The sequence below is a fragment of the Syntrophaceae bacterium genome (assembly GCA_013177795.1).
GTDB lineage: Bacteria > Desulfobacterota > Syntrophia > Syntrophales > UBA2192 > UBA2192.
The window spans coordinates 401,647-629,918 of the sequence record JABLXY010000001.1 but is presented as its reverse complement, the minus strand read 5'-3'; the positions used below and the strand labels follow the sequence as shown (position 1 = coordinate 629,918).

The window sequence follows — 228,272 nt, the reverse complement described above, 5'->3', positions numbered from 1 at the left end:
ATGGATCTCGTCGTCCCCGATGCGGGCAAGTCGATCCGCGACGGCGCCGTGAAGCCCTGGACGGGCATCGCCCGGGCGGAGTTCGAGGACCTCCTGGCGTTCTGCCGCCGCCGGCGCATCCCCGTCACCACGCCCTGGCGTGACCTCTCCGAGGAGCACCGGCGCCTCGTCTGCGAGGGCGACGATAGCTTCTACGGGGTCCGAGGCTTCTTCCAGTGGCTCGAGACGAAGCGCTACAAGCTCCACGTGCGGGTGTTCCTCGCACGCTACCGCGGCTACAGGACCTGCCCCGAGTGCCACGGCACCCGCTTCCAGCCGGAGGCGCTGCTCTGGAAGATCGGGGGCAGGAGTATCGCCGAGCTCTACGCCATGACCGTCGAGGAGGCCTCACGCTTCGTCGGGGGACTGGCGGCGGGGCCGCTGGACGAGGCCTCCGCGCAGCTCGTCGGCGAGGTGGGCCGGCGCCTGGGCTACCTGCTCGACGTGGGCCTGGGGTACCTGACCCTCGACAGGCAGTCGCGGACCCTCTCGGGCGGCGAGGTCGAGCGGGTGAGCCTCACAAAGGCCCTGGGCTCATCGCTCGTCAACACCCTGTTCGTCCTCGACGAGCCCACCGTGGGCCTTCACCCCCGCGACAGCGGCAGGCTTCTCCGAATCCTGAAATCCCTTCGCGACCAGGGCAACACCGTCGTCGTCGTCGAGCACGACCCGGAGATCATGGCCGGCGCCGATCATATCGTCGACCTGGGGCCCGGGGCGGGCGAGCGGGGCGGCGAGCTCCTCTACAGCGGCACCCTGAAGGGCCTCCTGAAACGGTCCGACTCGCCGACGGGCAGCTACCTGAGCGGCGCCTTCCGGATCCCCGTCCCCTCACGAAGGCGCAAGCCGCATGCGGTTCTCACCATCCGCGGCGCCGTGGAGAACAACCTCAAGGCCATCGACTGCGCCGTCCCCCTGGGCGTCCTGACGGCGATCACCGGTGTTTCGGGCTCCGGCAAGAGCACCCTCGGCGTAGACATCCTCTACCGGGCCCTCAAGCGCGCCCTCGGCGGCCGGGAGGAGCGCCCCGGAAGGCACGCGGCGCTCGAGGGGGCCGAGCGGGTGAAGGACGTGATCCTCGTGGACCAGAGGCCTATCGGGAAGACGCCCAGGGCCACCCCGCTGACCTATCTGAAGGCCTACGACCCGATCCGGGCCGTCTTCGCTTCCGAGCCGGCGGCGAGGGAACAGGGGCTCACCGCATCGAGCTTCTCCTTCAACACGCCGGGCGGGCGCTGCGAGGCCTGCGAGGGGGAGGGCTACGAGAAAGTTGAAATGCAGTTCCTCTCGGACGTCTACCTTCCGTGCCCGCAGTGCGACGGCAGGCGCTTCAAGGGGGAAGTGCTCGAGATCCGGCACCGCGGCCGCAGCATCCACGACATCCTCGAGATGACGGCAGAGGAGGCCATGGATTTCTTCGCGGGGCACAAGAGGATCGAAAAGGCCCTCAGGCCGCTGCTCGACGTGGGACTCGGCTACCTGCGTCTCGGCCAGCCCGTCAACACGCTATCCGGCGGCGAGGCCCAGCGGATCAAGCTCGCCCGGCACATCGGGCTGGAGAAGGTCCGCGATTCGCTCTTCATCTTCGACGAGCCCACCGTGGGCCTGCACCCGCGCGACGTCGCGGTCCTGCTGGCGGCCTTCGAGAACCTGATCGCCTCGGGCAACAGCGTCGTCGTCATCGAGCACAACCCCGAGGTGATCAAGTGCGCCGATCACGTCATCGACCTCGGGCCCGAGGGCGGCGAGGCCGGGGGGCGGATCGTGGCGCAGGGGACGCCGGAGCAGATCGCAGAAAACGCGGGGTCGCACACGGGCACCCACCTCAGGCCGTATCTCGAGGGCGGGCGGGACATCGCGCCCCCGCCGCGGGATCGCCGGGAGAGGCAAGGCCGCCGCGAAGAACATGCCATCGAGGTCCGCGGCGCCCGGGAGCACAACCTGCAGGACCTCACGGTCTCCATCCCCCGGGACCGCTTCGTCGTCGTCACGGGCGTGAGCGGCTCGGGCAAGTCGACGCTCGCCTTCGACATCCTCTTTGCCGAGGGCCAGCGGCGGTACCTCGAGTGCCTGCCGAACTATATCCGCCAGTACCTGAAGATCATGGACCGCCCCGAGGTGGACGCCGTGGACGGCATCCCGCCCACGGTGGCCATCGAGCAGCGCACGAGCCGGGGGGGCCGGCGCTCCACCGTGGCCACCCTCACGGAGATCTACCACTTCCTGCGGCTGCTCTACAGCAAGCTGGGCACGCAGCACTGCCCGGGCTGCGGCGAGCCCATCGTCCCGCAGAGCCCCGAGGCGATGCTCGAGGAGATCGTGCGCCGCGTGGGCAAGGGGGCCGCGACCGTCACGGCGCCGCTGGTCTTCGGCCGCAAGGGGTTCCACCGGGAGCTGCTCGCGCGGCTCAGGAAGCGGGGGTTTTGGGAGGTCCGCGTGGACGGACGGATCCTGCCGCTGGAGCCGCTGCCGGCATTGGACCGCTTCCGGGAGCACGACATCGACGCCGTCGCCGGCCGCGTGCGGGCGGGCGCGGGCGTCCGGGAACTCCGGGAGATCGTCGAGCGCGCGCTGGCCGCCGGGAAGGGGAGCCTGCGGGTGATCGACGACGAGGGAGCGTCGTGGGTCCTGAGCGAGAAGCTCACCTGCCGCAGGTGCTCGAGGGGGTTTGAGCCGCTCGACCCGCGGCTCTTTTCCTTCAACAGCCGCTACGGGGCCTGTCCGGCCTGCGAGGGGCTCGGCGCTGTTGATGACCGGACATGCCCGTCCTGCGGGGGCAGGCGGCTCAGGCCGGAGGCCCTGGCCGTCCGCGTGAAGGGGATGGGCATCGCGGAGCTCACGGCCCTTTCGGTGCGGGAGGCCGGCGAGGCCGTCCGCGCGTTCGACTTCGGGCCGCACGAGGCGCCCGTGGCCGACGGGATCGTGGCGGAGCTCATGCCGCGGTTCCGGTTCCTCGAGCAGGTGGGGCTCGATTACCTGACCCTGGACCGAAGCGGCGACACCCTGTCGGGAGGTGAGGCCCAGCGGATCCGGCTGGCGGCCCAGCTGGGCTCGAACCTCACGGGGATCGGCTACATCCTCGACGAGCCCACCATCGGCCTGCACCCGCGGGACAACGAACGGCTGATCGCCACCCTGCGGGATTTGCGCGAGAGGGGCAACTCGGTGATCGTCGTCGAGCACGACGAGGAGACGATCCGCGCGGGCGACTGGATCGTCGACCTCGGCCCCGGCGCGGGCCCCCTCGGGGGCCGCATCGTCGCCCAGGGGACGCTCGGCGATCTCAGGAAGAACCCGGACTCGGTGACGGGCAGCTGGATCAACGGGCACAGGCGCGAAATCACCTCGCGGCTGCGCCCCGTCGGCGAAAGGCCGAGGCTCGTCATCGAGGGGGCGCGCCGGAACAACCTCAAGAGGATCGATGTCTCCGTCCCCCTGGGGACACTGACGTGCGTCACCGGCGTGAGCGGTTCCGGGAAATCGACCCTTGTCAAGGATGTCCTCTACGAGGCCCTCCGGGCAAGGCTTTCGAAGGGGGTCCAGGAGCCCGCCGGGTACGACCGGATCGCGGGCTGGGAGACTCTATCCCGGGTCGTCGAGATCGATCACTCGCCCATCGGGCGCACGCCCCGCTCGACGCCCGCCACCTACGTGGGGTTCTTCGACGAGGTCCGCAGGCTCTTTGCGAGACTGCCCGACTCCCGGACGCGGGGCTACGGGCCGGGACGGTTCTCCTTCAACGTGGCGGGCGGGCGGTGCGAGTCCTGCGCGGGCCAGGGCGAGATCCGCGTGGAGATGTCCTTCCTGCCCGACGTCTACGTGCACTGCGAGACCTGCGGCGGGCGCCGCTACAACGAGGAGACGCTCGCCGTCCGCTACCGCGGGAAGAGCATCCACGACGTCCTGCAGATGACCTTCGGGGAGGGCCTGTCGTTCTTCGCCGCCGTGCCGGCGATCCGCAGGGAGCTGGAGCTGCTCGTGGACGTCGGCCTCGACTACATGACCTTCGGGCAGCCGAGCCCGACGCTCTCGGGCGGCGAGGCCCAGCGGATCAAGCTCGCGCGGGAGCTGTCCCTGTCGACGGAGGGGCAGGGCAGGACGCTCTACATCCTCGACGAGCCGACGACGGGGCTGCACCTGGCGGACATCGAGAAACTGCTGCGCGTGCTGCAGAGGCTCGTCGACCGCGGCGACACGGTGCTCGTCATCGAGCACAATCTTGAGGTCATCCGCGAGGCCGACTGGGTGATCGACCTCGGCCCCGAGGGTGGCGAGGGCGGCGGCCGCATCGTGGCCGAGGGAACGCCCGTGGAGCTGGTGAAGCGGCCGGGCGGTTCCCACACGGCGCAGTGGCTTGCACGGTACCTGCGGGAGCCGTCAACGGGGGCGCGCCCTGCGCGTTAGATGGGATCGAGGGGTACGACGATGATGAGAAGACTCTTCGGGGTGACAACGATCGTGCTGTGCGCCCTGACGATGCTTTTCGGCGAGGGTGCCGCGGCGACAGGGGCCCTTCCGTTCAGCGAGGGCGAGAGGCTCGTGTATCGGGCGATGTGGGGGTTCATCCCCGCGGGCGAGGCCGTCATCGAGGTTCTGCCCGATGCCGCCGTGAACGGCTCCCGGGCGCGCCACTTTGCCATGACGACCACGACGAATTCCCGGGTCGACCTGTTCTACAAGATCCGGGAGCGGCAGGACTCCTTCACGGACGTCGCGATGACGCGGACCCTGCAGTACCGCAAGAAGAGCACCGGGGACCACCCGCGGGACGTGATCGTCACCTACGACTGGAAGAACCGGACGGCCACCTATGCGAGCTTCGGCAACGCCGAGCGGCCCGTGGAGATCCTTCCCGGGTCCTTCGACCCGCTGGCGATCTTCTTCGTGATCCGCACGCACCGGCTCAGGCCCGGAGACGTCCACGAGATCCCCGTCACCGACGGCAAGAAGTGCATCGCCGTCAAGGCGACCGTTGCGGGGCGGGAGACGGTGACGATCGACGGGAAGGTGTACGACACCTTCCTGGTGGTCCCCGACATGGAGCGCCTGCAGGGGGTTGTGCCGCGCCAGGACGACCCGTCGCTGAAGATCTGGTTCACGGCCGACGAGAGGCAGCTTCCCGTGAAGATCCAGAGCAAGGTGGCGATCGGGAGCTTTGTGTTCGAGCTGGTCTCAGCGAGCTTCTGAGGTGTGGGCTGTCGACCGGGGGCTCATCCCAGAATGCGAAGTTGAGAAGCTGGGAAGTTGAGAAGCTCGGAAGGGCGGGAGGCCAATGTCAGGTCTCGACGTTTCCCAACTTCTAAACTTCACAGCTTCCTAACTTCTGTCTTTTCACGGTCTCTCCCTCGTCCTCGCCCTCATCTCCTCGATGACCGGCCTGATTGCTGCGGCGTCCTGCAGGCGGATCGCGCCGATCAGGTAGCGGCCGGACTGCTCGACCAGCACCTTTCCATACAGCGGGTCGGCTCCCTCGAGGGATACGCGGTGTCCCGTCCCGGCAAGATGCACCTCCCGCCCGGCTTCCTTCAGGGAGGCCAGGTATTGATCGAAGGCCTTCCTGGCCGATGCGGCCGATTCCCCGATCACCACGAAAACCTGGGTGCGCCCGCCGCCGGGGGTTGCCTCGGCCGTCAGCCCGCGCCGCAGGAAGGGATAGCCCAGCAGGCTCTGCGGGACGTAGCGCTTCGTTCCCGGCACGATGCCCCGTACCCGGAGAAGCTCGAGCTCGCGGGGCTTGCCCTTGCCGGCGGGAAGATTTCGCGAGACGGCCCTGCCGCACGCCGTGAAGACATCCTGCGCCGGCTCATGGGTCCCGATGGATTGGACCCGCACGAAGTACCGGTCCTGGTAGAACAGCATCTGCGATGCCGAAAGGACGCAATCGGTCCCGACATCGCAGCCCGGGGTCTCGGCCTTGCGGTAGTTGGACCAGATCCCGAAGGCGTCGAGCGGGGAGCCCATCTTGCAGACATCCAGCACGATTTCCTGTCCCGACGCGTCCTTCTGCACGTAGCGGGCCGTGGCGAGCGTGTCGAACCCGAAGGGCAGGTAGAGTTCCGCCTCGCCGTTGATGTGGTCGAAGAGGGTGTCCTGCGTGAACAGGGACGGCTTTCCGTCCATGACCCAGCCCTCGGCGCACCCCCCGGCCGGCAGGAGGGACGGCATGGAGGAGTTCTCGGCGGCAGGTGAAGCTGCTGCCGGCAGGGCAAGAAGGAACAATCCCAGTACCAGGGGTAAAAGAAAACGTTTACTCATCATCGCTTGTTCCGTCTATCTCGGTGATTGCAGAATGGTTCCGCGTAACAACTTTGCCTGCTTGAAGTGAAGCTGTGAAGTTGAGAAGTTGTGAAGCTTGGATGGGCTGAAAGTCAACCGCAGGCCCCCGCCCCTCCGAACTTCATAACTTCATAGCTTCTCAACTTCCTCTTCATCACGCCAGAAGCACGCGTGCCCGGCCCATCTTCTCGGCGATGTCGAGGCCGTTGACGCACCGTGCCGTGCAGCGGCCGCAGCCGAGGCAGGCGGCGGCGGATGCCTGCGGGGGAATCCCGCCGTAGGTGGCGCAGGCCAGCTCCGGGTTGCCGTAGGCCTCGGCGTACATCAGGCTGCGGTTCACGACGCTGATCGCGACGCCCCGCGGGCAGGTCTCCTCGCATTTGCCGCAGAAGTGGCAGTACCGGGTTGCCACGGCGGCGCCGTAGCAGCGCAGGATGAGGCTGTCGGCCAGCGTGAGCCGCATCCCCATGACGGCGATGTCTTCCCGGAGTTCCGCCATGTCCCGCATGCCGGGGACGGCCGCGGTTACGTTCCGGTCCGACAGGGCCCACTTGAGGGCGGCCTGGTGGGGGCTGATCGGGCCCAGCGCATCGGTCGTGTAGCCCCCGGCCTGGGTCTTCATGGCCACAATGCCGATGCCGGCCTGCGCAGCTCGGGCGATCGCCTTTTTCATATCCTTGCCGCTGCGGAAGTTGTACTTCACGAGGGCCATGTCGAAGAAGCGGTCCGGGTCGTCGACAAGGGCGTTGACGACCTCGGCCTCGTTGGTGTGCGTCGTCACGCCGAAGAAGCGAACCTTCCCCTGCCTTCTCAGCAGGAGAAGCGTCTCGCGCATCTCGGGCTCGAAGATCCGCTCCCGGCCGGTGAGACTGTGGAGCTGGATGACGTCGATATAGTCCGTCTCCAGAGCGCGGAGGCTCGTCTCCACGTCCCCGATCATGGCTTCCTTCGTCCGCGATCTGGAGCGGATCTTCGTGGCCACGTGGACCTTGTTCCGGATCCCCTTGATTGCCTTTGCGACGACCTCCTCGTTGCGGCCGCCCATGTAGGCACGGGCCGTGTCGATGTAGTTGACCCCGTGATCGAGGGCGGTGCGGATCACCTCCGGCTCGGGCGTCAGCATGGCGCCGAAGCTCACGACGGTGATCTTCAGCCCCGTCCGGCCCAGGGTCCGGTAAACGGGGGCAGGGAAGGGTAAAGGCCCCGATGCCTTCTTTGCCGCCCCGGCCAGGTCCACGCGCCCGAGTATCGCCCCGGTCGCTCCCAGCACGCCCAGCCGTAGAAAATCTCTGCGCTTCATGGCATGGCTCTCCCTGCAAGAAGAGGTTGTGAAGCTGGGAAGTTGCGAAGCTTGGAGAGGCTTGTGACAGAGCGCAACCTCGCCGCCAATCCGAGCTTCCGAACTTCATAACTTCTCAACTTCTGAGTTCAATACAGCTTCTCCTCCAGTTCCTTCCAGCTCTTGAGTCTCGTCGTGCCCTTCATGGGCTCGAAGCTGAAGGCCTGGGGCCTGTACCGGGCTGCCGACTCGATCACGGCGGGGCCGCCGACGACGGCACGGATTTTCAGGCCCTTCTTGTCGAGGTCCCGGAACACGGCACCCCCGTCCCAGGGCAGAAGCGGGGCGCCGGCGTATTCGTTCTGGTCGAGCCAGAGCCGGACGGCCTTGAGGTTCGTCTGGCCCGTTTGCAGGTAGACCAACGGGTACCGCCCGGCCACCGCCGCGACGGCGTCCCTGCTCCCCGGCCGGCCCGGCGACATGAACCCCTGCATGAGCAGGGTGCCCTCGACGTCGACAGCGACAAGACCCGAGCCCGGCTTGAGCACCAGCAGGTACCCCGTGCCGCTTTCGGCGCCGGACGTGACCCGGACGGTCTTGAGGCCGGTCCGCGTGGGTTTGAAGAACCGGTAGGCCGCCCCGTCGCCCCCGGAGAGGTTCTTCCCCAAAGAGTCGTCGCCGACGAAGAACTCCACGAGCTCGCCCCCCCGGGCAAACACCTTCCCCCGGGTCTCGGCCTTCAGCCGGATTTCCTTGCCCTGCACCGCCACGGCGTCGTGGACAAACACATCGGCCTTGAGGGGTGATGGGAAAAGAAGGAGCGGCAGCGCGAGGAGGCAAGCCGAAAGCCGGGTCATCCTCTTGTTCCTCTTCACCTTTGGCCTTTCGCCTCGAGCCTTTCGCCTGCCGCGCAGCGGCTACGCGTGCTCGCCCGCCTTGCGGAGCAGCAACTCCCAGTCCTCGTCCACCATCTTCTGGATCACGTCGAGATCAGCGTCCGTCAGGTGCTGGAAGCGGCCCTGGATCTTGAAGTACTCCCGGACGGGGTAGCGCTTCGGCTTGACGTTGATCGTGTAGTGGAGCCCCTCCTCCACCTCGTAGAGCGGGAAGATGTTCGTCTGCACGGCCATGCGGGCGATCTTGACGGCCATCTCCGAGGGGATCTTCCAGCCCGTGGGGCAGCTCGCGAAGATGTGGAGGAAGCGCGAGCCCTTGACGGCCTGGGCGCGCTTGACCTTTCTGACGAGGTCATCGGGGTGGGAGATGCTCGCCGTGGCGGCATAGGGGATGCGGTGGGCCGCCAGGGCCTCGACGATGTTCTTCTTGCGCATCTTCTTCCAGTCCTTGCCGGGGGTCGTTGTCGTCCAGGCCCCGTAGGGGGTGGAGGAGCTGCGCTGGATGCCCGTGTTCATGTACGCCTCGTTGTCGTAGCAGACGTAGATGAAGTCCTCGTTTCGCTCGACGGCCCCGGAGAGGGCCTGGAAGCCGATGTCGAAGGTGCCGCCGTCGCCGGCCCAGGTGACGACCGTCGTCTCCGTGTCCCCCTTCATGTCCAGGGCGGCACGGACGCCGCTGGCCACGGCGCCGCCCGTCTCGAAGGCCGAGTGGATGACGGGGATCTTCAGCGTCGTCGTGGGGTAGGGCCCCGCGATGACGGACCAGCAGCAGGCCGGCAGGACCATCATGATCTTCTCCCCGAGGGCTTTCAGCAGGAAGCGCATGGCGATGGCGGCGCCGCAGCCCGGGCAGCCGACGTGGCCGGAGTGCATGAATTCGCGGTCGCTGAGTTCGAGTTCCATGTCAGACCTCCTGCAGGCCGATCCAGACGCTCTCCCGCTCGGGGGCGGCGCTGTTCTTCGTTCTCAGGTAAATGTCTTCGAGGACCGCGGGGGTCACGTCGCGGCCGCCGATCCCGGCGACGTATCCGAACACGGGCGCGTGACCGGGCACGTTGCACAGCGCCGCGCGGAGCTCCTGGGCGAAGATGCCGCTCGCCCCGAAGGAGAAGTTGCGGTCGATGACGGCGATTTTCTTCGCACCCCCGAGGGCCCGCCGGACGTCGTCGACGGGGAAGGGGCGGAATAGCCTGATCTTGAGGAGACCCGCCTTCTCCCCGCGGCCCCGGAGGTCTTCGATCACGCTGCGGGCCGTGCTCGTGACGGTGCCGGAAGTCACGAAGACGATCTCCGCGTCGTCGCAGCGGACGGCCTCCACGGCGCCGTAGCGGCGCCCGAAGATCGCGGCGTACTCGTCCTCGATGGCCGGGAATTTCGCCAGGGCCGTCTCCATCGCCTGCGCGATGTCGTGGCGCATCTCCATGTAGACGGCGGGCGGCACGAGGGGACCGAAGGAGCATGGGGCGGCGGTGTCGAGCTTGAAGCGCGCCTCGTAGGGAGGCAGGAACCGGTCCACCTCCTCCTGCTCCGGCACGTCGACGGGCTCGTAGGTGTGGGAGAGGAAGAAGGCGTCGAGGACGACCATCACCGGCAGGGCCACGGACTCGGCGAGCCGGTAGGCCAGCAGCGTCGTGTCCATGACCTCCTGGCTGTCCTCGCAGTAGAACTGGATCCACCCCGTGTCGCGCTGTGCCAGGCTGTCGGTCTGGTCGACCCAGATGTTCCAGCCCGGCGCAAGGGCGCGGTTGACCTCGGCCATGACGATGGGCAGCCGGGCGCCGGCCGCCCAGTGCAGCAGCTCGTGCATGAGCGCCAGACCCTGCCCCGAGGTGGCGGTGAAGGTGCGGACCCCCGTGCTCTGCGCGCCGATGAGGGCGGCCATGCAGGAATGCTCGCTCTCCACCCGCAGGAAGCGGGCGTTCATCGTCCCCGAGGCGCAGTACTCCGAGAGGAACTCCACGATGTGCGTCTGGGGCGTGATCGGGTAGGCGGAGACGACCTGGACGCGGGCGAGCCGGACGGCCTCCGCCACGGCCTGGCTGCCTTCAAGGACTCGTTTCATCGGCCCTCCTCCTCGAGCGTCATGGCGTTGCGCGGGCACTCCACCACGCACAGGCCGCAGCCCTTGCAGTAGTCGTAGTTGATGTGCCGTCCCTGGCCGTCCTTCCCGCGGATGACGGAGAGGTCCGGGCAGAAGAGATGGCAGTTGTCGCACTGGTTGCAGAGCCCGCAGTTGAAGCAGCGCTCGGCCTCGCGCATGGCGATGTTGCCCGAGACGCGCAGGTCGATCTCGGCGAAGGACCGGGCGCGCTCCTCGCGCACGAGGCGGGGCTGCGTCATCCGGGGGGTGTACCGGAAGTAGTCCGTGTTGATCTCGCCGTAGGCGACGATGTGGCGGTTTCTCAGCCTGCGCTCCCCGCCCATGTGGATTTCCATGGACAGCGAGGGCCCGTTGCCGACCGTGCAGGCCTCGAGCTTGAGCAGGATGGAGTCGGGCCCCTCCCGGAAGAGGGTGTCCAGCGCGATGGCGGCCTGCTTGCCCGATGCGACGGCGTGGACGACGCTCTTGACATCGTTGGTGAGATCGCCGCCCCAGGCCAGTGCCGGCCTGCCGTCCCGGATCGAGAGGGCGCAGTGCGAGAGGGCCAGGACGCCCCTTGCGGATTCCGGGGGGTTGTACCAGCCCTCTGCGGCCTCGGCCCCGGTTGCCTTGAACATCCGGTCCACGACGACCTGGCTCGTCTTGTCGCCGTCGGGCTCGATCCGGCCGCGCCCGCCCTCCTCGCCGGCGATCCGCATCTGCCGCAGGGTGACGAGAAAGCGGCCGCCGTCCTTCTCGATCCGCTCCGGGGCCACGAGTTCCCGGAGCTGCACCCCCTCGTCGAGGGCCATCTGCACCTCGTCGCCGAAGGCGGGCATGTCCTGGCGGCGCCTGCGGTACAGAATCAGGGCCTCGCCGCCGAGCCTGACGATTGTGCGCGCCACGTCGACGGCCGTGTTGCCGCCGCCGATGACGGCCGAGACGCCCGATACGGCAGGCTGCTCGCCGCCCCGGACACGCCGGAGAAACTCGAGCCCGTCGCCCACCCCGTCCATCTCCTCGCCGGGCACGCGCAGCGCCGTCGTCTTCCCGTGGCCGCAGGCCAGGTAGACGGCATGGTAGGTCTTCTCGAACTCCTGGAGGAGAGCGGCCGTCACGGGCCGGCCCGTGTGGATGCGGACGCCCTGCGCCCCGACCTGGGCGATCTCGCGCTGCAGGGCCGCCAGCGGCAGCCGGTACAGGGGGATGCCCCAGCGCAGGATCCCCCCCGCCTCCGCGGATGCCTCGAAGACGTCGCAGGCGTAACCCAGCTGCGAGAGGAACCATGCGGCGGCCAGGCCCGATGGGCCCGCCCCGGCAATGGCCACTTTTTCGGGTCTCGCGGGCAGCCTCTCCATGAGGGGCTTGAGATCGTAGCGCTCCGCCGTGTCGGCCAGGAAGCGCTCGAGCGAGTGAATCGCGATCGGGTCGTCGAATTCCCTGCGGTTGCAGGCCCCCTCGCAGGGGTGGAAGCAGACCCGCCCGCAGATGCCCGGGAATGGGTTTTCCCGCAGGATCGTCTCCCAGGCCTCCTTGAAGAGGCCCTGGGCGGTGAGCATCTCGATTTTGCCGATGTCCTCCCCGGCGGGGCAGGCGGCGCTGCAGGGCGCCGTCTTTTCCTCGTAGCGGGGCCTCAGGTAGCGCCAGGACCCGGTCTTGTTGGCCTCCGTCGAAAGGGTCGAGCGGGGCATGATGTGTATGGGGCTTTCCGACTCCGAGCGTGCTTGTGCTTTCTCTGCCATCGGGTTCACCATGTAAAGAGCTCGGTTCGCAGGATGGGTCCGCGTCTTCAGGCTGCCGGCCTGACGGCTTCCACGAACCGGACGGCCTCAAAGGCCTCCCGGGCCGCCGCAACGTTGCGCTCGGCTTCACCCGGCACCTCCTCGCGGATGGCCGCCACGACGTCCTCCAGCGGGGGCATCCCGAGGACCCGGGCCACGGCCCCCATCATGGAGGTGTTGACGATGGGGTGCGTGCGGCTTCCGATCTGGTGGGTCATGGCGATGCGGCTGGCGTCGACCCAGGCGAGCCTGAACCTGGAGAATGCCTCGGGTTTTTCCGGCGGTGCGGGGCTGTTGATGAGCACCGACCCCCCGGGCTTGAGCCCCCGGGTCACGTCGATGCCCGCCAGCAGCGTCTTGTCGAGAACAACCACGTGGTCCGGGTTGTAAACATTCGTTCTCAAGAGGATTTTCTGCCGGTCGAGCCTCAGGTAGGCCTCCACGGGGGCCCCGCGCCTCTCGACGCCGAAGAAGGGGAAGCTCTGGACCTGGAAGCCGGCCCGGAAGAACGCCTTGGCCATCAGGATGGTCGCGACGACGGTTCCCTGGCCGCCCCGGCCGTGAAAGCGGATTTCCAGCATGGGTGCCTCCCGGAAAAGAGGGAAGTTCGGAAGCTATGAAGTTCTGAAGCTTGGAGAAGCCTGCGGCATGCCATGGACCCGGAGTTGCTCCAAACTTCCCAGCTTCTCAGCTTCACAACTTCCTGATTCGTCCGGTCAGTTGGGCCGGTTCCACACGACGACGATGGCCTTGGCCGGTTTTGCGTCGAGGGAGCGGAAGCTGTGGTTCATCTCCGACTCGAAGTAAAGCGAGTCGCCCGGGTAGAGGACCTCGACGCGGTCGTCGGTGCGGAACTCGAGCCTCCCCTCCAGCACGAAGTGGAATTCCTCCCCCTCGTGGCTCATGAAGACCATGTCGGCGGTCTCCATGGGCTGGAACTCGACCAGAAAGGGCTCCATGTGCTTGTGGGGGTTCTTGGGCTCGAGGGACTCGTACACGTAGTCCACCTCGCCCTCCCGGTGGTGGGGCCGTCGCTTGACCTTCACGCGCTCGCCGCTGCGGGTCACGGAGAGCCGCTCCATCTCGACGGCGTCCTCGAAGAAGAAGGCCATGCTGACGTCGAGGGCCTTCGAGAGGCGGAGGAGCGTGCCGAGGGGCGGGACGGTCTCATCGTTCTCGATGCCGGCGAGAACCGCCTTGGAGAGCCCCGTCTTGGTGCACATGTCCTCGAGGGTGAGCTGCTTCTTCTGGCGGCACTCGCGGATCCGGGCCCCGATCTTGATTCGTTCCTCGTGCTGCGGGGAGTCGGCTTTCTTCCTGGCCATGGCGTACCTCCGTTGACGTCCGGGAGGGGGTTCTGGGGATGGGGAATCCTGCCTCAATCTAGTCGAATCGCCGCGCACTGTAAAGCCCAAAATTGTATGCACTTTCTGTTTGACTTCGGGCGGGCAAAAGAATAGAAAATAATCACTTGCGGGTACGGTGGGGCATCCGTGCCCGGTTCATCCCGGCTCTACCGGGATCGTTTTTCCGGTTCTCCTGCATAAATTCCTATCTTCTGAAGGAGGGGGATTATGGAAGCATCAACCACAGTCATCATCATCATCGGTTTCCTCATCTACATGGGGCTGTACTGGACGTACGGCAAGAAAATCGAACGGGACGTCGTCAAGGCCGACGACAACAACGCACCGCCGTCCCAGAGACTCTACGACGGCGTGGACTACGTCCCGGCCCACAAGGCGGTCCTCTTCGGTCACCACTTCTCCTCGATCGCCGGTGCGGGGCCCCTGGTCGGCCCGGCCATGGCCATGGTCTGGGGCTGGCTCCCGGGGCTTCTGTGGGTCTGGTTCGGAAACGTCCTCATCGGCTCGATCCACGACTACCTGGCGCTCATGGCCTCGGTGCGCTACGACGCCAAGTCGGTGCAGTTCGTCGCCACCGACCTCATCTCGAAGCGCACGGGCCGCTCCTTCTACTGGATCGTCTTCTTCCTGCTCATCCTCGTCGTGGCGGCCTTCGCCAACGTCATCGGCTCGATGTTCGCGAGGACGCCCTCCATCGGGTCGGCCTCGATCTTCATGACCGTCGCCGCCGTCATCCTGGGAATCCTCATCTACCGGGTCAAGATGAACCTGACCGCGGCCACGCTCATCGGGATCGTCCTGATGGCCATCGCCATCTGGATGGGGCCCGAGTTCCCCATTCCCATGAGCTACGAGGTGTGGATGGTGATCCTCTTCGTCTACATCATCATCGCGGCGTCCATCCCGGTGAACGTCCTGCTGCAGCCGCGGGACTACCTCAACTCGTTCTTGCTCTACTTCGGCATCGCCATCGGCTTCCTCGCCGCCATGGTGACCTTCAAGGGAATGGAGGCTCCGGCGATCTCCGCCTTCTCGCCTGTCCTGCTGGGCGGGCAGCCCACGCCCTTCTGGCCGGCGATCCCGCTCGTCATCGCCTGCGGGTCGCTCTCGGGCTTCCACTCCCTGGTGGCCTCGGGGACGACCTCCAAGCAGCTCTCCAAGGAGACGGACGCCCTCTTCGTGGGCTACGGCGGCATGTTCACGGAAGGCTTCCTCTCGACGGTCATCATCGTCGCCATCGGCGGCTTCGGCATGACGGTCATTAAGGCCCAGGCCGCGGCGGCCAACTACAACCTGACCCTGGAAGCGGCCAACTGGGCCACGACCTACGCGAAGGCGACGGGGGCCCTGAAGCTCGCGCCCCCGAGCATGATCGTCGAGGCCTTCGGCGTCATGGTGGCCTCCACCTTCCTCTCCTTCATTCCGACTTCGATCGTGAAGGTCATCGCGGGGCTCTGGATCTCGGCCTTCGCGCTCACGACCCTCGACACGACGAACCGCCTGGCCCGCTACTGCCTCGTGGAGATGCTGGGGCCCGTCCAGTCGAGCCTGGGCGCCGCCTACAACGTGATCACGAACCGCTGGGTGGCCTCCATCATCCCGGCGGCCCTGGGCATCTACCTGGCCTGGAGCGGACAGTTCAATATTCTCTGGCCTTCCTTCAGCGCCGCGAACCAGCTCATCGCCTCGATCGCACTGATGACGGGCGCGGCCTTCGTCGCCAAGAAGATGCAGTCCAAGTTCAGCGTGGTCGCCGTCGTCCCGGCCTGGTTCCTGTGGTTCACGGTGACCTGCGCCATCGTCTGGTTCATGTGGGTCGTCATGCCGGGCACCATCGCCAAGACGCCCGGGACGGGCTGGACCGTGCAGGTGATCATGGCGATCATGCTCGTCCTCAACATCCTCTTCATCGTCGACTTCGTGAAGGCGAAGAAGTGATCCGCCCGCAGGTCTTTACTTGAGCGGGAAAATGCAGTAACGTGGAATCCCTCCCGTACCCCGACCGGGTGCGGGGGGGATTTTTCAATTCATGTGAATGAAGGCGATACCCGGATGTCCTCCACCCTTCTCGAGGATCTCAGGCACTTCCTGCAGGGGTTCAGGCAGGGCCAGCGCGACAAGGTCATCGGTCTGACCTGCATGGAGCAGCAGGAGCTGGAGAACGTCTTCGCCCTCCTGCTGCTGGGCTCCTTCGTGGGGTTTCCCGCGCCGCCGACCTTCCTGGCCGTGGAGCTGCTGCCCTTCATGGAGCGCGAGATGCAGATCCTCGGGCAGCGGGCGGAGGACGCCTGCGACATGCTGGGCCAGATGATGGGGAGCCTGGGGGTGGACTGATGCGGGTCCTCTTCTACACCGGAAAGGGCGGCGTCGGGAAATCCACCATGGCCGCCTCGGCGGCCTGGCAGCTCTCCAGGAGGAGCCGCGTGCTCATCGTGTCGCTGGACCCCGCGCACAATCTCGGCGACATCTTCTGCGTGCGGCTCGACGGGAAAGAAAAGAGGATGGGCGACAACCTCATCCTCCGGGAGGTGGATCTGCAGAAGCTCTCCCGGGACTACCTGGAGCGTGAGATCGGCGTCCTGACGCGGACCTACAGCTACCTGCAGACGCTCAACCTGGACCGGTACTTCTCGGTCCTCAAGTACTCGCCCGGCATCGAGGAGTACGCCCTGCTGACGAGCATCGAGGAGACGATCCGGCAGGACGGGGCGAACTTCGACACGATCATCTTCGACACGCCGCCCACGGGTCTGACCCTGCGTTTCCTCGCGCTGCCCCAGATCACGATCACCTGGATCGACCGCCTGGCCCAGATCCGCCGGCAGATCCTGGACAAGCGCCACACGATCCGGAAGATCCGGGGCCCGGCGACGGAGGAGGAAAAGCAGCGGGAGGAAAAGCTCGCCTATGACGAGAAGGACGATGCGGTGATCCAGAGGCTCATGGCCCTGAAGGCCAACTACGAGTCGCTCACGGGGATCCTCCAGGGGCCCGACTGCGGGGTCGTCCTCGTGTTCAACCCCGACATGCTGTCCCTGCGGGAGTCCGAGAGGCTTGTGGAGGGCCTGAGGGACATCAGCCTGCCCCTGCGCCTTCTCATCCAGAACAAGGTCACCGCGGAGAACCTCGCCGTTGCCGACCAGGTCGCGGCGGAGATTCGAAAGATGGTCCGGGGGGTGCCGCTGATCCGCGTGGCACTGTCGGCGAAGCTCGCCTGCGGCCTCGATTCGAAACTCTACGAGATCCCCGAGGACCTGGTGACGCCGCTGGAGTGGAGGCGCTGAGCATGTTCGAGCACGACTACCTCGTGTCGGAGCCCCTGTTCTGGCTCTTCGTCGCCGCGACAGCGGTCCTCGTATGGGGCTATTACTGGGGGGCGCGGGAGAACAAGCGCCTTTACCTTTCCGCCTTCAACGGCCTCGTGGATGTCATCAAGCCCGTGGACCAGACCTTCACGAACATCGGGGGCGCCATCGGCTATCACGGCAACTTCGTCACCCGGAAGGACTCCCCCGTCGAGAAGGTGGAGGCCACGATCACCTTCCTGGCCCGGCAGTCTCTGCTGTACCTGCCCGTTTCCATCCTCATCCGCAAGCATGACCGTCTGTTCATCACCCTCACCATGCGGCAGCCGCCGAAGGAGGAGGGGCACCTCATCGAGGAGCGGTATTCCCGCTTCCGCAGGGCACGGATCACCAACGAGGCCCGGCTGAACCGCGAGCCGATCCGCTGGGGCGACTCCAACTGGCTCGTCTACTACGAGAGCGGCCGGATGCGGGACCAGCTGAAGAAGCTGACGACCGCCCACCCCGACCCGGGGGTGCTCCGCCACATCGCCGTCGTCCCCGACCAGAGAAAGTGCTTCGTCTTCATGATCCCGAAAAAGGGGATGGTGAAGAAATACTTCGAGCCCGTCTACCGGTGGATTCCCTCGCTCATCCCGTCGAAGAAGACCGCCTGACGTGCCGTTTTCCAAAAGGACAGCCCCATGAAACATCGGATTCTCGTCTCCGGACACCTGACCGACGATATCCTCTCTCTGCTCGCGCAGGAGTGCGACGTGCGGGCCAACAGCGAAGACCGGCCCATGGAGCGCGCGGCCCTGATCGAGGCCGTCGCCGGGGCGGACGGCTACCTGTCGATGATCACCGACGCCGTGGACGCCGAGCTGATGGATGCGGCCCCCCGCCTGAGGGTCGTCTCCAACATGGCTGTGGGGTACAACAACATCGACGTGGCGGCCGCGACGGAACGGGGCATCGTGGTGACCAACACGCCGGGCATCCTCACGGAGGCCACGGCGGAGCTGGCCTTCGCCCTCACCCTGGCCGCCGCCCGGCGTGTGGTGGACCTCGATCGCCGGACGCGGGCGGGGGAGTGGACCTGCTGGGCGCCCCTGCTGTTCCTGAGCCGGGAGGTATCGGGCAAGACGATGGGGATCGTCGGGCTCGGGCGCATCGGCAAGGCCGTCGCCCGCAGGGCACAGGCCTTCGGCATGCGGGTTCTCTACCACAACCGGTCGCGACTGGATCGGGCCGAGGAGCGGAATCTCGGCGTCGAGTATGCGGAGCTGGACGACCTGCTGGGAACATCAGACTTTGTCTCGCTGCACGTGCCGCTCACGGATGAGACCCGGCACCTCATCGGCCGCAGGGAACTGGGCCTGATGAAACGCACCGCGTACCTCGTCAACACGTCCCGGGGGCCTGTGGTGGACGAGGCGGCGCTGGTGGAGGCCCTGCGGGACAGGCGGATCGAGGGGGCCGGACTCGACGTCTACGAGAACGAGCCTCTTCTCACCCCGGGGCTCACGGACCTGGGCAACGTGGTCCTCATGCCCCACGTGGGGAGCGCGACGGTCGAGACCCGGATGAAGATGGCGCGCATGGCGGCGGAAAACCTCTTGGCCGTCCTGTGCGGGGAGAGGCCCGCGCACGTGGTGAACCCGGAGGTGTGGCCCCGCAGAAGGACATGACGACGGGCACCCGCGGGGCAAAGAATCGATTGTCTTTCCGGCGAGGGCAACCTATATTCAGACCGTAAGGGTCCGGATGTCCGCGTTTGATTTCAAGCGTCACAGGGGATAAGGAGGCTGCACCATGGCCAGGACGGAAATGAGCATCTTCGATTTCGCCGTGCAGGCGGAGCGTGACGGCATCGGGTTCTACACCAGGGCGGCAAAGAAATTCAAGGAAGATGACCTCCGGGAACTCTTCATGAGGCTCGCCAAGGAGGAGGTCAGGCACATGGAGACGTTCCTTGGGATCAAGGAAAAGGCAGAGAAGAAAGGGGCGGACCGGATTTTCCGCTCCGATCGGGTCAGCGACTACCTCGACACGATCATCCGCGAGGGGCTCTTCCCGAAGGGCGACAGCATGGTCAAGAGGCTCGGGAGGGTGAGCACCGTGGGCGAAGCCTGCGCGATCGCCATGGAGGCTGAAAAGAACGCCATCCTGCTCTACTCGGAACTGGCGAAGCTCGCGAAGGACAAGGGACAGAGGAAGATCTTCGAGGACATCGCAAAGGAGGAGCGCTCCCACATCGTCATGGTGGGGACGGCGCGGGCCGACCACGACCCGGCGTATGCGGCGATGCGGTTCGGCAGGTTTTTTTGAGCCGGCAAGCGGAAACGGAAGGCACAGGAGGTTACGGGATGGCAAAAACGGAGATCAGCGTGATCGACTATGCCGTACGCCAGGAAGAGCAGGGGGTGAGTTTCTACACGAAGGCGTCCGAGAAGTTCCGGGGGACCGAGCTGGCGGGACTGTTCATGAAACTCGCCAAGGAAGAGGCCAAGCACCTGCGTGAGCTGATGAACATCCAGGCCGCGGCCCTTCGAAAGGGCGTCGAGGAATGCTTTCGTGACGTCGAGGTCGATGCGTACCTCGAGGCCGTGATCCGGGAAGGGCTTCTCCCGGGGGGCGACCGGGCGGAGGATCGGCTCGACCAGGTCAAGACCGTCGAGGATGCCTGCCGGATCGCCATGCAGGCGGAAAAAAACGCGGTCCTCCTCTACACGGAGCTGGCGGAGCGTTCGAAGGACAGGGGACAGAAGAGGATGCTCGAGGCCATGATCCGGGAGGAGAAGGCGCACATGGCGAAAATCGCCGGCCTGCGGGCCGACATCGACCCGATTTACGCGGCGGAGCGTTTTGGGAAGCTCTGCTGATCCGGGCGGGTCACGCCAGGAGCCGGGAACGGAAATCCCCCCGGCCGGACCGTTGCGGATCCCGGCCGGAGGGGATTTTTTTATCAGACGAACTCGATCTCCAGGTCGGGGAACTCGAGATTGAACTCGACGGTGAGATTGCGGATGATGGTGTCGGCGACCAGCTTGGCGATGAAGACGCACGTCCTGCAGTCGGGCATGTGGCTTTGGAAATTCGTGAAAACAAAGAGTTTTTTCTGCGATTCGCTGTATCGGACCCTTTTCACCACCCCGAGGCGGCTGACGGGCAGGTCACTCTCGGGGTCCTTGACCCGATCGAGAACAGCATCGATTTTCTTGATCATTTCCGGGTTCACGGGGCATTGCCTCCTTTCCGGGAAGTGATTATACTATAGCAAAAAGAGAGGAAAGTGTGCTATGGGGAAAAACCGTTGGCACATTTCATGAATAACTGAAATGCCGAGGGCGTGATGCAACGCCCTGCTTCAAGGGGGGACAAGGCGTGGCCAAGGTTCAGCCCGCGACAGCCAAGGACCTGAAACTGATCCGCAGGATGCTCCAGGAAAAGATCAACGAGTTGATGGCGGAAGTGGGGAAGACCGTGGTCGACATGGCGGGCAACGAGGAGAAGCTTCCCGACATGAACGACCGGGCCTCCCAGGAGTCCGACCTCAACCTCGAGATCCGCATGCGGGAGCGTGAGCGGAAGCTCATCATGAAGATGAGGGAGGCCATCGAGCGCATCGACTCCGGGACCTACGGCATCTGCGAGGAGTGCGGCGAGCCGATCGGCGTCAAGAGGCTCATGGCCCGGCCGGTGACCACCCTGTGCATCGAGTGCAAGACCCTCGAGGAGAAGCGGCAGAAGATGCAGGGCAGGACCCCGGAGCTGCTGCCGGCATTTTTTGCGGACTGACTCGGGCGCAGAGAGCCGAGCGCGGAGGAAAAAAGCCCCGGATTCGATTCCGGGGCTTTTATGTGTCCCTACGCTTGACGCCGGGCGCTACGCGCTTCCTTCCGGTATTTTCCCCTCCAGGAGCATCTCCACCTGACCGTCGAGCTTCGCGGCGAGGGTCTTCACCTCCTCCGCGTCGGGGGACAGGAAACGCAGGAGATCGGACCGGTCCAGCCGGCCGGCGATCTGCATGAACACGGGGCAGATGCCCAGGATCAGGGCCGCGGCCGCACGCTCCGTCCATGCCCTGCCCGCCGACAGGGGCGTGATGCCGCCGCCCAGGAGGCGGTAGTCCCGCGTGTCGATCCCTGGGGCCGAGGGGTGGTCCTCGTCGTCGAGCGGGGTTGCGGCTGCGGCGAGCGTCTCGACAGCCTCCAGGGCTTCCTTGAGGGGGCGGTCCTCGCGGAGGGACTGGGCAGCGGCAAGGGGGTCGAGCCCCAGCGCGAGGCATCTGCGGAGCAAGTGCAGGGAATGCTCGGACTTACGGGACAGGGCAGCGAAGCCGGCATGGTCCATCAGGAGGAGCGACTCTTTGTCCGGTCCCGTTTTCCCGGGTGCCGCGTAGCTCATGCAGGGGCAGGGGCAGTGGTAACAGGCCCGGTTGCGCCCGAGCCCTCGCCGCAGGGCTTTCACCGCGTCACCTGCGTCTTCGAGCTTCCGCACGGCGGGGAGAAACCCCTTGCCCGAAAGCGCCCCTGTGCCTTGAAGCGACTTCTCCAGCGCCTTGGAAAGCGAGGCATGATTCTCGAGAAAGGGAAGGCCCCCGATGCCGTTGAGGAGCACGGCCTTGAGGTTTTTCGCGGCCATCCGCGAGGCCAGCCCGACCCTGTCGGGGCTGCCGTGGGTGTCGACGGAGGCCGACGCGTGGGGGCAATGCCGGTCCGCCGCGGGGCCGGTCACGATGGAGGCACGGAACCCGGGGGCTCTCCGGCGGAGCATCTGCATCAGATCGGGGATGGGCTTGCCCGGGGAATCCGGCAGGGGCAGCACGCGCACCTGCCCCCGGCTGACGGACAGGGCGCAGGGTTCTTTCGCGGAGCCGCGGATAACGAGGACGTCAAGGCCGGAGAATTTCAGTTCCGGGCCGCTGCGCAGCATGAAGGGGACGTGGCAGAGGTGGTCCCAGCGGGGCGAGCGGAACGTCCCGACCAGGAGCGCCGAGGCAGGGGCGAAGCTCCCCGTCAGCGGTCCCGTCCCGAACACGAGGCTGTCGCTCTCGTAGTCCGCAAGGATCCGGGCGTTCAGCGAGGCCCCGCCGATGTGGTCCCGGCACATCTCCGCCGGGAGATCCAGCGTGTAGGACGACGGAATCGTCAGGTCGACGACCCCGATTTTCCCGTTGTAAAAAGGCTGGTAGGGGCTCATTGGTTTGCCTCCCCGGGGGTCGCTTTCTGCCAACGGAAACGGATCTTTGCCGCGTCATAGGGGCAGCGGTCGACGCAGCGCAGGCACATGATGCACTCCGTCATGGGGATTTTCGGGGAGATGCCCTCCCGGAGTTCATCGGCATTGATGATCCCCACCGGGCAGACCTCGGCACACTGGATGCAGGAGAACTTCTTGCACTTGCGCGCGCCGATGACGACCTTGAGGAGCCGCAGCAGGCTCGCGATGCCCAGCGTGGCGCCGACGGGGCAGAGGTAGCGGCACCAGGAGCGGCGCTCGGCCAGCTCCGTTGCCGCCAGCGCCGGCACGACAGCCAGCTCGGCGCTCTGCATGAAGGACGTCACCCCGTAGGAGCGGCACAGCGTTCCGATGGGGCAGACCGTGCAGAAGGCCTGGAAGCCCACGGCGGCGCTGCTCCCCAAGGCGCCGCCGAGGATGCCGTACTTGGCCATGCGGCTCTTCAGGAAGTTCGGCCAGCCGATTCTCTTCGGGACGATCTTGTCCACCAGGTCCAGCACGAACCCGAAGGGGCACACCCAGCCGCAGAAGACCCTGCCGAAGAGAACCGTCAGGATGAGAAGGGCCAGGGCCGACGAGGCGCCCACGAGGATCAGCGTCCCCGACGACGCGATGTTCTGCAGCGTCCCCGTCGGGCAGGAAAGGCTTACGGTGCCCGCGCGGAACCAGCAGAAGGTGCCCACGACGAGGATGACGAGGAAGAGAAACGACAAGGCCTGGACGCCCCAGCGGGCCGCCTTGATCCAGCGGAAGGCCTTGCCGCGGGTATAGGTGAGGGCGCCCTCGGGACAGTGCTTCACGCACAGCGGGTCCCCCTCGCAGAGATCGCACTTGTGGATATCGCCGCTTCCGGGGTCCTTGAGGGGGGCGGCCTCCGGGCAGGCCATGGTGCAGAGGCCGCAGTCCACGCAGAACAGGTCGTTGATCCGCACGATGCCGTCGTCGCCCTTTTCGATGGCCCGCGTGGGGCAGGCCTCGAGGCACAGGGGCCTCCGGCAATGCTGACACAGAACGGCGAAGTTCTTCCCGAGCCTCTCGTCGGTGAGGACCTTGACGCTGGCCGATGCCGGGGCGACCTTCGCGACGTTGCGCGTCGAGCAGATCATCTCGCAGGTCCCGCAGCCCGTGCACTTCTCGGGGTCGAAGAGGATGTAGCCGTTTCGCCGCGGCATGAAGCGGTCGGAGAGCGTCTTCTTCTCCGGCCTGCGCGGCCGCAGGTCCTCGAGTGTCAGTTGGGGTTCGAGCTGTCTGGATGCTTCCATTCTAATGGTCTGTCCGGTCTGTCAGTCTGTTCGGTCCTCTGGGAACCCTTGCCCCGCAAGTCCTCTCCCCCGGCGGGGGAGGATTGAGGTGAGGGCGGGTCATGCGTTGCGCAGCAAATAGATCTCGCGCCGGCAGGACGGGCACGTCTCGAGGGCCTCGAGGACGTTTGCCGGCTCCGCCTTCAGCCTGCCGAGCACGAAATCCTCGACGGGCACGGCCAGGAAGAACCGGCCGCAGGCCCGGCAGCGCTTCGCGTCCTCGACGACGTTCTCCTCGATGGCCGCTTCCCGGAGCTTGCGGATCAGGTCCCGGCAGCTCACCCCCTGGGGACAGACGTCGGTTCCGCTGTTGCACTCCGTGCAGTACCAGATGTTCCTGTCCGCCACGACATCGTCGCCCACGAGGGTCTTCTTGATGATGCCCCTGGGCGACATCTGGATGCCGAAATCGGCGTACATCTCCGCCATGGGGCAAGCCGCCACGCAGCGGCCGCACTCGACGCAGCCGGCGGCCCCGGATACCGTTTTTGCTTCCTCTATCCTATCGCGCCTCGGCTTCATGGTCCTTTTCCAATTTCACGGCGCATACCTTGTACTCCGGCGTCTTGCAGGCCGGGTCGAGCACCGGGTTGGTCAGCACGTTGGCCCTCGCCTCGGTGAAGTGGAAGGGGGCGAAGATGCTTCCCTTGACGACCCGGTCCGAGATCCGCGCAGTCGTGACGATGCTGCCCCGGCGCGAGGTGACACGGACCCGGTCGCCGGGACCGACGCCCAGCGCGGCGGCATCCGCGGGGTGGATCTCCACGTAGGGGGCCTCGATCTCGCGGTTCAGGAAAGGCGATCGCCTCGTCATCGTTCCCGTGTGGTAGTGGGCGAACACGCGACCCGTGTTGAGGTAATAGGGGTACTCTGCGTCGGGCATCTCCATGGGCGGCGTGTAGTCGGGCACGACGAAGCGGCCGAGCCCCCGCGTGAACGTCGTGCCATGCAGGAACCGCGTCCCGGGGTGGCCGGCATCGGGGCAGGGCCACTGCAGACCGGCCCGTTCCAGTCGGTCGAAGGAGATCCCCGCGTAGGCCGGGACGAGACCCGCGTACTCCGCCATCACCTCTTCGGGCGTGGTGTAGTCGAAGGCCAGACCCAGGGCCTCGCCCATGAGGCAGAGGATCTCGAAGTCCGTCTTCGCCGCTCCGGGCGGCTCGACGGCCTTGTGCACCAGCTGGAACCGCCGCTCCGTGTTCGTGTAGGTCCCCGTCTTCTCGGCAAAGCAGGCGGCGGGCAGGACGAGATGGGCGAACCTCGCCGTCTCGGTGAGGAAGATGTCCTGCACGACCAGGAAGTCGAGCCGCTGCAGGCACTCCATGACATGGTTGACGTCGGGGTCGCTCAGGCAGGGGTTCTCGGCCATGATGTAGAGGGCGCGGATGTCCTTGCCCGCTGCGGTGATGAGCTCCGTGACGGTCTTGCCTGGCTTGTCGGAGAGCTCCGTCTTCCAGGCCTTCTGGAACTTCTCCCGCACGGCGGGGTCCGCCACGGGCTGGTAGCCGGGATAGAGGTTGGGCAGGGCCCCCATGTCGCACGCGCCCTGGACGTTGTTCTGGCCGCGCAGGGGGTAGATTCCGGAGTAGGGCTTGCCCACGTGGCCGCAGAGCATGGCGAGATCGCAGATGGCGATCACGTTGGCCACCCCGCAGGCGTGCTGCGTGATGCCCATGCAGTAGACGATGGCGGCGTTCTCGGCCTTCGCGTAGGCCTCGGCGACCTCGCGGATCACGCTCTCGGGGATCCCGGTCTCCCGGGCCGCCCTGTCGAGGGGCCAGGCCTGGAGGAACGTCCGGAGGGCCTCGAAGTTCTCCGTCCTCTTCTCGATGAAGTCGGTCTTGTGGAGCCCCCTGTCGACGATGTGCCGCATCATGCCCGCCAGCAGCGGGATGTCCGTGCCCGGGTTGATCTGCAGGAGCCTGCGGGCGTTCTTTGCCACGGGCGTCTCCCGCGGGTCGATGACGTAGATCGTCGCCCCCCGGTCGAGGGCCTTGTAGACTTCGCCCATGAGGACGGGGTGGCTCTCGGCGGCGTTGGAGCCGATGAAGAGGATGCAGTCCGCGCCGGCCAGGTCCGAGATGGAATTCGTCATGGCGCCGCTGCCGAGGGTCTGCAGCATGCCCACCGTGGTTGCGGCGTGGCAGAGCCTGGCGCAGTGGTCCACGTTGTTGGTCCGGAAGGCCGCCCGGATGAGCTTCTGAAAGAGGTAGTTCTCCTCGTTGGTGACCTTGGCGGAGGCGAGACCGCCGACGCTGTTGGGGCCGTGCGCATCGGCCGTCTCCCGGAGCTTCCGCGCGGCGAGCGCAATCGCCTCTTTCCAGGGGATCTCGACGAAGGAGTCGCCCTTTCGCAGCAGCGGTGCCCTCAAACGCTCGGGGTGATGGACGAACTCGTGGGCAAACCAGCCCTTCACGCACAGCGACCCCCGGCTGACGGGGTTTTCCCGGTCGGGGTAGGAGGCCGTGGCGCGTCCGCCCTCGACCTTGAGGACGAGCCCGCATCCCGTTCCGCAGTAAGGGCAGATGGTCCGAATGAATTCGGGGTTCATGGCTTCTTTCCCGCGCTGTCGACCCAGTCGGGGACCTGCTGGCCCGGACGGGGTTCCTTGATGAAGTCGAAGAGGACGGGGGACTTGCGCTCCGCGTCAAGGCCCGCCTCGTAGTTGTAGTCCCTCTTCAGCGCCGCCCGCATCGAGAGCTGGAGCGTCATGAGCGGGATGCCCACCGGGCAGGCCTCCTGGCAGGCCCCGCAGGCGACGCAGGTGTCGCTCAGGTGAAAAGCACGGATCAGATGGAACGGGACCATCTCCGCCGGGATGACGCCGCGCTCGACCCAGACATCGTCCTCGAGCTTGCAGGGGACGCAGATGCAGATGGGGCAGGAGTTGCGGCAGCCGTAGCACTTGATGCAGCGCCTCAGCTGGGCGGCCCATTTCTCCATCCTCTCCGCGGCCTTGCCCCCGAGGTAGGCCTTCACCCGCTCGTCGGCAAAGGGGTCGATGCCATCGACGGCCGTTCCCGCGTCGAGCTTCTCGGGGTAGGGGCGGCTGCAGAGGCAGGCCCTTGCCTGGTCGGCATCGCAGGCATACCCGATCGTGGGGAGCCGGTCGCGGTCGATCTGGCCGCGCTTGGCCAGCTCCACGATCGCCCTCTCGTCGCACCCCCGGACGACGACCGCGAGCCTGTAGGGCGCCGGCCTGTCGCGGAGGATCGAGCGGGCCATCTTCGCAAAGAGCCACTTGGGCTCCAAGACGAGGGCATCCAGCTCAGCCGGTGCTGTGAAGACGTGCGGGTGGATCACGTCGAAGGGACCCTTGCGGAGCCCCAGGACGCCGTCGGCTTCCTTCCTCTCGAGGATTGCTCTTGCTTTCTGTTTAACCTGTTCCAGCATCTTCCGATCATTGCGGACTGCTGTCCGCAAGCTCATGAGCAGGATTCTTCCTGCGAAAACGGTTGCACGCGACCCGCAGCTTGCTGCGGGGACGCGAGCATCATGACAGCGAAAACCCTTCCCTGAGTTTCTGAATTCCCGCAGGGAATTCTCATTGACGGTTTTGTCGCAACTTTCAGTTGCGACCCGGCAAGGATGAGCATGTCATGATTGCGCCTCCTGACGGAAGGCGCCCCCGGTCGACCGCTCTAACGCTCGCTGCACTGCAGACGCGAAAACTCGCCCTTCGGGCTCAAACAGTTCGCGCTGCGGACGTTTCGCTTCGCGAAGAGCGGTTGCCGAAAACGCGTCAAACTTCGCTATCCAGAATCCCGCTCAATCGCTTTTTCAAGATTGCAGTTCGGGCACCAGCCCTGTTTGATTTCACCCATCTTGTCACTGCTTGGCTGGCAGCCACGACGCCATGGACGGCAGCCCCGCCACGTGCTCGTGGAATGCCCGGATCGTGTCGGCCCACTGGTGGTATTCGTGGGCCGTGCCGAACCCCAACAGGAGGCGGTCGGCGCCGATGCCCGTCGTGTCCAGGAGTGTCTTGAGCAACTCCAGGCGCTTGAGGGCAGGGTGGTTGGCGTCGTTGAACCGGCACCCGCCGATGTGGCAGCCCAAGACGGCGACACCCGCCGCCCCGCTGGCGAAGGCCCGGATCACCGCGTCGGGCTCCACGTAGCCCGCGCACTCCACGGGGATCACGCGGAAGGAGGCGGGCAGTTCCACGCGCCTGCGCCCGGCTGCGTCGGCCCCGATGAGGCCGCACCAGCGGCAGGCGAAGACGAGGATGTTCACATTCCTTGCGGCGGGGGACATGTCAGAGCACCTCCCGGAAGGCCCGCCGGATCATCTCGCCCGTGACCCGGTAATTCTGCTCGGGGATCTGCATGGCCCCGTTCGGGCAGACCGACGCGCAGCTGCCGCACGCCTTGCAGCGGACCTTGATGACCCGGCTCACGGAGCGGTTGCCCGTCCGCTGGAGCCTGCAGGCCCCGTAGGGGCAGACGGCGACACAGTTGCCGCAGCCGGTGCACGTCTCGGCGTTTGCCGTCGCGTGGCCGAGCTTGGCCCCCGGCACCCGGCTCATGGAAAGTGCCGAAACGGTTTGCTGTCCGAGGAATGATGCCGCCTTGACGGCAGCCGCCTCGCCCTGCGCCATGGCCTGGTCCGACGAGACGGGCCAGCGGGCCGTCCCGCATATGAAAACGCCGTCGTTGAGCGTCTCCACGGGGTGGACGGGGTAGACCTCGGCGATGAAGCCGTGCCTGTCCGCGGGGACCCCGAGCATGCGGGCGAGCGCCGCGCTCTCGGGGTCGGCGATCAGCGGCGTGCTCAGCACGAGCAGGTCCGTCTCGACCGTCCGGGTCTTCCCGTTGATCGCGTCGAAGACCTCGACGCCGCTCACCTGTCCGTCGCCCCGCACCTCCGGGGGCCTGTCGGCATCGAAGCGGATGAACTGCACGCCCCTGCGCAGGGCCTTGCGGTAATAGGCCTCCAGGGCGCTTCCCGGGGTCATGATGTCGCGGTGCAGGACGGTGGCCTTCGCACCGGGAACCTCGTCGAGGATCCGCATAGCGTTCTTGAGCGACAGGGGGCAGCAGATCGTCGAGCAGTAGGGCCGCTCGGCGCTGCGGGCGCCCGCGCACTGGACGAAGACGGCCGAACGGCAAACGGGCTTGCCCGACGCGAACTGCCGCTCCATCTCCATCTGGGTGATCACGCCCTTGAGCTTGCCGTACCCGTAGAGCCCCTGGGGGAAGAGGATGCGCGCCCCCGTGGCGAGCACGACGGCCCCCACGCGCAGGCTCGTGCTCCCCTCGGGACCCGCGAGCGAGACCTTGAAATCCCCTGCATAGCCCTTCGCTGAGGCGACCTTCGTCTTGCCGTAGAAGCGGATCAGGGGATTGCTGCGGGTTTCGGCGACGAGTGCCGCAAGCTTTTCGGGCCCCGGCACGTCGGACGGGTAGACCCGTGTGACCATGTTGAGAAGGCCGCCCGGCGCCGTTCCGCGGTCGACAAGATGCACCTCGAACCCCAGGCGGGCCAGTCCGCAGGCCGCGGAGAGGCCCGCAGGACCCGCCCCGATCACCAGGGCGCCCTGTTGGATCCGGACGGTGACATCTTTTGAGTCCTGCATGTTCTGCAGGACGGCCAGTTCCATGTCGAGCTGGTTTGCCGCCTTCCGCGTCGCCCCCGCTGGGTCCTTCCCGTGCACCCAGGCGCAGCCTTCACGGAGGTCCACGGCGCGCACCGTCCTGACGTCGACACCCTCCTTCGCGAGGGCCTGGCGCACCATTTCCATCCTGCCGTAAGGCGAGCAGGCGCCGAGGAGGACCTTGCCGATGCCGCGCTCGCGCATCAGGGCGCCTGCCTCGGCAGCGTCACCCGGCATGCAGAGGGATTCCCGCACCGACACGAAATCCACTGTGGGGTCGGCCTCGAGCCTCTTCCGGATGGACTCGAGGTCGATGACCTTGCCGATCTCGCCGTAGCAGTTACAGAGGAAGACGCCTGTCTTGGTCATGAGCTCAGCCTTTGGTTCCGAGGACCGATCGCAAGGCGGCCGACGATGCCTGAATCGCCGACTCCGTCACGTCCGCGGGCTCCATGACGAAGCCGCAGGAAACGGCCGTCGAGCTTACAAACCCCTCGTCGCCAAGTTCGGGTCCCGCCTCGGGGGCGGGCCGCGGCGGGAGGGACGGTTTCAGGTTGCCGTTGAGGACGACCATGTCGAACCTCCGGATCTCGCGCCTGCCCGTCGACGTGTCCTCGTACCGCACGGCGATGCCGCCGCCGGGCAGGGGATGGATCATCGAGGGTCGGCCCCGGACGAGGCGTACCCCGTTGCCGTTGAAGTCGCGCAGGGCGTATTCGTAGTAACCCCGTCCCACGGTGCGCAGGTCCGTGTAGAGGATCACGCAGTCGATGGAGGGGTTTCTGCGCTTGACCCACTGGGCCTGCTTGAGGGCGTGCATGCAGCAGACGGCCGAACAGTAGGGCAGGAGCCTCAGGTCCCGGGCGCCGGCGCACTGGATGAAGGCGATGCTCCGGGGAACTGCCCTGTCCGAGCGGCGCAGGATCTTCCCCCGGTTGTCGCCCGCCTCGGCCTTCCAGGCCTCGAACTCGAGCGACGTGAGGATGTCCGGGTGGGTCCCCCAGCCGAACTCCTTCATCGGGGCAAGACTCATCTCGTCGAAGCCGGCCGCCCAGATGACCTTGTCGGCGTCCACCGTGATCTTCCGCTCGCCCCGGTCGAAGGCGATGGCCTTTGTGGGGCAGGCCTCCACGCAGGCGCGGCAGGCCCCGCAGCGTTCCCGGTCGATGCAATAGACGGGCGGGTAGGCGTGCTCCCAGATGGGGCGGGCCGCGCCCTTCGGGCAGGCGGCTTCGCAGCGGCCGCAGCAGATGCAGAGCGCGGGATCGACGACGGGCGCCGATTCGATGATCACGGCCCTGAGCCGGTCGCCGGCCTGCTCCAGGGCTTCAATCCGGCTCAGCGTGTGGATCGTGACGGCCTCGCTTTCCTTGCAGCGGCGGATCTCCGTCCAGAGCGGGCAGAAGGCGCAGTGGTCCGTCGGGTAGAACTTGTCGAGCTTCGCCGCCTGGCCGCCGAGGTCGTGGTTTTTCTCGACGATATGCACCCGGTGGCCGCCCGCGGCCAGGTCGAGGGCCGCCGATATCCCGGCCACCCCGCCGCCGACCACGAGAATTGTCTTCTTGCGAATTGCCATGTCCTGCATTCTCTGATTGCGCCGACACGATGGAAGTTGCGAGCTTGTGAAGCTTGGAGAGGCCGCGGACGATCCCTCACCCGTCGGCTTCTCCGAACCCCCCAAACGCACAGATTCAATACGTCCTCTTCATGTCACTCCTCTTCGTCTTCTTTGACCAATCCGTAATGCTCTCTGAGCTTCTGGATGCGGCCCTTGAGCCAGTCCACGAAGCCCTCCCTTCGGCCGTGGCCGCGCTCGTCTTCCTCTTCGCGGCGCATGGCGATCCGCCTCTCCGGCGCGGGGATCCGCCTGACCTTGTCGTAGATCGTGACGATGGACTTGGGCTTCGTGGGGCAGCGTTTCTCGCAGGCATTGCAGCCGGTACAGGGGTCCTCGAGGACAACCGGGAACTTGCCTTTTTCGAGCACGATGGCGTCGTAGCGGCAGGCGTCGAAGCAGCGCGTGCAGTCCTCCTGTCCCGTCCAGGCGAGGCAGGTCTCGCGGTTGATGACGGCGTTGCCGATGTCGATCTCGTCGCGGGAGATATTCGCGATGGCCCCCGTCGGGCATTCCCGGATGCAGGCCATGCAGAAGATGCACTCCTTGTGCAGCAGGATGGGCGTGCCGAAGCTCGCAATGCCCCCGGCGAGACCGGCGGGACGGATCGCGTCGGTGGGACACACGTCGACACACCGGTAACACCGCGCGCAGTGTGCGAGGAAGGCTTTCTCTTCGAGCGCCCCGGGCGGGCGGGGGATTTCCTTCGCCCCGCTAGCCTTAAACAGGCCGAAAATGACGGTCGAGACGGCGCCGCTGACGAGGAGCTGGATCGTGTCCCTTCGTGAAAAGGCCATAGGTGCAAGTGTCCCTTGGTCGTTTCAGGTTCCGTGTCACCGACCCCTCTCCTCCGCGGTACCGGACCGAAAGCGCGATAAACAAGGATGAAAAGAAAAGCAAGGGCGGGCGAGCGCGTCGCCCGCCCTTGCCGTTGACATCAAACGGTTAGAGATTGAACTTCTTCTTTGCCGCGTTGAGCTCGCCGATGAAGGCATCCATGCCGTAGGCCTTGAGGGTGGCTTCCGTCGGGATGCCCTTGGCGTCCCAGCCGAAGAACCCGTAGGTGTCGGCCTCCATCTTCTTCTGATCCTCTTCCGTGAAGACGGCGTCCTTCCGGGGCCCTGCGGGCAGCTTCTCCGTGAAGAACCGCTTGGGAAGACGGTCGTCCTTGGAGCTGATGCCCTCGCGGACGTTCAAGATGCGCTCGGCGGTGAAGATCCGCTTTGCCGTCGTCCAGTAGTCCTCGGGCTTCATGTTCCAGCCGCACAGCCCGTTGAGCATGTCGGTGACGATCTTGTCCGTGCTGGCCCCCCAGAGGAGCATGGAAGTGAAGGAGCACGAGCACAGCGAGTCGGCCATGGCCGTCATGGCAAGGGCCCTGGAGCCCTGGCCTTCATGATGATCGGCGCCGTTGGTGCCCATGGTGTAGCTGTAGGCGCGGATCTTGTCGCCCCGCGGGTCGTGGGCGGCCAGCTCGCGGCCCTTCACGACGCAAGCATAGGCGTCGGATCCCTTGCCGATCTGCTTGGACATCCGGGCCACGCCCTGGGCCATGAACTTGCCGGCCTTGCCCTCCTTGTAGGCGATCCTGCGGATCATCTCCATGTAGGTGTCACCGTCGCCCCACTTGGGCTTCAGGCCGTCGAGGTCGGCGGGCTTGATGGCACCCTTCTCCATCGCCTCCGTGAGGAAGGCCAGCGTGCCGCCCGTGGAGATGTTGTCAAGGCCGTAGGCGTCGCAGGCCTCGATGAGGGCGGTCATCTCGTCGAACTTCTTCATGCCCAGGTTCGAGCCCAGGAGACCGCCGGACTCGTACTCGGGAGACTCGGCCACGAGACCCCTGTACTTGCCCTCACGGATGATGCCCAGCTTCAGGCAATGGGCGGGGCAATTCGTGCAGGAGGAATGGCGCTTCCAGAAGGTCCGGGCTGCCTCCTCGCCGCCGATGTTGACGACGTCGGGCCACCAGGTGGTCTGGAAGTTCTTCGTGATGAGCGAGCCGTGGAGGAAGTGCTTGAGCTCCATCAGGCCGCCCGTGCCCCAGCGCTTGAGGCCCTCCCAGGCCTCGCCCTGGATGTTGAGCTCCTTGGCGGTCTTGGCGGCGGCCAGGAACTTGGCGTTGTCTGCGACGGGCACGGCGTACTTCGTGCCGCGCACGGCGAAGCCCTTGAGCTTCTTGTCGCCGAAGACCGGGCCCGTGTTGCTGCGCGATGCCGCGCGGAAGCGCTCGACGATGACGTTGGCCTGGAGGGCCCCGTTCTCGCCGGCCGGGCCGATGACGGCCGTCCGGATCTCGGGGTCCTTCATCTCCTTGACCATCATCTCGTGGGCCTCGTCGGTGGTCTTGCCCCACATCTTCGAGGCATCCTTGAACTCCACCTTGTCGTTGACGATGGCGAGCCAGACGGGCTTCTTGGCCTTGCCCTTGATGTAGATGCCGTCCCAGCCGGCGAACTTGATCTCGCTGGCCAGATGCGCACCGCACTCGGCGTGATTCAGGCGGCCCGTGAGGGGGCTGATGTTCACGAAGCAGGTCCGGTGGGAGACCGCCATGGTGCCCGACAGGGGCCCCGGCCCGATGAACACGAAGGCGTCTTCATCGAAGGGGTTTTTGCCCGCCTTGTACTCCGTGAGGGCGTAGTAGGCCCCGAGGCCGCGGCCGCCGATGTACTGCTGCAGAATCTCATCGGAGACCGGCCGCGTCTTGTATGTCTGCTTGCTGAGGTCGATCTCCAGTACCTTTCCGAAATTTCCGCCTTTGGGTGTTGCCATCGTTCTCACCTCCCTTTCCTGGTCTTCGCAGGAACGACCCGCTTGCCCTCAACGTTCGGGTAGAACAGGAGGTTCGCGAGGTCCTTGCCCGCCTGTTCCGGCGTCACGGAACGGTAGGCCATGTTGACGCCGAGCCCGACGGGACGGCCCATGAGGCAGGGGCCCTGGGGGTTGCCGGCCTGCTCGTGGCAGGCCTTGACGCACTGGGGGTCGCCGCCGCAGAGGTCGCAGATCAGGGGCTGGCCCGTGTCGGGGTTGCCGCGGATGTACTTGGCGGGGCAGGCCTCCTGGCACTTCATGCACTTGGCGCCCAGGCAGATCTTCTCGTTGAGGACGATGCCGTTGGTCTTGGCGTCACGCTGGATGGCCTTGGGCGTCGTGGGGCAGGCGGCGATGCAGGGCGCGTCGTCGCACTGCCAGCAGATGACGGGCACGTCGACGATGTCCTTGTACTTGGCGATGTAGATGCGCGACAGGGCGGGGCGGGCAGTGCCGGTGTGGAACAGCGAGCAGGCGAATTCGCAGCTGCGGCAGCCCGTGCAGTTGTGCCTCTCGGCGAAGAGGAATTTCTGCGCGTAGGGCTTGGTGCCCGGTGCGGACTGGACCGAGTACTGGGCCTCGGCCTTCTTCGGGGCGATGCCGCCGATGGCGGAGATGGCCAGTGCGCCACCCGCGGCCGTGGCGGTTCCTCTCAAGAAGTCACGACGGCTCGTCTCCTTCTTGAGCACATCAGGCAGTTTCTTTTCTTCCATGTCTGACCTCCATTGGATTGCCTCGTGTTAAGGGCTTGACTGCTGAATGCCTGGAAAAAGTGATCCCTCCTTTCCTACGGTCTATTGCTCAACATTCCGATTTCGTTGTTTCTTCCCGGGTGAACGTTGCAGAGAATCATCCGGGAGAGATTACTTCATCTTGCTCGTGTAGACGTAGTCGTTGCTCTTCTGGGCCTCGTGGCACTTGATGCACTCGTCGATCTTGCCTTCCTGGTCCACCTTGCCGTTCGGCTTGAACTGGGCCCAGAACCAGTCGCCGCCCTTGGGGTTGTACCCCTTGACCTTGTACATCACGTCGATGTGCTTGAGCTTCTTGTTCTTGTCGAAGTTGTCCTGGACGATCATGGACCCCTCGGCGAACTTGCCCTTCTTGGCCTTGATGGAATCGAAGGCGGTCTGGTTGACGTAGGTTGTCAGGAAGGCGCCGTGCGGTTCAGGCCCCTTGTAGAGAGGTTCGGTACCGGGCCACATCTTCCAGTTCTGGTACTTTTCACTCTGGATGAAGCTCCATATGGCCTTGCCGTCCGCGGCGGGACCCTTTTTGGCCTGGGCGAAGAGGATGCCCGTCAGGGCGAGTGTTACCGCGAGGGCGATGGTGAATACCAGCAATCCTTTTCTCATCATGTCCGACTCCTTTCATGGGTCGCGCGGGATTCTCACGGAAGTGAAAGTCAGGCGCGCCCTGTTGTTCGCTTCGGTGGAAGGGTGATCGGGATCGTGCGGAATTGCCGGATCGCTTTTTTGTGCAGGCGAAAGTGAGATGTCGGGTCGTTGCCGCAATCGATCGGGTTCCATCGGACTCTTCACGTCCGGCGCTGCACACGGGATGGGACACATCCGCCGAAAGCCGCCGGCCAAACCGGTCTTCCGAACAACGCCTCCCCTGACTGCTGCCTCTCCCCTGCGAGGGCGCCCTCGAGAGAACACCCGAGAGGACCCTTGCTTTCATGAACGGGAATCGCGTCGTGTCTCTCCCGTTCGCGAAGCACTATAGTCGCACGGTAAACGTTAGTCAAGTTTTTTCGAAAATAAAGCAATCATATCAACATGTTATGTCATATTTGGCATAGGTTCCGCGATGCGCAGGCAGGCAGGCGGTTTCATCCGTACGGCACGGCATCGGTGGTCTGCGGTCACGGCAGGTTGTGCATATTGCAGAGGCGTCTCGAGTTGGAAAAAAAAGGGCGGGGTGCGTATCCCCGCCCTTCGGTCCGGAGTCGCGGGTTATAAGTTGAATTTCTTCTTCGCCGCGTTGACGTCGTCGATGAGGAATTCGAGGTTCAGGGCCTTGAGGGTCGCTTCCGCGGGGATGCCCTTCTCGTCCCACCCGAGGAACTTGTAGGCATCGCTCTGGCGCTGCTTCTGGTCCTCCTCGGTGAAGACGACGCCCTTCTTCGGCCCTGCGGGCAGCTTCTCCGCGTACATGCGCTTGGGCAGCCGGTCGTCCTTGGCGCTGATGCCCTCCCGGACGTTGAAGGCGCGCTCGGCCGCCAGGATTCGCTTGGCGGCCGTCCAGTAGTCGTCGGTCTTCCAGTTCCAGCCGCACAGCGGGTTGAGCATATCCACGACGATCTTGTCCGTGCTGGCGCCCCAGACCCCGGAGGAGGTGAAGGTGCACAGGCAAAGGGAGTCATTCATGGCCACCATGCAGAGATCCCTGCTGCTTGCCCCCTCGGCGTGGTCCGCCCCGTTGGTGCCGATGCAGTAACTGTAGTACCGGTTCTTGTCGCCCCTCGGGTCATGGGCGGCCAGCTCGCGCCCCTTGACGACGTTGGCGTAGGCATCGGTGCCCTTGCCGATCTGCCGGGACATTTTCGTCACGCCCTGGGAGAGAAGCTTGCCGGCCTTGCCTTCCTTGTACGCGATCTTGTCGATGAGCTTCATGTAGGTTTCGCCGTCGCCCCAGACGGGCTTGAGGCCGTCGAGGTCCGAGGGCTTCAGGGCGCCCTTCTCGACGGCTTCCGTCGTGAAGGCCAGCACGCCGCCCGTGGAGATGTAGTCCAGCCCGTAGGCGTCGCAGGCCTCGATGAGGGCGGTCATCTGGTCGAAGTCCCTCATGCCCAGGTTCGACCCCAGCAGGCCGCCGGACTCGTACTCGGGGGCTTCGGCGATGAGGCCCCTGTACTTGCCCTCCCGCAGCACGCCCAGCTTCAGGCAGTGCGTCTGGCAGTTGGTGCAGGAGACATGGCGCCTCCAGAATTTCCTCTCCGCCTCCTCGGCTCCCAGCTTGACGATGTCGGGCCACCAGGTGGTCTGGAAGTTCTTCACGATGAGCGAGCCGAGGACGAAGTTGTTGGTCTCGAGCGAGCTGGCCGTGCCCCAGACCTTCCGCCGCCCGGCGCCCGGGTCGCTGATGTTGGTCTCCTTGGCGACGTTCGCCGCTGCCAGGAACCGGGCGTTGTCCACGACGGGCACGGCGTACTTCGTGCCGCGCACGGCGAAGCCCTTGAGCTTCTTGTCGCCGAAGACGGAGCCCGCGTTGCTCCGCGCCGCGGCGCGGAACCGCTCGACGATGAGGCAGGAGTAGGGGACGCCGTTTTCGCCGGCGGGGCCGATGAGGATCGAGCGGATGCGGGAGTCCTTCATCTCCCGGATCATCATCTCGTGGGTCGTTTCGGTCGTCTTGCCCCACATCCTCGATGCGTCCCGGAACTCCACCCTGTCGTTGACCACGGAGAACCAGACGGGCTTCTTCGCCCGGCCCCTGATGAGGAGGCCGTCCCATCCCGCCCACTTGAGTTCGCTGGCCAGGTGGGCGCCGCACTCGCCGTGGTTCAGAAGCCCCGTGTAGGGGTTCTTGTTGACGACACTGGTCCTCGGGGAGACGCACATGGTCCCGGCAAGGGGGCCGGACCCGATGAAGACGAAGGCGTCCTCGTCCAGGGGGTTCTTTCCGGCCTTGTATTCCGTCACGGCGAAATAGGCCCCGAGGCCCCGGGCGCCGACAAACTGCTGGTAGACCTCATCGGGGATCGTTCTCGTCCTGTAGGTCTGAGTGCTGAGATCGATCTCGAGCACCTTTCCGAAATTTCCGCCTCTGGGTGCTGCCATGATGATCACCTCCCCTTCCTGGTCTTGACGGGCACGACCCTCTTGCCGTCGACGTTCGGGTAAAACAGGAGGGTCGCAAGGTCCTTGCCTGCCTCCTCCGGCGTCACGTAACGGAAGGACATGTTCATGCCGATGCCCACGGGGCGGCTCATGATGCAGGGCCCCTGCGGGTTGCCCGCCTGGGCGTGGCAGGCCTTGACGCACTGGGGGTCACCGCCGCAGAGATCGCAGATCAGGGGCTGGCCCGTGTCGGGGTTGCCGCGGACGTACCGGGCCGGGCAGGCCTCGGCGCATTTCATGCACTTGGCGCCCAGGCAGACCTTCTCGTTGAGGATGATGCCGTTGGACTTGGCGTCGCGGGTGATCGCCTTGGGCGTCGTGGGGCAGGCGGCGATGCAGGGGGCGTCGTCGCACTGCCAGCAGATGACGGGCACGTCGACGATGTCCTTGTACTTGTCGACCCAGATCCGGGCGAGGTCGGGGCGGACGTTTCCGGTGTGGAACAGCGAGCAGGCCAGCTCGCAGCTCCGGCAGCCCGTGCAGTTGTGCCGCGCCACGTAGAGATACTTCTGTGCGAAGGGCTTGGTGCCCGGCGCGGTCTGGACCGAGTACTGGGCCTCGGCCTTCTTCGGTGCGAACCCGCCGACGGCGGAGACGGCCAGCGCGCCGCCCGCCGCCGTCGCGGTGCCTCTCAAGAAGTCGCGGCGTGTCGTCTCCTTCTTGAGGACATCAGGCAGTTTCTTTTCTTCCATGTCTCACCTCCAATGGATTGCCTCGTGTTAGCGGCTTGACACCTCGACGAAACGAAACCTGCGACCCTCCTTTCCTTTCATTCATCTGTCGAACATCGCCTCGGGACGAGTTCTTGCGTTTTGACGGGGCAGAGCGGAATCACAAAGAACCGGCATGCGGTCGGCGAGCGATTAGGGGAACGCCGATGGCAGCACTATAATTCCACCCCGGAGGCGAAGTCAAAGGTTATCCGTCGATTATGTCTAAGTATTTTAATATATTATGCCATGTTTGACATAAACGGTTCTCTCGTGCAGAATAGCTCGCGATTCCATGGCGCCCGGGTGCATGCCGCCACGGGGCCGAGAGGGGCGGACATGAAAATCAGGCACAAGCTGTGGCTCGAAGAAAACGATCGCGTCATCTTCGGGCCGGGCCGCTTCGAGCTCTTGGAGGCGATCGAGGAATGCCGGAGCCTCAGCGCCGCGGCGAAGAAGATGAAAATGTCCTACCGTGCGGCGTGGGGCCGTCTGAGGGCTTCCGAGGACCGCCTCGGCATCCGCCTCGTGGAGCTGACGGACAACCGGCAGGGCATGAGACTGACGGCGGAGGCGAAGCGGCTCAGGGATGTGTTCGTGGAGCTGGAGAACAGGATCGAGGGGTTGCTGAAGGAGTACCAGGCGAGGCTCCCGTAAAAAAAAAGCCGCAGGCGGCAAGCCGCAAGGGACACAGCGCGAAAAGAATAGAGGACAGTCCCTATCCGAGATGCCGGAAGACGGGGCCCGTCCGGCCGCACCCGGCGCGGAAGCGCCGGGTGTTTTCTTGAGTTCGCAAAATGTCGATTTACAGGACCTGCATGAATTGCTATTTTATGCGGGGTCGTCGGCCGGATGCCCCGCGTGCGGGATTTCGGGTTCGGAAAACATCCAGCGGGTCTCGGAGAGAGTCAGGGCCATGAAAAAGGAACACAAGTTTTCCCTGTTCTACGTCCTCCTGGCGGTGTGGGCCGTGCTGCTCATCCAGAGCTACCTGGCCGCCATGATGAGTGCACAGGTGATCCCCTACAGCCAGTTCCTCAAACTGCTCAAGGAGGGGAAGATCACCGAGGTGGCCATCTCGGCCAACCGCATCGAGGGCAAGATGAAGGTGGAGGGCAAGCCCGGCGAAACGCAGGCTTTCCGGACCAACCGGGTGGACCAGGACCTATCGGAACTGCTCGACAAGTACCAGGTGACGTTCAAGGGGGAGGTGGAGAGCACGTTCCTGCGGGACCTGTTTTCCTGGGTGTTTCCCATCATGATCTTTTTCGGCATCTGGTACCTCCTCATGAAGCGCATAGGCGGACAGCAGGCGGGCTTCATGACGCTGGGCAAGAGCAAGGCCAAGATCTACATGGAGAACGAGATAAAGATCACCTTCAAGGACGTCGCGGGCGTCGACGAGGCCAAGCAGGAGCTGCAGGAGGTCATCGAATTCCTCAAGAACCCGAAGAAGTTCACGGGGCTCGGCGGCCGCATCCCGAAGGGCATCCTCCTCGTGGGGCCCCCGGGGACGGGCAAGACCCTGCTTGCCAAGGCCGTGGCGGGCGAGAGCGGCGTGCCCTTCTTCAGCCTGAGCGGCTCCGAGTTCGTCGAGATGTTCGTCGGCCTCGGCGCGGCGCGGGTGCGAGACCTCTTCGAGCAGGCCAAGCAGAAGGCCCCCTGCATCATCTTCATCGACGAACTCGACGCCCTGGGAAAGGCCCGCGGGTTCGCCATGCCGGGCGGCGGCCACGACGAGCGTGAGCAGACGCTGAACCAGCTGCTGACCGAGATGGACGGCTTCGACTCCAACACAGGGGTCATCCTCATGGCCGCGACGAACCGGCCCGAGATCCTCGACCCGGCCCTGCTCCGGGCGGGGCGGTTCGACAGGCACGTGCTCGTCGACCGCCCGGACAAGAAGGGCAGGGAGGAAATCCTGAGGGTGCACATCCGCAACGTCAAGCTCGGTGCCGACGTCGATATCGAGAAGATCGCGGGCATGACGCCGGGCATGGTGGGTGCCGACCTGGCCAATCTCGTCAACGAGGCCGCACTGCTCGCCGTGCGGCACGACAAGCAGGAAGTCGGCATGGCGGAGTTCGTGGAGGCCATCGAACGGGTCGTGGCCGGCCTCGAGAAGAAGAACCGCCTCATCAACCCCCAGGAGCGGGAGATCGTGGCCTACCACGAACTCGGTCACGCCATCGTCGCCCTGTCGCTTCCGGGCACGGACCCGGTCCAGAAGATCTCGATCATCCCCCGCGGCATCGCCGCCCTGGGGTACACGATGCAGGCCCCCACGGAGGACCGGTTCCTCATGAAGAAGACGGAGCTCCTGAACCGGATCGCCACGCTTCTCGGGGGGCGTGCCTCAGAGGAGATCGTCTACGGCGACATCTCCACGGGGGCGCACAACGACCTGGCCCGCGCCACGGACATCGCGCGCAGCATGGTCAAGGAGTACGGCATGAGCCCCGAGGTGGGGCAGGTCTACTTCGCCCGCGAGAAACGCGCGGCCTTTCTCGACACCATGGCCCCCGAGGGCGGCGACTACAGCGAAGCGACGGCTGAACTCATCGACCGCGAAATCCGTGCGATTATCGAAGCCCAGTACACGGTTGCGAAAAGCATTCTCACCAGCAGGAGGGCCGTCCTCGACCAGGGGGCGAAGCTCCTGCTCCAGAGGGAGAAGATCGAGGGCTCGGAGCTGAAGGAGCTGCTGGACGGGAAGGGGCCGGCCTCCTAGTCCAGGTCCGGGCATCCAAAAGGGCCCAGCTGCCAGAGAGGCTCGTCCTCTCCGCGCACGAAGAGCGGAATCGAAGAAGAGCGGGGAAAATACAGCAGCGCGGAGATATTTTTTGCAGGAAGAAAAAACGAAATCGAAAAACCCGGTCTGGTCGTTCTTCTCGTCGGTCAGACTCACGATAGCCCTTCTCATCCTCATCGCTCTCGCGGCCGTCGTCGGGACCGTGGTCCCGCAGCAGGATGCGGCAGGCGAGAGCCTCCAGAAGCTGCCGCCGGCCCTGGCGGCGATCGTCAAGGCCCTGCAGGTGACCGACCTGTACCGCTCGCCGTGGTTTCTCCTCCTCATGGGGCTGCTCATGGCCAACCTCGTCATCTGCTCCCTGAACAGGCTGCCCGCTTCGCTGCGGCTCTACCGGAGACGTCCCGAGCCAGACCGGCCGGGCCTCTACGAGAACCTGCCGCCGGGGCGCGTCCTCGCGGCGGAGGGCAGCGTCGAGGACGCGGCGGACCGGATGGGGCAGGCCCTGGAAAAATCCATCGGCTCCGTCGAGCGCAAGACGCACGGCGGTACCGTCTGGCTCTCGGCGCACCGGGGCGCATGGTCCTACTTCGGGGTCTACGTGATCCACGCCGGCGTTCTCATCATCGTCCTCGGCGCCGTGATCGGTTCCATTTTCGGTTTCGAGGGGCACGTCAACATCCCCGCAGGCGGCTCGGCCGACGCCATCGAGCTGCGGGGCGGAAAGGGAACGATGAAGCTGGGGTTCGACGTCCGCTGCGACGACTTCACCGTCGAGTTCTACGACAGCGGAATGCCCAAGCTCTACCGCTCCGACCTGTCCTTCGTGAAGGGCGGAGAGGTAAGGGCGCGGGGCTCCCTGATGGTCAACCACCCGCTCGAGTTCGAGGGGATCCGGTTCTACCAGTCCACCTATGGCGCCATCCCCGGCGAGGCCGTTCTCGCGGTCGAGGGGAAGGGGCAGAGGGCGGTCAAACGGCTGCGGCAGGGGGAGCGATTCGCCATCGACGGGGGGAAAGCCCAGGCGGAAATCCTGCGCATCGAGGGGAACCTCATGCGGATGGGGCCGGCGGTCAAGATCGGCATCACGGCGGGCGACAAGGCCCTTGCCTTCTGGGTCTTCCAGTTCATCGATGCGATCGAGGAGCACAACCCAGGCATCACGAAACAGGTGCCCCAGTTCAACCCGGCCCTCTACAGGCCCTACCGCTTCGCGCTCGAAGGGATCGAGACAGCCTTCTACACGGGGCTCAAGGTCAACCGGGACCCCGGGGTCCCGATCGTCGGTGCGGGGGCGTTCGTCCTGGTGGCCGGGTTTCTCCTGACCTTCTTTTCCTCCCACCGCCAGGTCTTCGTCCGCGTGGACCGCAGTGACGGCAAGGCGCGCATCTCCATCGCCGGGCGATGCAACAGGGACCCCGTGAGGCTCGATCGTGAGATCGGGCGGGCTGTCCGGCTCTACAGGGGTGAGACGCCATGAACACGAAAATGCTCGGCTGGGCGACGATGGTCTATCTCGTCGCCATGGCCTTTTACCTGATCCGCCTACTGCGGGATGACGAATACTGGGGGAAGCTCGCCACGGGGACATCCCTTGTCGGGCTCGCCCTGCACACGGCCGGCATCGCCGTGCGGTGGTGGGAGTCGCACCGGATGGGCCTCGGGCATGCCCCGCTGGCCAATTTCTACGAGTCGATGATCTTCTTTTCCTGGTCGATCATGCTCCTGTACCTCATCACGGAGTGGAGGATCAAGAACCGGGTCATCGGCCCCTTCGTGACACCCGTCGCCTTTCTCTCGATGGCCTACGCCTCGCTGTCCCCCGACGAGGCGACCCGGATCCAGCCGCTCATCCCCGCCCTGCAGAGCAACTGGCTGACGAGCCACGTGGTGACCTGCTTCATGGGGTACGGGGCCTTCACGATCGCCTTCGGGCTGGGCATCCTGTTCTTTGCCCGCCGGATCGTCTCGGGCACGGGGAACCCATCCAAAGGTGGCGGGGGGCATTTCCCGGACGAAGGGGCCATCGAGGAGCTGATCTACCACAGTGTCATCATGGGCTTCATCTTCCTGTCCCTGGGGATCATCACGGGCTCGGTCTGGGCCCATTCCGCATGGGGGTCGTACTGGAGCTGGGACCCGAAGGAGACCTGGTCCCTCATCACTTGGCTCATCTACGCCGCCCTGCTCCACGCCCGTCTCGTCCGCGGCTGGAGGGGCAAGCGCATCGCGATCATGGCCATCGCGGGCTTTGCGTCGGTGCTCTTCACCTACCTCGGCGTGAATTACCTGGACAGCCTGCACAGCTATCTGATGTGACGGCCCGGGCGGACGGACAAGAGACTGCATCACGAACATTGGGAGGTAACCATGAGACGCCTGAATCGATTCGTCATCACGCTGGCCGCCCTCTGGGCACTGCTGGCCACGGCCGCGCCGGCTCGGGCCCAGGCGACGGCCCTGAAGCCGGACCTGGTCGTCGACAGCATCACGCTCAACCCGTCGGGGAACATCGTCGTGCAGATCCGCAACGCGGGGCCGGGGCCCCTTCCCGACACCGCCTACCGGTCGACGGAATCCTTCGCCGCCTGTTTCGTGATCATGATCGGCGTGCAGTTCGTGGACTATGCGACCTTCTGGGCTGCGGACACGGACCGGGTCCTGCGCGCCCCGGGCGGGACGATCTCGTACACGAGCCCCATCCGGATCACGGAACCCACGGCGGTCCGGGTCTGGCTCGACATCACGGAGCAGGTCGAGGAGGCCAACGAGGCCAATAATATCAAGACGGTCCTCCTGAAGCCCGATCCCGCCAAGTGACCCAGGAGGCCCTGACTCGGGCGGTCGGAGAGGTGTGCAAGCGATGAGTCAGAGAATTTATGTCGTCGATGCCTTCACGGATCGTCCGTTCAGGGGCAACCCGGCGGCCGTGTGCATGTTGAAGGAGCCCCGAGACGACGGATGGCGCCAGGACGTGGCCCGGGAAATGAACCTCTCGGAGACGGCCTTTCTCGAGAGAAGGGCCGACGGCAGCTACACCCTGCGCTGGTTCACGCCTGCCGTCGAGGTCGATCTCTGCGGTCACGCAACCCTCGCGAGCGCCCACATTCTCTGGGAGACCGGGGAACTGGCGGCATCCGAAGAGGCGCGGTTTCACACCCGGAGCGGCGCCCTGTCCGCACTCAAGCGGGGTGAGTGGATCGAGATGGACTTCCCGGCGGAACCCGAGAAACCGGCCGATGCCCCGCCCGGACTGCTCGAGGCCCTGGGGGTGACCCCTGTCTACACGGGCCGCAACCGCTTCGACTATCTCGTCGAGGTGGCCGGAGAGCAAATCGTCCGGGGACTCGCCCCCGACATGACCCGCCTGAAGAGCGTGAACATGCGGGGAGTCATCGTCACGAGCCGCAGTCAATCGCCGGGCTTCGATTTCGTCTCGCGCTTCTTTGCCCCAGCCGTGGGCGTCGACGAGGACCCGGTGACGGGGTCGTCTCACTGCTGCCTGGGCCCTTACTGGGGGGCGAAACTCGGCAAGACGTCCCTGTCGGCCTTCCAGGCCTCGGCGCGGGGCGGGATCCTCCGCGTCGGCCTGAGAGGCGACCGCGTCCTGATCGGCGGCCAGGCGGTCACTGTACTCCGTGCTGAGTGGGTCAGATGAGAAGGTAAAAGGATGAGAAGGTGAGAGAGTTGGATGGGACTCCGGACAAACGGATGGCGATTCCTTCTCCAACCTTCTTACCCTCTTCCCTTCTTACCCTCTGAAAGGCCACCGGCCGGAATCACAGACCGTAACGGACAAGGGGGTGCCATGGGGTAAGCGCGACAAAACACACCCTCTGCATCGGCACGTCGGGCTTTTCCTATCCCTCCTGGAAGGGTTCGTTCTACCCGGACAAGATGCCCGCACGGGAATATCTCGCCTACTACAGCGCACGGTTCCGATGCCTGGAGGTCAACAGCACCTTCTACCGCCTGCCGCTCGAATCGACCCTGGCCCGCTGGCGCGACCTCGTCCCCGCAGGGTTTGTCTTCGCCGTCAAGGCAAGCCGATACATCACGCACATCAAGCGCCTGGGCGAGCCCTCGGCCACCGTGGGACCTTTTTTGGAACGGATTCGCACCCTGGGCGTGAAACTCGGCCCGATCCTCTTTCAGTTGCCGGCAAGATTTCCTTTCAACGGCGAGTTGTTGGAATCTTTTTGTCATACATTGGACAAGGGTTTCCGTTATGCTTTCGAGTTTCGCGATCCCGGTTGGTTTCGGGATGAGACCTATGATATCTTGAAAAAGCGCGGTGCGGCGTTCTGCATCTATGACTTCGCCGGGCTCCGCTCTCCCGACACGGTGACGGCCGACTTCGTCTACATCCGGCTCCACGGCCCCCTGAAGGAACCCTACCGCGGCAAATACCCCGATTCGTTTCTGCAGGAGCGGGCGGATGCGATCCGGGGGTGGCTCGGCGAGGGCAGAGCGGTCTATGTTTTTTTCGACAACACGATGGAAGGCGACGCCGTGCGCGATGCCTTGAAACTCGCGGATTTGCTGGAAGAGAAGGCAAACCCTGAGAAACTGCTTTAAGGGATGAAACAGGACAGACGAAGCGGGATCCTGCTGCACGTGACCTCCCTGCCGTCGCCTTACGGCATCGGCGACCTGGGGCCCGAGGCCTACCGGTTCGCCGAATTCCTCCACCGGTGCGGCCAGCGCCTCTGGCAGATGCTCCCGCTGGCCCCGACGGAGCTGCAGATGGGGAGTTCGCCTTACAGCAGCCCGTCGGCATTTGCCGGCAACCCCCTGCTCGTGAGTCCCGAGAGGCTCGTCGAGGAGGGTTTCCTGGACAAGAGAGATTTGTCCAGTCCGCCACGCTTCCCCCAAGGCCGGGTCGATTACCGTTTGGCCTCCGCCTTCAAGGAGCGGATACTCTCGGAGGCGTGGCGGCGTTTCTCGGCCTGCGCGGGCGCCTTTCGTTACGATTACGATCGCTTCTGCAGTGCCGAGCGGTCATGGCTCGACGAGTACGCCGCATTCAAGGCCTTGAAGGCGGTCTTCGGGAGGGTCCCCTGGACGGGCTGGCCCGAGGGGTTTCGCAGCCGCAGGATGAGGGTCCTGGGGCCGCAGATCCGCGAGCTGGCCCCCGTGATCGAGGAGCAGAAGTTCAGGCAGTATCTCTTCTTCAGGCAATGGGCGGCTCTCAAGGCCTACTGCAACGGGCTCGGGGTCCTGGTCATGGGGGACCTGCCCTGCTATGTGCATCACGACAGCGCGGACGTGTGGGGAAACCCGAACCTTTTCAAGCTGGACGCGGAAGGCCGCCCCGCCTTCGTGGCCGGTGTCCCGCCGGACTACTTCAGCCGCACGGGTCAGCTCTGGGGGAATCCCGTCTACGATTGGGGCGTCCACAGGAAAACCCGCTTTGCCTGGTGGGTTTCCCGGGTCCGCCACAGCCTGAGGCTCTTCGACCTCGTCCGCATCGATCACTTCCGCGGCCTCGTCTCCTACTGGGAAGTCCCGGCGGGACACCGGACCGCCGCACGGGGAAGATGGGTGCCCGCGCAGGCCCCGGGGCTGTTTCGGGCCGTCCTGCGCAAGGTGCCGGGGAGCGTGCTGGTGGCGGAGGACCTGGGGCACATCACGCCCGAGGTCCGCGCCCTTCTCGACCGCCTCGGACTGCCCGGCATGCGGGTCCTCCTCTTTGCCTTCGGCGCAGAGGACGGCTCGGAGCACCATGCCCCCCACAGCCACAGCGAGAGGGATTTCGTCTACACGGGGACCCACGACAACAACACCGTGCGGGGCTGGTTCGAAGGGGATGCGCGGGAGGACGAGAGGGAGAAATTCTTCTGCTACATCGGCTGCAGGGTCCCGGCGGGGCGCGTTCACGAGGCGATGATCCGCCTTGCGATGATGTCCGTTGCCGCGACAGCCATCATCCCGATGCAGGACTGGCTGGGCCTGGGCGCTGAGGCCCGGATGAACCTGCCCGCCGGCAGGGGCGGCTGGTGGCGATGGCGCCTCGTCCCGGGTCAGATCGACCGCCGCCTCGAGCACCGGATACTGGAGATGACGAAAACCTACGGCAGATGAGAGAAACACCCTGTTGTACCTGCTGATGCAAGGTGCGTTGAGAGGCATTCTGAGAAGGGCCGACAGGAGGGCGGGAGGGGATCATGTTCGGAAATCGAGTCACGCTGTTTAAACTCCTGGGCTTCGAGGTCAAGCTCGACTCGAGCTGGATCATCCTGGCCGTCCTCATCACCTGGTCGCTCGCCAAGGGGGTCTTCCCCGCTTATTTCGAGGACATGCCGACGGCAAACTACTGGGCCATGGGGGTGGCCGGCGCCGTGGGGCTGTTCCTCTCCATCATCTTTCACGAGCTGAGCCACTCCCTCGTGGCCCGGCGTTTCGGCATACCCATGCGAGGGATCACCCTGTTCATCTTCGGCGGCGTGGCCGAAATGAGCGAGGAGCCGCCCAGCGCGAGGGCCGAGTTCCTCACGGCCGTCATCGGTCCCGTGTCAAGCCTGGTCCTTGCGGCGGCGTTCTACGGCATCCTCCAGGCCGGTGAGTCGTTCGGCTGGCCTGCGGCGATCAACGGCGTCCTGTTCTACCTGGTCTGGGTGAACGCCATCCTGGCCCTGTTCAACCTCCTGCCCGCCTTTCCCCTGGACGGGGGCAGGGTGTTCCGCTCCGCCCTCTGGTCCTGGAAGGGCGATCTGCGCTGGGCCACGATGGTCTCCTCGCAGGTCGGATCGGGCTTCGCGTTCGTTTTTATCGCCATGGGTCTCTGGGGGATCATCGAGGGCAACTTCATCGGGGGCCTCTGGCAGGCGATGATCGGCCTGTTCTTGCGCGGAGCCGCCCGGGCCTCGTACCAACAGGTCCTGACCCGCGATGCCCTGGCGGGCCTCAAGGTGAGCCGTTTCATGACCCCCGATCCCGTCAGCGTGCCGCCGGGCATCACCCTGCAGGATTTCGTGGAGGGGTATCTCTACCGCACCCACCACCAGATCTACCCCGTCGTGGAGGGCGGGGAACTGGTCGGATGCCTCACCGTCCGGTCGCTCAAGGATGTCCCCCGGGCCGAATGGCCCCGCCGGCTCGTGGGCGAAGCGGCCGGGCGCTGTGACGAGGCGACCGTCATCGGCCCCGATGCGGACGCCCTGTCCGTGCTGGGGATGATGAACGAGACGGGCAACAGCCGTCTCCTGGTCGTCGACAACGGCCGCCTGGCGGGCATCGTGACGCTGAAGGACCTGATGGAGGTGCTGGCGTTGCGGATGGAGATCGAGGGGTCGCGGCACTGAAAAGCGCCCCGTTGCCCGAAGCCATCCATTGTTCGCGCCCCCCCTTTGCGGGCCGTCCCGGCGGGGGGCCGATTCAGCTAGCCCGCATCCCTGTCTTTCCGTTTCTTCCCGGAGATCTTCTTTACAAGGTCATTCAGGTTGGCGGGCGGCGGCATGTAGTCATCCCGCTTGACCAGGGCAATGGCATCAGAGGGACAGGTGGATACGCAGAGCCCGCAGCCGATGCAGGCCGCCGCATCGAAGTCGGCGACGTCCTCGTGCATGTGAAAGGCCCCCACGGGGCAGCGCTCCTCGCAGAGACCGCAGCCGATGCATGAACCGGCATCGAAATTCGCCCGGTAGCTGGATTTCGCAAGGGCCTCCGTCCGGTTGTGCTTCGTGATCAGCATCAGCAGATGACAGCAGCACGGGCAGCAGTTGCACATGAAGAGGAGCTTTTCCGCATTGTTGCTGCCCGTGTGCACGAGCCCGGCATCCTCCGACCGTTTCAGCACCTCCCGCGCCTCTTCCAGGGGAATGATTTTCGCCATCCCCCGCTCCGCGAGAAACCGGGCGGCGCCGTCGAAGCAGAGACAGACCTCCAGCGGTTTCCCGCAGTTCCTGCCGAGGATGCGGCAGGGACAGTTGGCCACGGCGATCACGTCATTTTTCTCCATCATCCGCGAGGCGACTTCATACGGCAGGATTTCGATTTCGTCGGGGATCGCGCTCTCCGCCGGGAAAATCCGGTTCCAGGGCGGGTCGGCCGAGGCGAGCTCCGCGGCCATGTCCTTCATGTAGTAGGCATGCCAGAGCTGGGCGAGGCGGTCGCGCGTCGGCTCGTCCAACCCCTTCATGACGGGATACTCGAACAGCCCAGGATAGTTCGGCAGCAGCGCGTACGCATGCTCGCCGTCCACAACCTTGGCCAGGACGGAGCCGCGGTCGGCCATGGCTTCCAGCTTTCGCAAGGCTTCATCGGCCCCGATGCCGGCCCGTTTCGCCACGTCGCTTGCCTTCTGCAGCCTGAATTCCAGCAAGGTCGCCAGTTCGACCTCATCAGGGAGGAAGAGGATCTTGAGTATCTCCAGGAACTCCTCGCTCCTGGGGGCGCCGATCGGATGGGTATCCAGTTTCTCCTGAAGCTTGTGGTAGTGATGCATGGCCCTCCTGCCTGTTTACGGGTTATCAATGTTCTATTTTTGCCGTCCGCGTCGAACGGGACCGCCTGACCGGCATGCTTGTCGGCGGCCCCTTGAGCTTTCTTGAAGTGCCGCGCACAATCTTCTTGAAGAGATTCACTTCCGCACCCTTACTGCCGCATCAGTCGCTCACGAGGGCCTTCCGGCCGGCCAGGATGGAACCGGGGGCGAGATCGACGGCACCCGAGAGCTCGGCCACGGGCGTGAAGCCGCAGTCGCTGCATCGGACCTCGCCGCGGCTGCGGACGTAGCAGCCCGGCGAACGAGGCACCGTGGATCATGCGGTTGGCCGAAATCGTGCCGGGGGTGCTAGGGATTTTTCTCCGGTTTCCGGCGTACCCAGAGCTTCCCGGCCACGATGACGCCGACGGCAAAGAGCGCCTCCAGCCCGTAGAGCAAGGGCTCGGGCACTCGGATCCACTGGATAACCGCCGGATCCGTGAAGATCATCTCCCCACCCACCTTGCCGAGGACCCCGGCTCCAACATAGAGGATGAACGGGTATTTGTCCATGAGGAGGGAAAGCAGGCTGCTCGTGAGCACCACGAAGGGGATGCTCAGCCCGAGACCGAAGAGAAGCAGGAAAAGATTGCCTTTCGACGCCCCCGCCACGGCCAGCACGTTGTCCACGGACATCGTGAGGTCGGCGACGACGATGACCCAGAGAGCCTGCAGGATCGACGTGGCGCTCTGCCGGACTTCCTCCTCCTCCGGGGCGCTGTCGACAAAGAGTTTCACCGCGACCCAGAGGATGAAAAGACCCCCGATCAGTTTCACGTACGCCATCTGCAGCAGCTGGGCCGCAAAGTAGGTGAGAATGACCCGCAGCACAACGGCCGCACCGGCGCCCAGCAGGATTCCTTTCTGCCGCTGCTTCCGGGGCAGCGTGCGGACGGCCGCTGCGATGACCACGGCGTTGTCCCCCGCGAGGATCAAATCGATGAGGATGATGCTCATGAAGGCGGCGACGAAGTCCCAGCGAAGCGATAGTTCTCCCAGTTGTCCCAGGTCCACGCGGCCTACCCCTGCCTGTCCTGTTTCGAGTCGGGTTCCTTTTCCGTCTCCGTCATGGCCTTCTTGAAGCCTTGGGTCGCTTTGCCGATGCTGCTTCCCAGTTCCGGTACCCTCCCCGGGCCGAAGAAGACAAGAGACACGATGACGATGATGATCATTTCCGGCATGACGATGCCAAACATGGGGTCTCACCTCCCGAATCATTCACAAGGGACTGAATCCTGACCTTGTCCCGTGACTGGGGAGCCGTATCGGCGGGGCATGGGATCGATTCGCCCCCTGCCGCAGCCCTTGCAGAAAGAGACCTGCCGGAAAACCGGCGCATGAAAGGCCGCGCGAACTGCGGGCGTCTCCGACTGCATCGGGTTGGGGGATGCGAAAAGAGGGGGCGGAGATCTTAACAGCGAAGGATGGAACGGCGTTGTGCGGATGCAGCGGGCCCGGGGGATGGAAACGGTGTCGCCTCGGAGAGGATGGAACCGGAAGAGGGGACGATCGCATCCGCCGCAACGGGCATCCTGGGGTTCTTCCTCAGAATGTTGAGCGCCTCTTCGTTATCAACTGAGGAGAGCTGCTGGAGACAGACGAGATCGCCGTTATCATAGAAATCGACGTAGAGGATCGCGACCCCCACAGCAAGGGCCGCTGTGATGGCCGCCAGGGTCAGCGAATGCCTTCTCCGTCGCTTCATGCCCGAACCCCTGGGATCGTGGGCCGGATGAAATCATGATCCGCGGCGGCTGTCAATGGGAGATTTGATTGCCGGGTTCCGGCGGTACAGAAGCGGGGGTGCAAGCGGGGCGTGCCGGGCCGTTCGTAAGAGAGGCCCTCTGTCAGGCGCTCACGAAGGCCTTCCAGCCGGCCAGGATGGAACCGGGGGCGAGATCGACGGCGCCCGAGAGTTCGGCCACGGGTGTGAAGCCGCAGTCGCTGCATCGGACCTCGCCGCGGCTGCGGACGTAGCAGCCCTGCGTGACGGACCCGTCGGGGTCCACGTTGGCCAGCAGCCGGTCGCGGCACGTCCACCCGTTGGTGATCATCCGCTCGAGGGCCCGCCGCGAGTTGACGATCGGGTAGCCGCGTTCCTTGAGACGGACGGCCAGGCCGATCGCCTCGCGCCTCTCGTCGGGGCTCAGCGACAGGACATCCTCCCCCTGCCCGTACGGGTAGAAGAGCTGCAGCGTCACGCCGCGCACCGCCGGTCTCTCCTTGAGCGCGTCGAGAAGCTGCGGCAGCTCGCGCCAGTTTTCCCGGTTCATCGTGAAGTGGACGAGCAGCTTGCACCGGGGCGGGTGCCTGAGATTCTCCCACACCCGGTCGAAGGAGCCGCTCCGCAGGCGGTCGTGCGTTCCCTTCGTCCCGTCGAGGCTCACCCAGAGGACATCGACGGGCACGTCGAGGGGCAGGGTGCCGTTGGTCGTTGCCGCCGTGCAGAGAAAGCGCTCCCGGGCCCGGCGGGCGATGTCACCGAAGCGCTTTGCGCCGTCGCGCCACAGGAGGGGCTCGCCCCCCTCGAAGACGGCGATCCGGCAGCCGCCGCGAACCAGGGCGTCGAGGGCGGCCGTCGCGGATTCCCATCGGATGCTCGAGTCCGCATCCTCCCGGCGGTGATAGGGGCAGGGCGCGCAGCGCAGATTGCATCGATAGGTGAGCTTGAAGCTGGCCAGGAGCGGCACGTCCCGGCCGAGGATCTTCCGGCGGAAAAAAAAGCCTGCCAGCCCCCGGAGCCTCTCCAGGGGCGTGCGGGCGTCGACGGCATGATGGTTTCTCATCGGCGGTATGCCGCGGACGGCAAGGGGTGCGGGTTTTGCGGCGAATGCCGCCGGGGCACCCAATTGCCCGCAGCCGTTGAGACTATAGCGAAACAGGGGGGATGCTGCAAATCATTTCCGCGCATTCCCGGGAAGCCTCAAGCGGGGCGAAGGGGGGGCCGCCCCTGTTCTTTCCCGGCCGATTCTGCTAGCATGACGTGGAGGCCGGGCCGGTGCGCGGAACGAACCGAACAGGAGGATTGCCATGGAAGAGCGGGTCACAGCGGGCGGACTCACGAGGCGTGAATTCATGCGCGCGTCCCTGGCGGGATGCGCCCTGATGGCGTTATCGCCTGTCGCGGCCCCCTCGGGGGCATCGGCACAGGCGAAGGGGCCCTTCGAACTGCCGCCGCTGCCCTATGCGCAGGACGCCCTGGCCCCGGTCATCTCGGCCGCGACGGTGGGGTTTCACTACGGCAAGCATCACCGGGGCTATCTCGACAACCTCAACGGCCTCGTCAAGGGCACCCCCTACGAGAAGATGAGCCTCGAGGCGGTGATCCGTGCCTCCGCATCGGGTCACGGGCAGGAGGCCGTCTTCAACAACGCCGCACAGGTCTGGAATCACACGTTCTACTGGAACGGCATGAAGGCCGGGGGCGGCGGCAGGCCGGCCGGCGAGATCGGCAGGCGGATCGACCGGGATTTCGGGAGCTACGAAAATTTCCGGAAGGAGTTCCTCGCGGCGGCCCTGGGCCAGTTCGGCAGCGGCTGGGCATGGCTCGTTGCGGATGGAAAGACGCTCAAGGTCGTCAAGACCCCGAACGCCGAGAACCCGATCACGCGGGGGCTTCAGCCGCTGCTGACGATCGACGTCTGGGAGCACGCATACTACCTCGACTACCAGAACCGCCGGAAGGATTTCGTGGAAGCGTCTCTCGACCGGCTCGTGAACTGGGCGTTCGCGGAGGCGAACCTGCCGAAATAACCGGGAGGCGTCCGCCTACTTCGCGTAGAGGGGCTGCTGCCCCTCGGCGGCCCGGCGGATGTTGTCGGCCACGATCCTGGCGATGCCCCCGATGGAGATGTCCGTCGAACCGCCGACGTGCGGGGTCACGACGACGTTGTGCCGGAAGATCGGATCGGCCGGGTCGACCGGCTCCTCCCAGAACACGTCGAGGCCCGCACCGGCGATTTTGCCTGCGGCGAGCGCGTGTTCGAGGGCATTCCGGTCAACGAGGCCTCCCCGCGAAAGGTTGATGAGGAAACTGCCCTGCTTCATGGCGGCGAACGTCCTGTCATTGAGCAGATTGCGGCTCTCCGCGGTGAGGGGCAGGCAAAGAACGACGAAGTCCGACATGCCGAGAAGCCGCTCGAGATCCCCGCGGCCTCCCACCCAGTCCAGGCCCATCTCCGCGGCGGATGCGCCGGAGGCGTCCCGCTTGATTCCGACGAGCTTCATGTCCAGTGCGCGCAGCCGCCGGATCAGGGCTTTCCCGATGCCCCCCAGGCCCACGATCCCCGCCGTCTTCCCCATGAGGGTCGTTCCGCGCGGCTCTCCGATCTTCCGGTCGGCAAAGCTTGCCGCCATGCCCCGGGCGTTCCGTGCCAGCCCGATCATGAGATAGATCCCCAGCTCCGCCACCGAATCGGCGTTGCCGCAGGCGTCCGTCGGGACGTTGGCAACCCGGATGCCCCTCTTCTTTGCCGCCTCGATGTCGACCCCTTCCAGCCCGGAGCCGACCTGCTGGACCAGGCGCAGCCGGTCCGCCCCGTCGAGAAGCGGCCCCGTGATGCGGGACATCGTCGGGATGACGACATCATACCCCTTGAGGCTTTCGGGTGCAAAATGCCCGAGGGCCACGAATTCGTGCTCCGGCAGGGCCTCTCGAAGCAGGCCGAGGACCCCGCCCCAGGCCTTCTCGGGCGCAGCAAAGAGGATCTTCATGGCGCGTTCCTTTCCACGGGTGCGGAATTACGGTCACCTTTCCACAGCCGTGTAGGAAAGTCCAGTCAAAACAGGGTGGTGCTGCTTCCCGAAATGTGTTACCGTCTCCGCGTGCGTCCGGCTCCGTACACCGGGCGGTACAAGAGCGTCAGGGATGATTCCGTGATGGGTTCGCAGCACAAGGAAGAACGCCCCTGGGGGTACTTCAGCGTCCTTTCGGAGGATGCGCACCACAAGCTCAAGCGGATCGTCGTCTACCCGGGGAAGCGGCTGAGCCTGCAGAGGCACCGCCACCGGGACGAGCACTGGGTGATCATCTCCGGGGAGGCGCGGATGACGGTCGACGGCGGGGAATGCACCCTGCGAAGGGGGCAGTCCGTCGACATCCCGAGGGGCTCGCTGCACCGGGTCATGAACACGGGGGAGACGGAACTGGTGATCGTGGAGATCCAGACCGGAGACGCCTTCGACGAAAGCGACATCGAGCGCTTCGAAGACGATTACGGCCGGGCTTCAAGGGACTGAGGGATGCGGGGACGGGAGGCGGGGATGTCCGATCTGGAAAAGGGTCTTGTGGCCGTCATCATGGCCGGGGGCATGGGGACGAGGTTCTGGCCGCTGAGCACCCCTGAGAGGCCCAAGCAGTTCGTCACCCTGCAGGGCGACCGAAGCCTCCTGCAGATGAGTTTTGACAGGCTGCGGGGACTGGTCGACCCGGGACGGATCCTGCTCCTCACCAACGCCGCGCATGTCGAGCTGGCCCGGCAGCAGCTCCCGGAGCTGCCGGCCGGTCACGTCATCGGCGAGCCGCTCCGCCGCGACACGGCGGCCGCCGTCGCGCTTGCGGCCGTCCTGGTGCGCAAGCGTTTCGGCGACAGCATCATCCTGACGCTGACGGCCGATCACCTGATCGAGCCGGCGGATCTCTTTCAGCAGGACCTGGTCTCGGCGGCCCGGCAGGTCGCCGCCGCCGACGTTTTCTACACCTTCGGGATCCGGCCGGCCTACCCGGCCACGGTCTACGGCTATCTCGAAACCGGTGCCGCCCTCGCGGCCGACGGCGCCATCGAGCATTTCGAGCTCCGGCGATTCAAGGAAAAGCCCGATCTCGAGACGGCCCGGCGCTACGTGGACTCGGGGCGTTTCCTCTGGAACTCGGGCATGTTCGTCTGGAGGGCCTCGGCGATCCTGCGGGAGATTCGGACCTGGCTGCCGGGGCACGCCGATGCCTTCGAGCCGCTCGGCGGGTCCGACGGGACCCCGCAGTGGCAGGAAGCCCTCGAGAAGGCCTTTTCCGCCATCCGCCCCATTTCCATCGACTACGGGGTCATGGAGAAGACCCGGACCCCGCTGCGCTGCGTATCCGCCCGGTTTTCCTGGAGGGACGTGGGGGGCTGGCTTGCCGTGCGCGATCTGCTTCCCTCGGATCCAGGTCAAAACGCCTTCAGGGGCCGGCTGAAGGCCCTTGACGCCGCGGGCAACCTCGTCTTCTGCGAGATTCCGGAAGAGACGGTGGCCCTGATCGGCGTCGAAGGCCTCGTCGTCGTGCGTTCGGGCAACCGGACCCTGGTGGCCCGGAAGGAAGACGTGGACCGGATCCGGGAGCTCTCGGAGAGCTGATGCGGACCCGCCACATGCCTGGCCTGCGGCGCACGGCACGGGATGCGCCTTGCCACCCCCGGCGCCTGCCCTCAGGTCTTCTCGATCGTCATCATCCCGCCTTCGACATGGGAGCGCAGCTCCTCGAGGAGCATGGCCAGTTCCCTCTTCCTCTGCTCATGGAACTCCTGCCAGAGCTTCCGGCAGGTTTCGCACTTCACCTTGTCCAGGTCCTTCATGTACGTGTCGTACCGGTAGATGCTTCGGGCGATGATCGTGATCGTTTCGAGTAGGTTGTAATCGTGATTCTGCAGCATGGCCGGACCTCCTTTCGAATCTGATCGTTGAAACGGGTTACGGGATCGTTACGCCCGGGGGACCGGTGACCGCGGGGATCGGGTGCGGAAAGGGCAAACAACGCGCAGGCCAAGGGGAGGAAGGTGCATCGATCGGGCAGTGAATCGCGACCCGAGAAAAAATCCCCTATGAAATTTTATCCGCTCAGAATGGACGGGTCAAGGTTTTTTTCCCCCAAAATGCCCGCGGGCATTGATTTTCCGGTTCTCTTGCGCTATAGTCCGTCATCGTCAATACGAGGAATCGATACGGTCATGATCGCCATCGTCGACTACCGGGCGGGCAATTTGACGAGCGTCGCCCGCGCCCTCCAGAGCCTCGGCGTTCCCTGCGTCATCACGAACCGCCCCGATGTCCTGAGCAGCGCCGAGCGGGTCGTCTTCCCCGGCGTCGGCGCCGCGGGGGAGGCCATGCGGAATCTCCGGGAAACGGGGCTGGACCGCTGCATCCGCGGGCTGTTCGACTCCGGAAAGCCGCTGCTCGGCATATGCCTGGGCACGCAGGTCATCTTCGAATACAGCGAGGAGGACAACCGGACCGATTGCCTGGGGATCATCCCCGGCGCAGTCAGGCGCTTCCCCGCGGACATGCGCGAGGGGGGCGACCCCCTCAAGATCCCCCACATGGGGTGGAACCGTGTCGCTTTCCGGCGCGGCCACCCGGTGTTCGCCGGCCTGCCGGAGAACGCCGAGTTCTACTTCGTGCACTCCTATTACCCCGCACCGCGGAACGGTGATGACGTGGCCGGCGAGACGGCATACGGGATCCGCTTTGCCTCGGCCATAGCGAGACGCAATCTCGTCGCGGTCCAGTTCCACCCCGAGAAGAGCGGGCGCTTCGGCCTCGCGATCCTGGAAAACTTCAGCCGTTGGGATGGCCGATATGCTCAGTAAGCGCATCATTCCCTGCCTCGACGTGCGGGACGGCAAGCTCACGAAGGGGGTCAAGTTCAAGGGCAACGTCGACATCGGCGACCCGGTCGAGGCGGCGCGCCGCTACTATGAGCAGGGGGCCGACGAGATCGTCTTCTACGACATCACGGCCTCGTCGGAGGGGCGGGACATCATGATCGACGTGGTGCAGCGCGTCGCCGAGACGATCTTCATCCCCTTCTCGGTGGGCGGGGGCATCCGGACCCTCGAGGACATGCGCAGGGTCATCCTGGCGGGAGCGGAAAAGGTCAGCGTCAACTCCGGGGCCGTGGAGAACCCGGGCATTATCTCCGAGGGCGCCGTGGCGTTCGGAAGCCAGTGCATCGTCCTGGGGATGGACGTCAAGAGGGTCGAGAGAAGCGCGAGGATCCCATCGGGCTACGAGATCGTCATCCAGGGCGGCCGGAAGAGCATGGGGATCGACGCCCTCTGGTGGGCGAAGGAAGCCGAGAGCCTCGGAGCCGGCGAGATCTGTCTGAACTCGATCGACGCCGACGGGACCCTCGACGGCTACGAGTTGGATCTGACGCACCTGATCGCGACGAATGTAAATATCCCCGTTATCGCGTCGGGAGGGGCGGGCAGGAAAGAGCACCTGCTCGACGTCCTCACGAAGGCAAAGGCCGACGCGGCCCTCATCGCCTCCATCGTGCATTACGGCACCTACACGATCGCCGAACTCAAGGAATACCTCTCCGGCAACGGCGTGAAGGTGCGGGAGGTGTGGTAAGGGACAGGCGAAAGGCGAAAGGCGAAAGGCGAAAGGCAAGGAAGCGTCCGCTGCACACCTCAGAACTCCAGGAAATGGTAGCCCCACGGCGGCAGGTCCACAAACAGCCCCGGGTCCGTCATTTCATCGCCGTCCCTCTCGAAGACATCCCCTGACATCAAATCCATCAGTCGCCAGGTGCGTCCGGCAAGCATCAGGCCGGGCATCCGGACGCGCCCCTGGGACGGGACGCCCGACAGGTTCACGACGATGAGGGTGCGCCTGTCTGCCGTTTGCCATCTCCAGGAAACGAGGTTCCCGCAGCTTTGGTTGTCGGGCCAGCCGGAGATCTCGCAGGGTGCCCATGCGCCGCCGCGCAGTGCCGCGCTGCGCACGGCCTGGAGGAGCGCACCGTAGAAGCCCCGCAGGGAGGGATCCGGGGCCTCGTCGGGCCTGCGGCCGAGCTGGACCGGCAGTTTCACTGTACGTCCTTCGAGCTGGCCGTCGTGAAACAGCCTCGCGCCCGGCAGCGTTGCAATGACGACCGCGGCGGCCCTCCCCCTCGCGGGACCGAAGGCCGATGCGGCCCGCGCCTCGTCGTGGTTCTCGATGAAGCGCAGCAGCCCGCGCTGGTATGCGGCCTCGCCGGAGAGGTGAAGTCGGACTGCCTCGGCTGACTCGTGCAGGAGCCTGTCGTAGAGGCGCTTGTCGTAACAGTAGTCGAAACCCTGCTGCTGGAGCTCCCGCTCCAGGTCCCAGTAGGCTTCGGCGATGAAGACGAAGCCCGGCCGGCGCTTGCGGACGGTGCCGATGATCTCGGGCCAGTATTCCTCCCGGGGCTCCCTGCCGGCGCGTTCTCCCCAGGTCATGCGGAAGATGCGGTTGATGAGGAGCATGGCCATGTCGCAGCGCACCCCGTCGCACTGGTCCGCGACGCCCAGCAGCGCCCCGGCAGCCGCTTCCCGGAGCCCGGGGTGAAAGGCGTTGAGCTGGGCCACGTCCTGCCAGGGGGGGTAGTTGGGGTCACGGCCGCATGCGAAGACCCGTCCGCCCGACTGGAAAAACTCCCGCGGCGCCCGGATCAGGTCCGTTGCGTCGCCCTGGATCATGAACTCGGGGTGTTCCCGCACCCAGTCGTGGTCCTGGGCCACGTGGTTCGGCACGAAATCCAGGATCAGGCCGAGCCCGCATCGTGCAAGGGCCCTGCGCGCCGCTGCGAGCCCGTCGGGGCCCCCGAGGTGCTCGTCCACGGTGTAGGCACGCACGCAGTAAGGGGATCCCGGGATATCGTCGGGTGTGAAGTCCGGCAGGATCCTGCGGCACTCCTCGAGGAGCGGCGGCAGGCCCCGGGCCAGCCTCGCCCCGGCGGGGCTCCTGCGCCAGACGCCCATGAGCCAGACGGCATCGAAACCGAGGGAGGCGACGGCTTCCCATTCCTCCGGCGGGACGGTCGCCAGGGTGACGGGCTTTCCGCGCCTGCGGCTCAATTCTTCGAGCCAGGCCCAGGCGTTGATCTCGTAGATCAGGGGCTCTTCGGGCAGCACGGGCATTGCGGCCGCTCTCTCGACATGGGAATTCGGTTCGATGTCACGCCTGCCGGGCTTGGCCCTGCGCAGGCGGCCCGCCGTCTCTCCTCTTCCTCAGCGTCTGCGAGAGCAGGGCGAGCAGGAAGACGATCAGCCCGGCAAGATCCGTCATCCATCCCGGCTTGATCAGGAGCAGGGCGGCCGCCATCAGGGCGATCCTCTCGTGCCACACAGCCGGGATCATCAGGCAGCCCTGCACGGCGGCCGCGAGGCACACGACGCCGAGTATCGCCGTGCAGACCGCCAGGAAGATGCCGGGCCAGCTCCCGATCATCAGCAATTCCGGTGCATAAACGAACATGAAGGGGATGATAAAGCCCGCGATGCCGAGCTGAAAGGCCGCAAGCCCCGTCTTCCACGGATCCGACTGGGCGATCCCCGCCCCGGCATACGCCGCCAGGGCGACGGGGGGCGTGATGTCGGCCCGGGTGCCGAAGTAGAGGATGAAGAGGTGTGCGGCGATGGCGAGGACCCCCATCTCGGCGAGCGCCGGCGCCACCAGGGAGGTGATGATGATGTACTGCGCCGTCGTCGGGACCCCCATGCCCAGGAACAGGCAGGCGATCATGGTGAAGGGCAGGGCCAGGAACAGGTGGCCCTGGGCGGCGTCGACGACGAAGGACGAGAACTTCAGGCCCAGCCCCGTCATGGTGATGCTCCCGATGATGATCCCCGCCGCAGCGCACGCGGCGGCGACCTGGACCGACCCGATCGCGCCTTCCTTCAGCCCGTCGAGAATGGACAGGCCGAACGCCTTCAGGGACTCCTTCCTTGCGATCGTCATAAGCAGCGACGTGAGGATCGTCACGGCGATGGCCCAGAAGACGGCCCGCTCCGGCGAATAGTCCTCCATGAGGAAGGCGATGAGGGCGAAGACGGAGAACAGGTGGTGCCAGCCCCGGATCAGGGTATGGCGGATGCTCGGCAGCTCGGACTTGGGCAGCCCTTGGAGGCCGAGCGAGACGGCCCGGAAATGGACCTGCATGAACGTGGCGAAAAAGGAGAGCGTCGCGGGGATGAACGCGGCGACACAGACCTTGAAGTAGGGGATGCCGAGAAACTCCGCCATGATGAACGCGGCGGCGCCCATCACGGGCGGCATGATCTGCCCCATCGTCGATGCCGAGGCCTCGACGCCCGCGGCGAAGTGTGCAGGATACCCCGTCCTCTTCATCAGGGGGATCGTGAACGATCCCGTCGTGACCGTGTTGGCCACGGAGCTTCCCGAGATCATGCCGAAGAACGTGCTCGACACGACGGCCGCCTTTGCCGGGCCGCCCCGCGTCCACCCCGTGAGGGCAAAGGCGATGTCCGTGAAGAACTCGCCCGCCCCCGTCTTGCGCAGCAGCGTCCCGTACAGGATGAACAGCAGGATGAAGTTGGCCGAGACCCCGATCGGGACCCCGAAGATCCCATCCGTGGAGAGCGCGAGGTAGGTCGAGAGGCGCTTGATGCTGTAGCCCTTGTGCGAGATGACGTCGGGCAGCCAGGGGCCGAGCAGGGCGTAGAGGATGAATACCACGGCAATCAGCGTGACGGAGAGGCCCGTCGAGCGTCTCGAGGCCTCCAGGACGATCAGGACCAACAGACTTCCCATGACCACGTCCAGGGTCGCGTAGGAACCCGCCCGGTTCATGATCGGCGTCGACTCGATAAAGAGCCAGACGCAGATGGCGCCCGAAGCGATCATGAGGACCGCATCGAGGACAGACATGCGGGTCCAGGGCGAGCGCGTCTTCGACAGGGGGTAGAGCGCGAAGATGAGGATGGACATGAAAAACCAGTGCAGGGCCCGGTGATCGAGGGCGAAGAAGGGGTGCGCGTAGGCGTAGTAGAGATGGTAGAGGCTTGCGGCGACGGCGAATGCCGCGAGCAAAACACCGGCCGGGCCGCTGTAGGTGCGGACGCGCTCGAACTTCTCGAGAATTTCCTGCCCGCGCTTCCTCTCTTCCTCGAATTCGTGCTGCAGCGTTTTTTCGATCTCCGCCATGCGATGTCGATCCTACCGTTTCATGAGGCGCATCTGAAGGAGGCTCCCGCCCGGCGCCAGGTCCGCCAGGGCGACCCCCGCGTCGCCGCATCGGATCACCGGGTTCGAGACGCGTCCGACCCGGATCAGCAAATGCGGCAGACGCCGGTTCACCGCGACCCGCGTCCGCTCCCCCTCGAAGGAGATGGCGGCCTGCGGGTGCGATTCCAGCCCCGATCCATACCACATGTACTGCTCTTCCAGGATCACCAGGTGGCCGTCCTGCCCGACCTGGACGATGTCCCGCACGGGGGTCCCGTCGGATGAGTGCGTGTAGTCGAGCACCAGGAGGTCTCCCGGCGCCACGGGCAGCTGCCACAAAAGGCGGCCCTCCGGGTGGCGCACGATTTCGAAGATAAAGCCCGGCGCACACTCCGCCGCCCGGGCGGGGAGAGGCATCCAGAAAGCCGCCGCGAGAGCGGCGATGGCGAGCCGTCGGACCATGGGCAGGGAAAGCCCGGCCGGTGTCGAACCGGCCGGGCCCCGGGACATCACTTGAGTGCCTTGATTTCCTTGAAGTACTGCACGGCGCCCGGGTGCAGGGCGATCGGGCTGTTGACGGCGTTCGCGGGCGTCAGCTGCGCGGCGATCGGGTGGATGTTGACGAGCGCATACTTGCCCTCCTTGACGTTGCTGAAGATCGCCTTGGTGATCTTGTAGGCAACGTCATTGGGCATCTTCTTGTTGGCCACGAGCACGTTGGAGTCGCCGAGGCAGAGGATTTCACGGTCCTGCCCCGGGTAGGTCTTGGCCGGGATGGCGATGCGGATGTAGTAGGGGTGCTTCTTGATGATGCGGTCGGCCATGGCCTTTTCGATGGGGATCAGGACAATGTCCCGCGAGGCCGCCAGGTCGAGGACCGCGGCGCCGGGGTAGGCGAAGTTGAAGAATACGGCGTCGACGACACCGTCCTTGAGGGCCTGGACGGACTCGTTCTGGGAGAGATTCGCGATGGTCACGTCCTTGTTGAGCACAAAGCCGTGCTCCTCGAGGATGATCCGGGCCATGTTGGCGCAGCCGCTGCCGGGCACGTCGATCGATACCTTCTTGCCCTTGAGGTCCCTGATGGACTTGATCCCCGACTGCTTCGTCGTCACGATGTGCTCCGGGGCGGGGTACATCTGGAACAGGGCCACGAGGGGCAGCTTCTCCTTGAAGGGGTCCTTGCCCTCCACGGCGTTGTAGGCGATGCTGCCCATGACCATGCCCATGTCCGATTCGCCGTTGCCGACGAGACGGCTGTTCTCGACGGAGGCGCCCGTCGATTCCGATGCGCAGCGGAACCCTTCCACGGTCTTTTCGATGATGACCGCCATGCCGCCGCCCAGCGGGTAATAGACGCCCCCGGGGCTGCCCGACGAGAGCGTGAGGAAGGTCTTCCGTTGTGCCAGGGCGTCGTCCCCGTGTGCCAGAGCGAGGACGAGCATGACGGCCGCGACGCACAGGAATGCTCGTTTCATGATTCCACCTCCGTCGTGTTTTGACCCGTGTTTATACCGCTTGCCGTCCGGGGCGTCCAGCATTTTTCTCGGAGGAGCACCGCCGGAGCGATGCAAGGCGCAAGGAGGGTTGGAAGGGGACCTGCATGGGCCGGGCGCGTTGCGCCCGCTGTGCTGGCAATAGACGGTAAGTGGGTAAGAAGGTGAGAAGGTGAGAAGATTGGATGAGAGGCTGACGTGCTGGAACCGGACAGGTTATCCGACCTTCTTACCTTCCCATCCTCTCAACTTCTTCTTACTTCAGGCCCAGGACGTCCTGCATGTCGTAGAGGCCGTTCTTCTGCTTCACGATCCACTTCGCGGCGGCGATGGCCTCGCGGGCGAAGGTGTCCCGGATAAAGGAGCGGTAGATCAGCTCCACGCCGGCCCCCATCTCGCTGAAGAGGGCGGGGCTCACGTTCGGCACGAGGACGCAGCGCGTCTTCTTCGTCAGCTCGCGGATGCGCTCCATCTCGTCAAGCATGAACCCCATGGTCCCCATGACCATGGATGTCTTGAACTCGGCTGCAATTTTCAGGTGGACGAGGGAGGACTCCTTGTCCGTGAAATCGATGACCACGCAGCTGTTCTTGATGCAGTCCCGCAGATCGTCGACGACGGGCACACCGAAGAAGCCCAGGTGATTGATCTCGCCCGCGTCCTGCCCGACGTAGCGGCTTCCCTTGGTATCCACGGCGCCGAAAAGCTCGATGCCGTCGGTCTCCTGCACGAACTGCATGAGCCTCGCCCCCATCTTGCTGCTCACACCTGTGATGATGGCCTTGACCATGGCATTCCTCTCATTCGAGATTCGGACGACGCCGGCGGCCTCGGAAGGCCCGGGGCCGCACGGTGCCCTGGATTCCCCTATACACCCAAACGGCAGGTGGACACACCATTTTATCTTATCGAAGTCCGCGTCTGCGTTCACGTGCCGGATGTTCCGATGAAGGGACGCCTTCGTTCGGCTCGCGGCTCCCCAGTTCAGGAGCAATAGGGGTGCCAGGGGGTTGATATTGTCCAACCGGCCGACTTGGCTTGGGAATTCGTGCTCTCGAGGATTGGCGGGGTGATGGGAATTTACACAAAAATGTATAACCGGGTCTGCAGCCGACAATATCGCAAAAGGAATTTCACCCGGGCGGCGCGGAGTCCGGGCGCCGAAACATGCCTACGTCTATTCCGTACTTTTTGATCTTGTAGTTCACGATGCGCTGCGAAGTGCCCAGGATGACGGCGGCGCGGCTCTGGTTGCCCCTTGCTTTCCTGAGCGCCTCCAGGACCAGGACCCGTTCATAGGCATCTACGCGTACTTTCAGATTGACGGTCGAATGTTTTGCCTTTTCGCGCTTCATGTCGAAACCAGCGAATGAGTCATCGGGCAAAGGCTCCAGACACCCGGCGAAGGGTCGGTCTCTTCGCCTGATGCCTGAAGCCTGATGCCTGATGCCTGATGCTATCGTTTCATCCAATCGCCTGGCTGCCGCGCTCCGCGGTGCGGATCCGGATGACGTCCGGCAGGTCCAGGACGAAAATCTTGCCGTCCCCGATCTCGCCCGTCCTGGCGCTCTTGCTGATGGCCTGGATGGTGGGCTCCACGAAATCCTCGTTGACGGCGATCTCGAGCTTCACCTTCTTGAGGAGGCTCCCCGCTTCCTTTGCGCCCCGGTAGACTTCCGTGACGCCTTTCTGCCTCCCCCTGCCGAGGACGTTGGAGACGGTCATCAGGTTCACGTCGATCTCCTCGAGCGCATTCATCACGTCGTCCAGCTTGTGCGGCTTGATGATGGCAATGATGTATTTCATGGCTCGCTCCTCCTAGTCGACCAGGGTGTAGGCCGACTCGCTGTGCTGCGTGAGATCCAGGCCGACGATCTCCTTGGTCTTTTCCACTCGGACACACAGCAGGGTGTCGACGAGCTTGAAGATGGCCCAGGTCATCGTCGCTGCGAACGTGATCGTCACCGCCACGAGCATGCACTGGGTCAGGAAGAGATCGGCGTTGCCGAAGAAAAGCCCGTTGGCGCCGGCCTCGTTGACTGCCTTTTCCGCGAAGAGGCCCGTCGCCAGGGTTCCCCAGATCCCGCCCACGCCGTGGATGCCGAAGACGTCCAGCGAATCGTCGTACTTGAAGAAGGACTTCACCTTGGCGATGGCGATGTAGCAGAAGACGCTCGCGAGGGCGCCGATGAAGATGGCGTTCATGGGGTTCACGAACCCGCATGCCGGCGTGATGGCGACAAGGCCCGCCACGGCGCCCGAGACCGCGCCCAAGGCGGTCGGGGCCTTGTGCTGCACCCACTCGATGACGGCCCAGGTCAGTCCCGCGGCGGAGGTGGCCACGGTCGTGGTCACGAAGGCGTTCGCCGCAAGGTCATTGGCCGCCAGGGCGCTGCCCGCGTTGAAGCCGAACCAGCCGAACCACAGCAGGGCGCCCCCCAGGACCGTGAAGGGCAGGTTGTGCGGGGTGAAGGTCCTCGTTTCGTAGCCGATTCTCCGGCCGATCAGGATAGCGAGCACCAGGGCCGAGATGCCGGAACTGGTGTGCACGACGATCCCGCCGGCGAAGTCGAGGGCGCCGAGCTCGCGGAGCCAGCCGCCCATCCCCCATACCCAGTGCCCGAGGGGGTTGTAGACGAAAGTGGCCCAGAGAACGGTGAAGGCCAGGAACGCGGAGAACTTGATCCGCTCGGCGTAGGTCCCGATGATGAGCGCCGGCGTGATCACGGCGAACATGCACTGGAAGATCATGAAGGCATAGTGCGGGATCGTGGCCGCGTAGTCGGCGTTCGGCTGCCCACCCACGTTCCGGAGGCCCGCCCATTCGAGGCCGCCGATGATCCCCTTGAAGGCATCGGGGCCGAAGGTCAGCGAATAGCCGTAGAGCACCCACTGGAGCGTGATAACGCAGAGGATGATCAGGCACTGCATCAGGATGGAAAGGACGTTCTTTCTCCGCACCAGGCCGCCGTAGAAGAATGCCAGGCCGGGCAGGGTCATGAGGAGAACGAGTGCCGATGAGACGAGCACCCAAGCCGTGTCACCCGAGTTCATGTTTGTTACCTCCTGGAAAGAGATTTCATTAATGCTGACTAAAGATAACGCAAGTTGGGTGCCAGAGGCCCAGAGAATGTGTAATTCATTGATATATAATGATATTTATCTTTTCAGGTCCGTAGCCGGAATTTATTAAAAATACAAATATGTATGATATTATTTCGAATTAAACAAATATGGTTATAATATAACGATGAGAACAAATATGAGTGAAATGGCCCGCGAAAATGCCTGCCATCGCGGGCCGCGGCGCTCTTGGGAACTCGCCGAAACGGGAGGGCTGTCCGGATGTTTCCTTGTGCAGTCAAAAAAAAGAGGCAGGGCCGTGGCCGCCCTGCCTCATGGTCCGGGGCGCGTGCGAAATCAGGCCTTCAGCCCGCGCTGCGCTTCTTCCTCTCGTCGATGTCGCCGGGGTACATCATGGCGTCCTGTCCGCGCTCGCGGGTCCGTATGCGGATGACCTCTTCCACGGGCGTGACGAAAATGAGACCGTCGCCGGGTTCCCCCGTGTAGGCCGACTTGAGGATCGCCTCGATGGCGGCTTCGAGGTTTCTGTCGCTCAGCACGATGTTGACCTGGATCTTGGGCAGCATGTTCACCTGGTAGGTTCCCGCGCGGCCCACCAGCTGTATGCCTCCCTGGCGGCCGTGGCCCCTGACCTCGAAGGTATTGAGGCCGACGATGCCGATCGCCTTGAGGGCATCCACGACGTCGTTGACCTTGTCTTCACGAATGATGGCTTCGACTTTCTTCAGCATGTTCTCCTCCCTTTGGTGCTGGCGGGTGACGGCCGGTGGAAGTCTTCCCTGGCGTCCGGGTCTAGGAATAGGATCTCTCCCCGTGGGAGCTGATGTCCAGACCGACCTCCTCCTCCATGGGCTTGACCCTCAGGCCGATGCTCGCGTTGAGCGCCCGGGCAAGGACGTACGTCACCGTGAATGAAAACACCATGGTGACGGCGACGGCGAGAAGCTGGATGCCGATCTGCCCGGGGTTTCCGAAGAAGAGGCCGTTGGCGCCGTCGCTGTTGACGGACACGGTGGCGAAGAGCCCCGCGGCAATCATCCCCCAGGTGCTCGAGATGCCATGGCAGGCCCACACGTCCAGCGACTCGTCCAGCTTCCTGCGGTCGCGGAAGCGGATCGCGTAGTAGGACAGAGGCGCCGCCACGGCCCCGACCAGCATGGCGGACAGCGGGGTGATGAACCCCGAGGCCGGGGTGACTGCGGCAAGGCCGACGACCATCCCCGTGGCGATCCCCAGCGTGCTGGGCCTGCCGTCCAGCCATGAGAGGATCATCCAGACCAGGCCTGCCGCGGCCGCCGAGGTGTTGGTGGTCAGCAGGGCGTTCACGGCGAGGCCGTTTGCCGCCAGGGCGGAGCCCGCGTTGAACCCGAACCAGCCCACCCAGAGCAGCCCCGTTCCCAGGACGGTCAGGGGGATGTTGTTGGGCTCCATCGGGGCCGTGCCGAAGCCCCTGCGCGGCCCGATGACCAGCGCAAAGGCCAGGGCCGAGAAGCCGGCTGCAATGTGGACCACCGTGCCGCCGGCGAAATCGAGGACGCCTAGGTTCTTCAGCCACCCACCCTGACCCCAGACCCAGTGACAGAGGGGATCATAGACGAGGGTCGCCCAGAGCAGGCTGAACAGCAGAAAGCTCTTGAAGCGGACGCGCTCCACGAAGGCGCCCGTGATCAGGGCGGGCGTGATGACGGCGAACATCATCTGGAAGGCCGCAAAGAGGCCTTGCGGGATCGTCTTGGCGTAATCCGGGTTGGGCGCGGCATCGACGCCCTGGAAGCCGATGTAATTGAGCCCGCCGATGAGACCTCCGATCGACGAACCGAAAGACAAGGAATACCCGTAGGCCACCCACTGCACCCCGATGAGGGCCATGAAGATATAACTCAGGGTCAGCGTGGAGAGGACGTTTTTCCTGCGGACCATGCCGCCATAGAAAAACGCGAGGCCCGGCGTCATCATGAGAACAAGAGCGCAGGAGACCAGAATCCAAGCCGTATCGCCCGTGTTGATCTGTGGAGCCATGATTTTCCTTCTCCCCCGAAATGAGATGCCCTTGTTTTTGCAAGTCCTTGGCCAACAATAATATTCAACTATATCGGTTACTTAGAATATGTGCGGGCAATGATGAACTATACAATAATGTATAATTAGCACAGGCTTGCACAAAAATGTGTATTTCGATGAAACAGGTCACAGTTCAGTGATCGAATTCGCCATGCGCGGCGCCGCAGGAGGGCGGTTTCCCGCATCGGTCAGAGGACAACCGGCGCAGGCCGACTTGCAGGCGCATCCGCAGGTCCCTGCATTTGCTCATGCCGCTTGAGCAACGGGGCGAGGGGACATTTTGCGGCCCCGATTGCCGGCCCGGTCAAGCCCTTTGCATGCCGGAGGCGACGCGGGTACTGCGAAACCCTGACAGTGGGGACGCGATGAGGAAGAAACACGGGACGGGCGGAAGGTAGCCATGCGTCCTGTTGAAAGAGGCAGAGTGCCCGGCGGTCAGGAGAAGAAGGGCAGGTCGTCCTGCTGGGGTTCGCAGGACAGGCGGTCCTCCAGGCAGAACTTGTCGAGCTCCTCCTCGACGGGGATGGGGTACTTGCCGGAGTAGCAGGCCAGGCAGAAGCTCTTCGGGTCCATCTGCGTGGCTTCGACCATGCCCTGGATGCTGAGGTAGTACAGGGAGTCGAGGCCGATAAAGCGCCGCACGGCTTCGACCTCTCCCTTCTCCGCCGCCACGAGTTCCCCCTTCGAGGAGAAGTCGATGCCGTAGGGGCAGGGATGCCGCGTCGGGGGGCAGCTGATGGCCATGTGGATCTCCTTCACCCCGATCTGGCGGAGGTTGCGGATGCGGTTGCGGCTCGTGGTGCCCCGGATGATGGAGTCCTCGACGATGATGACGCGCTTTCCCTGCAGGAGGGGCTTGACGGGGTTGAGCTTCACGCGCACGCCGAAGTCGCGGATCGCCTGGGAGGGCTGGATGAACGTGCGGCCCACGTAGTGGTTGCGGATCATGCCCATCTCGAAGGGCAGCCGGCTCTCCTCGGCATAGCCGAGGGCCGCGTAGTTGCCCGAGTCGGGGAAGGGCATGACGAAATCCGCCTCGGGGCAGAACTCGCGGGCCAGCTGGTGCCCGAAGCGCTTGCGGCACAGGTAGACGTTCTGGCCGAAGATCTGGCTGTCGGGCCGCGCGAAGTAGACGAGCTCGAAGATGCAGTGCGCGGGCCGGACCTGCCGGAACGGCTTGAGGCTCCGCATCCCGGCGCTGTCGATGATGACGATCTCTCCGGGCTCCACGTCCCTGACGTACGCGGCGCCGAGCAGGTCGAAGGCGCACGTCTCCGAGGCGATGACGGTGGCCTCGCCGAGCTTGCCGATCGACAGGGGCCTGAAACCCCGTGGGTCGCGGGCGGCGATGACCTTGTCCTTCGTCAGCATCACGATGCAGTAGGACCCCTTCACCCTGCCCAGCGCCTTGACGAGCGCCTCATCGAACCCGTTGCGCAGGTGGTGGGCCATGAGGTGCACGACGATCTCGCTGTCCATGGTGGACTGGAAGATGGAGCCCTGTTTCTCGAGCTGCGAGCGGAGCTGCTGGGCGTTGATGAGGTTGCCGTTGTGACCCAGGGCGTAGGGCTCGCCGGCATGGTGGACGAGGAAGGGCTGCGCGTTCGAGAGCGTGGAGGAGCCCGTCGTGGAGTACCGGACGTGCCCGATGGCCATGTGCCCGCGGAGCTTCTGCAGCGTGTTCTCGTGGAACACCTCGGACACGAGCCCCATCCCCTTGTGCTCGTGCACCGTCCTGCCGTCGGCCGTGGTGATGCCGGCGCTCTCCTGGCCGCGGTGCTGCAGCGCGAAGAGCCCGAAGTAGGCGAGCCGCGACGCCTGCTCGTGGCCGTGCACGGCGAAGATGCCGCACTCCTCGCGCGGCCTGTCCTCAACGAACGGGTTGTGACCCATACAGGCTTCCCTTGTCACTTCCTGCCTTTTGCCTTGCGCCTCGAGCCTGTTTGATAATACTCCTGCAGCGGGCAGACCTGCCATTCTTCCTTCTGCAGCGCCCCGATGGCCTCGCAGACGGCCCTGGCGCCGGCTATGGTCGTCGTGTAGGGGATGTTGTACGTGAGGGCCCCTCGGCGGATGTGGTAGGCGTCCATGGAGGACCGGCGGCCGATGCCGGTGTTGATGACGAGATGGATGTCCCCGTTCTTGATGAAGTCGACGACGTGCGGGCGGCCCTCGCTCACCTTGCAGATCGCCTCGGAGGCGATTCCCCTTGCCTTAAGATAGGCAGCCGTGCCCCGCGTGGCAAGGACCCGGAAGCCCATTTCTTTGAGGTCCCGTGCGATGGGGACCATCCTGTCCTTGTGCACGTCGTGGACGCTGATGAAGACCGTCCCCTTCCGGGGCAGGCTGAAGCCGGCGGCTATCTGGGACTTGGCGAAGGCGATCCCGAAGGAGCGGTCGATGCCCATGACCTCGCCCGTTGACTTCATCTCGGGGCCCAGGATGATGTCGGCGTTGGGGAAGCGGTTGAAGGGGAACACGGATTCCTTCACGGAGATGTGCTTCGGCACGACCTTCTTCGTGAAGCCCAGCTCCCGGAGGGATTTCCCGAGCATGACCTTCGTGGCCAGCTTCGCCAGGGGCACGCCGATGGCCTTCGACACGAAGGGGACCGTCCGGGAGGCGCGGGGGTTGACCTCGAGGCAGTACAGGACGCCGTCCTTGACGGCGTACTGGATGTTCATGAGGCCCACGACGCCGAGCTCACGGGCCAGCATCCGCGTCTGCTTCTCGATGGACTTCAGCAGATCCTCGGAGAAGGAGAACGGCGGCAGCACGCAGGCGCTGTCGCCCGAGTGGATGCCCGCCTCCTCGATGTGCTCCATGATGCCGCCGATGACGGTGTCCTTGCCGTCGCTGATGGCGTCCACGTCGAGCTCCACGGCGTCCTCGAGAAACTTGTCGATGAGGATGGGGTGCTCCGGCGAGATCAGAAGGGCCCGCTCCATGTACTGGCGCAGGGTCGCCGCGTCGTAGACGATCTCCATGGCCCGGCCGCCCAGGACGTAGGAGGGCCGGACGAGAACGGGGTAGCCGATCCGCTCGGCCGCCTGCAGCGCCGCCTCGACGTCCGTCACCGTGTCGTTGTCGGGCTGGTTGAGCTTGAGCTTGCGGACGATGTCGCCGAAACGCTCCCGGTCCTCGGCGCGGTCGATGGCCTCCGAGGAGGTGCCCAGGATGGGCACGCCCGCCTCGGCCAGCCCGCGGGCCAGGTTCAGGGGCGTCTGCCCGCCGAACTGGACGATCACGCCGATGGGATTCTCCTTCCGGACGATGTGCAGGACGTCCTCCAGGGTCAGGGGCTCGAAGTAGAGCTTGTCGGAGGTGTCGTAGTCCGTCGAGACCGTCTCGGGGTTGGAGTTGACCATGATGCTCTCGTAGCCCTCCTCGCGCAGGGCGAAGGAGGCGTGGACGCAGCAGTAGTCGAACTCGATGCCCTGGCCGATCCGGTTGGGGCCGCCGCCCAGGATGACGACCTTCTTCCTGTCCGAGGGCCTCGACTCGTCCTCGGTCTCGTAGGTGGAGTAGTAGTAGGGCGTGAAGGCCTCGAACTCGGCGGCGCAGGTGTCGACGAGCTTGTAGACGGGTGTCACCTTCGCCCTGGCCCTGAGGTCACGGATCTCCCGCTCCGTCCGGTTCCAGAGCTGCGCCAGGTAGCGGTCGGAGAACCCGAGCGCCTTGGCCTCGCGCAGCACCTCGGCCGAGGGCGACAGGACGCGGAAGGCGTTCTCGGCCTCGACGATTTCCTTCAGGTGATGCAGGAACCAGGGGTCGATATACGTGTACCTCGCGATGTCCTCGATGGGCATGCCGCACTGGATGGCCGTGGCGATGTAGAACAGGCGCAGGGAGTTGGGCGTCGTGAGCTTGGGGATGAGGAACTCCTCGGCGCTCTCGATGTCGGGCGGCAGCTGCTGCAGCAGGCCGAAGCGGCCGATCTCGAGGGACCGGACGGCCTTCTGGAGGGACTCCTTGAACGTCCGTCCGATGGCCATGGTCTCGCCGACGGACTTCATGGACGTCGTGAGGAGGTCCTCCGTCTCGGGGAACTTCTCGAAGGTCCACCGCGGGATCTTCGTCACCACGTAGTCGATGGTGGGCTCGAAGGAGGCCATCGTCTCGCGGGTGATGTCGTTGGGGATCTCGTCGAGGGTGTAGCCCACGGCGAGCTTCGCCGCGATCTTGGCGATGGGGAAGCCCGTGGCCTTCGAGGCCAGGGCCGACGAGCGCGACACGCGGGGGTTCATCTCGACGACGACCATCTCGCCGGTTGCCGGGTTCACGGCGAACTGGACGTTGGAGCCCCCCGTCTCGACGCCGATTTCGCGCATGATGGCGATGGCGGCATTGCGCATGGCCTGGTATTCGGCGTCGGTGAGCGTCTGCGCGGGGGCCACCGTGATGGAGTCGCCCGTGTGCACGCCCATGGCGTCGAAGTTCTCGATGGAGCAGATGATGACGACGTTGTCCGCCCGGTCGCGCATGACCTCGAGCTCATACTCCTTCCACCCGAGCACGGACTCCTCGAGCATGATCTCGCCGATGAGGCTCGCGTCGAGACCCTGCTTGGCGATGTCGGCGAGGTCCTCGCGGTTGTAGGCCACCCCGCCGCCCGTGCCGCCGAGGGTGAAGGAGGGGCGGATGATGATGGGGAAGCCGATCTCGTCGGCCACCCTGTGGACGTCGGCCATGCTGCGCGCGAAGCCGCTTCGGGGCACCCGCAGGCCGATCCTCTCCATGGCGTCGCGGAATTTCTCGCGGTCCTCGGCCTTGTGGATGACCTCCAGGGAGGCGCCGATGAGCTCCACGCCGTACTTCTCCAGCACGCCGAGCCTTGCGACGCCCACAGCCGTGTTGAGGCCGGTCTGCCCGCCGAGGGTGGGCAGGATGGCGTCGGGCCGTTCCTTCTCGATGATCTTCGCCACGGCCTCGGGGGTGATGGGCTCCACGTAGGTGCGGTCGGCCGTCTCGGGGTCCGTCATGATGGTCGCGGGGTTCGAGTTGATGAGGATGACCTCGTAGCCTTCCTCCTTGAGGGCCTTGCAGGCCTGGGTGCCCGAGTAGTCGAACTCGCAGGCCTGACTGATGATGATGGGCCCGGAGCCGATGATGAGGATTTTCTTGAGGTCCGTCCGCCTAGGCATCGCTGCGCTTCTCTCTGAGCATGAGTTCGGTGAATTCGGTGAAGAGGTACTCGGCGTCCTGAGGCCCGGGCGACGCCTCGGGGTGGTACTGGACGCTGAAGGCCTTTTTCTCCGGCACGAAGAGGCCCTCGAGGGTGCCGTCGTTGAGGTTCACGTGCGTCGTCACGACCCGGTTTCCGAGGGTTTCCGGCAGCACCGTGAAGCCGTGGTTCTGGGAGCTGATCTCGACCCGGTTGCGCGTGACGTTCTTGGCCGGCTGGTTGATGCCGTGGTGGCCGAACTTGAGCTTGGCCGTCTTGCCGCCGAGGGCCTGCCCGAGGATCTGGTGCCCGAGGCAGATGCCGAAGATGGGCGTCCGGCCCAGCAGTTCGCGCACCGTGTCGACGATGTAGGGCAGGGTGGCCGGGTCGCCGGGGCCGTTGCTCAACAGCACGCCGTCGGGCTCGTAGGCCCGGATCTCGGGGGCCGTCGCCCGGCAGGGGACGACGACGACCTCGCAGCTCCGCTTCTCGAGGTTGCGCAGGATGTTGTACTTCACGCCGCAGTCGATGACGACGACGCGCAGGCGCGACTTCGTCCTGTCCAGCTGCTCGATGGGACGGGGCCCGTTGTCTTTCCACAGGTAGGGCTTCTCGCACGTCACGAAGGGGATGAGATCCCGGCCCACGAGGCCCGGGTAGGCCCGGACACGGTCGAGCAGGAGCCCCGTGTCGTCGGTCTCCGTCGAGAGGATGCCCTTCATCGCGCCCGCCAGGCGGATCTTCCGCGTGAGGGCCCTCGTGTCGATGCCCTCGACGCCGAGCGTTTGATGTTCCTCGAGGAACTCCTTCAGGGTCATGCGGCTGCGCCAGTTGCTGGGGTGCGGCTGGTACTCCTTGACGATGAACCCCTCGAGGTGGATCTTCGAGGACTCCATGTCCTCGGGGTTGACCCCGTAGCTGCCGATGAGGGGATAGGTCATCGTCACGATCTGCTCCTTGTAGGAGGGATCCGTGAGGATTTCCTGGTAGCCCGTCATCCCCGTGTTGAAGACGACCTCGCCCATGGACTGCCCGGCGTGGGCGAAGGCGAATCCCCGGAAGACGCTCCCGTCTTCCAGGACGAGCAGGGCCCGAGGCTTCTTCTTCAGCAGGTGCATGGCGGTTCTCTCTAAAAAGGGATGTGAAAAAAGGGGCAGCCCGCCGGGCTGCCCCCTTTGCCGTTTACAGCATCGGCAGGTACCGGTTGATCTCGAAATCGGTGACGTGGGTGCGGAACATGTCCCACTCCCTCTTCTTGTTCTCGACGAACTTGCCGAAGATGTGGTCGCCCAGGACCTCGTTGACCAGCACGCTCTGCTTGGTCTCCTCGAGGGCCTCCCAGAGGCTGCCGGGCAGGGAGGTGATCCCGGCCTCGGCGCGGGCCTTCTCGTCCATCTCGAAGATGTCGTGCTCCACCGGCTCGGGCAGGGGATACTTGCCCTCGACGCCCTTGAGGCCCGCGCCCAGCATGACCGCGAAGGCCAGGTAGGGGTTGCAGGCCGGGTCCGGCGCGCGGTACTCGATGCGTGTCGCCTTTTCCTTGCCGGGCTTGTACATGGGCACGCGGATCATGGCCGAGCGGTTCCGCCGCGCCCAGGCGACGTAGACGGGCGCCTCGTAGCCGGGCACCAGCCGCTTGTAGGAGTTGACCCACTGGTTCGTGACGCACGTGATCTCGCGGGCGTGCCGCATAATCCCTGCGATGTAGTTCTTTGCGAACGGCGACAGGTGGTACGGGTCCTTGGCGTCGAAGAAGATGTTCTTGTTGCCCTTGAAGATGGACTGGTGAACGTGCATGCCGCTGCCGTTCTGGCCGAAGATCGGCTTGGGCATGAAGGTACAGTAGACGCCGTTCTGCCGGGCGATCTCCTTGGCGGCCACCCGGTAGGTCATGACCGTGTCGGCCATCTCGAGGGCTTCGAGGTAGCGGAGGTCGATCTCGTGCTGGCTCGGGGCCACCTCGTGGTGGCTGTACTCCACGCGGATGCCCATGCTCTGCAGGGCGAAGATCGTCTGACGGCGCAGGTCCGTGCCCCGGTCGACGGGGAGGCCGTCGAAGTAGCCGGCCTGGTCGAGGATCTCGGCCTCCGAGTCGTTGGCGAAGTAGAAGAACTCGAGCTCGGGGCCCACGTAGTAGGTGTAGCCCTGCTTGGCGATCTTGGCGAGGATCCGCTTGAGAGCGTACCGGGGGTCACCCATGTAGTTCGTCCCGTCGGGGTTCATGATGTCGCAGAACATCCGCGCCACGGGGCGGTCGCTGGGGCGCCAGGGGATGAGCTGGAACGTCTTGGGGTCCGGCAGGGCGATCATGTCGCTCTCCTCGATGCGGGCGAACCCCTCGATGGAGGAGCCGTCGAACCCCATGCCCTCCGCAAGGCCCTCCTCGAGTTCCGAAGGGGTCACGCTGAAGGACTTGAGCTTCCCGAGGACGTCGGTGAACCAGAACTGAATGAAGCTGACATTTTTCTCCTTGACGAACTTCTGCACATCCTTTGCGTCTCTCATGCTGATCATGGGGGGCCTCCTTGGAAAAGTTGTTGATAGCCGCTTCATTCATTCCGGCTGCAATCGACACCCGTACCGGAGTGAAGAATTCTGACAGAGACCGCCGAAAAATCAAGTCTTTTGTGCCGGGCGAATGAAGGCCGCCTCTTGTCCGCTACACCGTTCCGCCTGCGCTCTCCAGCGGGACGTTCTCCACGAGCTGCCAGATCCCGCAGGGGCAGGCCCCGGCGCAGAACCCGCAGCCGATGCACCGGTCGGGGTCAACGACGTACTCGTAGGCGCCGCCGCCCAGGTCCCTGCGCGAGATGGCGTTCTGGGGGCAGACCGTGACGCAGACCGAGCAGTCCCTGCAGGAGCCGCAGGAGGCGCACTCGCCGGCGCACTCGTCCGTGTCGCCGAACCCCTTCACGCGCGGGTCGTAGTACTCGAGCTTGATCCGGGCCGCGGGGATGGCCGGGAGCGTATCCAGTGCGGGCTCGCGGCCGCTCAGGAGGGCGTCGATCGCCTCGGCGGCCCTGCGTCCGGCGCCGATGGCCTCCGTCAGGAGCCCCAGCTTCACCGTGTCGCCCACGGCAAAGACCTTGGGGTCGCTCGTCTGGAAGCGTTCGTTGACGACGATGAACCCCCTCTCCGTCGCGATCCCCCGGGGGAGGAACCCGAGGTCGGGCTGGTCGCCGATGGCCACGATGACCGTGTCGGCCGGCAGCGCGTCGCCCCGCGTGAGCTCCACGCCCTCGGCGGTGATCGCCCGCGTCGCGACGGGCCAGAGGAACTTCGCCCCCGCCGCCTCGGCGTGCTGCCGCTCCTTGCCGAAGGAGGCCGGTTCCTGGATGTCGATGAGGGTGATCTCCTCGGCGCCGAGCCGGGCCGCCTCGGAGGCGGCATCGCAGCCGACGTTGCCCGCGCCGATGACGACGACGCGCTTGCCGACGCTGACCCGATTCGCCTTGGCGTCCCGCAGGAAGTCGAGGGCCGGCAGGGCCCGCTCGATCCCGGGGATCGGCAGCATGCGGGGCTTCTGGGCCCCCGTGGCGATGACGACATAGTCGTACTCGTCCCGGAGCTTCGTGAACTCCTCCCGGGTCATCTCCGCCTTGAGGCGGACCTCGGGGATGAGGCCCTTCACCCGCTCGATCTCGCGGCGGACGATCTCGTCGGGGATGCGCAGGCTGGGGATCGAGCTCGTGATCTTGCCTCCCAGCTCCTCGCCGCGGTCGTAGACGACGGGGCGGTGCCCCCTGAGGTAGAGCTGCCAGGCGATGGAGAGGCCCGCGGGGCCGCCGCCGACGATCGCAACCCGGTAGCCCGTGGGCGGCGCAGGCTCGGGCGGCCGGGCCTGGAGGCTCGCCTTGCCCAGGACGGTGATGTCCACGGGCGCGAGGCCTGCGGACCGGCGCGTGCAGTGCTGCATGCAGACGTTGGGGCAGAGGTATCCGCAGACCGTGACGGGGAAGGGTGTGTAGGCCAGGGCCATGTCCACGGCCTCGTCGACGAGGCCCTTGCGCACCATCTCCCACCGCTTCTGCACGGGGATCCCCGTGGGGCAGCTCGCCTGGCAGGGGGGCAGGAACTTCAGGTTCTCCCAGACGGGCACGTAGCGCCGCAGGATGCCCGTCGTGATGACCGGGACCGGGCTGCGGTCCAGGTCGGTCAGGTCGCCGATGAGGCCGCCCTTTCCGAGTTCCTGGTCCCAGACGAAGCGGCGGAAATCGGCCATCGTGCGGACGGCCTTGATGCCCTTTTCGCCGGGCCGGCGGGCCACGATGAGCTTCCAGGCCTCGCGGTCGGCCAGCAGCTCCTCCTGGAGGCCGCCGCGGCCGATTGCGCGGAGGAACTCCTTCAGGCCGGCGCAGAGCCAGTTCCACTCCTCGTCGCCGATCTCGGCAAGCCGGGCGTCCTCCTCGCTGAACCCCTTGTGGGGGCCGCGGAAGAAGATCCGGCCGCCCACCATGCCCACGCAGGGCCGGTGACCGAGGACGTTGTCCGGGTGGTGCGCCTCGTGGCCGCAGATGACGGCGGTGCCGCCCGCCATGAACTCGGCGAAGGAGTCGCCGACGCCCCCGAGCACCCACAGCTCCGGCGGGGCGAACCGCGGGTTGTGCTTCGTCATCGTCATGCCGCGTGCGCCGATGTCGCCTGCGATGTAGATCTTGCCCTGCGCCATGGCGTTGCCCACGCCGTTGGACGCCTGGCCGTGGACCACGATCCGGGCCCCGGCGTTGAGCCATCCCACGTCGTCCGAGGCGGGGCCCATCACCTCGATGCGGGTGTTGGGAAAGCCCATGGAGCCCACGCGCTGGCCTGGGGAGCCGGTGATCCGGACCTCGACGGGATCGCTACCGGCCTTCCAGAGCCGGCCCCCGATGCCGTGCTGGCCGTAGGCCTGCACCTCGATGCGGCGATGGCCCTCCGTCACGGCCTGCTGCAGGCGCTCCTCGAGGACGCGCGACTCCACGCGCTGACCGCTCTCGACCCCGTGGATCACCACGGTGGCCCGGGCGGCGTCCTGTTTCTTTCTCGGTGCGGTTTTTGCGATTGCCACGTCAGTCACCCTTCTAGACGACATACTGGATCTGGAGCCTCTCCGCGGCGCTGCGGTCGGCAATGCCGAGAGCATCGGACATCCCGATGGGCAGGGACGTCGACCGGCCCAGGGGTGCCACGATCTTCCGGAGCTCCGTGTCGAAGCTCAGGTAGACGTCCACCAGGCGCTGGGCGACGTGCTCCGGGTCGAGGCGCCTATAGAGACGGGGGTCCTGGGACGTGATCCCCTTGGGGCACTGGCCGATGTTGCAGATATTGCAGCGGTCGCTCTCCGAGCCGAGGCATCCCGCCGCGGCCTGCATGATGTACTTGCCGACCTGCACGCCGCTGGCGCCCAGCATGATGAGCGCCGCCGCGTTGGCCGTGAGATTGCCGTTCTTCCCGATGCCCCCGCCCGCGAAGAGGGGTATCTCGTTCTGCTTGCCGACCTTGACGAGGGTCAGGTAGGCGTCGCGGATGTTGCTCGCGATGGGGTGTCCCATGTGATCCATCGAGACGCTGTAGGCCGCCCCGGTGCCCCCGTCCTCGCCGTCGATCGCAAGCCCGGCGGCGATGGGGTTGCGGGCCAGGTTGTTCAGGACGGCGAGCGCCGTGCTGGTCCCCGAGATCTTCGGGTACACCGGAACACGGAACCCCCAGGCCATGTACATGGACTGAATCATCTTCGCGACGGACTCCTCGATGGAGTACTTCGTCTGGTGCGTGGGGGGGCTCGGCAGGCTCACGCCGGGGGGCACGCCGCGGACCTGCGCGATGAGGCTGTTGACCTTGTACCACATCAGCAGCCCCCCGTCGCCGGGCTTGGCCCCCTGGCCGTACTTGATCTCCACGGCGCAGGGGTCCTCCTTCATCTCGGGCAGGGCACGGATGATCTCGTCCCAGCCGAAGTAGCCGCTGGCGATCTGGAGGATCACGTATTTCAGGAATCGCGACCGCAGCAGGCGCGGCGGGCAGCCGCCCTCGCCGGTGCACATCCGCACGGGCATGCCCAGCTCCTCGTTGAGGTAGGCCACACCCATCTGCAGCCCCTCCCACATGGTGGGGGAGAGCGCGCCGAAGGACATGCTGCCGATGATCAGCGGGTAGATCTCCCGCACGGGCGGGATCCACCCGTTCTCGCGGCTGAACTTCAGGGCCTCCTCGGGGGGCAGGATCCGCCCGAGCAGCGTCCGCAGCTCGAACTCGTGCCGGCCCGCGTCCAGGGCGGGGTCGGTCAGCATGGAGATGCGGATGAACTTGATCTGGTCGAGGAGGCTGCCCGGGGCATTGCGGCGGCCGCCGCGGCGCCGGGGGACCCCACCGCTGTTGATGTGAAAACGCTGCTTGTCGACGTCCTCGTTGAGCACGGGGACAATCGCGTCATTGGGGCAGACCAGGCTGCACATGGCGCAGCCGACGCAGGCGAAGGCCGCGTCCGTCCGCTGGTCGATGCCGTGGTAGACGGTGAAGGCGGTTGAGGGCGTGTCCTTGATCCCCAGGGGCACGGTGACGAGCCGCTTGCGGTGGACGCCGAGCTCGATGGCTTGCACGGGGCAGACCGCCGTGCAGCGCCCGCAGAGGGTGCACTTTTCCCTGTCCCAGAGGATCCGCCAGTGCAGGTCCTTCGTGCTCAGTGTGGAGGGGTGAAGGGTTCCCATTGATTCCATGTCTTGATCTCCCTGCGGTTGCTGTCCACGTACGCGACGTCGTATTTCATGGGCTGGAAGTCCTTGCTGTGGTCCCGGTCGGGGATGGCGGCATCGAGGCCGCAGATCTCCGAGGACACGGCATACAGGCCGGGCTTGCCTCCGATGACCCCGGGGCGCAGCTTCTTGCTGTCCTGGACGATGAACATCGTCCGGTCCGGCGTGAACCCGATGACACAGTTGGGCCCGTCGATGATCAGCGGCCGGCAGGTGTGCTTCAGCAGCCTGAGCCGCGACGTCTCGGGGTGCCTCGCCAACTCGTCATCCTTGAGCGGCGTGATGATGTGCTTGTAGGCCTCGAGCCCCATGCCCAGCGTGTAGAGCGTGTAGTGGAGGATGTGGGTGAAGACCTCCGAATCCGACTGGTACCCGATATAGCCGGGGAACTGTCTCGACATGAGGAACTCGCGGATGGGGACGAAGGCCGTGTTCTCCCCGTTGGTCATCGTGGCCACGCCCTGGACGAAGAAGGGGTGGCAGGCGTAGAGGGTGATGGCGTAGTTCGTGTTCTGGCGTCCCTGCGCGAGCATGCTGCGGGCCAGGATGTTCCGGTCGCCGAGGTCGAGGTAGTCGGCAATCGCCATGGGGTCGCCGATCTCCTTGAGCATGATCGTGTCGGGCCAGAAGCTGAAGACCATCATCGACCCGTCCTCGAGACCCATCTGGCGTAGGGTGACGCGGGTGAGCATGAGACGGAACCGGACCTCGGCCTTGGGGAGATACTTCCACTCATCCGGGTAGTCGTAGACGCTGATCAGGTACACGTCCCGCCGGGGTGTCCCTGCCGGGGCCGGCTTCGACGGGCGGATCGTCCGCTCGAACTTCGGCCTGAACCCGCGGGCGAGCATGTAGTCGTCGAGCTTCTTCATTCCCGCGTTGCTGAAGATCCCGCAGAGCGTCGGATAGTCCTTGTAGGGCTCGAAATCGCCCGCCAGGTCTGTCAAGTAGAGGCCGACACCCGAGCCGTCGTGCCCTTCCTTCATGACGTTGAGCGCCTCGAGGGCGACCATCGGGGAGAGGGGGGCCTGGCTCGTGATCGCAAAGAGTCTGCACATGATGCTGCCTATCCTTTTCCAGAGCGTTGATCCGCGGTCAGAGGCGGACCACCGTTGTGAATCTGGAACAAATTTGTACTACGCCGATCGTGATGAACGAAATTGTGATCACCTGCGGCGCTGCCGGACTTCAGTCAATTCCCCATCCTGAACCGGCGGGGATCGATCCCGTACTTGTGGATCTTGTAGTGGATCACCCGCTTGGATGTCCCCAGCAGTTTGGCCGCCTGGCTCTGATTTCCCTGCGTGCTCACGAGGGCGTCGATGATGAGGGCCCTCTCGTAGGCATTCATGAGACTCGCCAGGGAAGACACCGTCCTGTTTTCCATGGACTGCGCTTTCATGATTTTCCACCCCGTCCGTTCATTCTGGAGAGATTGTCCGATGACATGCGGATTGACAAGAAGCGTGCCATACCCCGAAACGGGAAATCCTCCCGGTGGCGGCAAGGTGCGTGAATATGCCAACAGTTTGAAAATAAAAGAAAATATCTAATTCCGGGCACCGGGTGCGCTGCACGGCGGCGGAGCTGACGCGTCTCTGAAGAAGGGGAGGATATGTAAAAAAGGAACAGAATTGTTCCAAATGGGGACGTTTCGAAAAAAACACGTCCCGAAACGCTCTTCCGGCCTCCCGCCCGTCTCAGGCGATCCGCTTGACCTTGAAGCGCTTCGGGTCGATCCCGTACTTCGCGATCTTGTACTGGATGATCCGTTTCGTCGTGGCGAGCAGTTTGGCCGCGCGGGTCTGGTTGCCGCGCGCGTCCTTCAGGGCGTCGATGATCAGGGATCTCTCGTAGGCGTTGACGAGGGTCTCGAGCTTGCCCCGCTCCTTTCTGGCGGCCTCCTTGGACTTCATCTGGAGAGAGGGGGGCAGGTGCACGCTCTCGATGGAATCCCCAGTCGCGAGGATCACGGCCCTCTCGATGCAGTTCTCGAGCTCGCGCACATTGCCCGGCCAGTGGTAGGCCAACAGCATGTCGAGGGCCGGCGTGGAGATGCGCTTCACACGCTTGCCGAGCATCTTCGCGTACTTCACGATGAAGTGGTCCGTCAGCAGGATGATGTCGCTGCCGCGCTCGCGCAGGGTCGGCATGTAAATGGGAAAGACGTTGAGGCGGTAGAACAGATCGGCCCGGAAGCGGCCCTCGGCCACGTCCTGCTCGAGGTTTCGGTTCGTCGCTGCGATGACGCGGACATTCACCGTCACCGTGCGCGAGGAGCCGAGGGGCTGGAGCTGCTTTTCCTGGAGAACGCGCAGCACCTTCGCCTGGGCTGTCTGCGAGAGCTCCCCGATCTCGTCGAGGAAGATCGTCCCGCCGTGGGCCTCCTCGAAGAGCCCCCGCCGGCGCTGGATGGCCCCGGTGAAGGCGCCCTTCTCGTGACCAAAGAGTTCGCTTTCCACGAGGGTGTCGGGCATGGCGGCACAGTTGACCTGGATGAAGGGACCGCCCTTGCGGGGGCTGTTGGCGTGGATCGCCCGGGCGACGAGTTCCTTTCCCGTGCCGGTTTCGCCGTTGATCAGGACCGTCGTGTTCGAGTCCGCCACCTGGGAGATCAGGCTCAGAACGTCGAGCATCGGCTTCGAGTTCCCGATGATGTCCGTGGAGACGGCACGCGTGTTGCTGAGCATCTTCCGCAGCCGGCGGTTTTCCTCCTCCAGTCCCAGGCCGTGGACCGCCTTGCCGATCAGCTCCGCCACGGCCGACAGGATGGCCACCTCCTCCTCCAGGTCGGTGACCTTGTGGGTGAGCTTGTCGGCCGAGAGCACCCCGACCACCTTGCCGTCGTAGAGGATGGGCACGCAGAGGAAGGCCAGCTGGGTGCGGTCGAGGTTCTTCCGCGCCCCCGTTCGGTCCAGGAAGAGATTCTCCTTGCCCAGGTTGGCGATCGCCATGGGCCGGCCGGTCTGGGCCACCTTGCCCGTGATGCCCTCCCCAGGCTTGTAGCGGATATCGAGACCCTCGATGTCCACGCCGTGGGCCACTTCCAGCCAGGCCTCCTGTGTGGTCTGGTCCAGGATCGAGATCATCCCGCGCTCCATGCCGAGACGCTTGCTCAGCTCGTGCATGGTCTTCTCGAGATGGTCGCGGAGTTCGCCCGGCTGGGTGAGAATCCTTGCGATCTTGTGGAGGGCGGCCAGCTCCTCGTAGTTGAAACGGCTCATGTCCGGTCCTTCCGGGGTCGATGATTACGCGGTTGTACCTATATCGAAAAATGGCACAAAAAACAAGGGATTCTGATATCGGTGAACAATTATGTGACGGACGGCAATGGAGTATTGGCCGGAGGGTCCCGGGTGTCCGGATGAAAGGGGATCGATTCCAAGCCAACGGTAAAAAGCGGGAACTTTTCGGGTGCCCCGCTTGTCTAAAAACGAAGAGACGGGACCCGCTGGGGCGGCCAGTGAAGCCGCCGGTTCGACTGCTGACTCCCGTCGTCATGCTCGTCCCGATGCCGTTTGCAAAATCGGCCCGTGCGGGCGCCGAGGCATCGGACGGCAGGGAACATTTCCTCTTGACAACGTTATCCCGGTGACGGGAAATCAGGGGACGAAAACAATCGAGATGCCTGATCCCGTGACAGATGCGCTGAACCGGATGACCGATGATGAGGATGCCGCCGCCGTCCTTCGCTGCCGGAAGGGTGACGCGGATGCCTTTGAGGTGCTCGTCGAGAGGCACCAGAGGCGGATGCTCAACGTCGCCTACCGCATGACGGGGGATTACGACGAGGCCTGCGACGTCGTGCAGGAGGCCTTTCTTTCGGCCTGGCGCGCGATCCGGTCCTTCCGCGGCGAGGCGAAATTCTCCACCTGGCTCTACGGGATCGTCGTGAACCACGCCCGGACCCGCCTGAAGAAGGCGCAGGCCCTGTCGCGGCATGAGAGAACGTCGATCGACGACCCTGCCGGGCCGGAAGGGGAGGGCCCGCGGAGGGGGGCGCCAGACTGCGGGGAGAGTGCGGACGAACGCCTCGAGAAAAAGGAGATCGAGGCACGGGTGCAGAAATGCATCGAAGAGCTGGATGCGGAGCACCGGGAGGTCATCATCCTGAGAGATATCCAGGGCTTTACATACGAGGAGATCGGCTGCATGCTGAACCTGCCGGAAGGGACCGTGAAATCGAGGCTCTTCAGGGCCCGGGCCGCCCTGAAGAACTGCCTCGTCAGGGTGTTGGGTGAATGGCCATGACGTGCGAGGAACTCGAGCCCATGATTGCCGGCCTGATCGACGGCTCTCTTGCCGAAGGCGAGAGGGGGCGGGTCGAGGCCCACCTGCAGTCGTGCGGGGACTGCCGCAGGACGCTTGCGGAACTCAAGGCCTCCGATGCGCTGGTGAAGGGACTGGGGGAGGTGGAACCGCCGCCCTGGCTCAAGGCACGGGTCATGGCCAGGGTGCGGCAAGAGGCGGAGGAGAAGGGGGGCTTTTGGCGAAAGCTGTTCTACCCGCTTCACATCAAGGTGCCCATCCAGGCCCTGGCCACGGTTCTCATCGCGGTCGTTGCGTGGAATGTGTACAGGTCGGGTGAGACCGATTTCAAGCAGGCCGTGCCTCCGCCGGTCGCGGTGCAGGAAGCCCCGAAGGCTGGGGCCCCGCAGGCAACGGCACCCGCCGCTGACGGCGCGGAAAGACACGAGTTTCCAGAGATACGGGAGAAGAAGGCCTTCGCGCCGCCGCCCGCGGCGGTCGAGGATCGCGGGGGGCGGGCAGCGTTGAAGCCCGATGCCGCGGGACATGCGGAAACCCCGGGGGCGCGGCGGTCTGCGGCTGCGGCACCGAAGGATGCGGAGGTCTTGAAACGCACGGGCGCGGCCGTACAGCATGGTTCGGATTCTTCCGCAGTGGTTCCGGACGGCGGGCAGAGGCAGAAGGCCGCGAAGTCCCCGCCGGGCACAGCTGCCCGTGAGGCACCGCCCGCCGCGGAACCCATGGTGTCCGCTGCCGTTTCGCCCAGGCCCGATCTGGACATCACGCTTCGCGCGCAGGACCCGCTGTCCGCAGCCTCCGAGATCGAAGAGCTGTTGAGGAACATCGGGGCCCAATCCATCGAGCGAAAGACCCGGGACGGACGGGTGACGCTGACGGCCCGGATCAGGCAGGAGGATCTGGAGGCCCTTCGGGGAAGAATGAACTCCCTGGGTCCGGTCCGGGAAAGTGTTCAGGTTGCCCCCCGGACGGGGGCCCTGCTGGTGATCCGGATGGAAATCCGGTCCGAGTAGTCATCATTCCCGCAGGTCTGTTTCCCGAAATCCCTGGACGCCGCCGCGTCCACGACGTCGGCGGCGAGCCTGAAAGCCGTTTGCATCGCATCGAGCGTTTTCGGGGTACCGGAACGTGGTCCCCGCCGGGTCTCTTCTGGTCTGGAATTTGCGTCCGGCTACAAAGGGATTTTTTGCATTTTTTTCTCAAATCCAGCGATAACCCGCGTCATCGCGGTGAGCCGAAGCCCCGGGCGCAGTGCTGGGGGCAGCGTGGCGATCTTGCTTTTTCATGAGATTGCCGTGCATCCTGTGGGTGCTCGCAATGACCCGTTCCAGAGGCGTTTCAGAGTCCTATTGCTGGATTCGGGTATTTCTTTCCTGCGGGAGAGTCGAAGGATCGGGAGTTCGCAACTCCTCTCGATAGCCAGCCGCCGGACACGGCCGCAGCAGGCAGGGGACAGCCGGGGTCTTCCCACTCTGCCCGGCGGACAGTTTCGCGGGTCGCGAAACTTCCGACATCGTCCTGTCTCCGTGCAGTTTCCGGAAGCATCCGGTAGAGAGTTCGCTGCTTCGGGTCGCCGTGCCGGCATCGCGAGGGGCCTGTCCCGGTCCAGGCGGGAGCCTGCGCGGGTGAGACCTGACGGTCGGAATGATTTCCGCTGCAGGCGTCGGTCATGGGGAAACGGGGATTCAAACCACGCAAACAGTAAGCATTTGAAAGAGACCGCAGGGATTGTCAGGGGAAAGAAACCAAACCAGATGACAGAGAACAGGAGGAAAGAGAAGATGAAGAAAGCATGGATCGGGCTGCTGATCATCGCGCTGACCGCAGGATTCGCCTTTGCGCAGGCAAAGGGGACGCCGAAGGAGGCCCAGGCAATGCTTGCCAAGGCCGTGGAGTACTACAAGGCAAACGGGCAGGAAAAGGCCTTCGCGGCATTTGACGACCCGAAAGGAAAGTTCGTGGATCGGGACCTCTACATCTACGTGAGCGACCTCAACGCGAAGATCCTCTCCCATGGGGCGAACAAGGCCCTCATCGGCAAGACGCTCATCGATCTCAAGGACTCGGACGGCAAGCTGTTCATGAAGGAACTGGTGGACAAGGCGAAGACCTCGCCCAGCGGCACGGTCGACTACAAATGGACAAACCCGCAGAGCAAGAAGGTCGAGGCCAAGCAGGTGTTCTACCAGAGGGTGGGTGACGTGGTCCTCGCCTGCGGGGCCTACAAGTAAGTCACGCGATTTCAGGGGGCCGGACGGGGCGAGACCCGTCCGGCCCTTGCATCAAAAAAGGCGGACGGGACGATGAAAAAGACACTTCGCAACCTGACGCTGGCCAAAAACTCCTGATCGGCCCCGTGGCGGTCTCCCTGTTCCCGCGGCTCCCGGCGGCAGGCACCGATCACGGCATGACGAGCCACAGGGCGGCCATGGACGACATCTGCAACAACCGCTTCCAGGGATACCGGGACAGCTCGGAGATCAGCCGGACGATCGCCAACGTCCACGCCAACCTCTGCAAGGTGGTCAGCTGGGCGGGCGCAAACTACGAGGCCTCCGTCCGCGAATCAAACAGGCCGATGAGCGCCGTTGCCGTCAACCCGATCACGGCCCGGCTGATCACGAAGCCGGTGAAGGGGTCGGTTGAGGTCATCAAGAAGGTTGCCGGGGGGATTTGACCCGGGACATCCAGGTGCTCTCCCGTCACGAGATCGGGGAGCTGGCCGAGTCGGTCAACGCGATGCGCAAGACCATGGGCGAGGCCGTGGGGCAGAGGGTCCATCCCAAATGATTTGATCGCACAGGCCCCTATCCCGAGACCGTCATCCCTATGCAGGAACCACGGCAGTTCTGAAACGGTGGGCCCGCAGGGTTTCTCAAACGAAAGAGGCGAATCCCGAACCGACGGACGATCGGGGATTCACCGTTTCCGGCCTGATTTGTCGCCAGGCCGCTCCGGAAAGATCGTTTCATTCCTTCCCGTGATGCGGAGAGCGGGAATCTGCTTCCTGGCCGGTGAGGACGATCGGCCATCGTGGAGGGCAGGGCGGCTCGGCTCTGCCTTCAGTCATTTCGTGCCTTCTCCTTTACGGACATCGGGCAGGCCCTTCAACGGCAAACTTGGTGTTGCCGAAGTAATAACAGCCCTGGCCGCACGTGCGGTAGGGGTATTCCGTCGGCGTTCCGTCGGAACTGATCGTGGTCAGCGTTCCCTGCTGCGTGTTGCCGACGACCCGCCACGTTCCCTGACCCTTTCGCTGGCTTGCCGACCCCCATGCCCCAGCCGTGCCTGCCCCTCCGGAGTATCCGGACTCCGAGCCGCTGTAATACCTTCCATCGGGGCAGAGCACCACGCGCCGCTCCGTGCCCCCGCTGTATCCAACACCTGCACTGCTGTAGCTGTAATACGTCGCGGACATCTGTCTCATGAGACTTGCATCCGAAGGCCCGGCAGCCGTGGCGGCACCCCGCGAGCCTTGCGCCTTTGCTGTGCCGGGGTCACTTCCGGCTGTTCCGAGCATGGCTGCCCATTTCTGCTGACTGGTCTGAAATTCCTTCTCGTTTGCCGACCAGGAAATCAGCGTCTTTTTCCTGGCATCGAACACCATGTCGTAGGGGACCCATCCTTTCCAGTATTCGTGAAGATTCCAGCGGACGATGTGCTGCCCCTTGACGGTTTTCGAAGACTCCGGCTTCCCAAGGAGCGACTCGACTTGCTCGTATGTCATGCCGGGTTTGAGTTGAGCCGTCTTCTCGGCCGTTCCCAACCCTGTGCTCTCCCCCAAGGTCGCGCACCCCGACAGCAGCATGATCGCGCCGACGGCAAGCAGCGGGATTTCCCGCCTATGACCTCGCATGTCGACCCTCATCACGATGCCCATGAAGAACCGGGTAATCGATTTCATTTCTCCCCCCTTTTTTCTGCAAAAGAAATGAATGGTCTCTTGCCTGACGGGATGACCTGACCATGCGGGTGCTGATCCCTTCCCTGTGTTCATTTCCTATCTATGAGGAAAAGAATGATTTTTGTCAAATCCCATGCGGCCTCTCTTTCCGCGGTCTCCTGTTCTCAGCTTTTGACGTCTGTGCTATATAGAGTACGAAACCGCTGCGCGATACACACGAATGTGGATGGTTGTGTCATGCAAGTCAGATCACGGTTTTTTCCGCGGCTATTGTTTGCCCTTTGCCTGATGTGCCTTGCGGGATGCGCCTCCATGGCCGAACGAGGCCTCCTCCGCGATGTTGAGGCCCGAAAGGCGCCGGCCGTAAGCCTCGGGCCGGAGTTTACTCTGCACGACAAAGTGAACCTCCGCTATAACTCTCGATTCAAAGCCATTCTTACCGGGGACGGCCATGGCCACGTCTTCGTGATCGACGAGCTAAGGGCCGTTCACCACTTCGAGATCGCCGGCAATGAAGTTCTGCTCCGCGAAACCCTCGGCGCCATGAGCCGTGATGAGTATTTCTTCGGCAGGATAGATGCGGTTGAATATCCGAAAGGTGCTCTGCGCGTTGTTGCCGGAGACAAAATGTTCATTCGTTCCGGCCAGGGCGGGTGGACGGAAATCAAGGGGAATCGATGCGAGCGGTTCATACCCGTCGGCGATGACCTGCTTTGCACATTCATCGCCAAGGGGGAAGATCTCGGAGCACCCAAGAGGAGAGATTGGCTGGTCGGCTGGTTCATCCTGGTCCCGGTCATCCTCTGGTCTGATGTTCGAGCAGACAAGCTCGTGATCGCAAGGGAATCCAGGGACGGCTGGACTGTCGTGGCCGTTTTCGACGCGGAGTCGGCGTTCAGCGCCCGATCGGATTACGTGCTGGGTGCAGACAGGCGAGGGTTGCAGTTCCTGTATCGCTCCTCGGGCGGGAGTTACGCTTTCTTTGCGGGCGGAGGTGCGGGCGGAGCGGGGATTGGGGGAACCGGCCTTTCCGATCAGCAGGTTTCGTATGCCCGCGTCGAGTATGAGAGGCTGTTTGAGCGTCCATCCGGTTCTGACACCGAAACGAAAGACCGCTCAGCCGGCTGGCTTCGAGTCACGGGGAAACCTCTGCCTCCCCCACCCTTTACCCGCATGAACGATTCCAACTTGTTCAGGGAAGGAAAACTGGACCGGTGTTTCACCGTCAATGGCGTGTCCGGCGAGATAGAAGGCCTGCTCTGGGTTTATCAAATCAGCCTGAATGACGGTCTAAAAAAAATAGACGGGAGCGGATTTGAACACCCCTGGGTGGAGATCAGGGTCAACGCAGATCGCTGGGCTCCCCATTTCGAGATTGTGGCAGCGGACGATCTGCCGGAACCGGGTTATAAGTGGAGCAACGATACAAACGCGCTCATCAGGAGCGATGTTCGGGGGAACGATCACGTGCTGCTGGTGAGATCGAAACCCGGCTTCTGGACGGCCAGCTTCGAGAATTGCTATTTTGTCAAGACAGCCGCAGGCTGGTCAGCCCCGGTTGTCCTGGGGGCCCATGTTCGGCCGGGTTTCCCCCGGGATCTTGCCCTCGATGACAAGGGAAACGCATTTGCGGTGTGGATCGACCAAACCGATGCCGTAAAGGGCAGGTGGATTTCGATTCAGCATTAGACGCTTTGGACAAGGGTCATGAACACTTGCCGCACCGCCTGGGCAAACACGCCCGGTGGCGCGAGGCGCGTATCGGGCGCATAATCATTCAGATGGACACCCCGGACATTTCCGGAGTGCCGTGCGTGGTTCTTCAGAGCGAGAAACGGGCGACGCCTGCCGCGTCGCCCGTTTTCGTGAACAGGCAGATCGATGACTCGCCAACTGTTCGTGAAGGCGTACATCCTCCCCTGCCTGTGTCACGAGATCCATGCCTGCGCCTCACAGGGTCGGGGCCCGGAACGTGTCGCACTGGTTCGGGTCGCCCGTCTCGAACCCCCGCCTGAACCACCGCACCCGCTGCTCCGACGTCCCGTGGGTGAAGGCGTCGGGCACGACGGTGCCGCGGGTCTGCTTCATGATGCGGTCGTCTCCGATGGCGCTCGCGGCCCGGAGGGCCTCCTCGAGATCGCCCGGCTCGAGGATTCGCCGGAACCGGTCGGCGTGGTGTGCCCAGACGCCCGCGAAGCAGTCGGCCTGCAGCTCCATCCGCACGGAGAGGCGGTTGGCCTCAGCCCGGCTGACGCGCTGCATCGTTCCCTGGGCCTTTTCGGTGATCCCCAGCAGGTTCTGGACGTGGTGCCCGACCTCATGGGCGATGACGTAGGCCTGGGCGAAATCGCCGGGGGCCTTGAACCGGTTCTTCAGATCCTCGTAAAACGAAAAGTCGATGTAGACCCTGTGATCCTGCGGGCAGTAGAAAGGGCCCATCGCCGCCTGGGCGAACCCGCAGGCGGACTGGACGGCGCCGGTGAAGAGAACGAGCTTTGGTTCCCGGTAGGTCCTGCCCGACTGGCGGAACACGCTGTGCCAGGTCTTCTCCGTGTCGGCGAGCACGACGGAGACGAACTGCGCCATCTCGTCCTGCCCCGCGGGCCGCTGCTGCGTGACGGCGGGGGGACCGCTGTCGGGCACGGACTGGAGGATCACCGACGGGTCGATGCCGAAATAGAGGGCCACGATGATCAGGATCACGGTGCCGATCCCGCCCCCCACCATGCCCCTCGAGACGGGCATCCCCCTGCGGTCTTCCACGTTGTCGCTTTGGTCTTGGTCTTTCCACCGCATGATGTCCCTCCTTTCATGAGCCGGCGGCCGCCGATTCCATCTCCTTCTTCTTGAGGTAAACCAGGATGGCCGCCAGGGCCGCCTGGGTCATGCCGGGGATCCGCTGCGCCTGCCCGAAGGAGGCCGGCCGCACCGCGTCGAGCTTGCACTTGAGCTCGTTCGAGAGGCTCGGGATCGCGAAGTAGTCGATGCCGCCGGGGATCTTCCTGCGCTCCATCTCGCGGAATTTCTCGACCGCCTCGTTCTGCCTGCTGATGTACTCCTCGTAGCGGGCCTCGATCTCGACCTGCCTCTTCACCGGTTCCTCCACGGCCGGCAGTTCGGCGTCGAAGGCCGCGAGATCGTCGTAGCCCATGTCGGGACGCTTGAGAAGGTTGAACAGCGACAAGGGCTTGCGGATGGGCAGCGAGCCGCGCTCCGCCAGGATGCGGTTCGTCTCGGCCGAGGGGTAGACCGTCCGGGACGCAAGGTACCGGATCGTGCTGCCGATGCGGGCGACGCGGCCCTGCAGGTCCCGGTAGTGCTCGTCCGGGACGAGACCCAGCGCGTGACCCTTCCCCATGAGGCGGATCGTCGCATTGTCCTCCCGGAGCAGGAGGCGGTATTCCGCCCGGGAGGTGAACATCCGGTAGGGCTCGTCGACGCCGCGCGTCACGAGGTCGTCGACCATGACGGCCATGTACGCCTCGGAGCGCTCCAGGATGAAGGGCGGCCGCCCCTGGACCTGCAGGGCCGCGTTGATCCCCGCCCAGAGTCCTTGGGCGGCGGCCTCCTCGTACCCCGAGGTGCCGTTGATCTGCCCCGCGAGAAAGAGCCCCGCGACGCGCTTGGTCTCCAGGGTCTGCCTGAGCTCCGTCGGCTGGACGTAGTCGTACTCAATGGCGTAGGCCGGTCGCATGATCTCGGCCTTCTCGAGGCCGGGGACGCTGTGGACGATCTGCTCCTGCAGCTCCAGGGGGAGGCAGTTGCCGAGGCCCTTGGCGTAGATCTCTTCCGTGTCGAGCCCCTCGAACTCCAGCGTGACGGGGTGGCGGCCCCGGTCGGCAAACCGCATCACCTTGTCCTCGAGAGAGGGGCAGTAGCGCGCGCTCACCCCCGTGATGACGCCCGAGTAAAGGGGCGAGAGATGGATGTTCTCCCGCAGGAGCCGGTGCGTCTGCTCCGTCGTGTGGGAGAAGTAGGAAGGCAGGCGCTCTTCCCGGAGCCGCTCCGTCGTGTACGAGAAGGGCTGGGGCGAGGGGTCGCTGTCCTGGCGCTCGAGGCGGCTGAAGTCGATCGTGGAGGCCTTCAGGCGCGGCGGGGTGCCCGTCTTCATGCGTCCCATCACGAAGCCGAGGCCGCGCAGCGACTCGGCGAGGCCGACGGAGGCGATCTCGCCGGCGCGGCCCGCGGGGGTCCGGAAGGTCCCGATGTGGATGAGGCCGTTGAGGAACGTGCCCGTGGTGATGACGACGGCCCGGGCAGGGTAGAGGAACCCCGTGCTGTCGATCACGCCCGCGACCCGATCCCCGTCGACGGCGATGCGCTCCACGAGGGCCTGTCGGAGGTGGAGCCCCTTCTGCCGCTCCACGACGGCCTTCATCGCGAGGCGGTAGAGCTGCTTGTCGCACTGGACGCGGGAGGACTGCACGGCGGGGCCCTTCGAGGCGTTCAGCAGGCGGAAGTGAACGGCCGTCCGGTCGGCGATCTTGCCCATCTCGCCCCCGAGGGCGTCGATCTCCTTGACGAGCTGGCCCTTGGCGAGCCCGCCGATGGCGGGGTTGCAGGACATGAGCGCGACGGAGTCGAGGTTGATGTTGAACAGGAGGGTCTCGCAGCCCATGCGCGCGGCCGCGAGGGCCGCCTCGCACCCCGCGTGCCCGCCGCCGACAACGATGACGTCGTAGTGCTTTGCCATATCCGCGTGACTTGTCTATCGCGTGAGCGGAATTCTGGACGGCGGAGTTTGACGCGTTTTAGGGTACCGCTCTCCGGGGCCCCAGCGCTGCACTCGGGGTAAACTCCACGTCAGCAGCGTAATCTGTTTGAGTCCGAAGGGCGAGTTTTTGCGTCTGCAGTGAAAACCGTCAATTCGCTGGAAGAATCCCGCTCACGTGAGATAGAGCCGTGGCATGTGATATGTTTCTTGCCTTTACAGGGACTATTTAATAACATCCCTTCAAAAAAACAATAGAATTCCCTTTATGTCCCGGCCTGATCTCCCGAAGAGCAGGAAGCGTTACCACGATTTCAAGAGCTTTCTCGCCGATCGCTTCGGCTGCAGGGTCTACAAGCTGCAGATCGACGCGGGCTTCACCTGCCCCAACCGGGACGGGAAGGTCGCCGTGGGCGGCTGCGCATACTGCGACGGGCGGGGGTCGGGTCTGCGGCAGAAGGGGCCGCTGCCATCCGTGTCGGAGCAGATCGCGGCAGGGAAGGCCCTTTACCGGAATCTTCGGGGCGCGGCGAAGTTCATTGCCTATTTCCAGACCTTCACGAACACCTACGCTCCCGTCGAGCGACTGCGGGCGCTCTACGACGAGGCCTTGGCACAGCCCGACATCGTCGGGCTCTCCGTCGGAACGAGACCGGACTGCGTGGACGACGATGTCCTGAGCCTGCTCGAGGGATACGCGAAACGTTCGCACGTCTGGGTCGAGTACGGTCTGCAGTCCATACACGACCGGACGCTGGAGCGCATCAACCGGGGCCATGACGCGGCGGCCTTCATCGAGGCCGTTCGCAAGACGGCGGGCAGGGGTATCTTCATCTGCGCGCACATCATCCTGGGGCTGCCGGGCGAGATGCGGACCGACATGCTGGAGACGGCAAAGGCCGTTGCGGCCCTCCCCGTGGACGGCATCAAGATCCACTCCCTGCTGGCACTCCGGGGCACGGAAGTGGGGCGGCTCTGCGAGGAGGGGAAGATTTCCCTGATGTCGCAGGAGGACTACGTGTCGGCGGTCTGCGATGTGCTGGAGGTCCTGCCCCCCTCGGTGGTCGTTCAGCGTCTCACGGCGGAGGGCTACCGCGACATCTGCCTGGGCCCCGACTGGGCGCAGAACAAGCTCAAGGTGCTCAATGCGATTGACAGGGAGATGGAAAAAAGGAATACGTGGCAGGGTGCCCGCTTTGCATGAAGGGATAAGTTCAAAGGGGTCAGACCATTGAGCTGACACTCGTGAGCAGGATTCTTCCTGCGAATAGACGATTTTGGACCGCTCTAACGCTCGCTGCACTGCAGACGCAAAAACTCGTCCTTCGGGCTCAAACAGTTTGCGCTGCGGACGTGGAGTTTACCCCGAGCGCAGCGTGGGGGCCCCGAAGAGCGGTGAACCAAAACGCGTCTAACTTCGCAGCTCAGAATCCCGCTCATTTTCGCATGGTTCTTGAGTCGCCACAGGCAGCCATACAAGACACAGCAGAGATTATTCGACTGGAGTCAGCATGATCAACTTTCGGGAAAACGTGAAGAAGATGGCGGGCTATGTTCCGGGGGAGCAGCCCCCGCCGGGCTCGCGGGTCGTCAAGCTCAACACCAACGAAAACCCTTACCCGCCTTCCCCGGAGGTCATGAAGGTCCTGCACGGGTTCGAGGGGGAGTGGCTCAGGCGCTACCCGGACCCGATGGCCCTCATGGCCCGTGAGGCGGCGGCGGAGGTTTACGGGGTCCCCGCGGACTGGGTCATGGCGGCAAACGGCAGTGACGAGATGCTGGCCCTGCTCGCCCGTGCGTTCCTGGAAAAGGGCCGGAAGATCGCCTACCCCATGCCCACCTATTCACTCTATGTCACCCTGGCCGAGATGCAGGACGCCGCGACGGTGGAGGTACCCTACGACGAGGCGTACACGCTGCCCGTGGAGGGGCTGCTCGAGGTGCAGGCAGACCTCACCTTCGTCTGCACGCCCAACAACCCCTCGGCGACGGTGGCCCCGGTGCGGGACCTCGAGCGGCTTGCCGCCGGCCTCGACGGGGTGCTGGCGATCGACGAGGCCTACACGGATTTCGCCGACGAGAACGCGCTTGGTCTCGTGTCCCGACACCCGAATGTCATCGTGCTGCGTTCGCTGTCGAAAGGGTACTCACTGGCGGGTCTCCGGGTGGGCTTCGGCGTGGCGCAGCCCGGTCTTCTCGAGGGGCTCTTCAAGATCAAGGACAGCTACAACGTCGATGCCGTGGCGCTGAGGCTGGCCGCGGCCGCCCTCAGGGACCAGGCGTGGATGAGGGCCAACGCCCAGAGGATCAAGGTCTCCAGGGCCGGGCTGGCGGCGGCGCTCGAGAAGATGGGGTTCCGTATCTGGCCCTCGCAGGCCAATTTCATCTGGGCCAGGCCGCCGAGGGGCGATGCCCGTTATCTGTATCTGGAGTTGCGGGACCGGGGGATCCTGGTCCGCTACTGGGACCGCCCCGGTGTAGACGACAAGATCCGCATATCCGTGGGAACGGAGGAGGAGAACCAGGCCCTGCTCGCTGCCCTGAGGGAGTTGGTGCCGTGACCGCGGTCATTCGAACCGGGGCAGGCAACGGGCCGGGAGAAAGACGCAGGCGGCAAGGCAAAGGGGAATCCTCTTTACGTGATGGTCCAATTGTCCGGCCCCTGATGCTTATGCCTTGAGCCAAGCCCTGATGCGCGGGATCTCCTCGGAGGCCCACTGGGGCGAGAGACGCCGGCCCAGGAAGAAGGCGAACAGCTCGTCCATGGTCGCCAGGGCCGTCTCCACGAGATAGATCCGCTCGAGAATCCCGCCATCCTTCTCCTCGCCCTCCTCGTCGAGGCCGCCCGCCTGGGGGAGTCTCATGGACTGGAACTGGAACCGGTCGGCCTTCAGGGTGAACTCCCAGCGATCGCCGTCCCTCTCGAGCCGCAGGCGGGCCTCCCGCACCTTCTTGCCCTCGCGGATCGCCGCCTTGCCCTCCCGCAGGTCCGCGTGCAGTCCCTGGCAGGCCACCGTTTCCGCGTACTCCCCCTCGCCGGACTCCAGAACGACCCGTTTCTCGAAGCTGAGTCCCACCTCCGCCCGTCCGGGGATCGAGATCGTCCCGTTGCGCTCCTCGGACTTGAACCAGAGCCAGGTCATGAACTCGCGGGCCAGGAACGAGGGGTCCGTTTTCTCGCCGGATCCCTTCGCGGGCTCGAGGAACGAGCCTCCCTGGAGGGACGCGACGGCGGCGGCCGTTTTCCGGTCCAGCTGCTCCGCATCCCAAGGCAGCCAGGGGGCGAATCTCGCGTTGAAGGAGATCTTGAAGAGGTCCTCGAAGGTCTCGAACACCTTGTCCGCATGGGACCCCACGAGGAGCCAGCCCCCGGCCGGGTGCCACAGCACGTCGTAGAGCGACGGGACCGGGTAGGTCCTCGTCAGCAGTTGCAGGTAGACGCGCTCCTTGATCTCCTTGGCCTGCTCGCGGAAGATCCTCTTCTTGCCGCTGTCCTTGAGGGCCTTGCGTTCCTCCTCGAGACACTTGATCCGGAGCAGCGCGGGCGGGATCGACTTCCTGTCGACGCGCAGCGCGAAGTAGAAGTAGTCTCCCGCACTGTACCGCGCCCCCTCGAAGCGGGTGTCGAGGGGGTTCTCCAGGCAGGTCCATCCGAAGGCCTGCTCCTCGGCCGATGCCGTGAGTTCCTGGAATGCGTATTTCTTGATCTGGCGGTCGAAGAAGGGCCGGAAGTCCTCCGGCAATTCCCCCTTGACACGGTATCTCGAAAAGGTCAGCGATCCTTTCAGCAGCCCCATGATGACTCCTCCTGTAAAGGCTGGCACGGTAGCGCATGAGAGGCGGCCTTGTCAATGCTCTTTCTCTGCGGCAAGCCTCCGGCCGGAGGCGCGTCCCGCGCGTCCCGGGCCCGTGCGACCAGCCAGCTCCATGATGGACAGTGGACTCGAATTGTGTTACGTATCAGCCGAAATTTTGAGGGGTTCTGCGGGATGGGCATCAGGGCGATCGGGGTTGTCGGCAACGCGAACAAGGACCACGTGCTGGAGAGCATCGCGAGGCTCTCGGACTGGGCCCGGGGCAAAGGTCTCGAGATCCTCCTGGAAAGGGAGGCGGCCGCCCGGCTCGGCGTGCGGGGCTACCACGGCGGCGAGCTGGGCAGCCGGGCCGACCTCGTCGTCACGATGGGGGGAGACGGCACGCTCCTTCAGGCGGCACGGCTGATGCGGAAATCGAGCGTCCCGATCCTCGGCGTCAATATGGGAACCTTCGGGTACCTCACCGTCATCAATCTCAACGAGATGTTCGACGCCCTCGAGGCGGTGCTGGCGGGGGAATTCCGGACGGAGAGCCGCATGATGCTCGACGTCGCGGTCCACGACGAGCAGGGTGAGAGCTTCGAGTGTACCGTGCTGAACGACGCGGTCATCAACCGCGGCAACTATTCGCGGATGGTGGACCTGGAGACGCACGTCGACGGCCAGTACCTCACGAGCTACAGGGCGGACGGGCTCATCGTCTCGACCCCGACGGGGTCCACGGCCTACTCGCTCTCGGCCGGGGGGCCCATCGTGCTGCCCGTTCTGAACACGATCATCCTCAACCCCATCTGCCCCCACACGCTGACCAACCGGCCCGTGATCCTGCCTGACACGGCGGTGCTGAAGATCATGCTCTGGACCCGCGAGGCGGGGGCCATCCTGAGCTGCGACGGACAGGTGACCTATAACCTCAAGACCGGCGATGCCATCACCGTGCGGAAGTCGGACTTCGTGACGAACCTGGTTGTGTCGCCCCGAAGGGACTACCTCCAGATCCTGCGGTCGAAACTCGGCTGGGGCGGCTCCCCCTCATCGACGAACCGGACCTGACATGCTGAAGGAACTGGGCATCACCAATTTCGCCATCATCGACCGGCTCAACCTCGCCTTCCACGAGGGCCTCAACGTCGTCTCGGGAGAGACGGGGGCGGGCAAGTCGATCCTCGTCGGCGCCATCGGCCTGCTGCTCGGGGACCGGGCCTCGACGGACCTGATCCGCTCCGAGGAGGACGCCGCCGTCGTCGAGGCGGTCTTCGACATCGGGGCGAACCGGGATCTCCGGGCGAAGCTCCAGGGGATGGGGTTTCACCCCGGCAGGGAGATCGTCGTCAAGCGGGTGGTGTCCCGCTCGGGGAAGAACCGGGTCTACGTCGACGGCAATCTCGCCACCGTGGCCATGCTCGGCGAGATCAGCGAGGCGCTCGTCAACATCTGCAGCCAGCACGAGCACCAGGTCCTGCTCAACCCGGAGAGCCACATCGACATCCTCGACGAGTACGGCAACCTCGGGGCCGAACGGGGCCGGTTTTCCGCCCTGTACGAGGAGTACCGGAAACTCCAGGCGAAGCGGGACGACCTCGCGGCAAAGAACCGAAACCGCGCCGAGCGGGAGGAGTTCCTCCGCTTCCAGATCGGCGAGATCGAGCGGGCGGCGCTCAAGCCCGGGGAGGATGCCTCGCTGCAGGAGGAGAAGAAAATCCTGGCCAACGCCGCGAAGCTCGCGGAGCTGGCCCGCGATTCATGGGAGGCGCTCTACGGCCGGGAGGACTCGGTGCTCGCGGTGCTTGCCCGAGTGACGGGCCATATCCGGGACATCCGGCGCATCGACCCGGGTTTTGCGGTTGCCGACGACGAGTTGAAATCCCTGGCCATCCAGCTTGAGGACGCGGCACGGGCGCTGCGCGACTACCTGGGCAGGATCCCCTCCGATCCCGCGCGCCTCGACGAGATCGACGACCGGCTCGAGCTGATCGGAAGGCTGAAGAAGAAACACGGCGGCTCCATCGAGAGCGTGCTGAAGACAGGGCAGGCCCTGAAGACGGAGCTGCAGGCGCTCTCCAGTGCCGCCGAGGACATCGAGGCGCTGGATGCCGAACTGGCGAAGCGCAGGGCCCTGCTCAGGGACCTGGCCGGGAAACTGTCCGGGGAGAGGCGGCGCGTGGCCGCATCCCTGGAAAAGGCCATCGAGGAGGAACTGCACGCGCTGAAGATGGAGAAGGCCCGCTTTTCCGTCCTGTTCCAGGAGCCGGTGCCGGACGAGGAGGGCCTTGCAACGCTGGGCCCGAAGGGGATCGACCAGCCCGAGTTCCAGCTCTCGGCCAACGTGGGCGAGCCGCTCAAGCCTCTCAACCGGGTGGCCTCCGGGGGCGAGCTGTCGCGGATCGTGCTGGCCATGAAGAAGGTCCTGTCGGGGGTCGGCTCCGTCGGAACCGTGATCTTCGACGAGGTGGACAGCGGGATCGGCGGAGCCACGGCGGAAATCGTCGGGCGCAAGCTCCGCGATATCTCGCGGCACCACCAGGTCATCTGCATCACGCACCTGCCGCAGATCGCGTCCTTCGGCCGGACGCACTACCGGGTCACGAAACGGGTGACAGACGGGAGGACGAAGACGGATGTCCGGCAGCTCTCCGAGGACGAGCGCCTCGAGGAGATCACGCGGATGCTTGGGGGCGTGGAGATCACGGACAAGACCCGCGCCGCGGCGAGGGAAATGCTGAGGGCGGCGAAAAAATAGAACAGGGCCGGGGACGAAACGATGCTCAGGAAAGCGAAGACCAGCGACGTCAAGTTGATCCACCGGATCATCAACCTCTCGGCGGCCAAGGGCGAGATGCTGCCCCGCTCGCTCGTCGACCTCTACAACAGCCTGCGCGACTTCTACGTGTACATGGACGAGGAGGACGGGCCGATCGTGGGGGTCGTCGCCATGCACCTGTTCTGGGAGAACCTTGCGGAGATCCGTTCACTCTACGTCGTCGACGAGTACCGCAAGAGGGGGATCGGCAAGAAACTGGTGGAGGCCTGCATCTCCGAGGCGATCACGCTGGAGATCTACCGGATCTTCGCGCTCACCTACCAGAAGGAATTCTTCGCGCGGATGGGGTTTCACGAGGTCCAGCGCACGGAGCTGCCCGAGAAGATCTGGTCGGACTGCTTCAAGTGCTGGAAGTACCCTGACTTCTGCGACGAGTATGCGATGATCATCGAGCTGTAGTCGAGGCTGATGAAAAAGGCTCATCTGCGGCGTTGCCCTCCTTCCTCGTCGCTCAACGTACGACCCAAGTACGCCTCGGCTCCTCGGAATGTCGGGCGCCTTGCATCTAAACCTTTTTGATCAGCCTGCGGGGAAAGACGGCTTCGAGACTGCTTGCCTTCTTTTTCTGATCCGGACGTTTTTATGATGTCTTGAGGGTCCGATAATCATCATGCGGAAAATTATTTTCATTTTGCTTATCGCGATGCTGATCGGCGGCTGCGCGCTCTTCCGCCAGCCCCCCGCCGTCGCGCCGCCCCCGGCAATCCCGCCCAAGGAGGTCCCGCCTCTTGCAGCCGTCGCGGCGAGCGATCTGCCGCGGTTCGAGGACGATCTGGACCGGGCATCCCTGGCGCGGGCCGTCCGGAAGAGCCTCGAGTACTACGCCCGCGTCCCGGAGCGCACGACCTACCGGATGGGGGACAGGCGCGTCACCGCGCGCGACATGAAGACATCCCTCGAGGCGTTCCTGGCGATCGTCGAGAGCGGCGCATCCCCGGCCGACGTCGACAGGCGCGTGCGGGAGACATTCGACGTCTACAGGGCGGCGGGCAGCGGACCGGCCGGCAGGGTCCTGTTCACCGGCTACTACGAGCCGGTCCTGGAAGGCTCACTCGTCAGGACGGAGCGGTACCGCTACCCCATCTACCGCAAGCCCGACGACGCGGTCGTCGTGCACCTGGGGAGATTCCGCGAACGGTACAAGAACGAGCGGCTGGTCGGTAGGCTCGAGAAGGGGGAACTCGTGCCCTACTGGAGCCGCGAGGAGATCGACGGGGCCGGGGCGCTCGAGAACCGGGGTCTCGAGATCGCTTGGTTTGCGGACCCCGTGGACCTCTTCTTCCTCCACGTCCAGGGATCGGGGATGGTCCGGCTGCCCGACGGATCGAGCTTCCAGGTGAGCTACGCCCAGTCCAACGGGAGGGCCTACCGGAGCATCGGGAAGCTGCTGATCGATTCGGGCCGGATTACGAGGGAGGAGCTCTCCATGCAGGGCATCAAGCGGTATCTCCGGGAGAGGCCCGAGGAGATCCGGGAGATCCTGAACCACAACGAGAGCTACGTGTTCTTCCGGATCGTCGAGGAAGGCCCGGTGGGCAGCATCGGGGTCACGCTCACCGGCGGCCGCTCCGTGGCAACGGACGCGGCGCTGTTCCCGAGAGGTGCGCTGGCCTTCGTGAAGAGCCGGAAGCCCGTGATCGGACCGGGCGGCGAGATCCAGTCCTGGGTCCCGTTCTCGCGCTTCGTCCTCAACCAGGACACGGGGGGCGCCATCACGGGGGCGGGCCGGGTGGACCTGTTCTTCGGCAGGGGCCCCGAGGCGGAGATCGCGGCGGGCCATCTCAAGGAGGAAGGGGAGCTGTACTTCCTCGTCCTGAAAGACGAAGGAAAGTCGAAGGCCCCTTGAGCCGCCGGGCCGGGAAATTCTCTTGCCTGCCTTCTCACATTTGTGCTAGAGACAAATTGCTTTCCCGCGTCAGACCCCGGAGCAGACCCGCTTCGAACAAGCCTAACCCAAACACCGCGTATTCCGGAAACCGCATCCGTCGTTGCAGCACCCGGCAGGACAGGGAGAGGCCATGAGCCGCGGTTCATGGCGTCGGTTGGACTCATCGCGCAGAAAAGGGGGTTCGTGATGACCAAGCAGGAGATGATCGAGCGGATGGCAAAGGAGGCGATGGTCTCGAAAGCGGCAGCCGGAAGGGCCCTGGAGGCGTACCTCAATGCCGTGGGTGAAGAGCTCAGAAAGACGGGCAGGCTCAGCCTCACCGGCTTCGGGACCTTCAACTGCGTGCAGCGCAGGGCCAGAACGGGGAGGAACCCCAAAACGGGCGGCGTCGTGCAGATCCCGGCGCGCAAAGTCGTCCGGTTCAAGGCCGGCAAGGGGCTGACGGACGTCGTCAACGTCTGAGGGGCGGCCCGAAACGATCCAAGGACCTCCGCCGTCGGGCGACGGGAGGTCTTTTTTTGACGCCCCGGGAGGGGCGGACGGACATCGCGGCATGCAGAGTCTTGCGGAGACGATTGAAGCCCGGATGGCACCTGCGCTGAGGGACATCCTCCACGGGGCGGGGAGCCTTGCCGAAGACATGGGGTTCGGCGCCTACGCCGTGGGGGGCACGGTGCGGGACCTGCTCCTGGGGCGTGACAATGTCGACCTGGACATCGTCGTCGAGGGGGAGGGGATCCGGTTCGCCAGGAGGCTCGCAGGCCGCCTGCGCGCGCGGGTGAAATGCTATGAGCGGTTCGGGACGGCCACGATCACCATGCCCAACGGCGTCAAGGTGGATGTCGCCACGGCCCGCACGGAGATCTACGACGCGCCCGCGGCGCTTCCCCGCGTGACGCCGGGAACGATCCGGGATGACCTTGCACGCCGTGATTTCACGATCAACGCGATGGCCGCGTCTCTCGCACCGGCGGGGTTCGGCCGCCTGCTCGACGAGTTCGGCGGGCTGCGCGACATCGGCGAGGGCAACATCCGCGTCCTGCACGGGCGGAGCTTCATCGACGACCCGACGAGGATCTTCCGGGCCGTCCGGTTCGAGGTCAGGCTGGGCTTCCGGGTCGTAGCGGCCGACGAGGCACGGATCGGCGAGGCCCTGTCGCTGGGCCTCCTCGCGGTCCTGGAAGAGTACCGGATCGCAGCCGAGCTGAGGCTGATCCTCCAGGAGGCCGATTGTGCGAGGGTGCTGCAGCGGCTGGCGCAGCTCGGCGTCCTCGATGCCCTCGAGAGCCTGCGGCAGGAGCGCCGCTCCCTCGACAGGCCGCTGTCGAGGATCCGACAGATTCTCGCAGCGGCCCGGCGCTGAGGAAAAACCTTGTGTTTTTTCTTGAACTTGGCCTTGCTTGCCGTTGACAGGGGCAGGCATTTCTGTTATACGACCGGGGCGCCCGGGTCCATCCCCGGGCGATTTCCGATGCGTGGAAGAAGGGACATGGCAACGAAACGAAGAATCCTCAGCGGGATCCGGCCGACGGGCAGGCTGCACCTCGGCAACTACCTCGGCGCCCTGAAGAACTGGGTGGACCTGCAGAACGACGGCGGCTACGACTGCTTCTACTTCATCGCCGACTGGCACGCCCTGACGTCGGACTACAACCGGACCGAGGAGATCCGCCAGAACCGGATCGACATCGTCGTCGACTGGCTTGCCGCCGGACTCGACCCGAGAGAGAGCACCCTCTTTGTCCAGTCCGCCGTCAAGGAGCACGCGGAGCTCTTCGTCCTGCTGTGCATGATCACCCCGCTGCCGTGGCTCGAGCGCAACCCCACCTACAAGGAGATGAAACAGGAGCTCGTCGACCGGGACCTCTCCACCTTCGGCTTCCTGGGATACCCGGTCCTCCAGGCGGCGGACATCATCATGTACAAGGCCTACGGCGTGCCGGTGGGCGTCGACCAGCTGCCGCACGTCGAGCTGACACGCGAGATCGCCCGCCGCTTCAACTTCCTCTACCGGGAGATCTTCCCGATCCCCGAACCGCTCCTGACGGAGGTGCCGAAGCTCCTGGGCATCGACGGCCGGAAGATGAGCAAGTCCTACGACAACGCGATCTATCTGAGCGACCGCGGGGAGGAGCTGCGCAAGAAGGTCGAATCCATGTTCACCGACCCGCAACGCCAGCGAAAGAGCGACCCCGGCCGCCCGGAGGTCTGCAACGTCTTCGCCTTCCACAACATCTACTCGACGGCCGCAGACGTCGCCGAGATCGACCGGGACTGCCGCAAGGCGGCCATCGGCTGCGTGCAGTGCAAGAAGCGGCTGGCCCAGCGCCTTGCCGACGGCCTCAAGCCGATTCATGACAAACAGGACTACTATCGCTCTCACCTCCAGGAGGTGGACGACATCATCGCCGACGGGAACGAGCGGGCCCGGCAGGTGGCCCGGGCGACAATGGACGAGGTCCGGGACGCCGTCCGGGTCTGATCGCCATGAGCTACGAGGTCAAACTCGACATCTTTGAGGGGCCCCTTGATCTTCTGCTGTACCTGATCCGGAAGAACGAGATCGACATCTACAACATCCCCATGGCCCTCATCACGGAACAGTATCTCGAGCATCTCGAGATGATGAAGGCCCTCAATCTCGACCTGGCCGGAGAGTACCTGGTGCTGGCGGCGACCCTCATCCACATCAAGTCGAGGATGCTCCTGCCCGTCGAGGAGGGAGAGGGCGGGACGGAAGAGGACCAGCAGGACCCGCGGGCCGAGCTGGTGCGGCAGCTTCTCGAGTACCAGGCCTTCAAGGAGGCGGCCCTGAGCCTGAGCCAGCGAAGGGTGCTCGACCGTGACGTGTTCAAGCGCGTCCCTTCCGCCGACGAGATCCCCGACGAGCCGGAGGAGGCGATGATGGAGGTGAGCCTCTTCGAGCTCATCGAGGCCTTCAAGCAGGTCGTCGGGCGGATGGACAAGGAGGACCTCCTGGAGATCGACACGGAGCGGATCTCGCTGTCCGACCGGATCAACGAGATCCTCGAGGACCTCGAACGGGAGAAGAGCCTTTCCTTCACCGATCTGCTCAGGGCGAGCCGCACCCGCAAGAGCGTCATCTACACGCTGCTGGCCATCTTGGAGCTCATGAAGATGCGCGTGGTCAGGGCCTTCCAGTCCGATCCCTTCGGGCCGATCCGGATATTCCCCGCAGTGGAGGAATCAGCCGATGGATGACATGCGATCCGTTGTCGAGGCGCTGGTGTTCGCGTCGGACAGCCCCGTCTCGGTGGACCGTCTGAAAGACGTCCTGGGGGATGTGGATCGAAAGGCGATCGTGGAGATCCTGCAGGACATCGAGACGGAGTACCGGCAGCGCCGCGGGGGCCTGTGCCTCATGGAGGTGGCCGGGGGGTACCAGTTCAGGACCAAGGCGGAGTTCTCGCCCTGGATCCGGAAGCTCCGCGGGATCCGCCCCGTCGCCCTGTCGCCCGCGGCTATGGAGACCCTCTCCGTCGTCGCCTACCGGCAGCCTGTCACGCGGCAGGAGATCGAGAAGATCCGGGGTGTCGACGTGAGCGGCTCCCTCAAGGGACTGCTGGAGAAGAAGCTCGTCCGGATCGTGGGCCGCAAGAACGTCCCCGGCAAGCCCATCATGTACGGCACGACGAAACGGTTCCTGGAGGTCTTCGACCTGAAGGACCTTTCCGAGCTTCCCACGCTGCGTGAGATCACGGAGATGGAGGAGTAGCCCCATGGAGGAGCGTCTCCAGAAGATCATCGCCGCGGCGGGCATCTGCTCGAGACGGGCGGCCGAGGAACTCATCCTTGCGGGGAAGGTCCAGGTGAACGACCGCGTTGTGCGGCAGCTCGGGGCCAAGGCCGACCCCGGGCGCGACGAGATCCGCGTCGACGGGCGCCTGATCTCGACCGAGGTGGAGCGCGTCTACCTGATGCTCAACAAGCCTGCCGGGTACGTGACGACGCTGAAGGACCCCGAGGGCCGGCCGATCGTCACCGACCTGCTCCGCGATGTCCCCGAGCGCGTCTACCCCGTAGGGAGGCTGGATTACGACTCCGAGGGCCTCCTGCTGCTGACCAACGACGGCCGGTTCGCCGAGCGCATCCAGCACCCACGGTATGCCATCCCGCGCACCTACCTGGTCAAGGTGCGCGGACGGGTCACCCGGAAGGATATCCAGGCGCTCACAAGCGGAATCGAGCTGGAGGACGGTCTTTTCACGGTCGACGGGATCCAGGAGGAGAAGTTCAACGAGAAGAGCCAGTGGCTCCGCATCACCATTTCGGAGGGGCGAAACCGGATCATCCGGCGGGCCATGGAGGCCTTGGGCCATCCCGTGGCGCGGCTGATCCGCATCGCCATCGGCAGCCTGGAACTGGGCAGCCTCAAGCCGGGCGAGTACCGGCGGCTGCGCAGGCGGGACGTGGAGGGTCTCCTGAGGCCCCGGCCGAAAAAAAAACGAGAAAAATGTTCTTGACATTCCGGGATGACCGAAACTAATATTCAATGAAAACGCGCAATTAATCCCTTTTTACGATGCATCGGCAAGCCCTTGGGGCTTATTCCGCTTTTTAAGGGGGGGACCATGAACAAGTCGGGGTTGATCGAGGAGCTGGCAAGAAGGGAGAACCTGACGGAGAAGAAGGCCACCGACGTGGTCAATCTCATTTTCAAGGGGTTCACGGAAGAACTCAAGAATAACGGGAGGATCGAGATCCGCGGGCTCGGGAGCTTCGTCGTGCGCAACTACCAGTCCTACACGGGGCGCAACCCCAAGACGGGCATGAACATCACCGTTTCCCCGAAACGGCTCCCCTTTTTCAAGGTTGGCAAGGAGCTTCGGGACATGGTCAACCTCGACGACGGGGGCGCAAGCAAAAAGGACAGCGGCATCGCGGAGTGACTTCGCTGCTTTGAGACGAAACCTATTGGAATGTGAGGAAAACAGGGGATCATGATCCGATGATCCCTTTTTTGTTTATGGGCCTGAAATCCAGCCTTCGCCGAATCCTTTCGAGCCCCGGGTTCAACCATCCCCTCGTCCCGGCCGGGCTGTTTGCCGTGACCATCCTGACGACCCTGCTGGCCGGTGCCCTGCAGGCCGGCGTGAACCCCATCGAGAGACCCTCGGAGCTCTGGAAGGGGATCCCCTTTTCCTTTACGCTGCTGCTCATCCTGGGCTGCCACGAGTTGGGCCACTGGGCGGCGTCCCGGCGGCACGGCGTGGATGTCAGCCTTCCCTACTTCATCCCGGGGCCCACCCTCGTCGGGACCTTCGGGGCCTTCATCGCCATGAAATCGCCCGTCTCGGACCGCAACGCCCTCATCGACATCGGGGCGGCGGGGCCTCTGGCGGGCCTTGCCGTGACGATCCCCGTACTGTTCGTGGGGCTGGCCCTTTCCCAGATCGTGCCGGCGGCGCAGACCGAAGGGGCCGGCATCCACCTGGGCGAGTGTGCCCTGTTCACGGCGATCAACTGGGTCGTCAACGGCACGATCGGCCCCGACAAGGACGTGATCCTGCACCCCATGGCCTTTGCGGGCTGGATCGGCCTGCTCGTCACCTCCCTCAATCTCATCCCCGTGGGCCAGCTCGACGGCGGCCACATCGTCTACGCGATCTTCGGGGCCCGCCAGCGCGAAGTGGCCTGGACGGTGGTGGGGATGCTGCTCGTCCTGGGCATTGTGGGCTGGGAGGGGTGGCTCATCTGGGGCGGGATCCTGCTTGCCCTGGGCGTGCGCCACCCACCGGTCATCTACCACTGGGGGGAACTCGACAACCGGCGTCTCGCCGTGGGGTACCTGGCCATGCTGTGCTTTGCGCTGACGTTTACGCCGATCCCTTTTACGAGTATCAACATTTAGGCTGATAAAAAGGCTCATCCGACGCGTTGACCTCGTCCTTCGTCGTTCACGTACACCAACCGCACGCTCTCTTCTCTTCTGGACGTCGGGCGCCTTGCATCCGGACTTTTTGACCAGCCATTGGGATGCATCACCTGCGCTTGGGCGGAATTCTGGATGGCGAAGTATGGCGCGTTTTGGAGAACCGCTCTTCGCGAAGTGGAACGTCTGCAGCGCAAACTGTCTGAGCCCGCAGGGCGAGTTTTTGCGCCTGCAGTGCAGCGAGCGTTAGAGCGGTCCAAAACCGTCATTTCGCAGGAAGAATTCCGCTCGAGCGCTCGTGTTCGAATCTCGAGACTGTTTCTTACAGGATGCCTTCCTCGCGGAAGCTGAAGAAGCGGTTGGCGCCCACGATGAGATGATCGTGCAGCGCGATGTCCATGACGCGGGCCGCGTCCTGGAGAACCCGGGTAAGGCGGATGTCCGCATCGGAGGGCCGCACGTGGCCCGAGGGGTGATTGTGCACGAGGATGATGGCCGAGGCCTTGTGCGCGAGGGCCTTTTCGAGGACCTTCCGCGGGTAGACGACGGCCTGGTTCACGATTCCCTCCTGGACGGTCTCGACCTCGATGATGCGGTTGCGCGCGTCGAGGCAGATGACGGCGAAATGCTCGTCCTTCAGGCCGCCCATCGAGGCGAGGCAGTAATCAATCAGCTCCTTCGTCGAGGAGATCTGCTCGCGCTCCTCGGCCCGCTGCCGAAGGGATCGTGAGGCGACCTCGCGGACGATGCCGAACAGGACGGCCGTGTGGCGGCCGATGCCGGGGATCGCCTGCAGGGCCTCGCAGTCGGCGTCGAGTACGCCCCGGAGGGACCCGAAGCGTTTCAGGAGTTCCTTCGCCAGGGGCTTCACATCCTTGCGCGGCAGGGCATAAAAGAGCAGCAGCTCCAAGGCCTCGTAGTCGTGCAGGCCGTCGATCCCCGCCCGCTCGAAACGGGCCTTGAGCCTGTCGCGGTGGCCGAGGTGGCCGGGTTGGTCCGCGGCGATCATGAATCCCCCCTCAACCGTTCGAGCTGAAAAGCCGCGGCACCGCGATCGAAAGCAGGTAAACGGCCCCGGCGATGACGATGATGGTCGGCCCGGAGGGCCAGTTGGGGCCGTAACTCACCGCGAGACCGGCGGTTGTGAAAAAGACGGTCAGGACCGCCGAGAGCACCATCATGTGCCACAGCCTCTTCGTGAACTCACCGGCCACGGCTGCAGGCAGGGTGATCAGGGCGATGACCATGATGATTCCCACGACGGTGACGAGCAGCACGACCGTCAGGGCCGTGAGGCACAGCAGCAGGAGATAGAACCACTCGACCCGGACCCCCCTCAGGCGGGCGAACTCCTCGTCGAAGCAGATCGCGAGAAACTGGTTGTAGAAGACCGCCCCGATGGTCACGACGGCGAGGTCGAGACCGGCGATCAGCCAGAGGTCACGGTCGGAGACCATGAGGATGCTCCCGAAGAGATAGCTCATGAGGTCTTCGTTGTAGCCGGGCGTCCGGGATATGAAGAGGATCCCGACGGCCATGCCGATGGCCCAGAGGGCGCCGATCACGGTGTCTTCTCGCTGCCGTGCCTTCAGGGTGACCACCCCGATCGCCACCGCGGAGAGCAGGGCGGCCAGGACGGCGCCGTAGAGCGGGTGGAACCAATCCCAGCCGTGAACCACCTGGAAATAGCGGGCGGCCCCCAGGCCCCCCAGCACGGTGTGCGAGATGCTTCCCGCGATGGTGCTGATCTTCTTCGTGACGACGTAGCTTCCGATGACCCCGCAGGCGACGCCGGCAAGCACCCCGGCGAGCAGGGCGTGCTGGAGGAACGGGTAGCGTGTCAGGTCCGTCAGGAATTCGGCCATGGCCTTCCTCTCCCCCTCAGCCCTCCCGGTGATGATGCCTGACCATGCAGACGTCGGACAGGTAGAGGTCGCGGATCACCTCGCCCGTCACGTCCGCGGTCGGGTGCACCATGACCCTGCGGTTGACGCATACCACGCTCTGGACATAATGCGAGACGAATCCCAGGTCGTGGCTGACCACGACCACGGCAATCGCCTTGCTCATGTCGTGGAGCAATTCGAAAAGCTCCGTTTCAACCGCCAGATCGACATTCGCCGTCGGTTCATCCAGGAGCAGCATCTCCGGCTCGCAGGCGAGGGCCCGGGCGATGAGCACCCGCTGGCGCTGCCCGCCGGAGAGGGCCGTGAACGGCCGATCCGAGAGATCCTCCATCTCGAGTTTCCGCAACGAATCGAGCGCGACGGCCCGGTCCTGCCTGCTGTAGGGTCCCCACCCCGCTCCCTTGCCCATCCGGCCCATGAGGACGACGTCGAGAACGCTGACGGGAAACTGCGGGTCGAGCTGGGCATGCTGGGGCATGTAGCCGACGCGGGTGCGGGCCCGGACGGGACTCGTCCCGAGGACCTCGATGCTTCCCCGCGTCGGTTTGAGAAGTCCGAGCATCAGCTTCAGCAGGGTGGTCTTCCCGCCGCCGTTGGGGCCGACGATAGAGATGAAGGAGCGCTCGGGGATCGTGAAACTCACGTCGTCCAGGACCGGGACACCGTCATAGGAGAAGGAGACATGGCTGAGGGTGACAACGTCTTTCGGGGACATCATGCATCACCGGAGGCCCTGCCCGACGGCGGAGGCCACGGATTCGAGATTGGCAAGGTATTCCTTCGCGAGGGGATTGACCGGCACCACGGCGCCCCCGATCGCCTTCGCCACCGCCTCGGCCGACTTGCGGGAAAACTGCGGCTGCACGAAGATCACCCGCACCCGGTCCCGTTTCGCCCGGTCGATCAGTCGTGCGAGCTGCCGCGCTCCCGGCTCCTTGCCCTCGATCTCCACGGGGACCTGGATCAGCCCGTAGGCGTCGGCGAAGTAACCGAAGGCGGGGTGAAACACATACATCTTCCGCCCCCTGACCGGTGCAAGCGAACGGGCGATGTCGGCATCCACGCGGTCCAGGTCCCTCAGGAAGGACTGCAGGTTCCTCGCGTAATGCTCCCGGGACGCTGCGTCGATGCGGGCGAGGGCCTCGAAGATGTTCCGGGCCTGGATTTTCACGAGTCTCGGGGACATCCAGATGTGGGGATCCGGCGCCCCGGCACCGTGTTCCTCGTGCCCGCCTGTCCCCTCGTGCCGGTGCGCGTCGTGATCGTGCCTCTCGAGGGCCCTGCGGGGGACGCCTTTCTGCGTCTCGACCAGGACCGGGCCGGAACCGTCGGGACGCAGTTTCTGGACGAGGTGCCGCTCAAAAGGGATTCCGATCAGAAACCAGGCTCTCGCCTCGTGCAGCCGGGCCATCTGCTGCGGTGAGGGCTCGTAGGCGTGAGGCGACTGCCCCTTGCCGACGAGAACCTCGACGTGAACCCGGTCCCCTCCGATCCGCTCGAGAAAATAAGCCTGGGGAAGGATGCTGACAAAGACGGTGAGGCGCGCGTTCTCGGCCAGTACCTGCGAGGGCGAGCCGGGCAGGGCGAAGGCAGCCAGGGCTGCGAGCACGATCAGGACGGCCTTCATGGATCCCCTCTCCGAACGGTTCTTAGGCACTTGCGGCACAGCCCCGTGACATGAACGGCGACGCTCTCGACGACCGCGTCGGACGGTCTCAGCCCCTGGAGCCACTTGCGGTGGGCTTCCACGGCGGGCAGGCAGGCAAGGCTCCGGCAGGCGCGACAGTAGAAATGGGGGTGCGCCGGGTTATGCAGGCAGGCCATCTCGTAGAAGCTGACGCCGTGGTCCGTCGCGATTTCCCGGATGATGCGTTCGGCCTTCAGTGAGGACAGGGTCCGGTAGACCGTGACCTTGTTGATCCGGCTTCCGCCGCCGAGCCGGTCCAGGATGTCCTTCGCGCTCAGCGGGGTGTCCGCGTGCACCAGGGCCCTCAGGACGGCCATGCGCTGGGGCGTCTTCGAGAGGCCGGCACGATCGAGCGTGGTGCGGATGTCGCAGTGTTCCATGGCGTGTCGACTATACGATAGATGCAACTCGTTTGCAAACAGTTTTCCGCGGCGCCTTCGTCCCGCGCTTGCGCGGGCCGTCGAATTGGGTTATGGGTGGTCAGGCGCAAAGCGGGGGGATCATGATCGAGGCGATCACGGGCGATTTCGAACACTATCTCGGCCAGTCTGCCGTGCTGGCGTATGCGGCGGCGTACCTGGCCGGCGTACTCGTCAGCTTTACGCCGTGTGTCTATCCCGTCGTCCCGGTCACGGCCGCCGTGATCGGTGCCCACGGGCGGGTGTCGTGGCGGCGGGGGTTTGCCCTTTCGCTGAGCTTCGTTCTCGGCCTCGCGGTGACGTACACGGCGCTCGGGATGGCGGCGGCGATGACGGGAAAGATCTTCGGCGCGGCCCAGTCGAGCCCCCTGATGCTTGGCGCAATCGGCATCCTCTTCCTGCTCATGGGCCTTGCCATGCTGGGGGTCGTTCCCCTCTCCCTGGAACGCTTCGCGCCCCGGAGCCCGGCCGGAGCGGGCCGCAAGGGGATCACCCGGAGCTTCGTCATCGGTCTGACCTCGGGGTTCCTCCTCGGCCCATGCGCCGCCCCGGTCCTGATCGGCATCCTCGGCGTCGTGGCTGCGGGGCAGAGCGTCCTGTTCGGGGGGGCGCTGCTCTTCGTCTTTTCGCTCGGCGTGGGGACCCTGCTTCTGCTGGTGGGCACGTTTGCGGGAATCCTGATCAGCCTACCCAGGTCGGGCGCGTGGATGGTTGCCGTGCAAAAAGGATCCGGCATCGTGATGCTTGCCGCCGGGGCGTATTTTCTGTACAGTGCCGTGAGCGTCTGATCGAGAGGCCTGAACCCGATGCATACGAAGCGCTTGTTTATGATGATCGCCTGCCTGGCTGTGGCGGCCTGCTCGCCCGGCGCAGATGCGCCGAAGATCCCGCCGCCGCCGATCGCCGTCGATGCCCCGGCGCCCGATTTCCGTCTCAGGGACCTCCAGGGCAAGGAAATCCGGCTTGCGGACTTGAGGGGCCGCCCGGTCCTGCTCGTCTTCGGCGCGACGTGGTGCCGCTACTGCATAGAGGAGATCCCCCGGATCAGGGACATTCACGCCCGGGGAAGGGCTGTAAACCTGGAGGTGCTCAACATCTTCGTCAACGACAGCGAGAATAAGGTCGGAGAGTTTGCTGCCCGGCACGCCCTGCCGTTCACGGTCCTGACGGACCCGGACGGGAAGGTGGCCCAGCTCTACCAGGTCCGGGGCGTCCCGATGCTCGTCCTGCTCGACCGTCAGGGCAACATTCTCTGCATCCAGTGCAGGAATCTCGAAAACCTTCTCAAGCGTCTCTGAGGGGCCCGGTCCCGGCCATCCCGCCATACCCGACAGAATTCCTTGCTTTTTTCCAAGAATACCATTATGGTGCGAATGAGAATCATTCGCACATGGAACAGTCGGCAGCAAGCACGGTTCGAACGAAATCTTTGTCGCCGGGTGACATCCCCTCGGAGCGGCGGCTCGTTCTGGTCGGCAACCCGAATGTCGGCAAGAGCAAGATCTTCTCCCTGCTCACCGGGGAATACGTCGTCGTGTCCAATTACCCGGGCACCACGGTGGAGGTCAGGTCGGGAAAGGCCGCGGACCTGGACTATTACGTGGTGGACACGCCCGGGATCGCCGGCGTCGTGCCGCACAGCGACGAGGAACGCGTCACCCTCAAGACCCTCCTCTCGGAGGGGCTCGAGGCGGTCCTCCAGGTCGGCGATGCGCAGAACCTTCGGCGGACGCTGCTGCTCACGATGGCCCTGATCGAGGCGGATGTGCCTCTCGTCCTCGCCCTCAATCTCGCCGACGAGGCGGAAAAGAAGGGCTACGTCATCGATGCGGCCCGGCTCTCCAAGGGTCTCGGAATCCCCGTGGTGCAGACCGTCGCGATCCGGGGAAAGGGCAGGGAGGAGTTGCTGGACGCCCTGCGCAGACCCGCGAAGTCCCCGCTGCGGATCATCTACGATGCCCGCGTGGAGGAGGCCGTGACGGGTATCGCGGGCCTCCTGCCGCACTATCCCGTTTCCCGGAGGGCCGTCGCGCTGACCCTGCTTTCGGGGGACCCGTCGCTCGTGGACGCGCTGCTGGGGGATCAGGCCGGTGAGAGCCGGGCGATCAAGAACCTCATCGTGCAGACGCAGTCCCGTGTTCTCGAGCCTCTGTCGAGGGTCATCCTGGAGACCCGGATGGCAATCGTGGAGCGGCTGATCCGCGAGTGCGTGACGCTTCGCCGGGGCAGGGGGTTCCGGACGAGGTTCGCCGACCGCCTCGACCGCTTTACAACCCACCCGGTCGGCGGCGCTCTGCTGCTGCTCGGGATTCTCTACGGGATATACGAGTTCGTGGGTGTGTTTGCGGCCGGGACCGTCGTGGATTTCTTCCAGAACGTTGTATTCGGCGAATGGCTGCTGCCGCCCGTTGTGGGAGCGATCTCCCACGTCCCCTACGCCGCCGTGCGGGACTTTCTGGTGGGGCCCTACGGACAGATCACCATGGGCATCACCTACTCGCTTGCCATCGTGTTCCCGACGGTGACGGCCTTCTACCTCGTGTTCTCCATCCTCGAGGACACGGGTTACCTCCCGCGCCTCGAGGTGATGATCAACCGGCTCTTTTCCCTGATCGGCCTCAACGGCAAGGCGGTCATCCCGATCGTCCTGGGGTTCGGGTGCGGGACCATGGCGGCCGTCGTGACCCGGATCCTCGAGACACGGCGGGAGCGGATCATCGCGACACTGATCCTCGCCCTCGGGATCCCCTGCGCGCCGCAGATGGGGCTGATCCTCGGGATGTTCGCCCGGATCGGGTTTTTCGCCCTCGTCCTGTTCGTCGTGCTGCTGTCTGTCCAGCTCATGGCAGCCGGGTGGCTCGCCTCGAGGCTGCTGCCCGGTCAGACAACGGCCTTCGTCGCGGAGCTTCCCCCCTACAGGCTCCCTGCGCCGGGCGATGTGCTGGGCAAGACGGTCTACCGTTCCTACTGGTTCGTGCGGGAGGTGATCCCCTGGTTCCTCCTGGGGACGGCACTGCTCTTCGTCGCCGACCGGGTGGGAGCGCTGGAGGCGCTGAAGCGCCTTCTGGACCCCGTCGTCGTCGGGCTTCTCAGCCTCCCGGCGGAGACGACCGAGGGCTTCATCCTCGGCTTTCTGCGGAGGGAGTACGTGGCGGCCTACTTCTTCGACATCTACGGGCGGGGCCTCATGGACAACCTGCAGGCCTTTGTGGCCACCATGGTCATGACGCTCTTCGTGCCCTGCGTCGCCAACACCTTCGTGATCATCAAGGAGAGGGGATTCCTGACCGGTTCGGGCATCATCCTCTTCGTGTTCATCTACGCCATTGTCGCGGGCGGCGTCCTGAACTCCGTGCTGCGGCTGCTGCACGTGACGTTCTGAGGGGTGAGACATGGAAGAATCCTGCAAACCCTGCACGGGTGAGGATCTGGAAGAGATCCTCGAAGAGGTCTGGACAGCCTTGGAGCAGCGAAACGAGACGCCCGCGGCGGGTGCGCGCGTCACGGCCGCGGGCATCTCGGATGAGCAGCGCGAACGGCTCGTTTCAGAGGGGCTGGCCCTGCACAGCGACAGGGATCTCGTCCTGACCGAGGAGGGGTTTCTCAAGGCGCGGGACGTCATCCGCAGCCATCGCCTCGCGGAGCGGCTCCTGCACGATGTGCTCAACCTCAACAGCGAGGAGATGGAGCGGTCGGCCTGCCGCTTCGAGCACATGCTGGGCAATGATGCCGCGGATTCGGTCTGCATCCTGCTGGGACACCCGCGGAGCTGCCCGCACGGCAGACCCATCCCTCCCGGCGACTGCTGCGTGGCCGGGGAGACGATGCTGAGGCCGCTGGTGGTGCCGCTGACGGAACTCGACACCGGCGAGACGGCGACCGTGGCCTATATCGGAACGCGGGACAACGCCCGGCTGTCCTACCTGACCTCGCTGGGCGTCATGACGGGCCGGCCCCTGGAACTCGTGCAGCGGCGGCCGTCGTACATCGTGAAGATCGACGAGAGCACCGTGGCCTTCGACGATGCCATCGCCCGGGAGATCTTCGTGAGGCCCGTCCACCGGAAGAAACGCGAAGCCCGGGGCTGGAGGCGGCGCTTCCGGTGGCGGGACGGGCGAAGCTGAGGGGGAAAGAAGAATGGAGCGAGCATGGAAATCCCTGCGGATGACGCCGCGCCGGGAAATCATCCTGGAGATCCTCCGGGAGCACGGCCACCTGGATGCCTACGAGCTCCTGGAACGTGCACGCCGCCGGGACCCGCGGATCAGCCTGGCGACGGTGTACCGGGCCCTGGCCTACTTCCGCGAGCGGAACGTGATCCTGGGCCGGAGCTTCGGCGAGGGGCACTCCCATTTCGAGGTGCACGATGCCGAGACGGGGGCCCATGCCCATTTCATCTGCACGCGGTGCGGGACGGTGCGCGAGGTGCAGGGAACGTTCATCCGGGACCTGGAGGCCTTTGCGAAGCGCGAGAAATTCAGGGTGACGCGGGCGCATCTGGACCTCTTCGGGCTTTGCGAAGACTGTGCCTCGCGATGACCGCCCGGGACAGAAAGGAGATGGACCATGGCTGCGGCCGGACGATTCGAGCGGAGGGAGTGTCGATATTTCCTGAAACCGGGGAAGGGAAACACGGCGGATGTTCTCGAGGCGGCAGCCGCCCGGGCCGATGAACTGGGAATCGCAAGCGTGATCGTCCCGAGCGTGAGCGGCAGGACGGCGCTCGCAGCAAGAAAGGCCTTCGGCGGCGGGGTCCGGGTCATCGCCGTCACCCACGTGGCGGGCTTCGAGAAGCCCGACCGCCAGGACATGACGGCTGCGGCCCGAGGGCGGCTCGAGAAGGCGGGGATCGCCGTTTTCACCGGGCAGCACGCCTTCGGGGGGGTCGGGAGGGCGGTCCGGAACAAGCTGGGCACCTACCAGGTCGACGAGATCATGGCCTACACCCTGCGGACGTTCGGGCAGGGCACGAAGGTGGCTGTCGAGGTCGCTCTCATGGCGGCCGATGCAGGGCTCGTCCGGACCGGTGAGGACGTGATCGCGCTGGGCGGGACGTACGAGGGGGTCGACACGGCCCTTGTCCTCCGGCCTGCCAACAGCGCCCGCTTCTTCGACCTGAAGGTCCGGGAGGTGATCTGCAAGCCGAGGGACTTCTGACCGGGACAGGGAGCCGGGAAGATCTGAAGCGGAGAAGTTCGGATAAAGGGGACGCATGCAGCGTGCTGCCGGCTGCACAAGGTGTTTAAACGTCTGAACTTCCCGAAACCCGTGATGAGAAACTGAAACACCGCTGGAACGGGTCATTGCGAGCCCCCGCAGGGTGCGCGGCAATCTCATGGACATGGCGGGATCGCCACGCTGCCCCCCGCGCTGCGCTCGGGGCTTCGGCTCACCGCGATGACGTGAGTCATCGCTGGAATCGGGAACTTCGCAATTTTCTCGTCCATGATGGCGTAATCGATTGCATGGGATGACCATGATCAACAGGGAGTGACGAAAGAAAAGAAAGGAGTAAGGGAATGCTGTCGGAAACCCTGCTGCAGCGGTATGCCGAGGTTCTCCTCTGGGGCCTGAACACGGCCAGGAAGAGGAAATACCGGAAGGGCGAGATCGTGAGGGTGGTCTTCGACTTCCCCGCCGTACGCCTGGCGGAGATCCTCCAGGCGCGGTTGATCGAAAGGGGGCTCCACCCCGTGCTGCGGGCGGGGCTGACACCGGTGATGGAGAAGAATTTCTACAGCCTTTCGGACTCGCGGCAGATCACCTTCCTTGCCCCCGGCGACCGTGAACTCTGCGAACATCTCCACGGCAGCATCTACCTCTACGCCCCGGTGTCTCTCACCCACCTGAGGGACGTGGACCCCAAGAAAATCGCCGCTGCCACCGTCGCGCGCAAGGCGTTGAAGGATATCCTGGACCGCAGGGACAGCGAGGGGAGTTTCGGCTGGACCCTGTGCATGCTGCCGACCGCCGAGCTGGCGCGGCAGGCGAAACTCACGGAGGCGCTCTACGAGCGGCAGATCGTCAAGGCCTGCTACCTCGACAGCGCCGACCCGGTGGCGAAGTGGGAAGCCATCTACCGCGAGGTGGGCGAGATCAAGAAATGGCTCAACGCGATGCGGGTCGCCTTCTACCACGTCGAGGGGAGCAGCGTGGATTTGAGGGTCTCGCCCGGCCGCGACCGCAGGTGGGTGGGCATTTCGGGGCACAACGTCCCGAGCTTCGAGGTCTTCCTGTCGCCGGACTGGCGCGGGACCGAGGGGCGGTACGTCGCCAACATGCCGTCATTCCGGAGCGGCAATTACGTCTCCGGCGTCGTTCTCGAATTCCGCAAGGGGATCGGGTCCGTCGTCCGGGCCGACGAGGGGGAGGCCTTCGCCCGAAGACAGATCGCCATGGACAAGGGGGCGAGCCGGATCGGGGAGTTCTCGCTGACGGACCGCCGCTTCTCCCGGATCGACCGGTTCATGGCCAACACGCTCTATGACGAGAACTTCGGGGGCAAATACGGCAACTGCCACATCGCCTTCGGTTCGTCCTACGCCGACACCTACGCCGGGGACGCGGCGGCGCTTACGGCTGCGATGAAGCGGAAGCTGGGCTTCAACGACTCGGCCCTCCACTGGGACCTCGTCAACACGGAGCCCAAGACCGTGACGGCGCACTTGGTCACGGGAAAGAGGGTGATCGTCTACGACAACGGGGTGTTCACGTACTGAAGGGCGCAAGGCGAAAGGCAAAAGGCGAAGGGCTCAAGGCCGGGGAGAGCCTTTTTCCATTATGCTTGAGCCTTCAGGCTGGTCTTCAGTCCTCGATGTCGATGGCCTCGACGGGACAGGATTCGGCGGCCTCGCGGCAGGCATCCTCGAACTCGGCGGGGATGTCCTCGTCGAAGCGGCAGACGGCGATTTCATCCTGCATTTCAAAGACGTCGGGGCAGATATCGACGCAGCTTTCGCATCCGATGCAGAGATCCTCGTTGACGGCGGCTTTCATGTCCCCTCCTTTTGCGGGTTGCCGATTGACGCCGTGACGGTCACCGTCGAGCACGCGGAAACAACGCGACGCTGTTTATGGACGAGTTGCCGTGGAAAAGTCAACTTTTTTTTCAGCCGGGGCCGGCCGGCGCACGGCGCCGCGCCTGCGCTGCCGGGGGGAAGGAAAAGGAAATCCCTTGACAGGCTGTCCCGTTCTTCCGATAGTAATCGTCTTCGGATACCGCAACAGGCGACAACAGCGAGAAAGGAGACAGGAGAGATGCTTCTCATCGAGGATCTCCAGGTGAAACTGGGCGATCGGGAGGTGCTCCGTCACATCGACCTCGAGATCAAGCCCGGCGAGACACACATCCTTTTCGGTCCGAACGGGTCGGGGAAGACGTCGCTTCTCATGACGATCATGGGCTACCCCCAGTACCGGGTGACGGCGGGAAAGATCACCTTCAAGGGGGTGGACATCACGAACCTGCCCATCAACGAGCGCGCCCGGCTCGGCATCGGAATGTCCTACCAGCGCCCCCCCACGGTCAACGGGCTCAAGACGAGGCAGATGATCCAGATCTGTGCCGGCGGACGCGACGTCGATGTGGAGAAAATGGCGGCGAAGATGAACTTCCAGGACTTCCTCGAGAGGGACATCAACGCCGGGTTCTCGGGGGGCGAGATCAAGCGCTCCGAGCTGGTGCAGCTCATGGCCCAACAGCCCGACCTGCTGCTGTTCGACGAGCCCGAGTCGGGCGTCGACCTCGAGAACATCTCGCTGATCGGGACCACCATCAGCATGCTGCTCCAGAGGGACATCCACCCGGAGCCCGGCAAATCCCAGCTCCAGAGGAAAAAGGAACGCACGAAGATGGGCCTCATCATCACCCACACGGGATTCATCCTGGATTACGTGACCGCGGACAAGGGGCAGGTGCTCTTCAACGGCGTGCTGTCCTGCTCCAACAACCCGGTGGACATCTTCCACTGCATCAAGCAGATGGGGTACGAGGAGTGTGTGAAATGCCAGATCTGAAGGAAAAGGCCCGGGAGGCCAAAGACAAGAAGGCCGCCATCGGACCCGACGTGGACCTGTCGTCTTTCACGGCGGAGCCGGTTGCCCATGCATACGTGAAGGACCTCAAGACGCTCCCCGTCGTCGACCAGAGCCGGCTGATCCAGGCCGGCATCGACACGAGCGAGAGCGGCCGTGCGGGCACCTACATCCAGATGGACACGGCCGTCGTGCACGCCCACGCGAAGCAGGAGGGCCTCGAGGTCATTCCCATCAAGGAGGCCCTGAAGAAGCATGCGTGGGCACGGGAGCACTACTGGAAGCTTGTGTCCGTCGATGCCGACAAGTACACGGCCGCGGCGGAGCTCAGCCTCCACGACGGCTACGTCATCCGGGCCCTGCCCGGCGCAAAGGCCGTCTGGCCCGTGCAGGCCTGCCTGTACCTCGACAAGGACAACATCAGCCAGTACGTGCACAACCTCATCATCGCCGAGGAGGGCTCGGAGCTGCACGTCATCACGGGCTGCGCCACGTCGCCCCGCCTCAAGCGGGGACTGCACGTGGGGATCTCGGAGTTCTTCGTCAGGAAGAACGCGAAGCTCAGCTTCACCATGATCCATCACTGGGCCGAGGAGGTCATGGTGCGGCCCCGCTCCGTGGGCATCGTCGAGGAGGGCGGGCTCTTCCTCAACAACTACATCTGCATGAAGCCCGTGAAGAGCCTGCAGATGTACCCCACGACCCACCTCGTGGGCAAGGGAGCCGTGGCCCGCTTCTACAGCATCCTCGTGGGGACGCCCGGCTCCGAGATGGATGTGGGCGGCCGGATCCTGCTGAAGGCCGAGGAGACCCGGGCCGAGATCATCGCGCGGGCCATCACCAACGGGGGCACGATCGTCAACCGCGGCGACCTGATCGGCGAGGTGCCCGGCATCAAGGCCCACCTCGAGTGCAAGGGCCTGATCCTCAACGGCGGGATCATCCACGCCATCCCCGAGCTGCAGGGCAAGGCGGACGGCGTCGAGATGTCCCACGAGGCGGCCGTCGGCAAGATCGCCCAGGAGGAGATCCTGTACCTCATGTCCCGCGGGCTCTCGGAGGAGGAGGCGACCTCCACCATCGTGCGGGGCTTCCTCAGCGTGGACATGCCGGGTCTGCCGCCCGAGCTCAAGGCGGAAATCGACCGGGCCGTCGACCTGAGCTCGAAGGACGTGATGTGACGCGCCAGGAGGCAAACGGCCTCAGGCTGCATACATCGGGACGAGCAAGGACCGGGGAGAAAGGGCCCCGGTCCTTTTTTTATCGGAATGCAGCGTGCGGTTGATTCCCGGCAATTTCCGCGGTATGACCAGATCATGATCCAGGGGCTTCTCGATCCGGTCCGCGACATCCTCGACGTCCTGCAGGAGGTATCCGGCAGGGATGTGCACGTCGTCCGGAAGCCCGATCTCCGGTCCCTTGCCCGCATCCGGATGGCCGGGGCCGGCTCGTCCGCCCACGTGCTGTTCTGGCGCGGCGATGACGACCCGCTCGTCAACCACGTGATCGCCAACGAGTGCGGGCACCTCATCCGCCTCTTCGGGGCGCCGCCCGACAGGCGGCTCGTCGCCGTGGCCAACGAGAGGACCGAGTCGCGCTACCGGGAGGAGATCCGGGAGGACATCCAGCGGCTCTCCCTCATCCACGGACTCGGGGCTCTCGGGGGGTATTTGCCCCTGTGGTACGAGAGCGTCGTCTTCCAGCTCACGAGAATGCCCCCGGACATCGCCATCGAGCGCTGGATCCACTGCGAGTACCCGGGCCTCCGGGATATCCAGCGACGCGCCATCGCGGAGCAGCAGGCCAAGGCCGCGGCCGTGCTGGCGCGGGACATCCGGCGGATGACGCCCCGCAAGGTCTACGAGGTCTCGCAGGTCATGAACGTCGCTTTCTTCAAACTCATGGAGCCCGTGACGGGGCTTCGCCTCACGGGGCCCTACGACCGGAGCCCCTACGTCTTGCGCGGCGGGGAGCTTGCGGACCTGGCGGACCGGCTTGAGCGGGACGACCACGAGGGCGACGTGGCGCTGATCCAACTCTGGGCCGAGGCCCTGGGGCTGAGCGGATGGATCGAGTGGCGGCGCCTCGACGAGGTCGAGGCGGGCACGCTGCACTGAAGGGGCCGGCAGCCCGGCCTGCGGCCTCTCGACGGGACTCAGCGCAGCGGGTCCCCCGGCGGGACCTCGAGGCCGAAGGCCTCGGCCACGGCGGGATAGGTGACGGCGCCGCGCCAGGTGTTGAGCCCCTTCTTCAGCTCCGGGCTCTTTGCGAAGGCGCCGGGCACGCCGTCGGCGGCCAGCCGGACGACGTAGGGCAGGGTCGCGTTCGAGAGGGCGATCGTGCTCGTCCGGGGAACGGCGCCCGGCATGTTGGTGACCCCGTAGTGCAGGATGCCATCGACGAAGTACACAGGGTCTGAGTGCTTCGTCGGCCGGATCGTCTCGACACAGCCTCCCTGGTCGACGGAGACGTCGATCACGACGCTTCCCCGGGCCATGCGGCCCACCATCTCGCGGGTGACGACGCGCGGCGTCCGGGCCCCCTTGACGAGCACGGCACCGATCAGCAGGTCCGCACGCGCCACGGACTCCTCGACGGCCAGGGGGTCGGCGCTCCGGGTGATCAGCCGCCTGTGGAGAACGTCCTCGAGGTGGCGCAGCCTATCGATGTCCCGGTCCAGCACGGTCACCTCGGCGCACATCCCCAGTGCGATGCGTGCGGCGCTGGCCCCGACGACACCTGCCCCGATGATCGTCACCCGGGCGGGCTCGACGCCGGCAACGCCGCCGATCAGCTTTCCGGAACCCCCGTTGACCTTCTCCAGGTAGAAGGCCCCTTTCTGGACGGCGAGGCGCCCGGCGACCTCGCTCATGGGCTGGAGCAGGGGGAGCCGGCCGTCTTCCAGCTCGACCGTCTCATAGGCGATCCCCGTGACGCCCCTGCGCATCAGCTCGAGGGTCAGTTCCCGCTCCGCGGCCAGGTGCAGGTAGGTGAAGAGGGTGAGGCCGGGCCGGAGAAACCCGTATTCCGGCGGCAGCGGCTCCTTGACCTTCACGACGAGACCCGCGCCCCATGCTTCGGCCGCGTCGGGCACGATCTCGGCACCGGCGGCCCGGTACGCGGCGTCGCTGAAGCCGCTCGCTGCGCCCGCCTCGGTCTCGACGAGGACCCGGTGTCCCGCCTCGACCAGCTGCCGGACCCCCCCGGGGGTCATGGACACCCGGGACTCCTGATCCTTGATCTCCCTCGGAACGCCCACGATCATCTTTTCCCGGTCCTTTCGTCGGATTTCGTCCCCGGCGTGAACGGGGGCGATGGGCCTACTATAAAAAATGCCGGGGGAAAAAGCAAAGACAGGGGGAGCCCCGCACTCCGGCTGGCCGATCAGACCGTTTGTGTGCTACACTGCGTCCGTCGCACGTTCGCGGTGGCTCAACCCTTTTCAGCGGAAGGAGACTGCATGGCTGCAACGGCCTGGTATCGCAAGACTGCGGATGAGGTGTTTCAGGAGCTCGGCACGGGGCCGGCTGGGCTGCACGAAAAGACGGCGGCCGACAGGCTCGAGTCCTACGGTCCCAACCGTTTGCCCGAGGCGAAGCGGGTCAGCCGCGTCGTCATCCTGCTGCGCCAGTTTGCCAGTCCCCTGATCTACATCCTCCTCATCGCCGCGGCCGTGACCTTCGCCCTGGCCGAGTACAAGGACACGATCGTCATCGCGGCCGTCCTGCTGTTCAACGCCGTCATCGGGTTCGTCCAGGAGAGCCGGGCCGAGGAGAGCGTGCGCGCCCTGCAGAAGATGATCGTGCCGCAGGCGCGTGTCGTGCGGGAGGGCCGCGAGAGGGAGATCTCGAGCGACAGGCTCGTGCCGGGCGACATCGTCCTTCTCGCGTCGGGCGCAAAGGTTCCCGCCGACATCCGGCTTGCGACGGCCATCGAGGTGCGGATCGACGAGTCGCTGCTGACGGGGGAGTCCGTCCCCGCGGAGAAGACCGCCGACGCGATCCCGGAGGAGAACCTCACGCCGGGCGACCAGCGCAACATCGCCTTTATGGGCACCGTCGTCGTGAACGGCCGGGGCATGGGCGTCGTCGTCGAGACCGGGGCCCGGACGGTGCTGGGAGGCATCGCCCACGAGATCCGGGAGACCAAGGCCGCCCGCGCGCCGCTGCAGGAGAAATTCGCCCGCTTCTCCAACCGGATCGGCCTGTACGTGCTGGCGGCCTCGGCGGGTCTTTTCGCCGTCGGCATCGCCCTCGGCGAGCCCGTCCGCGGGATGTTCATGACCGTCGTGGCGGCGGCCGTGGCGACGATCCCTGAGGGCCTGCCCGTGGTGCTGACCATCGCGCTGGCCGTCGGGGTGCAGCGCATGGCGGCGCGAAACGCGATCCTGCGGAAACTGCCGGCCGTCGAGACCCTGGGAAGCACGACGGTCATCTGCACGGACAAGACCGGAACCCTCACGAAGAACGAGATGACCGTAAAGGTCGTCTTCGACGGGGTGCGCCACTTCGAACTCACGGGCACGGGGTACGAGCCCAGGGGAGAGATCCTCCACGACTGGATCCCAAAGCCGGAAAGCGAGCGCGAGCACCTGGCCATGTGCTTCCGTGTGGGGCTGCTGTGCAACGAGTCGAGCCTCTACGAGGACGAGGGGGTCTGGCGGGTCAACGGCGACCCGACCGAGGGGGCCCTGATCGTGTCGGCCATGAAGGCGGGGCTGGAGCCCGAGCAGGAACGGTACCGGTACCCGCAGATCGGCATCGTCCCCTTCGAGTCGGAGCGGGGCTACATGGCGACCCTGCACCGGTACGGTGACGAGAAGTACATCTTCGTCAAGGGCGCCGTCGAGAAGGTCCTCGAGCTCTGTGTCACCTGCATGGAGCGGGACGGCCTGCGCACGGAGGAAATCCTGAAAATTTCGGACCGCTTCGCATCCGAGGGGATGCGCGTGCTGGCGATGGCCTACAAGCAGGCCCCCGACGATCTGGCCGAGCTGAGGCACGAAGACGTGCAGCACGACCTGACGCTGGCCGGCATCCAGGCCATGATCGACCCGCCGCGCGAGGAGGCGGTGGAGGCCGTCCGGGACTGCCGGCGTGCGGGCATCCGGGTCGTCATGATCACGGGGGACCACCCGACGACGGCCCTGGCGATCGCGAGAATGGTCGGGATCGACACGACGGGCAACCGGGTCGTCACGGGCAGCGAAATCGAGAAGATGACGGACGAGGACCTCTTTGACCGGGTGAAGACGGTTTCCGTCTACGCCAGGGTCGCACCCCATCACAAGCTGCGGATCGTCAGGCAGCTGATGGATCACGGGGAGATCGTGGCCGTCACGGGCGACGGCGTGAACGACGCGCCTGCCCTCAGGGCGGCCCATCTCGGGGTTGCCATGGGACGCAAGGGGACGGACGTGGCGAAGGAGGCCTCGGACATGGTCGTCACCGACGACAACTTCGCGGCCATCTTCCATGCCGTTCGGGAGGGCCGCGTCGTCTTCGACAACATCCGGAAGGTCGTCTTCTTCCTGATCCCCACGGGCGTGGCGGCCATCGGCTCTATCCTCGGATGCATCCTCATGGGGATCCCCATTCCCTACACGGCGTCGCAGCTGCTCTGGATCAACCTCGTGACCAACGGCTTCCAGGTCATCGCGCTGACGTTCGAGCCGGGGGACCGTGACGTGGTCCGCCGGCCCCCCCTGGAGCCGTCCGAGGGCATCATGTCGAAGATGCTCGTGCAGCGGACCGTCATCGTGGGACTGCTCATTTCGCTGGGGGTCGTCGTCACCTTCTCCTGGTCGCTCGAGTCGGGGATGTCGCTCGAGAGGGCGCGGACCATCGCCATGACCACCATGGTCTTCTTCCAGTTCTTCCAGGCATGGAACAGCCGGTCCGAGACGAGGTCGATCTTCCAGATCGGGTTTTTCACCAACCCCTACCTGGCATACGGGCTTGCCGCCTCCCTGATGGCGCACGTGGCCGCCATCTACGCGAAGCCCTTGCAGTGGCTGCTGACGACGGAGCCGATCTCCGGGCCCGAGTGGCTGGCGATCACGGCGATATCCCTCTCCGTCATTGCCGCCGTGGAAGTCGACAAGATGCTCCGGCGGCCGAAAGGGGGGGACGCCGCATGAAACGGTGTCACGCGTGCGCGGGGGAGATACGGATCGACGGGACGGTGGGTCGCCGGGAGACCTGCCCGCGCTGCGGGGCGGACCTTCACGTCTGCCTGAACTGCAGCTTTTACAGCCCGGGGGCCTACAATGACTGCCGCGAGCCCCAGGCCGAGCGCGTGGTGGACAAGAGGAGGAGCAATTTCTGCGATTTCTTCGTTTTCATCGACGATGCGGACCGGCGCGGGCAGGCCGGAAAGAAGGAAGACGCCCGCAGCCGCCTCGAAGACCTGTTCAGGAAGAAACCGTCGTGACGCGCCGGGCGGCCCCGCGGCCGGGTCAGCCCAGTTTCCCGAGTTCCTCCGCGAAGACGTCGTAGGTGGTCTTCCCGAAGAGCACGAAGCGGACCTGTTCGATCTCCGGGTGCCCTTTCAGGAAGTCGGCGGCCGTCTCGAGGGCGATGCGGGCGGCTTCGTTCAGCGGGTAGCCGTAGGCGCCCGCGCTGATGGCCGGGAAAGAGACGCTCTTCAATCCCTTCCTCGCAGCGAGCTTCAGGCTCTCGAGGTAGGCGCTCCTCAGCAGAGCCGCCTCATTCCGGGTCCCGCCGCTCCACACGGGACCCACGGCGTGGATGACGTACCGGGCCTTGAGATTCCCGCCCGTCGTGATCACCGCCTGCCCCGTGGGGCAGTGGCCGATCGCCCGGCACTCCTGCATGATGGCAGGACCCCCGGCACGGTGGATCGCCCCGTCCACGCCGCCGCCCCCGCGCAGGCCCGAGTTGGCCGCGTTCACGATGGCGTCGGTTTCCTCCTTCGTGATGTCCCCCTCGACGATCGACAGCGTCGATTTGCCGATCTTCACTTCCATGACCGATCCCCCTGCATGGTTTCCCTGACCCTAGACCCCGTCCCTGACGGCATGGCCCTCACCGTAGACGAGCATCCGGTAGGTCTTCTCGATGCGGTCCCAGTTCTCCTCGCGGTCCATGGACCAGTAGCGGCCGATCACGCTGACCACCCGGCCCAGGCCGAGCTCAACGCACTTGTCCTCGATCTGCTTGACGTAGTTGGCCCCGCTCTCGGGCAGCTCGCCGCGTCTCCCCAGCATGGCGTGGATGTACATCTCGGCAACCCGTTCCCTCCTTGCCATCTCCATCAGCGCGATGAGATGGTTCATCATGCCGTGGGAGCTGAAGAACGAGACGATGCCCATGAGGTGAAGGGCCTTGCCGCGACTGCGGGCTCCGCGCATGGTGCGCAGGAACGCGTCGTTTTCGAAGAAGGCCCCGCTTTCGATGGCCCGGTCGATCTTCAGGCGGTCGGACCACACGCGCCGGCCCGCCCCGATGTGCAGGTGGCCGGCCTCGGAATTGCCCACCGTGCCGGGCGGAAGCCCCACGGCCTCGCCCGATGCGGCAAGCGTTGCGAAGGGCAGGGAGGCAAGCAGGCCGTCCATGACGGGGGTGGCGGCCTTCGCGATGAGGTTTCCCCGGGTTTCGGGGTTGTAGCCCCAGCCGTCGAGGATGATGACAACGAGCCTGCGGCAGGGCGCCGCCGGCCCGGCCAGCAGCAGGGATCTGCCCTCCATGCGTCCCGGCGCGTCGATCCCGAAGAGCTGAAGGATCGTGGGGGCCACGTCGATGAGTTCGCCCTCCCGGCGCAGCGGCAGCGGTTCGCCCGGGCCGATGAGCACGAAGGGCACGGGGCTCGAGGTGTGCCCCGTATCGACGGCGCCGTCGGGGTAGAGCCAGCGCTCCACGGTGCCGTGGTCTGCGGTGACGAGAACCGTGACGCCCGCCCTGCGGGCCTCGGCGATGACGAGACCCAGGGCGCGGTCGACGGCCTCGACGGCGCGCATCACGGCGGCCTCGTTCTCGATGTGTCCGACGACGTCGACGTTGGCGAAGTTCGAGAGGATGAAATCGTGACGGTCTTCCCGGATCTCGCGGACCGTGGCCTCGGCCACTTCCCTAACCGACATCTCCGGCGCCTCGTCGAAGAGCCGCACGTCCTTCCGGGTGGGGATCACGATGCGGTCCTCGCCGGGGTAGGGGGCTTCTCGCTTGCCGTTGAGGAAGTAGGTCACGTGGAAGGCCTTCTCCGCCTCGGTGATCTTGACCTGCCGGATGCCGTTGCGGGAGAGGACCTCGCTCAGGGTGTCCTCCAGGTCCTCTTCGGGCGGGAAGGCCACGTCGACCCGGAGATCCCTGGAATACTCGATCATCGTCGTGTAGTGCAGTCCGAGGGGGCCTGCCGTGGGGAACTCGTGGAATCCCTCCTCGGCGAGGCTTCGCGAGAGCTCCACCTCGCGCTCGCCGCGGATGTTGTAGAAGATGACCGCATCGCCTTTCCCGATCCTTCCCACGGGCTTTCCCGACGGATCGACGAGGACCAGGGGGTTGAGCGTCTCGTCGTCCTCGCCCCGGCGGTAGGCCTCGCGGACGGCCCGGGACATCACGTTTGTCAGCAGGGTTTGCATGGCATCCTTTCGTGCGTCAGGTCTCGGCTCGCAGGTTCCGGCAGGCCCATGGATCGCCTGAAGCCGGCCCATCATACTGGAAAAGGAAACGCCGGTCAAAGGGACCTTTTCGGTTGCAAAGGGGGGATCGAAATGATAAAAAGTCAGTGAAAAAGCGGGATTTTATCGTTGCATGCCGAAGTCGGCCTGGGAGAAAACCCAGGAAGAGATACTGAAGGAAAGGGCCGAGGTTCTCGGCCGGGCCGGTGAGGCGCTGCAGGCGGCTCTCTCCGAAATGGAGAGGATCGACCGGCTGATCGTCGAGAGCATCCGGACGGCCGGCTCAAACCCCGGCATCGAGGCCCTGGCGGAGATCAACGGGGAGATCCGGAGGTACAACCGGGCCCGGGAGTACGCGCAGCTGCGCTACTACTACCTCATCGTGACCCGAGAGGCCATGGGGTTCCGCCGCCACAAGGCGGTCGAGGAGACATACCGGATACCCCCGAAGAGGAAGTACCTCTGAAGGGCCTGTGTGGCGGACTCCTTTGAGCATAGGAACGGGAGGGTGAGGGGGTGAGAAGGTGAGAGGGTCGGATGCGCCAGCAGCCTCACGCAGGCTTCCGGCTTATCCAACCCATCCGTTCTCGGCCCCTTGCCCTCTGTCTTTTTGACAGCCCCGCGCGGTGCGGCATTCCGGATGGATCGTTACGAAAAACAGCGCAAGAGAATGGTCGATACCCAGATCCGCTCCCGCGGCATCCGGGACGAGCGCGTCCTGCGGGCCATGGAGAAAATCCCCCGCCACCTCTTTGTCGACGAGGGGCTCATCGACCAGGCCTATAACGACAACCCGCTTCCCATCGGTGAAAAACAGACCATCTCGCAGCCCTACATCGTGGCGCTCATGACGGAGGCCCTCGAGCTCACGGGGCGCGAAAAGGTGTTGGAACTCGGCACCGGGTCGGGCTACCAGGCGGCGATCCTCGCCGAGCTGGCGGACCGCGTGTTCACGATCGAGCGGATCGCCACGCTGGCCCAGAAAGCGCGGAAGCTGCTCGAGTCGCTGCACTACTACAACGTGGTGATCCGTGTCGGGGACGGGACGTACGGCTGGCGCGAGGAGGCCCCGTTCGACGCCATCCTCGTCTCCGCGGGGGCGCCCTCGATCCCGCGTACGCTGGTGGAGCAGCTCGCCGTCGGGGGACGCCTCGTGATCCCCGTCGGTGGCCGCTACACGCAGAGCCTGATCAAGCTGACGCGGCTCTCCGAGGACCCCGATGACGTTAAGAAGGAAGATCTCGGGGGATGCCGGTTCGTGAGCCTGATCGGCGAGCACGGCTGGAAGATGGAGCAGCAATAATCGAAGAGGTTCAGAGGGCAAGAGGGATCGCAAACGATTTGATGAAATCCATCCCGGACATACTGAAGACCTTCCTGGCGGCCGTTCTGAGCGCCGCCCTTCTTTCCTGCTCCGTCCAGCTCGTCGACCGCAGCAGCGTGAAATCATCCGAGCGGATGCGCGGTGTCTACCATCGGGTCAAGCCCGGCGAGACGCTGTGGCGGATCTCGAAGGCCTACAACGTCGATCTCCAGGAACTCGCCGAGATCAACAACATCACCGATGCATCCCGCATCAGCGCGGGGAGCGTCGTCTTCATTCCCGATGCCCCCGAGGTCATCGATCTGCCGCCGGCCAGGCCGGCGGAGGCCAAGCCCCCCGTGGCCAGGGCCCCGGAGAGGACGGCACCGGCGCAGCCGGATAACGGACACGCCGCAGGCTCTGCGACGGTGTCCTCGGCCGGCTCTGCCGCGGCCGCGGGGAAAGGCAAGATCAGGGAGGAGAGCATCACGGACCGGGCCCCGGCGCCCAGGCCGGAGCGGAGCCCGGGCCCGCCGGCAAGACCCCCGGAAAAGGCTCAGCCCAAACCCCAGGAAAAGGCCGACGCCGCGGTCTCCTCGTCCGGCAAAACCCAGGTGGCGATGCAGCCGCCGGCACCTGCACCGCCGGTCAAGACGCCTGACGCTGCGCTAAAGGACCGCCCAGCGGTCACGCCTGCGGCGAAGAAGCCGGAGCCGGCCCCCAAGGCCGAGGAGACGCAGGGGCAGATCAAGGTCGACAAGGGCCGTTTCGCCTGGCCCCTGCGGGGTCCCGTGATCACCCGCTTCGGGATCCAGCCCAGCGGGATGAAGTACAACGGCATCAAGATCGCCGCGAAGGAGAACGCCCCGGTGCAGGCGGCGGCGGCCGGCACGGTCATCTACGCATCCACCGTCAAGGGGTACGGCGAGACCGTGATCGTCAAGCACGACGAGAATTACACGACCGTCTATGCCTACCTGAAGAACACGGTGGCGAAAAGGGACGAGAAGATCAGGAAAGGCGAAAAGATCGCCTCCGTCGGCCCGCCCCAGGAACCGGGGGGTGAGTCCTACCTGTATTTTGAAATCCGCGAGAAAAACAAGGCCAGGAACCCCCTGTTTTTCCTGCCGTGAGACCGGGCTCAAGGCAACGGGGTTCGGGAATGAGCGCCGCCCGCTGCATTGACGGGGTGCGGTGCCGTGCTTATTATTTATTTGTGATATGTTTACCGATTGAGAAACCGGAAAGACGAAGTTTAAACCCATGAGTATGAACGTCTGTTTCGAGCAGGGGCCCATACGGCCGCCCAGCGAGGCCCGCAGCCTCCTCATCCGGCCGACCCGCAACTGCCCCTGGAACAAGTGCGCCTTCTGCCACACCTACAAGGGCTGCCGCTTCGAGCTGCGTCCCGTCGAGGAGATCAAGCAGGATATCGATGCCGTGCGCGCCCTGGCCGATGCGATCGGGGAGCTGTCCTGGAAGCTGGGGCAGGGTGGCAGGGTCAACGACACCGTCGTCTCCTATATTTTCGGCAACGAGGGCGCGTTCAGCGACACCTACCGTCACGTGGCGGCGTGGCTCTATTTCGGGGGCAAGACCGTCTTTCTCCAGGACGCCGACTCGCTCATCATGAAGACCGACGATCTCGTCGAGGTGCTGCGTTATCTCCGGGAGCGGTTCCCCGGGATCGAGCGCATCACCTCCTACTGCCGGTCGCGGACGGCCTCCCACAAATCGGTGGATGAGCTCCGGCGGATCCGGGAGGCCGGCCTTGTGCGGATCCACGTCGGGCTCGAATCGGGCTGCGACGAGGTGCTCCGGTTCATCCGCAAGGGGGCAACGGCGGAGGAACACATCAAGGGGGGAAAGCGGATCGTGGAGGCGGGCATCTCGCTTTGCGAGTACGTCATGCCGGGTCTCGGTGGCAGCCGGTGGTCGCGGGAGCATGCCGTCGAGACGGCCCGGGTCCTCAACGAGATCAACCCGGACCACATCCGGCTGCGCACCCTCTCGGTCAGGCGGGGGACGCCCCTGCACGACGCGATGGCCGCGGGGGAGTTCACCCCCATCGGGGACGATGAAATCCTCAAGGAAATCAGGTTGTTCATCGAGTGCCTCAACGGGATCCAGAGCCGCATCGTCAGTGATCACATCCTCAATCTGCTGGAGGAGCTGGAGGGCAAGCTGCCCGAGGACAAGGAGAAGTTGCTGGGAACCATCGACCGGTACTTCGAACTCTCCGAGACGGACCGGCTTGTCTTCCGACTGGGGAGGCGCCGGGGAATCTACAGGGCCCTCGGCGATCTTTCCGATCTCGGCACCTACCGGCAGCTCAAGCAGGCCGTCGAGCGTTATCAGCGGGAAGAACCGGGCAGGCTCGAGCGCGATCTGGACAGGATCCGCCAGAGTTTCATTTGAGGGCCGGCACGTCGGCCGAGCAGGCGACGACCGCTTGTGTGCATCGTGCCGCCCGATTCCGTAACCTGCCGGAATCATGCGCTGAAATGGCGCGAAGGCCCGCGCGGGAGCCCTGCAGCCATCGCCGTTTGAGCAATTTCCATTGACTTTTCAAGCGAATTCATTTATGCTTCACAGGCTAGTGGTCTGTCATAGAGGGGAATTCGCGAGAGGTGGTAATGGGGAGATGTTCAAAATAGGGGAATTGGCCGTTTATCCAGCGCAGGGAGTCGGAGTGATCGAAGCGATCGAAGACCGGGAGATCATGGGAACATGGCAGAAGTTCTACGTGATGAAGATCCTGGGGAACGGGATGAAGATCATGATTCCGACCGACACGGCGCAGGCCATCGGGATGCGCCAGCTCATCTCGTCCAAGGAGATCCCGAAAATCTACGAGATCCTGCGGGCCCGCGATGTCACGATCGACAAGCAGGCCTGGAACAAGCGCTACCGGGAATACCTGGAGAAGATCAAGACGGGCTCCGTCTATGAGATCGCCAAGGTTTTGAGAGACCTGTTCATCCTCAAGCACGGGAAGGACCTGTCCTTCGGCGAGAGGAAGATGATGGACACGGCGAAGCATCTGCTCATCAAGGAGATCTCCATCGCGAGCCGCGCGGCGGAAGCCAAGGTCGAGGCCGAGATCAACGCGATGTTCCCGCTGCAGTGAGCGACGGCGCTCCCTGCCGCGTTGCCCAGAAAGCTCTGAGAAGTCGAAGCGCCGGGTTCCGGCTGCCCGCATCCAGTGTGCCTGCGGTCGGGTGGACTATGTTCCCCGCACCGTCAGGGCATGGCGGATCGGGACCTGACGGGTCGGTTTCTCCTGAGCTTTTTTGCATGGTCACGACAGCGCGTTCTTTGAAATCCTGTCACGCAAATTCGTAGAAAGGGGGTATTTTCGTTTGCTGATTCGTTCACTGCTCATCGGCATCTGCTCGATCAGTGGATATTTTATTGCCTTGAAGTATCTGGCTTCATACCAATTATCCATTATCGGTCTTTTCCTGGGCTTTATTGCCGCTGTCATCGTCATCCAGATCGAGCAGATCATCAGGCGATTCTCGCTTCGCATCATCCTGGGGGGTGTCGTCGGGACCATCATCGGGCTCCTGATCGCCATCCTGATGTCCTACGGGCTGCGGTTCTTCACCGTCATGGAACAGCAGGAACTGGCGTTCCTGATCTACGCCCTCATGGCCAGCATCCTGGGCTATCTGGGTCTCGTCATCGGTTCGAAGAAGAGCGAGGAGATCTCGCTGCCCGCCTTCGGCCCCTTCAAGGGGCTCCGGGGGGGGTCGGATTACCGCATTCTCGACACGAGCGTCATCATCGACGGCCGCATCGCCGACATCTGCGACACGGGGTTCATGGAAGGGACCCTTGTCGTGCCGCGGTTCGTCCTGGACGAGCTCCAGCACATCGCCGATTCATCCGATTCCATGAAACGGTCGAGGGGACGGCGGGGTCTCGACATTCTCAACCGGATACAGAAGAACCCGGGCATCAGCATCGAGATCGTCGATCACGAGTTCCCGAAGATCAAGGGCGTGGACGGCAAGCTCATCGCCCTCGCGAAGAAGATGAACGGCAAGATCATCACCAACGACTTCAACCTCAACAAGGTGGCGGAGCTGCAGGGCATCAAGATCCTGAATGTCAACGAGCTGGCCAACGCCCTGAAGCCTGTCGTGCTGCCCGGCGAGCTCATGGTCGTCAAGGTGATCAAGGAAGGCAAGGAGCCCGGCCAGGGGGTCGCCTATCTCGACGACGGCACGATGGTCATCGTCGATCATGCCAGCCGTCACCTGGGCGAGACCCTCGAGGTCATCGTGACCAGCGTCCTGCAGACCACGGCAGGTCGGATGATCTTCACGGAGCTCAAGGCCGTTGTCCCCGACAAGAAATACCACAACGTCGAGGCGTTGTGATTCACGTCGACGAAGCCCGGGCGCCCGCAAGGGCCCCGGGCTTTTCCTTGTGCGCCACGGAGGGCATGCGTTCCGGGGGGGAAGCGGATGAAGACGGTTGCGATCGTCCCGGCGGCGGGTTCGGGAAGCCGGATGAACCGGGAGGTCTCCAAGCAGTATCTTCAACTTGCCGGCAAGCCTGTCTTGGTGCACACCCTGCAGGTGCTCGAGGCGTGCCCCGGCGTGGACGGGCTGTACGTCGTCGTGCCGCCCCAGGACGCGGCGTCGGTGCGGGGCGAGGTGATCGACCCCTGGAACCTGAAGAAAGTGGCCTCCGTCGTCGCCGGGGGGCGCGAACGCCAGGACTCCGTCCGGGCCGGTCTCGATGCCCTCGACGGTGATGCGGAGATCGTGATCGTCCACGATGCCGTGCGGCCCCTGATCACCGTCGAACTGGTCGAGCGGTGCATCCGGGAGGCCGCCGAGGGAGGCGCCGTGACGGTCGGGGTGCCCGTGAAGGACACCGTGAAGGAAGTGGCCACGGACGGCCGCGTCTTGAGGACCTGCGACCGCAGCGCCCTGTGGCTCACGCAGACCCCCCAGGCCTTTCGACGCTCCATCCTCGACCGGGCGCACCGGGAGGCGGTGCGCGACGGCATCCGGGGCACCGATGACACGTCTCTCGTCGAGCGCCTGGGGATTCCGGTTCGAATGATCCCGGGGGACTACAGGAACATCAAGATCACGACCCCCGAGGACCTGGTGATCGCGGAGGCGCTTCTCGCCGCGCGGCCGGTTGTCTGAAGGTACAGTCAACCCGATGAAGCGCCGCTTGCGCGTCATCGGGCTTTTCATTCATGAAGCCCGGAAGATCGGGAGTTAAAAAGAGCGGACGGTTTCGGGCGGGTCAGAAAGGGTGGTGCCTGCATGAGAGTGGGGTTCGGCTATGACAGTCATCGCTTCGCCGAGGGGCGCCGCCTGCTCATCGGCGGCGTGGAGATCGGCCATGACAGGGGCCTGCTGGGTCACTCCGATGCCGACGTCCTGATCCATGCCGTCGTCGACGCCATCATCGGGGCCCTGGGGGAGGGCGACATCGGCAGGCACTTCCCGGACACCGACCCGCGCCTCAAGGGCATCTCCAGCCTCGTCATCCTCAAGCGTGCCGCGGAGATGGCCGTTCACCGCGGCTATGCCGTCAACAACGTGGACTCCACGGTCGTCCTGGAGATGCCGAAACTCGCCCCGTTCGTCGAGGAAATGCGGCGAAACATCGCCAAGGTACTCGGTACGGAGCCCTCGCGCGTCAGCGTGAAGGCCAAGACGAACGAGAAGATGGGCTTCATCGGCCGCGGGGAAGGGGTCGCGGCCTTTGCCGTCGTCACCCTGGCGAGGGTCGGCGCGGACGAAGTGGCCTAGGATTTGAATGGACTTAACGTCTGCGGCGGCGGATTCCACCGGAGTGTTCGTACCCAACCATTTTGAGGAGGTATGCATGAGAGCTCGAGTGATGATTTCCGTGTTGACCGTCCTGACGATCCTCTTGAGCGGCACCCTTGCGGCGGCACAAACCGCCCAGGATACCAAGACCCCCATGGGGGCGCGGATGCAGACGCCCCCCGTGAACCCCGCAGACGACCCCAAGGGCCCTGTCGGGAGTCTCACGGGGCGCACGGCCGGCGCCACGACCGCCGATCTCCTCTCGCTCGGCTCGGTCTGGCAGGTGCAGGAGTGCTGCGGCTGGAGCGGTACGTGGACGCGCCGGGCGGGGACCAACGTGTTCGACGCGAAATGGCGCCACACCAACGGCTCCCAGGCCCAGGACGTCATCACCCTGCAGTCCTGGAACAAGGCGACCAACGAGGTCGTGCTGAAGAGACAGAACCTGAACGGGACCTACAAGGCCACCGTCAACCCCGCGGCGAGAACCCTGACGAACGGGAGTGCCTCGTGGTACCCCGCGGGGGAAAAGTGGAGCGCCCGGTACTGATCCGGCGCCTTCACGGCGGGTGAAACGGGAACGGGGGAGCCGATGCCGGCTCCCCCGTTTCTGTCTGGCGTCTTCAGCAGGTTACAGCGGGATGTTGTTGTGCTTCTTGTCGGGCAGGCTCTGCTCCTTGTCCTTGTAGGCCTCGAGCAGGGCCACGATGCGCTTGCGCGTCTCGCGGGGGGCGATGATCTCCTCGATGATGCCCATCTTGGCCGCGAAGTAGGGGTTGTTGAACTGCTCCTCGTAGGCGGCGATCAGCTCGGCCCGCTTGGCCTCGGGGTCCGGGGCCGTGGCGATCTCGCGGCGGTAGATGATGTTGCAGGCCCCTGCGGCGCCCATGACGGCGATCTCGGCCGAGGGCCAGGCCATCACGTAGTCGGCGCCCAGCTGCTTGCTGCACATCCCGATGTAGGCCCCGCCGTAATCCTTGCGGGTCACGACGGTGAACTTGGGCACCGTGGCCTCGGAGTAAGCGTGCAGGAGCTTCGCCCCGTGGCTGATGATGCCGTTCCACTCCTGGTGCGTGCCGGGCATGTAGCCGGGCACGTCGGCGAAGGTCAGCAGCGGGATATTGAAGGCGTCGCAGAACCGGATGAATCGCGAGGCCTTGTCGGAGGCGTTGACGTCGAGGACCCCGCCGCCGAACTGCGGGTTGTTGGCGATGACGCCCACGGTCTGCCCCATGATGCGGATGAAGCAGACGAACATGTTCTTCGCCCAGTTGGCGTGGGGCTCGAAGAAAACGCCGTTGTCGGCCACGGCCGCCACGACCTTCTTCATGTCGTAGCCGCGGGTGGCACGGTCGGGGATGATCTTGTCGAGCTCCGGGCAGTCGCGGTCCGGGGTGTCGGTGCTGGAGACAACCGGGGGCATCTCGTGGCAGTTGTCGGGCAGGTAGCCCAGCAGGGTCTGGATCTGCGCGATGCAGTCCGCGTCGTTCTCGGCGACGAAGTGGCACACGCCGCTCTTGGAGGCGTGGGCCATGGGGCCGCCCAGCTCGTCGTGGGTGACTTCCTCGCCGATGACGGCCTTGATGACGTCGGGGCCCGTGATGTACATGTAGCTCGTGCCTTTGACCATGAAGACCCAGTCCGTCAGGGCCGGCGAGTAGACGGCGCCCCCCGCCGTGGGTCCCATGATGGCCGTGATCTGGGGGATGTACCCCGAGCAGATCGAGTTGCGGTAGAAGATCCCGCCGTAGCCCTCCAGGGCGGGCACGCCTTCCTGGATTCGGGCGCCGCCGGAGTCGTTGAGTGCGATGAAGGGCTTCTTGGCGTCCTTGGCCATGTCCATGACCTTCCAGATCTTTCGGGCGTGCATCTCCCCGAGGCTGCCGCCGGCGCTTGTGAAGTCCTGGGCGGCGGCGAAGACGGTGCGCCCGTTGACGTTGCCGAAGCCGCAGACGACGGCGTCGGCGTTGATCTGCTTGTCGCCGAGCCCGAACAGGGTGGATCGCTTCTCGACGAAGAGCTGCACTTCATGGAACGTGCCCGCGTCATAGAGCTTGAGCAGGCGCTCGCGGGCCGTCATCTTGCCCGATTCGTGCTGCTTCTTGATGGCGGCCTCGCCGCCCTGTTGCATGAGTTGTTCCCGTTTCGCTTCGAATGCCTTGATTCTGTCTTCCGTCAGTCCCATGTCTCTGTCTCTCCCTGTCTCTGGTGTGGTCGAAAATCCGACATTTCCATCTCTTTCGAGCCCGCCGCCTGATATCATTTCCTGCCGTTTTTTTCAATACAAAAGAGAGCAAAAGGCCCTTGATTTCAAGGGACGGCTGGGCTATACATGAACGGCCCCGGACCCTGAGCCAAAGGGGGCAAAGGCGCCCCTCAACGATAGCGGGAGAGGTGAAAGCATGAAGTATATCGATGAGATGGATCTCAAGGGGAAACGGGTGCTGTTCCGGTTCGACTTCAACGTCCCCCTCGATGCCAACCAGAACATCACCGATGACACGCGCATCCGCTCCGTCCTGCCAACCATCAACTACGCCCTCGACGAAAACGCCAAGGTCATCATCGCCTCCCATCTCGGAAGGCCGAAGGGCAAGGTCGTCGAGAAGATGAGCCTGGCCCCCGTGGCCAAGCGCCTCTCGCGGCTGCTCGGAAAGAACGTGACCCTCACGAAGGAGGTCGTAGGGCCCGAGGTGCGCAAGACCGTCGACGCCATGAAGCCGGGCGACGTAGTCATGCTGGAAAACCTCCGCTTCGACCCCCGGGAGGAGAAGAACGACGACGAGTTCGCCAAGGAGCTGGCAAGCCTCGCCGACGTCTACATCGACGACGCCTTCGGCAACGCCCACCGCAGCCATGCCTCCAATGTGGGCGTGACAAAGTACGTCAAGGAGTGCGGGGCGGGGTTCCTCATGAAGAAGGAGCTCACCTACTTCAGCAAGGCCCTCGAAAAGCCCGCCAGGCCGCTCGTGGCCATCGTCGGGGGCTCGAAGGTCTCGGGCAAGCTCGAGGCCCTGGCCAACCTGATCAAGCGGGTCAACAAGATCATCATCGGCGGAGGCATGGCCTTCACCTTCCTCAAGGCGCAGGGCTTTGAGGTCGGGAAGTCCATCGTCGAGCCCGAGCTCATCGACAAGGCCCGCGAGGTCCTGGAAAACGCAAAGAAGCTCGGCGTGAAGGTCTACCTGCCCGTCGACTGCGTCATCGCCGAGAGCCGGGAGGCTGATGCGGAGACCAAGATCGTCCCCGTGCAGGAGATCAACCCGCAGTGGATGGGGCTCGACATCGGGCCCGCCACGATCACCCTGTTCACGGAGGCCCTCAGCAACGCGAAGACCATCGTGTGGAACGGGCCCATGGGCGTCTTCGAGATCGACGCCTTCAGCCGGGGCACCTCGGCGCTGGCCCACAGCGTCGCCAACTCCTACGCGCTCTCCATCGTCGGGGGCGGGGACACTGACGTGGCCATCGACAAGGCGGGCGAGCGGGACAACATGTCCTACATCTCCACGGGGGGCGGCGCCTTCCTGGAGCTGCTCGAGGGCAAGGAACTGCCGGCCGTCAAGGCCCTGAAGACCTGCGGGTGATCCGGTGATTGATCCTCGGGGGGCGGAAGATTTCACTTCCGCCCCCCTTTTCATTGCCCCCTCACTTCTCTTTTCCCAGGCCCTGCTTCTTGTCCCGGGCGAGGCGCTCGAGGTCCCGCTCCACGATGTAGTCATGGAAGGTGGCCCGGTCGCTCTCAGGGTGCGCCTCGTTGGTCAGTTCCCAGCGGTAGAGCTCTCTCAAGCCCGAACCCACAAAGCTCACGGGGTTCTTCGTCCAGGCGAAATACCCGATGTCGAAGGAATTGACCGCCAGCTGGATCGGCGTCCCCAGGAAATAGGGGTACCTCTCCGAGACGGGCATGAGGTAGGTCAGCTCCCTCCGGGGAGAGAATTCTTTCTTCATGAACGTCACCCACTTGCCGTCGGGGGAGAAGGAGAAGTGTGTACCGTTGTCCACAAGCGCACGGGGTGAGTTGTCCCTGCCTGCTCCCCAGATCAGTATGGTCTCTGCGTACTTGCCTCCATAGAGTATGGCGAAGGGCAGAAAAGGGTGGGCCTCCAAACGTGTAAAACTCAGGCTGCCTCTGTTCCGAGCGATAGCGTCCCCCAGCGGGTGCCGGGTGGGCTCGAGGTTCATGTCGTAAACCGAGATTTCCCCTCTGCGGAAGTCCCACAGGAAGACCCTGCCGTAGGCCGCGGCCCAGATTGAACTGATCGGCAAGGGCATCGTCTTTAACGTCTTGGGCTCCCTGCCGCTGAGATCCATCAGGTGCAGGCTGAAGGCGACGTCCCAGGGGTCCTCCGAGCGGGGGTTCATCGCCTCGAGCTCGAAGATGAACCGCCGCCGCGCGGCATCGGCCGTGGCAATCTTGATGATCGTCTTTTCGACGGAAAATGCGATCCGGTATTCCCTGTGACTTCGCGTCCTGAAGTTGTAGAGATGAAACACCCGTGTCTGGCCGAAGCCGATCGTGTCCCCGTCGATGACCGGCAGGTAGATGCCGCCCCCCCCGATGTCGTCAAAGATATTCCTGAAATGCCGCTCGTAGGCGATCCTGCCCCTGGGAAAGGAGATCAGGGTGATGGCGTTGTCCAGGTCGTTGGTGCCCACGGTGTTGTCCTGAGGCACCGGGAACAGGGCAAAGCCGTTGACCCGGCCGGTCCTGAAGACCTGGGGCGCCAGCGTCGCCGCACCTTTGGTATCGTAGAGCGTCTCCATCTTCTTGTCGCCTCCCTCGGCAGCGGTTGAACACAGGCACAGCATGACGGCCAGCGTCAGCACAGCGGGCCGGACTCGTTTGTAGACACAAAGATCTCTCATCGCGTCTCCTCGTAGTTCCTGTAAGGCCCGTTTGCCTTCTCGATCCATTCGGCTTCCTTTTGAATTTGATTGATTTCGTCCTGCTTAAGCTCACCTATAGCCTTACTGATCCTATCGTCTTTTCTTTTCTTGATAATATTTTCCGCTATCCGCCTGATCTGGCCGTCAATTCTGAAAAAGGCGTAGGGGTTGGCCTGCGTGAACCGGAGCCACAGGCTCGTGTCGAAGCCGTCCAGGAATTTCTTGGCCTCCACGAAAAACTCCCGGTAATCCACCCCGTCGAGCATGGTGAGGTACCAGTCCGTGCCGAAGAGGATGCGGTGCCTGATCGTTTCCGCGAAGCCCGCGCTTCCGTAGATCGTTTTCTTGAAGTAGTCTCGGAACTTCGCCGAGGCGAAGGAGTAGGAAAGGTCCGCGTACACGTTGGGGTAGTCCAGCATCAGCGAGAGGATCTGCTTTGCCCACTCGGGGCCCTCCGCGTCTTCGCCGCCGAAATGGGCCAGGCACAGGCGCAGGCCCCTGAGACTTGTCCCCTCGACCTCCCGGTTGAGGACCTCGCGCCAGGCCTCGGGCGAGACGAAGTGGCGCTTGAAGTATTGTACAGGGTCCGGGCAGGCCTTCTTCTGGTCTTCGTCGTACGGCGTGTCCCGGAGGTGGCTGAAGTCGCGATACTTTTCCAGGTCGAAGGTCGGCGCGCCCCCCGGCGTGCAGTGGTTCACGATGGGGATCTCCCCGATGCAGCACCGCCTGTAAAAGTCTTTGAGAATCGGCAGGCGGGGATCCCAGGGCCGGTAGCCCTGCGCCGTGTAGATCTTGAAGCCCAGGAAGAGGCCTCCTGTGCCAACATGGGCAAACGGCAACTCGTTGCCCCTCATGCCCAGCGTCTGCCAGCGCCGCGGGTCGTAGTGGTAGAGGGGCAGGAGCCTCAGGGGGTTGGCCATGACCGCCAGCTCCGTGTTGTACACCTGCTTTTTCCACGGCTCGTACTTCTTTGTCTCCGCCTTGCCCAGCAGCTTCACGCGGGCATCGACGATCACCCGCTGCTCGTGGCCACGGTCGTCGAAGCAAATGCCCGGTATCCCGAGCTCTTTCAAGGGGCGCTCGAGCTCGTCGAATCTGTCTTTTGTCACGTCGCCCACGAGGGAGGGCAGCCGGCCGTCGTGCCCGGCGATGGCCCTGCCGTCCCCGCCGCGCTGGGCGAGGGACTTGATGCGCTTCTCCCGCTCGACGTAGGTCCTGTCCCCGGTGCGGTCATCCTTCCTCAGGAACCCGCCGTGGAGGGGGTGCCAGTAGTCGACGGGGTCTTTCTCCATCCCGGGGTCGTCTTTGTCGTAGATGGGATTGCAGACCCGGATGCCGTAGTAGCCGTCGAGGTGGGCGTACTCCATGTCCATGGTCAGGACGACGCAGCAAAACGTCAGCGGGGAGACATCCTTGTAAAACGGGTCCTTTTGCAGGTCTTCGATGACATCCTTCATCCTGTTTCCTGCGAACATCTTCCCGATTGCGAACGTGCTGTTCTTCGCCACCTCGTTCGTGTCCCGGAACTTGTGCCGCCGGTAGAGCTCTTTCTGCAGCTCCGTGGCGTTCTGCCCGCCCTCGCCCTCCTTGCTGACGAAGTACTGCATCGTGCCGGGGATGACGTCTTTGAACAGAATGCCCAGGGGAATTATCATCTTCCGCCCGGGACGGACCACCTCGAGGGGCCCCGTCTGCTTCCAGAGAAACGGCAGGGTTGCGCAGTTGCCGCTCTGGATGTGCATATGGCAATCGATAACGACCAGCGGACGGTAAACGGTCGCCTTGTGGAGCATCGCGGTCAGCAGTTCGGGCGTGACGAACTTCAGGGGCTTGCCCGAGGGGTCGTTCTGCTCGGGCTTCGGCTTTTTCCCCTGCGGAGGTTCTATGAACATGTTTCCAGTCCCTCAGGGCTCCCTTTTCAAGGGCAGGCGCCTCATGAAGAGGAACTCGCGGCTGTTGTCCATGGCGCTGTCGGGCTCGAAGATGACTTCAAACCTGTCCGAAGGGTTCCGGCCGGTGAGCTCGATGATGCCGTCCTTGTCCGTGGTCATCTCGATCTCGTCCCCGCCGTTGATCCGGATCTTGACCCTCTTGTCGGCGATGGGCTTGGTGCCCTCGCTGATGTGGAACTGCCCCGTCTTCTCGTCGTAGTCGTCCCAGGACAGATGTTCCACGACCTGGAGCTTGAAGGTGGTCTCCGGGACCCGCTCCCCGGTTTCACCGCCGGGGTTTCCGGTGGAGTCGCGGTTCATCCCCAGCGCGTTGCCGTTGTTCTGCGTCATGGCGTCGGCATTGCGGCACACGCCCCTTCCTTCGATGAACACGTCGGTGGAGCAGGTGATGAATTCGGCCTTGCCGAGGTGATGGCCGGAGATCACGCCCTTGCCAGTGCCCGCCTCGTCCCCCGTGCTCGTGCTGTAGCAGCAGCCGTCGATGGCCGCCATCGAGCCGTTGACCCTCACCGTGACGCTGCCGTTGGCCAGGGTGGACGACCGGGCGGTGTTGACGTAGGGCAGCGGCACCTGCGTCTTGCCCACCGGGGTCAGGCAGACGTCGGGCCCGCTGACGGTGTAGGCCTCGCTGTTGCGGCTCGAGATCCCCTGGCCGTTGGCAAAGACGGTTGACTTACCCATGCGCAGCCCCTTTCATGTCTGCGGTCCCCCCTTTTCCATGACCAGGACGCCGCAGGCGCCGTGGTCGTCCGAGCAGAACACCAGCGCCGGCGACGGCACCCAGCCGCGGGCGAACCCCTGCGCGACGATACCCACCATCACCGCACCGGAGGCCGCGCCGATGTCTCCGCAGGATGCGGCAGGCTTCCAGAGGCGCAGACGCTCCCGCCTGTCGCCGAGGCATCGCATCGCGGCGATGCTCCATTCCCGGGCGCGTGACTCCTCGCCGTTGAGATCGCCGAAGGCGGCCCGGATGTCCCCGTCCGGCGCGCAATCCAGAGCGGCACGGCAGGCACCCGCCAGCCCCGCGCACAGGCCCGGCCCCCCTGCGGCGCGGGGTTGCGGCTCTTCGGCGAGCCCCCACGCCGTGATGCGGGCGAGGACGGTCTTTCCGGCCCTGCGGGCACACTCGAGGTCCTCGACGATCAGAAAACCGACCGCCTCCGAAGCCGAGAGGCCCTGGTGACGGCCGTAGCTCGACGATTTCAGGCGGCCGTCGCTCTCGAGCCAGTTCAGGGTGGCCTCGCCGAGCAGGGAGTCGATCCCGCCGAGGATGCAGGGCTCGGACGGGACGCTCGCGATGCGCGTGGCCGCCTGCTCTAGGGCGAAGTGAAGGGAGGCGTTCCCACGCGCGACGGTGCGCACATCCCCGTCGGCACGCCGCCGGAGGATATCGAGGAGCCGGTCCCGGCAGTGCTCCTCGTAGCGCGGACCGGGCCGTTCCCAGGCGGACGCGCCGAGAAAGAGGCTGCATCGGCGACCGAGGCCGCGGCAGTCATACGCGGCAAGCAGCTCCTCGAGGCACATCGCGGCGGCCCGCCCGATGTGCTCCGCCGTATCGGGGCTGTCGTGTTCGATCCCCACGATCCGCGCCACGGTGACAGGGTTCTTGCCCTCATCCCGGTATCGGCCGTGCTTCTCCATCCGCCGGATCCCGGCCCGCACGGAAGCGGCGGTCATGGCGGCGTCGAGCCCGACCGGTGTCATGCAATGGACGGCCGTGACGGCCAGTTGTCCCGGTCCTGCTCTCATGGGCAGACCTGCCGAAACGCCGGGGCGCAGACGTCGAACAGGGGCCTCCCCGGCTTAAGGATCGCCAGTTCCAGCGCCGCCGCTGCGCGCTGCGGCTGGCGGCCCGCCCGGAGAACGTGCGTCAGGCATCCGGCCGAAAGGGGCCTCCCGGCAAGATGACGCAGGCCCGGGGGGAACTGACCCTGTCTCTTTTCCCACCACACGGCCATCTTGTCCGCGTCGGGCCACGGGAGGCCGTCGTCGGGATCGAGGGCAACGTCGCCGTCCATCGGGTCGTCGCTCGGGCCTGTCTTGAAGCCCTCCGGTTTTTTGCCCTCCAGGCCCTCGCGGGCGATGTCGACGCCGGTGATCGCGGAGACGGCCTCTCCGGCGGCCCTCGCGAGCGAGGGGTCGCCCATCCGGCCGATGAGCCAGGGAACGAGCGCCGGGTCCCCGGCGATGCCCGCACCGATGACCGCGAGGCGTCGGGTTGCCGGTGCGGCGGCAAGCTCCGCCTGCCAGGCGCGCGCGGCCGGGGCGTCCATGAGACGCATGGCCATCTGGAGCGCCTCTTCCTGGAACGGGGAATCGGGCTTCACAAAGGCCTTCAGGATGCCTGCCGCGTCCGCGTCGCCGAGAAGGGCGGCCGAACGGGCGGCCCAGAAACGGCACCGGTCGTCGGCGTCGGTGAAATGGTCCCGCAGTCTCGCCGGCAACATGCGGTCTGCGCGTCCCCCCAGCTCGCCGACGGCGCGCAGGGCGCAGGCCCTGAGCCGGGCGTCGCCGTCGTAGAGGGCGTCGTCCAGGAAATGCCCGGGGTCCCGGCGCTGCAGGGTGCTCGCGGCGATCCCGATGAGCCGCTCCAGCGGGTGCCCGGAGGCCAGGAGGCGCTGGATGTGCGGCCGGGACCGCTCGGAGGGAAGCCAGCCGAGGGCCCCGACGACCGCTCCGGAAGCCCCGGGCTCGGCGGAAGCTTTTTCGACAGTCGAGCTGATGAGATCCTGATCGGCGGTTTCAAAGGCCAGGACGGCGGCCGGGAAGCATTCTTCCGCCCGGCCCTCTTCCAGGGTCTTTCGGCAAAGCCCACCGCTCGCCGGGGCTTCCAGCCGCAGGGCATCGACATGGGCCTCGAGGCGGTTGTCCAGTTCGAGAAGGCCTGCCAGGTCGTAAAGGGGCGACCGGGCGGCCCTCCCGCGCAGGAGCCAGAGGTGCGCGGCCTCTTCGCAGTGCTCGAGGACCAGCTCCCTGACGAACGCCGAGGCGACGGCGGATCGGTTCGGATGCGCTCCCATGGCCTTTTTCAACCCCACTCCGGGCAGGATATTCTCACGTCTGCCCCCGCGATCCTTTTGCCGCAGCCCGTCGACGATTTCCACACGAGGCACAGCCTTTCACGCGCAGGCTCCAGCAGGACCGTTTCGAGGCGGGCCTTCGCGGTCACGAAGCGCCCCGCGATCCCGACCTCGATGCGGGGCTCGCAGGCCGGCAGGTTGAACTTCCGTTCGCGCCCCGGCGTCAGGTTCGTGAGCGCGACCGGTTCGCCTCCGCGGAGGTGATCCGGAAAGACCAGGTCCGGGTGGGCCGCATGGTAGAACCGCGGATCGAAGTCCTCGGGCAGGAAGGGCGCGCGTGTCTTCCGCCACGTCTCGCCGCAGCTTCCGGCCCAGGACAGCCGGGGCTCCCACGACGGGGCGATGTACCCGTAACCCGCCGGCCGGGGCCTGTCCTTCGGCGTCCGGATCAGGCTGCGGGGGTCTTCGATGTTCGGCAGCCGCGTGTCGGCGGGTCCACGGCTTCCCGTCCCGACCGTGAAACCGATTCCCACGGGGTTTCTCGCGTCCGCCGCGGCCGTGCCCGACGCCCCGTCGATGACGTGCGTGCCCCCGTAGGCCCGCTCGTAGACGATCGGCATGCGCACGAAGGGCGCTGGTGCGCCGGGCGAAAACCCGGCGAGGGTCTTTTTCCAATGCCGGTCGCCGAACACCTTGAGGGTGCTGCTCCGGCCTGCAACGGACACCGTGACGAACAGCTCTGCGACCGGACGGTCAAGCGGCGCGCAGGCCTCCCCGATCACGACGACGTCCGTGCCGGGCTTCTCCGGGTGGGCTTCCGATGCGTATTGGAGGCTCGACCTGCCCGGCTCCCCCCGATAGGTGTCCTCCAGGAAGACAGGCTCCTGCAGCCCGGCGACGCGGATGCCGGGCGAGAGGTCGAACGTCGCCTTCACGGCGACGCACAGGGTGTCGAAGCCCTGCAGGTCGGGAAACACGAAAAGCTCCGAGGCGAAGGGCGTGTCATTCCTCAGGTGGAACATGACGCAGAGGTCCTCGTGCGGACGCCGCAGGTCAATTGAGCTCGATGGTGGCGCCCTTGATCTTGTTTGCCCCCCGGGATTTGCTCAGGACGTATTCGCCCTGGATGAGGATCTTTCCGGCTTTCGTCAGGGTGATGCGTGCCTTGCCGCACTGCAGGACGATCTCGTCCCCGGCATCGAAGACAATCCGCCTGCCGTCGATGAGGGCCTCACGCGCGGCTGCGGCCCCGGGGACGGGCGCCGGCTGCTCCGCGGTCTCTTCGGGCAGGCCGTGCATCGTGTCTACGATAATGGGGAGGCGCGGGTCGTCGTTTTCGAAGGCGAGCAAAACCTCCCTGCCTCGCGGGTCGCCGCTCCGCAGGGCCGCAACGTGCGCTGCCGATGTAACCCGGGCAACCATCGCACCGGACTGATTGCCGGGGTAATCGACCAGAAACTGCCCGCCCACGCTGACCCGCACGATCCTGCCGATGCGCACGCCGTAGATGGAGGTGTTGTATTTCTCGATAGTTATGGCCGCAGCCGGTGATTTTTTCATGACTCTCCCCCGCGGATATCCTTTGTTCACAAACCGATCCGCGTCCTGCGCGCACAAGGCACGGACGGGCCGCTCACGGCACAGTTTCATCCGTTGCATCGCACGTCGGTGTGGTTCCCGCCCGCAGGGCGCTTCGAGTCTCCCTCCCCGTTTGCCCGCGGGCCGGCGTTGTCGGCGTGTCTGTCATCTAGCAAATCATTCGAAAATTGCAAGCTGAACTTTAGGCGCAGAGATCAATTTCTGCGACTCTCGTCTTCCGGAATGTCCCGCACGCGCCGCGCGCCCGGCGGTCACGCGCGCAAAAAAATACGTTGCAGTACAAATGAAAAGCCTGAACGGGTCCCCGGTGCCGCGAAGAACGGACGGGACCGACCCGTCATCACGGCAGCCGTCTCCCGGCTTTCCGGGCGCGTCTTCGGGATTGCGCTCCCGATCATCCCGTCAGTGCCGGCGCGGCGCCCGTCCGGGGCCCTTCGGCCTGACGGGATGCGCGACCGAGCGCCCGGAATTCCCCGTTTCCATCGGCGTTGTTTTGCTGTAAGATGCACGGCGGGCCATGCGAAACATCAAGCTGACCATCGAATACGACGGCACCGCCTACAACGGCTGGCAGCGCCAGGCCGACGTCCTCACGATCCAGCAGGTCATGGAGGACACGCTTGCGCGGATCCTCAACGACCGGGTGGTGCTCGTCGCCTCGAGCCGGACCGACACGGGTGTCCACGCGATGAACCAGGTGGCCAACTTCCGGACGTCCTCGGGGCTCCCGCTGCGCAACCTCCACCTGGGGGTCAACAGCCTGCTGCCGCCCGACATCGTCGTGAAGGAAATGAGCGAGGTGCCCTGGGAGTTCCACGCGCAGTACAACGCCCGGGGGAAGGTCTACCGGTACAGGATCTTCAATAACCCCGTGCGGACGGCGCTCGAGCGCCACCGCTGCTGGCACGTTCGCAGGCCGCTCGACCTCGGGGCCATGCAGCGGGCGGCGCGGCACCTCCTGGGCACGCACGACTTCAGCTCCTTCTGCGCCTCGCAGTCCGAGGTGGAGGACCGGGTCAGGACCGTGACGGACGCCCGCCTCGTGCGGGAAGAAGGGGAGGGGATGATCGCGTTCTGGATCGAGGCGGACGGGTTTTTGAGGCACATGGTGCGCAACATCGTGGGGACCCTCGTCGACGTCGGCCGGGGGGCGATCCCCGCGGAGGACATGGCCCGCATCGTCGGGGCGAGGGACCGCCGCGCGGCGGGCCAGGCGGCGCCGGCCAGGGGCCTGTGCCTCATGGAGGTGAAGTACGGATGAGAATCCTGGTGATGGGCCACAGGGGCATGCTGGGCAGCGACCTCGTGGATGTGCTCGGCAGGGACCACGAGGTCAGCGGCGTGGACGTGGGCGAATTCGACATCACCTCGGCTGCGGATTGCGCGCGGGTCGTCGGGGAGTTCCGTCCCGACGCGGTGGTCAACGCCGCCGCCTACACGGACGTCGACGGCTGCGAAACCAACCGTGAGGCCTGCTTCGCCGTCAATGCCGACGGGGTGCGCAACATGGCCGAGGCCTGCCGGGAAGCCGGCGCAATGGCCGTTCACTACAGCACGGACTACGTCTTCGACGGGACCAAGGGTGAGCCCTACCTCGAGGACGACCCCTGCCGACCCATCAACGCCTACGGGGAATCGAAGCGCAGGGGCGAGGAGGCGCTCGTCGAGACCCTGGAAAACCACCTGCTGATCCGCACGGCCTGGCTCTACGGCCGCCGGGGGAAGAACTTCGTCAAGGCCATCCTGGAAAAGGCGAGGGAAGAGGGGACCCTCCGCGTCGTCGACGACCAGGTGGGCTCCCCCACCTTCACGCTCGATCTCGCGCAGGCAACGAAGCTGCTCATCGAACTGGGCTGCCGGGGGACCTACCATGTCACGAACCGCGGGGTGTGCAGCTGGTATGACTTCGCCCGGCGCATTCTCGAGACCGCCCAGGTGACGGGGGTGACCGTGGTGCCCATCAAGAGCCGCGAACTCGACCGGAAGGCGGCGCGCCCGGCCTACTCGGTGCTGAGCAACCGCAAGTTCATGGAGGCGACGCAGCGGACCATGCGTCCCTGGCAGGTCGCCCTGAATGAATACCTGACCGGCCAGAGCCACATCCACCGTTGAAGACAGGGTCCAGGGTCAGGTGTGGAAATTATGCGTTTCCCTGAAAGGCAATGATGGGGCCGAACCGGAAAATCACCGTTCTTCCCGAGGCCGTCGCCTCGAAGATCGCCGCCGGCGAAGTCATCGAGCGGCCCTCGTCCATCGTGAAGGAGCTGCTGGAGAACGCCGTTGACGCGGGCGCCACGGACGTGGCGATTGACCTGCGGGGCGGGGGCAAGGAGTCGATCCGGATCGCTGACAACGGCTCCGGAATCAGCCCGGAGGACGTCCCCGTGGCCTTCGAGAGGCATGCCACGAGCAAGATCCTGACCGTCGAGGATCTCTACGCCGTCCGGTCCTTCGGTTTTCGGGGCGAGGCCCTGCCGAGCATCGCGGCGGTCGCGCGCGTGGAGATGGCCACGAGGCGCCGCGGCGACGTGGAGGGCACGCGCATCGTCGTGGAGGGCGGCCGCATCCTCGAACGCGAGGCCGTCGGCTGCCCCGAGGGCACGACGATCACCGTGAGCCGCATCTTCGAGTCGCTGCCCGTGCGCAGGAAGTTCCTGCGGCAGGACGCCACGGAGCAGGGTCACTGCCTCGATGTCATCGTCCGCGTCCTGCTTCCCCACCGCCACGTGAGGGCGACGGTCACGGCAGGGGAACGGACGGTCCTGGAGGTCCCCCGCACGGAGAGCCTGCGCGACAGGATCGTCCTGCTGCTCGGCAGCGACCTGCGCAACCACCTGGTTGCCGTCGAGGCGGGCGCGCCGGGGATCAGCCTTGCGGGGTTCGCGACGAGGCCCGATTTCACCCGCTCCTCGACTCGGGGCATGTTCTTCTTCGTCAACGGCCGCTACGTCAGGGACGCGCTGCTGTCGCAGGCCGTCATGAGCGCCTACCGCAATCTCCTCGAGGCGCGCAAGTACCCTGCCTGCGCGCTCTTCCTCGAGATGCCGCCCGATGCGCTCGACGTCAACGTCCACCCGGCCAAGCTGGAGGTCCGCTTCCGGCGTCCGCAGGACGTGCGGGATCTGGTCCAGCAGGGACTCGCCGAGGCCCTCACGGGCGTGAGGCCGACGGCGGTGCCGCATGCGGCGCCCCCCGATGGCGCCCGCTGGCAGCCGGCCCCCGGCCGGACCGGCGTGGCCGAGGCCCTGCGGCGCTACAGCCTTTCGGCGGGGCTCGCTGCCGCCCGCCCGTCGCCGTCCTCCCGCCTTTCGGAGGACGTCCCCGATTTCAGCCCGGGCCCCGGCGGCCTTTTCGCGCAGGCGGCCGCCCCGCAGCAGCCGCTCCAATTTTCGTCCCTGGACTATCTGGGCCAGGTCGACGGGACCTATCTCGCCTTTGCGGCGCCCGGCGTCCTGATCCTTCTCGATCAGCATGCCGCCCACGAGCGGGTCCTCTACGAGAGGCTCAAGGCGTCGAAGGGCGAGCGGCTCGAGGCGCAGAGCCTCCTCATCCCCGAGATCCTGGAGATGAGCCCCGGGGACTTCGAGCGTCTCACAGCGTCGCGGGACCTGCTTCTCGAGGCGGGCGTCGAGGTCGAGCCGTTCGGCGTCAACACGGTGGCGCTCAAATCCCTGCCCGCCCTTCTGGGCGACGCGGACGTGCGGGCCCTCGTGAGGGAACTCCTGGACGCGATTGCCGATTCGGGCCTGCCCCGGGATGAAATGCGCAACCGCATCTTCGTCCGGATGGCATGCCGGGGGGCGGTCAAGGCCCGCCAGCCCCTGAGCCCCGACGAGGTGAAGCGGCTGTGCCGCGACCTCGATGGCATCCCCTACGCCTCCAACTGCCCGCACGGCAGGCCGGTGTTCGTCGAGCTGCCCGCCTCGGTGATCGAGAGGATGTTCAAGCGGACTTGAAGGGCGGAAGATGGGAAGTTTTGAAGTTGAGAAGTACGGAAGGGCGGAGAGCCCGGCAATAGCCTTCTGCGCCCGTCCAAGCTTCTAAACTTCCCAGCTTCTGAACTTCTTGTGCATGTTGGATTATGCTTGCCGGGCCCTTTCCTTCGATGAAGCCAGGAAAGCCGAAAATCGTCATCCTCCTCGGCCCCACGGCCGTCGGCAAGACGGATCTAGCCCTGGCGCTGGCGTCCGAGTTCGGCGGGGAGATCGTCAGCGCCGATTCCATGCAGGTCTACCGCCACCTCGACATCGGCACCTCGAAGCCCACACCGCAGGAGCGCAAGAGGGTTCCCCACCACCTCATCGACGTCGTCGAACCCGACGAGGAGTTCAGCGCCGCCCGATTCAGGGAGATGGCGGACCCGATCATCGCGGATCTCGACGGCAGGAAGGCCGTCTTCGTCGTCGGGGGCACCGGGCTCTATATCCGGACCCTCACGGGAGGCCTGATCGACGCACCCGACGACGGCCTCCGGAAGAGTTACCGCGAGGCCCTGGAAGGGCAGGACAGCGCAAGCCTCCACGGGCGGCTTCTGCGGGTGGACCCCGCGGCCGCCGGGCGGATCCACCCCCGCGACAAGGTCCGGATCGTCCGCGCCCTGGAGACGGCCGAGCTGACGGGGGAGCCCATCTCGGTGAAACAGCGGCGGCACGGCTTCCGGGACGTCCGCTACGAGGCCCTGAAGATCGGCCTCTACCGGGACCGTGAGGAACTGTACCGCCGCATCGACAGCCGCGCCGTGCAGATGGTCGATGCGGGCCTGGTTGCGGAGACCGAGAAAATCCTCGCCATGGGGTATGACGAAAAAATAAAGCCATTACAGACGCTTGGCTATCGATACTTCATCCGTTACCTGAAGGGTGGGATGGCCCTCGACGAAGCCCTCCGGTCCATGCAGCGCGATACCCGCCACTACGCCCGCCGGCAGATGACCTGGTTTCGGCGCGAGGCCGCGATCGAGTGGTTTCACCCCGGAGCGGCCGATGCGGTTTTCAGGCGGGTGGCCGATTTTCTCCGCGGCCGGTGAACCCGCTGCCCCTGCATGCGAAACGCCTCGATTCCTTGAAAAATCCTTGACTTGAACCGCCCGACCGGATAGAAAACCGGACATTACCGTCAGTCCGAAGGCACCAGAGCCGGTAAGGATTTCAAACGCACAGAGACAATCGAATGGGGGGATCGATGGACGCGAATGCGCTGCCCAAGACCTACGAGTCAAAGGACGTTGAAGCGAAGTGGTACGAGTTCTGGCTCAAGAACCGCTATTTCCACGCGGAGGATGTCAGTGACCGAAAGCCCTTCTGCATCGTCATCCCGCCCCCCAACGTGACGGGGATGCTCCACATGGGGCATGCCCTGAACAACACCCTGCAGGACATCATGACGCGCTACCGGCGCATGCAGGGCTACAACGCCCTCTGGATGCCGGGCACGGACCACGCCGGGATCGCGACGCAGAACGTCGTGGAGCAGGAGCTGGCCAAGCAGGGAATGACACGGCACGACCTCGGGCGGGAGAAGTTCATCGAGCGCGTCTGGCAGTGGAAGGAGAAGTACGGCGGCGTCATCCTGCATCAGCTCCAGCGGCTGGGCTGCTCCTGCGACTGGGAGCGCGAGCGCTTCACCATGGACGAGGGGCTCTCCCGTGCGGTCCGCGAGGTCTTCGTGCGCCTCTGGCACGACGGGCTCATCTACAAGGGCGACTACATCGTCAACTGGTGCCCCCGCTGCCACACGGCCATCTCGGATCTCGAGGTGGAGTTCGAGCAGGAGAAGAGCAACCTCTGGCACATCCGCTACCCCTTCGCCGACGGCACGGGGGAGATCAGCGTGGCCACCACGAGGCCCGAGACGATGCTGGGCGACACGGCCGTGGCCGTCAACCCCAACGACCCGCGCTACAAGGACGTCATCGGGAAAATGGTGATCCTTCCTCTCGTGAACAAGGAGATCCCCATCATCGCCGACGACTACGTGACCATGGACTTCGGCTCGGGGGCCGTGAAGATCACCCCGGCCTGCGACGCGGCGGACTTCGCCATCGCCGGGCGCCATAACCTCGAGATCATCAAGATCATGGACGGCAACGCCGTGATCAACGAAAACGGCGGCCCCTACAGGGGGCAGGACCGCTACGAGGCGCGCCGCAACATCGTGAAAGACCTCGAGAAGGGCGGCTATCTCATCCGGATCGAGGACTACACGCACAATATCGGCCGGTGCTACCGCTGCAAGACCGATGTCGAGCCCGCCGTCTCGGCGCAGTACTTCGTCAAGGTCGCGCCCCTGGCCAAGGAGGCCATCGCGGCCGTCGTCAGGGGCGACACGAGGCTCATCCCCTCCATGTGGGATGCGACCTACTTCGAGTGGATGAACAACATCCGCGACTGGTGCATCTCGCGCCAGATCTGGTGGGGCCACCGCATCCCCCTGTGGACCTGCGAGGGCTGCGGCGAGGTGATCGTGCAGACCGACGACCCGACGGCGTGCCCGAAATGCAAGGGGAAGGAACTGACGCAGGAGGAGGACGTCCTGGACACGTGGTTCAGCTCGGCGCTCTGGCCCTTCACGACGCTGGGCTGGCCCGACGACAAGCCTGCCCTCAAGACCTTCTATCCCACGAGCCTGCTCATCACCGGCTTCGACATCCTGTTCTTCTGGGTGGCCCGCATGATGATGATGGGCCTCTACATCATGAAGGACGTGCCCTTCAAGGATGTCTACCTGCACGCGCTGGTGCGAGACCTGCACGGCGAAAAGATGAGCAAGTCAAAGGGCAACATCATCGACCCCCTGGAGATGATCGACAAGTTCGGCGCCGACGCCTTCCGGTTCACCCTGGCCGCCTTCACCGCGCAGGGCCGCGACATCCGCATGTCCGAGCAGCGCATCGAGGGATACAAGCACTTCGTCAACAAGATCTGGAACGCCGCGCGGCTGTGCCTGATGAACCTCGAGGGCTACCCGGACGGGCCCGTCACGCCGGCCCGGGAGGATTACTCGCTTGCGGACCGCTGGATCCGGGCCCGGCTCAACGACGCGATCGCCGACGTGACGCAGAGCCTCGACGAGTACCGCTTCAACGACGCCGCGGGCCACCTGTACCGGTTCATCTGGCAGGAGTTCTGCGACTGGTACCTGGAGCTCATCAAGCCCGTCCTCTACGGCAAGGACAACCCGAAGGCAAGGCTCGCGGCGCAGGAGACGATGATCACCGTGCTGCGCTCCGCCCTGGAGCTCCTGCACCCCTTTATGCCCTTCGTGACGGAGGAGATCTGGCAGAAGATCGCAAGGGGCGGCAGCCCCTCCATCATGGTGGCGCCCTTCCCCACGGTGGACGAGCGGTTCAGGGACGAGGCCGCGGAGCGGGACATGGGGCTCCTGATGGAGATCGTGGGCGCGATCCGCAACATCAAGGGCGAGAAAGGGATTTCCCCCTCGAAGAGGCTCAGGGCCGTGGTGACGACGGAGGACAAGTCACTCCTGCCGCTTCTCGAGTCCGGCACGGGCTATGTCGTAAACCTGGCACGCCTCGAGAGCCTCTCCATCGTGTCCGCGGGGCAGGAGCCGAAGGATGCGGCCACGGGGGTGGCGGGTCCCGTGAAGGTCTTCGTCATCCTGGAAGGGCAGCTGGACAAGAGCGGCGAGAGGGCGCGCCTCGAAAAGGAGATCGCCAAGGTCGAGAAGGAGCTCGCCCAGGTGAACCGGAAGCTCGAGAACCCCGACTTCTGGCAGAAGGCGGCCCAGGCCGTCATCGACAAGGAAGAGGCGAGGGCAAGGGCGCTCAACGAGAGGTATGACATCCTGCAGGAGGCCCTCAAGAAGTTGTAAGAGAAGTTGGGAAATTGGGAAGTTGGGAAGCTTGGGTGATCTGAAAGCATGAGCAGGCGCATGGCTTCTCCGAACTTCTCAACTTCATAGCTTCATAGCTTCCGTGATCGCAGACTGCCAGGAAGCACAAAGAAGCAAGGGAGAAACAAGACCCTGCAGAGCCAAGCAAGAACGATCATGCTGGAAATGGTGGCCGTCAGGGAGATCATCCGCCGGGCCCTCGAGGAGGACATCCGCTCGGGGGACGTGACGACGGCCTGCGCGCTGGCCGGGTCAGAGAAAGGGACGGCGCAGGCCCTGGCCAAGGAGGACCTCGTCGTGGCCGGCCTCGAGGTGTTCCGGGAGGTCTTCCGCGTGCGCGATGCGGGGATCGTTTTCCGGTCTGCGGTCAGGGACGGGGACCTGGTCCGGCGCGGGACGGTCCTGGCGACGCTGGGGGGTCCGCTCGCGAGCATCCTGACGGCCGAGCGGGTCGCCCTGAACCTGTTCCAGCGGATGTGCGGCATCGCCACCCTGACAAGGCGGTTTGCCGACGCCGTCGCGGGCACGAAGGCCGTGATCCTCGACACGCGAAAGACCATGCCCGGCCTGCGCGTGCTCGACAAGTACAGCGTCAGGGTCGGCGGGGGCCGCAATCACCGCTACGGGCTCTACGACGGGGTCCTCATCAAGGACAACCACATCGTGGCAGCCGGCGGCATCGGGCCCGCGGTCCGCCGGGTCCGCGAAGGAGCCCCCCTGCTGGTGAGGGTCGAGGTGGAGGTGAAGACCCTCGCCGAGGTCCGGCAGGCGCTGGCGGCGGGCGCGGACGTGATCATGCTCGACAACATGCCCGTCGACGCCATGCGGAAGGCCGTTGCCCTCATCGGCGGCAGGGCGCTGGTCGAGGCCTCGGGGAACGTGACCCTCGACAACGTCAGAACGATCGCCTCCACGGGGGTCGACTGCATCTCCTCCGGGGCGCTGACCCACTCGGCTCGGGCCGCCGATATCTCCCTGAAGGTCAAGAGAAAGCCCTGACCGATGGACTTCAACGTCGAAGAACTCAGACGGTTTTTCCTCACGAAGATCATCGGCCGGCGGATCGAGTTTCACGAGGAAGTCGGCTCGACGAACACCGAGGCCATGCGCCTGGCCCTGGAGGGAGCGCCTGAGGGGACCGTCGTCCTGGCCGACGCGCAGTCCGAAGGCCGGGGACGGCTGGACCGGACGTGGGAATCACCGCCCTCGGGGAACCTCTACCTCTCCGTCGTGCTGCGGCCCGACATCCCCGCCGCCCGGGCATCGCTCATCCCCCTGACGGCCGGTGTTGCAGCGGCCGACACGCTGTCTCAGTACTGCCCCGGCCGGGTGAGGCTCAAGTGGCCCAACGATGTCCTCATCGGCGGGAAGAAGATCTGCGGCATCCTGACGGAGATGCGCACGAGAGGGGACCGCGTCCATTTCCTCATCGTGGGGATCGGCGTGAACCTCAACATGCGCCCGCTCGATCTTCCGCGGGAACTCCGCGAGACGGCCACGTCCCTGCGGATCGAGACCGGCGGGGAGATCGACCGGCTCGACTTCGCCGTCCGCCTGTTCGAGAGCCTGGAGCGCTGGTACCGGGTATTCCTCGGCGGCGGCGGCGAGGCCATCCGTGAGCGATGGCTGCAGTGCGCCGACCTCGTCGGCAAACGCGTGGAGGTCGTGCACGGCAAAACGACCGAACGGGGGACCGTCGTGGGGCTCGACCCCGCCGGGGCCCTCTTGCTGGAAGGGGAAACCGGCGTGCAGCAGGTGCTCGCCGGTGATATCTATATCGAGAGGTTGTGATCATGCTTCTGGCCATCGACGTGGGAAACAGCAACACCGTCCTGGGACTCTTCGACGGGGATAAACTCCTGTACGACTGGCGCATCCGGACCGTCGCCAACCACACGGTGGACGAGTACGGCATGCTGATCGTGAATCTCTACAAAACCGTCAAAACCAGCGCGAAACCCGTGAACCTGACCGGCATCATCATCTCCTGCGTCGTGCCGCCCATGCTCAACATCCTCGAGCCCCTGTGCCAGAAGTACTTCCACCTCAAGCCCCTCATCGTGGAGCCCGGCATCAAGACGGGCATGCCCATCTTCTACGACAACCCGAAAGAGGTCGGCGCCGACCGGATCGTCAATGCCGTGGCGGCGTACGAGAAGCACAAAACGGAGCTGATCGTCGTGGATTTCGGCACCGCCACGACCTTCGATTACGTCTCGAAGAAAGGCGAATACATGGGCGGCTGCATCGCCCCGGGCATCGCCATCTCGAGCGACGCGCTGTTCGACAAGGCTTCCAAGCTGCCCCGCGTGGAGCTCAAACGGCCCCGGACGATCATCGCGAAGGACACGATCAGCAGCATGCAGGCCGGGATCATGTTCGGCTACGCGGGACTCGTCGACGGCATCGTCGAGCGGATGAGGGCGGAGGTCCGATCGAACCCGAAAGTCATCGCCACGGGGGGACTGGCCAAGATCATCGCCCCGGAGACGAAGAGCATCGATGTCGTCGACGAGTATCTCACCCTCGACGGGCTGCGCATTATCTTCGAGAGGAACCGGTAGCACCGCCGTTTTCCCGGCGGGCGGACCGCGGGAGACCCCATGGCCTTCGAGCACCTGACAAAAGAAGAACTCCTCCGGAAGATGGAGGCCCTCCGCCTGGAGGTGATGGAGTACGAGAAGGCGGAGAACGAAAAACTCTACGAGGACAAGCTCTACCGATCGCTGGCGGTCACCGCCGAGGCGGGCGTCTACATCATCAAGGACGGGAGATTCCGTTTCGTCAACCAGTTCACGGCATCCCGGCTGGGCTGCAAGCCCACGGAACTCATCGGGCAGAGGGCCGCCGACTTCATCCATCCCGAGGACCGCGACGCGGTTGCGAAGAAGGCGCGGGACATGCTCCGGGGCAAGCGCACGCAGCCCTACGAGTTCCGGACCGTCGGGCGGGACGGCCGCGTGCACTGGATCCTGGAGTCGGTCACCCCGATCGATTTCGGCGCAGGCCGCGCCGTGCTCGGGCAGTCGATGGACGTGACACGGCAGGTCGAGGCGCGGGAGCGCCTCGCGAGGCTCGAGGCCCTCGAGGCGTCGATCCTCGAGTCCATCCCCCATGCGGTGATCGGCCTGAAGAACCGGCAGATCATCTTCGCCAATGACGGCGTCGAGAAAGTCTTCGGCTGGAAGCGCGAGGAGGTCATCGGGAAGAGCACCCGGATTTTCTACCGAACGAAGCGGGAGTGGGCCGTCGGCGCGGACAACCTCTACCGCTCCCTGGAGACGCAGCGGACGTTCACGGCCGAGGTCAAGCGCAAGAAAAAGGACGGCACGCCGATCATCTGCCGCCTCACGGCGTCGCGCATCGGACCGGCACTCGTCGACAAGCAGGTCGTCATCACCTACGAGGACATCACGGACCAGAAGGCGGCCGAGGACGTTTACATGTCCATGGCCGAAAACTCCCAGGTCGGGGTGTACGTGGTGCACGACGGGACGTTCCTCTACATCAACCCCATCGGGGCTGGCTATGCGGGTTACCGCGCCGAGGAGCTGATCGGGGCGAGTTCCATGAAGCTCGTTCACCCCGACGACAGGGTGCTGGTTGCCAAGAGGGCCAGGGCGATGCTGCGGGGGCGGAAACGGACGCCCAACGTCTTCCGGATTATCACGAAGGATGGCCATGTGCGGTGGATCATGGAGACGGTGACGCCGATCCGATTCCAGGGGAAAAGGGCCATCCTCGGCAACTCGATGGACATCACGGAGCAGAAGGAGGCGCAGAGCAAGCTCGCCGAGCTCGAAGCCCTGGAGGCCTCGATCCTCGAGTCGATCCCGCACGCCGTGGTCGGGATGCGGGACCGGAAGATCTTCTTCGCCAACGACGGCGTCGAGAAGGTCTTCGGCTGGAAGCCCCGGGAGCTGATCGGGCAGGGGAAAAGGATCCTGTTCCGCTCGGAGGCGGAATTCGAGGTGATCGCCCAGCTGCTCTACTCCACTCTGCAGAGGCGGAGGACGTTCGCCGTCGAGTACCCCTGCCGCAAAAAGGACGGCACGGAGATCGAGTGCATGATCAGCGCGGCCCGGATCGGGGAGAGGCTGGAACACGAAAGCGTCGTGATCACTTTCGAGAACATCACGTACCGCAAGCAGTTCGAGAAGGAGCTCGAGCGCTCGAGGGCCCGGCTGCGCGATCTCTCCATGCACCTCCAGACGGCCCGGGAAAAAGAGAGGACGCGGATCGCGCGGGAGCTCCACGACGAGCTTGGCCAGCTCCTGACGGCCCTCAACACGGGGATCAGCCTGCTCAAGAAGAAAATACCGCCGGAACAGGAACACCTGCACGAGCGGACGAAGTCGATGAAGGAACTCATCGACCTGACCATGCAGACCGTCAAGAGGATCTACATGGACCTGCGGCCCGGGATGCTCGACCACCTGGGGCTGCCCGTGGCAATCGACTGGCAGTGCCAGGAATTCCAGAAGCGCACGGGCATCCGGTGCTGCTGCACCGTGGAACCTGAGGAGCTGGAGCCCAACAAGGATGCCTCGATCACCGTGTTCCGGATTCTCCAAGAGGCGCTCACGAATGTGGCGAAGCATTCGAAGGCGACCCGGGTGCAGGTGACCCTGAGGGGACTGGAGGACGACCTGGAGCTCGTCGTGGAAGACAACGGCAGGGGGATTCGCGAGGAAGAACTCCGAAAGCCGAAGTCTTTCGGGCTGCTCGGCATCCGGGAGCGCGTCGAGTTCCGGGGCGGCGAGGTGCGGATCACAGGCAAGAAGGGCAGGGGCACGACGGTGACGGTCCGGCTGCCCAACTGGAGAGGAGGCGAGGCATGATCCGGATTCTCATCGCCGATGACCACCCGATCGTGAGGCAGGGCTTCAAGCAGGTCCTGTCCGAGACGGCGGACCTCCTGGTGGCCGACGAGGCGGGAAGCGGCCAGGAAGTGCTCAGTCTCGTGTCGAAAAAGGACTACGACGTCATCCTGCTGGACATCTCCATGCCCGGCAAGAACGGGCTCGAGGTGCTCAAGGAGCTGAGGCTCACGAACCCGAAAATCCCCGTGCTGATCCTGAGCATCTACCCCGAGGAGCAGTACGCCATCCGGGCACTCAAGGCCGGGGCCGCAGGCTACCTCACGAAAGCCAGCGCGCCCGATGAGCTGATCTCGGCCATCCGCAAGGTTTCGCGCGGCGGGAAGTACATCAGCTCCTCGCTGGCGGAGAAGCTCGCCTATGAACTCGACGGGGAGACCGAGAAGGCCCCCCACGAGACCCTCTCCGACCGGGAGTACCAGATCCTGCTCATGATCGCCTCCGGCAAGACCGTATCGAGCATCGCCGATGAGATGTGCCTCAGCGTCAAGACGGTGAGCACCTACCGCTCGCGGATCCTGGACAAGATGAAGCTCAAGAACAACGCCGAGCTGACGACGTACGCGATACGCAACAAGCTGGTGGAGTGAGGCTGATGAAAGGATGCGCACTCATCCGACCGGAGAAGGTAAGAAGGTGAGAGGGTAAGAACGTGGGATGAGTCGGAAACCGATTGCATGCCCCCGGCTTCTCCAACCTTCTTACCTTCAAACCCTCTTACCCTCTGCATAAAATAGTGCCGTGCGCCTGGATCTTTCTCATCGGCCTTGAGGAAAAGAGCCTTCTGCGATGAGGGTCATCATCAAAAAGGAACTGTGCATCGGCTGCGAGATCTGCGTGAACACCTGCCCGGAGGTGTTCCTGGAGTGGGGCCTGCACATGCGGCCGGTCTTCGAGGTCAGGGAGCCGGACCGTCACGGGGCCCTCGTTCGGCAAGCCGCCGAGGCCTGCCCGGCCCGCGCCATCGCCGTCACCGAAAGCGGCTTTTGTGCAGAGAGCCCGGGGGGATGAGCCATCACGCCCGCAAATCGGCCCCCGAGGCTCTCGTCATCATGGCTCGCTACCCGGAGGCGGGGGCCGTCAAGCGGCGGCTCGCAAGGGACCTCGGATCCGGTCGGACCCTTGCCGTCTACAGGGCCTTCCTCGATGACCTGGAGGCCAAGTTCGGCTCGCAGCAGCGGCCCCTGCTGTGGTTTTTCACGCCGCCGGAAAGCCCCTTTGGGGCCCTGTTCGGGGGAAAGGCCGACTGCCGGGGGCAGTCAGGAAAGAGCCTGCAGGAAAGGCTGCGAAGTGCCTTCGGCGCGCTGTTTGGGGAAGGGTACCGGCGGGTGGCCGCGATGGGAGCCGACTGCCCCCACATGCCGCCGGAGCAGGTAGAGGCCGCATTCGAGGGGCTCCGGCATCACGACGTCGTCCTTGTGCCCGCAGACGACGGGGGCTACAACCTGATCGGGCTCCGCTGCCCCGCGGACCTCTTCACCGGGGTTGCGCTGGGTACCGGCAGGGCGCTGCGCGAGACCGTCGACCGGGCCCGCTCCCTCGGGCTGTCCTGCTTTTGCCTGCCGCCGTCCTTCGACGTCGACACGATCGACGACCTAGGACGTCTCCAGGAGTTCCTGTCGCAAACGGACGATCCGCTGCCCCGCACCCGCGAGGCCCTGTCTAGGATCTTCGGGGACGGGCGGCAGGGGAAACGCGGGCCAAGCGGGCTCAGGGGGAAGACTCCCTGAGCCAGCGCGCAAGGTCCGAGAGGGCGCGATCGGCGTAAGCCGCCCCGCGAAGGCGTTTCCTGATTTTCCCGGCCAGGGGCTCGAAGAGCCCGAAATTCACGTTCATCGGCTCAAAGTGCTTCCCTTCGGCGCGGCTGACGTGCCGCAGCAGCGCGCCCAGGGCGGTCGTCCGCGGGGGGATGGAAAAAGGGGCGCCGATCCGGATCCAGTGCAGGAAGAGTCCCGCCAGGAGCCCCGTGGCCGCCGACTCGACGTACCCTTCGACGCCGGTGATCTGCCCGGCGAAGAACAGGTCGGGGCAGGCACGCAGCTGCAGGGTGTCCGTCAGCAGCGTGGGCGAATTGATGTAGGTGTTGCGGTGGATGCTGCCGAAGCGGAGGAACTCGGCCTTTTCGAGCCCCGGGATCATCCGGAAGATGCGCTGCTGCTCCGGCCAGGCGAGCTTGGTCTGGAACCCCACCATGTTGAACAGTGTCCCCTCGCGGTTTTCCTGCCGCAGCTGGATCACGGCATAGGGTTCCCTGCCCGTGCGGGGGTCGACGAGACCCACGGGCTTCATCGGCCCGTACCGCAGGGTGTCCTCCCCGCGGCGGGCCAGAATCTCGATGGGCAGGCAGCCTTCGAAATACTTTTCGTCCTCGAAGGGCCGCGCCGCGATCTCCCGTCCCTCGAGGACGGCCTGTCTGAAGTCGCGGTACTGCCGTTCGTCGAGGGGGCAGTTGAGATAGTCCCCCTCGCCCTCACCGTAGCGTGAGGCTTTGAAGACCTTCGTGCGGTCGATGGAGGCGGCGTCCACGATGGGGGCGATGGCGTCATAGAAATACAGGGCTTCCTGGCCGACGAGCCGCGCGATGGCCGAGGCGAGGGGATCCGAGGTGAGGGGGCCCGTGGCGATGATCACGTGCGCCCCCCCGGGGATCGCCGTGCATTCCTCGCGAACCAGACGAATGCCCCTCTGCGCAAGCAGGACCGTCTCGACCCGCTCCGCAAACAAGGCCCGGTCGACGGCCAGGGCCTTGCCCGCGGGCACCGACGTGGCGTCGGCCGAGGCGATGACGAGGGAGTCGAGCCTGCGCATCTCCTCCTTGAGAAGGCCCGGGGCGCTCGAGAGGTCGTTGGACCTCAGGGAGTTGCTGCAGACGAGCTCGGCCAGACGCGGGGAGCGGTGAGCGGGAGAGAGCTTGCCGGGCTTCATGTCGATGAGCGTGACGTCATGGCCGCGCTTCGTCAACTGCCAGGCCGCCTCGCAGCCGGCCAGCCCGCCGCCGATGATGATGATGGGTTTGATCTTCATAGGAGAAGTTTGGAAACTGGGAAGTTGAGAAGCTCGGAACAGCCTCGAGATGCGTTTGGTCGACTCGTTCTCAACTTCTCATCTTCCCAACTTCACAACTTCCGAGTTCAGGCGAGCGGTTCCTTGAACCCGCAGCCTTCCTTCACGCAGGCCTTCATGCGGCCCGTCTTGCGGTTGTACTTCTCGACGAGGAACGCCGCGCCGCACTCGGGGCACGCCTCGGCGATCGGGCGGTCCCATGTTGCGTACTGGCACTGGGGGTACCGGGTGCAGCCGTAGAAGGACTTGCCCTTCTTCGTCCGCTTCTCCGCGAGCGTTCCCGTGCAGCCTTCCTCGGGGCAGGGCACGCCGGTCGAGAAGGGCATCGTGTTCTTGCACTCCGGGTATCCCGAGCAGCCGAGGAACTTCCCGAAGCGGCCCTCCTTGAGGACCATGGGCTTGCCGCACTTCTCGCAGGCGACATCCGTCGGCTTGGCCTCGGCCTGGCCGTTGGCGCCGTTGCCGTTGAGGTTCTTCGTGCTCTTGCAGTCGGGGTACTTGGAGCAGGCCAGGAACCGCCCGTTGCGTCCCCACTTGATGACCATGGGGGACCCGCACTTTTCGCAGGTATCCTCTGTGGGCTTGGGTTCCTGCTTGAGAGGGACCTCATCCAGGTATTTTTTCAACAGCCCATAGAATTCTTTCAGCGTGTCGATCCGGTTGAGCGTGCCCTTTTCGATCTGGTCGAGGTGGTCCTCCATGCCGGCTGTAAATTCAACATCCAGGATTTTCGGGAAGCGCTTCACGAGAAACTCGTTGACGTGCATTCCCAGTTCCGTCGGATGGATGCGCCCCTGTTCCAGCTTTACGTAATTGCGCTCCTGGATGGTACTGAGGATGGTGGCGTAGGTGCTGGGCCGCCCGATGCCCTTCTCCTCGAGCTCACGCACCAGCATGGCCTCGGTGAAACGCGGGGGGGGCTGGGTAAAGTGCTGCTCGGGCTTGAGCTCCAGGAGCTTGAGAATCTCCTTTTCCGTGAGGTTCGGCAGCAGCTTGCCGTTGCCGTTCTCGTCGTCCGTGTCCTTCCCCTCCGTGTAGAGGATAGTGAAGCCCGCGAATTTCAAAACGGAGCCGCGCGCCTGGAAGAGGCAGTCGCCCGCCGTGATGTCCACGATGGTCTGGTCGTAGACGGCCGGGTTCATCTGGCTTGCCACGAACCGGTTCCAGATGAGCTGGTAGAGCCGGAACTCGTCGCTCGAGAGGTAGGGCTTGATCTCGGCGGGACGGTAGGCCAGCGACGTGGGACGGATGGCCTCGTGGGCGTCCTGCGCCCTCTCGGAGGTGGCGTAGACCTTGGCCTTGGCAGGCAGGAAGTCCTTGCCGTAGACGTCCTGGATGAAGGCGCGCGCCTCGGCGACGGCCTCGCCGGCCACGCGGACCGAGTCGGTCCGCATGTAGGTGATGAGGCCCACGGGGCCTTCCTTGCCGAGCTCGATGCCCTCGTAGAGCTTCTGGGCGACCATCATGGTCTTCTTGGGCGAGAAGCGCAGCCAGCGCGAGGCCTCCTGCTGCAGCTTGCTCGTCGTGAAGGGCGGCAGAGGGTTTCGCCTCGTCTCCTTGCGTTCGATCGAGCTGACCGTGAAGTCGGCCTCCTTCAGCCTCCCGACGAGATCCCGGGCCTGGGCTTCATCTGAAACCTTGGCCTTCTTGCCCGCGATCTTGACGAGCTTGGCCTCGAAGGGCGGCGGGTTCGCCCCCTCGAGGGACGCCGTGATCGTCCAGTATTCCTCGGGCTTGAAGTTGCGGATCTCCTCCTCGCGCTCGCAGACGATCCGGACGGCCACGGACTGCACGCGGCCGGCAGAAAGACCCCTGCTGATCTTTTTCCAGAGGATGGGGCTGATCTGGTAGCCCACGAGCCTGTCGAGGATGCGACGGGTCTGCTGGGCCTCGTAGCGGTTGACGTCCAGGGGCAGGGGGTTGCGTATGGCCGCCAGCATCGTGTTCTTCGTCAAATCGTTGAACAGCACCCGGTAGACCGGCTTTCCCTTCGTGCCGATCTCCTCGGCGATGTGCCAGGCGATGGCCTCGCCCTCGCGGTCGGGGTCCGGGGCGAGGTAGATCGAATCGGCCGCCTTGGCGGCTTTCTTGAGCTCGGCGATGACTTTCTTCTTCGCCTCGAGGACCTGGTAGGTGGGGCTGAAGTCGTGCTCGATGTCGATCCCGAGCTTGTTTTTCGGTAAATCCTTCACGTGTCCCACGGAGGCCCGGACATCATACTCCGAGCCGAGGTACTTCTTGATGGTCTTCACCTTCGTGGGCGACTCGACGATGATCAGCGCGTTCGGCATCAAGTCTCCTTCCGTTTGAATCGCTTCCCGGGCAGCTGGAGAATGTAGCCCTTGAGCTCCAGGGACAACAGAAGCGCAAGGGCCTCGGCCGCGGCCAGGCCCGCACGGTTGATGAGGGTATCGGCATCCTGCGGCGTTTCTGAAATGAACCCGAGCAGCCGCGATTCGTTCTCCGTCAGGGGCTCTTGCCCCGTTTCATGATTCTCCGTCCCGCCCCGGCGGCCGGCCGGCGTCTTCGTCTCACGCTGCATCGGTGCGGGCGGGTGCTCGAGCTGGGGCAGGATTTCGTCGAGGATGTCCTCCGCGCTCTCCACGAGCTTGGCCCCCTGCCGCAGCAGCCGGTTCGTGCCCCGGGAACCGGGAAGATCGATGCCGCCCGGGACGGCGAAGACCTCGCGGTTCTGCTCCAGCGCGCATTGCGCCGTGATGAGCGAGCCGCTCTTCTCCCCCGCCTCGACGATGAGGACCCCGAGCGAGAGGCCGCTGATGATGCGGTTGCGCGCCGGGAAGTGCGGGCGGTCGGGCTCGGTGCCGAAGGGGTATTCCGTCACGACGGCGCCGCGCACGGCGATCTCGCCGTGGAGCTTTCGGTTCTCCGGCGGGTAGATCACGTCGATGCCGCAGCCCATCACGGCGATCGTGCGCCCGCGGGCCGAAAGCGCGCCGCGGTGCGCGCAGGTGTCGATCCCGCGTGCCAGGCCGCTGACCACGGTCACCCCCCGCTGCGCCAGCTCCCTGCAGAGTATTTCCGTGACGTAGCGGCCGTAGGGGCTTGCGTTTCGGGACCCGACGACGGCCACGGGGATGTCCGCCGTCTCCAGGCTTCCTTTTATATAGAGAAGCGGGGGAGGGTCGTAGATCCTCCGAAGTCTCTCCGGGTACCCCGGGTCCTCGCAGGTGACGATCGAAACGCCTTCCCGCTCGGCCCTTGCGATCTCGCTGCGGACCCGGTCCCAGGCCCGAAATTCCTTGATGTTGCGGGCGGTCTTGTGGTTTAATCCCGCCGCTCGCTCCAGCTCGTCCAGGGGGGCTTCGAAGACCCTGGCGGGCGACCCGTAGACCGCCAGGAGGTTCCGGAATACGACACTGCCGACCCCGTCGACGGACTTGAGCGCAACCCAGGCTGTCAGATCGTCCCTGATCGCCACAGAGCATGTGACCTCGACGTTGTACAAGGCAGACCTTCTATACTCCAGCGGTCTGCCTGTCAAGCATTTTCAAGCGGCCCGCTCGCAATACTCGTGCCGGGCAGGCCCCGGGAGACCTCGATGACGATTCTTGCGAGAGCCATCGCCGCCGGAGTGCTGGGCCTCTTCGTGGCCCTGTTGCCGCAGGCAGCGGGGAACGCGGAGGCCGCACTCGTCGTTTCAGCCCGCGAGATCGACCTCGGCGACCTGGGCCCCGGAGAAACGGCCCGGGCCCAGTTCCAGATCACCGCGACTGCGGAGGAGAGGGTCCGGTGGACCCTCGTGGCGCCCGACGACTGGGAGTCCTCCCGGAGCGGGCTCGCAGGGGAAACGGCAGGCCTCCCGTCGAGGGTCGACATCCTTCTGGCTTCCCTCAGAGAGGAAACGGCAGAGGGCCGTCACACGGTGGAGATCCGGCTCACATCGCGCGGTGAATCCCTGGTGCTGAGGCGGGTGCTTTCCGAAGGGCCCTGGCGGCTGGCGCTTCGGATCGAATCCGACAGCGGGGGGCGCACCGTGTTCCTCCGGTTCACGCTCGCCGAAACGAGGACGCGGCCGAGACTCGAGGCGGAGCCACGGGGCATCGACCTCGGGGAGACGGAGCCGGTGCGGGAGATCTCGCGCAGGATCCGCATATCGAACACGGGAGCGGGCGTTCTGCGCTGGCAGGCATCCTCCGGCGGGGCCGGGGTCCCGCCCGCAGCGGCCCGGACGAGATACATCTCGCTGTACAACGAATCCCTGTCCGCCGGTGCCCCTTACGCGCCGCCGGCACCCCTGAAGGACGCCGTGCAGCTGACGGGTCCCTGGGCGTCTGAAAAAGGCTATCCGAAGGCCGCAGCCCCCGGCTGCACCCTGCGGGTCGAGTTCCGGGGATCGGGTGCCGTCCTCACCGGAAGAACTGCATCGGAAGCGGCCGCGCTGAGGGCAATGGTCGGAGATCTGCCCCCCAGGGAACTGGTTTTCGAGGACATCGAGGACGGGCGATTCGAGGCAACCGTTGCGCAGGGCCTTCCCGAGGGGCCTCACAGCCTTCTGCTGCAGGTTTCGGAGGGGTCCGTCGTCCTCGAAGGCCTCTCGGCGATGGACTCACGGGTGACGGCACCGCCCGCGGCGTGGATGCGCCTCACCCCGCTGTCGGGTACGACCACGCGGGAGACGGACTTCGTGTCGGTCCGGATGAGCCTCGCCGATTTGAAGCCCGGCGTTTACACGGACCACGTCACGATCACCTCCAACGGCGGGACCATCCGGATTCCCGTTTCGTTCATCATCACCGGCGAGGCGGCGCCGAAGCACCTTGCGGTCTGGCGTTACGTCCGGGGGGAAGACATCCTGTTCACGTCGAGGCCCGAGAGGGAAGACCCCCGCTACATCGGCGCCTACCGCCGCGAGGGACTGGCTTTCCGCCTCTACGGACCCGGCACGGCGGGGACCGCGGAGCTGCACCGCTGGTACAACCCCGCGATCGGCGATCACTACTACTCCACGGAGCGAGGCGGAGGCCGAAAGAACCTCCAGGGCTACGTCTACGGCGGGACGATCGGCAACATCGCCACGATCCGGCTTCCCGGAACGAGGGAGCTCTACCGGTGGTTCCACCCCGGGACGGGGCGGCACTTCTTCACGACCGACCCGGCCGGAGAGGGGATGGGCGCCAGGGGGTACCGGTTCGAGGGCACCGTGGGCTTTGTCCTGCGCTGACGGGAAAAAAAGTTGAAATCCAGCTTGACAAAACCGGGCAAAGCGTTTATTAATCTCGCTTCGCGACGGGAATGTCACGTGCGCCTGTAGCTCAGCTGGATAGAGCAACGGACTTCTAATCCGTAGGTCCCGGGTTCGAATCCCTGCAGGCGCGCCAGATAAGATGGTGGGTGTAGCTCAAGTGGTTAGAGTGTCGGGTTGTGGCCCCGAAGGTTGAGGGTTCGAGTCCCTCCACTCACCCCAGCAATAGAACGGGCAAATGAGCGCCCGTAGCTCAGATGGATAGAGTCGCAGACTTCGAATCTGTTGGTCGCACGTTCGAGTCGTGCCGGGCGCGCCATAAATAAGGAAAGCCGAAACTCCTGGGCCGCTAGCTCAGTTGGTAGAGCAGCTGACTCTTAATCAGCGGGTCGCAGGTTCGATCCCTGTGCGGCCCACCAGGACAAGAGAGCCGTCTCGCCCTTAAGGCGAGGCGGCTTTTTTGTCGCGCAAGACCCCGCCGTCGGTCAAGACCGTGCATGCCGGACGGCTGCACACGGGGACGTGCCCAACAGCCACGAGACGTCCTTCTTTGCTCTCGAAAACCCTTTACCGCGTCGCCGAAAGCGATTACCATTTGCGCAGTTCAATGAGCGTGCGGCGCAGGCAGTCTCGAACAGGGGCGGGACCCTGTCCCTGCGGCCATGCCGTTTGGCCGCAGGCGGCCGGGCCGTTTCTGCATCCGTGCCGATGCGTCTCGGTGGTGTTGCGGGCGGGGGATGCCCTGCCCCGGCATCAACCGGGATCGCCACGCAGGGTGCCGGCTGCCGAAGAGCGTTTCGAAAGCATAACCGCAGAGACGTGAAAGGAGCAGGAGGAATGCCGCAACGAAAAGAGCTGACGAATGTGACCTTCGACGAGATCCGCATCGGCCAGTCCGCCGAAATGACGGTGACCCTGACGAAAACCCAGGTCGAGCTGCTGGCCGCTGTGTCGGGCGACGTGGACGCCTTTCACCTCAAGGCGGAGGACGCAGCGGGCGTGCCGGCATACGGGAAGCGGACCGAGGCCGCCGGCGCCGTGGCCCTCATCTCCTCACTGATCGGCACCCGCCTGCCGGGTCCCGGCTCGAAGATCCTCAGACGCGAGCTGAGCTTCAGCGGCGACATCGCCGTGGGGGATACTCTCACGGCCACGGCGACCGTGAGAGAAAAGAGGCCGGAGGGCCATGTCGTGGTCTTCGATACACGGTGCGAAAACCAGTCCGGCAAGGTGCTGATCTCAGGCGTCACCTTCGTGGAGGCCCCGACGAGGCGGCTCGTATACGACGACATCGCGCCCCATCACATCGAGCTGCGGCGAAGCGACGCCTTCCTGGATCTCTTCAAGACCTGCGACACCTGCGAGCCCGTCACATGCGCCGTGGTGCACCCCTGCGACCGGGAGTCGCTCATGGGGGCCATCGAGGCCGCCCGCAGGCGGATCATCGATCCGGTGCTCGTCGGTCCCGAGGAGAGGATCAGGAAGGCTGCCGAGGCCGCCGGCATCGATCTTTCCCCCTTCCGGATCGTCCCGACGCCCCACAGCCACGCCTCGGCGGAGAAGGCCGTCGAGCTGGCCCGCGCGGGGGAGGTGGAGTCGCTCATGAAGGGGAGCCTCCACACCGACGAAATCATGGGGGCCATCGTCCCCTCGGCATCGGGCATGCGGACCTCGAGGCGGATCAGCCACGCCATGGTCATGGACGTCCCGACCTACCACAAGATGTTTATCATGACCGACGCGGCGGTCAACATCGCACCGGACCTGGCGGCCAAGAGGGACATCGTGCAGAACGCCATCGACCTGGATCATGCCCTGGGCATCGACAGGCCGAAAGTGGGCATCCTCTCCGCCGTCGAGACGGTCAATGCCAGCATCCCCTCCACGCTCGATGCGGCCGCCCTGTGCAAGATGGCCGACCGGGGGCAGATCACCGGCGGCATCCTCGACGGGCCCCTGGCCTTCGACAACGCCATCAGCACCGAGGCGGCGCGGATCAAGGGCATCCGCTCGGAGGTGAGCGGGGACGTGGACATCCTGCTGGCGCCCGACCTGGAGTCGGCCAACATGCTCTTCAAGCAGCTCACATACCTGGCAGGGGCCGAAGGGGCGGGCATCGTGCTGGGGACCCGGGTTCCCGTCGTACTGACGAGCCGGGCGGATTCGGTGCGCACCCGGCTTGCCTCGGCGGCGCTCATGGCCATCGTCGCCCAGGCCCGCAGGCAGGGCAAATACGAGGTGAGGTAGACCGATGAGCGATGTCATCGTCGTGCTCAACGCGGGATCGTCGAGCCTGAAGTTCACCCTCTACGAAGAGCGCGGGGAGACGCTGCAAGTCCTTGCGGACGGGCAGGTCGAGGGGCTCTTCACGGAGCCGCGGTTCAAGGTGAAAGACGGGGAGGGCAGGGTCGTCGGCGAACGGACGTGGCCCGCCGGGACGCAGCTCGGCCAGCAGGGGGCCGTGGAGGCGGTCTTTTCCTGGTGCGGCAGCGAGGCCTGCTCGGCCGATCGGGTCCGGGCCGTGGGCCATCGGGTCGTCCATGGGGGGCTGGAGTACACGGAGCCGATCGTCGTGAACGGGGAGATCCTCGACGATCTCGAGAAATTCGTGCCCCTGGCGCCCCTGCACCAGCCGCACAACCTGGCGGCCATCCGCAACATCGCAAGCCGCTTCCCGGACATCCCCCAGGTCGCCTGCTTCGACACATCGTTCCACACCACGATTCCCTCGGTCGCGCAGGCCTTCGCCCTGCCCCGCAGGCTCACGGAGCAGGGCATCCGGCGTTACGGGTTCCATGGGCTCTCCTACGAGTACATCGCCTCGGTCCTGCCGGGGATCGACCCGGAGGCGGCGAAGGGAAGGACCGTGGTGGCGCATCTCGGCAACGGCGCCAGCCTGTGCGCCATGCTCGGCCTGAGGAGCATGGCCTGCACGCTGGGGTTCACCGCCGTCGACGGCCTCATGATGGGCACCCGATGCGGCAGTCTCGACCCGGGCGTCATGCTCTACCTCATGGACGAATGCGGCATGAGCGCGCGGGACCTTGAAACCCTCATCTACAAGGAGTCAGGCCTGCTGGGCGTTTCGGGGATTTCGAGCGACATGCGGACGCTGCTGCAAAGCGCCGACCCGAGAGCCGCCGAGGCGGTGGAGCTCTTCGCATACCGCATCGTGCGCGAGCTGGGGTCGCTTGCCGCCGCTCTCGGGGGGATCGACGCGCTCGTCTTCACCGCGGGGATCGGAGAGAACGCAGCTCCGATCCGCGAGCGCGTCTGCAGGGCCTCCCGGTGGCTGGGCCTGGAGCTCGACGAGGGGGCCAACGCGGCAGGCGGGCCGAAGATCAGCAGCGATGGAAGCCGGGTGCGCGCCTGGGTCATCCCCACCGACGAGGAGCTGATGATCGCCCGGCACACCCGGCGGCTGCTCGATGGTCTCGGCTGACGCCACCCCGTCCATCCCTGAATCGCAGTCCCCGGAACCCTCTCCTCACCGGAGCCGGGACGGGCGAGGAGCGGATCGGGGCCCAATGTCAGCGGCCTCACCGCATGCCGACACCGAAAAGGACGTAGAAGCTTCCGCTCCCATCGTCGGATCGGCCGTAGGCGACGTGGAACGGTCCGAGGATGGTGTCCGCCGCGAAGAAGAGACTGCCGCAGTACAGGGTGCCGCCCGCCGTCGTGGGGTCGAAGCGGTTTTTGACCTCACCGGCCTCCAACGATCCCCCGAGGTAAAGCCCGCGGCCTACCGGGGCGGGCAGGTCGGAAAAGCGGTAGGTATAGACCAGTCGGCCCAGATGGTAGCCCCTGCCGACGAGCTGGTCCGTGGCATAGCCCGAGAAGCGCAGGAAGCCGCCGGTCTGGAAGAGATCGTAAAGCGGCAGCGTGCCGCCCGGGCTGTCGCCCCAGGAGAGGCCGAGGGTGAGGGTATGCCGGCCGATGTGGAAGGGTTTCTGAAAGGTCAGCTCGTATTTGTTGTAGTTGTCCTCGGCGCCGAAGGCCTCGTTGGTGACAAAGAAACTGCCCATCAGGGAAAAGCCCGTTGCGGGAAAATGCACATTGTCGAGCCGGTCGAGCGCGAGCCGCCCCATGAACCCCCCTTGCCGGAGATTGTACTCCGGCACCAGGCTGCTTGACGGCGCGAGGGACAGAACCCCGAAATTGCCGTCCGTCTTCAGCCTTCCCTGGAAGAACCCGGCGCGCAGCTCGCCCAGCCTTCCCTGCACGCCAAGGTCGAGACCGCCGCGGAAGGTGCCGACATCGTACTCACCGACCCACTGGCTGCCGAAATAGTATGCGATGGGCGCTATCCTGAGATCCAGCCAGGGGGCGGCAAAGACGCCGACCCGGGGGGTGAAGGGCTGATAGAACTCGGTGTGGATCTCGTCGACATAGCCCACCCTGGCGTCTGTCCGCCACTCGGCCCCGAGGCTGTTGAGCCAGGTCATGCGGTACATGAAGGCGGCGTTGAGGCGCGGATCGCTTTGGAAGTCCGTCGCGTACCCGATGCCGAACTTGAAGTAGTTCGGTCCCCAGGATTTCTCGACGCCCTCCACCTGGATGGTGTTTCTCTCCCTGTCGTCGAGCAGGCGGTAATCAAGACGCTCGAAATCCCCGCGGCCGAAAACGGTTGTCAGGTTTTTGTGGAAGGACTCCAGCCAGGATCTCTCGGGGCCCAGCCGCCCCTCCATCACGGCCTCGATGCGGGCGGGCTCCTGCCGGATCTCGGCCTCGATGACCGCGGGGTTCACGCGCTTCATCGTGTCGGCCACCCGGATGTCGGCACGCTCCACCTCTCGGATCTTCCGTGCGGCGAGGCTCGACTGCCAGGCCCTGAAATCCTCCTCGCTGACGCTCAGGGCCTTGAGCCGGTCCCCCGCGGCGCGGGCGGCATCGACGCCGATGGGGATCGTCTTCATGGCCGCCGCGAAATCGCTCGAACTGAATTCCCCGAGCTGCGGGGTGATGAGGATGTCCTTCTCCGTCAGCTCGCCGAGGGAAACCCTCACGTTCTGGTCCGTCATCAGGTTGATTGCCTGCAGGGCCACGGAGGCCGCCGAGGTGAGCTGCTCTCGCCGGCGCGGGGTCGTGCCCAGGTTGACGGCGATGATGACCTCGCAGCCGGCCTCGCGGGCCACGTCGACGGGCAGGTTTCGCACCATGCCCCCGTCTACGTAGAGACGGCCGTCGATCTCCACGGGGGCGAAGACGGCCGGGATCGACATGCTGGCCCGCATGGCCATCACGAGGGCCCCTCGGTCGAAGACCCTCATGCGTCCGTCCTCCAGGTCCATCGCCACGGCGCGGAAGGGGATCGGGACGGCGTCAAAGCTGCGGGAGGCCCGGCCCTGCTCGAGGCCGACGAAGGCCGTCAGCAGGAATTCGAGCTTGTAGCCCGACGTCGTGCCCATGGGCAGGAGGATTTTCCCGTCCCGGAATCCCAGTTCGAGCCCCAGAAGCCCCTTGAAGTCGTCGCGCTTCTGCCTCCACGGGATGTACTCCCTGGTCGGGGTGTCGCGGAAGATGTCCTCCCAGTCCATGGCCTCGATCCTCTTTTCCATCTCGCCGGGCGACATGCCGGAGGCATAGAGGCCGCCCACCAGCGATCCCATGCTGGTGCCGGCGATGAAGTCGACGGGGACGCGGAGCTCTTCCAGAACCTTGAGGACGCCGATGTGCGCCACCCCCCGGGCGCCGCCGCCGGAGAGGACGAGGCCGACTTTCGGCCTTCCGGGTATCTTGTACAGCGCCGGCGGGTCTTCCGCTCCGCTTGAAAGGGCAGGGCAGGACAGGGCGGACAACACGAAGAGCGTCACCGTTGCCATCAGGGCCGCTGCGCGCGTCGGTCTGATCACAGTCATCGCGCACCTCCTGCCAAGCAAAATCGCAGCGGGCGAAAGCCCTGCGGGGGATGGGTGAATACCTTGGGATGGACTGCGTTGAGCGATGTAGACGGCTCAGATGTCTCGTAGCAGAAAACCTTTTGCCCGGCAATAAATGGTTAGCCCGCCCAGTATGAAAGATCATGACCCTCGCTCTTATTTGCACAGGAAGCAGTTGAGCACGGGAATGAAATCGGCTATGTTCCTGGTGGATGTCCCGTAGGGCGCCTGCACCCGGAGGAGAGGAAGATGTCGTCATGAGAAAGAGGAACCTCGCGGCGGGGATCTTGCTGGCTTTTGTTGTCCTCCTGGCCGTCCTCTCCATTCCTGCGCCTGACCCGCCCGTGCCGGCAGGGGCGGCTGGCGAGCCCTTCACGTGGAAGCAGGATGAGAAGTGGAAAGCCCTCGAGGCGTCCTACCTGCAGGCACGGGAGATCGGCTGCAGGGGTCTGCAGGCGGGAACCGCCCAGAGGTTCCGGCAGGCCCGGCAATACCTGTCTGTCCTTGCGGTCTCGCCGGTGAAACCGGAAGCCGCCCTTCTCGACAGGCTGGAGAGCCTCACCTTCAGCCTGGGGACACGCGTGGCCGCCTGCCCGGAGCGGATCCCCGACTACATCGATCTCGTCACGAGGGAGCGCAGCGCCCTCAAGCGCCAGTCCCGGGCCTGGGACCTCAATGACCGGATCGTGCGCGACCGGCTCTACCGGATGCTCTACGGCGGCCGGGCGGCCCTGGAGGAGGTCATGCTCCAGGCCCCTGAGGGGTCCTATCCCGGGCTCATCCGGGCTGAAGACGTGGACTCCGTCACCCCGGCCGTCGTGTTCCTGGGCCTGACGCTCAGCAGCGGCGATATCCTCGTTTCGCGGGGCGGCGCGCCGACGTCGGCCCTGATCGCCCGGGGAAATGACTACCCGGGAAACTTCTCCCACGTGGCCCTGCTGTACGTGGACGACAGGACCGGGTCGCCCGGCATCGTCGAGTCCCACATCGAGATGGGGGTTGTCGTCTCGACGGTCGAGGAGTACATCAGGGACAAGAAACTGCGCATCATGGTCCTGCGGCCGAGGCCCGACCTGCCGCAGTTGAAGGCCGACCCGATGCTGCCTCACAAGGCGGCAAAAAGGGCCTACGAGGAGGCGAAGAGCCGGCACATCCCCTACGATTTCGCGATGGACTTCCGGGACCCCTCGAAATGGTTCTGCTCCGAGGCGGTGTCCTGGGCCTACGGGCAGCACGGCGTGGATCTCTGGAAGGGGACGACGCGCATGTCCGCTCCGGGTGTCGTTCGGTGGCTCTCCTACTTCGGGGTGACGCACTTCGAGACACAGGCGCCCGCCGATCTCGAGTACGACCCGCAGCTCACGGTGGTCGCCGAGTGGCGCGACCCCGATACCCTCTGGCAAGACCACGTGGACAACGCCGTCATCGAGGCCATGCTGGAAGGCGCCGACGAGGGGGACACGATCCCGGCGCCCTGGTGGAAGCTGGCCGTGGTGAGGATGGCGAAGGGCTACAGCCTTCTGCTCAACCTCTTCGGCGGCGTCGGGCCCGTCCCCGAGGGGATGGACGCCATGGCGGCGCTCCGCAACATCGAGCTTTCCGCGCGGCACGGGGCCATGAAGAAGGCCCTTCTCGCCCGGGCGGACTCATTCAGACAGACGCACGGCTACAGGCCGCCATACTGGGAACTGGTCCGCATGGCCAACGAGGTGCGAAAGGAAGAAAAGAGGAGGTGAGGTCCCGATGAAAGGCACGGTGGGCAACGGCGGAGAGGCGGGCGGGCCGCTCGTCACGGACGAGAGCATCCTGCGGGGAATCGTCGACGGGTTCTTTATCCCTGCCTTCGTCATCGACCGCGAACACCGGGTCCTGCACTGGAACCGGGCCCTGGAGGAGATCAGCGGGATCCCGGCCTCGGCGGTCATCGGCACCGGCGAGCACTGGAGGGCATTCTACAAGAAGCAGCGCCCCTGCATGGCGGATCTTCTCGTCGACGGGGCACAGCGGGAAATCACGCGGTGGTATGCGGGCAAGGTCCGGCCGTCGGCCCTGATCCCGGAGGCCTTCGAGGCGACGGACTTCTTCCCCGACCTGGGCGAGGACGGCCGGTGGCTGCGGTTCACGGCAACGCTGATCCGGAACAGCCGCGGCGGGATCGTGGGCGCGGTGGAGACGCTGGAGGACATCACGGAACAGAAGCTCGCCGAGGAGGCCCTCCGGGAAAGCCAGCAGCGGCTATACCAAATTCTCGAGGGGTCCCCCATCCCGTCCTTCGTGATCGACCGGGACCACCAGGTCATCTTCTGGAACCGCGCCCTGGAGGAGCTGAGCCGCATCCGGGCCGATGACATCGTCGGGACGGACCAGCATTGGCGGGCGTTCTATGCGTCGAAGCGCCCCTGCATGGCCGACCTCATCATCGACAAGAAGCTCCACGAGATCAGGCGCTGGTACGCGGGGAAGGGGGCACCCTCCCGGCTGCTCAAGGAGGCCTTCGAGGCGACGGACTTCTTCCCCGACCTGGGAGAGGGCGGTCGATGGCTGCGCTTCACGGCGGCGGCCATCCGGAATTCCGAGGGTGAGCTCGTCGGCGCCGTGGAGACCCTCCAGGACATCACGGAGCAGAAAGCGGCCGAGTCCTCCCTGATGGAGAGCGAGCAGCGACTGCACAGCATCCTGCAGGGCTCGACCATCCCCACGTTCGTGATCGGCCGTGACCACCGCGTGCTCTTCTGGAACCGGGCCCTGGAGGAACTGAGCCGGATTCCCGCGAAGGAGGTCATCGGGACGAACCAGCAGTGGAGGGCCTTCTACAGCGGGGAGAGGCCCTGCATGGCCGATCTCCTCGTCGAGGGGGACATCCGCGAGATCTCACGCTGGTACAAGGGGAAATTCAGCAAGTCCAAGCTCCTCAAGGATGCCTACGAGGCCACGGACTTCTTCCCGTCGCTGGCGGACGGCAAGTGGGTGCGGTTCACCGCCACGGTCATCCGCAACGCCGCGGGGGAGGTGATCGGGGCCCTGGAAACCCTGGAGGACATCACCGAGCGCAAGCGCAGCGAGATCGCGCTCCAGAAGGCCCACGACGAGCTGGAGCAGCGTGTCGAGGAACGGACCATGGACCTGCTGCAGTTCTCGGAGTCCCTGAAGCGGGAAATCATCGAGCGCAAGGAGGCCGAGCAGAAGCTCCGCAAGCGGGAGCGCGAGCTGAAGAGAAAGACCCGGAGCCTGCAGGAGGTCAACACCGCCATGAAGGTGCTCCTGGACCAGAGGGAGAAAGACCGCCGCGAGGTCGAGGACATGATCCTCAACAACGTGAAGGAGCTGCTGGCGCCCTACCTGGAAAAGCTCAAGAAGACAAAGCTGACCGATATCCAGCTGGCCCACGTCCGGGTCCTGGAGGCGAACCTGGAGAACATCATCTCGCCGTTCCTCAAGAACCTGCACGCGAAGCACCTGAACCTCACCCCCAAGGAAATCCGGGTGGCCTCCCTGATCAAGGAGGGCCGGACGACCAAGGAGATTGCGGAGCTGCTCGGCATGTCCGTTGCGGCCGTTGAATTCCACCGCAACAACATCCGCAGGAAACTGGGCCTGCGCAACAAGAAGGCCAACCTCGTCTCCCACCTCGCCGCGATGTAGCGCACCCCGTCCGCCCCGCGGGCTTTCGCGCCCAACCTCTCCCCTCCCGGGAGAGGGCATGGGCGAGGAGGCTCTGCAATCGTTCACGCCCCCCTTGGTCCCCTCCCGACAGACGAGGGGAACCATGCACGAGACTCCCGCTGAGGAAGGGCCGGCAAGGAGAAGGCTTCCGGATCGATTCCCGCCGCACGAAACCCGGTGCCGCATCAGTATGAGGAAATACCTCATACTAACCTACTGATCTATTCATATTGTGCATCGGCGCGCCTCCCGGTACAGTGGGGCCGAAGACGGAAGCCAGCACCGGGATGCCGGGCCGGGCGCACGCCGGGCGGACGATGCAGGGGAGGAAAGGCAACCAGGACAGGACGCTACAGGGTCAAGGAGGGACGCCATGCAGGCCGTAGCGACGAAGCTGATCGACGTGACGGAGGCCAACGCCGAGAAGATCGCCCGGCAATGGTTCGCCGACGTGAGGAAAAACCCCAAGACCCCCTCCTACCACAACCTGACGGAAGACCGGGCCATCCCGCAGGCCGTCGACTTCTACCAGAAGTTTCGGGCCGTGTTTGCCGCCAAGAACCCCTTCGAGGAGGCGCGGCGGGTGTACACGAAATACGCCGACGAGAGCTACCGTCTCGGGGTGCCCCTGCACGAGGCGATCTACGCCCTGACCCTCATGCGGCGGCACATCTGGCTCTACGCCGAGTTCCAGGCCCTGTTCGTCTCCGCCGTCGAGCAGCAGCAGGCCGTCGAGAGCCTCAACCGCACGATCCTGCTGTTCGACTACGCCACCTACGTCATCACGGACCGCTACCAGGAACTCATCCGGGGGGAGGTCGACAGGCAGCTCTCGGCCCTGCGCGCCCTCGGCATGGAGGAGAGTTTCACGGGGAGCAAGGTCGGCATCATGGCCTGCCTTCTCGTGGCCTGCGGCTTTTTGACCTACTACTACCACGCGGTGATGGCCAGCGGGGTCATCTTCACACACCTGTTTTACATCCCCATCGTGCTCGCATCCATCTGGTGGAGGAAAAAGGGGATCGTCGTGGCCGCCCTGCTGGGCCTGATCCTTGTCGTGAGCCACCTGATCTTCATGAAGGAGGTCCCGCTCACGGATGACCTGATCCGCGCCATCATGTTCATCGTCGTCTCCACGGTGGTGGCGCTGCTGGCCGAAGGGTTCTCGAAGATCGAGGTCCTCTACAGGACGGCGCCCCAGGCGGGGTCCGCCGTTGAGACCTAGCAGGCGGCCCGGGACAGTTCCCGCAGGGCAGCCGTTTCGCGGCACGGGGAGTGTGCCGCCGGAAGGCGGGGGATCATGAAGGGGTACGCGACGAAGCTCATCGAGGTGACGGAGAAGCACGCCGACCGGATCGCCTCACAGTGGCTCGGCGACGTGCGCATGAACCCCAAGACCCCCTCCTACCACAACTTTTCCGACGAGAAGGCCCTGTCGCACGCCGCTGCGTTCTACCGCAACTTCCGAAGCCTCTTCAGCGCCGAGAAACCCTACGACGCGGCCCGGAAGTTCTTCACCAAGTACGCCGACGGGCGCTATGCCGAGGGGATCCCGCTGCACGAGGCGATCTACGCCCTCATCCTGATGCGGAGGCACATCTGGCTCTACGCGGAGTTCCAGTCGCTGTTCGTCTCGGCCGTGGAGCACCAGCAGGCCGCCGAGAGCCTGACGCGGACCATCCTGATGTTCGATTACGCCACGTACGTGATCACCGAGCGGTACGAGGAGCTCATGAAGCGGGAAACGGAGGAACGCATCCGCCGGGAAGGCCGGCCGGGCGGGCGGCAGCAGCCCGCCGGGGAGCGGCCGAAGTAGGCGGGTGTCACGGGTCAAACCGTCCGACCGACACCAACATCGAGGGGGAAGAGAAACGTGGAACACAGAGGCACCGTAGTATCCGTCAGAGGCAGCGTCGTCGACGTGCGGTTTCCCGACCGTCTGCCGGAGATCCGTCACGTGCTGCGGGCGGGCGACGACAACCGGATCCGGATCGAGGTCACCGCCCATCTCAACGCCAACGTCGTCCGGGGGATCGCCCTGACCCCCACCCAGGGTCTCTCCCGGGGGTCGTCCGTCCTGGACACGGAACAGCCCTTCCGGGTGCCCATCGGCAAAGGCCTTCTGGGCCGCGTGTTCAACGTCTTCGGGGAGGTGATCGACAACGGGCCGCCCGTCGAGGCGGCCGAAACACGCCCTATCCACCGGGAGCCCGTCCCGATCACCCAGCAGTCAACCGTGTCGGAGATCTTTGAGACGGGCATCAAGGCCCTCGACGTGCTTTCGCCCCTCGAGCGCGGGGGCAAGGCGGGGCTCTTCGGGGGTGCCGGCGTGGGCAAGACGGTTCTTCTCACCGAGCTGATCCACAACGTCGTGAGCGGCCACGAGGGGATCAGCATCTTCTGCGGCATCGGGGAGCGGTGCCGGGAGGGCGAGGAGCTCTACCGCGAGATGAAGGAGGCGGGGGTCCTCAAGAACACGGTCATGGTCTTCGGGCAGATGAACGAGCCGCCGGGGGCCCGCTTCCGCGTCGGCCACACGGCGCTCACGATGGCCGAGTATTTCCGGGACGACGAGCGCCAGGACGTGCTCCTCATGATGGACAACATCTTCCGGTTCATCCAGGCCGGGCAGGAGGTCTCGGGCCTCATGGGGCTTCTGCCCTCGCGCCTGGGGTACCAGCCGACGCTGGCCTCCGACCTCGCCGAGCTCGAGGAGCGGATCTGCAACACCACGACGGGCGCCATCACCTCCATCCAGGCCGTCTACGTGCCGGCGGACGACTTCACGGACCCTTCGGCCTCGCACACCTTCAGCCACCTGACGGCCTCCATCGTGCTGTCCCGCAAGCGGGCGAGCGAGGGGTTCTACCCGGCCGTGGACCTCCTGCAGTCGGGCTCGAAGATGCTCATGCCCAACATCGCCGGCGAGCGGCACTACCGGATCGCCCAGGAGGTCCGCCGCAACCTCACGATCTACGAGGAGCTCAAGGACATCATCGCCATGCTCGGGATCAACGAGCTGTCCCGGGAGGACCAGCGGACGGTCTTCCGGGCGCGGCGCCTGGAGCGGTTCTTCACGCAGCCCTTCTTCACGACGGAGCAGTTCATCGGCAAGCCCGGACGCATGGTCACCCGCGAGCAGGCCCTCGAGGGCTGCGAGCGGATCCTCAACGACGAGTTCGCCGATTACCCCGAGAGCGCGCTGTACATGATCGGAACGATCGACGAGGCGAAGAAAGATGAGGCTTAAGATCCTGCTGCCCGCCGAGGTGTTTCTCGTCGAGGAGGTCTCGAAGGTGGTCGCCGAGGCCGAGAACGGGTTCTTCTGCCTGCTGCCCCAGCACGTCGACTTCACGGCGGCCCTCGTGCCGAGCGTCCTGTCGTACCAGGCGGGCGGCCGGGAGCACTACCTGGCCGTCGACGTGGGGACCATCGTCAAGAAGGGGCCGGAGGTCCTCGTGTCGGTCCGCAGCGCGGCGCAGAGCGACGAGCTGGGGACCCTGAAGGACATCGTGACGCGGCAGTTCGAGGAACTCGACGAGCGGGAGAAGAAGGCGCGGTCCTCCGCGGCGAAACTGGAGCTCGACCTGCTCCGGAGATTCATGGAGTTGAGGGAGTATGAGTGACGAACACCTGACCCCGAGCGAACGGCGCGAGAAGGCCGCCAAGGAGTACACCCGGCAGGTGGGCCGGAAGGAGGCGCGGCGCCTCAAGGGAAAGACCCAGAAGGACGAGACGATCTGGTTCGGACTGGGGATGTTCGGCATCGTGGGGTGGTCCGTCGCGATCCCGTCCCTCGTCATGACGGCCCTCGGGCTCTGGATCGACCGGACGTGGCCCAGCCGGTTCTCGTGGACCCTGATGCTGCTCATCATGGGCGTGGCCCTCGGGTGCATGAACGCCTGGTACTGGGTGAAGAGGGCCCGGCAGGACATCATCAAAGACTAAACCCTCAGCCCCCTTTGTCCGTGTGGGTCCGGGGTGACGGCGGCATTGGGGCCGGCCCCGGGCCCGACGGGCCGAACTGGAGGAGAGTGCAGTGGGAAACGGGCTGCTTGCCTTTCTGGCCGGAATCGCCCTCGGGGCCCTGTTCTTCGGGGGGCTCTGGGAGACGGTCCGGCGCCTGCCAGGCGCGGGAAACCCGTTGCGCAGGATGACCCTGAGCTTTCTCCTGCGGCTCACCGCAGCCCTGGCGGCCTTTGCGGTGATGGCCCGGGGCGGCTGGGTGACCCTGGCCGCGGCGGTGGCCGGGTTCATCCTGGCGCGGGAGATCCTCGTGCGAAAACTCGGGCACACCTCGTACGGCATCCTCGGAGGGACGCATGGAAATCGTAGCCATTGACCAGATCAGCCCCGACCAGGTCATCCTCTTCACGTGGGGATTCGTCACGATCAACGCGACCCTGCTCTACACGTGGCTCATCATGGGGCTGCTCGTCGGCGGGTCCATGGTGATCACGAAGGACCTCTCTACGGACCGGACGATGAGCCGCTGGCAGAACCTGCTCGAGGTCATCGTGGGCACCATCCGCGCGGAGATCCGGGAAATCGCCCACGAGGGCACCGACACGTACTTCCCCTTCATCGCGACGCTCTTCCTCTTCATCCTGTTCTCGAACATCTTCACCTTCATCCCGGGCTACGTCGCGCCCACCTCGTCCCTGACCACGACGGCGGCCATGGCGATCATGGTCTTCGTCGCCGTCCCGATGTACGGCATCGCGAAGAACGGCATCGTGGAGTACCTGAAGGAGTACTTCCGGCCGACGTTCATCTTCTTTCCCTTCCACGTCATGGGGGAGTTCTCGAGGACCCTGGCCCTGGCCGTCCGGCTCTTCGGCAACCTGATGAGCCACGAGAAGGTCATCGCCATCCTGCTTGCCGTGACCCCGCTGTTCTTCCCGGTCATCATGCAGGCTCTGGGGCTTCTGATCGGCGTCATCCAGGCCTACATCTTTGCGATCCTGGCCATGGTGTACATCGCCTCGGCCACCCAGAGCCATGAGGAGGCGGGGCACAAACCGAAGAAAGACACGGAAGCCGTGAAAATCTAGAAAGAAAGGAAGGATCGGTATGGACAGCATGAGCATTGTGGCAATGGCGTCGATCATTACGGCGGGAATTTGCATGGGAATCGGAGCGATCGGCCCCGGGTTCGGCATGGGGCGGGCCGTCCAGGGTGCGTTGAACTCGATCGCGCAGCAGCCCGACGAGCGCAACTCGCTGACCCGCACCCTCTTCGTCGGTCTGGCCATGATCGAGTCCATCGCGATCTACTGCTTCGTGATCTCGATGATCCTGGTCTTCGCGAACCCGTTCTGGACGTACGTGATGAAAAAAGCAGGAGGCTGATCCATGCACATCGACTGGTTTGTCTTCCTGTGCCAGATCGTCAACCTCCTGCTGCTTCTGTGGCTGCTGAAGAAGTTCCTCTACGGGCGGATCATCCAGGCCATGGATGCGCGTGAGGCGAAGATCGCAAGCACCTTCGAGGAGGCCGAGAAGGCCCGCGAGGCGGCCCGCGCGTCCGAGGCCCGGTACGGGGAGCGCCTGCGGGCCCTGGAAGCCGAATTCGAGTCCATGATGAACCGCGCGCGCGAGGAGGCGGAGACCCGCCGCAAGGAGATGCTCGACCTGGCCCGGGCGGAGGTGGACCGGATGCAAGCCCGGTGGATCGAGACGCTGCGGTCCGAGAGGGACGCCTTCCTGCAGGAGCTCCGGCGCATGGCGGGCACGCAGATCTACGCCATCACGCGCCGGGTGCTCAAGGACCTGGCCGACATGGACCTCGAGAAGCGCATCGTGGAGATCCTCATGGAGCGGATCGAGACGATGGACGAGACGGAGCGCAGGAAGTTCCGGGATTCGATCGGCGAGGGCGGGATCGTCACCGTGCAGAGCGCCTTCGACATCCCCCCGGACGAGCAGCGCAAGCTCGACGAGGCCATTCACCGGTACATCGCGGGCGGCGCCCAGGTCGTCTTCGAGCGGGCCGACGACGTGATGACGGGCTACGAGCTCAAGTCGGACGGGCACAAGATCGCCTGGAGCATCAAGGACTACCTGGATTCCCTCGAGGAGAAGTTCTACCACGCCCTCTACGAGGAAGCGCAGGAAAAGCGATAGCAGGGGGAGACCATGAGCATACCCAGAGAGAAGGAAGAGCTGAAGGAATTCCTCGACGACACCTTCAGGACGATGGACCGGGTCCTCGAGGATCAGCACCCGGAGCTCAAGGAGCGCGAGGTGGGGATCGTCAAGTACGTCGGCCACGGCATCGTCCGGGTCGGCGGGCTGCCCAACATCAAGGCCGAGGAGGTCGTGCTGTTTCCGAAGAACGTGCAGGGGCTCGTCTTCAACATCGACCCAGACGAGATCGGGATCATCCTCCTGGGCCCCAGCGAGCACATCGTCGCCGGCTCCGAGGTGCGCCGCACGGAGCGCATCCTCGACGTCCCCGTTGGCGAGGGCCTCATCGGCCGGGTGGTCGACGCCATCGGACGCCCGCTGGACAACCAGGGGGAAGTCCGGGCGGTCAAGCGCCTGCCCGTCGAGCGCGAGGCGCCCCCCGTCATGGCCCGAGACCCCGTCACGGCCCCCCTGCAGACGGGCATCAAGGTGATCGACGCCCTCATCCCCATCGGCCGGGGGCAGCGCGAGCTCATCGTCGGCGACCGCCAGACGGGCAAGACGGCCATCGCCGTGGACACGATCATCAACCAGTGGGACAAGAACGTCATCTGCATCTACTGCGCGATCGGCAAGAAGGCCTCCGACGTCGCCAAGGTCATCGCCGATCTGCGTCAGCACGACGCCATGAAGTACACGATCGTCGTCGTTGCGACCGGGGAGGACCCGCCGGGGCTGCAGTTCATCGCCCCCTACGCGGCCACCTCCATGGGCGAGTACTTCATGTCCAAGGGCATCGACGTGCTCGTCGTCTACGACGATTTGACCTACCACGCGCGGGCCTACCGGGAGCTGTCGCTGCTGCTCAGGCGCCCGCCCGGCCGCGAGGCCTTCCCGGGGGATATCTTCTACATCCACTCGAGGCTCCTGGAGCGCTCCACGCACCTGCGCAAGGAGCACGGCGGCGGGTCGCTCACGTCCCTGCCGATCGTCGAGACGGAGGCACAGGACATCTCGGCCTACATCCCGACGAACCTGATCTCCATCACCGACGGGCAGATCTACCTCTCGCCCCGGCTCTTCCAGAAGGGGATCCTGCCCCCCGTGGACGTGGGCAAGTCGGTCTCCCGCGTGGGGGGCAAGTGCCAGCTTCCCGCCTACCGGGCCGTCGCGGGGGACCTGCGCATCTCCTACTCGCAGTTCGAGGAACTGGAGACCTTCTCGCGGTTCGGCACGCGGCTCGACGAGGCGACACGCCGGGTGCTCGAGCGCGGCTGGCGGGTGCGCGAGATCCTAAAGCAGCCCCAGTACAAGCCCATCCGGGTGGCCGAGCAGATCGCGGCCCTGCTGGCCATCACCGGCGGCACGCTCGACTCGGTGCCTCTCGGCAGGATCGGCGAGGCGGAGGCGGCGCTGCGGAAGGAGACGGTCGAGAAATCCCCGGCGCTCTGCGGACGGATCGAGATGGGGGAGAAGCTTGCGGCGGACGACCGGAAGCACCTGCTCGAACTGGCCCGGGCCGCCACGGAATCCATGAAGGCCGAGGAGAGCCATGCAGACCAGTGAGGCGCTGAAGCGGAAAATCCAGAGTGCACAGGACCTTCTCGGGGTCGTCAAGACCATGAAGGCGCTGGCCGCCGTGAGCATCCGGCAGTACCAGAAGGCCGTCGAGTCGCTTGCGGAGTACAACCGCACCGTCGAGATGGGGCTCCAGGTCGTCCTCAAGCAAAGCCGGGGCAGTTTCGCACCCCTGCGCGCATCGTCGGCGAAGCGGCTCGGCGTCATCGTCTTCGGCTCAGACCAGGGGCTCTGCGGCCAGCTCAACAACATCATCGCCGCCCACGCCGTCGAGGGGATGAAGGCCCAGGCGGTACCGAAAGAGAACTGCATCGTCATCGCCGTAGGCGTCCGCGTGGCCGACATCCTCGAAGACTCGGGGTACCGGGTCCTCGAGGTCCTCAGCACGCCGGGCTCGACGGGCGGCATCACGCCCATGGTCCAGGACATCACGACGCTGCTGGAAGACTGGCGCTTCAAGCGCCAGATCCAGAACATGGTCCTTTACTACAACGAGTACCTCTCGGGGGCGAACTACCGGCCGAAGACGCTCAAGCTTCTGCCCGTCGACCGGGAATGGCTGAAAAACCTGGAGAGGAGGAAATGGGAATCCAGGACGATCCCGACGTTCACCATGGACTGGCAGACGATCTTCCGGGCGCTCATCCGGGAGTACCTCTTCGTCTCGCTCTACCGGGCCTTCGCCGAGTCGCTGGCGAGCGAGAACGCGAGCCGGCTGGCGGCGATGCAGAGCGCCGAGAAGAACATCGAGGAGCGTCTCGAGGAACTCTTCGGCCAGTTCCACCGGCAGCGGCAGAGCACGATCACCGAAGAGCTGCTCGACATCGTGAGCGGATTCGAGGCCCTCGGCGGGGCGGAGCAGGCCGTCAAGGCGGGATGATGCCGCACTGCCGAAAACGGGGCAGGTACACATCAACAGGGTGAGGACAGGGAAAGGCCCCTGTCAGACCGAAGGGGGTGAAAAACCATGAGCATGGACCGGAAAGTTTGTTCCATCTGCGCCTGGCGCGAGCACTGCCAGAAGCGTTTCCAGGTCGCCACGGACCAGCTGTTCAACGTCAACTGTCCCGATTACACGCGGGACGTGCAGATCAAGGACAGCGAGATCGAGGCGAAGATCGTCCAGGAGCAGCTGGAGAAGTGGCAGCGGGAGAAGAAGCCGGTCAACGAGTACACCATCACGATCTCGAGGCAGGCCGGGGCAGGCGGCAGCGAGATCGCGCGGCTACTGGCCCAGAAGACGAAAATGGACCTCATGGCCGGGCAGATCATCCAGCACGTGGCCGAGAGCTCCAAGATGAGCACGAAGGTCGTCGAGACGCTGGACGAGAAGGCCATGACGACCATGGAGAGCTGGATCAACTCCATGTTCGTCTCCCGGCACCTCTGGCCGAGCGAATACCTGAAGCACCTCACGAGGGTCATCGCCACGATCGGCAAGCACGGCAACGCGATCATCGTGGGGCGCGGCGCCGGCCACATCCTGCCGCCGGAGACGACGTTCCGGGTCAGGATCGTCGCGCCGCTCGAGTACCGAATCCAGAGCATGATGCGGATCCGCAACCTGTCACGCCCCGACGCGGAGAAGTACATCGAGAAGCGCGACGGGGACCGCATCGCCTTCGTGAAGAAGTATTTCCAGGCCGACGCCATGGACCCGCTGAACTACGATCTCGTGATCAACACGGAGAAACTCGGAATCGAGGGAGCCGTGGACACGATCCTGATCGCGTTCCGCGACTGGACGAAGAGGGTTGAAGAAAAGAAACCCGCCGCTGCGAGACGGGCCAAGGCGCACTGAGCGCGGTGCCCAACGGGAAGGACTTCGGAATGGGGCACGGCGCAACAACCTGTCATTCATGCCGAGCCGGTGCCGTGTTCGTGCTCTGCCTGGGATGCGGGGAGGCCGTCTGCGAGGCCTGCGCGCAGTTCGAGCTGATCGGTTCGGGCTGCGGGTGCGTCTGGCCTGCCTACTACTGCCCGAAATGCGCATGGGACCCCATGGTGAACCCCAACGCCGCCTTTCGTGACCCGCCGGGGGGGGAAATAGACCTCACCTCTCGATGAGGATCCCCTTCTGCACGATGGGCACGTGCCCGAGCAGGGAATCGTTGACGGGACATCGACTCTTGACGAACTCGATGAATTCCCGGACCTTTTCCTCATCCGCGTCCGTCTTGATGTGAACGGTGTAGCGGATCTCGTGGAGCCCGGCCCTGACGCCGTCCTTGCCCCTCAGAAACCCGTCCGGATCCAGGTCGCCCTCCAGCTCGACGCGGAAGTCCTGGACCTGGATCTTCCGGGCCTTGGCAAACAGGCGTGCCACGATGCACTGGCAGGCCCCCAGGCAGCACAGCAGCATCTCGACAGGGTTCATCCCCGTGTCTGTCCCCCGCAGTGTCTCGGGCTCGTCCATGAGGACCGTGAACTTGCCCGCCCGGTTCTCCACGGAAAGGCCCTCCCTGAGAATCGATTCGGCTCGGAACGTGACGATCGCCATGGCCACCCCCTGTTTCGAAGTGCAGAGATGGGACACCTCTACAGCAAAAAGGACGGGGAGGCAACCCCCGTCCCATTTTTTTGCTTTACGGATCGATCCAATCGATCTATGATTCATCTGGATTCGGCCGATGGAGGGGAAGGCCGGAATCGGGGTATCGCAATCACGCCAATCTTGTCGGACGGTTGACCGGGGCAGGGCCATGCCGCGCCGCGGTCTATGACGTCATGGTGTCTGCCGGCGCATGGCCCGCGCGGAAGGCACGGCATACCTCTTTCATTTCCCCTCTTGTTGACTCCTTTGTTCGCCGTCTTGCCCTGCATTGCTGTGCGGCCCGGCAAGGAAAGAATTGGACGTGGATGCGCACCCTGACATGATGCGCTCCTGGTTGCTTTGAAGAAACGGCCCACTCGTTTCCCCTCCCTCGACGGGAGGGGATCAAGGGGAGGGTGATGCGCAGACCGGTCAATTTCCGATGAAAGATCGACTCGCCGACATCCTGGGGATTACGGACATACCGGCCGGTTCGAAACGGGAACCGGCTAACGGCTGGTCCGGGCGCGACCCGTCGCCGGAGAGCCTTGCCGAGATCCAGATCAGCCCCCCGGCCTTTGGGCCCGAGGCGGATGCCCGCATCGAGCAGTCCGGCGGCATGGTCCCTGACGAGGCCATCGCCGCCTTCCGTAGGGCCAACGCCTACTTCGCCGTGAGGAACTACGGGCGCGCCGTGAGCGACTACACGAGGGCCCTGGAGCATGCCCCGCGGTCGCCGGAAATCTACTTCAACCGGGCCATCGCGCACGAGAGGGCAGGCCGGTATTCGAAGGCCGTCGAAGACTACACCAGCGCCGTCACGGTCGATCCCCAGTACGTCAAGGCCTACTGCAACCGGGCGTCCCTGTGCTGGTCGCAGGGGGACAGGGAACAGGCCCTGGAGGACATGAAGAGGGCGGCGAGGCTCGGTCTGCGGGAGATGCAGTCGTATCTGAAATCCAAGGGCATCGACTGGTAAAATCCGGGGGGCTCGTGCAGACGGCTCGGGCCTCCATCGTCGGTTGAGGCCTGACGGCCTAGAAGCGGTAGCCCAGCCCCACAAAGACCGCGTGGCTGTCCAGCGAACCGAGATTCCCGCTCTCACTCGTGTAGGAGTAACCCGAAACCGCGTAGATCGCTTTCGTGATGTCGTAGCCGACATTGACGCTGAGGCAATGCCGGTCGACGGTGTCCTTGACGACGAGGGCGTTGAATGCCTGCGAGTACCCGTAGCGGTAGCCCCGGCCGCGTGCAGGCATCGACGGAGCCGTGATCGTCGACGCCGAGGTGACGAACGAATCCCCGTGGGCAAACTCGTAGCCGATTTCCGTGAAGAAGGCCGCGGTCCAGTTCACACCCGCCAGGACGCCGACGGCATTCTCGGAATAGGAATAGATCTCCTCATCGGCGCTGCTGTTCGTGTAGACGTAATACTGCCCCGTGTAGAACCGGGGAGTCCACCGCTGCGACAGCGACGCGCGGACGCCATAGGCGAGGGCCGACTGCTCCGAATCGCTGACCGCCTTGCCCCTGAGGAAGGGTGCAACGTTCAGGCTCCACACCGGATTGAGGAAAACGGATATCCCGGGGGCGACAAAACCGCTGATCTGGTTGAGGTCGCTTTCGCTCGCGTAGGCCGACCCCGAGAGCGTGGCCTTGAGGGTCCAATCCACCCGCGACTCCCCCGACGGCAATCGGGCGTACGAGCCATGGACCGTCAACGCCGTATCCCCCTTGGCGTCGTCCAGCGATCGGTTCACGTTGGACTCGTAGCCGAGACGGGCTCCCAGCTCCCAGTCGGACCCCGCAGCATTCGGGACGGAAGCAAGAAGCAGGGCCGTCGCCAGCATGGCGATCGACAGGCATTTTCCGACATTCCGGCCAACGTGTGTCATCTTCTTCCCCGACCTCCTGCCCCCATGCCGCGGCCCGCGCCTTCTCCGTGCATGGGAGAGCCGAACCCGCCCTTTCGCTCGCCGCTGAAACCGCCTCCCCGCCAAGACGGAGACCCATCCTCACCGCGGAAGACGATTACCCTGTTCGACGGAAGAATCAGGACCTCCTGGGCGATCAGGTACAGGTTCCCGTCCTTGCCCAGGGTCTTCGAGCCGCGGACCTGGACGGTCGTCCCGTCCACCTGATTTCCTTTCAGGTCATTCCAGTACCAGGGCGGGGACGCCAGGACCGTATAGGTGTCCCTTTCCGACGCGACCCGGAAGCGGACGGGCCCGCTCTCCGGGATTTGGATATCGGATGCCTTCCCTCGTATGACGCCCACCGTGTTGATGTCGAAGCCGTCCGGGTAGTGGATGCCGCTCCCCGGCAGCACGAGGCCGCGCTCGTCGGCCGCCGCGGTGCCGACGAGAAAGAGGAGCGCCGCAAGGGGCAGGAGGGCAAGGGCCATCCTGCCCCGTGTCGCCGCGGGTCGATTACCGGTTGGCGGGGGCGCCGTAGCCCGTCCCGTCAAGCGGCCTGTCACCCTTGTTGCCCGTTCCGTCGCCGGGGCCATAGGTGTTGCCCTTCTTCTGTTGTGCGGAATTGGATTGTGCCTGTTTGCCCTGCTGGTATCGGTTCTGCTCGCGCACCTGGTTCTGCTCCATGGATTGCGTCTGCAGGCCCGGGCCCTGGCCGCCTTGCCCCCCGGCTCTCCCGCCGCCCCGGGCGTCCGAGTCACCCGGCAGGGCCGTTGCGATCAGGGATGCGGAGGCCAGAATCATCAAAAATGTTTTGAACTTCATCGGTCTTGCTCCTTTCGGCATGATCTTGACGCCTCTATGAGCAAAGCGGATGCCATTCAGCCGGGAATTCTCAAAAGCTTGAAATCATTAACGTATTCTCTGTCCGGAAGCGGCCTGCAGGCTCCGGCGCCGCGCAAAATCTGCACACGCAGCGCAAGGCTTGCACAAGCCGCTCACAGGCCGAACTCCTTGATCCTGTACTGCAGCGTCCGCAGGGATATGCCCAAAACCTCGGCCGCCTTCCGCCGGTTTCCGCCCGATTCCTCCAGCGCCTTCCGGATCAGCTCCCGCTCGCTGGATTTCAGGAGGCCCTCGGCCGCACCGCGGCGGTCGGGTTCGAAATCGAGGTTGAGCTGCGAGGCCTCGATCGTCCCCGCCGACAGGATGACGGCCCGCTCGATCACGTTCTGCAGCTCGCGGATGTTCCCGGGCCAGCCGTAGGAGACGAGGGCGCTCTTCGCATCCTCGGAGAGCGCCGGGACACGCTTTCCGAAGGCGGCCCCGAACTTCGCGGCGAAGTACTCCGCCAGGGGGAGAATGGCGTCGCCTCGCTCCCTCAGCGGCGGCAGCTCGATGGGAAAGACGCTCAGGCGGTAATAGAGGTCTTCCCTGAACCGGCCCTCGGCGACGGCCGCGCGCAAGTCCCGATGGGTCGCCGAGATGATCCGCACGTCGACGGTCAGCGTCCGGGTGCCGCCGACCCGCTCGAACTGCCTCTCCTGGAGGACGCGGAGCAGCTTGACCTGGATCGCCGGGGACACATCGCCGATCTCGTCGAGAAACAGCGTGCCTCCGTCGGCCAGCTCGAACCGGCCCTTGCGCATCGCCGTGGCCCCCGTGAAGGCCCCCCGCTCGTGCCCGAAGAGCTCGCTCTCCAGCAGGGTCTCGGCCAGCGCCCCGCAGTGTACGCCCACGAAGGGGCCGTCACGGCGCGGGCTCCACTGGTGGATCAGCCTCGCCACCAGCTCCTTTCCCGTCCCGCTGGGACCGGTCAGCAGGACAGTCGCAGGCGTGGGTGCGACCTCCTCGACGAGACGCCTGACGGGCACCATCGCCTTGCCCAGGAAGATCAGTTCCGACGGCGGGTAGTGCCTGCCCAGCTCTTCCGCGAGGAGAGAGAGCTTTCGTTCCTGGTCCGCCTCCTTGAGCACGCGCCGGATCACGTGGCGCAGTTCCTCCGGGCTGCCGAAGGGCTTCGTCAGGTAATCCGAGGCGCCCACCTTCATCGCCTCGACGGCATTGCCGATCGAGCCGTAGGCCGTGATGATGACCCACCGTGACTCGGGGCGCAGTTTCCGGCCTTCCCGGATCAGGTCCAGCCCCGAGAGGTCCGGCATCCGCAGGTCCGTGACGACGAGATCGAACTCCGCGGCCTGGAATTTTGCAAGGCCGCTTCTGCCTGATTCCGCCTCCTCGACACGGTGACCCTCCTCCTTCAAAATCGTCGCGATGAACGAGCGGATCATCGGATCGTCATCGACAACAAGGATGGATTTTTTCATGGATACACCTCAGGCGGCCGGGAGCCGGATGTCCAGGACGGCCCCCCGCGTGTCTTTCCTGTTTTTCAGGTCGATCGTTCCCCCCATGCCGCCGATCACCTTTCGGGCATAGGCGAGGCCCAGGCCCGTGCCGTCGGTCTTCGTCGTAAAGAAGGGCGTGAAGACCCTCGAGGCGGCCTCCGCGGTGAGACCCGGCCCCGTGTCCTCGATGCGCAGCGCAACCCGGCTCCCCTCGGCTGCGGCCGACACCCGTATCGATCCCCCCGGGCCGGCGGCCTCCGCCGCATTGCGGATGCCGTTGGCGATGGCGCGGTAGAGCCTGTCACGGTCGGCCCGCACGAGGATGCCTTCCCCGACGAGGACCTCCGCCTTGCCGTCCCACGACGCCAGGCCGTCCCGGACGGCTTCGCAGGCGATCGGGGCGAGGGCGACGGGCTCCACCCGGTATTCCTCCTCCTTCGAGAACTGCAGAAGCTCGTTGACGAGCGTCTCGATCCGGCCCGTTCCCTGCAGGACGGCCTTCAGTGCCGTCTTCGCCGGCTGCGACGCGTCGGTCTTTTCGTCGGCCCACTGCACGTAGCCCTTGACGCCCGTGATGGCGTTCCGGATCTCGTGTGCCAGCACGGCGGTCATCCGGCCGATGAGCGAGAGCCGTTCCTTCTCCTCCTGGAGCGCCTGCAGCCTGACGTAGCGCGTCACCGCCCGCTCGAAGAGAAGCCCCACGGCCCAGAGGAGAGCCAGAACGGAGCCGACGATCCACCACATCCGCGCGGTCCAGGACGAGACGAGATCCGCCTGCGTCGTGTTGAGGATCAGCCGCAGCATTTCTTCCGTGCCGTCGGGGCGGTGGAGGGGGAAATCGAATTCCCAGGCGGGGACTCCCGTTCCGAGCAGGATCGGCCGGCCCGCGGCGGGACCGGGATGCCAGTCCCCGATCTCCTCGCGGGTCAGGGTCGCCCCGACCCGCGCCGGGTTTGTGTGAAACAGGATCGTCCCGTCTTGGGCGGCAATGAACGCGTAGGCGATGACGCGGTCCGAGAGGATCTCCCGCACCTGCTCCCGGTCGCTGCCGAACCGCCGCAGGGCGTTTTCCGCGGCTGTGGAAAGAGCCAGGGCGGTGCTTTCCAGCGATTTCGACGCAAGGGATCGGGCGATGGCCGCATTCTGATGCGTCACGTAGACCAGGGCGGCGGTGAAAATGGCCAGCAGCACAAACAGACCCGCCCGGAAGGGGAGGAGGTATCTCATGGGTTCCACGCGACCGCCTGCTCGAATGTCGTAACGACCTCATGGACCATATAGGGGGAACTATGCCCGGTTGTCAAGGAGAGCCCGGCAGAGGAAAGGGGCGGACATGACCGCCGGCGCAGGATTTGCGCGCTCCATGCAGAACCTGCATGACCCGGCAACACCGCGGGAAATGGCTGCCGGGGAAAACCGCCGCGATTTCAATCTGTCCGCCGCGATCACGGGCCCTGGCATCCCGCTTGCTCATGGGTATGCGAAAAGCCGCCGACTGCGGTCGGTGCGTGTCGAATCATTCAGCCAGGAGGTTTTACAATGATCAGGAAGACATTCAAGCGTGCGGCCGTATCGGGGCTGATCGCTGCGATGCTTGTCCTGTCGGCAGCACAGGTGCTGGCCGCCGGGCTCACGCCGGAGGAGCAGGAGCAGCTCGCCTTTGTGCGGGAAGAGGAGAAGATGGCCCGCGATGTCTACAGCGCCCTATACGAGTCGTGGGGCACCCCGAATTTCGGCAACATCGCGGAATCCGAGCAGAGGCACATGGATGCCGTGGCGAGGCTCCTCGTCAAGTACGGCATCGCCGACCCCGCATCTCCGCACATCGGGGTGTTCAACAACACGAGGCTTCAGGAACTCTACCAAACACTGGTGACGCAGGGGCGGACGTCGCTCCTCGAGGCCATGAAAGCCGGCGCATTGATCGAAGAGGCAGACATCCGGGATCTCCGGGCCGCGATCGACGGGACAACGAAGACCGACCTTCGGCGTGTCTACGGGAATCTCGAGCGTGGCTCCGGGAACCACCTGAGGTCCTTCGTCGCCCACATCGAGGCCCTCACGGGGGAGCGCTATGTCGCCCAGGTCCTCTCCCAGGACGAAGTGGACGAGATCCTCGGGAGGTGACTTCTTCCGTTCCGGCATCCCGCGGCATTTTGAGATTGACATCCGGTACGGGGTGTATTAAAAGACAGCCGTTCTAAAGGGGAGTAGTTAGAGAGGCAAGGTCAACATGCTGGCGGGATATCGCCTGGCCTTGCCGTCGGCGAATGCCGATTAGCGAGACCTTTAGTGTGACGAATCGTCATGCTGAGGTCTCGCTTTTTTTTTTGAACGGCCTCCCTGGCGATTCCCGGGGCCGCTCGGACCGAGGGGCCGAACTTCTTTCCAGGGAGGCAATCAACCGTGGAAGCTTTCTTTCTCTCGACTCTGGTCGTGACGCTGGCCGAGATGGGCGACAAGACGCAGCTGCTGTCGTTCGTGCTTGCGGCGAAACTGAAACGCAATGGGCCGATCATTCTGGGGATCTTCTGTGCCACCCTGGCCAATCACTTCGCCGCGGGGTACGTCGGCGCGTGGCTGGCCACCCTCGTCTCCCCCCAGACCCTCAAGTGGATCGTCGCCGTCTCCTTCTTTGCCTTCGGCGCCTGGGCACTGATACCGGACAAGCTGGAGGAAAACCGCAACCTCCGGGATGCGGGCGTCTTCCTGACAACGCTGATCGCCTTTTTCCTGGTGGAGATGGGCGACAAGACCCAGCTTGCCACCATTGCGCTTGCGGCACGCTACGATTCGCTGGTTGCGGTCGTCATGGGTACGACGCTGGGCATGATGTTCGCGAACATCCCCGCCGTCTGGATGGGCGAGACCCTGGCGCAGCGGGTCAACATGAAGATCATGCGATGGGTGGCGGCGGCGCTGTTCGTCGTCTTGGGAATCCTGACCCTGCTTGCTCCTGTCGCAGGGGCATAGCCGGGCAGACAGCCAACGGCAATCTCGCCGTATGAAAGAAGCGATGGCCGTTCTCTCTCAAAATCCGTCTTGAATGTACGGGAACGCCAGCTTCATCGAAAGCTCAGCACGTTCCAGTTCCTTCCCCAGGTAGGCGGCATGGGAGAGCTGGGAGACCCAGCCTTTTCTGATGATCGTGTGATAAAGGCTTCTGGCATTCTTCCCCTCGATGCGCCTGAGGAGCGTGTTGTCGTTCGCGTAATGCTCGACCGAGATGATCCCCCGTTCCGGCAGCGGCAGGATCACGAAATAGCCCTTCCGGTCCAATTCGGCTGCCGTCGTTTCTTCCGCCTTGACAATCTCCGCAGGCTTCAGGGCAAGCGGCTTCACGGTCCTGGCGAGGGTCCCCGTGCCGCAGGAAAGGTGCATCTTTTCTGCAAGGTCACGCACCTTTTGCGCTATGGCCCCGGCATCCTCACAGCCGATCATGTCGATGACCCTGACCTGGCTGCGGAAGGCTTCCACCTCCTGGCGGGAGACATTTTTCAGAACGGGCCTTCTGCCAGGCGACCCGATCACTATCATCTTTTCGTCCACTCCCTTCTCGCAGAGAGCCAGCAGCGTTGCGCCGCTCCTGTGCCCTTCCGGTTCCCTGCCGGCGACGATGAGCACGTGAATGGAGGGATTGGTGATCGTGTTCTGGATGATCTTGTCTATGCCGATGTTCTCCGTCTCCGTCTTCCCGACGATGCAGAGGTCTTTCGGGGCCAGGCGGGCGATCTCTTCCGTCAGGGCGGCGCTCGCCAGGGTGGAGACGGCGACGTGGCAGCTCCGGTTCCCGCGGAGAACGACGTATTCCCCGGCCACGGGGGGCCATTCGGCGGCCTTCGTCACGGTGACGGGGAAACCGGATTCCCCCTCATCGGGGAAGGCCTCGTGAAACTGATTCATCGCCACCGCCGGGTGGCAGTGCCTGCAGCCCAGTCAGGTGTAGAGGCTCTCCTCCGTCTTGCCCAGCCATTCTTCTGCCTTCCGCTTCAGTGCTTCGGCCTCCGGGCCTGCGTCTGCTTCCAATCGGCTGCGTATCTCCTCCAGGGCCCCTTTCATGCAGCCGCACTGCCTGCACTTCTCCAGAGCGATCCCTTTTTCGAATTCATCCGTCAGCTTTTTCAAATCGCCTGTTGGTGTCATGCGGATACCCTTGCATCCCATCCGAAACCGACCATGCATGAAAAGCGCATTTTCCTTCATATTTTTATCACAACCGGGAAGGGGATGTCTAAGCATTCCCGCGATCGCGGCGGTCTACCCTTTACGGGCCCCCTGTGCTAGAATCCTCCCGCCTTGACGTACGGTTCAACGGGGTGGGATGACAGATGGCCGAGTCGTGGGAAACACGCCTGAAGCGATGGGGGTTCAACTGGTTCCCGGTCTATCGGGCGACCGGGGCGCGTGTGGAGTACATCGCGTCGGACTGGCGGGAGGTCCGCATCCGGCTGCCGCTCACTTGGCGCACCCGCAACTACGTCGGGACGATCTTCGGCGGGAGCATGTACGGCGCCGTGGACCCCGTCTACATGATCATGCTGATCAAGCTGCTCGGCCCCGGCTACGAAGTCTGGGACAAGGCGGCGACCCTCCGGTTCCGCAAGCCCGGGCGCTCCACGCTTCGGGCAACCTTCCGCATCGGCGACGAGGAGCTGGAGGCGATCCGCGCCGCCGCGGCGAAGGACGGCAGGACGGAGTGGCGGTTCACCGTGGATCTCACGGACGGGCAGGGCGAGGCGTGCTTCAGCTGCGAGAAGGTTCTCAGCATCCGGAGGCGCGAACGCAACGTCATCCCCTCTTCACCCGCTCGGCGATCTCGCGCACGTCGTCCATGATCTTCCGCACGTCGAGCGTGAGCAGCTCGCGGTTTCTCATGACGACCTTCCCGTCGATGATGGAATCCCTCACATCGCCTCCGCGGCAGGCGTAGACGACCTGAGAAAAGGGGTGGTACAGGGGGGTGAGGTGCGGCCGGCGCAGGTCGATCACGATGAGATCGGCCCGCTTGCCGGGCTCGACCGTCCCGACGAGGTCCTGGAGCCCCAGCACCCGCGCGCCCCCGATCGTGGCGATCCGCAGCGCCGTCTCGGCGTCCATCGCCGTCGGGTTCATCGTCGCCACCTTGTGCAGCTTCGCCATCGTGTCGAGCTCCAGCAGCATGTCCAGGTCGTTGTTGCTGGCCGAGCCGTCCGTGCCCAGCCCCACGGCCGCGCCGCGGGCGAGAAGCTCGGGTACGGGGGCAATCCCCGAGGCGAGCTTCATGTTGCTCTCGGGGCAGTGGCAGAGGCCCGTCCCGCTCTCGGCCAGGATGTCCATCTCGTCGTCTTCCAGCCAGACCCCGTGCACGATCGCGCACTTGCCCCCGAGGAGCCCGAGCGAGCGCAGGTGGTGTACGGGCCTCGCCCCGTAGCGCGACCGGATGATGTCGACCTCATCCTTCGTCTCCGAGAGGTGCATCATGAAGGGCACGCCCGCTGCGTCGGCGACGCGCTTCACCGTCCGCAGCGTCTCCGGGTCGCAGGTGTAGGCGGAGTGGCAGAAGAGAGAAGGGGTGACCATGGGGGCGCGGGGGCCCCACTTCGCGATGAAGCTCTCCGCCGCAGCGGCCTTCCTGCGCAGCTCCTCCGCGTCGGGGGGCTTGAAGTCGATGAACCCCTGGCCCGCCACGATCCGCATCCCCACATCGACGGCGGCCTGCACGACGCTGCTCTCGTAGAAGTAGCTGTCGCAGCACGTCGTCGTCCCCGAGAGGATCATCTCGGCCATCCCCAGCAGGGCCCCTTTGTAAATCATCTCGCGGTTGACGTGCTTCGCCTCGGCGGGGAACATGTGCTCGTGGAGCCACTCCATCAGGGGCAGGTCGTCGGCAAGCCCCCTGAAGCAGGTCATGGGCAGGTGGGTGTGGGTGTTGATGAGGCCCGGCATGACCAGGCAACCCGCGGCATCGAGGGTCTCTCGGGGCATCACAGGAGGCGCGTCGCGGCGGGCGCAGGCAAATTGGATCGTGCCGCCCGAGATGCCCACGGCCGCGTCGTCGATCGCAGCGTGGGGGCCTGCCAGGGTGAGCAGCGTGCCACCGGAGACGAGAAGGTCGATCGGTTGGGCCGTCGGCATCGCTCGTCCCCTCACATCCCGAGGCTTGCCCGGATGCGCCGGGCGATGGCGTTGACGCGGTCCATGGCCTCCCCCTCGTCGAAGGTGAGGATCTTCCGGTTCTCCATGACGAGGCGGCCGTTGATCACGACATTGTCCACGTCGGAACCCGAGGCGCAGTAGACGAGGTGGGAGTACTCGCTGTAGACGGGCGTGAGGTGGGGCCGGTTGAAGTCCAGCGTGATCACGTCGGCCTTCATGCCCGGGGCGAGCCTGCCCGTCTCGGCGCCCAGGCCGAGGGCGCGGGCCCCTTCCGCGGTGGCCATGCGCAGGACGGTCTTTGCGCTCATCGCCGTGGGGTCGAGCCGCGAGACCTTGTGCAGCTTGGCCGCCGTGTCCATCTCCTGGAGCATGTCGAGGTTGTTGTTGCTGGCGCAGCCGTCCGTCCCCAGGGCCACCGTGACCCCGGCGGCCTGCAGGGCCGGAACGGGGGCCACCCCCGAGGCGAGCTTCATGTTGCTCTCGGGGTTGTGGACGGCCTTCGCACCGGCGCGGGCGAACATCTCGATGTCCGCCTCGTCGAGCCAGACGCAGTGGAAGGCCAGCAGGTTTTCGTCGAGCAGGCCCGCATCGCGCAGAAACCGCACGGGGCTTGCGCCCAGCTTCTCCGTCAGGCCCTCGCGCTCCGACTTCGTCTCCAGCAGGTGCAGCGACAGGGGAACCCCGTGGCGGTCGGCCAGTGCCTTGGACTTCCTGAGCAGATCGGGCGAGCAGGTGTACAGGGCATGGGGCTCCACGGTGATCCGCACGAGGTCATGGCCGGCCCACTTCCGGATCAGGGTCTCCGTGTAGGCCAGGCCTTCGTCGGGGGTCTTGACGTTGGGGGAGGGGAAGTCGAAGAGCACCTCGCCCAGCAGGCAGCGCATCCCGGCGAGGCTGGCCGCCTTCGCCGTCTCGTCCTCGAAGATGTACATGTCGCAGAAGCACGTCGTGCCCGAGCGGATCATCTCGGCGCAGGCCAGGAGGCTCCCCCAGTAGGCAAGCTCGGCATCCACGTTCTTCGCCTCGGCGGGGAAGATGTACTTGTTGAGCCACTCCATGAGCTCCATGTCGTCGGCGATGCCCCGGAAGCAGGTCATGGCCGCGTGGGTGTGGGCGTTAACAAGCCCTGGCATCACGACGCGGCCCGCTGCGTCGATGACCGTCCGGCCCCGGTAGCGGCCGCCGATGTCGGCTCGGGGGCCGACGGCGAGGATCCTGTCGCCCCGGATCGCCACCGATCCCGCGTGAAGGATCGTATCTGCGTCGTCGAGGGTCAGGACAGTGCCGCCTTCGATGAGGATGTCGACTTCCTGCATGTGCTTCACACCTTTCGCCGCCCCGCTTCTTGACAGCATGGTGCGGAAATACTATAAATGCCGAAACTTATCGCACGGCCTGGGTGGCGGAACTGGTAGACGCAAGGGACTTAAAATCCCTCGGTACCTCGTACTGTGCGGGTTCGATTCCCGCCCCAGGCACCATATTATTCCTTTATTTTCAATATCTTGCAATTTTTTGACACCTCAAAAACCTTTAGCACTTTTTTAGCAGGCTTCGAGAGATCTTTAGCGGGGTCGGCCCCGATTTTCGAGACCTCGGGTTGGGCCAGCCCGTACATCCGCCGCAGGTCCTCCGCGTCGAGCTGGAAGTAGCGCTCGAAGGCGGCATTGGTCGAGTGCATGGTCAGGCGCTTGATCGCCTCGGGGGTGAGCTGCGTGCGCAGCGCCCTCGCCGAGCTGTGCCGGGTGCCGCCGTAGAGGTCCACGCCCTCGATGCCCAGGTTCCGGCAGGCGCGACGCCACCAGTCGTAGAAGACGTTCTTGCTGAAGGGGTGGCCCTCCGGCGTCCCCTTCACGGAGGCGTGGCGGAAGAAGGGGATGTCGGTCCTGCCCGCGCCGAAGCCCCTGAACGCCTCGACGTCCTCCCGCGTGATGGGCACGACCTTCGGCTTCTTCTCCTTCGGGTCGGGGAAGAAGAGGAACCCCTCCTCGAGGTTGATGTCGCACTCCCGCAGCCGGCGCAGCTCGTTGGGCCGGATCGAGATGTAGGTGCAGAGCAAACGGACACCGAAGGCGACCTTCGGGTCGTGGCGGGTGATCCGGGCAAGCTCGTCGAGGATCGCCTGCTGCGTGGCCTTGTCGATGGTCCGCCGCATCCCGAGGACGTAGGAGACCTTCGGCACCTTCGGGGCCGCCGTGATCACCTCGCGGTCGATGAGCCAGCGGTAGAAGTTGCGCAGGCAGCTCGCCGCGTTGTGGCGGGTTTTGCCGGAAAGCGGCAGAGACTGGATCAGATCGTCGAGATCGGCGCTCTTGATGTCCTTGATGTTCCTCTCGCCAAAAAATTCCACGGCTCGTGTCATGTAGCTGCGGAGATTGCGCCAGGTGGACCACTTGACCCGCGGCCGCTTGTAGTCGAGGTACTGCCCCGCCAGGGTGCTGAATCCCAGGGGGTTGTCCTTCCGGTAGTCCCGGGGGTCGAACTTCCCCTGGGTGACCTCGTGGCGCAGTCCCGTAAGGAACTGGAAGGCGGCCCGGTAGTCGCTGAAGCGCCGGCCGATGCCCCGGAAGATGACCTCGAAGCGCGTGGCCTTCTGGTCCGGGTGATCGGGGCAGGCGCAGGCGTTGACGCGGTTATCGACCATCTTTTTGCCGCAGAGCGGGCAGCGCTGGCGCGTGTAGATCCCTCCCAGCATACAGAGCCCTCCATTGGTGCGTGCTGCCGCAGCAGTAGCACAGGGCGGTGCCGTCTGCAAGGGTCGAGTTGCGCGCATGCGTTGCCTCATCATCTGCTCCTACTCATATATGTCCGGGAGGGCAGACGGCAGAGTGCATCGGTTGCAAAAAAAGTTGAGCGGCGGCTTCCTCCACGCGGCCTGAGGGGACGAGCACACACAACCTCGAGAAAAGAGCCCGGCCGCAACGGCGGTTTTGCGGGGGCGCGCGCCTCGGCGCGGGCCCCCGTGGAACCGCCGCGTATCCGCAAACCGCGTCATTCCCCGAGGTAGCTCCGCGTGATGTTCACCCGGCCGTGGCCGAGGTTGCGGGAGACCTCGAGGCGGATCTCCCGGTCGATCTCCCGGGCCCTGTCGGGCGACACGCCCAGCCGCTCCGCGACGGAGGCGATGTGTTCTTTGCCGAAGCGGCCCTCCTTCACGGGGGCCTCGACGCGCACGCCGTGGCCGGCCTCGTAGAGATCGGCGTAGAGCCGCTGGGCGTAGGCGTGGCGGTGGCCGTGGTAGCCCGGGTGGGCCAGGCCCGTGTCCTCGCGGAACTGCCTCAGCAGGTGGTGCATCTTGTCCATCCACTGCTTCGTCGTCATCGCGGCGGGGATGAGCGAGCCCCGGGCGAAGACGCGGCGGTTCCTGCGGACGAAGGCCTGCGCGTCCCGGAGCGCCCCGGGGTCGTAGAGCAGCGCCTCGCGGGGCCGGCCGTTCTTGGGGCCGTCGGTGCGGCCCAGGGCGATGCAGCCGTCGCGGGGCTCCTTTTCGAGGATCTTGAGGTTTCCCGACTCGCGCAGGCGCAGGCCGGCGGCCTCCTGGAGCCGCACGGCGTGGATCGCCCCCTCGAGCATGAGGCGGTCCTCGCGGCTGTAGGCGATCTCGGCTCGGAGCTCGAGCCACGAGACGAGCGCGTCGCGGGCGCCGGCCGCCGCGGCGCGGTCCTCGTTGGTGTAGGGCCGGCCGCGCTGCAGGCCCTCCGCGGCGAGGTCTATCCGCAGGTCCCCCCTCTCCACGGCCGCGAAGACGCCGTTGAGGGCCGAGGCGTAGTTCGTGACGGCCGACCGCGACAGCCGCCCCTCGTCGCGCTCCTTCCTCCAGCTTTCGCAGAGCGCCTCGATGTGCCCCCGGCCCGCCCGGCGCAGGTCCTTGATGCCGTGCTGCGCCAGGTGCCGCGCCAGGTGGCCCAGGGCGGTCGCCGCCCTGCGCTCCGTGACCGAGCCGCGGCCCGAGTGGTCGGCGGCCCGCCGGGCCAGCCCGCGGATCGTCTCCGGGTGGGCCAGGGTGCTGCCGCAGCCGTAGTTGCTTCGCTTGCTCATCGTTTCACCTCCTCGAGGTCAGCCAGGAGCCGCATCCGCTGCTCCGGCGACAGGTAGATTGCGGTCTCGATGACCTCCCGCACGCGGGCGCGGGCGATCAGCCGCCGGGCCGGGCGGTGATCCCGGGCGAGGTGGACCGGAAGCCGGCGGGACTCGGCGAACTCGCGCAGGGCGAGCCGAACCCGGTAGACCGTCGAGGGCGCCTTGCCCTGGCGCGCGAGGCGGTCCAGGTAGGCGGCCACCTCGGGCTGCCCGATGCGGCGAATGCGGTCGATGCCGCGTCCCTCGCAGAACCGCAGGAAAGACCGTATGCGGCCCTCCACCAGGCGGCACTCCCGCGGCGGGCGGCCGGGCGGATGGTTCCGCCGGGCCCTCTGAAGGTATTGCTCTTCGAGCCTCATGCTTCACCTCCTGAATTATTCCCGGATATTTCCCGGGGGAATTTCGACGAATCCGCAATGATTCCGATTGAGTCTGTTTTACGCAGGAGCTTGCTGCGCCGTCCTGCGCGGTTCTGACCCCGAAAAACGCGAAAAGATGGCGAACTTTTGCCGTCTTTTCGCGAAATAACGGGTCTGCGCCGTCCTGTGCGGCGCTGCGCGCTCCTGGACGGGAATTTTTCGATGGGGAGTTTTTGCAACGGCCGCCCCTATAGCCTTCAAGTGTTGGCATGTCAGCGATTTGCAACGGCGGTCCGTGCTGCGAATAATCGGAAAATATCCCGAGCCAATCCGGCCACGGGCAACGGCTCGCGCCGTTCCCAGCGGCGCCCCCCTGTGGACAGCCTGCCGGGCGTGAGGCGGCGCGGCTGCCCACAGGGCGGCTTCGCTGGAGTGGGTGCCCCCTGTTTTTCTTCCTTTAACGACGGTAAGCCGCTGATATGAATAGGGTATTTAGGGGAAAAAAGGCGCAGGTGTCCCCTGTGTGCAGCCTGCTACCGGCCTGTGGGCAGCCGGAGCGCACGATGAACGGCGGGCTGTCCATAGGCCGGTCGGCCGCTTGCGGGGGGGCGTTCGCTTTCAGACTCGAAAGAATGAACGGTGAATGTAAAATCCAACAGATTTCACAGCTTACGCCGAACCCAGCGCAAACCGCCTCGCGTGAGGAAGGGAACTCCGCCGGTCCCTGTCGGTAGACTGCGGAGGCTGAAAGGTTGCCTGCCTGTTGACCCGTTGCGACTTCTTCATCCGCTGATGTGTGCCTGCCATATATGTGTAACCGCCGGATTTACCGGCGGCATTGAGGAAAAGGGCCGGCTGCATGCCCCGGCGCGCCGTCCCCCCAAACAGACGTTCTGAGGGGACGGCGCGCCTCCCTCTCGCCGCCCCCCATGCCCCGTGGGAGCGGCTCAAGCACCCGCAGCGCGCCGCCCGGCCCCGGTGCGCGCCGATCCGGGCGCGCTCACCGCGCGCCCTGCGCGCACCGGCATCTGCCGGGCTGCCCCGTCCGGTCGTCCGGCCCTCGCGCCCCTGCCGCGCCTGCGGCGCGGAAGCGGGGCGACAAGCGATCACGGGCCGTCCGCCCGGACTCCGTTCGCCCGCTCCCCCCACACCATCGCCGGGGATCGTCGCAGGGGCGAAACGCTGCGGCTCGTCGTCGCCTCCACAGCACGGGCGGGGACGGCGAGAGGCCCGGCCCGGCCGAATGTCCTGACCATGCGGAAATCGAAAAGATGCTGCCGGCAGGCACTGTCTGCCCTGTATCTCGACCGGCGGCCTGGCGGCCCCGGGACGCAAAAAAACCCGGCGAAGGAAACCTTCCCGGGATCATCCGAACCGCAGCCGTACTCCGGGCGCACCACGCCCGGCAGAAACTTCCCGGCTCGTCGGGTACGGCGCCGGACAATAGGGCATGCGGCCTTCCGTACCCATCGCCGCCCGCCACAGGGGCGGGCGTCAGCCATACCGCGGTTGCCTAAGCCGCATGAGAGGCCGGGGCGCCTGCACCGGTTCTCCCGTCCATTCGGGCGATGCGAGGTTCACGGCCAATTCGGCCGCCGAGGGCAGCCAACGGGGCTACGATCTGCGTCCCGGCGGGTCCGTCGCAGCACGGACATAAACATCTGTCGTGCTGATCGGCGCAGCGGCGGAAAACTTGAGACGCAGGGGAAAAAAGGAGAACAGAACAATCTCAGAGAAGGATGAAGGGCGATGAAGATCGGCAGGGGGCAGGCGGCAATGATCGGCCTTGCTCATCGTTCTAATCTTTGGGCAAACAGGAGCAAAACCCTCATTGGCCGCCATCCGGTGCTTTCATCAAAATCCTGACAGCTGGCCCGTTGAAGCCGAGATCTTCGGCGATCCGGTGATCGCCACGGCCATCTTGGACCGGATCCTGCACCACTCGACGACGATCAACATCAAGGGCAACTCCTACCGGCTCAAGGAGAAGGTCAAGGCCGGGCTGATCCGGGAGCCGGAAATCGAACCGTCATGAACAGGTGGGGGTCATTTTTCAATGCCGGAAAGGGGTCAATTTTAGCTGCCTGTTGACACCTTCCAGACGGAGCTGATCGGAGAGTCGCAAGGGTCCCCAGGCCGGATGCAGCAACGAGATTGCAATGATCTTCTCCCGGATCTCCGGGGGCGTCTCGTTCGGGAAGCTCTTGGGGATCGGAAGCCGGTCGATCAGACCGTCCAAGCCCCGCTCCTGGAAGGCCCGCTTGTACTCGTAGAACTGGCTGCGGGATATCCCGTGACGGCGGCAGGCCTCGGAGACATTTCGAATCCGCTCGGCCACCTGTAGCAAAGTGAGGCGCTGATGTGCTATCTTCTTCTCGGCAGTCATGTTGTCCTCCTGGGTAAGTGTTTTTTGTGGTGAAAAACTCCTTATCCGAAGAGAAGGCTGACTGCCACTTTTTTTAACTGAACCTGTTTGGGAAGATCCTAACTTTTACAAGTTAGTCTTTCTGCGCTGAGCAACTATTATTTTGACTTTTTCGGACACTTTCGTATCACTTCCATCTTTTCTTTTAGTCTCTCCAGCTGTTCTGTAATCGCCCTTTTCAACTCACCCTCGATATGCTCCGGCGAGCTATATCCCAAATTTTTTTCCTCAATCCCCCCGCGATTGGAAAGGTCATTGTTCGCCACGATGCTACATTTCATCTCGTAAAGGATCGGAAACTCTCTGCGGCTTATATGAATCAAACAATACACTGAGCCGGGGTTAGTACCATAAAGCGATCTTCGTCTTGCTTCTTCATGTGCTTGCCATTTTTCTATGAAGTCTTCTTTGCCACCATGCTTTTTGAAAAAGTCGAAAAATCGTTTATCACGCCCAACATCATTATCATGAAAAGGTAATTTGCCTTTTATCAATCTATCAAATTCTTTGCGAAAGTGAGTGATTATAGGCTGTGCTGTGCTTTCTTCAATCGATTGACTATCATTGCTCTTATAGGTCAGTTCTAAATACTTTGCATCGCCCGAACCGTAATTGTAATCATTAACAGATACATGGGCTACGGCCCAATATCTTATTTGTCTGTATTTGTCAAAAGAGTCGAAGCAATAAAAATCTTGAGCGAACACGCTACCACTAATGTAAAGAAACAAAACTGTGGTCAGCATGACACAAAGGACAACCCTTTTTCTCATTACAATTCCTCCATGGCTTCTATTGGTTCATGTGGAAAGTTTTCTGAAGGTAACCACTATATCGTTGCGAGTTGCCCCTATTTAACCGGACACTCGTCCAACTTAACCGCATATTTCCGATACTCGCATGGCGACTTCATCTTCAGGGCCTCGTGCGGATGATACTCGTTGTAATCCTCATACCAATTCGGCAATTGCTCCAGCACGTAGTGGGTATTGTAAAGCGGATGTTCATCGACAGAACTGGTACGCTTTAATCTGGCATTGACGTGAGCCTCTCTTTGGGCCCCAGCATCATGTCGATTTCGCCTAACCGGGATGCCACGGCCTCGAGCACCATGGCCTTTTTCTGCTCCGCGGGCCAGCGCCGACGTCGCTGCACGCTGCTGATGACTTCGACGGTCACTATGGACACCCTCCCGAACTGGTGTGGGTGCAAGCACCATAACTGCACTAAAGCTTATTCCCAGTTTGAGAGTGTCCTGTTTAATAGGGAGCTACGGCGCTCATAACCGCTCATGCGGAAATATTAAAATAGTCAAACAAAGGTCCAAAGCGAATGCCGCCTAATTCCTTCGCTCTATAAATGTCATAGAAATTTTTAATCCCCTCAATCAAATGTCGAGACTTTATCCCATGATTGATTGAGATCGAAGCTTCAATAAAAGCAGCCAAATGATCACATATCTTAATAATTTCTCCATCGACCGGATTATATTTGTCATTGTTGTATTTTGCGTTAATCTCATCCGAAGAAATTGTCTTTGCTGAATTGTCGGTATCACGAATTTTGCTATCAAATGGATTCAAGAGGAAGTAATTAATCTCATCATGCCATGAAACTGGTAGGAGCGGTAGAATTCGTTCTTCTATTTGAATTGCCTCATAGTTATTAATTATTTCTTCTAAACCCTCTATTGAACTTTTGACAGGCGATACAATATCACGAGTTAATACTTCTGGAAGATCATGAAAAAGTGCACAAAAAAAGTTGTTGTAAATTCTTCTATTGCACGCGTTAATTTCCTTCGAGCAAAGAAAACTCAGAAATGCGACTATCAACATATGTCCAAGAACCGATGTTTGGGGAATCCTGGGAGATTGCGCCCATCGTTTTTGAAATCTTAGTTGCCCACAAAGGTCAATAAAACCAAAAGATTTTTTTTGCAGAGATATCTTCTGTACTCCAATTAGATCGTAGTGATCTTCTATTTGGTTCTCTATTTCTTCTTTTGTCTTTTCAATTCCATAGATAAAAGGACAGGCATGATAAATTATTTTAAATTCCCAATTCGAAGCAAGATAATGAGCGGCTCGGAGAATTCTCCTTTCCTTAACTGCATGAGATGGATCAAGTAGATATTTTTCGAAGCTATTTTTAATGCTGCCATTCAATTCTTTTAAATCAGAATCTAACTTATCAATAACCCATTTGTTGAGATCGTTGCCTCGAGTCTTCATCAATTTATGATAAACAGGAGGCTTAATATCAGTTAATATAACGCGATGTAGAAACTCAAAAAATTCACCTTCAATTATATTTATCCAATTAATATTCTCATTTTTATATTCTTCCTCAAATTTAGCTATTACAAAAGCAATCACAATTTTATGAGCCTGTTTATCCAATTCAGTCAATTCTACTGGTCGCACATGATCATTCCATCTTTGAATACTTGCAGCCTCGAAAAGTTTTTCGATCAATCCTTTTCTTATCATGATGTAGCCCCTTCTATTCTCTCGGTATTAATAGAATGTAATTGATTCTTTTTGGGTACCTGTGTTAGGGGTGCCGCATGGACTTAAACACTTACTACAAGTTAGTTTAGATTGAGCATGCGTGGAGTTTCCTCTATTTCGCCGGACACTCGTCCAACTTGGCCGCATATCTCCGATACTCGCGTGGCGACTTCATCCTCAGGGCCTTGTGCGGATGATGCTCGTCGTAATCCTCAAACCATTTCGGCAGCTGCTCCAGCACGTAGCGGGCATCGTTGAGCGGATGGGCATCGACAGAATCCCGCCTGAACGTCTTGATGAAGGCCTCGGCCATCCCGTTGGACTCGGGGCTGTAGAACGGTGTCGTGCAGACCACGAACCCCAGGGAGCGGGCGAACGCGACGGTATCCCGGGCGATACAGGCCGGACCGTTGTCGCTGAGCCACTCGATGGGCTGCGGCAGCCTGTCAATGTCGCCGAACCGAGATGCCACGGCCTCGAGCACCATGGCATTCTTCTGTTCCGCGGTCCGGCGGCGTCGTCGCTGCACGCTGCTGATGACTTCGATCGTCACCATGGACACCCTCCCGAACTGGTCTGGGTTCAAGCACTATAACTTGCACTACAACTTATTTCCAGTTTGAGAGTGTCCGGTTGAAATGGGGGCTACTGCAATTGGGGGCTACTACAACATGCATCCTCCTGAAGACATGAATGATTAGTCAAATATTGGGCATCGTCAGATCTTGTGGTGTTTGTGACATTATTTCTTTGTTTCTGAAATCTGCCAGAATCCCACGACCATACCACAACTGCCATGCCCGTGCGGTCCGCTGTACCTGTATTCAGCAAGCTCAAGCCCTGGGATCAGCTTGTCCAAAGAGGGCATTGAATTTCCCTCGCTGTCGCTGGCCCACGGTTCCAGTGGGCAGGGCATTTGTGCCAACCTGTAGCCCTGATTGCGTAGCTGCATAATAGCTCGATTTTTGAAGTCTTCGTTCAGAACAAGATAGTCAAAATTCACCAGTTCGAACGAAAACACGAAATGGGGGCAACCGCCTGAGTAATCCGCCTCCTTGTGACAGTAGGGGCAGGTGAATGTAAGGTCAGCTCCAGTGACATCTTCTTCCTCCTCGGTCAGTTCGTCTTGTTCATCAATAACCATATCAACTCCTTTTGCGATTTAGAGAAAAGCGTGTAATTGAAATGTACTGAAAGTTTGCGGGCTGTAGTAAACCTTGGTGACCATAGAATAACATTGTCGTCCTAGCATTTTAATGCTTTGCTGCTGCCGCTGCATGTTACAACTTTACCCACTCATCCGTCGAGGTTGACGTTTTGGGTTCAACCAATTCGCATGTGAATTGCCCCAAAAATGCGAATGTCTCTAAGGGAAGAGGGGCACTCGCATTTGGGTTGTAATAAATTGCAGAGCCGGGAAGGTGAATAGCAAGACGACCTTTCTCAATTACGGAACGTTTCAGGTAGATTAACGCAGACAGCTCAGCAGGCAAGCAGTAAAAACCTTGCCGTTCGAGAAGATACTTCTCAATATAATGGTTCAATTCGGTGCCAAATCCACTCCAGAAGGTATAATCGAAGAGCACCAATGCACAAGGCACGTGCTTCGTAACCACATAAATGAATTGTTTTCGCTTTTCTTTTAGCTTTCTAAGAATCCTTGTCAGGGTGTTGTCTTGATTAAGCCGAACAGGATCTCCGCACGTGATCTTCTCCCATTCTTCCTTTGAGATGTTTAGCGTCGTTACCTCTACAAAGAACTCTGTTGGCGCAAAAACATGAAAGTCCGGGGTCTTTTCATCTGACCTTGGTATCGGCTTACATTCAAATCCTGCTTGCCTGAGAAAGGCCCAGCATGAGAGCTCATTAACAGCACCCAAATGATCTTCATTTCTGAAACTCTGAATACGATCTGCAAGATCTTTCTTCACATTACTGACATCAGGATAACTGCAAAATAATTTTCGAAGGTTATCGAGATAATTGACTCCTCCTTCATTCCAAGTGGCCAGCACGCAGTGAACCCATGACCGCTGATCCTCGTAATTTCTCGCCTTTTTTATCCATTCGTTATCAAAGAGCATATTTGCTTTTCTTCTGCGAGCTGAAAGCCAAGGGGTTTCATACATCTTGGGTTCTATTGCTTGGGTCGTGTAATCTGGTCGTACTCTTTAGTGTGTACGCGGCGGGTGGCAGCAGCGGGGGTCAGCCGGGGGCGGGTCGAGGCGGGTCTGGTAGGGCCTGCCCGTCCGGATTGCCTCAGCCATCTCGTCGTAGATCTCGAGGATGACACGCTTAGTTCGGTAATCGCCGTATTTCTCCTCGTCCTTGCGGCGGACGATGGGGAAGGTGTCCATGATGTAGGCCACGGCGTCGCGGGGAGTCAGGAAATGCTTCTTCAACTCGGCGAGTTCTGCAGGGGTCTCGTCGCGCACGGCACCCTCGGCCAAGCGGGCGGGCTTCCAATGGCCGTCAGGGGTGGCCGGTAGGTAGAGGTGGAAGAAGGCGGCGTCGAGCTCGCAGCGCAGAAGGAAACGGCGTTCCTCGTCCCAGCGGAAAGGCGGGCCGTTCCAGCCGCAGTCCTTTGCGAAACTCTCTAAGTCCCACGCCGTGTAGATGAGCTCAAGTACATGGGGTAAAAGACACTCGACAATTCGAGACGTTGGACGAGAATCCCCGCACCAAACCGCTTCCAGCTCAAAGCGCGATGGCGAAAGTGCTGGAAGCTGTTTCATAATAAAAAAAGAGAAGTTACTTCCACCTAGCTTCTGACGAGCACAGTAGTCGAATGGAAAACTATTCAGAGCAGCAATGAGTGCGGCTGTATTTTTCATTGGCAAGTTCGTAGTTATGATCTGTACGGCATGATTCGCCGCTACCATCGGAAGCATCGCGAATACCGAAGTTCGACGATTGGTTGACACATTGATGATATTGCGGAATGCGATGATTGCGGTAGGCGAGCCTCCTGGGAACAGGGCGTCAACATCTACACGCTTCACCCAATAGCGGGGTAATGGATAGACATCAGGCATTATCAGGTCTGAGACGTCCATCTCTGGTGTAAAGGCTTTTACGTTAAAGAGTGAATCACGGTCTACCTTTTCAAACGAATTGTATCGATGATTGAATTGATGAAAGAGCTTGGGCTCATACAGCGGCAGGTACTCCTCTCCATCCTTCCGGAAAACATTCCCCTCCAGTACCCACCCGTCGGCCTCGAGCTGCTCCCGGGTGCGGAAGAGGTGGGAGTCGCTGGTCATGTTGAAAAGACCCTGCTTGAACTTGATCCCCCAGGGGTTTTCCTCGGGCCGTCCGTCGCGGGCCTCGCGGATGAGGACCGGCACGCGGCGGTAGATGGCCTTGGTGAGCTCAGCATCACGGCGGGAGCGGAAGATGGGGCAGGTGCGGGTGTTGGGGTTCAGAAGCTCGATGTCCTCGGGCGAAAGGCTGAAGCGGCGCTCGGGGTCTTCAAGGTCCTCCACGGCGTGGAGGAAGAAGGCGAACTCGGCCATCTCGGCCGAAGGCTTCAACTCCCGCCCGGCGGTGAAGAGGCAGAACTTCTGTGGTGGAGCAACATCTGGAAATAACAAAAGCTTGTTTTCAAAATCATACAAACTCACCAGCGACTTTCTCCCCACCACGTCCTGGAAGAAGAACTTCGTCGTATCGTCCGTGGCGATGCCGGTAGGAAGGACGGCCCCCATGAGGCCCCGGTCGTTGAGCAGGCTGCGCATGCCCTCGGCGAAGACGGCGTAATAGTTGATTCGACCCCTGCCGCAGAGGGGGTAGCGGCCACTATTCCCAAGGAAGTGGCTTATTCCGTCATGCTCGCGGAGGGCTTCGCTGAAAGCCCTAAATAAATCGGCATCATCTTTTTTGAGCGAATCGATCATACGCTTTCGCTCGGCACCGGTGCGGGCGTTGGCAATATCGGGACGCCGCTCTGCAAACCATTCCTTCTCTTTAAGTTCCGTGTGTTCCCAGGGCGGGTTGCTCAGGACGCAGTCGAAGCCCCCGTCGGCGAAGACCTCCGGGAAGGCAAGATGCCAGTGGAAGAAGCGGTAGCGGGAGGCGAGGCGCTCGACCTCTTTCGCCTGTTCGGTGGCAAGCGCTGTTGGGTTTTCCTGGAGACGCCGAAGGATGTCCGTGGTGATCGGCTCGGAGGCGCCCGGGGCCTTCTTCCAGACGAAGGCGGCGCACCAGGCATCGGCCACGAGCTGGGCGTGGCGGTATTCCTTCGAAACGACGAGGCGGCTGAACTGCTCGGCCTTTCGCCCGACGTCCTCGAGGGTGCCGTCGGGGGCAGCGGCCAGCTCCCGGAAGCGCTTTTCGAGAGAGCCGAACTCCTCCCGCGTCTCGGCGACCATCTGGTGAAGCATGTCGGTCTGGCCTGACTCCCGCTCCTGCCGGTTTCGCTTCTTAATGGCCGAAGAGATTTTCTTGTCGTCACCCTCGATGGGGCTGAAGGCCTCGTCAGGCAGCCCCCCGGCGATGAGCTCCGGTGTCGTCCCCAGAAGGCTGTTTCCCACCTGGATCTGGTGGTCGAGGAAGGACAGGGGCTTTCCCGGCTCGAGGGCCTCGAGCCAGAGGCTCACGCGGCAGAGCTCGGCCGCCATGGGGTTCACGTCCACGCCGTAGAGGCAGCGGCCGATCACGTCGCGAAGGGCCTGACGGTATGCGAGGGTCGAGGGTTCGCTTTCGCCCTGCGCTAGGGAGCGGACGCGGGCGAGATGGCGGGCGAGCCTGTGGGCGGCACCCACGAGGAAGTGGCCCGAGCCCACCGCCGGGTCGCAGACCCGGAGGGACAGGATGGCCTTCTCGGCCTCCTCGCCCGACTTGCCCCTGATTGCCTCCTCAACAACGGGGTCAAGGGCGGAATCGAGAAGGCACTGCACGAGCGAGTCGGGCGTGTAGTAGGAGCCCGACATCTTGCGCTCGCTTCCGGCGAACTCGGCGAAGGTGAAGCGTGCGCCGTCGGCGCTCACCTGGGGGCTCAGGGCAAGGAGACTCTCGTAGACCCCGCCCAGCTCCTCGGCCCCGAGGTTTCGGTAGTCCACGGGCCGGAGCACCTTGCCCTGGCGGGTGAAGGCGAGGTGGCGCAGCATCTCGAGAAAGTCGTGGTTCGTGAGCTCGGCCTCGTTGAGGTCGGCCGTCGCGTTCGGGTCCCAGAGCATGCTCCCGAGGGAGGGGAGCGCCAGCATGGCCCGGGCCGCCTCGGAGCCCGGGTCGCCCGAGAGGGCACGGACGATGAGTTGGAACTGCCGCCAGAGGTCGCCGTGGCGGCTTCCCTTGATCCGGCCGGCAAGCTCCCGGAGGCGGGCCGTGCCGTAGTGGGCGGCATAGCGCTCGCGGGCCCTGCGGGCCTCCTCGGAGCCGTCCCGGGGATGGAGAAGCGGCAGGCCGTCATCGGGGAGCACGCGGTCCTCGGCCACGAAGAGGAAGATCAGGCGGTAGATGACCCGCAGGAGCTGGCCGTGGAGATCGGCGGGGGAGAGCCTGCCCGTGCGAAGGGCATCACGGAGGGCCGTGTTGCGGGGGTGGCCTGTGAACCCCTCGCCCAGGACCTGGAGGGCCTTCTCGACGCCGATGCGCAGCTCGCCCAGGGCGCGGGTGCCCTCTTGCTGGGCGATCTTCGTCCACTCCTCGAGCCAGCAGGTCTCGGGCCGGTCGGCCTCCCGGGGATCGAAACGTGAGGCGTGGGCGACGAGCCACAGCAGGACGAAGTCGGAGTAGTTCTCGCCGTCGAAGATGGACTCGAGGTCGAACTCGAGGAAGGACTGGCGCGAGAGGGCCTGGCTGTCGCGCAGGATCCGAAGGCGAAGACCGTTCGAGACGATGCCCCAGAGGCCCCGGCGGCTGCGGTTGAGAAACTCCTGGACGAGGCCGTGGGGGTTTGCGGCCGCGGCGCCCCGCACGCCGGCCGCGCGCCTGTCGAGGGAGAGGTTGCATCCCACGAGATGCACGGGCGTCGGGCCGGAGAAGCGGCTGATGGCGTAGCTGCGGCCGTTGATCTCGGGGCCGGGCCCCGTCGGGAGGGTACCGAAGCCCAGCTCCCGCAGCAGGGGCAGGGACCATCGTTCGTTCGTGAGGCCCGTGCCGGGGTCGGTCTCGGCGAGCTTCGCCCGGTCCTTCAGGAAGTCGGCCCAGTGCTTGCGCAGGCGGTTCCAGGACTGGGTGATGATCTCGTTCAGGCGCTCGCCCCTGGGGAGCCCGTAGTCCTCGGGGTTGGTCCCCGGGAGCTTCTCCCGCGGGTCGAGGATGCGGCGCAGAAGATCGGGCGGCAGGAGCCCGCCCTCGGAGCGGATGGCCTCGAAGTCCCGGTTGCGGCGCGCCATGGTCAGTTCAACCTCGGAAGAAGGACATAAGCTCCCAGGATGTCGACCGGGAGCACGGGTTTAACAGACACACGCCCCTTGGCCTTGAGCGACTCGCGGACCCGCTCGTGCGCGGCAAGCTGGGCGGCCGCCCGCTCCCGGGCCACGGGCTCAAGGGACTGCCGAAGCCGGAGAAGATCCTCGCGAAGCAGCTTTACCTGCTGGTCCATGGCCGTTGGCAGCAGGTTCCGCTCCGGCCGCGCCTCGAGGAGCCGCGCGGCCTCCTCGGGCGGCAGCCACTCCGGCGCGTCGGCAGGCCCCCGGCAGGCAAGTGGTACGACCTCCTCGCAGAGGATCGCCTCGGCATCCCCGGCCCGCTCGAGGTGGTAGCGGAACCGCGTCACGATGAGCGTCGTCCGGGCGGAGACGGCGGAGGTGGCGATCACCCCGAGCCGGGCGGCGACGGGCTTACCGTCTCGGGCCGCCGGGTCCAGCGCCTGGTCGAGGACCCAGCTGGCCAGCCCCTCGATCTCGGGGCTCGTGCGGGCCAGGTAGATCTCCTTTTCCCCCAGGGGGAGCTCGAAGCGGCCGGTGAAGGGATCGTCGCGGCCGATGGCCTGCCTGAGGGCGCGGGGCGTCTCGTTGCCGATGTGCACGCGGACGGCCCCGGTTTTCTTTTCTTCGAAGGGGACCCCCACGGTCTGCAGCGCCTCCCGGAAGAAGCGGCAGACGTCTTCGCTTCGGCCGATGGCATCGCGGATCTGCTTGAGCTCCGCGGCGACCGCCTCGGGACTCAGCGTGTGCTGGGCGTAACGCGAGCGGCTGGCCTTCTCCCGGTCGCGGGCGCTGTCCCACTCGGCGTGGAGTGTTTTTTTCTTGACCTGCATTTCGTTCATGAAGTCGAGGCGAAGCTGCTCCGGGCCCGCACCGGTCTTCTCCCGGAAGAGCGCCCCCTCGAACAGGGCCTCGGCGATCTGCTCGCTCGAGCCCGGCACCGCCACGGTCACGCCGAGGTCGCTCTTGATGCGCTTGTGCTTCCGGATGAGCACATCGAGGATCACGCCGTCGATGGGGTTGTCCGTGCCGTAGTAGGTCACGACCCGCACCTCGGGGTTCCTCTGGCCGAAGCGGTCCACGCGGCCCTCGCGCTGCTCGTGACGGGTAGGGTTCCAGGCAAGGTCGTAGTGCAAAACGGCGTTGAAGTGCTCCTGGAGGTTGACGCCCTCGGCGAGGCAGTCGGTGCAGACAAGGACGTAGGGGCCCTCATTGGAGACGAGACTCTCGATGCGCGCCTCGCGCTCGGCAGGCGGGAGAAGCCCGGTGACCGACTCCACGTGGACCTTTCCCTTCAGCGCATCCCGCAGGTGACGGGCGACGTAATCGGCGGTATCGACGAAACGGCAAAAGACGATGGGCCGGAAATTGTCCTTGAGGAGCCCCTTGACCTCGCTGATGGCCCCCTGGAGCTTGTTGTCCTGATCGGGCGGGATGGCCTCGGCCCGTCGTGCAAACTCGAGGAGCTTGCGGCGGGTCGCAGCGATACCCGCCGCGGTGTCGGAGCCCGGGCTGAAGTCGAGGACGGCCACGTCGTCCGTGTCGTCCTGGTCGAGGACGGTGCGCCGGCCGACCTCGTCCACTTCCTCGTCAGGGGCTTCGTCCGCGGCCGCTCGGCTGCGGAGGGTGGCCGCGGCCGCCGCCGGGCTCGAGGAGACGCAGCGCAGAAGTGCCAGGGCCGACCAGTAGCGCACGCGGCGGCGGCGCTTCGAGCCGTCTTCCTCGAGGACGTATTCACGGGCAAAGGCCAGGATGTCGTCGAACAGGGCCCGGTAGGCCTTGCTGAACGTGTAGGTCGGCTCAGGGGTCTTGTCCTTGCGGTCCGGGAAGGCCGTGTCGGCTGCCAGGTAGTGACGGATGTCGGCCCGGCGGCGCTGGACGAGGTAGCGGGCAAGCTGGCGGCGGATGCCCGCACGCTCCTCACGGTCGAGGTCCGTGGGCAGGTCGGCAAAATCGGGCCGCAGAAGGCTCAGGAGCGACCGGAAGGCCTCTTCCTTGCCGCTGTGGGGCGTTGCGGTCACGAGAAGCAGGTGCCGGTCCTCCCGGGCGGCGATGCGCCGCACGAGATCGAACCGCTGCTGCCGACCCCGGCCCACCCCCTCGGCCAGCGTGCAGCCGTGGGCCTCGTCGACGATCACGAACTCGGGGCACTTGAGGATGAAGTCCTCGGCCCGACGGGAGCTCTTGATGAAGTCGGTGGAGACGACGGTGAAGCGGTGGCGGTCGAAGACGGACTTCCCGATCGGCAGGTCCCGCTCCAGGCGCTGGATCGTGCCGGACAGGACGAGCTCGGCCTCGATGTGGAACTTCAGGTAGAGCTCCCGCTGCCACTGCTCGGCCAGCTGGGGCGGGCAGAGAACCGCCATGTGGCGGATCTCCCCCCGGTCCAGGAGCTCCCGGGCGATGAGGGCCGCCTCGATCGTCTTTCCAATGCCGACGTCGTCGGCGATGAGAAGCCGCACGGGATCCAGCCGGAGCGCCATGATGAGGGGCACGAGCTGGTAGGGCCGCGGCTCGATGGCGATCCGCCCGAAGCTGCGGAAGGGACCGGCCGCCGCGCGGGTGGAGAGGCGCGCCGCGTCACGCAGGAGCCGGCCGGAGGTAAAGTCGCCCAGGTCCTCGGGGCCGGGCAGGGGGAAAGAGCTGGATGCGACGGGCTCGATTGCCGGGAGGATGCCCGTCACCTCCTCGTCGAGACCGCCCACGGGCCGGACGAGCAAGAGCTCCTCCGTGGACTCGGGAAGAACGACCCACTCTCGTCCCCGGGCGTGGATCAGGGTTCCGGGCTGCGCAAGGGCTGCTGGATTCATGTCTTCGGCCTCCCGAAGATGTCAGGGTGCTGTCGGAAGATCTCCTCCCAGTCCGCCCTGTGATGGAAGCGGATCACGATGTAGCCGTTCTCTATGAGACGCCTCGTGATGGCGTCGTCATCCCGCTGTTGGGCCGGCTCGTCGTGCGGCGGGCCGTCGATGTAGATGGCGGCATTGTAGTCCCGGTAGTAAAAATCCGGCTTCGTCGAGCAGGATTCGATCAGGTACTGGGCATCGCTGGGGGGATGGAGCATGAGCCGGTCCACGATGTCGAGCCAGCGCCGCTCGAGGCCGCTGTCGCAGACCTTGCGCAGGGCGGCCAGACGCTCGGCCCTCGAGCCGGCGCCCCCCGAGGGGCGGCAGAGGCCCTTCGAGAGCCGGGATAGAAGATCGCGGATGAGGTAGCGGTCGAGCTCCCGGTGGTCCGGCTGATTGCCGTAGTCGAGAAGGCAGGCATAGCAGGCCTTTCCGCAGGTTAGAGACCCTCTGTCCTCGAGTGTGTCCGGGTCGAAGTGGCAGATCTGAAGGGCGACCCGGGCAAGGGCGGGCACAACGCCCGGGTCCTCGACGATCTGGTTGAGCACGCCTGCACCGCCCTCGGAGGCCTCGTAGAAGAGGATCTCCCGCCGGTCCTGGCGAGACGGCATGGGCTCGCACTCGAGCTCCCGGGGCTCGAGCTGGAAGTGTTTCTGGATGGCCTCCTTGAAGGCGGCCTGCAGGGAGGCCATCTCGGCGGGCGTCGGTGCGGGCTCGAAACGCATGACGAGGGCGTTTTTCGTGTCGCGGACATAGGGCACCACGCGCTGGGTCCGGCCCACGGTCAGGGCGTCGTCTCGATCCTCCTCGTCGGCCTGGTTCCGGCCCCAGTAGCCGCGCTCGAGATCGAGGACAAACCCTGCGGGCTGCCCCGGCTGCTGCTTGGCCCAAGCCAGGTTGACGCGGAAGAGCTCCGTCGCATCGCCGTACTTCAGGGTCATGGCCCGCGTGTCTTCGCAGAGCACTTCCGCATCCCGGCGGTCCAGCCGGCCGCTGATCTCGGGGAACCGGTAGGCGCTGACGATCCGGTAGCCGAAACGCTGTCGCTCTTCCTCGTCGCAGGTGATGCGCTGGGTGAGCCGGAGGCTCACATTCTGGAGATGGACGAGGTTTTCAATGCGTGCCTCCAGGGCGGCGCCGCAGTTGTCGCAGATCTCGGGAAGGTACTTGTCGCGCTCGAGGTGGGCGTAGCCGCACTTCGCGCAGCGTTTCATCGTCTCGGTTGCCAGGCTGTGGGTGGCCTCGACATCGTCGGAGCCGAAGTCGAGGTTGGCCTTGTAGACCCGGTAGCGGGCCCCTTCGTGATAGACGAGGGCCCGCGGACCAAACTCGGAGATGGCCAGGAAACGCGGGCGTGAGACAAACTCGTCGCGGCCCTTTTTCTTGAGGCGACCCGGCACGTAGGCCGAGATGGGCAGGCGGGGGAAGTTGTAGCCCGGCAGGAAGCCCTCCGTGGCGAAGTAACGGTAGGAGTAGAAGTCCCCCTCATAAGTCCCCTCCGCCTCGGTGAGCAGGCGGATCTGGCTTTCGGCCTGGGCACGAAGCCGTCTCGATTCGTTCTTCTCGTGCGCGGGCCGAGAAGCATCCGCAATGATCCGGTGATGGAGCTCCCGCTGGCGCATGGCCGCGCGGTATAGGCTCCTCCAGCGCTCACAGGCGCTATCAAAGGCACGCTCGACCTGGTCAATGATCTCTCGAGTCCAGCTCTCGTGAAACCAAGGCGCGAGCTTCAGCTCTTCGCGGAGTCCGTCGATGAGCCGGTCTGCACGCTCGAGGGCCGTGGACCGGTGGCCCGGGTTCCTGAGCGCCTCCGCGATCTTCTGCCTCACGGGCAAAGGGAGCCTACCGTCCATGGGAGTCAGGTCCAGCACCTCGTTGAGCGTCTTCCCCAAGTCCGGCTTGGCCGCCTCCATCCAGATGGCGTAGATGTGAGACCGTATGAGGTCCCGGTTGCGGAGGTCGATACGCGGGGGCACGACGGCGCCCGCTACCATCTGGTTGGGCTCGCGGTAGAAGTACTGATCATGCGGGCTTCGCCCCGCGCAGTAGGTGTAGACGAGGGCCGGCTGACCGCCCCGGCCGGCCCGGCCGCTCCGCTGGGCATAGTTGGCCGGCGTGGGGGGCACGTTGCGGAGATTCACAAGGTTCAACTGGGCAATGTCCACGCCGAGCTCCATGGTGGGCGAGCAGAACAGAAGCGGAAGGCCCCCGGGTTCGGCACCCATGCGAAAACGCCTTTCCCGTTCTTCCCGGTCTTCCGGGGCGACCTGTGCCGTGTGCTCGCGGGCCTCAAGAACGCACTTGAGATCGACGAACCGGCGGTAGCACTCCACGAAGTAGCGGTTGACCTCCGGCGGCATCTCCCCAGTCTGCAGGATGCGGGTGCGATCGACGGGCCGGATCTCCCCGTCGCCCGGCAGCCACTGGATTGCCGCGGCGTTGATCTGGTAGCCGGGGTCGCTCCCGTCGCCCTTGCTGCGGACCTGCTCGACGATCCCGTAGCGCTGGAGCGCAAGAAACAGAAACCGAATTGCCTCATCCACCTCGGCTCGCCCGAAAGGCGTCCCCGGCGCAACACAGTCGGAGAGAGTCCGCTTCAGGTAACGGCCGAATCCGCTGTAGGAAGAGACGGGCAGGAAGGCAGCCGGATCGGCACCCTTCTGATTCTTGATGCGGGATCGGGGGTAGGCCACCTTGGCCTTGACCAGGTCCCGCGGATCTTCGAGGTACCACACCGTGTCCTCGCGAAGTCTCGGCTTTGTCTGCTCCACGAGATCGAGCTGCTTCTGCGGGTCCAGGACGTCAACCTTGATGGCAAGCGATCGGCGCAGGACATCGAGAAGCGTAAGGAGCACTTCCTCGCGTTTCTCGGCTTTGCAGGCGCGCAGGGGCTGGGGCACGGTCACGAACTCATCGCTGTTGCCCCTGCGGACCGTCAGGCCTTCCTCCCAGAGCTCCTTCTCTTTTAGAAGCCCGTCGTGCCCGCTCAGCCCCATGTACTCGAATCGGATGAGGCCACAGTCCTCGAGGTTCGGCGCCGTCACGCGCCAACCCCGCTCCAGGTCGCGGTAGAGGTGGTATTCGATGACGCGGCGCAGGGCATCGTGGGTGCCGGTTTTCGCAGGACCCCGAACATTAGGATCGGCGGCGTACTCGTCGAAGCGAAGCTCCATAGCCTCGAAGACGGCGCGAGACAGCTCGTGGTGCTGCAGCCCCGTCTCTCCCCGGGACTTTGCGGCCTTGTGGAGGGCCGATCGAAGCAGGGCCACCTGGGCGAAGTCGTTGAAGTGCCCGGCCTGCAGGGAGGCATCCTGCCGGTTGTCGGTGAAGCTCAGGAGCTTCCGGGCCTTGGGGTCGAGATCACCGTCGCCCTGCAGCTCGATGAGGGTCCGGATCGCAAGAATCGTCGTTGCGGTGCTGCGGTTGTCCACCCCGAGGGTGGCGAGCTTCGTGCGCTCGGCCTTTTGCTGCCTCGTGTAGGCGACGCCACAGCTCAGGCAGAACAGAAAGTTGCGGTGAATGAGCGCCGCCTCGCACCCCTGGCCCTCCGTGACGATCCTGCCCCGGGCATCGACGAAGACAGGCTCGGGGAGGTCTCTTTTCTTGTCCGGCTGGATCCTCTCCACCCCTTGAGCGGTTGTTTCCTTGAGATCCTCGGGCACGCGGTCCAGAAGCGCAGGTCCATCCCCCCGCGGCCAAGGAGCCGCCGACGAGAGGTAAAGGTAGGCGTAGCTGTTTTCGTCGTCATCCGGCTCACGGCGGTCTTCCCGAGGCAGCAGAACCTTCTCCTCGTCATCCGCGGTGATCTTCACGCGGTAGTAGGCCGTGCCGCACTGGCGGCAGAAGACGATCGGGAAGAGGGGTTTATCCGGTTCGCCAGGCTTCGAGACCTTCTTTGACATCTCGAGGTGGCGCTCACCCTCGGGCTCCATCGTCGCCCAGACCGTGTCGCCGCGGGTGAAAAACTGGTGCAGACGGAAGGCGAAAATGGGGAAACGGCTCGAGGCGCTGACCCTCAGGTGAGAACCTTTCAGCAGGTACTGTCGGAGAACCGACGCGCAGCGGGAGGGCTCTGCGCCCGTGATGCGGGCCAGCTCCTCAGCGGCGCTGTCTTGCCCCTGCAGGCGACGCGGGGCCTGCCGCACGAGGCGGCCTGTTCCCTCCTCGGTCTTGATGCCGAAGGTGGACTCGAGCCAGGAGGCAAGCGGATGGCGACGGAAGGCCTCATAATCCACCGGTGGCGGAGCATCCGTCTCGATTGCCGCCCGCAAAGCGTCGATGACCTGCGGGTCCTTGAAGTCCAGCTCCTCCGTCCCCCGCTCGAGCGTCTCGCCGATCACCTGCGCCGCATCGAAGGGGATCCCGAAGAGCGTCTGCGCTACACGGGCCACGACCCGCTTCTGCTCTTCGGTCGTTCCCTCGCTTGCCATCGTGGCCGAGGTGCCGACACAGATGATGTCGTGGCCGCCGAAGGCGAGATGACAGCGCCTGATCAGGAGCGCCACATCGGCTCCCTGGCGGCCGCGGTAGGTGTGCAGCTCGTCGAAGACAAGGAAGCGCAGCCCTTGCGCGGCGCGGACGAGAGCGCTGTCCTCCCATCGGGTGAGCATCAGCTCGAGCATCATGTAGTTTGTGAGCAGAATGTCAGGCGGGTTGTTCCGGATCTCCTCGCGCTTTTCTCCTTTTTCCTGTCCGGTATAAAGCGCGAAGCGAACGGGCGGTTTCTCCTCCGGGTAGCCCCGATGGAGGAACTTGCCCAGCTCCTCTTCCTGGCTGTTCGCCAAGGCGTTCATGGGATAGACGACGATGGCCTGGATCCCGCGGCCTGAGCCTCGCCTCAGGACATGATCGACGATGGGGATAATGTAGGTCAGGCTCTTGCCGGAGCCCGTGCCGCTCGTCAGGACATAGGATTTTCCTTCGCGGGCCTTGAGAATCGCTTCCCGCTGGTGGGCGTGCAGAAAGAGCGGCTTGCCGGTATGATCGCTGTCGGACTTGTCGAGCCTGAAGATCCTCGCGCACTCGGGGTGCAGGATCCCTTCCTTGACCAGGTCGTCGATCGTGCCGCCAGGCTTGAAGGTCGGGTTGATCTGCAGAAGCGGTTCGGGCCAGAACGCGCCGTCCGCGAGCTGCGTCTCGACCATCTCCTTGATGCGGGGATCGGCAATCTTTATGAAACTCGAGGTATAGCTGGCATAGTCCTCAACGAGGCGGTTGCGAAGGTCGAAAACGTCCATAAATCCGGTCCTGTCAATCGGTCAGTTCATCGTCAGAGGCGATTGCTGCACGGTACTTCTACCGTCTGCAGACAGTCGGTTTCGATCCGTTCTCTAATGCATCCCTTCCTCAAAGGTTTGATTCGAGGGTGAAACTGCAAACCCGAGAACACAAAAAAGCCCGACACAGAGCTTCCGCTCCTGCATCGGGCTTATGGTCCCGCTCAGTATTTCAAGACCCCCTCCGGAAAACAGAGTGCTGTCCCCGCTTATCTCTCCTTCACCGCTCCGCTTTCTCCTCGGGGACTGTCTATAAGGGACGTGCTTAAACCTGTCAAGGAGAATAAGACACTCTATCCGGTTAGGGCGAGGGAAGGTGGCAGCGCTTTGTTGATAACGGATCGTGGTATTAGCATTTTTTTAGCACTCTTGTCCTAACATATTGAAATCATTCGCTGCTGCCGGGTTCGATTCCCGCCCCAGGCACCAAGCCAACTCCGGCCCGAACGCGTGGCCTAGTCATGGCATCGCGCACCCAGGCGCCGCCTCCCGACCGCCTGCCGCAACATAAAAGACCGCTTCCCCGTCCCCGTCAAGACAAACTCCGTTCCTTTGGGAGTACCGCGAGAAAACGGGGTCTTGTTCAAAGCCGATTCCACTTTCTCCACAAAGGGGGCCATGGGCGCCGCTCAACCGGCCAGCATGAAAAACGCTGCGGCCGGGATGCTGAAGCAATTGCCCGGAAAGGCCTCCGGTTTCTGCCCTCTGCCGACAATCCCGTAGAAAGGCACTCCCAGCATCGCGGCGAAGCGCCGTCCAATTCCCATGTCCGCTTCATCTCCCGTCTTTGCTTCGAAGAGAGCAATGGGGACGTTATCCTTCACTAGCAGGAAGTCAACCTCCCGCTTCTCCTTGTCGCGGACATAGTAGATCTCGAATCGGCCCAGGCCCCGCTCCGTAAAACGGGCCGCCATTCTCAGCAGCGTCACGGCCGTCATGTTCTCGAACCGCGCTCCCGGATCTTCGAGGCTCGACCAGTCAAAGAAATAAAGCTTCGGCTCCTTCTTGATGGCACGGGTTACGTTTTGCTGCCAGGGCCGTATCGTGAAAACGAGATAGATTTCCTTGAGCATCTCGATCCAGTGTGCGACGGTCCTGTGGCTGTAGCTCAGATCCTCGCTCAGAGAATTGACGCTCAAAAGAGACCCGACCTTCGACGGCAGCAGGGTGACAAGGTGTTCGAGCCCTCGGATGTCGGATATGCGGGACAGGTCGCGCACATCTTCCCGGGTCAGCAGGGTTCTGTAGTCCTGCTGCCAGCGGTTCAGAAACCTGGGAGAGGCACGAAGGAGGGGTTCGGGGAAACCCCCGAAATGGAGAAGCTTTTCGAGGGCGTCGGTATAACGGTCGGCCTTTGCCTTCCTGGCCTTATCCAGAAAAACCCGGCCGTCGGCGATCGGCCTTTCGTCATCGATCACGTAGGAAAACTCATCCGTGATCTCCGGGAGACCAACGGGAAACATCTGGAATGAGACGTAGCGCCCGACGAGCGAATCGCCCGACTTGCGGTACAGGCCGAGCCTTGCGCTGCCCGTGACGAGCAGGGTCATCCGTTCCTTGCCGGTATCGTAGATTCCCTTGAGAAGATTCTTCCAGCCCTTCTGCTTGTGAATCTCGTCGAACACCACAGGTACGGGTGACCCGCCGTATGCGTCATCGATGACGTTGCGGAAGAAAAGAGGGTTTCTCCTGTACTGGCCGACGACGGCGGGGTCGTCCCAGTTGAAGTACGTCGCCCGGGAGCCGGCAGCCTTGTCGAGCCAGTGCAGAGCGAATGTCGTCTTTCCGACCTGTCTCGGGCCGGTCAGAAAAATCATCTTTCCCGCAGTCAGCTCCGGATCGAACAGGTACTTTTCGATGATGCGCCGCATATGGCCAGATTGCATCCATATACAAAAAAGTCAAGACTTTTTTGTATGAACGTGCAAATTGGTCGAGCCGTCCGGACTCCTTTCCCCTGCCGCCCCGAGCCTCACCGTATTCGGCCCGTGCACGCCTGAAGTCAACCATCAGGCCCGACCCCATGCTTTGCCCAGAGCAGAGGCCGCCTTGCTGATTCGTTCCAACAGCGCCCCATCGTCAGGCAGGACCGAGTCCGGTATCGCCGTTCGGCCCCATTTCGCCCCGCCGATGCAGCCCACGAGGACAGGACAGTAGTTGGATGGGCCGGCGAAAGCCATCGCACGATCCAAAGCCGCGCTGAACGACGGCGAATCGTGCAGGAAAAAGACTGCGGCCCGAAGGACCACCGGCGCATAGCCACCGGCAGACAGACCATCTGAATCTCTTGCGCCAAGGGCCCGCTGTGTTTCGGGCAGCCGCCCACCTGAGGCAAACGCAATGGCCGCGGGCCAGGGCAGGCCGCGGATGAATGCGCGGCAGAGGGACGCAACGGCCGCGGCGACGTCGCCCGCCAGGGGATGGCGGTGCGTCAGCATCGCCTCCTTTTGAGCGTTCGTGCCCACAAGCGCATCCGGTATGAACGCAGCCATGGCGATGGAAGCGCACCTGTGGGCAGGGTTGCAACCCGCCGTACAGCCGCTGGATTCGCGATGCACTTGAGTTGCAGCCTGCTCAAACGAGAGCCCGGACGAGGCCAGTTCAAAGACGCGTGCCGCGGTGGGGCCGGTGTCGAAACCGCCCATCCGCCACCAGTTCAGGTATCGTCCCGAAATATCCTGCAGATCGAAGGCATTGCAGCCAATCAGGCTCTCCGCAAGCTCGAGGGCCATCCGCGTGGGACCCCCGATCCGGTCCCCCGCTGCAAGACCGAACAGTATGCCTCTGATACGGTCGCGCATATCTCAGTTCATTGGGCGAAGCGAAAGGGAAGAACTGTTTAAAGAAGGCCGAGTCGTCGCATTGATTCTTCGATGATCGGCCGGATCTCCGGTGGGCATGGCACCTTCCTATCTCGTATGCTGATTCGATTGGGTGCCATGCGCGGGCGCAGGCCGTTCATTTCCTTTACATGGGCGATCCAACAGGTCTTGACCGTCCGACCGTGATGCCTGCGAATATCTTCTTGGATCTGACGGTATGTGGCCATGGTTAATTCCCTCCGCGGCGTCCGCCGTAAATCCCGAAAGCGTTAGGACGACACTGTCTATATTTCCTTAAGCAGACGAGCTATGTATGGGCACAGAATTCTATGGGGACAAGCTTTCCATTTCGGATCGGTATATTCGCCCGTGCGAAATTTGCGATCTGTTGGAAGAGTCTCGAATCTCTTTGCAGTCATTTCGATTAGATCTTCAGATACAGAATACTCCCTTCCAGAGGCAGTACGAATGAGGAGCTGATTCCCTGAAACTCTCGCCTCAAAAAAGCTCTTTCCCCCAAGGGTGTCGAATCTTTTCCACGACCCAATGAGCCTCTTGATCTCAGTGGCAATAGTCATGTCGGGATTCTCCCATCGCTGATCAGCCGAAAAATAAGCAAAAAACCTCGGTCCTCACGTCGTTGGATTGCATCACCTAAAGACATTCTCCTGGTGCCATCGGATGTAGTCCTTCTGGGGCCATAATTGCGATTCACGAGGCAACAGGATACGATGCCCGTGCAGCGCATAATAATCGCGACCGTTCTCGAATTCCTCCTTGATTCGCCCGCTCACCTCGAACCGATAGTCCTCCGAGACGGTCACATAGCCCTTATCGAAGAGCCTGTGAATGTCCGAGCGAAAAAGAATGCCATTCCGCACGTCATGCGGGCCGCTTTCCGTATATGGTTTGATATGAGCGGCCTCCAGGGCGGGCAGTGTTTTCTCGCTTGTCACGGCGCAACGCCGGCCGTAGGCGTCCGTGACGATGACACGGAAGCTGCCCTGTCCCAGTCGGGGGGTGATGACCGTCGGCGCGCCGTAACGGGCACGTTCGTCTTCGATTATGGGCGTGGCGGAAAGACTGAGTTTCAGGCAGATAGCATCCCAAATCCGCCTGCCTTCCCCCATCTTTGTATCATAGCCCTTGCCCCTCACGATATTGGCGCTCCAATCCGCAGGCGCCGGTATCCAATCATATTGACTGAAAAAGAAAGGCTGCTCCAGGAGGACGCATCCGATTTCGTAGTCCGCGCCCCTGTCGGGCTGTGTCCGGCGGTACTTCTCAATTCGCCGGCGCATCTCGGCAAGCGATCGTGCCCCGTTCTTTTCCTCGAAAGCGCTCCAGGCAAGGCTGACCGGCAGTCGGGTGTAGTGAGCGAAGAATCCGCCTCCGACAATGAAGTGGTTCGGGCTATGCAGTTTGAAGAGGAAAGGCTCGCCGGGTGAGAGTGCCTGAAAGGTTGTCGAGGCGCTGGGCTGCCAGAAATTGACTTCGTCCACCCCCTGCCTGGAGGCGAGAAATTCATACCAGTCCAAGTCCGTGATGCCAATGAAAGTCCTCATGCAACCTCCATCGGTGTGCAAGCGTTCTTTAAGCGTATGCCGTGAAGCGCTGGTATCTCCTGTCCAGATAATCCCGATTGGGCCATTGCGACTCGAAGCGTGGCAGGATAATACGGGCCCTATGCAATTCCTTGAGCCCGTACACGAGCATGGGGCCATCCTCCTCTTTGAGAACATCCGGCCGGACGTGAATCCGAAAATCCGGGTCGACACCGACCAGGAAGCTGTCGAATGCGGCATGGTGGAGCTTGCACAGGGCCATGCCGTTGTCGATGGTCGGGAGGCTGTCGGGCTCGTTGTCCGGAATGATGTGGGCGGCGTCCAGAAGTTCCCCATACCGCAGTTTGCAAAAGGCGCATTGCGAACGGTAAGCGGCGATCACCTTCTCCCGGAATCCTCGCTGATGCAGCCGGATCCGGATTTCTGAAGTGATGTACCGGCGACGCAAGACGTCTTCTTCGGGTTCGGGGTATGAACAGTTGCGAGCAGCTTCCGGCAAGACGTCGACGGCCACCGTGAAGGTAAGCCCGGCGGGGTCGTCGTCGATCACGTAGACAGGCCACGTGGCGAGGTACTTTCCGGGAACGACACCGTGGAAGTAGATGAGGGGGATACGCTGTCGATGGGCCTCTCTCAGGCCGACGTTGTCGCGGTGGTACGGGTCCGTTCCTCGATAGCGGTAGCGAACATACCCGTCGGGGCTGAACGAATCGTCGTAGGGGCCTTCCGGGGCCGTCGTGATGGTCAGGGGGTAGTCCATACCGCGGGGCCTGAAGATTCCCTGGGGTGAGATCAGCGCGATCCGCGTTCCTTCAAACTCGAAGCCCTTTTCAAGCAGCCTGCGCGGCAATACGTCGCCGTGAATGCTGACCTGTTCGCCAAGCCAGCGGAATGCCGCCAAACGGATTCTCCGGTCAAGCGTCATCGTCAATTTGAATGTGTGCTATGCCGCTATTGATTCGGGCAGAGGATATCGGCCTGTTCGATTTCCGCCGCAGGAATCATGCAATTTTCTGGCATGAAGGCAAAATTGATATCCTATTATGACTCGGGGGCTTCCTTTTGAAAGGCTCCCGCATTCATAGAAAGAAGCAAGGCTTTTCTGTATGATCTTGCATATGGTATTGCCAGCTTGCGCCTGATTTCTTCACGCTTCGAACCGCGCCGCTCTCGGCTAGCATGTGCCTGTAGTCAATAATCAGGCCTGACCTGATTCTATGCATATGCTCAATTGCCTGTAAGCCCGAGACACTGACGGACATGGGCACATGTCTCGGCGTCTTCGAACCAAAGATAGCACCCATTCATCCCGCGGGTGAGCAGTATACGGTATGCTTGCGCAAGCGCGGCGCGCAACATCTCGTGCGCTTGTCTGGGCGTCTTTTCTTTTCGAGCTGCACGAACGCTTCGGTCGAGTCCAGTGTCGTGAACATGTGCCGGATCCGGATGCCAGCGGCCCGCACGCCAGACAAGATCGCTCAGCCAAAGCACGCCGATGTAGTCGAAGTCAAAACCGCGCACAGCATACGGGCAGCCGACTTCGCAAAGCTGATCCTGATGCATGGGGCTTCCTTGGGGTGCTTGGATGAACCAGGTGTAGTCGCTGCCATTTCGTGGAATGAAATTCCAGACCTTGCACCAGTACTTACGGTTTCCCGATTCATCCACATAGGGCTCGTGGAAGTCTTGCTGCTCCTTTGGTAAAGCGTGTGGTCGCGCCGCACCTTTTGTCTTCCACTCGCGAGCGTAGCTCGCAAGCAGCCGGACAGTGTTGCCATCTCCAGCTTTGTCTCGAAGCGCCTGTTCCAATCCGGCTGGCGTCTCGATGATACGGACGTCGAAGAAGCGGCGCCATTTTGCGGCGAGGTCAGCCAGCTCATTCGCAGGACACCCCTTAAGGAGTCTCTCGACCCAAGTGACGAAGTCGGCAGAGCCGGCGCAGCGAAACTGCGCGCCTGCAAGCGAGATGGGCTCCACTACGTTGGCGCCTAACTCTTCAGCCCAGAGGCGGATGTCGTCGATCGTGGTGTTCTCGCGGTCACGGAAGCCTTGTTCTTCATCGAGGAGGAAAATTGAGACAGTTGAGCACCGTATTATGTGCCAAGCGAGCGGCCCAAGGGTGGGTGCAAAGCCAAACTGGCCACGGCCTTCGGGATGCTCAGGATTAATAAGAGCGTGCGCCTCATCTACAATAGAGACTAGATATTGTTCGTCTTTCGCGCCATCCTGGAATGGCACGCCCCAATCGTTCAGGAGTTTCACATTTTTACGCCAACACGCGGGATCGGTTGCAAAGTTCTCACCATGTCTGCGTCGTAGGTGCCCTATCGTCTGCGTCGTTGCCGGAACATAGCTCGCGGCTCGCTTGACAAGGCCGGCGGCAGCACGGGTGCTGCTAGCGGTCTGGAAAAGTTTTGTCCAGTTGCTAGTCTGTGCTGTTGAAGTCGTCGTCAGCACCACAGAGCCCTCTGGCAGCCGGTCG

204 protein-coding genes, 5 tRNA genes and 3 pseudogenes (2 of these 212 only partly in view) are annotated in these 228,272 nt (G+C 64.4%); 109 read left to right on the top strand and 103 right to left on the bottom strand.

The window, feature by feature from the left end; all coding sequences use genetic code 11:
* Both uvrA and HPY67_02885 read left to right on the top strand, forming a co-directional pair.
* Positions 1 to 4,443: the 3' portion of an excinuclease ABC subunit UvrA gene (gene uvrA / locus HPY67_02890; protein ID NPV03661.1), read on the top strand. 843 nt of this gene lie to the left of the window's left edge; the window shows 4,443 of its 5,286 coding nt (coding positions 844-5,286); its start codon lies off the left edge, out of view; its stop codon occupies positions 4,441 to 4,443.
* A gap of 21 nt (positions 4,444 to 4,464) precedes the next feature.
* Positions 4,465 to 5,226: a DUF3108 domain-containing protein gene (locus tag HPY67_02885; GenBank protein ID NPV03660.1), complete on the top strand. Its 762-nt coding sequence runs from the start codon at positions 4,465 to 4,467 to the stop codon at positions 5,224 to 5,226.
* Positions 5,227 to 5,370: 144 nt separating this feature from the next.
* Here the strand turns inward: HPY67_02885 and HPY67_02880 are convergent, their stop codons facing one another.
* From HPY67_02880 to HPY67_02845, 8 genes are all read right to left on the bottom strand, one after another.
* The gene (locus tag HPY67_02880) at positions 5,371 to 6,204 is read right to left on the bottom strand and encodes a hypothetical protein (GenBank protein ID NPV03659.1); all 834 of its coding nucleotides are present in this window, start codon (positions 6,202 to 6,204) and stop codon (positions 5,371 to 5,373) included.
* 265 nt (positions 6,205 to 6,469) lie between these two features.
* The gene (locus HPY67_02875; protein NPV03658.1) at positions 6,470 to 7,615 is read right to left on the bottom strand and encodes an aldo/keto reductase; all 1,146 of its coding nucleotides are present in this window, start codon (positions 7,613 to 7,615) and stop codon (positions 6,470 to 6,472) included.
* Between the two features lie 128 nt (positions 7,616 to 7,743).
* Positions 7,744 to 8,451, bottom strand: a complete 708-nt coding sequence (locus HPY67_02870) for a hypothetical protein (GenBank protein NPV03657.1) — start codon at positions 8,449 to 8,451, stop codon at positions 7,744 to 7,746.
* Positions 8,452 to 8,511: 60 nt separating this feature from the next.
* On the bottom strand, positions 8,512 to 9,393 hold the full coding sequence (locus tag HPY67_02865) for a 3-methyl-2-oxobutanoate dehydrogenase subunit beta (protein NPV03656.1): 882 nt from the start codon (positions 9,391 to 9,393) through the stop codon (positions 8,512 to 8,514).
* Position 9,394: 1 nt separating this feature from the next.
* Positions 9,395 to 10,552, bottom strand: coding sequence for a pyruvate ferredoxin oxidoreductase (gene porA / locus HPY67_02860; GenBank protein NPV03655.1), 1,158 nt, complete (start codon positions 10,550 to 10,552; stop codon positions 9,395 to 9,397).
* Positions 10,549 to 12,312: an FAD-dependent oxidoreductase gene (locus HPY67_02855; protein NPV03654.1), complete on the bottom strand. Its 1,764-nt coding sequence runs from the start codon at positions 12,310 to 12,312 to the stop codon at positions 10,549 to 10,551. The genes porA and HPY67_02855 overlap by 4 nt, the downstream gene beginning before the upstream one ends.
* Positions 12,313 to 12,359: 47 nt before the next feature.
* Positions 12,360 to 12,932 carry a pyruvate ferredoxin oxidoreductase gene (locus tag HPY67_02850; GenBank protein ID NPV03653.1) on the bottom strand — a complete coding sequence of 191 codons (573 nt, stop codon included), beginning with the start codon at positions 12,930 to 12,932 and terminating at the stop codon, positions 12,360 to 12,362.
* Positions 12,933 to 13,067: 135 nt separating this feature from the next.
* Positions 13,068 to 13,676 (bottom strand): helix-turn-helix transcriptional regulator, encoded by a 609-nt coding sequence (locus tag HPY67_02845; GenBank protein ID NPV03652.1) that lies wholly within the window; start codon positions 13,674 to 13,676, stop codon positions 13,068 to 13,070.
* A 249-nt stretch (positions 13,677 to 13,925) separates the two neighbouring features.
* Here HPY67_02845 and HPY67_02840 point away from each other — a divergent pair, with 249 nt between their 5' ends.
* The 7 genes from HPY67_02840 (at position 13,926) to HPY67_02810 (ending at position 19,887) form a co-directional block, all read left to right on the top strand.
* Positions 13,926 to 15,656 (top strand): carbon starvation protein A, encoded by a 1,731-nt coding sequence (locus HPY67_02840; GenBank protein NPV03651.1) that lies wholly within the window; start codon positions 13,926 to 13,928, stop codon positions 15,654 to 15,656.
* Between the two features lie 114 nt (positions 15,657 to 15,770).
* On the top strand, positions 15,771 to 16,052 hold the full coding sequence (locus HPY67_02835; GenBank protein NPV03650.1) for a hypothetical protein: 282 nt from the start codon (positions 15,771 to 15,773) through the stop codon (positions 16,050 to 16,052).
* Positions 16,052 to 17,002 carry an ArsA family ATPase gene (locus tag HPY67_02830; GenBank protein NPV03649.1) on the top strand — a complete coding sequence of 317 codons (951 nt, stop codon included), beginning with the start codon at positions 16,052 to 16,054 and terminating at the stop codon, positions 17,000 to 17,002. Before HPY67_02835 ends, HPY67_02830 begins: the two co-directional genes overlap by 1 nt.
* A gap of 2 nt (positions 17,003 to 17,004) precedes the next feature.
* Positions 17,005 to 17,679: a hypothetical protein gene (locus HPY67_02825; protein NPV03648.1), complete on the top strand. Its 675-nt coding sequence runs from the start codon at positions 17,005 to 17,007 to the stop codon at positions 17,677 to 17,679.
* A 27-nt stretch (positions 17,680 to 17,706) separates the two neighbouring features.
* The gene (locus HPY67_02820) at positions 17,707 to 18,693 is read left to right on the top strand and encodes a D-glycerate dehydrogenase (GenBank protein ID NPV03647.1); all 987 of its coding nucleotides are present in this window, start codon (positions 17,707 to 17,709) and stop codon (positions 18,691 to 18,693) included.
* A gap of 124 nt (positions 18,694 to 18,817) precedes the next feature.
* Complete coding sequence (locus HPY67_02815; protein ID NPV03646.1) at positions 18,818 to 19,333, top strand: ferritin family protein; 516 nt, start codon at positions 18,818 to 18,820, stop codon at positions 19,331 to 19,333.
* 38 nt (positions 19,334 to 19,371) lie between these two features.
* Positions 19,372 to 19,887 (top strand): ferritin family protein, encoded by a 516-nt coding sequence (locus HPY67_02810; GenBank protein ID NPV03645.1) that lies wholly within the window; start codon positions 19,372 to 19,374, stop codon positions 19,885 to 19,887.
* A gap of 83 nt (positions 19,888 to 19,970) precedes the next feature.
* Here HPY67_02810 and HPY67_02805 read toward each other — a convergent pair whose 3' ends face one another.
* Positions 19,971 to 20,243 carry a hypothetical protein gene (locus HPY67_02805; GenBank protein ID NPV03644.1) on the bottom strand — a complete coding sequence of 91 codons (273 nt, stop codon included), beginning with the start codon at positions 20,241 to 20,243 and terminating at the stop codon, positions 19,971 to 19,973.
* Between the two features lie 197 nt (positions 20,244 to 20,440).
* Between HPY67_02805 and dksA the strand changes: the two genes are divergently transcribed.
* On the top strand, positions 20,441 to 20,803 hold the full coding sequence (dksA, locus tag HPY67_02800; GenBank protein ID NPV03643.1) for an RNA polymerase-binding protein DksA: 363 nt from the start codon (positions 20,441 to 20,443) through the stop codon (positions 20,801 to 20,803).
* 87 nt (positions 20,804 to 20,890) lie between these two features.
* Here dksA and HPY67_02795 read toward each other — a convergent pair whose 3' ends face one another.
* The 14 genes from HPY67_02795 to HPY67_02730 form a co-directional block, all read right to left on the bottom strand.
* Positions 20,891 to 22,207, bottom strand: coding sequence for a hypothetical protein (locus HPY67_02795; GenBank protein ID NPV03642.1), 1,317 nt, complete (start codon positions 22,205 to 22,207; stop codon positions 20,891 to 20,893).
* Positions 22,204 to 23,508, bottom strand: coding sequence for a 4Fe-4S binding protein (locus HPY67_02790; GenBank protein NPV03641.1), 1,305 nt, complete (start codon positions 23,506 to 23,508; stop codon positions 22,204 to 22,206). Before HPY67_02790 ends, HPY67_02795 begins: the two co-directional genes overlap by 4 nt.
* A 99-nt stretch (positions 23,509 to 23,607) precedes the next feature.
* Positions 23,608 to 24,069, bottom strand: coding sequence for a 4Fe-4S dicluster domain-containing protein (locus HPY67_02785; GenBank protein ID NPV03640.1), 462 nt, complete (start codon positions 24,067 to 24,069; stop codon positions 23,608 to 23,610).
* A complete protein-coding gene (gene fdhF, locus HPY67_02780) occupies positions 24,050 to 26,098 on the bottom strand; it encodes a formate dehydrogenase subunit alpha (GenBank protein ID NPV03639.1) in 2,049 nt (682 codons plus the stop codon). The genes HPY67_02785 and fdhF overlap by 20 nt, the downstream gene beginning before the upstream one ends.
* Positions 26,095 to 26,940, bottom strand: coding sequence for a 4Fe-4S binding protein (locus HPY67_02775; protein ID NPV03638.1), 846 nt, complete (start codon positions 26,938 to 26,940; stop codon positions 26,095 to 26,097). Before HPY67_02775 ends, fdhF begins: the two co-directional genes overlap by 4 nt.
* A 435-nt stretch (positions 26,941 to 27,375) precedes the next feature.
* Complete coding sequence (locus HPY67_02770) at positions 27,376 to 27,804, bottom strand: hydrogenase iron-sulfur subunit (protein ID NPV03637.1); 429 nt, start codon at positions 27,802 to 27,804, stop codon at positions 27,376 to 27,378.
* 1 nt (position 27,805) lies between these two features.
* Complete coding sequence (locus HPY67_02765; protein NPV03636.1) at positions 27,806 to 29,512, bottom strand: CoB--CoM heterodisulfide reductase iron-sulfur subunit A family protein; 1,707 nt, start codon at positions 29,510 to 29,512, stop codon at positions 27,806 to 27,808.
* 4 nt (positions 29,513 to 29,516) lie between these two features.
* Complete coding sequence (locus tag HPY67_02760; GenBank protein ID NPV03635.1) at positions 29,517 to 30,719, bottom strand: CoB--CoM heterodisulfide reductase iron-sulfur subunit A family protein; 1,203 nt, start codon at positions 30,717 to 30,719, stop codon at positions 29,517 to 29,519.
* Between the two features lie 134 nt (positions 30,720 to 30,853).
* On the bottom strand, positions 30,854 to 31,555 hold the full coding sequence (locus HPY67_02755) for a 4Fe-4S dicluster domain-containing protein (GenBank protein ID NPV03634.1): 702 nt from the start codon (positions 31,553 to 31,555) through the stop codon (positions 30,854 to 30,856).
* 148 nt (positions 31,556 to 31,703) lie between these two features.
* Complete coding sequence (locus HPY67_02750) at positions 31,704 to 33,530, bottom strand: hypothetical protein (protein NPV03633.1); 1,827 nt, start codon at positions 33,528 to 33,530, stop codon at positions 31,704 to 31,706.
* A 5-nt stretch (positions 33,531 to 33,535) separates the two neighbouring features.
* Complete coding sequence (locus HPY67_02745) at positions 33,536 to 34,282, bottom strand: 4Fe-4S dicluster domain-containing protein (GenBank protein ID NPV03632.1); 747 nt, start codon at positions 34,280 to 34,282, stop codon at positions 33,536 to 33,538.
* Between the two features lie 150 nt (positions 34,283 to 34,432).
* A complete protein-coding gene (locus HPY67_02740) occupies positions 34,433 to 34,924 on the bottom strand; it encodes a hypothetical protein (GenBank protein ID NPV03631.1) in 492 nt (163 codons plus the stop codon).
* Positions 34,925 to 35,527: 603 nt separating this feature from the next.
* Positions 35,528 to 37,354 carry a hypothetical protein gene (locus HPY67_02735; protein NPV03630.1) on the bottom strand — a complete coding sequence of 609 codons (1,827 nt, stop codon included), beginning with the start codon at positions 37,352 to 37,354 and terminating at the stop codon, positions 35,528 to 35,530.
* 5 nt (positions 37,355 to 37,359) lie between these two features.
* A complete protein-coding gene (locus tag HPY67_02730; GenBank protein ID NPV03629.1) occupies positions 37,360 to 38,106 on the bottom strand; it encodes a 4Fe-4S dicluster domain-containing protein in 747 nt (248 codons plus the stop codon).
* A gap of 357 nt (positions 38,107 to 38,463) precedes the next feature.
* Here HPY67_02730 and HPY67_02725 point away from each other — a divergent pair, with 357 nt between their 5' ends.
* From HPY67_02725 to HPY67_02685, 9 genes are all read left to right on the top strand, one after another.
* Positions 38,464 to 38,781 carry a LysR family transcriptional regulator gene (locus HPY67_02725; GenBank protein ID NPV03628.1) on the top strand — a complete coding sequence of 106 codons (318 nt, stop codon included), beginning with the start codon at positions 38,464 to 38,466 and terminating at the stop codon, positions 38,779 to 38,781.
* Between the two features lie 259 nt (positions 38,782 to 39,040).
* The gene (locus HPY67_02720; GenBank protein NPV03627.1) at positions 39,041 to 40,855 is read left to right on the top strand and encodes an ATP-dependent metallopeptidase FtsH/Yme1/Tma family protein; all 1,815 of its coding nucleotides are present in this window, start codon (positions 39,041 to 39,043) and stop codon (positions 40,853 to 40,855) included.
* A 112-nt stretch (positions 40,856 to 40,967) separates the two neighbouring features.
* Positions 40,968 to 42,353, top strand: coding sequence for a cytochrome c biogenesis protein ResB (locus HPY67_02715; GenBank protein ID NPV03626.1), 1,386 nt, complete (start codon positions 40,968 to 40,970; stop codon positions 42,351 to 42,353).
* A complete protein-coding gene (ccsB, locus tag HPY67_02710) occupies positions 42,350 to 43,192 on the top strand; it encodes a c-type cytochrome biogenesis protein CcsB (protein NPV03625.1) in 843 nt (280 codons plus the stop codon). The genes HPY67_02715 and ccsB overlap by 4 nt, the downstream gene beginning before the upstream one ends.
* A gap of 51 nt (positions 43,193 to 43,243) precedes the next feature.
* On the top strand, positions 43,244 to 43,693 hold the full coding sequence (locus HPY67_02705; protein ID NPV03624.1) for a hypothetical protein: 450 nt from the start codon (positions 43,244 to 43,246) through the stop codon (positions 43,691 to 43,693).
* Between the two features lie 43 nt (positions 43,694 to 43,736).
* On the top strand, positions 43,737 to 44,531 hold the full coding sequence (locus tag HPY67_02700) for a PhzF family phenazine biosynthesis protein (GenBank protein NPV03623.1): 795 nt from the start codon (positions 43,737 to 43,739) through the stop codon (positions 44,529 to 44,531).
* A 239-nt stretch (positions 44,532 to 44,770) separates the two neighbouring features.
* Positions 44,771 to 45,451, top strand: a complete 681-nt coding sequence (locus HPY67_02695; protein NPV03622.1) for a DUF72 domain-containing protein — start codon at positions 44,771 to 44,773, stop codon at positions 45,449 to 45,451.
* Between the two features lie 3 nt (positions 45,452 to 45,454).
* Entirely contained in the window at positions 45,455 to 46,957 is a 1,503-nt protein-coding gene (gene malQ / locus HPY67_02690) for a 4-alpha-glucanotransferase (GenBank protein NPV03621.1), read from the top strand.
* Between the two features lie 83 nt (positions 46,958 to 47,040).
* Positions 47,041 to 48,177 carry a site-2 protease family protein gene (locus HPY67_02685; GenBank protein ID NPV03620.1) on the top strand — a complete coding sequence of 379 codons (1,137 nt, stop codon included), beginning with the start codon at positions 47,041 to 47,043 and terminating at the stop codon, positions 48,175 to 48,177.
* A 77-nt stretch (positions 48,178 to 48,254) separates the two neighbouring features.
* Here HPY67_02685 and HPY67_02680 read toward each other — a convergent pair whose 3' ends face one another.
* From HPY67_02680 to HPY67_02655, 6 genes are all read right to left on the bottom strand, one after another.
* Positions 48,255 to 49,319, bottom strand: coding sequence for a 4Fe-4S binding protein (locus tag HPY67_02680; protein ID NPV03619.1), 1,065 nt, complete (start codon positions 49,317 to 49,319; stop codon positions 48,255 to 48,257).
* A 160-nt stretch (positions 49,320 to 49,479) separates the two neighbouring features.
* Positions 49,480 to 49,629: a hypothetical protein gene (locus HPY67_02675; GenBank protein ID NPV03618.1), complete on the bottom strand. Its 150-nt coding sequence runs from the start codon at positions 49,627 to 49,629 to the stop codon at positions 49,480 to 49,482.
* 38 nt (positions 49,630 to 49,667) lie between these two features.
* Positions 49,668 to 50,315 (bottom strand): TerC family protein, encoded by a 648-nt coding sequence (locus HPY67_02670; GenBank protein NPV03617.1) that lies wholly within the window; start codon positions 50,313 to 50,315, stop codon positions 49,668 to 49,670.
* A 62-nt stretch (positions 50,316 to 50,377) separates the two neighbouring features.
* A complete protein-coding gene (tatA, locus tag HPY67_02665; GenBank protein ID NPV03616.1) occupies positions 50,378 to 50,554 on the bottom strand; it encodes a twin-arginine translocase TatA/TatE family subunit in 177 nt (58 codons plus the stop codon).
* 215 nt (positions 50,555 to 50,769) lie between these two features.
* On the bottom strand, positions 50,770 to 51,063 hold the full coding sequence (locus HPY67_02660) for a hypothetical protein (GenBank protein NPV03615.1): 294 nt from the start codon (positions 51,061 to 51,063) through the stop codon (positions 50,770 to 50,772).
* A 142-nt stretch (positions 51,064 to 51,205) separates the two neighbouring features.
* Entirely contained in the window at positions 51,206 to 52,144 is a 939-nt protein-coding gene (locus HPY67_02655; protein NPV03614.1) for a radical SAM protein, read from the bottom strand.
* Positions 52,145 to 52,388: 244 nt separating this feature from the next.
* Between HPY67_02655 and HPY67_02650 the strand changes: the two genes are divergently transcribed.
* Positions 52,389 to 53,111: a superoxide dismutase gene (locus HPY67_02650; GenBank protein ID NPV03613.1), complete on the top strand. Its 723-nt coding sequence runs from the start codon at positions 52,389 to 52,391 to the stop codon at positions 53,109 to 53,111.
* Between the two features lie 15 nt (positions 53,112 to 53,126).
* Here HPY67_02650 and HPY67_02645 read toward each other — a convergent pair whose 3' ends face one another.
* Positions 53,127 to 54,071 carry a lactate dehydrogenase gene (locus HPY67_02645; GenBank protein NPV03612.1) on the bottom strand — a complete coding sequence of 315 codons (945 nt, stop codon included), beginning with the start codon at positions 54,069 to 54,071 and terminating at the stop codon, positions 53,127 to 53,129.
* 165 nt (positions 54,072 to 54,236) lie between these two features.
* Here HPY67_02645 and HPY67_02640 point away from each other — a divergent pair, with 165 nt between their 5' ends.
* A complete protein-coding gene (locus HPY67_02640; GenBank protein ID NPV03611.1) occupies positions 54,237 to 54,596 on the top strand; it encodes a phosphomannose isomerase type II C-terminal cupin domain in 360 nt (119 codons plus the stop codon).
* Between the two features lie 24 nt (positions 54,597 to 54,620).
* Positions 54,621 to 55,691, top strand: a complete 1,071-nt coding sequence (locus HPY67_02635; protein ID NPV03610.1) for a mannose-1-phosphate guanylyltransferase — start codon at positions 54,621 to 54,623, stop codon at positions 55,689 to 55,691.
* A 71-nt stretch (positions 55,692 to 55,762) separates the two neighbouring features.
* On the opposite strand, the gene HPY67_02630 is transcribed toward HPY67_02635, so the two are convergent.
* Positions 55,763 to 55,987, bottom strand: coding sequence for a hypothetical protein (locus HPY67_02630; protein ID NPV03609.1), 225 nt, complete (start codon positions 55,985 to 55,987; stop codon positions 55,763 to 55,765).
* 294 nt (positions 55,988 to 56,281) lie between these two features.
* On the opposite strand from HPY67_02630, the gene hisH reads away from it, so the two are divergent.
* On the top strand, positions 56,282 to 56,920 hold the full coding sequence (gene hisH / locus HPY67_02625; GenBank protein ID NPV03608.1) for an imidazole glycerol phosphate synthase subunit HisH: 639 nt from the start codon (positions 56,282 to 56,284) through the stop codon (positions 56,918 to 56,920).
* Positions 56,910 to 57,689, top strand: a complete 780-nt coding sequence (hisF, locus tag HPY67_02620) for an imidazole glycerol phosphate synthase subunit HisF (GenBank protein ID NPV03607.1) — start codon at positions 56,910 to 56,912, stop codon at positions 57,687 to 57,689. Before hisH ends, hisF begins: the two co-directional genes overlap by 11 nt.
* 59 nt (positions 57,690 to 57,748) lie before the next feature.
* On the opposite strand, the gene HPY67_02615 is transcribed toward hisF, so the two are convergent.
* The 19 genes from HPY67_02615 to HPY67_02525 all read right to left on the bottom strand — a co-directional run bounded on the left by HPY67_02615 (position 57,749) and on the right by HPY67_02525 (position 83,025).
* Positions 57,749 to 59,218 (bottom strand): alpha-amylase, encoded by a 1,470-nt coding sequence (locus HPY67_02615; GenBank protein NPV03606.1) that lies wholly within the window; start codon positions 59,216 to 59,218, stop codon positions 57,749 to 57,751.
* 37 nt (positions 59,219 to 59,255) lie between these two features.
* Positions 59,256 to 61,244: a TRAP transporter permease gene (locus tag HPY67_02610; GenBank protein NPV03605.1), complete on the bottom strand. Its 1,989-nt coding sequence runs from the start codon at positions 61,242 to 61,244 to the stop codon at positions 59,256 to 59,258.
* 12 nt (positions 61,245 to 61,256) lie between these two features.
* Positions 61,257 to 61,727, bottom strand: a complete 471-nt coding sequence (locus tag HPY67_02605) for a DUF1850 domain-containing protein (GenBank protein ID NPV03604.1) — start codon at positions 61,725 to 61,727, stop codon at positions 61,257 to 61,259.
* Between the two features lie 47 nt (positions 61,728 to 61,774).
* Positions 61,775 to 62,743 (bottom strand): TAXI family TRAP transporter solute-binding subunit, encoded by a 969-nt coding sequence (locus tag HPY67_02600; protein ID NPV03603.1) that lies wholly within the window; start codon positions 62,741 to 62,743, stop codon positions 61,775 to 61,777.
* Positions 62,744 to 63,017: 274 nt separating this feature from the next.
* Entirely contained in the window at positions 63,018 to 63,551 is a 534-nt protein-coding gene (locus HPY67_02595; GenBank protein NPV03602.1) for a hypothetical protein, read from the bottom strand.
* A gap of 343 nt (positions 63,552 to 63,894) precedes the next feature.
* Entirely contained in the window at positions 63,895 to 64,116 is a 222-nt protein-coding gene (locus HPY67_02590) for a hypothetical protein (protein NPV03601.1), read from the bottom strand.
* 109 nt (positions 64,117 to 64,225) lie between these two features.
* On the bottom strand, positions 64,226 to 64,567 hold the full coding sequence (locus tag HPY67_02585; protein NPV03600.1) for a P-II family nitrogen regulator: 342 nt from the start codon (positions 64,565 to 64,567) through the stop codon (positions 64,226 to 64,228).
* A 12-nt stretch (positions 64,568 to 64,579) separates the two neighbouring features.
* Positions 64,580 to 65,815 carry an ammonium transporter gene (locus HPY67_02580; protein ID NPV03599.1) on the bottom strand — a complete coding sequence of 412 codons (1,236 nt, stop codon included), beginning with the start codon at positions 65,813 to 65,815 and terminating at the stop codon, positions 64,580 to 64,582.
* A 374-nt stretch (positions 65,816 to 66,189) separates the two neighbouring features.
* Entirely contained in the window at positions 66,190 to 66,573 is a 384-nt protein-coding gene (locus HPY67_02575) for a P-II family nitrogen regulator (protein NPV03598.1), read from the bottom strand.
* Positions 66,574 to 66,637: 64 nt separating this feature from the next.
* Positions 66,638 to 67,864 (bottom strand): ammonium transporter, encoded by a 1,227-nt coding sequence (locus tag HPY67_02570; GenBank protein ID NPV03597.1) that lies wholly within the window; start codon positions 67,862 to 67,864, stop codon positions 66,638 to 66,640.
* A gap of 477 nt (positions 67,865 to 68,341) precedes the next feature.
* Positions 68,342 to 69,799, bottom strand: coding sequence for an amidophosphoribosyltransferase (locus tag HPY67_02565; GenBank protein NPV03596.1), 1,458 nt, complete (start codon positions 69,797 to 69,799; stop codon positions 68,342 to 68,344).
* A 14-nt stretch (positions 69,800 to 69,813) separates the two neighbouring features.
* On the bottom strand, positions 69,814 to 73,050 hold the full coding sequence (gene carB / locus HPY67_02560) for a carbamoyl-phosphate synthase large subunit (protein NPV03595.1): 3,237 nt from the start codon (positions 73,048 to 73,050) through the stop codon (positions 69,814 to 69,816).
* On the bottom strand, positions 73,043 to 74,188 hold the full coding sequence (gene carA, locus HPY67_02555; protein ID NPV03594.1) for a glutamine-hydrolyzing carbamoyl-phosphate synthase small subunit: 1,146 nt from the start codon (positions 74,186 to 74,188) through the stop codon (positions 73,043 to 73,045). Before carA ends, carB begins: the two co-directional genes overlap by 8 nt.
* A 64-nt stretch (positions 74,189 to 74,252) precedes the next feature.
* Positions 74,253 to 75,584, bottom strand: coding sequence for a glutamine synthetase (locus tag HPY67_02550; GenBank protein ID NPV03593.1), 1,332 nt, complete (start codon positions 75,582 to 75,584; stop codon positions 74,253 to 74,255).
* A 145-nt stretch (positions 75,585 to 75,729) separates the two neighbouring features.
* Positions 75,730 to 78,141 carry an FAD-dependent oxidoreductase gene (locus HPY67_02545; GenBank protein ID NPV03592.1) on the bottom strand — a complete coding sequence of 804 codons (2,412 nt, stop codon included), beginning with the start codon at positions 78,139 to 78,141 and terminating at the stop codon, positions 75,730 to 75,732.
* On the bottom strand, positions 78,131 to 79,765 hold the full coding sequence (locus HPY67_02540; protein ID NPV03591.1) for a 4Fe-4S binding protein: 1,635 nt from the start codon (positions 79,763 to 79,765) through the stop codon (positions 78,131 to 78,133). The genes HPY67_02545 and HPY67_02540 overlap by 11 nt, the downstream gene beginning before the upstream one ends.
* Positions 79,729 to 80,859: a glutamate synthase gene (locus HPY67_02535; GenBank protein NPV03590.1), complete on the bottom strand. Its 1,131-nt coding sequence runs from the start codon at positions 80,857 to 80,859 to the stop codon at positions 79,729 to 79,731. The genes HPY67_02540 and HPY67_02535 overlap by 37 nt, the downstream gene beginning before the upstream one ends.
* Before the next feature lie 134 nt (positions 80,860 to 80,993).
* Positions 80,994 to 81,203, bottom strand: a complete 210-nt coding sequence (locus tag HPY67_02530) for a hypothetical protein (protein ID NPV03589.1) — start codon at positions 81,201 to 81,203, stop codon at positions 80,994 to 80,996.
* Positions 81,204 to 81,501: 298 nt separating this feature from the next.
* On the bottom strand, positions 81,502 to 83,025 hold the full coding sequence (locus tag HPY67_02525; GenBank protein NPV03588.1) for a sigma 54-interacting transcriptional regulator: 1,524 nt from the start codon (positions 83,023 to 83,025) through the stop codon (positions 81,502 to 81,504).
* A gap of 412 nt (positions 83,026 to 83,437) precedes the next feature.
* On the opposite strand from HPY67_02525, the gene HPY67_02520 reads away from it, so the two are divergent.
* From HPY67_02520 to HPY67_02500, 5 genes are all read left to right on the top strand, one after another.
* A complete protein-coding gene (locus HPY67_02520; GenBank protein NPV03587.1) occupies positions 83,438 to 84,052 on the top strand; it encodes a sigma-70 family RNA polymerase sigma factor in 615 nt (204 codons plus the stop codon).
* Positions 84,043 to 85,080 (top strand): DUF2275 domain-containing protein, encoded by a 1,038-nt coding sequence (locus HPY67_02515; protein NPV03586.1) that lies wholly within the window; start codon positions 84,043 to 84,045, stop codon positions 85,078 to 85,080. The genes HPY67_02520 and HPY67_02515 overlap by 10 nt, the downstream gene beginning before the upstream one ends.
* A 768-nt stretch (positions 85,081 to 85,848) precedes the next feature.
* Complete coding sequence (locus HPY67_02510) at positions 85,849 to 86,298, top strand: histidine kinase (GenBank protein NPV03585.1); 450 nt, start codon at positions 85,849 to 85,851, stop codon at positions 86,296 to 86,298.
* Positions 86,299 to 86,423: 125 nt separating this feature from the next.
* Positions 86,424 to 86,744, top strand: coding sequence for a hypothetical protein (locus HPY67_02505; GenBank protein NPV03584.1), 321 nt, complete (start codon positions 86,424 to 86,426; stop codon positions 86,742 to 86,744).
* Positions 86,741 to 86,857 (top strand): hypothetical protein, encoded by a 117-nt coding sequence (locus HPY67_02500; GenBank protein NPV03583.1) that lies wholly within the window; start codon positions 86,741 to 86,743, stop codon positions 86,855 to 86,857. Before HPY67_02505 ends, HPY67_02500 begins: the two co-directional genes overlap by 4 nt.
* Positions 86,858 to 87,152: 295 nt before the next feature.
* On the opposite strand, the gene bamE is transcribed toward HPY67_02500, so the two are convergent.
* Positions 87,153 to 87,971 (bottom strand): outer membrane protein assembly factor BamE, encoded by an 819-nt coding sequence (gene bamE, locus HPY67_02495; GenBank protein NPV03582.1) that lies wholly within the window; start codon positions 87,969 to 87,971, stop codon positions 87,153 to 87,155.
* A gap of 312 nt (positions 87,972 to 88,283) precedes the next feature.
* Here bamE and HPY67_02490 point away from each other — a divergent pair, with 312 nt between their 5' ends.
* Complete coding sequence (locus tag HPY67_02490; GenBank protein NPV03581.1) at positions 88,284 to 89,660, top strand: hypothetical protein; 1,377 nt, start codon at positions 88,284 to 88,286, stop codon at positions 89,658 to 89,660.
* 261 nt (positions 89,661 to 89,921) lie between these two features.
* Here the strand turns inward: HPY67_02490 and HPY67_02485 are convergent, their stop codons facing one another.
* Both HPY67_02485 and mnmG read right to left on the bottom strand, forming a co-directional pair.
* Positions 89,922 to 90,767, bottom strand: a complete 846-nt coding sequence (locus HPY67_02485) for a neutral zinc metallopeptidase (protein NPV03580.1) — start codon at positions 90,765 to 90,767, stop codon at positions 89,922 to 89,924.
* Between the two features lie 13 nt (positions 90,768 to 90,780).
* The gene (gene mnmG, locus HPY67_02480; protein NPV03579.1) at positions 90,781 to 92,664 is read right to left on the bottom strand and encodes a tRNA uridine-5-carboxymethylaminomethyl(34) synthesis enzyme MnmG; all 1,884 of its coding nucleotides are present in this window, start codon (positions 92,662 to 92,664) and stop codon (positions 90,781 to 90,783) included.
* A 286-nt stretch (positions 92,665 to 92,950) separates the two neighbouring features.
* Between mnmG and HPY67_02475 the strand changes: the two genes are divergently transcribed.
* Positions 92,951 to 93,886: a TIGR01212 family radical SAM protein gene (locus HPY67_02475; protein ID NPV03578.1), complete on the top strand. Its 936-nt coding sequence runs from the start codon at positions 92,951 to 92,953 to the stop codon at positions 93,884 to 93,886.
* Positions 93,887 to 94,193: 307 nt separating this feature from the next.
* Positions 94,194 to 95,243 (top strand): histidinol-phosphate transaminase, encoded by a 1,050-nt coding sequence (hisC, locus tag HPY67_02470; GenBank protein ID NPV03577.1) that lies wholly within the window; start codon positions 94,194 to 94,196, stop codon positions 95,241 to 95,243.
* Between the two features lie 108 nt (positions 95,244 to 95,351).
* Here hisC and rdgC read toward each other — a convergent pair whose 3' ends face one another.
* Positions 95,352 to 96,479, bottom strand: coding sequence for a recombination-associated protein RdgC (gene rdgC, locus HPY67_02465; protein ID NPV03576.1), 1,128 nt, complete (start codon positions 96,477 to 96,479; stop codon positions 95,352 to 95,354).
* A 192-nt stretch (positions 96,480 to 96,671) separates the two neighbouring features.
* Between rdgC and HPY67_02460 the strand changes: the two genes are divergently transcribed.
* From HPY67_02460 to HPY67_02405, 12 genes are all read left to right on the top strand, one after another.
* On the top strand, positions 96,672 to 97,550 hold the full coding sequence (locus tag HPY67_02460) for an NAD(+) kinase (protein NPV03575.1): 879 nt from the start codon (positions 96,672 to 96,674) through the stop codon (positions 97,548 to 97,550).
* A 1-nt stretch (position 97,551) separates the two neighbouring features.
* Positions 97,552 to 99,237, top strand: a complete 1,686-nt coding sequence (recN, locus tag HPY67_02455) for a DNA repair protein RecN (protein NPV03574.1) — start codon at positions 97,552 to 97,554, stop codon at positions 99,235 to 99,237.
* A 21-nt stretch (positions 99,238 to 99,258) separates the two neighbouring features.
* The gene (locus tag HPY67_02450) at positions 99,259 to 99,717 is read left to right on the top strand and encodes an N-acetyltransferase (GenBank protein ID NPV03573.1); all 459 of its coding nucleotides are present in this window, start codon (positions 99,259 to 99,261) and stop codon (positions 99,715 to 99,717) included.
* A gap of 244 nt (positions 99,718 to 99,961) precedes the next feature.
* On the top strand, positions 99,962 to 101,164 hold the full coding sequence (locus HPY67_02445) for a transglycosylase (protein ID NPV03572.1): 1,203 nt from the start codon (positions 99,962 to 99,964) through the stop codon (positions 101,162 to 101,164).
* Between the two features lie 228 nt (positions 101,165 to 101,392).
* Positions 101,393 to 101,668 (top strand): HU family DNA-binding protein, encoded by a 276-nt coding sequence (locus HPY67_02440; GenBank protein ID NPV03571.1) that lies wholly within the window; start codon positions 101,393 to 101,395, stop codon positions 101,666 to 101,668.
* Positions 101,669 to 101,792: 124 nt separating this feature from the next.
* Positions 101,793 to 102,569, top strand: coding sequence for a CCA tRNA nucleotidyltransferase (locus HPY67_02435; GenBank protein NPV03570.1), 777 nt, complete (start codon positions 101,793 to 101,795; stop codon positions 102,567 to 102,569).
* 126 nt (positions 102,570 to 102,695) lie between these two features.
* A complete protein-coding gene (trpS, locus tag HPY67_02430; GenBank protein ID NPV03569.1) occupies positions 102,696 to 103,688 on the top strand; it encodes a tryptophan--tRNA ligase in 993 nt (330 codons plus the stop codon).
* Positions 103,689 to 103,693: 5 nt separating this feature from the next.
* Positions 103,694 to 104,428: a segregation/condensation protein A gene (locus tag HPY67_02425; protein NPV03568.1), complete on the top strand. Its 735-nt coding sequence runs from the start codon at positions 103,694 to 103,696 to the stop codon at positions 104,426 to 104,428.
* Complete coding sequence (gene scpB, locus HPY67_02420) at positions 104,421 to 104,942, top strand: SMC-Scp complex subunit ScpB (protein NPV03567.1); 522 nt, start codon at positions 104,421 to 104,423, stop codon at positions 104,940 to 104,942. Before HPY67_02425 ends, scpB begins: the two co-directional genes overlap by 8 nt.
* A 4-nt stretch (positions 104,943 to 104,946) precedes the next feature.
* Entirely contained in the window at positions 104,947 to 105,690 is a 744-nt protein-coding gene (locus HPY67_02415) for an rRNA pseudouridine synthase (GenBank protein NPV03566.1), read from the top strand.
* Between the two features lie 108 nt (positions 105,691 to 105,798).
* Positions 105,799 to 106,116, top strand: a complete 318-nt coding sequence (locus HPY67_02410; protein ID NPV03565.1) for an integration host factor subunit beta — start codon at positions 105,799 to 105,801, stop codon at positions 106,114 to 106,116.
* Positions 106,117 to 106,175: 59 nt separating this feature from the next.
* Positions 106,176 to 107,078 carry a site-2 protease family protein gene (locus tag HPY67_02405; GenBank protein ID NPV03564.1) on the top strand — a complete coding sequence of 301 codons (903 nt, stop codon included), beginning with the start codon at positions 106,176 to 106,178 and terminating at the stop codon, positions 107,076 to 107,078.
* A 343-nt stretch (positions 107,079 to 107,421) separates the two neighbouring features.
* On the opposite strand, the gene radC is transcribed toward HPY67_02405, so the two are convergent.
* From radC to HPY67_02380, 5 genes are read right to left on the bottom strand one after another with little or no spacing between them, the layout of a single operon-like run.
* Positions 107,422 to 108,108 (bottom strand): DNA repair protein RadC, encoded by a 687-nt coding sequence (gene radC, locus HPY67_02400; protein NPV03563.1) that lies wholly within the window; start codon positions 108,106 to 108,108, stop codon positions 107,422 to 107,424.
* Between the two features lie 10 nt (positions 108,109 to 108,118).
* On the bottom strand, positions 108,119 to 108,964 hold the full coding sequence (locus HPY67_02395) for a metal ABC transporter permease (GenBank protein ID NPV03562.1): 846 nt from the start codon (positions 108,962 to 108,964) through the stop codon (positions 108,119 to 108,121).
* A gap of 16 nt (positions 108,965 to 108,980) precedes the next feature.
* Positions 108,981 to 109,724 (bottom strand): ABC transporter ATP-binding protein, encoded by a 744-nt coding sequence (locus HPY67_02390; GenBank protein NPV03561.1) that lies wholly within the window; start codon positions 109,722 to 109,724, stop codon positions 108,981 to 108,983.
* 3 nt (positions 109,725 to 109,727) lie between these two features.
* Complete coding sequence (locus tag HPY67_02385) at positions 109,728 to 110,633, bottom strand: zinc ABC transporter solute-binding protein (protein NPV03560.1); 906 nt, start codon at positions 110,631 to 110,633, stop codon at positions 109,728 to 109,730.
* Positions 110,630 to 111,073 carry a transcriptional repressor gene (locus HPY67_02380; protein ID NPV03559.1) on the bottom strand — a complete coding sequence of 148 codons (444 nt, stop codon included), beginning with the start codon at positions 111,071 to 111,073 and terminating at the stop codon, positions 110,630 to 110,632. The genes HPY67_02385 and HPY67_02380 overlap by 4 nt, the downstream gene beginning before the upstream one ends.
* A gap of 122 nt (positions 111,074 to 111,195) precedes the next feature.
* Here HPY67_02380 and HPY67_02375 point away from each other — a divergent pair, with 122 nt between their 5' ends.
* The 7 genes from HPY67_02375 to HPY67_02345 all read left to right on the top strand — a co-directional run bounded on the left by HPY67_02375 (position 111,196) and on the right by HPY67_02345 (position 117,831).
* Positions 111,196 to 111,900: a hypothetical protein gene (locus HPY67_02375; GenBank protein ID NPV03558.1), complete on the top strand. Its 705-nt coding sequence runs from the start codon at positions 111,196 to 111,198 to the stop codon at positions 111,898 to 111,900.
* Between the two features lie 39 nt (positions 111,901 to 111,939).
* Positions 111,940 to 112,410 (top strand): TlpA family protein disulfide reductase, encoded by a 471-nt coding sequence (locus HPY67_02370; protein ID NPV03557.1) that lies wholly within the window; start codon positions 111,940 to 111,942, stop codon positions 112,408 to 112,410.
* A 92-nt stretch (positions 112,411 to 112,502) separates the two neighbouring features.
* Positions 112,503 to 114,494 carry a ferrous iron transport protein B gene (gene feoB / locus HPY67_02365; GenBank protein NPV03556.1) on the top strand — a complete coding sequence of 664 codons (1,992 nt, stop codon included), beginning with the start codon at positions 112,503 to 112,505 and terminating at the stop codon, positions 114,492 to 114,494.
* A 10-nt stretch (positions 114,495 to 114,504) separates the two neighbouring features.
* Positions 114,505 to 115,236, top strand: a complete 732-nt coding sequence (locus HPY67_02360) for a metal-dependent transcriptional regulator (GenBank protein NPV03555.1) — start codon at positions 114,505 to 114,507, stop codon at positions 115,234 to 115,236.
* Between the two features lie 13 nt (positions 115,237 to 115,249).
* Positions 115,250 to 115,651 (top strand): transcriptional repressor, encoded by a 402-nt coding sequence (locus HPY67_02355; protein NPV03554.1) that lies wholly within the window; start codon positions 115,250 to 115,252, stop codon positions 115,649 to 115,651.
* Positions 115,652 to 115,678: 27 nt separating this feature from the next.
* The gene (locus HPY67_02350; protein NPV03553.1) at positions 115,679 to 116,269 is read left to right on the top strand and encodes a hypothetical protein; all 591 of its coding nucleotides are present in this window, start codon (positions 115,679 to 115,681) and stop codon (positions 116,267 to 116,269) included.
* Positions 116,270 to 116,631: 362 nt separating this feature from the next.
* A complete protein-coding gene (locus HPY67_02345) occupies positions 116,632 to 117,831 on the top strand; it encodes an aminopeptidase (protein ID NPV03552.1) in 1,200 nt (399 codons plus the stop codon).
* Between the two features lie 85 nt (positions 117,832 to 117,916).
* On the opposite strand, the gene HPY67_02340 is transcribed toward HPY67_02345, so the two are convergent.
* A complete protein-coding gene (locus HPY67_02340) occupies positions 117,917 to 118,108 on the bottom strand; it encodes a ferredoxin (protein ID NPV03551.1) in 192 nt (63 codons plus the stop codon).
* A 261-nt stretch (positions 118,109 to 118,369) separates the two neighbouring features.
* Between HPY67_02340 and HPY67_02335 the strand changes: the two genes are divergently transcribed.
* The 3 genes from HPY67_02335 to HPY67_02325 all read left to right on the top strand — a co-directional run bounded on the left by HPY67_02335 (position 118,370) and on the right by HPY67_02325 (position 121,263).
* Entirely contained in the window at positions 118,370 to 119,128 is a 759-nt protein-coding gene (locus HPY67_02335) for an ABC transporter ATP-binding protein (GenBank protein ID NPV03550.1), read from the top strand.
* Positions 119,116 to 120,327 (top strand): SufD family Fe-S cluster assembly protein, encoded by a 1,212-nt coding sequence (locus HPY67_02330; GenBank protein ID NPV03549.1) that lies wholly within the window; start codon positions 119,116 to 119,118, stop codon positions 120,325 to 120,327. Before HPY67_02335 ends, HPY67_02330 begins: the two co-directional genes overlap by 13 nt.
* A 135-nt stretch (positions 120,328 to 120,462) precedes the next feature.
* On the top strand, positions 120,463 to 121,263 hold the full coding sequence (locus tag HPY67_02325) for a hypothetical protein (protein ID NPV03548.1): 801 nt from the start codon (positions 120,463 to 120,465) through the stop codon (positions 121,261 to 121,263).
* Positions 121,264 to 121,301: 38 nt separating this feature from the next.
* Here HPY67_02325 and ald read toward each other — a convergent pair whose 3' ends face one another.
* Positions 121,302 to 122,411, bottom strand: coding sequence for an alanine dehydrogenase (gene ald, locus HPY67_02320; protein NPV03547.1), 1,110 nt, complete (start codon positions 122,409 to 122,411; stop codon positions 121,302 to 121,304).
* A gap of 195 nt (positions 122,412 to 122,606) precedes the next feature.
* Here ald and HPY67_02315 point away from each other — a divergent pair, with 195 nt between their 5' ends.
* Both HPY67_02315 and HPY67_02310 read left to right on the top strand, forming a co-directional pair.
* Positions 122,607 to 125,285, top strand: coding sequence for an HAD-IC family P-type ATPase (locus tag HPY67_02315; protein ID NPV03546.1), 2,679 nt, complete (start codon positions 122,607 to 122,609; stop codon positions 125,283 to 125,285).
* Positions 125,282 to 125,578, top strand: coding sequence for a hypothetical protein (locus tag HPY67_02310; protein NPV03545.1), 297 nt, complete (start codon positions 125,282 to 125,284; stop codon positions 125,576 to 125,578). Before HPY67_02315 ends, HPY67_02310 begins: the two co-directional genes overlap by 4 nt.
* 25 nt (positions 125,579 to 125,603) lie before the next feature.
* On the opposite strand, the gene HPY67_02305 is transcribed toward HPY67_02310, so the two are convergent.
* Positions 125,604 to 126,134, bottom strand: coding sequence for an O-acetyl-ADP-ribose deacetylase (locus tag HPY67_02305; GenBank protein ID NPV03544.1), 531 nt, complete (start codon positions 126,132 to 126,134; stop codon positions 125,604 to 125,606).
* A 30-nt stretch (positions 126,135 to 126,164) separates the two neighbouring features.
* Positions 126,165 to 127,745: a phosphoglycerate mutase (2,3-diphosphoglycerate-independent) gene (locus tag HPY67_02300; GenBank protein NPV03543.1), complete on the bottom strand. Its 1,581-nt coding sequence runs from the start codon at positions 127,743 to 127,745 to the stop codon at positions 126,165 to 126,167.
* A gap of 172 nt (positions 127,746 to 127,917) precedes the next feature.
* On the opposite strand from HPY67_02300, the gene HPY67_02295 reads away from it, so the two are divergent.
* From HPY67_02295 to HPY67_02255, 9 genes are all read left to right on the top strand, one after another.
* Complete coding sequence (locus HPY67_02295; protein NPV03542.1) at positions 127,918 to 128,250, top strand: hypothetical protein; 333 nt, start codon at positions 127,918 to 127,920, stop codon at positions 128,248 to 128,250.
* A gap of 174 nt (positions 128,251 to 128,424) precedes the next feature.
* Positions 128,425 to 129,087, top strand: coding sequence for a protein-L-isoaspartate(D-aspartate) O-methyltransferase (locus HPY67_02290; GenBank protein NPV03541.1), 663 nt, complete (start codon positions 128,425 to 128,427; stop codon positions 129,085 to 129,087).
* Positions 129,088 to 129,128: 41 nt separating this feature from the next.
* A complete protein-coding gene (locus tag HPY67_02285; protein ID NPV03540.1) occupies positions 129,129 to 130,220 on the top strand; it encodes a peptidoglycan DD-metalloendopeptidase family protein in 1,092 nt (363 codons plus the stop codon).
* A 136-nt stretch (positions 130,221 to 130,356) separates the two neighbouring features.
* On the top strand, positions 130,357 to 131,505 hold the full coding sequence (locus HPY67_02280; GenBank protein NPV03539.1) for a radical SAM protein: 1,149 nt from the start codon (positions 130,357 to 130,359) through the stop codon (positions 131,503 to 131,505).
* Positions 131,506 to 131,731: 226 nt separating this feature from the next.
* The gene (locus HPY67_02275; GenBank protein NPV03538.1) at positions 131,732 to 132,217 is read left to right on the top strand and encodes a CarD family transcriptional regulator; all 486 of its coding nucleotides are present in this window, start codon (positions 131,732 to 131,734) and stop codon (positions 132,215 to 132,217) included.
* A gap of 232 nt (positions 132,218 to 132,449) precedes the next feature.
* Positions 132,450 to 133,475, top strand: coding sequence for a TRAM domain-containing protein (locus tag HPY67_02270; GenBank protein ID NPV03537.1), 1,026 nt, complete (start codon positions 132,450 to 132,452; stop codon positions 133,473 to 133,475).
* 87 nt (positions 133,476 to 133,562) lie between these two features.
* A complete protein-coding gene (gene ispD / locus HPY67_02265; protein NPV03536.1) occupies positions 133,563 to 134,258 on the top strand; it encodes a 2-C-methyl-D-erythritol 4-phosphate cytidylyltransferase in 696 nt (231 codons plus the stop codon).
* 123 nt (positions 134,259 to 134,381) lie between these two features.
* Entirely contained in the window at positions 134,382 to 134,873 is a 492-nt protein-coding gene (locus tag HPY67_02260; protein NPV03535.1) for a 2-C-methyl-D-erythritol 2,4-cyclodiphosphate synthase, read from the top strand.
* A gap of 76 nt (positions 134,874 to 134,949) precedes the next feature.
* Positions 134,950 to 135,444: a hypothetical protein gene (locus tag HPY67_02255; protein NPV03534.1), complete on the top strand. Its 495-nt coding sequence runs from the start codon at positions 134,950 to 134,952 to the stop codon at positions 135,442 to 135,444.
* Between the two features lie 81 nt (positions 135,445 to 135,525).
* On the opposite strand, the gene HPY67_02250 is transcribed toward HPY67_02255, so the two are convergent.
* The gene (locus HPY67_02250) at positions 135,526 to 137,079 is read right to left on the bottom strand and encodes a methylmalonyl-CoA carboxyltransferase (GenBank protein ID NPV03533.1); all 1,554 of its coding nucleotides are present in this window, start codon (positions 137,077 to 137,079) and stop codon (positions 135,526 to 135,528) included.
* 217 nt (positions 137,080 to 137,296) lie between these two features.
* Here HPY67_02250 and HPY67_02245 point away from each other — a divergent pair, with 217 nt between their 5' ends.
* A complete protein-coding gene (locus HPY67_02245) occupies positions 137,297 to 138,481 on the top strand; it encodes a phosphoglycerate kinase (GenBank protein ID NPV03532.1) in 1,185 nt (394 codons plus the stop codon).
* Positions 138,482 to 138,542: 61 nt separating this feature from the next.
* Here HPY67_02245 and HPY67_02240 read toward each other — a convergent pair whose 3' ends face one another.
* From HPY67_02240 to HPY67_02210, 7 genes are read right to left on the bottom strand one after another with little or no spacing between them, the layout of a single operon-like run.
* Positions 138,543 to 139,763, bottom strand: coding sequence for a hypothetical protein (locus tag HPY67_02240; protein NPV03531.1), 1,221 nt, complete (start codon positions 139,761 to 139,763; stop codon positions 138,543 to 138,545).
* A complete protein-coding gene (locus tag HPY67_02235) occupies positions 139,760 to 141,676 on the bottom strand; it encodes an amidohydrolase family protein (protein ID NPV03530.1) in 1,917 nt (638 codons plus the stop codon). Before HPY67_02235 ends, HPY67_02240 begins: the two co-directional genes overlap by 4 nt.
* Before the next feature lie 12 nt (positions 141,677 to 141,688).
* Positions 141,689 to 142,417 (bottom strand): DUF4150 domain-containing protein, encoded by a 729-nt coding sequence (locus HPY67_02230; GenBank protein NPV03529.1) that lies wholly within the window; start codon positions 142,415 to 142,417, stop codon positions 141,689 to 141,691.
* A 12-nt stretch (positions 142,418 to 142,429) separates the two neighbouring features.
* Complete coding sequence (locus tag HPY67_02225) at positions 142,430 to 143,488, bottom strand: 3-oxoacyl-ACP synthase (protein NPV03528.1); 1,059 nt, start codon at positions 143,486 to 143,488, stop codon at positions 142,430 to 142,432.
* The gene (locus tag HPY67_02220) at positions 143,485 to 144,759 is read right to left on the bottom strand and encodes a TIGR02270 family protein (protein NPV03527.1); all 1,275 of its coding nucleotides are present in this window, start codon (positions 144,757 to 144,759) and stop codon (positions 143,485 to 143,487) included. The genes HPY67_02225 and HPY67_02220 overlap by 4 nt, the downstream gene beginning before the upstream one ends.
* 8 nt (positions 144,760 to 144,767) lie before the next feature.
* Complete coding sequence (locus HPY67_02215) at positions 144,768 to 145,781, bottom strand: DUF2169 domain-containing protein (GenBank protein NPV03526.1); 1,014 nt, start codon at positions 145,779 to 145,781, stop codon at positions 144,768 to 144,770.
* Positions 145,782 to 145,812: 31 nt separating this feature from the next.
* Positions 145,813 to 146,319 carry a hypothetical protein gene (locus HPY67_02210; GenBank protein ID NPV03525.1) on the bottom strand — a complete coding sequence of 169 codons (507 nt, stop codon included), beginning with the start codon at positions 146,317 to 146,319 and terminating at the stop codon, positions 145,813 to 145,815.
* Positions 146,320 to 146,875: 556 nt separating this feature from the next.
* On the opposite strand from HPY67_02210, the gene truA reads away from it, so the two are divergent.
* The 12 genes from truA to HPY67_02150 all read left to right on the top strand — a co-directional run bounded on the left by truA (position 146,876) and on the right by HPY67_02150 (position 160,819).
* Complete coding sequence (gene truA, locus HPY67_02205) at positions 146,876 to 147,619, top strand: tRNA pseudouridine(38-40) synthase TruA (protein NPV03524.1); 744 nt, start codon at positions 146,876 to 146,878, stop codon at positions 147,617 to 147,619.
* Positions 147,616 to 148,470, top strand: a complete 855-nt coding sequence (rfbD, locus tag HPY67_02200; GenBank protein NPV03523.1) for a dTDP-4-dehydrorhamnose reductase — start codon at positions 147,616 to 147,618, stop codon at positions 148,468 to 148,470. Before truA ends, rfbD begins: the two co-directional genes overlap by 4 nt.
* 53 nt (positions 148,471 to 148,523) lie before the next feature.
* A complete protein-coding gene (gene mutL, locus HPY67_02195) occupies positions 148,524 to 150,314 on the top strand; it encodes a DNA mismatch repair endonuclease MutL (protein ID NPV03522.1) in 1,791 nt (596 codons plus the stop codon).
* Between the two features lie 149 nt (positions 150,315 to 150,463).
* A complete protein-coding gene (miaA, locus tag HPY67_02190; protein NPV03521.1) occupies positions 150,464 to 151,384 on the top strand; it encodes a tRNA (adenosine(37)-N6)-dimethylallyltransferase MiaA in 921 nt (306 codons plus the stop codon).
* A gap of 155 nt (positions 151,385 to 151,539) precedes the next feature.
* Positions 151,540 to 154,188, top strand: a complete 2,649-nt coding sequence (locus tag HPY67_02185) for a valine--tRNA ligase (GenBank protein NPV03520.1) — start codon at positions 151,540 to 151,542, stop codon at positions 154,186 to 154,188.
* A 186-nt stretch (positions 154,189 to 154,374) separates the two neighbouring features.
* The gene (gene nadC, locus HPY67_02180) at positions 154,375 to 155,208 is read left to right on the top strand and encodes a carboxylating nicotinate-nucleotide diphosphorylase (protein NPV03519.1); all 834 of its coding nucleotides are present in this window, start codon (positions 154,375 to 154,377) and stop codon (positions 155,206 to 155,208) included.
* 3 nt (positions 155,209 to 155,211) lie between these two features.
* Positions 155,212 to 156,000 (top strand): biotin--[acetyl-CoA-carboxylase] ligase, encoded by a 789-nt coding sequence (locus HPY67_02175; GenBank protein NPV03518.1) that lies wholly within the window; start codon positions 155,212 to 155,214, stop codon positions 155,998 to 156,000.
* 2 nt (positions 156,001 to 156,002) lie between these two features.
* Complete coding sequence (locus tag HPY67_02170; GenBank protein NPV03517.1) at positions 156,003 to 156,773, top strand: type III pantothenate kinase; 771 nt, start codon at positions 156,003 to 156,005, stop codon at positions 156,771 to 156,773.
* Positions 156,774 to 156,812: 39 nt separating this feature from the next.
* Complete coding sequence (locus HPY67_02165; protein NPV03516.1) at positions 156,813 to 159,050, top strand: PAS domain S-box protein; 2,238 nt, start codon at positions 156,813 to 156,815, stop codon at positions 159,048 to 159,050.
* On the top strand, positions 159,047 to 159,679 hold the full coding sequence (locus tag HPY67_02160) for a response regulator transcription factor (protein ID NPV03515.1): 633 nt from the start codon (positions 159,047 to 159,049) through the stop codon (positions 159,677 to 159,679). Before HPY67_02165 ends, HPY67_02160 begins: the two co-directional genes overlap by 4 nt.
* A gap of 199 nt (positions 159,680 to 159,878) precedes the next feature.
* Positions 159,879 to 160,100, top strand: a complete 222-nt coding sequence (locus tag HPY67_02155) for a ferredoxin (GenBank protein NPV03514.1) — start codon at positions 159,879 to 159,881, stop codon at positions 160,098 to 160,100.
* A complete protein-coding gene (locus HPY67_02150) occupies positions 160,097 to 160,819 on the top strand; it encodes a glycosyltransferase (GenBank protein ID NPV03513.1) in 723 nt (240 codons plus the stop codon). Before HPY67_02155 ends, HPY67_02150 begins: the two co-directional genes overlap by 4 nt.
* Here the strand turns inward: HPY67_02150 and trmFO are convergent.
* The 3 genes from trmFO to dprA all read right to left on the bottom strand — a co-directional run bounded on the left by trmFO (position 160,800) and on the right by dprA (position 165,573).
* On the bottom strand, positions 160,800 to 162,113 hold the full coding sequence (gene trmFO / locus HPY67_02145) for a methylenetetrahydrofolate--tRNA-(uracil(54)-C(5))-methyltransferase (FADH(2)-oxidizing) TrmFO (protein NPV03512.1): 1,314 nt from the start codon (positions 162,111 to 162,113) through the stop codon (positions 160,800 to 160,802). The genes HPY67_02150 and trmFO overlap by 20 nt on opposite strands.
* A gap of 107 nt (positions 162,114 to 162,220) precedes the next feature.
* Positions 162,221 to 164,443, bottom strand: coding sequence for a type I DNA topoisomerase (gene topA / locus HPY67_02140; protein NPV03511.1), 2,223 nt, complete (start codon positions 164,441 to 164,443; stop codon positions 162,221 to 162,223).
* On the bottom strand, positions 164,443 to 165,573 hold the full coding sequence (gene dprA, locus HPY67_02135; GenBank protein ID NPV03510.1) for a DNA-protecting protein DprA: 1,131 nt from the start codon (positions 165,571 to 165,573) through the stop codon (positions 164,443 to 164,445). Before dprA ends, topA begins: the two co-directional genes overlap by 1 nt.
* Positions 165,574 to 165,711: 138 nt before the next feature.
* Here dprA and HPY67_02130 point away from each other — a divergent pair, with 138 nt between their 5' ends.
* From HPY67_02130 to HPY67_02100, 7 genes are all read left to right on the top strand, one after another.
* Positions 165,712 to 167,334, top strand: a complete 1,623-nt coding sequence (locus HPY67_02130) for a hypothetical protein (protein ID NPV03509.1) — start codon at positions 165,712 to 165,714, stop codon at positions 167,332 to 167,334.
* Between the two features lie 80 nt (positions 167,335 to 167,414).
* Positions 167,415 to 167,491, top strand: a tRNA-Arg gene (locus HPY67_02125).
* 9 nt (positions 167,492 to 167,500) lie between these two features.
* Positions 167,501 to 167,577, top strand: a tRNA-His gene (locus HPY67_02120).
* A gap of 20 nt (positions 167,578 to 167,597) precedes the next feature.
* Positions 167,598 to 167,674 (top strand) — tRNA-Arg (locus HPY67_02115).
* A gap of 24 nt (positions 167,675 to 167,698) precedes the next feature.
* Positions 167,699 to 167,774: transfer RNA gene (locus tag HPY67_02110), tRNA-Lys, on the top strand.
* 418 nt (positions 167,775 to 168,192) lie between these two features.
* A complete protein-coding gene (locus HPY67_02105) occupies positions 168,193 to 169,602 on the top strand; it encodes a bifunctional enoyl-CoA hydratase/phosphate acetyltransferase (protein ID NPV03508.1) in 1,410 nt (469 codons plus the stop codon).
* Between the two features lie 4 nt (positions 169,603 to 169,606).
* Complete coding sequence (locus tag HPY67_02100; GenBank protein ID NPV03507.1) at positions 169,607 to 170,797, top strand: acetate/propionate family kinase; 1,191 nt, start codon at positions 169,607 to 169,609, stop codon at positions 170,795 to 170,797.
* Positions 170,798 to 170,894: 97 nt separating this feature from the next.
* Here the strand turns inward: HPY67_02100 and HPY67_02095 are convergent, their stop codons facing one another.
* Positions 170,895 to 173,213 carry a BamA/TamA family outer membrane protein gene (locus tag HPY67_02095; protein NPV03506.1) on the bottom strand — a complete coding sequence of 773 codons (2,319 nt, stop codon included), beginning with the start codon at positions 173,211 to 173,213 and terminating at the stop codon, positions 170,895 to 170,897.
* Positions 173,214 to 173,491: 278 nt separating this feature from the next.
* Between HPY67_02095 and HPY67_02090 the strand changes: the two genes are divergently transcribed.
* The 17 genes and pseudogenes from HPY67_02090 to HPY67_02010 all read left to right on the top strand — a co-directional run bounded on the left by HPY67_02090 (position 173,492) and on the right by HPY67_02010 (position 186,671).
* Entirely contained in the window at positions 173,492 to 174,970 is a 1,479-nt protein-coding gene (locus tag HPY67_02090; GenBank protein NPV03505.1) for a hypothetical protein, read from the top strand.
* Between the two features lie 7 nt (positions 174,971 to 174,977).
* A pseudogene (locus HPY67_02085) lies at positions 174,978 to 175,469 on the top strand (PAS domain S-box protein).
* Between the two features lie 411 nt (positions 175,470 to 175,880).
* Positions 175,881 to 176,315, top strand: a pseudogene (locus HPY67_02080) (PAS domain S-box protein).
* Between the two features lie 36 nt (positions 176,316 to 176,351).
* Entirely contained in the window at positions 176,352 to 176,876 is a 525-nt protein-coding gene (locus tag HPY67_02075) for a helix-turn-helix transcriptional regulator (GenBank protein NPV03504.1), read from the top strand.
* Between the two features lie 394 nt (positions 176,877 to 177,270).
* Entirely contained in the window at positions 177,271 to 178,122 is an 852-nt protein-coding gene (locus HPY67_02070) for a hypothetical protein (protein NPV03503.1), read from the top strand.
* Between the two features lie 75 nt (positions 178,123 to 178,197).
* Positions 178,198 to 178,713, top strand: a complete 516-nt coding sequence (locus HPY67_02065; protein ID NPV03502.1) for a hypothetical protein — start codon at positions 178,198 to 178,200, stop codon at positions 178,711 to 178,713.
* A gap of 57 nt (positions 178,714 to 178,770) precedes the next feature.
* Positions 178,771 to 180,147: a F0F1 ATP synthase subunit beta gene (locus tag HPY67_02060; GenBank protein NPV03501.1), complete on the top strand. Its 1,377-nt coding sequence runs from the start codon at positions 178,771 to 178,773 to the stop codon at positions 180,145 to 180,147.
* Positions 180,137 to 180,523 carry a F0F1 ATP synthase subunit epsilon gene (locus HPY67_02055; GenBank protein ID NPV03500.1) on the top strand — a complete coding sequence of 129 codons (387 nt, stop codon included), beginning with the start codon at positions 180,137 to 180,139 and terminating at the stop codon, positions 180,521 to 180,523. The genes HPY67_02060 and HPY67_02055 overlap by 11 nt, the downstream gene beginning before the upstream one ends.
* Complete coding sequence (locus HPY67_02050; protein NPV03499.1) at positions 180,516 to 180,845, top strand: ATPase F0F1; 330 nt, start codon at positions 180,516 to 180,518, stop codon at positions 180,843 to 180,845. The genes HPY67_02055 and HPY67_02050 overlap by 8 nt, the downstream gene beginning before the upstream one ends.
* 91 nt (positions 180,846 to 180,936) lie before the next feature.
* Positions 180,937 to 181,239, top strand: coding sequence for an ATP synthase subunit I (locus HPY67_02045; protein ID NPV03498.1), 303 nt, complete (start codon positions 180,937 to 180,939; stop codon positions 181,237 to 181,239).
* Positions 181,220 to 181,951 carry a F0F1 ATP synthase subunit A gene (locus HPY67_02040; protein NPV03497.1) on the top strand — a complete coding sequence of 244 codons (732 nt, stop codon included), beginning with the start codon at positions 181,220 to 181,222 and terminating at the stop codon, positions 181,949 to 181,951. The genes HPY67_02045 and HPY67_02040 overlap by 20 nt, the downstream gene beginning before the upstream one ends.
* A gap of 19 nt (positions 181,952 to 181,970) precedes the next feature.
* Positions 181,971 to 182,249 carry a F0F1 ATP synthase subunit C gene (locus HPY67_02035; protein NPV03496.1) on the top strand — a complete coding sequence of 93 codons (279 nt, stop codon included), beginning with the start codon at positions 181,971 to 181,973 and terminating at the stop codon, positions 182,247 to 182,249.
* 3 nt (positions 182,250 to 182,252) lie between these two features.
* Positions 182,253 to 183,023 carry a hypothetical protein gene (locus HPY67_02030; GenBank protein NPV03495.1) on the top strand — a complete coding sequence of 257 codons (771 nt, stop codon included), beginning with the start codon at positions 182,253 to 182,255 and terminating at the stop codon, positions 183,021 to 183,023.
* Positions 183,024 to 183,035: 12 nt separating this feature from the next.
* Entirely contained in the window at positions 183,036 to 184,592 is a 1,557-nt protein-coding gene (locus HPY67_02025; GenBank protein NPV03494.1) for an alternate F1F0 ATPase, F1 subunit alpha, read from the top strand.
* Complete coding sequence (locus HPY67_02020) at positions 184,579 to 185,484, top strand: F0F1 ATP synthase subunit gamma (protein NPV03493.1); 906 nt, start codon at positions 184,579 to 184,581, stop codon at positions 185,482 to 185,484. The genes HPY67_02025 and HPY67_02020 overlap by 14 nt, the downstream gene beginning before the upstream one ends.
* Positions 185,485 to 185,571: 87 nt before the next feature.
* Positions 185,572 to 186,405, top strand: a complete 834-nt coding sequence (locus tag HPY67_02015) for a cytidylate kinase-like family protein (protein NPV03492.1) — start codon at positions 185,572 to 185,574, stop codon at positions 186,403 to 186,405.
* 74 nt (positions 186,406 to 186,479) lie between these two features.
* Complete coding sequence (locus HPY67_02010; GenBank protein ID NPV03491.1) at positions 186,480 to 186,671, top strand: hypothetical protein; 192 nt, start codon at positions 186,480 to 186,482, stop codon at positions 186,669 to 186,671.
* Here the strand turns inward: HPY67_02010 and HPY67_02005 are convergent.
* The gene (locus HPY67_02005) at positions 186,658 to 187,104 is read right to left on the bottom strand and encodes an OsmC family protein (protein NPV03490.1); all 447 of its coding nucleotides are present in this window, start codon (positions 187,102 to 187,104) and stop codon (positions 186,658 to 186,660) included. The genes HPY67_02010 and HPY67_02005 overlap by 14 nt on opposite strands.
* A 475-nt stretch (positions 187,105 to 187,579) precedes the next feature.
* Here HPY67_02005 and HPY67_02000 point away from each other — a divergent pair, with 475 nt between their 5' ends.
* A complete protein-coding gene (locus HPY67_02000; protein NPV03489.1) occupies positions 187,580 to 188,116 on the top strand; it encodes a tetratricopeptide repeat protein in 537 nt (178 codons plus the stop codon).
* Between the two features lie 58 nt (positions 188,117 to 188,174).
* On the opposite strand, the gene HPY67_01995 is transcribed toward HPY67_02000, so the two are convergent.
* From HPY67_01995 to HPY67_01975, 5 genes are all read right to left on the bottom strand, one after another.
* A complete protein-coding gene (locus HPY67_01995; protein ID NPV03488.1) occupies positions 188,175 to 189,032 on the bottom strand; it encodes a hypothetical protein in 858 nt (285 codons plus the stop codon).
* Positions 189,029 to 189,541, bottom strand: a complete 513-nt coding sequence (locus tag HPY67_01990; protein ID NPV03487.1) for a hypothetical protein — start codon at positions 189,539 to 189,541, stop codon at positions 189,029 to 189,031. Before HPY67_01990 ends, HPY67_01995 begins: the two co-directional genes overlap by 4 nt.
* Positions 189,542 to 189,566: 25 nt before the next feature.
* The gene (locus HPY67_01985) at positions 189,567 to 189,875 is read right to left on the bottom strand and encodes a hypothetical protein (protein ID NPV03486.1); all 309 of its coding nucleotides are present in this window, start codon (positions 189,873 to 189,875) and stop codon (positions 189,567 to 189,569) included.
* A gap of 173 nt (positions 189,876 to 190,048) precedes the next feature.
* Positions 190,049 to 191,377, bottom strand: a complete 1,329-nt coding sequence (locus tag HPY67_01980) for a sigma-54-dependent Fis family transcriptional regulator (GenBank protein ID NPV03485.1) — start codon at positions 191,375 to 191,377, stop codon at positions 190,049 to 190,051.
* A gap of 9 nt (positions 191,378 to 191,386) precedes the next feature.
* Complete coding sequence (locus HPY67_01975) at positions 191,387 to 192,634, bottom strand: hypothetical protein (protein ID NPV03484.1); 1,248 nt, start codon at positions 192,632 to 192,634, stop codon at positions 191,387 to 191,389.
* Positions 192,635 to 192,731: 97 nt separating this feature from the next.
* On the opposite strand from HPY67_01975, the gene HPY67_01970 reads away from it, so the two are divergent.
* The 3 genes from HPY67_01970 to HPY67_01960 all read left to right on the top strand — a co-directional run bounded on the left by HPY67_01970 (position 192,732) and on the right by HPY67_01960 (position 194,371).
* Entirely contained in the window at positions 192,732 to 192,941 is a 210-nt protein-coding gene (locus HPY67_01970) for a hypothetical protein (protein NPV03483.1), read from the top strand.
* Complete coding sequence (locus HPY67_01965) at positions 192,938 to 193,525, top strand: DUF2202 domain-containing protein (protein ID NPV03482.1); 588 nt, start codon at positions 192,938 to 192,940, stop codon at positions 193,523 to 193,525. Before HPY67_01970 ends, HPY67_01965 begins: the two co-directional genes overlap by 4 nt.
* A gap of 279 nt (positions 193,526 to 193,804) precedes the next feature.
* Positions 193,805 to 194,371, top strand: a complete 567-nt coding sequence (locus HPY67_01960; GenBank protein NPV03481.1) for a TMEM165/GDT1 family protein — start codon at positions 193,805 to 193,807, stop codon at positions 194,369 to 194,371.
* A gap of 57 nt (positions 194,372 to 194,428) precedes the next feature.
* On the opposite strand, the gene HPY67_01955 is transcribed toward HPY67_01960, so the two are convergent.
* Positions 194,429 to 195,301 (bottom strand): hypothetical protein, encoded by an 873-nt coding sequence (locus HPY67_01955; GenBank protein NPV03480.1) that lies wholly within the window; start codon positions 195,299 to 195,301, stop codon positions 194,429 to 194,431.
* Between the two features lie 33 nt (positions 195,302 to 195,334).
* Positions 195,335 to 195,601, bottom strand: coding sequence for a hypothetical protein (locus tag HPY67_01950; GenBank protein NPV03479.1), 267 nt, complete (start codon positions 195,599 to 195,601; stop codon positions 195,335 to 195,337).
* Between the two features lie 125 nt (positions 195,602 to 195,726).
* Here HPY67_01950 and HPY67_01945 point away from each other — a divergent pair, with 125 nt between their 5' ends.
* Positions 195,727 to 196,233, top strand: coding sequence for a DUF4442 domain-containing protein (locus tag HPY67_01945; GenBank protein ID NPV03478.1), 507 nt, complete (start codon positions 195,727 to 195,729; stop codon positions 196,231 to 196,233).
* Here the strand turns inward: HPY67_01945 and HPY67_01940 are convergent.
* Positions 196,187 to 197,512: an amidohydrolase gene (locus HPY67_01940; GenBank protein NPV03477.1), complete on the bottom strand. Its 1,326-nt coding sequence runs from the start codon at positions 197,510 to 197,512 to the stop codon at positions 196,187 to 196,189. The genes HPY67_01945 and HPY67_01940 overlap by 47 nt on opposite strands.
* 11 nt (positions 197,513 to 197,523) lie before the next feature.
* Positions 197,524 to 198,849 carry an amidohydrolase gene (locus HPY67_01935; protein NPV03476.1) on the bottom strand — a complete coding sequence of 442 codons (1,326 nt, stop codon included), beginning with the start codon at positions 198,847 to 198,849 and terminating at the stop codon, positions 197,524 to 197,526.
* A 77-nt stretch (positions 198,850 to 198,926) separates the two neighbouring features.
* On the opposite strand from HPY67_01935, the gene HPY67_01930 reads away from it, so the two are divergent.
* Positions 198,927 to 199,014, top strand: a tRNA-Leu gene (locus HPY67_01930).
* Between the two features lie 2 nt (positions 199,015 to 199,016).
* Here the strand turns inward: HPY67_01930 and HPY67_01925 are convergent.
* The 3 genes from HPY67_01925 to HPY67_01915 form a co-directional block, all read right to left on the bottom strand.
* Positions 199,017 to 200,228, bottom strand: a complete 1,212-nt coding sequence (locus tag HPY67_01925) for a tyrosine-type recombinase/integrase (protein NPV03475.1) — start codon at positions 200,226 to 200,228, stop codon at positions 199,017 to 199,019.
* Positions 200,229 to 200,524: 296 nt separating this feature from the next.
* Positions 200,525 to 201,571, bottom strand: coding sequence for a hypothetical protein (locus HPY67_01920; protein NPV03474.1), 1,047 nt, complete (start codon positions 201,569 to 201,571; stop codon positions 200,525 to 200,527).
* The gene (locus HPY67_01915; protein ID NPV03473.1) at positions 201,568 to 201,972 is read right to left on the bottom strand and encodes a site-specific integrase; all 405 of its coding nucleotides are present in this window, start codon (positions 201,970 to 201,972) and stop codon (positions 201,568 to 201,570) included. The genes HPY67_01920 and HPY67_01915 overlap by 4 nt, the downstream gene beginning before the upstream one ends.
* Before the next feature lie 1,885 nt (positions 201,973 to 203,857).
* Here HPY67_01915 and HPY67_01910 point away from each other — a divergent pair.
* Positions 203,858 to 204,007 (top strand): annotated as a pseudogene (locus HPY67_01910) (ATP-binding protein).
* A gap of 18 nt (positions 204,008 to 204,025) precedes the next feature.
* On the opposite strand, the gene HPY67_01905 reads toward HPY67_01910, so the two are convergent.
* From HPY67_01905 to HPY67_01835, 15 genes are all read right to left on the bottom strand, one after another.
* Positions 204,026 to 204,358, bottom strand: coding sequence for a helix-turn-helix domain containing protein (locus HPY67_01905; GenBank protein ID NPV03472.1), 333 nt, complete (start codon positions 204,356 to 204,358; stop codon positions 204,026 to 204,028).
* A gap of 137 nt (positions 204,359 to 204,495) precedes the next feature.
* Positions 204,496 to 205,170: a hypothetical protein gene (locus HPY67_01900; protein NPV03471.1), complete on the bottom strand. Its 675-nt coding sequence runs from the start codon at positions 205,168 to 205,170 to the stop codon at positions 204,496 to 204,498.
* 516 nt (positions 205,171 to 205,686) lie between these two features.
* Positions 205,687 to 206,889 carry an HD domain-containing protein gene (locus HPY67_01895; protein ID NPV03470.1) on the bottom strand — a complete coding sequence of 401 codons (1,203 nt, stop codon included), beginning with the start codon at positions 206,887 to 206,889 and terminating at the stop codon, positions 205,687 to 205,689.
* A 133-nt stretch (positions 206,890 to 207,022) separates the two neighbouring features.
* On the bottom strand, positions 207,023 to 207,466 hold the full coding sequence (locus HPY67_01890; GenBank protein ID NPV03469.1) for a DDE-type integrase/transposase/recombinase: 444 nt from the start codon (positions 207,464 to 207,466) through the stop codon (positions 207,023 to 207,025).
* 186 nt (positions 207,467 to 207,652) lie between these two features.
* On the bottom strand, positions 207,653 to 208,054 hold the full coding sequence (locus HPY67_01885; protein ID NPV03468.1) for a hypothetical protein: 402 nt from the start codon (positions 208,052 to 208,054) through the stop codon (positions 207,653 to 207,655).
* Between the two features lie 136 nt (positions 208,055 to 208,190).
* On the bottom strand, positions 208,191 to 208,994 hold the full coding sequence (locus tag HPY67_01880; GenBank protein NPV03467.1) for a hypothetical protein: 804 nt from the start codon (positions 208,992 to 208,994) through the stop codon (positions 208,191 to 208,193).
* Between the two features lie 87 nt (positions 208,995 to 209,081).
* A complete protein-coding gene (locus HPY67_01875) occupies positions 209,082 to 213,248 on the bottom strand; it encodes an N-6 DNA methylase (protein ID NPV03466.1) in 4,167 nt (1,388 codons plus the stop codon).
* Between the two features lie 2 nt (positions 213,249 to 213,250).
* Positions 213,251 to 216,091 carry a DEAD/DEAH box helicase gene (locus tag HPY67_01870; protein ID NPV03465.1) on the bottom strand — a complete coding sequence of 947 codons (2,841 nt, stop codon included), beginning with the start codon at positions 216,089 to 216,091 and terminating at the stop codon, positions 213,251 to 213,253.
* Positions 216,088 to 221,364, bottom strand: coding sequence for a DEAD/DEAH box helicase (locus tag HPY67_01865; GenBank protein ID NPV03464.1), 5,277 nt, complete (start codon positions 221,362 to 221,364; stop codon positions 216,088 to 216,090). Before HPY67_01865 ends, HPY67_01870 begins: the two co-directional genes overlap by 4 nt.
* 668 nt (positions 221,365 to 222,032) lie before the next feature.
* Positions 222,033 to 223,274, bottom strand: a complete 1,242-nt coding sequence (locus HPY67_01860) for an ATP-binding protein (GenBank protein NPV03463.1) — start codon at positions 223,272 to 223,274, stop codon at positions 222,033 to 222,035.
* Between the two features lie 138 nt (positions 223,275 to 223,412).
* Positions 223,413 to 224,135 carry an ADP-ribosylglycohydrolase family protein gene (locus HPY67_01855; GenBank protein NPV03462.1) on the bottom strand — a complete coding sequence of 241 codons (723 nt, stop codon included), beginning with the start codon at positions 224,133 to 224,135 and terminating at the stop codon, positions 223,413 to 223,415.
* A 374-nt stretch (positions 224,136 to 224,509) separates the two neighbouring features.
* A complete protein-coding gene (locus tag HPY67_01850; GenBank protein NPV03461.1) occupies positions 224,510 to 224,803 on the bottom strand; it encodes a hypothetical protein in 294 nt (97 codons plus the stop codon).
* A gap of 72 nt (positions 224,804 to 224,875) precedes the next feature.
* Entirely contained in the window at positions 224,876 to 225,790 is a 915-nt protein-coding gene (locus tag HPY67_01845; GenBank protein NPV03460.1) for an HNH endonuclease, read from the bottom strand.
* Between the two features lie 28 nt (positions 225,791 to 225,818).
* The gene (locus HPY67_01840) at positions 225,819 to 226,691 is read right to left on the bottom strand and encodes an HNH endonuclease (GenBank protein NPV03459.1); all 873 of its coding nucleotides are present in this window, start codon (positions 226,689 to 226,691) and stop codon (positions 225,819 to 225,821) included.
* A 326-nt stretch (positions 226,692 to 227,017) separates the two neighbouring features.
* Positions 227,018 to 228,272, bottom strand: partial view of a DUF2075 domain-containing protein gene (locus HPY67_01835; protein NPV03458.1) — the 3' portion only. Its footprint extends 359 nt past the window's final position; only the last 1,255 of its 1,614 coding nucleotides appear in the window; the start codon falls outside the window, past its right edge; the stop codon is at positions 227,018 to 227,020.

Excerpts from the sequence above, each read along its gene's own strand:
- HPY67_02885 (NPV03660.1), top strand. The coding sequence starts at position 4,465 with ATGATGAGAAGACTCTTCGGGGTGACAACGATCGTGCTGTGCGCCCTG.
- HPY67_02880 (NPV03659.1), bottom strand. The coding sequence starts at position 6,204 with ATGCCGTCCCTCCTGCCGGCCGGGGGGTGCGCCGAGGGCTGGGTCATG.
- HPY67_02875 (NPV03658.1), bottom strand. The coding sequence starts at position 7,615 with ATGAAGCGCAGAGATTTTCTACGGCTGGGCGTGCTGGGAGCGACCGGG.
- HPY67_02870 (NPV03657.1), bottom strand. The coding sequence starts at position 8,451 with ATGACCCGGCTTTCGGCTTGCCTCCTCGCGCTGCCGCTCCTTCTTTTC.
- HPY67_02865 (NPV03656.1), bottom strand. The coding sequence starts at position 9,393 with ATGGAACTCGAACTCAGCGACCGCGAATTCATGCACTCCGGCCACGTC.
- porA (NPV03655.1), bottom strand. The coding sequence starts at position 10,552 with ATGAAACGAGTCCTTGAAGGCAGCCAGGCCGTGGCGGAGGCCGTCCGG.
- HPY67_02855 (NPV03654.1), bottom strand. The coding sequence starts at position 12,312 with ATGGCAGAGAAAGCACAAGCACGCTCGGAGTCGGAAAGCCCCATACAC.
- HPY67_02850 (NPV03653.1), bottom strand. The coding sequence starts at position 12,932 with ATGCTGGAAATCCGCTTTCACGGCCGGGGCGGCCAGGGAACCGTCGTC.
- HPY67_02845 (NPV03652.1), bottom strand. The coding sequence starts at position 13,676 with ATGGCCAGGAAGAAAGCCGACTCCCCGCAGCACGAGGAACGAATCAAG.
- HPY67_02840 (NPV03651.1), top strand. The coding sequence starts at position 13,926 with ATGGAAGCATCAACCACAGTCATCATCATCATCGGTTTCCTCATCTAC.
- HPY67_02835 (NPV03650.1), top strand. The coding sequence starts at position 15,771 with ATGTCCTCCACCCTTCTCGAGGATCTCAGGCACTTCCTGCAGGGGTTC.
- HPY67_02830 (NPV03649.1), top strand. The coding sequence starts at position 16,052 with ATGCGGGTCCTCTTCTACACCGGAAAGGGCGGCGTCGGGAAATCCACC.
- HPY67_02825 (NPV03648.1), top strand. The coding sequence starts at position 17,005 with ATGTTCGAGCACGACTACCTCGTGTCGGAGCCCCTGTTCTGGCTCTTC.
- HPY67_02820 (NPV03647.1), top strand. The coding sequence starts at position 17,707 with ATGAAACATCGGATTCTCGTCTCCGGACACCTGACCGACGATATCCTC.
- HPY67_02815 (NPV03646.1), top strand. The coding sequence starts at position 18,818 with ATGGCCAGGACGGAAATGAGCATCTTCGATTTCGCCGTGCAGGCGGAG.
- HPY67_02810 (NPV03645.1), top strand. The coding sequence starts at position 19,372 with ATGGCAAAAACGGAGATCAGCGTGATCGACTATGCCGTACGCCAGGAA.
- dksA (NPV03643.1), top strand. The coding sequence starts at position 20,441 with ATGCTCCAGGAAAAGATCAACGAGTTGATGGCGGAAGTGGGGAAGACC.
- HPY67_02795 (NPV03642.1), bottom strand. The coding sequence starts at position 22,207 with ATGAGCCCCTACCAGCCTTTTTACAACGGGAAAATCGGGGTCGTCGAC.
- HPY67_02790 (NPV03641.1), bottom strand. The coding sequence starts at position 23,508 with ATGGAAGCATCCAGACAGCTCGAACCCCAACTGACACTCGAGGACCTG.
- HPY67_02785 (NPV03640.1), bottom strand. The coding sequence starts at position 24,069 with ATGAAGCCGAGGCGCGATAGGATAGAGGAAGCAAAAACGGTATCCGGG.
- fdhF (NPV03639.1), bottom strand. The coding sequence starts at position 26,098 with ATGAACCCCGAATTCATTCGGACCATCTGCCCTTACTGCGGAACGGGA.
- HPY67_02775 (NPV03638.1), bottom strand. The coding sequence starts at position 26,940 with ATGCTGGAACAGGTTAAACAGAAAGCAAGAGCAATCCTCGAGAGGAAG.
- HPY67_02770 (NPV03637.1), bottom strand. The coding sequence starts at position 27,804 with ATGTCCCCCGCCGCAAGGAATGTGAACATCCTCGTCTTCGCCTGCCGC.
- HPY67_02765 (NPV03636.1), bottom strand. The coding sequence starts at position 29,512 with ATGACCAAGACAGGCGTCTTCCTCTGTAACTGCTACGGCGAGATCGGC.
- HPY67_02760 (NPV03635.1), bottom strand. The coding sequence starts at position 30,719 with ATGGCAATTCGCAAGAAGACAATTCTCGTGGTCGGCGGCGGGGTGGCC.
- HPY67_02755 (NPV03634.1), bottom strand. The coding sequence starts at position 31,555 with ATGGCCTTTTCACGAAGGGACACGATCCAGCTCCTCGTCAGCGGCGCC.
- HPY67_02750 (NPV03633.1), bottom strand. The coding sequence starts at position 33,530 with ATGGCAACACCCAAAGGCGGAAATTTCGGAAAGGTACTGGAGATCGAC.
- HPY67_02745 (NPV03632.1), bottom strand. The coding sequence starts at position 34,282 with ATGGAAGAAAAGAAACTGCCTGATGTGCTCAAGAAGGAGACGAGCCGT.
- HPY67_02740 (NPV03631.1), bottom strand. The coding sequence starts at position 34,924 with ATGAGAAAAGGATTGCTGGTATTCACCATCGCCCTCGCGGTAACACTC.
- HPY67_02735 (NPV03630.1), bottom strand. The coding sequence starts at position 37,354 with ATGGCAGCACCCAGAGGCGGAAATTTCGGAAAGGTGCTCGAGATCGAT.
- HPY67_02730 (NPV03629.1), bottom strand. The coding sequence starts at position 38,106 with ATGGAAGAAAAGAAACTGCCTGATGTCCTCAAGAAGGAGACGACACGC.
- HPY67_02725 (NPV03628.1), top strand. The coding sequence starts at position 38,464 with ATGAAAATCAGGCACAAGCTGTGGCTCGAAGAAAACGATCGCGTCATC.
- HPY67_02720 (NPV03627.1), top strand. The coding sequence starts at position 39,041 with ATGAAAAAGGAACACAAGTTTTCCCTGTTCTACGTCCTCCTGGCGGTG.
- ccsB (NPV03625.1), top strand. The coding sequence starts at position 42,350 with ATGAACACGAAAATGCTCGGCTGGGCGACGATGGTCTATCTCGTCGCC.
- HPY67_02705 (NPV03624.1), top strand. The coding sequence starts at position 43,244 with ATGAGACGCCTGAATCGATTCGTCATCACGCTGGCCGCCCTCTGGGCA.
- HPY67_02700 (NPV03623.1), top strand. The coding sequence starts at position 43,737 with ATGAGTCAGAGAATTTATGTCGTCGATGCCTTCACGGATCGTCCGTTC.
- HPY67_02695 (NPV03622.1), top strand. The coding sequence starts at position 44,771 with ATGCCCGCACGGGAATATCTCGCCTACTACAGCGCACGGTTCCGATGC.
- malQ (NPV03621.1), top strand. The coding sequence starts at position 45,455 with ATGAAACAGGACAGACGAAGCGGGATCCTGCTGCACGTGACCTCCCTG.
- HPY67_02685 (NPV03620.1), top strand. The coding sequence starts at position 47,041 with ATGTTCGGAAATCGAGTCACGCTGTTTAAACTCCTGGGCTTCGAGGTC.
- HPY67_02680 (NPV03619.1), bottom strand. The coding sequence starts at position 49,319 with ATGCATCACTACCACAAGCTTCAGGAGAAACTGGATACCCATCCGATC.
- HPY67_02670 (NPV03617.1), bottom strand. The coding sequence starts at position 50,315 with ATGAGCATCATCCTCATCGATTTGATCCTCGCGGGGGACAACGCCGTG.
- tatA (NPV03616.1), bottom strand. The coding sequence starts at position 50,554 with ATGTTTGGCATCGTCATGCCGGAAATGATCATCATCGTCATCGTGTCT.
- HPY67_02660 (NPV03615.1), bottom strand. The coding sequence starts at position 51,063 with ATGAAGCGACGGAGAAGGCATTCGCTGACCCTGGCGGCCATCACAGCG.
- HPY67_02655 (NPV03614.1), bottom strand. The coding sequence starts at position 52,144 with ATGAGAAACCATCATGCCGTCGACGCCCGCACGCCCCTGGAGAGGCTC.
- HPY67_02650 (NPV03613.1), top strand. The coding sequence starts at position 52,389 with ATGGAAGAGCGGGTCACAGCGGGCGGACTCACGAGGCGTGAATTCATG.
- HPY67_02645 (NPV03612.1), bottom strand. The coding sequence starts at position 54,071 with ATGAAGATCCTCTTTGCTGCGCCCGAGAAGGCCTGGGGCGGGGTCCTC.
- HPY67_02640 (NPV03611.1), top strand. The coding sequence starts at position 54,237 with ATGGGTTCGCAGCACAAGGAAGAACGCCCCTGGGGGTACTTCAGCGTC.
- HPY67_02635 (NPV03610.1), top strand. The coding sequence starts at position 54,621 with ATGTCCGATCTGGAAAAGGGTCTTGTGGCCGTCATCATGGCCGGGGGC.
- HPY67_02630 (NPV03609.1), bottom strand. The coding sequence starts at position 55,987 with ATGCTGCAGAATCACGATTACAACCTACTCGAAACGATCACGATCATC.
- hisH (NPV03608.1), top strand. The coding sequence starts at position 56,282 with ATGATCGCCATCGTCGACTACCGGGCGGGCAATTTGACGAGCGTCGCC.
- hisF (NPV03607.1), top strand. The coding sequence starts at position 56,910 with ATGCTCAGTAAGCGCATCATTCCCTGCCTCGACGTGCGGGACGGCAAG.
- HPY67_02615 (NPV03606.1), bottom strand. The coding sequence starts at position 59,218 with ATGCCCGTGCTGCCCGAAGAGCCCCTGATCTACGAGATCAACGCCTGG.
- HPY67_02610 (NPV03605.1), bottom strand. The coding sequence starts at position 61,244 with ATGGCGGAGATCGAAAAAACGCTGCAGCACGAATTCGAGGAAGAGAGG.
- HPY67_02605 (NPV03604.1), bottom strand. The coding sequence starts at position 61,727 with ATGGTCCGACGGCTCGCCATCGCCGCTCTCGCGGCGGCTTTCTGGATG.
- HPY67_02600 (NPV03603.1), bottom strand. The coding sequence starts at position 62,743 with ATGAAACGAGCATTCCTGTGCGTCGCGGCCGTCATGCTCGTCCTCGCT.
- HPY67_02595 (NPV03602.1), bottom strand. The coding sequence starts at position 63,551 with ATGGTCAAGGCCATCATCACAGGTGTGAGCAGCAAGATGGGGGCGAGG.
- HPY67_02590 (NPV03601.1), bottom strand. The coding sequence starts at position 64,116 with ATGAAGCGCGAAAAGGCAAAACATTCGACCGTCAATCTGAAAGTACGC.
- HPY67_02585 (NPV03600.1), bottom strand. The coding sequence starts at position 64,567 with ATGAAATACATCATTGCCATCATCAAGCCGCACAAGCTGGACGACGTG.
- HPY67_02580 (NPV03599.1), bottom strand. The coding sequence starts at position 65,815 with ATGAACTCGGGTGACACGGCTTGGGTGCTCGTCTCATCGGCACTCGTT.
- HPY67_02570 (NPV03597.1), bottom strand. The coding sequence starts at position 67,864 with ATGGCTCCACAGATCAACACGGGCGATACGGCTTGGATTCTGGTCTCC.
- HPY67_02565 (NPV03596.1), bottom strand. The coding sequence starts at position 69,799 with ATGGGTCACAACCCGTTCGTTGAGGACAGGCCGCGCGAGGAGTGCGGC.
- carB (NPV03595.1), bottom strand. The coding sequence starts at position 73,050 with ATGCCTAGGCGGACGGACCTCAAGAAAATCCTCATCATCGGCTCCGGG.
- carA (NPV03594.1), bottom strand. The coding sequence starts at position 74,188 with ATGCACCTGCTGAAGAAGAAGCCTCGGGCCCTGCTCGTCCTGGAAGAC.
- HPY67_02550 (NPV03593.1), bottom strand. The coding sequence starts at position 75,584 with ATGATCAGCATGAGAGACGCAAAGGATGTGCAGAAGTTCGTCAAGGAG.
- HPY67_02545 (NPV03592.1), bottom strand. The coding sequence starts at position 78,141 with ATGTCGTCTAGAAGGGTGACTGACGTGGCAATCGCAAAAACCGCACCG.
- HPY67_02540 (NPV03591.1), bottom strand. The coding sequence starts at position 79,765 with ATGGAATCAATGGGAACCCTTCACCCCTCCACACTGAGCACGAAGGAC.
- HPY67_02535 (NPV03590.1), bottom strand. The coding sequence starts at position 80,859 with ATGTGCAGACTCTTTGCGATCACGAGCCAGGCCCCCCTCTCCCCGATG.
- HPY67_02530 (NPV03589.1), bottom strand. The coding sequence starts at position 81,203 with ATGAAAGCGCAGTCCATGGAAAACAGGACGGTGTCTTCCCTGGCGAGT.
- HPY67_02525 (NPV03588.1), bottom strand. The coding sequence starts at position 83,025 with ATGAGCCGTTTCAACTACGAGGAGCTGGCCGCCCTCCACAAGATCGCA.
- HPY67_02515 (NPV03586.1), top strand. The coding sequence starts at position 84,043 with ATGGCCATGACGTGCGAGGAACTCGAGCCCATGATTGCCGGCCTGATC.
- HPY67_02510 (NPV03585.1), top strand. The coding sequence starts at position 85,849 with ATGAAGAAAGCATGGATCGGGCTGCTGATCATCGCGCTGACCGCAGGA.
- bamE (NPV03582.1), bottom strand. The coding sequence starts at position 87,971 with ATGAAATCGATTACCCGGTTCTTCATGGGCATCGTGATGAGGGTCGAC.
- HPY67_02490 (NPV03581.1), top strand. The coding sequence starts at position 88,284 with ATGGCCGAACGAGGCCTCCTCCGCGATGTTGAGGCCCGAAAGGCGCCG.
- HPY67_02485 (NPV03580.1), bottom strand. The coding sequence starts at position 90,767 with ATGCGGTGGAAAGACCAAGACCAAAGCGACAACGTGGAAGACCGCAGG.
- mnmG (NPV03579.1), bottom strand. The coding sequence starts at position 92,664 with ATGGCAAAGCACTACGACGTCATCGTTGTCGGCGGCGGGCACGCGGGG.
- HPY67_02475 (NPV03578.1), top strand. The coding sequence starts at position 92,951 with ATGTCCCGGCCTGATCTCCCGAAGAGCAGGAAGCGTTACCACGATTTC.
- hisC (NPV03577.1), top strand. The coding sequence starts at position 94,194 with ATGATCAACTTTCGGGAAAACGTGAAGAAGATGGCGGGCTATGTTCCG.
- rdgC (NPV03576.1), bottom strand. The coding sequence starts at position 96,479 with ATGGGGCTGCTGAAAGGATCGCTGACCTTTTCGAGATACCGTGTCAAG.
- HPY67_02460 (NPV03575.1), top strand. The coding sequence starts at position 96,672 with ATGGGCATCAGGGCGATCGGGGTTGTCGGCAACGCGAACAAGGACCAC.
- recN (NPV03574.1), top strand. The coding sequence starts at position 97,552 with ATGCTGAAGGAACTGGGCATCACCAATTTCGCCATCATCGACCGGCTC.
- HPY67_02450 (NPV03573.1), top strand. The coding sequence starts at position 99,259 with ATGCTCAGGAAAGCGAAGACCAGCGACGTCAAGTTGATCCACCGGATC.
- HPY67_02445 (NPV03572.1), top strand. The coding sequence starts at position 99,962 with ATGCTGATCGGCGGCTGCGCGCTCTTCCGCCAGCCCCCCGCCGTCGCG.
- HPY67_02440 (NPV03571.1), top strand. The coding sequence starts at position 101,393 with ATGACCAAGCAGGAGATGATCGAGCGGATGGCAAAGGAGGCGATGGTC.
- HPY67_02435 (NPV03570.1), top strand. The coding sequence starts at position 101,793 with ATGGCACCTGCGCTGAGGGACATCCTCCACGGGGCGGGGAGCCTTGCC.
- trpS (NPV03569.1), top strand. The coding sequence starts at position 102,696 with ATGGCAACGAAACGAAGAATCCTCAGCGGGATCCGGCCGACGGGCAGG.
- HPY67_02425 (NPV03568.1), top strand. The coding sequence starts at position 103,694 with ATGAGCTACGAGGTCAAACTCGACATCTTTGAGGGGCCCCTTGATCTT.
- scpB (NPV03567.1), top strand. The coding sequence starts at position 104,421 with ATGGATGACATGCGATCCGTTGTCGAGGCGCTGGTGTTCGCGTCGGAC.
- HPY67_02415 (NPV03566.1), top strand. The coding sequence starts at position 104,947 with ATGGAGGAGCGTCTCCAGAAGATCATCGCCGCGGCGGGCATCTGCTCG.
- HPY67_02410 (NPV03565.1), top strand. The coding sequence starts at position 105,799 with ATGAACAAGTCGGGGTTGATCGAGGAGCTGGCAAGAAGGGAGAACCTG.
- HPY67_02405 (NPV03564.1), top strand. The coding sequence starts at position 106,176 with ATGATCCCTTTTTTGTTTATGGGCCTGAAATCCAGCCTTCGCCGAATC.
- radC (NPV03563.1), bottom strand. The coding sequence starts at position 108,108 with ATGATCGCCGCGGACCAACCCGGCCACCTCGGCCACCGCGACAGGCTC.
- HPY67_02395 (NPV03562.1), bottom strand. The coding sequence starts at position 108,964 with ATGGCCGAATTCCTGACGGACCTGACACGCTACCCGTTCCTCCAGCAC.
- HPY67_02390 (NPV03561.1), bottom strand. The coding sequence starts at position 109,724 with ATGATGTCCCCGAAAGACGTTGTCACCCTCAGCCATGTCTCCTTCTCC.
- HPY67_02385 (NPV03560.1), bottom strand. The coding sequence starts at position 110,633 with ATGAAGGCCGTCCTGATCGTGCTCGCAGCCCTGGCTGCCTTCGCCCTG.
- HPY67_02380 (NPV03559.1), bottom strand. The coding sequence starts at position 111,073 with ATGGAACACTGCGACATCCGCACCACGCTCGATCGTGCCGGCCTCTCG.
- HPY67_02375 (NPV03558.1), top strand. The coding sequence starts at position 111,196 with ATGATCGAGGCGATCACGGGCGATTTCGAACACTATCTCGGCCAGTCT.
- HPY67_02370 (NPV03557.1), top strand. The coding sequence starts at position 111,940 with ATGATGATCGCCTGCCTGGCTGTGGCGGCCTGCTCGCCCGGCGCAGAT.
- feoB (NPV03556.1), top strand. The coding sequence starts at position 112,503 with ATGGAACAGTCGGCAGCAAGCACGGTTCGAACGAAATCTTTGTCGCCG.
- HPY67_02360 (NPV03555.1), top strand. The coding sequence starts at position 114,505 with ATGGAAGAATCCTGCAAACCCTGCACGGGTGAGGATCTGGAAGAGATC.
- HPY67_02355 (NPV03554.1), top strand. The coding sequence starts at position 115,250 with ATGGAGCGAGCATGGAAATCCCTGCGGATGACGCCGCGCCGGGAAATC.
- HPY67_02350 (NPV03553.1), top strand. The coding sequence starts at position 115,679 with ATGGCTGCGGCCGGACGATTCGAGCGGAGGGAGTGTCGATATTTCCTG.
- HPY67_02345 (NPV03552.1), top strand. The coding sequence starts at position 116,632 with ATGCTGTCGGAAACCCTGCTGCAGCGGTATGCCGAGGTTCTCCTCTGG.
- HPY67_02340 (NPV03551.1), bottom strand. The coding sequence starts at position 118,108 with ATGAAAGCCGCCGTCAACGAGGATCTCTGCATCGGATGCGAAAGCTGC.
- HPY67_02335 (NPV03550.1), top strand. The coding sequence starts at position 118,370 with ATGCTTCTCATCGAGGATCTCCAGGTGAAACTGGGCGATCGGGAGGTG.
- HPY67_02330 (NPV03549.1), top strand. The coding sequence starts at position 119,116 with ATGCCAGATCTGAAGGAAAAGGCCCGGGAGGCCAAAGACAAGAAGGCC.
- HPY67_02325 (NPV03548.1), top strand. The coding sequence starts at position 120,463 with ATGATCCAGGGGCTTCTCGATCCGGTCCGCGACATCCTCGACGTCCTG.
- ald (NPV03547.1), bottom strand. The coding sequence starts at position 122,411 with ATGATCGTGGGCGTTCCGAGGGAGATCAAGGATCAGGAGTCCCGGGTG.
- HPY67_02315 (NPV03546.1), top strand. The coding sequence starts at position 122,607 with ATGGCTGCAACGGCCTGGTATCGCAAGACTGCGGATGAGGTGTTTCAG.
- HPY67_02310 (NPV03545.1), top strand. The coding sequence starts at position 125,282 with ATGAAACGGTGTCACGCGTGCGCGGGGGAGATACGGATCGACGGGACG.
- HPY67_02305 (NPV03544.1), bottom strand. The coding sequence starts at position 126,134 with ATGGAAGTGAAGATCGGCAAATCGACGCTGTCGATCGTCGAGGGGGAC.
- HPY67_02300 (NPV03543.1), bottom strand. The coding sequence starts at position 127,745 with ATGCAAACCCTGCTGACAAACGTGATGTCCCGGGCCGTCCGCGAGGCC.
- HPY67_02295 (NPV03542.1), top strand. The coding sequence starts at position 127,918 with ATGCCGAAGTCGGCCTGGGAGAAAACCCAGGAAGAGATACTGAAGGAA.
- HPY67_02290 (NPV03541.1), top strand. The coding sequence starts at position 128,425 with ATGGATCGTTACGAAAAACAGCGCAAGAGAATGGTCGATACCCAGATC.
- HPY67_02285 (NPV03540.1), top strand. The coding sequence starts at position 129,129 with ATGAAATCCATCCCGGACATACTGAAGACCTTCCTGGCGGCCGTTCTG.
- HPY67_02280 (NPV03539.1), top strand. The coding sequence starts at position 130,357 with ATGAACGTCTGTTTCGAGCAGGGGCCCATACGGCCGCCCAGCGAGGCC.
- HPY67_02275 (NPV03538.1), top strand. The coding sequence starts at position 131,732 with ATGTTCAAAATAGGGGAATTGGCCGTTTATCCAGCGCAGGGAGTCGGA.
- ispD (NPV03536.1), top strand. The coding sequence starts at position 133,563 with ATGAAGACGGTTGCGATCGTCCCGGCGGCGGGTTCGGGAAGCCGGATG.
- HPY67_02260 (NPV03535.1), top strand. The coding sequence starts at position 134,382 with ATGAGAGTGGGGTTCGGCTATGACAGTCATCGCTTCGCCGAGGGGCGC.
- HPY67_02255 (NPV03534.1), top strand. The coding sequence starts at position 134,950 with ATGAGAGCTCGAGTGATGATTTCCGTGTTGACCGTCCTGACGATCCTC.
- HPY67_02250 (NPV03533.1), bottom strand. The coding sequence starts at position 137,079 with ATGGGACTGACGGAAGACAGAATCAAGGCATTCGAAGCGAAACGGGAA.
- HPY67_02245 (NPV03532.1), top strand. The coding sequence starts at position 137,297 with ATGAAGTATATCGATGAGATGGATCTCAAGGGGAAACGGGTGCTGTTC.
- HPY67_02240 (NPV03531.1), bottom strand. The coding sequence starts at position 139,763 with ATGAGAGATCTTTGTGTCTACAAACGAGTCCGGCCCGCTGTGCTGACG.
- HPY67_02235 (NPV03530.1), bottom strand. The coding sequence starts at position 141,676 with ATGTTCATAGAACCTCCGCAGGGGAAAAAGCCGAAGCCCGAGCAGAAC.
- HPY67_02230 (NPV03529.1), bottom strand. The coding sequence starts at position 142,417 with ATGGGTAAGTCAACCGTCTTTGCCAACGGCCAGGGGATCTCGAGCCGC.
- HPY67_02225 (NPV03528.1), bottom strand. The coding sequence starts at position 143,488 with ATGAGAGCAGGACCGGGACAACTGGCCGTCACGGCCGTCCATTGCATG.
- HPY67_02220 (NPV03527.1), bottom strand. The coding sequence starts at position 144,759 with ATGGGAGCGCATCCGAACCGATCCGCCGTCGCCTCGGCGTTCGTCAGG.
- HPY67_02215 (NPV03526.1), bottom strand. The coding sequence starts at position 145,781 with ATGTTCCACCTGAGGAATGACACGCCCTTCGCCTCGGAGCTTTTCGTG.
- HPY67_02210 (NPV03525.1), bottom strand. The coding sequence starts at position 146,319 with ATGAAAAAATCACCGGCTGCGGCCATAACTATCGAGAAATACAACACC.
- truA (NPV03524.1), top strand. The coding sequence starts at position 146,876 with ATGCGAAACATCAAGCTGACCATCGAATACGACGGCACCGCCTACAAC.
- rfbD (NPV03523.1), top strand. The coding sequence starts at position 147,616 with ATGAGAATCCTGGTGATGGGCCACAGGGGCATGCTGGGCAGCGACCTC.
- mutL (NPV03522.1), top strand. The coding sequence starts at position 148,524 with ATGGGGCCGAACCGGAAAATCACCGTTCTTCCCGAGGCCGTCGCCTCG.
- miaA (NPV03521.1), top strand. The coding sequence starts at position 150,464 with ATGAAGCCAGGAAAGCCGAAAATCGTCATCCTCCTCGGCCCCACGGCC.
- HPY67_02185 (NPV03520.1), top strand. The coding sequence starts at position 151,540 with ATGGACGCGAATGCGCTGCCCAAGACCTACGAGTCAAAGGACGTTGAA.
- nadC (NPV03519.1), top strand. The coding sequence starts at position 154,375 with ATGGTGGCCGTCAGGGAGATCATCCGCCGGGCCCTCGAGGAGGACATC.
- HPY67_02175 (NPV03518.1), top strand. The coding sequence starts at position 155,212 with ATGGACTTCAACGTCGAAGAACTCAGACGGTTTTTCCTCACGAAGATC.
- HPY67_02170 (NPV03517.1), top strand. The coding sequence starts at position 156,003 with ATGCTTCTGGCCATCGACGTGGGAAACAGCAACACCGTCCTGGGACTC.
- HPY67_02165 (NPV03516.1), top strand. The coding sequence starts at position 156,813 with ATGGCCTTCGAGCACCTGACAAAAGAAGAACTCCTCCGGAAGATGGAG.
- HPY67_02160 (NPV03515.1), top strand. The coding sequence starts at position 159,047 with ATGATCCGGATTCTCATCGCCGATGACCACCCGATCGTGAGGCAGGGC.
- HPY67_02155 (NPV03514.1), top strand. The coding sequence starts at position 159,879 with ATGAGGGTCATCATCAAAAAGGAACTGTGCATCGGCTGCGAGATCTGC.
- HPY67_02150 (NPV03513.1), top strand. The coding sequence starts at position 160,097 with ATGAGCCATCACGCCCGCAAATCGGCCCCCGAGGCTCTCGTCATCATG.
- trmFO (NPV03512.1), bottom strand. The coding sequence starts at position 162,113 with ATGAAGATCAAACCCATCATCATCATCGGCGGCGGGCTGGCCGGCTGC.
- topA (NPV03511.1), bottom strand. The coding sequence starts at position 164,443 with ATGCCGAACGCGCTGATCATCGTCGAGTCGCCCACGAAGGTGAAGACC.
- HPY67_02130 (NPV03509.1), top strand. The coding sequence starts at position 165,712 with ATGACGATTCTTGCGAGAGCCATCGCCGCCGGAGTGCTGGGCCTCTTC.
- HPY67_02105 (NPV03508.1), top strand. The coding sequence starts at position 168,193 with ATGCCGCAACGAAAAGAGCTGACGAATGTGACCTTCGACGAGATCCGC.
- HPY67_02100 (NPV03507.1), top strand. The coding sequence starts at position 169,607 with ATGAGCGATGTCATCGTCGTGCTCAACGCGGGATCGTCGAGCCTGAAG.
- HPY67_02095 (NPV03506.1), bottom strand. The coding sequence starts at position 173,213 with ATGACTGTGATCAGACCGACGCGCGCAGCGGCCCTGATGGCAACGGTG.
- HPY67_02090 (NPV03505.1), top strand. The coding sequence starts at position 173,492 with ATGAGAAAGAGGAACCTCGCGGCGGGGATCTTGCTGGCTTTTGTTGTC.
- HPY67_02075 (NPV03504.1), top strand. The coding sequence starts at position 176,352 with ATGGACCTGCTGCAGTTCTCGGAGTCCCTGAAGCGGGAAATCATCGAG.
- HPY67_02070 (NPV03503.1), top strand. The coding sequence starts at position 177,271 with ATGCAGGCCGTAGCGACGAAGCTGATCGACGTGACGGAGGCCAACGCC.
- HPY67_02065 (NPV03502.1), top strand. The coding sequence starts at position 178,198 with ATGAAGGGGTACGCGACGAAGCTCATCGAGGTGACGGAGAAGCACGCC.
- HPY67_02055 (NPV03500.1), top strand. The coding sequence starts at position 180,137 with ATGAGGCTTAAGATCCTGCTGCCCGCCGAGGTGTTTCTCGTCGAGGAG.
- HPY67_02050 (NPV03499.1), top strand. The coding sequence starts at position 180,516 with ATGAGTGACGAACACCTGACCCCGAGCGAACGGCGCGAGAAGGCCGCC.
- HPY67_02040 (NPV03497.1), top strand. The coding sequence starts at position 181,220 with ATGGAAATCGTAGCCATTGACCAGATCAGCCCCGACCAGGTCATCCTC.
- HPY67_02035 (NPV03496.1), top strand. The coding sequence starts at position 181,971 with ATGGACAGCATGAGCATTGTGGCAATGGCGTCGATCATTACGGCGGGA.
- HPY67_02030 (NPV03495.1), top strand. The coding sequence starts at position 182,253 with ATGCACATCGACTGGTTTGTCTTCCTGTGCCAGATCGTCAACCTCCTG.
- HPY67_02025 (NPV03494.1), top strand. The coding sequence starts at position 183,036 with ATGAGCATACCCAGAGAGAAGGAAGAGCTGAAGGAATTCCTCGACGAC.
- HPY67_02020 (NPV03493.1), top strand. The coding sequence starts at position 184,579 with ATGCAGACCAGTGAGGCGCTGAAGCGGAAAATCCAGAGTGCACAGGAC.
- HPY67_02015 (NPV03492.1), top strand. The coding sequence starts at position 185,572 with ATGAGCATGGACCGGAAAGTTTGTTCCATCTGCGCCTGGCGCGAGCAC.
- HPY67_02005 (NPV03490.1), bottom strand. The coding sequence starts at position 187,104 with ATGGCGATCGTCACGTTCCGAGCCGAATCGATTCTCAGGGAGGGCCTT.
- HPY67_02000 (NPV03489.1), top strand. The coding sequence starts at position 187,580 with ATGAAAGATCGACTCGCCGACATCCTGGGGATTACGGACATACCGGCC.
- HPY67_01995 (NPV03488.1), bottom strand. The coding sequence starts at position 189,032 with ATGACACACGTTGGCCGGAATGTCGGAAAATGCCTGTCGATCGCCATG.
- HPY67_01990 (NPV03487.1), bottom strand. The coding sequence starts at position 189,541 with ATGGCCCTTGCCCTCCTGCCCCTTGCGGCGCTCCTCTTTCTCGTCGGC.
- HPY67_01985 (NPV03486.1), bottom strand. The coding sequence starts at position 189,875 with ATGAAGTTCAAAACATTTTTGATGATTCTGGCCTCCGCATCCCTGATC.
- HPY67_01980 (NPV03485.1), bottom strand. The coding sequence starts at position 191,377 with ATGAAAAAATCCATCCTTGTTGTCGATGACGATCCGATGATCCGCTCG.
- HPY67_01970 (NPV03483.1), top strand. The coding sequence starts at position 192,732 with ATGACCGCCGGCGCAGGATTTGCGCGCTCCATGCAGAACCTGCATGAC.
- HPY67_01965 (NPV03482.1), top strand. The coding sequence starts at position 192,938 with ATGATCAGGAAGACATTCAAGCGTGCGGCCGTATCGGGGCTGATCGCT.
- HPY67_01955 (NPV03480.1), bottom strand. The coding sequence starts at position 195,301 with ATGAATCAGTTTCACGAGGCCTTCCCCGATGAGGGGGAATCCGGTTTC.
- HPY67_01950 (NPV03479.1), bottom strand. The coding sequence starts at position 195,601 with ATGAAGGAAAATGCGCTTTTCATGCATGGTCGGTTTCGGATGGGATGC.
- HPY67_01945 (NPV03478.1), top strand. The coding sequence starts at position 195,727 with ATGGCCGAGTCGTGGGAAACACGCCTGAAGCGATGGGGGTTCAACTGG.
- HPY67_01940 (NPV03477.1), bottom strand. The coding sequence starts at position 197,512 with ATGCCGACGGCCCAACCGATCGACCTTCTCGTCTCCGGTGGCACGCTG.
- HPY67_01935 (NPV03476.1), bottom strand. The coding sequence starts at position 198,849 with ATGCAGGAAGTCGACATCCTCATCGAAGGCGGCACTGTCCTGACCCTC.
- HPY67_01925 (NPV03475.1), bottom strand. The coding sequence starts at position 200,228 with ATGCTGGGAGGGATCTACACGCGCCAGCGCTGCCCGCTCTGCGGCAAA.
- HPY67_01920 (NPV03474.1), bottom strand. The coding sequence starts at position 201,571 with ATGAGCAAGCGAAGCAACTACGGCTGCGGCAGCACCCTGGCCCACCCG.
- HPY67_01915 (NPV03473.1), bottom strand. The coding sequence starts at position 201,972 with ATGAGGCTCGAAGAGCAATACCTTCAGAGGGCCCGGCGGAACCATCCG.
- HPY67_01905 (NPV03472.1), bottom strand. The coding sequence starts at position 204,358 with ATGACTGCCGAGAAGAAGATAGCACATCAGCGCCTCACTTTGCTACAG.
- HPY67_01900 (NPV03471.1), bottom strand. The coding sequence starts at position 205,170 with ATGAGAAAAAGGGTTGTCCTTTGTGTCATGCTGACCACAGTTTTGTTT.
- HPY67_01895 (NPV03470.1), bottom strand. The coding sequence starts at position 206,889 with ATGATAAGAAAAGGATTGATCGAAAAACTTTTCGAGGCTGCAAGTATT.
- HPY67_01890 (NPV03469.1), bottom strand. The coding sequence starts at position 207,466 with ATGGTGACGATCGAAGTCATCAGCAGCGTGCAGCGACGACGCCGCCGG.
- HPY67_01885 (NPV03468.1), bottom strand. The coding sequence starts at position 208,054 with ATGGTTATTGATGAACAAGACGAACTGACCGAGGAGGAAGAAGATGTC.
- HPY67_01880 (NPV03467.1), bottom strand. The coding sequence starts at position 208,994 with ATGCTCTTTGATAACGAATGGATAAAAAAGGCGAGAAATTACGAGGAT.
- HPY67_01875 (NPV03466.1), bottom strand. The coding sequence starts at position 213,248 with ATGGCGCGCCGCAACCGGGACTTCGAGGCCATCCGCTCCGAGGGCGGG.
- HPY67_01870 (NPV03465.1), bottom strand. The coding sequence starts at position 216,091 with ATGAATCCAGCAGCCCTTGCGCAGCCCGGAACCCTGATCCACGCCCGG.
- HPY67_01865 (NPV03464.1), bottom strand. The coding sequence starts at position 221,364 with ATGGACGTTTTCGACCTTCGCAACCGCCTCGTTGAGGACTATGCCAGC.
- HPY67_01860 (NPV03463.1), bottom strand. The coding sequence starts at position 223,274 with ATGCGGCGCATCATCGAAAAGTACCTGTTCGATCCGGAGCTGACTGCG.
- HPY67_01855 (NPV03462.1), bottom strand. The coding sequence starts at position 224,135 with ATGGCCCTCGAGCTTGCGGAGAGCCTGATTGGCTGCAATGCCTTCGAT.
- HPY67_01850 (NPV03461.1), bottom strand. The coding sequence starts at position 224,803 with ATGACTATTGCCACTGAGATCAAGAGGCTCATTGGGTCGTGGAAAAGA.
- HPY67_01845 (NPV03460.1), bottom strand. The coding sequence starts at position 225,790 with ATGAGGACTTTCATTGGCATCACGGACTTGGACTGGTATGAATTTCTC.